This is a genomic window from Streptomyces sp. NPDC056224, from assembly GCF_042267665.1.
Classification (GTDB): domain Bacteria; phylum Actinomycetota; class Actinomycetes; order Streptomycetales; family Streptomycetaceae; genus Streptomyces.
Map to the genome: position 1 here is coordinate 1 of NZ_JBHJTK010000001.1, position 223,512 is coordinate 223,512.

The following is a 223,512-nucleotide window of genomic DNA, read 5'->3' on the forward strand; positions in this document are numbered from 1 at the left end:
GCGGGCCCCGCGCCCCCCGGACAGGGGGCCGGCTATTCGGCGCGCCTGGACAAACCCCGCCCCCCGGGTGGGCGGGGGCGGGGGGGGGGGCGGGGCCCCCCCCCCCCCCGCCGGGACGAACGTCAGATGCGCTCGAGACCGCCCGAGACGGCCTCCAGGTCCTCATCGCCGACCTCGGCGTCGAACTCGTCCGACGTGGTCTCCGCATTGGCATTCTGGATGTCGCTCACGATTCCTCCAAGCAGGGCAGATGAATTCCGATGGAAACCGTTGGGGGATGTGCCGCCCGGTCCTGTCGGAACATTTCGTCTCTCGGTCGAGACGATTCGAAGCTAAGGCTCCCGACGTAATGGCCACAAGAATTTTCCGCCGCTTGCTCAGGAGCGTGCAGGGATAGGGCTGGAGCGTTTCACCGATTCGTGTCGCGGTCGTCGACCGACCGACCGACCGGCCAGCCGGCCGGCCGCGCCGCTGTCCCGGACGTCCCGGCGGGCTTCAAGAGGCTGGCGCAGGGGACGCGGTGGCCCCCGCCGGGGTGCCGCAGAGGCAGGGCTCGACGGGGTGGCGCCGCTCGTCGATCTTCCTTGCCCGGCAACCTTTCGGGCTCCGGCGGCAACTGAGGGGTGAACAGTGCGCCTCACCCCAAGGAGCCACCGCCCATGTCCGCTTCCCCTCACCGCCGCCCCACCAGACGTCGAAGGCTCGTCCTGGTCGGAGCGGCCACCCTGGTCGCCGCCGGTCTCGGCGCCGTGCCGCTGGTCGTGAAGGCCGATGCCGTGGCACCCGCCGACCTCGCCCACGGCGTGCTGCCCGCGCGCGACGGCTGGGCCGCCAACGGCTCGGGCACCACCGGCGGCCGGGCTGCGGCCGCAGCACGCGTCTTCACCGTCTCCACCCGCGCCGAGCTGGCGAGGGCGCTGGCCGCGGGCCCGGCCGACGCCCCGCGGATCGTCCGGGTCAAGGGCCTGATCGACGCCAACACCGACGACAGCGGGAAGCCGCAGAGCTGCGGCGACTACGCCGCGGGCACCGGCTACTCGCTCGACTCCTACCTCAAGGCCTACGATCCCGCGGTCTGGGGGCGTGCCAAGGTGCCGTCCGGCGCCCAGGAGAACGCCCGCAGGACGGCCCAGGCCAGGCAAGCCGCCCGCATGGTGTTCACGGTGCCGGCGCAGACCACCGTCATCGGCGTGCCCGGCACCGGAGCGGGCATCACCGGCGGGAGCCTGATGGTGAAGAACGTCGACAACGTGATCATCCGCAACCTGTCGCTCACCGATGTCAGGGACTGCTTCCCGCAGTGGGATCCGACCGACGGCTCCACCGGCAACTGGAACTCCGCCTACGACGCCGTCAGCCTGCGGGGCGCCACCCATGTCTGGGTCGACCACAACAGCTTCTCCGACGCCCCGCACCCGGACTCCGCCAACCCGGTCCGCTTCGGCCGCGCGTACCAGGTCCACGACGGCGCCCTCGACATCACCAACGCCTCCGACCTGGTCACCGTCGGCTACAACACGTTCAGCAACCACGACAAGACGATGCTGATCGGCAGCAGCGACAAAGACACCAAACTGCGGGTGACGCTCCACCACAACGTCTTCCAGGGCATCGTCCAGCGCGCCCCCCTCGCCCGCGTGGGCCAGATCCACCTGTACGACAACTACTACGACACCACGGCCTCGGAGGGCTACGCGCACAGCTACAGCGTCAACTCCCGCGCCGGCGCCCAGGTCGTCGCGCAGAACAACTACTGGAAGCTCTCCTCCGACCGGAAGACCTCCCAACTGCTCAGCGGCGACGGCACCGGAGCCATCGCGGGCAGCGGCAACCTCGTGGGCGGCGCCCCCGTCGACCTGGTAGCCGCCCACAACTCCGCCAACCCCGGGAAGAAGATCAAGACCACCGTCGGCTGGCGGCCCACCCTCACCGCCGGACTGGAACCCGCCGCCGGACTGCCGGCGAAGCTGGCGGGGAAGGCGGGCGCCGGCGTCCTCACCGAAACCGGTGGCAAGGCCGCTCCCGCCCCGTCCGGTCCGGCCGGCGGCCGTACGCTGACTGTCGCCGCCGACGGCTCCGCAGCCCACCGCTCCGTGCAGGCCGCCGTCGACGCCGCCACCGCGGGCGACACCGTCCTCGTAGCGCGCGGCACCTACCGGGAGACGGTGAACGTCCCCGCTTCCAAGCACGGGCTGACCCTCAAGGGCGCCACCGGCAATGCCGAGGACGTCGTCATCACCTACGACAACGCCTCCGGCACGCCGAAGGCGGGCGGCGGTACGTACGGAACCGCGGGCAGTGCCACCGCGACCTTCTCGGCGAACGACATCACCGTCACAGGTGTGACGGTCGAGAACACGTGGGAGAGGTCGGCGCACCCGGACGTCAGGGACACGCAGGCCGTGGCGGTCAACGCGTCCGGCGACCGCCAGAAGTACCTCGACTCGCGTTTCATCGGGCACCAGGACACCGTCCTCAACTGGGCACCCTCGGCCACCGGCCAGTACCGGCAGTACTTCCGTCACTGTTTCATCGCGGGGGACGTCGACTTCGTCTTCGGCAACGCCACCGCCGTCTACGACCACGTCAACATCACCCTGCTCGACCGCGGCGCCGCGGCCGGCGGACTGGGCGGATACCTCGCCGCGCCGAACACCGACGCGGCCAAGCCGTACGGGATCCTCATCACCGACAGCACGATCAGCAGCCCCGCCCGGCCCGGGACCTACTACCTCGGCCGGCCCTGGCACCCGGGCGCGAGCGCGGTCGGTCAGCTGGTCATCCGCAACACGAGCCTGCCCGCAGCCGTGAAGACCGAGGGGCCCTGGACCGACATGGGGGGCTTCTCATGGAAGTCCGCCCGGTTCGCCGAGTACGCCAACACGGGCCCCGGCGCCGGCGCCGGGGCGAACCGGCCCCAGCTCGGCCCGGACCAGGCCGCGGCCCATACCGCCCGCGCCTACCTGGCCGGCACCGACGGCTGGGATCCGACGGACTGATGGGCGTCACCGTGCGGACCAGGCCCGGGCGAACCGAGGTGCCCGAACGAGTGCTCGAACGGACTGCTACGCTCCGGCACCTGCCTGAGAACGCCGCCGTCGCACCGAGAGGCCGTACCGAGGCCATGACCGAAGATGAGGCGGCCGCGGATTTCCACGCTTTCTTCGAACGCCACCACGCCGAACTCTCCCGCCTGGCATACCTGCTGACCGGAGAGGCGGACGCCGCCGATGACCTCGCCGCGGACGCGATGGTCGCGCTCTGGCACCGCTGGGACAGGGCCCGCCGTGCCGATTCCGCGGCTGCCTACGCCCGCGGAATCGTCGCCAACCTCGCCCGCAGCCGGATCCGGAGCACGGTACGCGAGCGGCGGCGCGTCCTGCTGTTCTGGTCGCACCGCCCGGAGCTGACCGACGGCCCGGACATGGCCGCCGTCATGGACGTACGGGCCGCGCTGGACACGCTGCCGTTCCGCAAACGTGCCTGCGTGGTACTGCGGTACGCCTTCGACCTCTCGGAGAAGGACACTGCGGCGGCGCTCGGGATATCGGTGGGTACGGTGAAGAGCCAGACCTCGAAGGGGGCGGCGGAACTGCAGCGGCTGCTCGGTACCCGGGCCGCCGGCGAGCTGGTGGGAAGGGGAAGCCGGTGACCGACGAACTGCGCGGCCTGTTGCGCGAGAGCGCCGGAGCCCACTTGCCCGACCGGGCCCGCATGCTGGCCCGGGTCGAGCGCGGCACGGCCCGTCCCGGCACCGCCCGCCGACCGCGGGACCGCGAGCGCACCCGCGCCCTGTCCTGGCCGAAGATCGTCCTTGCGACCCTGGCCACCACCGGAACCCTGACGCTGAGCGCCCTCATGGTGGTCGCCGCCGTGCACGACCCGGAACCGCCCCGGAACCCGACGGCTGCCGCCCCGTCCGCCGCCGCCCCGTCCGCCGACGCCCCGTCCGCCGCCGCCCCGTCCGCCGACGGCCCGTCCGCCGCCGCCCCGTCCGCCGACGGCCCGTCCGCCGACGGCCGCGCGGTGTCACCGACGGCTGCGGGCAGCCGGACCGAGGACGGTCCGCTGTGGGCCGACGGCTCCGTCGACCCCCACAGCAACGCCTACTGGGCACAGAGCAACGTCACCCTCAAGGCGCGGAAGCCGCTCACCGCGCTCGTCGTCGAGCTGCGCATCGCCCTCACCGAGGGGGTGAAGGCCACCGGTAGCTGGCGGACCCGCCCCGCCGCGGACTTCGACCTCTCCGCCCGCCAGGAAGGTGGCTTCCTCGTCTACCGGTGGACCCTCAAGCCCGGCAGGGCCGTCCCGCCCGGCGAGCACGTCTTCGCCGGCCAGTACGACCACGCCGACGGCGGACGCGATGCGAAGGACGACACGTACCGCATCGACGCCACTGCCGGTGCCGCGGAGAGCGGAGCCGCGGTGTGGGGTGGGTTCGCGTAGGGCGCGTCCACCCGCCGCCGTCCGGGCAGGTGGAGTTGCAGGCGGGCGCCGGGGGAGCGGCCAGTGCCGCAGGCCGGCTGACCTCCCCGGAAGAAGCCGGTTCCTTGGGGGAGAGGCCGGGGCGAAGCAGGCGTTCCTCAGACTACGGAGAGCAGGTCCACCACGAAGACGAGCGTGGAACCCGCCGGGATCAACGGCGAGGGTGACTGGTTGCCGTAGCCGAGGCGCGGGGGAATGATGATCTCGCGCCGACCGCCGACCTTCATCCCCCTGAGGCCCCGGTCCCAGCCCTTGATGACCCTGCCACCACCCACGGCGAACTTGAACGGCTGGCCCCGGTCCCAGGAGGCGTCGAACTCCGTTCCGGACTCGAAGGTGACCCCGACGTAGTGCACCCGGACCACCCTGCCCGGCTTCGCCTCGGGCCCGTCCCCGACGACGAGGTCCCGGATCGTCAGCTCCTGGGGAGCATCACCCTCCGGAAGTTCGATCTCGGGCTTCGTCAGTTCACTCATCGCAGCCTCATTACTCTCCGCCGGAATCCCTCGTACGGACCAGCCGGGCGCATGGTCGCTCCACGCAGTAGACGATCGCGCTACCGAGAACGCCGATCGACTGAAGAACATCAAACCCCACGGAGCACGGCGCGGCGTGACTGGGCGTGCTACGTCCTCGGACGGCCATGGCGAGGGCGAGGTCTGGGCCGAGCCCGCTTCGATGTCGGTCTCACCTAGCCCGTTGACGACAGCGTGGCGGGTCTCCAACACGTGGCGCGAGACCCCCCCACACCGAGACCATGCCGGGAACGCCGGTGGTCGTGTCGGTGTAGCGGCGCTTGTATGCCGTGTCTCCGGTGACGCCCTTGGGGGAGTACTGGCCCATCTGGAGGGCCGGGATGGCGCGGCTGATCTGGTTGAGCCGATGGAGGTGCTTGACCAGGGGCTGCTGGAGGGTGGTCGCCACTGCGCCGGAGGCGTGGCCGATTGTGTGGTCACGGCCCTCGTGCCTGGAGTTGTGCTGTCGGGGGCGAGCCGGGCGTATCACGGGCAGGGTGCTCAAGCGGCGGTGGTCTGCTGTTCCTGGAACTCGCGGAAGGCGGCGAAGGCGCGCGGTCCGTAGACCGTGCCCGGCCCGCCGTTCATCAAGATGGCGACCCCTATCGCCTCGGCTGCCTCCTGCTCGGTGGCGCCGTGCCGGACGGCGGCCTGGGCGTGATGGGCGATGCAGCCGTCGCACTCCTTGCCCACCGCGATGGCCAGCGCGATGAGTTCCTTGGTCTTGGCGTCCAGCGCACCGGGTTCCAGTGCGCTGTCGTGGAGCCGTCTGTAACCCTCGTACACCTGCGGGATCGCCCGCCGCAGCTCACGGCCGGGTGCCCGCAGTTCGTCCCGTACCTGCGTGCCGTACGACATGATGTGTCTCCCTTCTCGCGGCCGCCGGCCACCTGAGCGATGCACGGGGAACATGGCGCCGGGCGGTAGAGAGCGACAGTGGTGATGCGCGCCGGGCTCACCATCGGCATGTTTGCCGTGATGGTTCCCGCACGGGGCCGACGGTCGGTCCGTGCCTCCATCGTTGCGCCGCATCCCGCCGGGAGCCAGTTCGTCGCGGCCCCCCGGAAGAGCGGGGCCGTCGGCGAACTCTGTTCCTGCACTCGGCAGACCTGGGGATTCGCCACCGGCCGGGTCGGGGGGACAGCCACGTCGGCGCGTACCGTGCGGCGGCCTCGGGGCGGGCGGTGGTCAGCTCTGCACGGCGTCCCGACGGCTCACGCACTGGCCTCCGCGAGGGTGGCGAGTGCGGCGTCGAGGCGTCGCGCCGCCTCGTCCGCGACCGGGGCCATGGCGTCGACGCCGGTGAGCGTGACCATGGTGGAGGGGTCGATCGCCTGCACGATCACCTGGTCGCCGTCGGTGCGGACCACCACATTGCAGGGCAGCAGCAGCCCGACCGAGCGGTCGGCGTCCAGGGCCTGACGGGCGAGTGGGGGGTTGCACGCTCCGAGGATCAGGTACGGCTCCATGTCGTGGTCGAGCTTCGCCTTGAGCGTGGCCCGGACGTCGATCTCGGTCAGGATGCCGAAGCCCTGGTCGGCGAGGGCGCGGCGGACGGCCTCCGCCGTCTCGTGGAAGGTTCCGGCGACCTTGATGGTGCGGTCGTAGGGCATGGTCTTCACCTCTCTGTTCCGATGGCGACCGCGCCGGCGCGTGGCCGACCTGGGTCGTCGTGCTGCTGGAGGTCGGCCCAGGGCGGGGCCGCGAACAGCAGCATGATGTCCTGACGCGCCCGTCCGAAGGCGGACGACAGGCGCTGAGGGACCGTTCGAAGTCCTTCGGCCGTGATCTCGTGGTGAGGTTCCGGGCGTCAGTTCCGCTCGGCCGTGCGGGTGGCGGCCTGTCGGTGTACGTCGTCCGTGTCGACGGACCGGATCCTGGTGATCAGTTCCTCCAGGGCTTGCGGCGGCAGTGCGCCGGGCTGTGCGTAGAGCACGGCCCGGTCGCGTACGGCCATCAGGGTGGGGATGGAGGAGATCCGGAAGGCGCCGGCGAGCTCCGGCTGCGCCTCGGTGTCGACCTTGCCGAAGACGATGTCCTGGTGCCGCTCGGCTGCCTTCTCGTAGACGGGACCGAACATGCGGCAGGGCCCGCACCACCCGGCCCAGAAGTCGATCAGCACGATCTCCGAGCCCGTGACGGTCTCCTCGAAGTTTTCCTTGGTCAGCTCGACGGTCGGCATGGGTTCCACTCTCCTCTCGCATACCCGTGGGGGTATGGCGGATTCAACTGGTGTTCGGGCTGTTTTGTTTCCGTGCGCCGGGGGATCGCTCCGCGATCCAATACCCCTGGGGGTATTTGACAAGTGCGGCGGCGGCTTCTACGGTCGATCGTGTAATACCCAGGGGGGTATCTGGAGGTGGATCCCGTCATGGCTCGTGAAGTGGACCTGGAAACCTTTGCCGCCGCCTGGGGCGCCGGCGCCGACGTCGTCGACGTGCGGGAGCCGGAGGAGTACCGGGCGGGGCATGTGCCCGGCGCGCGCCTCGCTCCGCTGTCCGCCCTGGCCGCCGCTCTACCTCACGTGCCCAGGGGTCGCAGGGTGTACGTGATCTGCGCGAGCGGCAACCGCAGTCAGTGGGCCGCGGACCGGCTCGCCGTCGCCGGCCTGGATGCCCTTTCCGTCGCCGGCGGGACCCGGGGCTGGGTCGGCAGTGGTCGGCCGGTGGTGACGGGGTCCGCTCCGGGGTCGGTCTGACCTTCCTCGCTCTCGCGCCCGCCCCTTCGGGGAGCGGGCCACCTTTTGGCCTCTCGCATACCCCCCAGGGTATCTGAGCCGTCTCTTACGGAGGTTTCCGTGTTCTTCGCCCAGTACTACCTCGACTGCCTCTCGCAGGCGTCCTACATGATCGCCGACGAGACCACGGGTCGGGCCGTGGTGGTCGACCCCCGCCGGGACGTCTCGGAGTACCTGGCGGACGCCGAGGCCCACGGCTTCACCGTGGTCGGCGTCATCAACACCCACTTCCACGCGGACTTCGTCGCCGGCCACCTCGAGATGGCGGCCGAGACCGGGGCGTGGATCGGCTACGGCCGTCGCGCCGAGACCGAGTACCCCATCCGCAAGCTCGCCGACGGGGAAATCATCAGCCTCGGCGGCGTCACCCTGGAGATCATGGAGACGCCGGGGCACACGCCGGAGTCGATCAGCGTGCTGGTCCACGAGCGCGGCGAGGACGCCGTCCCGTACGGCGTGCTCACCGGCGACGCCCTGTTCATCGGGGATGTGGGCCGCCCCGACCTGCTCGCCTCCATCGGCGTGACCGCCGAGGAACTCGGCGCCATGCTGTACGACAGCGTGCAGAACAAGCTGATGGGCCTGCCGGACGAGGTCCGGGTCTTCCCCGCGCACGGCGCCGGGTCCGCCTGCGGCAAGAACCTGTCCACGGAGAAGCAGTCGACCATCGGCGAGCAGCGGGCCACCAACTACGCGTGCGTGCCCATGTCGCAGGCCGACTTCGTGGGAATCGTGGCCGCCGGCCAGTCCGCGGCTCCCGGCTACTTCGCCTACGACGCCGAGCTCAACCGCAAGGAGCGGGAGCTGTTCGACCCGGCCGCCGCCCCGCGGCCGCTGAGCGTCGAGGACTTCGTCGGCCTCCGTGCCTCCGGTGCCGTCGTCGTCGACGCCCGCGACCCGCAGGAGTTCGCCGCCGGACACCTGCGCGGCTCTGTGAACGTCCCGGCCGACGGCCGCTTCGCCGAGCAGGCCGGAACCGTCCTGCCCACCGACGCCGACCTGCTGGTTCTCGCCCCGCAGAACCGCGAGGAGGAGATCGTCACCCGCCTCGCGAGGATCGGCTTCGACCGCGTGGCCGGCTACCTGCGCTCCCCGGACGACGCTCTGACCGCGATGGCCGAGCAGGTCGCCCCGGCCAGCCGCCTCACCGCCGCCCAGGTCCGCGCAGCCCTGGAGAGCGACAACCCGCCGGTCGTCATCGACGTCCGCAACTGCGGCGAGCGCGGCGAGCACGGCTTCATCGACGGCGCCCTGCACATCGCACTCGGCGAGCTGCCCCGTCGCCTCGACGAGATCCCGCGCGAGACGCCCCTCGTCCTGCACTGCGCGGGCGGCCACCGCTCCTCCATCGCCGCGAGCCTGCTGCGCCACCACGGCTTCACCGACGTCTCCGACATCCTCGGCGGCTACGCAGCCTGGGCCCTGTCGAACACCCCCGCGGCTCTCTGACCGGTCGCCGCCCCGACATACCGGCCCTTCCCGGCCGCGACGAACCGCCTGCGCCCCTGCGGGAAGGCCCTCTGCCCTGACGGGCTCTTCTTGCGCGGGCATCGGCCCGCCCCTGACCTCACACACACCCCGCCCCGTATTTCTGTGCGGGGTCACCTCACCACTACGGAGTTTTCATGACGACCGACGCCTCCCGTGTCGCCGGCCTCGCCCCCGCCGCCCTCCAGCAGCTGATCAAGGACGGACGCGGACCGCGCCTGCTGGATGTGCGCACCCCGGGCGAGTTCCGGACCGTCCACATCCCCGGCGCCTACAACGTCCCGCTGAGCACCCTGCGCGAGCACCGCGCCGAACTCCTCGCCCACCTCGACGAGGACGTCGTCCTCGTCTGCCGTTCCGGTGCCCGCGCCGCCCAGGCCGAACAGGCGCTCACCGAGGCCGGCCTGCCCAACCTGCGCGTCCTCGACGGCGGCATGACGGCCTGGGAGGCCGTCGGCGCCCCCGTCAACCGGGGCGAGGCGCGCTGGGACCTGGAGCGCCAGGTCCGCCTGATCGCCGGTTCGATCGTGCTCGTCACCGGCGTCGTGGGCGTGTTCGTGCCCGGAGCGCACCTGATCGGCACCGTCATCGGCGCCGGGCTGACCTTCGCCGCGCTCAGCAACACCTGTGCCATGGGGATGCTGCTGTCCAAGCTGCCCTACAATCGCGGCCCGCGCACCGACATCCGTACGGTCATCGCCTCCCTGCGGGACCGCTCGTGATCACGCTCGTCCTGGCGGCGTCCGTACTGATCGGCGTCAGCCTGGGCATCCTGGGCGGCGGCGGGTCCATCCTGACCGTGCCGATCCTGGTCTACCTGGCCGGGATGGACACCAAGGAGGCCATCGCCACCTCCCTGTTCGTCGTCGGCGCCACCAGCCTGGTGGGGCTCGTCCCGCACGCTCGCGCGGGGCGGGTGCGCTGGCGCACCGGTCTGATCTTCGGCGCGGTCAGCATGGCCGGCGCCTACGGCGGCGGACGCCTCGCCGAGTACATCCCCGGCACCGCCCTGCTCATCGCGTTCGCCCTGATGATGCTCGCCACCGCCGCCGCCATGCTCCGCAAGCCCCGCAAGCCGAAGGCGGCCAAGCCCGTCCACCGCGAGCTCCCCGTCAAACACGTGATCGCCGAGGGCCTCGTCGTCGGCGCGGTCACCGGCCTGGTCGGCTCCGGCGGCGGATTCCTCGTCGTCCCCGCCCTCGCCCTGCTCGGCGGACTGCCCATGAGCGTCGCCGTCGGCACCTCGCTCCTGGTCATCGCCATGAAGTCGTTCTCCGGACTCGCAGGCCACCTCAACGGGGTCCAGATCGACTGGAACCTGGCCCTGGCCGTCACCGCCGCGGCCGTCGTCGGCAGCCTGATCGGCAGCCGCTTCGCCGGGCGCATCCCCCAGGACACCCTCCGCAAGGCGTTCGGCTGGTTCGTCGTCGTCATGGGCGTCTTCGTCCTCGGCCGGCAACTGCCCCACACCCTCTGGGCCGGCCCCCCGACCTGGACCGGCGCCGGACTGACCGCGGCCGCGGCCGTGGCCTGGGCCACCGTACGGGCACGCCGCCCGCGGCCAGCCGCGGACGCACCCCAGGTAGGCTCCCGGGAGCCTGCCGCACACTCCTGAGCGTCATACCCCAAGGGGTATCCTTGAGCCGACAGCCGATGAGGAGGAGTCCGGTGAAGGTAGAAGAAGAAGCGGCGACCGCGGTCCTCAACCGGCTGCGTCGTGCCCAGGGACAGCTCGCGGGCGTCATCGCCATGATCGAAGCCGGCCGCGACTGCAAGGACGTCGTCACCCAGCTCGCCGCCGTCTCCCGCGCCCTCGACCGGGCCGGATTCAAGATCGTCGCCAGTGGAATGCGTCAGTGCCTCGCCGAGAGCGAGGAAGGCGCACCCCCGATGAGCGAACAGGAACTGGAGAAACTCTTCCTCACGCTCGCCTGACACGCGAAGGGACGGCGGCCCGCAGGCGGACATCCGCCGAGGGGCGCCCGTCGTTTCACGGTGCGAGGGAGAAGTAGTTCTCCTCTTCCTGGGTGAAGTGCAGGCGTAGGACGGTGTTCAGGCCGTAGAGGCAGGAGCGCAGGTCGTCGAGTTGTTCTGGGGCCAGAGCGCCGCTTGTGCGGGCGAGTTGCAGGTGGGTGGCGATGCGGCGGGAGAGGCGTTCGATCTCGGTGTGTGCGCGGCTCATGGTGGCGGTGGCCTCGGGTCCGCCGAGGGTGGGGGCCAGGGCCGGGTAGAGCTGGTGCTCTTCGGCGTATTCGTGGGGCAGGAGCCTTTCGGTCAGCAGCCGGTGTGTTTCCTCCACGGCCTTCAGGGCGTTCGGGCCGGGGGTGTCGGAGAGGCGGTCGGCGGCGTCGCGTACGGAGTCGAGGACGTCCCTCAGATCGTCATGTTCGGCCGCGAAGCGGTGGATGAGGGCTTCGGTGGCGGGGGTGAGGGCCGGACGCGCGGCCTGGTCGACGCGCAGGGCGCGCAGGGCGTTGAGGATCACGGCGACGTCGATGGCTTCCTGGAGCAGCGCGCCGGCGGCGGGCGGGAGCAGACCTGCGGCAGCCGCGGCCATGGCTGCCAGCGACATGACCATGCCGCCGAGGGCGCTCTGCACGGCGATGCGGCGGGAGCGTTGGGCGATGGTGACGGCGTCGGCGAGGCGGTCGACGCGGTCGGTGGTCAGGACGATGTCGGCGGCTTCCGAGGAGGCCGTGGAACCGCGGGCGCCCATGGCGACGCCGACATCGGCGGCGGCGAGGGCGGGGGCGTCGTTGACGCCGTCGCCGACCATGACGGTGACCGCGCGCTCACGCTCGTCGCGTACGGCGGTGACCTTGTCGGCCGGGCTGAGTTCGGCGAGCACGCCGTCGAGGCCGAGGACGGCGGCGACCTCGTGGGCGGGTGCGGCCCGGTCGCCGGTGAGCATGAGGAGCCGCTGGATGCCGGCCGCACGCAGATGGCGCAGGGTGCGCGGGGCGTCGTGGCGCAGCGGGTCGCGCAGCAGGATCGCACCGGCGAGCTGTCCGTTGACGGAGAGCCAGGCCACGGCCGCGCCGTCGAGGAGCGCCCGGTTGTCGACCGCCCTGGCCCATGGGGGCCGTACGTCGTCGGGACCCAGGCGGCCGATGGAGACGCGGTGGCCGTTCACGCTGCCGGTGGCGCCCCGTCCGGGCACCTCGGTGACGTCCGTCGGGAGGGAGAGCGAAAGGTCGCGTTGCCGGGCAGTGTCGACGATGGCCTGGGCCAGGACGTGAGGCGAGTACTGGTCGACCGACGCCGCCAGACGCAGGACTTCGGAGGGGGTGATGTCGGGAGACGCGGTGACGTCGAGGACACGGGGGCGGCCGCGGGTGAGGGTGCCGGTCTTGTCGAGCAGGAGGGTACGGGCGCGGCCGAGGTTCTCCAGCGCTCCACCGTCGCGGATGACCACGCCGAGACGGGAGGCGCGGGAGAGACCCGAGACGATGGCGACCGGGGCGGCCAGCAGCAGGGGGCAGGGCGTCGCGACGACGAGGACGGCGACCGCGCGTACCGCGGAGCCGCTCGTCAGCCAGGCCAGCCCCGCCACCGCGAGGGACAGGGGCAGGAACCAGGCCGCGTACCGGTCGGCCAGCCGCACGACCGGCGCTGACTCCGCGCCGGCCTGGCGGGCCAGGCGCACGATTCCCGCGTACGTGCTGTCCTGCTCGGTGGCGGTGGCCCGCAGTTCGAAGGCGCCGCCCGCGTTGACCACGCCGCTGCGGACCGTCTCGCCCCGGGGCCGCTCGACCTGGAGGGACTCACCGGTGAGTACCGACTCGTCCAGGACGGCGGCGGCGCTCTCCACACGGCCGTCGACGGGCACGACTTCACCGGGGCCGACGACGAGCAGGTCGCCGACCGCGACCTCGGCGAGCGGCACCGTGACCACCCCGGCCTCCGTGCGGCGGCGTGCCGAGCGTGGCGCGTGCTCCAGCAGGGCACGCAGGTCGTGCGAGGCCCGCCGCTGGGCCGCGGCTTCGAGCGTGCGGCCGGTGGCCAGCATGAGGGCGATCAGGGCACCGGCCAGGTACTCGCCCACGGCCAGGGTCCCGCCGAGTGCGAGTACGGCGATCAGGTCCACGCCCGCGTGTCCGCGGCGCACCGCGGCGAGCACCCACACCACGGCGGGCACGATGGCGACGACGGTTCCCAGAGCCCAGAACAGGTCCGAGAGGCGGTGTGCGCCGACCAGCCAGGCGATGCCGCCGCCGGTGAGCGCCGCCGCGGTGACGGTCAGCAGGACCGGTTCGAGCCGCACGGAGGTGATTGCGGCGGTGATGCGGCGCAGACCTGCTGCGGTGGGGTTCATGGCGCACCTCGATCATTGCGGTGCGGCGACCGCGGGGCTCGGTCCCTCCATCCCATCGCGGCAGTGACCTCGGCGGCAGGGGCCGTCCGGCCCTTCTGCCGGGCCGGATGGTCGGGGCCGACGCATGCCTGTCACGTCCGCCCCGCGTCGAGGTGGAGCGCCAGGACGGGACAGGCCGCGGCGGCCCGGCGGGCGTGGGTGCGCAGGTGGTCGGGGACAGACCGGTCCTTGACGATGGGGTAGCCCCATTCGTCGAGGTCGATCAGTTCGGGCAGCAGTTCGCCGCACAGGCCCCGTCCGGTGCAGGCGATGCGGTCGATGTGCAGGGTCCGGGTGGGGATCATCGCCAGGTCTCCGGGGGAGTGGGGGCCGGTACGGGCAGCCGCGGAGCTCCGAAGGCTGCGGGGCAGGCGCCGTGGGCGACGTGGCGGTCGACGTCGGCGGCGAAGGCGAGCAGTGCGGAGGCGGTGAGGCGGGCGGCGCCGTCGGGGTGGCGGCAGGCGCCGCGGTCCGGCAGCAGACCGACCCGCCGGTGCAGCCGGTGCAGCACGTCAGGGTCGGCCCGTCCGGCGGCCAGCTGGGCGAGGTCCTCGGCCACGGCGGTCAGCCCGAACCGGCAGGGGCCGCACTGGCCGGCGCCGTGGGCGGCCAGGTAGGCGAGCACGCGTGCCGTCTCGGACAGCCCGCAGGCCGAGTGGGGAAGGGCGATGAGGATGCCCGCTCCGGGTGCGGCGCCCAGCGGGGCCAGGTCGCGCCGGGTGAAGGGGGTGTGCAGGTGTTCCGCCGGGAGCCAGGTGCCGGCGAAGCCTCCCAGCAGGACCGCCCGCACGGGTTCCGTGGGTCCTCCGGCGCGGTCGAGGACCGTGGCGAGGGGGGTGCCGAACGAGATCTCCTGGACGCCTGGGGCGGCGACGGCGCCGGTCACGGTGACGAGCAGGGTGCCGGGCTCGTGCGGGGTTCCCGTCTGCCGGAACCAGTGAGGTCCGTGGCGGGCGATGAGGGCGAGGTGGGCGAGGGTCTCGGCGTTGTTCACGAGGGTGGGGCGACGGGCGACGCCGCGTTCGTGGGTGCGGGGCGGGCTGCCCTGCGGGCGGGCCGGTCCGCCGTTGAGCCAGCGCACCAGTGAGGTCGACTCGCTGGAGACGTAGGCGTGCGGAAGGGCGTGCAGTCGCAGCCGTACCGGGTCGAGCCGGGCGCGCCGCCGTTCGTCCAGGGCCGTGCTCAACTGCCGGTACTGGGCGGTGCGGGTGCGGGGCAGGCAGACGTGGACGGTGTCGGCACCGACGGCCCTTGCGGCCAGGACGGCGCCGTCGAGGACGAGGTGGGGCGCGACGGCGAGCAGGAACTGGTCCTTGCGGCTGGCGGGTTCGCTCTCCATCGCGTTGACGACGACAACGGCCCGGCCACCGCGATCCGCCACGGCCCGCAGCTTGCGCGCGGTGGGGAACCCGGCGCCGCCGCGCCCGGTGAGTCCGGCCGCCTCGACCGCTTCCACGAGGGGCGAGGAAGCGCTGGTGCCGACGGGGGCGGCCCCGTGGTGCCTGAGGTGATCGGCGAGGGTGGCCGGCCGCCCCGTGGCGTACCAGGGGGCCAGCAGCCGGGCTTCGGCGGTGCCGTCCGGCTCGGTCGGGTCGGTGGCGGGTGCGCAGGGCTCCACGGCCTGGGAGTTCATCGTCCGCCCCCGAGCAGGATCGTCGTCGTGGCTGCGCGCTGCGCCCAGCCCGGCTGCAGCGGCCCCGTGGCGAGGAACGCGGCCAGCACCACGGGTGCGGCCGTCGTGGCCAGGGCGGCCGCCAGGCGCCCGGCGACCCGCCCCGGACCGGCCTTCACCAGGCGCCACACCACGGCACCGGCCACCGACGCGAGGCAGGCGGCGTAGAGCCACAGCTGGAGGGGGAGCCGCGTGTCGGTGCCGGTCCCGGCGCCGTGGAAGAGGGCGGTCGGCCAAGCCGCGTAGGCCAGCCAGTGCACGGCCTTCCAGCGGCGCACGCCGAGGCGGTGCCGCAGCGCGCTGGTGACGAGGACCGCGAGCAGCAGGTCGAACGCGGCCGTGCCGAGTCCGAGCCAGAGCGGCCGGTAGGACGCGCCGAACGGCACGACGGAGACGGCCCAGCTCAGGTGGACGAACGGATCGAGGACCGCTGTCGCCACGTGCAGGGCGAGGAACACCAGGGTGAGCAGGGACAGGTTGCGGTGCAGCAGCCCGATCTCGAAGCGGCCGATCCGACGGGGCGAGGTCCGTCCGCCGGAGGCGATGCCGAGCACCACGGTGGCGGTGAGGAGGATCAGGGCGAGGGTGCCTCCCGCGCGGCTGGCGTACCACAGGGGGCTGCCGGTGAAGGCCACAGTCGTCATCGTGGGCCTCCGGTGCCGGTCGCCGGGGCGCCCGGGGGTGTGGGTGCGTGCGAGTCGGCCGGCCAGCCGCCGAGACGTACGACCGTGCCGTCGAGGCCCGTAAGCCGGGCGGGCAGGGCGGTGCCCCGCACCCAGTGCAGGGCCCGTTCGCCGAGCACGATCGCAGCCGTACTGACGGCATTGGCGTCCACGCAGGCGGCGGCCGCGACGCTGACCGTGCGCCACACGGGTGCGGCGGGCTCTCCGGTGGCCGGGTCGACGATGTGGTGCAGGACCCGTCCGCCGCGGCGCCAGGTGCGCACCCGGATACCGGAAGTCGCCAGCGCCCCGCCGGTCACCGCCACGGCGGCACCGCCCTGTGGGTCAGGGTGGGCGTGGTCGTCGGCGAGGGCGATCCGCCAGCCGCCTTCGGGCGCCGGCCCAGCGGTCGACAGGTCGCCCCCGAGACTGACGAGAACGCCGCAGCCGGTCATGGCGGCGGCCTGCCGGGCGGCCCGGTCGGCGGCCAAGGCCTTGGCCGTGGCGCCCAGGTCGAGGCGGGTGTCCGCAGGCAGCCGCAGCCGGCGGGCGCGCGGGTCGAAGGCGATGTGCCGCCAGCCGGGCGCCGGCCGGGCCACGGGCACAGGGCGGGCGTCCTCGGGGCGCACGGAGGCGAAAGTGCGGTCGTAACCGAGCGCGATCACCGCTCTGCCCACGGTCGGGTCCACCGCGCCGTCGGTGAGCCGGGCGGCTCGCAGGGCCGCCTCCAGGGCCTCGGCGAAGTAGTCGCTGACCGTCGTCGTGACCCCTGCGTTCAGGTTCACGCGGCTGAGTTCGGAATCCGGGCGGAAGCGGCTGCACGTGCGGTCGACGGCGGCCAGTTCGGCGCGTAGCACCGCTTCCGCGGCAGGCAGGGCGCCCGGGTCGGTGACGAGCAGGGCGGCGGTGGTGCCCAGAGCCGGGAAGATGATCCGGGCGGGAACGGGCGCCGAGGGGCAGGTGGTCATGACGCCCCCGTCGTGGTCTGTGGCTGCTGCCGGGTGGCGGTGGGCGGCTGGGCCGGTGGCTGCGGAGCCGATGGTGCTACGGCGGGCGGCTGGGCCGGTGGCTGCGGAGCCGGTTCTGTGACCGGAGCCGCGCCCTCCTCGTCATCATCCGCGTCGTCCTCGTGGCTGTTCGGCTCCTCGCGACCCTCGTCGTCCTTCCCCACGGTGGCGGCAGTCGGCGGTGTGGGGTTCTGCACCGGCGCGTTTGTCGGCGCGGGGGCTGCCGAATCGTCCGGCAGCAGGTGCGTGTAGAAGCCGCCCAGGGCCACCGCGCCCGCAGCGGACGTGACCGCGATCCACCGGGTGGTGCGGCGGCTGCGGCGCAGACCGTGATCGCGCGCCTTCGAGGAAGCGGCGGGTGCCGGTTCCGTCTGGAATTCGTCGGAGGAGGGGTCCATGGCGGCGCTCCTGGAGAATCGGCGGCCCGGATCGGCTGCGTGCATCTCCAGGCTGTGCTCACGGCCCCTGGGAACTCGCTCACGTCTCCTTCAGAACCGGTAAAGATCTCTGCACCGGAAAGCTCTACGCCTCGTTCCACCCGTGCCCGTCCTCAGGCCAGAGAGGAAGATCCAGTACGACGGTCAGTCCGCCGCCCGGGGTGTCCTCAAGGCGTGCCGTACCGCCGTTGACGGTGACCAGCCGGTGCACGATGGCCAGCCCCAGGCCCGTGCCCCTGGCCTCGGGGTTGCCGAACCGCCGGGAGGCCACCGCCTTCGCCTCGTCGTTCATCCCGGGACCGTCGTCCCGCACGAACACCCGGGCCATACCCCGCACCGTGCCGTGGCCGAGGGTGATGCTCCCGCCGGCGTCCGAGGCCTCCACGGCGTTCGCGATCAGGTTGTCGAGGATCTGCTCCAGATGACCCGCGCCCAGCGCGATGGACAGGGCCGGCCCCTCAGACGCGGCGGCCAGCCGGACGCCGTGCTCCTCAGCGACGGGCGACCAGGCGGCCACCCGCTCGGCGATCACCTCGTCGACCCGCACCGCGGTCGGGCGCGGTGTCGCCTGCTCGGCGCGCGCGACCGCCAGGAGCCCGTCGACCAGTCGGGACAGCCGTGCGATCTCCTCCTGCGCGGCGCCCAGCTCCGCGGCAGTGTCTCCCTCGGCTTCGGCGGCCAGGACGTCGACGCGCAGCCGCAGCGCTGTCAGCGGGGTGCGCAGCTGGTGGGACACGTCGGCGATCACGGCCCGGTGGCCGTGGACCAGGGCCTCCGTGCGGGCCGCCATCGTGTTGAAGGTGGCGGCCAGCCGACGCACCTCCGGCGGGCCGGCCCCGACCTCGGCCCGCGCGTCGAGGGCGCCCTCGCCCAGCCTCCGGGCGCTGGCGTCCAGCGTCGACAACGGGCGGCTGACCCAGCGGGCGAGCCGTACGGACAGCAGCGCGGACGCGGCAAGACCCGCGACACCGACCGTCGCGGACCAGCCCCAGATCGCCATAGTCCGGGCATCCAGTGGGCCGGCGGAGCGAGCCAGCACGACGGCCCCGGTAGGGCGGCGCACCTCTCCGGCCGGTTCCGCGGCCAGCAACGACCCCTCGAGCTCCGGCGGCTCCGGCTCATGCCCGGCCAGCACCGCCTCCACCAGCTCCTCCGCCTCCTCGCCCTGGGCCGCCGTACACGGGGTACTGGCCACCAGGCGCCCGGCGGCGTCGTACACCGCTGCGCAGTCCCCCGCCCGGGCCGCAGCGTCCAACTCCTGGCGCATGACGGTCGGCGGCTTCTTGTCGGACAGGTGCTCCTCGGCGGCCGCTGCGATCACACGCGTGGCCGCCCGCTGGCTGTCGCGATAGGCCACGTGCTCACGCGCTGTCAGCGACACCGCCAGCGGTACGACCGCCAGCACCAGCAGCACGGAGGTCAGGACCAACAGTGTCCACGTGATCCGACGAGTCACGACCGCTCCTGCGGCACGTCGACCGCCCCGAGCCGGAACCCCTGCCCGTAGACCGTCTCGACCAGCCCCGGCACGCCGAGCTTGCGGCGCACCGCCGCAACATGTACGTCCAGTACCTTCGTCGGCCCGTACCAGTGGGCGTCCCACGCCCGCTCCAGGATCTGCTGCCGACTCACCACCCGGCCCGGATCGGCGGCCAGGCACTCCAGAATCGCGAACTCCTTGGGCGTCAGCGTCACCTCGCGCCCGTCGACCGCGACCTGGTGGGTCCGGAGGTCGACCGTCAGCGGCCCGTGCCGCAGGATCTCCGGCTCCGCCGGACGCCGACGGCGCCTCACGGCCCGGATCCGCGCCAACAGCTCGGCAAGACCGAACGGCTTGACCAGATAGTCATCGGCACCCTCGTCCAGGGCCACCACCCGGTCCGCCTCCTCACCCCGCGCGGTCACGGCGATGATCGCGACGTCCGAACGCGCCCGCAGCCTCCGGCACACCTCCACACCGTCGATGTCCGGCAGGCCCAGATCCAGCAGGACGACGTCGGGTGTGGGCGCCGACAAGGCCGCCCGCCCGGTCGGCACACTCTCGGCTTCGTATCCGGCCTGCCCCAGACCGCGCACCAAGGACTCCGCGATGCCCCGGTCGTCCTCCACGACCAGCACCCGCGTATCCTCGGGATCGCCCCTGGTCTGCGCGTTCATGTTTGCTGCCCGCCTTCCGGCTGAGGGATCGGCCACGCCGACTCTCCCAGGCTGCGTCCATGCCCCTGTCGACGGTAGGGGCCGTTCGGGTCCCTGTGCGACAGGCGGACCCACACCGACTCGGTAGGCCCACAGCCCTCGGATGTCGCGCGAGCGGCACGGCGACTGTGCGGCCCCGTGCCGGTCGAGCAGCTCCGTGACGAGGGAAGGAAGTTCGCCCTCCGTGGTGCGCTGACGACGGCCCGGTAGGCGGCGCGAGGTTCTCGTGCGGGAAGCCGAGGATCACGGCGAGGGTGCCGGCGGTGCGGCGGGCGTTCTGTGGCCTCCGTGCCAGCGGCCGGTTGGGTCGCTCAGAAGAACCCGAGCCTCCTCGGCGAGTAGCTGACCAGCAGGTTCTTGGTGTGCCTCTCGCACCGCCACGGCGTGTGGGCGCTTGTGCCGGGCGATCTACTCGACACCGACGGGTGGTGTTCGGCACCGGGATTTCAGGGCGCCCCCGCGGAACTGGCCGGGTACGACGCGATCGTCGGCCTGCTCGGCGACTCCCTGCCCACCGAGCTCGCCTGGTCGGCGGACGAGCCGTGGGTGGAAGTCCGGCGGCGACTGTGCCCAGGCCCCGGCCGTGCCGGGGAGCTGGCTGCACCGGCCGCCCGCCCATCCCCCGGCCACCATGAGGGGCAGCGGGGCTCACGTGGGCGGTACGCGTGGAGTGCCCCCAGCCGTGTCCCGCGACCAGGCTGGGGGTTCGTCCCGGAGGTGCCGGCGGGTGTCAGCCGCCGGTCTTCGCCTTCGTGGCGGTGGCACCCGCGGCGACCGTCGGGGGCTTGAGCTGGATCCAGCCCGCCTTGCTCGGTGCGCCTTCCTCGTTGAGGAGGAAGAGCATGTAGTGGCCGGGCGGGGCCGCGGCGGCGGTCGGTGGGGCCTGGAGCTCCAGGAAGTTGCCGCTGCGGCTCTTGATGCGTAGTTCGAGGTGACGCTGGCTGGTGTTGATCGAGTGGGTGGCGGTGGTCGGGGCCAGTAGGACGGCGCGGGTGACGTCGCTGGGCGTGCTGGTGCTGACCGTGATCTTCTCGTTGTAGGCGACGCTGGGGTTGAAGATCAGGCCGAGCGCGGGGCGGTTGCCCTGGTGGAGATAGGCGGGCTCGTAGATCTCGATGCTGCCGTTGTTGTTGTCGGTGATGTCGGGGTCGTTGGCGAGCTGCTGGAGCTCGTCGCCCGTGACCATGACTCGGCCGTCGGGGAGGACCACGGCGTTGGAGTGGTAGCCGCGCGGAAGCCGCTGGACGGGGCCGAGCTTCCAGTCGCCGTTCTCGTCGCGCAGTTCGACCTGGCGGTACTTGAGGTCGGCGTTGGGGTTGTACGGCCCGTTGCCGTAGTCGCGGATGTCGAAGGCACCGTTGACGGTGAGCAGGTTGCCGTTCGGCAGGAGCAGGGTGTCGTCCTGGGTACGGCCGAAGGCGCGGGGCTTCTCGGTGTTCCACTTGCCGCCGGCCAGACGGTAGGTGTTCGGGTCGTTGCGGTCGCCGCCGAGGACCAGGACCGAGTCGGGGCCTCTGAAGCCGGCCGGCAGGGGCACGGCGGAGCCGTAGTTGCGCCTCCACTCCCCGCCGTCCGGGCCCGGCTTGGCCTTGTTGATGTCCGGGCGGTTCGGCAGGTCGGTCCTGGTGTCGGCGGCGGTGTCGAAGAGCCATTGCTGGTCCACGGAGCGGCCGAGTCCGTAGATCTTCCCGTCGCGCAGCGAGAACAGCTGCGGATAGTCCCACTTGAAGGGGGCTTCGGTCTTGAGCTGGTCCACTCCCCAGCCGATCGGCTTGACCGACTTCTCGAAGGGCACCTGGTGGGTCGCGGCGGGGAAGCGCTCGACGACGGGGGTGGGGGTGCCCCAGCCGAGCTCCGACTGACCGGACATGATCACCTGGCGTCCGTCGGCGCCGGTGACCACGCTCGGGTACCACCGGCCGACGGACATGTCCTTGTTCAGGTACCACTCCTCCGCCCACGGGTCGAAGACCAGGGACAGCTTGGCGCCGCTGCCTCCGTTGCCGCCAAGGTTGCCGCCGAAGACGCCGAGCATGCCGTTGGGCAGGTAGGAGTGGCCGGCGCAGAAGAACGGGGCCGGGCGGGGTTCGTTCTTGCCGTCGGGCATGTTGATGACCGGCGGCTTCTTCTCGGTGAACGCGCTGGCGCCGGTCCCCTTGGCGGGGTCCCAGATCCAGGCGCGGCCCGCGTTCTCCTTGCCGATGGTTTGGGTGGGGGCGGGCTCATTCTGCGGGTTGGTCTCGATCCGCTCGAAGGAGAACAGCAGGACCTTGCCGGTGGGCAGCAGCGCGATGTGGGCCGCGAAGTCCGGGGACTGGAAGTACTCCTGGAACCGGCCGAACTCCGCCGCGTCGAAGGACGCGTTGGCCTTCTCCTGGGAGGCGGTCAGCGCCTTGAGCCGCTCCGTACGGGTGGTCTGCGGGTACTCGCCGACGCCGGCCATGGCCATCCGGGTGCGGGCGTGCTCCTCGGCGTGTTCCTTGCCGAGCGTCGCAGCCTCCTCCGGGTCGACGGTGACCGGTGCGCTCGCCGCCCGGGAGGCGGGGCCGTACGGGACGGCATCGCCCTCGTCTCCGTGACCGGTGTGGGCGAGTACGGGGCCTGCCGACGCCAGGGCCATGGACACGGCCATCGCGGTGGCGGCGCAGACTGAGATCGCCGTGGCGAGCCTCCGGCGGGCGGGTAGGCGCGGATTGCTGCGGGACATGGGACTCCTTGCTGGCGAGAGGAAGGCACAGCGGCCCCGACTGGAGGGACACGGCTGACATGGGCTGCGCCGGGACTGCCACATGTTCACGCACAGTGACGAGATTCAGCGTTGAGGCGCGCCGGTCGCCTGTCACCCCGAGACGTGCAGGCGGGTGACTCCGACCAACCCAAAGGTTTCTGCACGCCCTCTACCAGCGCATTCGAGGCGTGAATGGGGGCGGTCGGCGTAATCGGCCAGTCGGTCGGCGGGCGGGCGTGGGAGTGCCGCGTACGTTGTTGATTACTCTGCGCAGCATCGGCGTGGAGGTGTCGATCTTCTGGAGAGAGCATGGTGGACGATCTCAAGCTGCGTGAGAGCGACGACATTCAGGGCGATGTGATCGCCGGCTTCAAGAAGGACCGGATGACCCTGCTGTTCCTCAAGTTCGAGGACGCGGCGCGGGCGCGCACCTGGGTCAAGGCGCTGGAACCGCAGATCTCCACGACGCGGCAGGTGGCCGTCTTCAACGCCGCCTTCAGCAAGGCCAGGAAGGCCTCGGCCGGCGACGACCCGAAGGCACTGAAGGCCACCTGGATCAACGTCAGTTTCACCTACGAGGGCCTGCGGCAGCTGACCGGCAAGGATCCGCTGCCCTCTGTCAAGCCCGGCAGCGGCCTGGAGGCATTCAAGCAGGGCTCGGACAAGCGGGCACTCGGGGACACCGGCGACAGCTCGCCGGAGATGTGGCTCTTCGGCAACGGCAAGGGTCAGGTCGTCCACGCCGTGCTCACCGTCGCCTCGGACACCGTCCAGGACCTCCTGGCGACGGTCAGACAGCAGCGCGAGGCGTGCGCCGCGGCCAAGATCGTGATCGTGTTCCAGCAGGACGCCGCCACCCTGACCGGCAGCCGGAGGGGGAAGGAGCACTTCGGCTTCAAGGACGGCGTCAGCGAGCCCGGTGTCATCGGCTTCGACGAGCCGGACCCCGTCAAGCCCGCGTACGTCAAGGGACATCACGGCACCCGGCTGATCCCGCCCGGCGAGTTCGTCGTCGGGCACGACCGGGTCGGCGGCGTGCCGCACGAGACGCCCGACTGGGCTGACAACGGCAGCTTCCAGGTGGTGCGCCGGCTCGGCCAGGACGTCCCCGGCTTCTGGTTCCAGGTCGCCGGTCAGCTGAAGGCGCTCAAGCAGGCCAAGGTGGTGCCGCCCGAGGCCACCACGGAGTGGCTGGCCGCCCGCCTCGTCGGCCGGTGGCGGTCCGGCACCCCCGTCGCCACGTGCCCGAATGCCGACCGACCCTCCAGCGCGCTGGCCGGGGAGGACAACGACTTCGGCTACCGCAACGACCCCGAGGGCTTCATCACCCCGCTCTTCTCGCACCTGCGCAAGACCAACCCCCGGGACGGCCTGCAGGAGAAGCCCGGTGATCCGCCGTTCGACGAGAATCCGGTGATGGACCGCCGCCGGATCATCCGCCGCGGCGCCCCGTACGGCGCGCCCTTCGACCCCGCCTCGGAGGGCCCCGGAGGGCCCGACGAGAAGCGCGGCCTGCTCTTCGTCTGCTACCAGTCGGACCTTGTGCAGCAGTTCGAGTTCATCCAGAAGGCATGGATCGACAGCCCGGACTTCCCACCCAACCGGACCAACAAACCCGGCCCTGACGGAATGGTCGGCGCCGCCGGCAAGCTCAGCTACGAGACCCCAGGCAAGACCACGCAGCTGAGCCTGAGCCAGTTCGTCTTCACCGAGGGGTCCGTCTACGCGTTCGCTCCCTCGCTGACCCTGCTACGGCTGCTCGGTGACGGCCGGCTCACCGACAAGCCGCCCACCGTAGTCCGGCCGACCGACGCCTTCCTGCCCATCCCCGACATGCAACGGGACAAGGGCAAGAGCTGGTATTGGGCGTATGGGGCGGGCAGTGACGGCGCCGTCTGCCGAGCCGTCTCCATCGCCGACGGGGACGAGCACACGGACGTCATCGAGCGCCCCGACCGGCCGCTGACCATGTGGCCGTGCTACATCGGAGTGACGAAGGTCGACGCGGTCCTGCCCGTCCCGGACGAACAGCGGATCAATGGCCGCAGCCGGTTCTGGCTGTTCCACACCGTCGAGGGCCGGCAGGTCTACCGGCGGATCTGGATCGCCGACGGCGCCGAGTCCGGGCTCCTTCCCGAGCAGGCGGCCGGGACCGACCTGCCGGACCGTTCGCTCTCCGCTTGGGCCTCGTTCAGCGGCATCGAAAGGGTGGACGCCTTCCTGCCGGTGCCCGACATGCAGCGGGTGAACGGCAAGAGCCACTACTGGGTCTTCCACACCCTTATGGGTCGTCAGGTCTACCGGCTCATCTCGGTCGCCGACGGCAGGATGCACCAGGACGCCCTCGAGCGCGGCGACCGAGGGCTCGACCTGTGGCGATCACTGACCGGGATCACACGGGTCGACGAATTCCTCGCGGTCCCGGACATGCAGCGGATCAACGGAATGAGTCTGTTCTGGGTGTTCCACCAGGACCAGTACCGGATCATCGTGATCCGCGACGGCCACGGACACGAGGACCAGATCACGGTCGAGGACCGACCCCTGACCATGTGGAAGTCCCTGACGGGCTGACGGATGCCCTGCCCTCGGCCCTCGGGAGCGGCCGCTCGACCATGGGCCACCGCATCCCCGCCACGGCCGCCCCGGGGGCCCGGCCGTGGCGGGACCGGAGAGGCGGGCGTGGCGATCGCGCCGGCCCGTGCATGGCCCGGATCTTCTCTATGAAGTGAGATATCGGAGGCAAGTGAACTCTGCGATCACCCGACTTCGGTAGCCGTCTCGAGACCAGGGCCGCGGTGCCTGGCCGACCGTTTGCGCAGGTCAGGCACCATGCTCAGCTTCTTAGAAGTAGCCGAGCTTTTTGGGGGAATAGCTTACTAATAAGTTCTTCGTCTGCTGGTAGTGCTCCAGCATCATCTTGTGGGTCTCGCGGCCGATGCCGGACTGCTTGTAGCCGCCGAAGGCCGCGTGCGCCGGGTACGCGTGGTAACAGTTCGTCCAGACGCGGCCCGCCTGGATCGCGCGGCCCGCGCGGTAGGCGGTGTTGATGTCACGGGTCCACACGCCGGCGCCCAGGCCGTAGGCCGTGTCGTTCGCGATCCGCACCGCGTCGTCGAAGTCCTGGAACGAGGTCACCGACACCACCGGCCCGAAGATCTCCTCCTGGAAGATCCGCATGCGGTTGTCGCCCTCGAAGATGGTCGGCTGGACGTAGAAGCCGCCCGCCAGGTCGCCGTCGAGTTCCTGGCGCAGTCCGCCGGTGAGGATCTTCGCGCCCTCCCTCTGGCCGATCTCCACGTACGACAGGACCTTCTTCAGCTGCTCCTCCGAGGCCTGCGCGCCGATCATCGTGTCCGTGTCCAGCGGATGGCCCGGAACGATCAGTTCCGTTCGCGCTACCGCCGCGTCGAGGAAGTCCCCGTACCGGCCCCGCTCGATCAGGGCGCGCGACGGGCTGGTGCACACCTCGCCCTGGTTGAGGGCGAACATGGTGAACCCCTCCAGGGCCTTGTCGCGCAGGTCGTCGTCGGTCGACCAGATGTCGTCGAAGAACAGGTTCGGGCTCTTGCCGCCGAGTTCCAGGGTGACCGGCTTCAGGTGCTCGGCCGCGTACTGCATGATCAGCCGCCCGGTGGCGGTCTCTCCGGTGAAGGCGATCTTCGCCACGCGCGGGCTGGAGGCCAGCGGCTTCCCGGCTTCCTCACCGAAGCCGTTGACGATGTTCACCACGCCCGGCGGCAGCAGGTCCACCACCAGGCTCAGCCAGTAGTGCACCGACGCCGGGGTCTGTTCGGCCGGCTTGAGCACCACCGTGTTGCCCGCCGCGAGCGCGGGGGCGAGCTTCCACACCGCCATCAGGATCGGGAAGTTCCACGGGATGATCTGGCCGACCACGCCCAGCGGTTCGTGGAAGTGGTACGCCACGGTGTCGTCGTCGAGCTGGCTCAGGGCTCCCTCCTGCGCGCGCAGGGCCCCTGCGAAATAGCGGAACTGGTCGACGGCCAGCGGCATGTCGGCCGCCAGGGTCTCCCGTACCGGCTTGCCGTTCTCCCACGTCTCCGCGACGGCGAGCGCCTCCAGGTTCTGCTCCATCCGGTCCGCGATGCGCAGCAGGATCGTGGACCGCTCCGTCGCGGAGGTCCGCCCCCAGGCAGGTGCGGCCGCGTGTGCCGCGTCCAGCGCGCTCCACGTCCTCCGCCGTACCGCGCGCGACCTCGGTGAAGGTCTGCCCGTTGACGGGGGAGGGGTTCGCGAAGTACTGACCGCGGGCGGGCTCGGCGTACTCGCCGGCGATGAAGTGGCCGTAGCGGGACGCGTACGACATGAGCGCCCCCTCGGTACCGGGCGCAGCGTAACGGGCCATGGTGTCCTCTCCTGCCGGGCGCGGGCCGCCGTCGGACAGCGCTCGCCAGGAGGCTAGGAGCGGGCAGGTTGCGGGTACGTTGCACGCCCGCGGCCGCCCGGCCGAGCGGGCTCGCGCACCGCGGCCCCGCGCGCGCCGAACTCCCGGTCCAGGGCGTGTACGCGGGCCAGCGCGGCCGGCCGGCCCTCGGGCGGCAGCGCAGCCGCCAGTGCCCGCCACGCCTCCCGGTCGTCCGCGCCCCACGGACTGCACACCCAGTCGGTCAGCAGGCCGCTGTCCGCCCGGGCTATCACGGCGGCCCGCGCCTGGTCCTCGATCCGACGGCGCAGCCGGACGATTCCCGGCGCGGTGGAGGCGGGCAGGAGGGGGCCAGGGTAGTGGTGGAGGGCGGCGGACACCGCTCCGGCGGCCAGGTGCCGGGTCAGCGCGGTGAAGTCGGCGTCGAGCGGACCGGCCGTGCGGTAGGGCCGCGAGAGCGGGGCTGCGGGCCCCAACAGTGTGCGCAGCCGGGAGATTTCGGCGCGCAACGTCACCGGTGACACCGACTCGTCCTCATACAGCGCGATCGCGAGCTCCTCGCCCGACAGACCTTCCGGGTGCTGCGCGAGGAGCGCCATGATCTCGCTGTGCCGCCGCCCCAGCCGCACCCGGCGCCCCCCTGCCACCAGCAGCGCCTCGTCCTGACCGAGCGCGGCCAGGGTGTCCCGGGCGGCCGGCCCGCCGCGGTCGGCCAGCGCGAGCTGGGCCTCCGCCGCCCGCGCCACCGCCTGCACGAAGGCGAGGGAATGGGGGTGGGCGAGGCCGTCGCCGCCGGTGATGTCCACCGCGCCCAGCACCCTGCCCGTCCGCGGATCGCGGACCGGGGCCGCCGCGCAGGTCCACGGATGGACCCGGCGGCTGAAATGCTCCGCCCCGAAGACCTGCACGGGCTCACCGACCGCGACCGCCGTACCGGGAGCGTTGGTGCCCATCGCGGTCTCCGCCCAGCACGCGCCGGGAACGAAGCCGAGCCGCTCCGCCCGCCGCAGCGTGTCCGGCTCGCCCTCCACCCACAGCAGACTGCCCTGCGCGTCGCACACCGCCAGCAGATGCGCCCCGTGCGCGGCGAAGGCCCCGACGAGGTCCCGGAACAGCGGCATCACCCGGGCCAGCGGGTGCTGCTCGCGGTACGGCCGCAGCTCCGCCGCCGCCAGCTCCACCCGGGGCGCGCACTCCGGGCTGACCCGGGCCCGGGCGCACCGCCGCCAGGACTTCGCGATGATCGTGCGGACCGGCGCCTCGACCCGCCCCTCCAGGGTGAACGCGGCATGGGCCCGGCGCAGTTCCCGCGTCCGCTGCGCGGGATCGGTTCCGCCCGGCAGCGCCACCGAAGGATCGTGCACGTCACCCTCCCGTGTGCCGCGGTACCCGGAGCGCCCCCATCGTCGTCCCGGCGCCGGCCCCGGACAAGCGGTACGTCAGCCAGTGCGCAGGCCGGTCCGCGCCGAGCCCCCCGGCCGGAGATCTCGGAGGCCACGTGTCCGGTGCCCCTGGTTACGGGGTGGAGGGCGGCCGAGGCGCCACCGCGTCGCGCACGCGTCAGGGGGCTCGGGAACGCGAGGTCGCGGTGGTGCGTTGAGGGGGTAGTGGTCGACGGCAGGAGGAGGTGTCCGCGGATGTCCACGAGCGGAAAGGTCGCGGTTGCCGGTGTAGTGGCAGCCATCGTGTTGTTCTGGGCGGTCGGGTTCTGGGCGGGGCTGCTGGTGCTGATCGGCGTGCCGGCTGCCGCCTACCTCCTGCTGGACTCCTCTCAGCGGCGTCGACTGCGGGGTATGTCCAGGAAGCAGATAGGCCGCTGACGGCGGCAGGGCCGGCCGGGTTCCGCCTTCGGCGCGGAGTCCGGCCGGCCCGCGGCAAGGGAGGGTGGGGCAGCCCGGTCCGCCGGCCTGGCGGCCGTCCCGGATTCCGGGCGGCGGGGAGCCGGAGCGGTGTCCGGCTCCGGCCCCGGCCGACCGGCTCCGGACAGGGGACGATGCCGGCGGTCCGTGCCGGCGCGGCGCGCGCTCAGTAGTAGTCGCGCATCAGCGCGGTCGCCCACTCGGGCTGCCGGGAGTCGCCCCGCGGACCGAATTCCGCCATGTACGGCTTCAGGTCGAGCACCGGCGTGCCGTCCACCGCGTCGAGGCCCTCAACGTGCACGTCCAGGCCGTCCACCTTCACCACCCGGCACCGCGAGACACCCAGCCGGTTCGGCCGGTTCTTGCCGCGCTGGGCGAAGATGCCGACCAGCGGCCAGTCCGGGTTGCCGCGCGGGCGCCGCGCACCCGTCTCGGCCTTCTCCACCGGCACCCGGTCGAAGTGGTAGACGACCTCGACGTGCGAGAAGTCCTCCAGCCCGTACAGCGCCTCCGGGCCGAACCGGCGGCCGTCCAGGCGGATCACCGGCGTCTCACGCCCCCAGTCGTCGTCGGCCACCTCCGCACGGCCGCCCACCACCACGCCCACCGGCTCGCACTCCACCGTCACGGCTCTCCTCGGATTTCCGCTCGCGGTCAGGCCGGGCGCACCGCGACGCGGTCCAGCGCCGCCAGCAGTTCCGGCAGGTCATGCTCCCCCTCCCGGGGGACCGTCAGCACTTCGCCCGGCTCCTCGTCGAGCAGGACGAAGGCGGCGTCACCGGTACGGGCCACCAGCGACCAGCCGGGCCCGTCCACCCGCAGGGTCCGGGCCCCCTCACCCGCGAAGGAGGACCGCACCCGCCCGGGCGGCGGCGGCGTCAGCGTGTACTCCCGGGCCTCCTCCAGCGCCCGCGACAGCCCGGGATGCGCGGCGGCCGCCGCGCCGCCGTCCGTCGCCACGCGCTCACGCCAGTCGGCCCACTGCCGCGCGATCTGGTCCGCGGCCATCCGCCGCTGCACCGGCCCCCACGCCTCGGCCGACGGCGGCGCCAGGGGCACCCGTCCCGTGCCGTCCGCGCCCTGCTCCGGATCGTGCGGCTCCGGGATCCCCGACGCCGCCACCGACAACTCCAGCGGCCACCCGGCGAGCGAGATCACGATCGACCGCTCGTCGGGCGACAGGTCGTACTCCATCCCGCAGTCCCAGGAGGCGATGGCCGTGGCCACGAGCGAGACGTCGTCCACGACGACCGTCCAGCGCGCGCCCTCCTCGTCCTGGCCGAGCACCAGCCCGTACCCGTCCCCGCCCGGAGCCACGCCCAGCTGGGAGCAGGCCTCGGGGAAGTCGTCGCCCAGGATGCTCGGGAACTGCGCGGGGGTCAGCAGCACGGCGGTCAGCACGTACAGCGAGCCGCCACCCTCGTCGTCGGACACCTGGCCTCCTGGTAGCTCTCTCGTCGGCGCACCTTAACCAGCGGGTAACCCGCACGTCGAGAGCCTGCGGCCGACGATTTCCAAGGCCGCTGCCTGCACGTAGAGTTGGGGACCCGCCACAGAAAGGGACACCGGTGCAGCGATACGACCGGCTGAGGGAGATCCTCCGTCTCGACCCCGACAAGGATTTCCTCGCCATCTACCGGCTCACCGCCACCTACGAGTTCCCCTGGGACTTCACCCGCGCCCTGGAGCTCGCCCTCTTCCGGACCTACGCCGTCCCCTCCATCGGCGGCCTGCTGGCCGAGACCGCCGAGTTCACGGACCGTACCCAGAAGCGCTACGACGACACCGCGCTGCTCCTCGACGCGGTCGTCGAGCACGGTTTCGACAGCGATACCGGGCGCACCGCGATCCGCCGCGTCAACCAGATGCACCGCAGCTACGACATCACCAACGAGGACATGCGCTACGTCCTGTGCACCTTCGTGGTGATTCCGTCGCGCTGGCTGGACGCCTACGGGTGGCGTCCGCTGACCCACCACGAACGCCGCGCCTCCGCGAACTACTACGCCACCCTCGGCCGTCACCTGGGCATCAAGGAGATTCCGGGCTCCTTCGAGGAGTTCGAAACCACCCTGAACGCCTATGAAGAGGCCCATTTCGGCTGGGACGAGGGCGGCCGGAAGGTCGCCGACGCCACCCTCGACCTGATGGCCTCCTGGTACCCGGCGCCGCTCGCCCGTTCCGTCCGCGGCGCGAGCCTCGCCCTCCTCGACGAACCGCTGCTGAGGGCCTTCCGCTACGAGCGCCCGCGCCCACCGGTCCAGCGGCTGGTCCAGGGCGCCCTGCGGCTGCGCGGGCGCGCGGTACGGCTGCTGCCCCCGCGAAGGGACCCGCACTACGCCCGCCAGAACCCGGAGATCAAGAACTACCGGGGAGGCTACGACGTGGGCGAGCTCGGCACCTTCCCCGTGCCCGGCGCAGGCGGCTGCCCCGTTCCCCACCCCCGGCGGCCGGCCGGAGCCGAGGCCCAGCCTCCGGCGTGATCCCGTGGCCTCCGCCGACCCCGGGCGCGTGGCCGACGTAGAGGCGGGTCATGTTCCGACCCGTCACGGGTGGCGTACGGCCAACGCCAGGAAGCGGGCGTCCTCGTCGGCGTACGAGGTCATCTCCCAGCCCGAACGGGACAGCAGCGGACCGAGGTTGGGCTCGGCCCGCAGGTCCTGCGGGGTCAGCTCGCGGCCGTGGCGGGCGGCGAGGGCGGCTCGCCCGATCGGGTGAAAAAGCGCGAGCCGGCCGCCGGGGCGGACCACCCGGGCCAGTTCGCGCAGGTTGGCCTCGGGGTCGGGCAGGTGGGCGATGAGGCCGGCCGCGAACACCGCGTCCAGTGCCCCGTCGCGCAGCGGCAGCCGGGCCACGTCGGCGAGCAGCAGCGCACCGTCCGCGGCCCGCCCGGCCCGCTGTGCGGCGGCCAGCATCCCCGGCGTGAGGTCCGCGCCGAGCACGATGCCGGCGGGCCCGACCGCGGCGCGCAGCGGGGCCAGGGCCCGCCCGGTGCCGCAGCCCGCGTCGAGCACGCGGTCGCCGGGCCGCAGGCCGAACTCGGCCACGGCGGTCGCGAAAGCGGGCGCGTCGCCGGGGAACTTGCGGTCCCAGTCGGCGGCGCGCGCTCCGAAGAACTCCTGCACGTGTGTGTGGTCCTCGCTCATGCGCCCATGATCCCTCACATTCGCGCCCCGGACGGAGCCGCGGACCGTGCGCAAGGTGGCGCGTGGCGCGATCGGAGAAGAACGTATCTCTGTCATATTCCAGCAGTTCCAGCGTCTTTCGAAATGCTCCCCTTGTTCGCGCCCTCACCCGGACTAGCGTCCGGTGGCCATGGGACACCTGGGACATCTGGACCACGCCGCCTACGGCTGGCTGACACCCGCGCTGTCGTACCTGATGGCATCGACCGGCGCCGCCCTCGGGCTGCGCTGCACCGTCCGCGCGCTCGCCGCGACCGGACCCTCCCGGCGCAACTGGCTCCTCACCGCCGCCTCCGCGATCGGCACCGGCATCTGGACGATGCACTTCGTCGCGATGCTCGGCTTCGAGGTCACCGGCACCGAGATCCACTACAACGTGCCGCTCACCATCCTCAGCCTGATCGTCGCCATGCTGGTCGTCGGCGCCGGCGTCTTCGCGGTCGGCTACGGCAAGCGACGCGGACGGGCGCTCGTCCTGGGCGGCCTCACCACCGGCCTCGGCGTCGCCAGCATGCACTACCTGGGCATGGCGGCCATGCGCCTGCACGGAGCCGTCTCCTACGACCCGCTCACCGTCGGACTCTCCGTCGCCATCGCCGTGGTCGCGGCCACTGCCGCCCTGTGGGCCGCGCTCAACATCGAGTCACCGGTGGCCGTGGCCGTCGCCTCCCTGGTCATGGGCGCCGCCGTCAGCAGCATGCACTACACCGGGATGATGGCCGTCGCGGTCAGCGTGAGCCCCTCGGACTCCGTCCTGCCCGGCGCCACGGCCATGCAGTTCGTCTTCCCGCTCGCGGTCGGGCTGGGTTCCTACCTGTTCATCACCGCCGCGTTCATCGCGCTCTCCCCGACGGCCGACGAGCGGGCCGCGTCCGCATCCGCCCGGCGCCCGGGGGAGCACGCCGTGGCGGCCCATTGAACACACCGGACCCGCCCGACGCGCGTACGCACCACGCAGCCGCAGCCGCAGCCGCAGCCGCAGCCGCAGCCGCAGCCGCAGCCGCAGCCGCAGCCGCAGCCGCAGCCGCAGCCGCAGCCGCAGCCGCACGCGCACCGCACGACCGCACGACCGCACGACCGCACTTTCAGGTACCGCCCCGGAACGAGGAGCCCATGCGCACACCCCGCAGAAGACCGGAAGCAGCGGCGCCGCGGCTGCCCGCGCCTGCGGACGGCCGCGCCACGCCCACAGGCCGCCGGGCCCACGCCGGGCCGCCGGCCGACGAGCCCGCGGAGCAGGTGGCCCACCAGCCCGCCCCGGCCGCCCCCACCGCACCCCACCTCCGCGCCCCGCGGCTGCGCCTGCGCCCCGCCACCGTCCGCGCGAAGATCGTCTCTCTGCTGATGGTCCCGGTCGTCTCGCTGCTCGCCCTCTGGGCCTTCGCCACCGTCAGCACCGCCCAGGACATAGCCCGGCTCAGCCGCGTCCAGCGGGCCGACACGGAGATACGCACCCCCGTCGCCGCCGCCGTCACCGAACTCCAGGCCGAACGCCGCGCCGCCGTCCGCCTCCTCGCCGACCCCGCCGCGGACCCGGCCGCCCTGGACCAGCAGGCGCGCCGCACCGACACCGCCGTCGGGCGGCTGCGCCTGGGTGACCGCAACACCGTCGCCGAATCCGGTGGCTACGGCTCGGACATCGTGGTCCGCCTGGGCGTGTTCGTCGCCGACGCCGAGGCACTCGGCTCGGCCCGCAAGGACGTCACCGGCCGACGCGCCACCCCGGAGGCGGCCTACGAGATCTACACGCGCGTGGTCGACTCGGCCCTCGCCGTGAGCGGCGCACTGACCGGCGGGGAAGACGCCGAGCTGGGCCCGGACTCCCGCGTCCTGCTCGAATTCGCCCGGGCCGGGGAACTCCTCTCCCGGGAGGACGCGTTGCTCGCCGTACCGGGTCAGCGCACCGCTGAAACGCTTCGGCATCTGACCGGAGCCATCGAGACCCGCCGCGCCCTCACCGCCGCAGCGGCCGACGACCTCCCCACCGCCCAGCGGGACTCCTGGCAGTCCGTCACCAAGAGCGCCGCCTACGCCGACCTCACCGCCGCCGAGGACCGCGCGCTGGCCGCCGGCACGGCCAAGGAGGCCCGCGGCATGCCCGCCGGGTGGGAGGCGGCCTTCACCTCCATCAGCGTCTCCATGCGGGAGATCGAGGGAGCCGCGCACGCCGCGGCCGCCGACCGGGCCGACCCGGTCGCCGAAGGAGCGCTCGGCCCGGCCGGCGCCGCCGTGCTGCTGGGCCTGGCCGCGGTCGCCGCCTCGCTGGTCATCTCCGTGCGCATCGGCCGCGTCCTGGTCGTGGAGCTGGTCTCGCTGCGCAACACCGCCCTGGAGATCGCCCGCCGCAAGCTCCCGTACGCGATGGAGCGCCTCCGCGCGGGCCAGGAGATCGACATCGCCGCCGAGACCCCGTCCGGGCCCCCGGCCGACGACGAGATCACGCAGGTCGGCGAGGCGCTCGCCACCGTCCACCGGGCCGCGCTCAGCGCCGCCGTCGAGCGGGCGGAACTGGCCAGCGGGGTCTCCGGGGTGTTCGTCAACCTCGCCCGCCGCAGCCAGGTCCTCGTACACAAGCAGCTGACCCTCCTCGACTCGATGGAACGCCGCGCGGACGACCCGAACGAGCTGGGCGACCTCTTCCGCCTCGACCACCTGACGACCCGGATGCGCCGGCACGCCGAGAGCCTGATCATCCTCTCGGGGGCGGCCCCTGGCCGGGCCTGGCGGATGCCGGTCCCCCTCACCAACGTCGTACGGGCGGCCGTCTCCGAGATCGAGGACTACCCGCGGGTGGAGGTGCGCCAGCTCGTGGAGGCCGCCGTGGTCGGGGGAGCCGTCGCCGACCTCACCCACCTGCTGGCCGAACTCATCGAGAACGCCGCACAGTTCTCCCCGCCCCACACCAAGGTCCGGGTCAGCGGCGAGCCGGTCGGCGCCGGGTACGTACTGGAGGTCGAGGACCGGGGGCTCGGCATGGGTCGCGAGACCCTCGACGACGCCAACCGGCGCATCGAGCAGTCCGAGGCGCTCGACCTCTTCGACAGCGACCGGCTCGGGCTGTTCGTCGTCAGCCGCCTCTCGGCCCGCCACGGCGTGAAGGTGCACCTGCGCACGTCGCCGTACGGAGGCACCACCGCCGTGGTGCTGCTGCCGAACTCCATGCTCCAGAGCGCGATCACGGCCGGAGCCGCCGAGCCCGGCCCGGGCCGGGCCCCGGCAGGGGAGACGGGCGCGGCCGCGGAGCGGGCGGTGGCGCAGGGAGCGGCTGCGGGAGCCGCGAGGACGGAGCAGCCTCCCGCCATGCGCGCCGCACGGGAGGACCCGCGCGGCCTGCCGGGCCGGGACCCGGACCGCATCCCCGCAGCCGAGGAACCGCGTCCCGCCCCGGTGGCGGCGCTGCGGCCGCGCGCTCCCGGCGGCGCGGTGACCCGTACGCAGGCGGCGGCACCGCCCACGGCCCCTGCCGCCTCGGTGACGGAACTGCCGCGCCGGGTGCGCCAGGCCAGCCTCGTCCCGCAGCTGCGCGAGGCCCCCGCCCCGAAGGACCCGGCCGGCGCGCGGCTCGCCGAGGAGGCTCCGGGCCGCAGTCCGGAGCAGGCCCGGGACCGGATGGCGGCCTACCGGGCCGGCTGGGTGCGCGGCGCCCAGGACAACTCCCCTCACGCAGGCAGCGAAGGAGAACGGTGATGATCGAACATCAGAGGACCGGCCGGGGCGGCGTCCGCAGGTCCGGTGAACTGGACTGGCTGCTGGCCGACCTGGTGGTCCGGGTCCGGGAGGTCCGGCACGCCGTGGTCCTCTCCAACGACGGGCTGCCGGTCGGTGCTTCGAGCGCCCTGTGCCGGGAGGACGCGGAACACCTGGCCGCCGTCGCATCCGGCTTCCACAGCCTGGCGAAGGGTGCGGGCCGTCACTTCCACGTCGGGGGCGTGCGCCAGACGATGGTCGAGATGGACGACGGCTTCCTCTTCGTCGCGGCCGCCGGGGACGGCTCCTGTCTGGCCGTACTCAGTGGTGCCGGCGCCGACATGGGGCTGATCGCCTACGAGATGGCACGGCTGGTGAAGCGCGTCGGCGAACACCTTTACACCCCGCCCCGGTTCGCGGCGCGGCCGCCGGCCGCCGGCTGAGGGCGGCGGTCCGGCACATGGACGGCCAGTGGTACGACGCCGACGCGGGCCCGCTCGTGCGTCCGTACGCCGTGACCGGCGGGCGGACGAAACCAGGACCCCACGGGGTCCGCTTCGACCTCATCGCGCTGGTCGTCGTGGATCCGCAGGGCACCGACGAGGCGGCCGAGTCGCTCCTCGGCCCCGAACACCGGGCGCTGCTCGGACTCTGCCGGTCCGAGACCCAGTCGGTGGCGGAGCTCGCCGCCGACGCGGACCTGCCCGTGGGGGTGGTGCGGGTGCTCCTCGGCGACCTGCTGGAGGGCGGGCACGTCAAGGTCAGCAGGCCGGTACCGCCCGCACAGCTGCCGGACGAGCGGATTCTGAGGGAAGTCATCGAGGGATTGCGAGCACTGTGATGGGACAGCACGACAACGGATCCGCCCCGGCCGCGGATCCCGGCGAGGACGGCGAACTGGCCGCGCTCGCGTTGAAGATCCTGGTGGCGGGCGGCTTCGGGGTGGGCAAGACCACTCTGGTGGGCGCGGTCAGCGAGATCAGGCCGCTGCGGACGGAGGAGACGCTGAGCGAGGCGGGCGAACTGGTCGACGACACCGGTGGGGTGGACCAGAAGACGACCACGACCGTGGCGATGGACTTCGGCCGGATCACCATCCGGTCCGGGCTCTCCCTGTACCTGTTCGGCACGCCGGGGCAGGACCGGTTCTGGTTCCTGTGGGACGAACTGTCCCAGGGGGCGCTGGGGGCGGTGGTGCTCGCCGACACGCGTCGGCTGGAGGACTGCTTCCCGGCGGTGGACTACTTCGAGCACCGGCGCATCCCGTTCGTGGTCGCCGTCAACTGCTTCACGGACGCGCGGCGGTACGGGGCGCACGACGTGTCGCGGGCGCTGGACCTGGACCAGGGGACGCCGGTGGTGCTGTGTGACGCGCGGGACAAGGACTCGGGGAAAGAAGTGCTGATCAGGCTGGTCGAGTACGCCGGGCGGGTGCACACCGCCCGGCTGCTGGACTCGGTGGAGCCGCAGGCCGATTCGGTGTGACCCGGACCGGCCCGCGGGAGGCGGGGTGAGGCTGTGGGCGGGCAGCCCCCCTCAGTCCGCCACCCCGCCTGCGGTGATCACCTTGTCGATGGGGACCCTGACCAGGAGTTCGGTCGGGACGGCGTTGCGGCGGCCGAAGGCTTCCGCGCGCTCCTCGCCCATGTAACGGGCGGCGATCGTGGTCGCCCAGGCGAGCATCTCGTCCTCGTGCCCGGCGTGTTCAGTGATCTGGGCACGGCCCTGGAGCACGACGTAGGAGAACGGCGGACGGTCGTCGTCCACGCACAGCGCGACCCGGCCGTCACGGGCCAGGTTCCGTCCCTTCACCGTGTCCTTGCCGGTGTTGAACACGAAGGAGTCGCCGTCGAGCACGAACCAGATGGGAGCGATGTGGGGACTGCCGTCCTCACGGACGGTGGAGAGCTTCCCGGTGCGAGTGGAGTGGGAGACGAACGCCCGCCATTCCTCTTGAGTCATCTTCTTCGCCATGGGGACATCCTCCTTGCCGGAAAGGGGCTGGTGGGGAAGGCTTGCGGCACGACTACGCGGGGCGGGGCGCGGCCATGTCGGCCGCGTCGACGGGGAGGGGTTCGCTATGGCACTGGACAAGCAGCTCGACTGGCTGCTGGACGACCTGACGCGCAGGGTCCAGCAGGTACGGCACGCGGTGGTGCTGTCCAACGACGGCCTGGTGACGGGCGCGAGCGCGGGGCTGGCACGGGAGGACGCGGAGCACCTGGCGGCCGTCGCCGCCGGGCTGCAGAGCCTGGCCAAGGGGTCCGGGCGGCACTTCAGGGCCGGCGAGGTCCGGCAGACGATGGTCGAGTACGACGAGGGGGTCCTCTTCGTCATGGCGGCGGGCGCGGGCAGTTGCCTGTGTGTGCTGAGCGCCGCCGAGGCGGACATCGGGCAGGTCGCGTACGAGATGACGCTGCTGGTCAACCGGGTGGGTGAGCACCTGGGCGTCGCGGAGCGGCGCATCACGGGCGGCTGAGTTATCCACAGGGGCCGCAAGGTGTCGTCGCCCTGAGTTACGGTTTTCACGCAGAGTAGTCAACGCTCGTGGGGGAGACCGTGATGAGGCAGATGGGGACGACCGTGCTGCGGGACACCGGGACCGCGGTGTTGCGGGCGGAGGTGGCTGCGGAGGGCCGTGAAGGCGGGCGCCGGGGCGGCCACCGCGTCGGGGGTCGGGCCGGCCACCACGTCGGGGGTCGGGACGTGCGTCAGGACGTGCGTCAGGGCGGGCGCCAGGGCGAGGGTCAGCAGGCCCGTGCGGATGCGCCCGCCGAGCCGCTCGTGGGTGGCGTGCGGGCCGCCGGGGAACTGGGGCTGAGCCGGGGCGAGTTCGCCAGGGCCGTTCAGCTGGGGATCGTGCGGGCGGCAGGGCCGCCCGCGGCCGGCGGGGCCGCGCGGTACGCGCTGGCCGAGCTGGACCGGGTCAGGTCCGCCGAGGGCCGGCCGGGCGGGGAGGAGCGGCCGGGCGGGGACTGGCAGGACGCGCTGCGCGAACGGGTGGCCACCGTGGGCGGAGCGGAAGCGGCGGCGGGGGTGCTGGGGGTCGGCCCGAGCCGGTTCACGCGGCTCGCGCGCTGCGGGCACCTCGCCCCGGTCGGCTACCGGATCAACCGCTACCGGGCAGTGGTGTGGCTCTACCTGGCCGCGGAGCTGAGGGAGTTCGCGGCGCGGGAGCCGGCGATGCTGCGCGGGACCGCACCCGAGGCGGACCGCGAGCTCATGGCGGCCAAGGCGGATCTGCGTCCGCGCAGGTGGCGCGGGCGGCATGTCGGGCTGCTGCTGAGACGGACAGCCGACCCCTGGGAGCGCGCCGCCGTGCTGGCGTCCGTACTCCCGGAGGAAGAGCTGCGGCAGGCCGTGCCCGATCCGGCGGAGCGGATCGTCCTGACCGCCCTCGCCCCGCCCCCGCCGTACGGGCATCCGCAGGTCCCGGTGGCCGCGGCCGTGGCCCTGCGATTGCTGAAGGCCGAGCCGTCGGAGGAGATCCACTGGTACCGCACGAGCCTGGACCTCGCGCTGACCGGGGCCCGCGGTCAGTCGAAGTCGACGGGGGAGAGGGGGCCGACGTAGACCCAGGCCCCGCCCTCGCGGGAGAAGGCGCTGTGCTCGTGGAGGGAACCCGTGTGCCCGCCCTCGCGGTAGTGCGCCCGGAACTCCACCGAACCCTCCGTCTCGAACATCCCGCCGCGCTCGGTGGCGAGGATCTCCAGCCGCTCCCAGCGCTGCCCGGGATCCAGGTCGAGCCGGGGCGGCCGGGTGGAGGGGTGCCAGGAGCGCAGCAAGTAAGCGGTGTCGCCGACCGCGAAGGCGCTGAACCGGGAGCGCATCAGCTTCTCGGCGGTGGGCGCCTGCTGAGCGCCGGAGTGGAAGCGGCCGCAGCACTCCGGGTAGGGGGCGGGCAGCCCGCAGGGGCAGGGGTGGGCCGGGGTGGGCATGGGCGTGCTCGGTTCCTCGTGGATGGCGGGGACTTCGGGGGTCGCTCGGACTACGGCGTTGCTCGGACTGCGGCGTTGCTCGGACCACGGGGCCGCTCGGACTACGGGGCCGTCGGGGCCGATCCGGCGGGCCGGGGCGGCCCGGCGGGGTACGGACGGAAGAGGCCTTCCTGGACCACGGAGACCAGCAGCCTGCCCTCCAGGTCGTAGATGCGGCCCCGGGCCAGGCCCCGGCCGCCGTGCGCGATGGGGGACTCCTGGTCGTACAGGAACCACTCGTCCGCCCGGAACGGGCGGTGGAACCACATGGCGTGGTCCAGGCTCGCCATGTCGAACCCGCGCATCCCCCACAGGGGTTCCACCGGGATGCGCACGGCATCGAGGAGGGTCATGTCACTGGCGTAGGTGAGGGCGCAGGTGTGCACGAGCGGGTCGTCGCCCAGTGGGCCGACCGCCCGCATCCACACCGCGCTGCGGGGATCGGCGTCCTTGAGCTCCTCGGGAGTCCAGCGGAGCCGGTTCACGTACCGGATGTCGAAGGCCTGGCGGCGGGCCATCCGCTCCAGCGCCTCGGGCAGGGCGCCCAGGTGTTCGCGGATCTCGTCCGCGACCTTCGGGAGCGTGTCCGGATGAGGAACGTGGTGAGGAGGCAGCTGGTGCTCGATGCCGCCCTCCTCCGGATGGTGGAAGGAGGCGGTGAGGTTGAAGATCGTCTTGCCCTGCTGGACCGCGGTGACCCGGCGCGTGGTGAAGGACCGCCCGTCGCGCACCCGCTCCACCTGGTACACGATCGGCACCCCGGGGAGGCCGGGGCGCAGGAAGTACGCGTGCAGCGAGTGGACCGGGCGGTCGCTCTCCGTGGTGCGTCCCGCGGCCACCAGTGCCTGGCCGGCGACCTGGCCGCCGAAGACGCGCTGGAGGGACTCCTGCGGGCTGGCGCCGCGGAAGATGTTGACCTCGATCTGCTCCAGATCGAGCAGATCGACCAGTCTCTCGGCGGGGTTCGTCATCAGAGGATCTCCACTGTCGGTGGTGGGGACGGCGGGACGCGGGTGGCGGTCAGAGGGCGCCGAGCTCGCCGACCGAGGTGACCCGGATGACGGCCCGGCCCTCCTCGTCGGAGGCCGCGAGGTCGACCTCGGCGCTGATGCCCCAGCCATGGTCCCCGTTGGGGTCGGCGAAGGTCTGGCGGACGCGCCACAGGCCGTGCGCCGGGTCCTCCTCGATCTGCAGCAGCTTCGGACCGCGTGCGTCGGGGCCGGTGCCCAGGTCGTCGTACTCGTCCCAGTACCCGTCCATCGCCTCGCCCCAGGCATCGGCGTCCCAGCCGGACTCGGCGTCCAGTTCACCCAGCACGTTGACGTGGTCGAGGGCGGCCAGCTCCACCCGCCGGAACATCGCGTTGCGGACCAGGACGCGGAAGGCGCGCCCGTTCGCGGTGACCGGCTTGACCTGGTCGGCCTTCTCCTGGGCCTGCTCCGCGGTCTCCACCTCCGGGTTCGCCAGCTGCTCCCACTCGTCGAGCAGGCTGGAGTCCACCTGGCGGACCAGCTCGCCGAGCCAGGCGATCAGGTCCTGGAGGTCCTCGGACTTGAGGTCGTCGGGGATGGTGTGGTCCAGCGCCTTGAACGCGCTGGCCAGGTAGCGCAGCACGATGCCCTCGGTCCGGGCCAGTTCGTAGAAGGAGGTGAACTCGGTGAAGGTCATCGCGCGTTCGTACATGTCGCGGATGATCGACTTCGGGGAGACGGGGTGGTCGCGCACCCACGGGTGGCTCTTGGCGTACACGTCGTAGGCGTGGAAGAGCAGTTCTTCGAGCGGCTTGGGATAGGTGACGTCCTGGAGCCTCTCCATCCGCTCCTCGTACTCGATCCCGTCGGCCTTCATCTGGCCGACCGCGATGCCGCGCTCCTTGTTCTGCTGGGCGGCCAGGATCTGGCGCGGGTCGTCCAGCGTGGACTCCACGACGGACACCATGTCCAGCGCGTAGGAAGGGGACTCCGGGTCCAGCAGGTCGAAGGAGGCGAGTGCGAAGGTGGAGAGCGGCTGGTTGAGCGCGAAGTCCTGCTGGAGGTCGACGGTGAGCCGGATGGTGCGGCCCTCCGCGTCCGGGGTGTCGAGCTTCTCGACCACCCCGCCGTCCAGCAGCGAGCGGTAGATCGCGATGGCGCGGCGGATGTGCCGCAGTTGGGCCTTGCGCGGCTCGTGGTTGTCCTCCAGGAGGTGGCGCATCGCCTGGAAGGCGTCGCCCGGCCGGGCGATGACCGACAGCAGCATGATGTTGGTGACCTTGAAGCGCGAGGTCAGCGCCTCCGGGTCGGCGGCGATGAGCTTCTCGAAGGTGATGTCCGACCACGCCACGAAGCCCTCGGGAGCCTTCTTGCGGACCACCTTGCGGCGCTTCTTCGGGTCGTCGCCCGCCTTGGCGAGGGCCTTCTCGTTCTCGATGACGTGTTCGGGCGCCTGGGTGACCACGTAGCCCGCGGTGTCGAAGCCCGCCCGCCCGGCGCGGCCGGCGATCTGGTGGAACTCGCGAGCGCGCAGGGTGCGGACCCGGTTGCCGTCGTACTTGGTCAGCGCGGTGAACAGCACCGTGCGGATCGGGACGTTGACGCCGACGCCGAGGGTGTCGGTACCGCAGATGACCTTCAGCAGACCGGCCTGGGCCAGCTTCTCGACCAGGCGCCGGTACTTGGGCAGCATGCCGGCGTGGTGCACGCCGATGCCGTGCCGGACGTAGCGGGACAGGTTCTGGCCGAACTTGGTGGTGAAGCGGAAGTTGCCGATCAGGTCGGCGATCTTGTCCTTCTCCTCGCGGGTGCACATGTTGATGCTCATGAGCGACTGCGCCCGCTCGACCGCCTGGGCCTGGGTGAAGTGCACGATGTAGACGGGAGCCTGCCGGGTCTCCAGCAGTTCGGTGATCGTGTCGGTGATCGGCGTGGTGACGTACTCGTACGAGAGCGGGACGGGCCGGGTCGCGGAGCGGACCACCGAGGTGGGCCGGCCGGTGCGCCGGGTCAGGTCCTCCTCGAACCGCTTCATGTCGCCGAGGGTCGCGGACATCAGGATGAACTGCGCCTGCGGCAGTTCCAACAGCGGGATCTGCCAGGCCCAGCCGCGGTCCGGCTCGGCGTAGAAGTGGAACTCGTCCATCACGACCTGGCCGATGTCGGCGTGCTTGCCGTCGCGCAGGGCGATGGAGGCCAGCACCTCGGCGGTGCAGCAGATCACCGGGGCGTCCGCGTTCACCGAAGCGTCGCCGGTCAGCATGCCGACGTTCTCGGTGCCGAAGAGCTTGCACAGGTCGAAGAACTTCTCCGACACCAGCGCCTTGATCGGGGCGGTGTAGAAGGTGACCTTGTCCTGGGCCAGGGCGGTGAAGTGCGCGCCGGCGGCGACCAGGCTCTTGCCGGAGCCGGTCGGGGTGGAAAGGATCACGTTCGCCCCGGAGACGACCTCGATCAGCGCCTCCTCCTGAGCCGGGTACAGGGTGATGCCCTGGTCCTCCGCCCACGAGGAGAAAGCCTCGAAGAGGGCGTCGGGGTCGGCGTTCGGCGGGAGCTGATCAATGAGGGTCACACCCCCCATCTTGCCTGGCTTCTTCCCGGATCAGGGAACCGGCCGTCGGAGCGAAGATCACCGACGGTACGCTGTGCCGTCGATGCGGCCCGGACGAAACAGTCGACCGGGCCCGACCAGCACACCACCGGGGCGGGGAACGACCATGATGGGTCCGGCGCATTCACTCTCCGGGGCAGCGGCCTGGCTGGGGGTGGGCGCGGCGACCGCGGCCGCCGGGCACCCCATGCCGTGGCCGGTCCTCGCCGTCGGCGCGCTGATCTGCGCCGGAGCCGCCCTCGCCCCCGACCTCGACCACAAGTCGGCGACGATCTCGCGCGCGTTCGGCCCGCTCTCCCGAGGCCTGTGCGAGGTGGTCGACAAGATCTCCTACGCGGTCTACAAGGCCACCCGCTCGCCGAAGGACGCCCGCCGCACCGGGGGCCACCGCACCCTGACGCACACCTGGCTCTGGGCCGTCCTGATCGGCGGCGGAGCTTCCGTGCTCGCCGTGACGGCCGACCGCTGGGGCGTGCTGGCCCTGCTCTTCGTCCACCTGGTGCTCGCGGTCGAAGGCCTGCTGTGGCGGGCCGCCCGGATGTCCAGCGACATCCTCGTCTGGCTGCTCGGCGCCACCAGTGCGTGGATCCTGGCCGGTGTGCTCGACCAGCCCGGAAACGGCGCGGGCTGGCTGTTCACCGAGCCCGGGCAGGAGTACCTCTGGCTCGGCCTGCCGATCCTGCTCGGAGCACTGGTCCACGACATCGGCGACGCCCTGACCGTCTCCGGCTGCCCGGTCCTGTGGCCGCTCCCGATCGCCGGCAAGCGCTGGTACCCCATCGGCCCGCCGAAGATGATGCGCTTCCGGGCCGGCAGCTGGGTGGAGCTCAAGGTCCTCATGCCGGTGTTCCTGCTGCTCGGCGGGTTCGGCGGCGCCTCGGCCCTCGGGTTCATCTAGGACCGGGACCGGAGGCCGTCCGGTCGGTACCCCCACCGGCAGAGAACATGTGGGCCGACGAGCCGTCAGAGCCGTCGGTTCGCGGCGGGACCGGGGGATCATGCGCAGGTGGCCGCAAGCCGTCCGTCCGGGTGCTGACGTGGCTCCCGGGATCGGGTCCCTGCCCGAACCCGTGGCTGCACCGCACCCAGGTGAACGACATCGGGTGGTCGTTCGGCCCGGCTGTCGGTGTCTCCCACGACCTGGCGGCCTCCTACCTGCTCGGCACCACGGTGTCCGCCGTACCCTTCCCGCTGGGGCCGCTGGGGCCGCTGGGGCCGCCGGGGCCGCCGGGGCCGCCGGGGCCGCCGGGGCCACCGGGAGCGCGCCAGCGACTTCCCGTACGCGCGGCCGCCGCCGGAGGACAGCCCGCAGGAGCGGGCCCGTACTGGCCCGGCAGCTGCCCGGTGCGCGCCCCCCACGGGCTCGCCCCGGACGCCCGCAGCACCGCTTGCACCGTCACCGACGACGACCGGCCCGGCGGCGCCGTGCAGGAGGCCGGCCACGGGCGACACCCACCCGGTCGTCCGGACCTGCGCCGCCAGGCAGGCCCTCGTTCCGGAGCCGGCAGGCTGACCGACGGCAGCGGGGCGGCCGGACCACCCGTCGGTCCGGCCGCCCCCGCGGCCGCCCCCGCGTCCCGGCAGCGGGGTCACCCGTGCCAGGACCGCCACAGCGCCGCGTACGCGCCGTCGGCGGCGACCAGTTCGTCGTGCGATCCGAGTTCGCTGATCCTGCCGCCCTCGACCACCGCGATCACATCCGCGTCGTGCGCCGTGTGCAGCCGGTGGGCGATCGCGATGACCGTACGGCCGTCGAGCACCCGGGCCAGTGAACGCTCCAGGTGCCGTGCCGCACGCGGGTCCAGCAGCGAGGTCGCCTCGTCCAGCACCAGTGTGTGCGGGTCCGCCAGCACCAGCCGGGCCAGCGCGACCTGCTGCGCCTGAGCCGGGGTCAGTGTCGTGCCGCCGGAGCCGACCCCGGTGTCCAGGCCGGCCTCCAGGCCCCGCGCCCAGCTCTCCGCGTCCACCGCGCCCAGCGCCGCCCACAGCTCCGCGTCCCCGGCGCCCGTCCTGGCCAGGCGCAGGTTGTCCCGCAGCGAGCCCACGAACACGTGGTGCTCCTGGTTGACGAGTGCCACGTGCTCACGCACCCGCTCCGCCCGCATCCGCGACAGCCGCGCACCGCCGAGGGTGATCTCGCCCGTCCGCGGCGCGTAGATGCCCGCGAGCAGCCGGCCCAGCGTGGACTTGCCCGCCCCCGACGGACCGACGAGCGCCATCCGGGTGCCCGGTGGCACGGACATCGACACCTCGTGCAGTACGTCCACGCCCTCCCGGTAGCCGAAGCGCACCTCGTCGGCCCGGACGTCCCGGCCCTCCGGCCCGACCTTCGGGTCCCCGGCGTCCGGCTCGATCTCCCGCACGCCCACCAGCCGGGCCAACGAGACCTGCGCGATCTGCAGTTCGTCGTACCAGCGAAGGATCAGGCCGATCGGATCGACCATCATCTGGGCGAGCAGCGCGCCTGTGGTCAGCTGTCCCACCGACATCCAGCCCCGCAGCACGCAGTACCCGCCGATCATCAGCACGGAGCCGAGGATCGTCACGTACGTGACGTTGACGACGGGGAAGAGGACCGTCCGCAGGAACAGCGTGTACCGCTCCCACGCCGTCCACTGCTTGATCCGGCGCTCCGACAGCGCGATCCGGTCCTTCCCCAGACGGTGCGCCTCGACCGTGCGGCCCGCGTCCACCGTCTCGGTGAGCGCGGCCGCGACCGCCGCGTAGCCGGCCGCCTCCGAGCGGTACGCCGACGGAGCGCGCCGGAAGTACCAGCGGCAGCCGATCACCAGCACCGGCAGCGCCACCAGTGCGGCCAGCGCGAGCTGCGGCGCAGTCACCGCGAGCGCTCCGTAGAGCAGCCCCGCCCAGACCACGCCGATGGCCAGCTGCGGCACGGCTTCGCGCATGGCGTTGGCGAGCCGGTCGATGTCGGTGGTGATCCGCGAGAGCAGGTCGCCGGTGCCCGCGCGCTCCAGCACACCGGGCGGCAGCCCCACGGACCGCACCAGGAAGTCCTCGCGCAGATCGGCCAGCATCTCCTCGCCGAGCATCGCCCCGCGCAGCCGGACCAGCCGGACGAAGAACGCCTGGACGGCGAGCGCCACCGCGAACAGCACTGCCACGCGCTCCAGATGGAGCTCCCGCGCTCCCGCCGCGAGGTCGTCCACGAGCCGCCCCAGCAGGTACGGGCCGACCATGGAGGCGATCACCGCGACGGCGTTGACGCCCACCAGCACCACGAAGGCCCGCCGGTGTCGCCGGAACAGGCCTCGCACATAGCCCCGTACGGTCGCCGACGTGCCCACGGGCAGGGTCGCGGCCGACTCGGGAGCCGCCGGATCGTACTCCGGCGGTGCCACGCCGATCATGCGGATTCCTCGATCTCTGTGAGTGCTTCTTCCAGCTCTGTCAGTCCGGGCCGCCCGGCCCGCTGCTCCTCTTCCGTCTCGCGCGTGACGACCGCCCGGTAGAGCGGTTCGCCGTGCAGCAGCTCGCGGTGCGTACCGACTGCCGCCACCGCGCCCTCGTGGATGAGGACCACCCGGTCGGCGCGGTCCAGCAGCAGCGGGGAGGACGCCAGGACCACGGTGGTGCGCCCGGCGCGCAGCGCCGCGACCCCGTCCGCGATCCGTGCCTCGGTGTGCGAGTCGACCGCCGAGGTCGGCTCGTCCAGCACCAGCACCTCCGGATCGGTCACCAGCGAGCGCGCCAGCGCCAGCCGCTGGCGCTGCCCGCCGGACAGGGACCGGCCGCGCTCGGTGATCCGCGCGTCCATCGGATCATCGATCCCGTCCGGCGCCGACTGCAGCAGTGCGTCCAGGACGTCCGCGCACTGGGCCGCCGCCAGGGCCGCGCCGGACTCGACCGCGCCCGAGGACGGTACGTCGAACAGCTCGCGCAGCGTCCCGGACAGCAGGACCGGCTCCTTGTCCTGTACGAGGACCAGGGTGCGCGCGGTGTCCAGCGCGAGCTCGTCCAGCGCGACCCCGCCGAGGAGCACCGAGGGTCCGCCGGCGGCCCCGGCGTCCTCCTCCATCGGGTGGCCGCCGAGACGCTCGGCGAGCCGGCCCGCCAGGTCCGGGTCGCCGCACACGACGGCGGTGAACCGTCCTGCGGGGGCCAGCAGTCCGGTCTGCGGGTCGTACAGGTCCCCTCCCGGGGACGGTGCCTTCGCCGCAGCGGCGGCCGGCTGCCGCTCGGCGGCGTCCGTACGGGTCAGTGACAGCACCCGGGCAGCCCGCTTGGCCGAGGGCCGCGAGAACGAATAGGCCATCGCGATCTCCTCGAAGTGCCGCAGCGGGTAGAGCATCGTTGCCACCGCGCTGAACACCGCGACGAGTTCGCCGACCGCGATGCGTCCGTCCGCCACGAGCCCGGAGCCGTACCAGACCACCGTGATCAGCAGGACGCCCGGCAGGAGCACCTGGATCGCCGAGATCAGCGCCCACATCCGGGCACTGCGCACGGCCGCCCTGCGCACCTCCTGCGAGGCTTCGCGGTAGCGGCCGAGGAACAGCTCCTCGCCGCCGATGCCGCGCAGGACCCGCAGGCCCGCGACGGTGTCGGAGGCCAGCTCGGTGGCCTTGCCCGCCTTCTCCCGCTGGACGTCGGCGCGTCGGGTGGCGCGGGGCAGCAACGGCAGCGCCGCCAGGGCGACCAGCGGCACTCCGATCGCCACGACCAGGCCCAGCTCGGGTACGTAGAACAGCAGACCGACGCAGACGAGGACGACGGTGAACGCGGCGGCGAGGAAGCGGGAGACCGCCTCGACGAACCAGCCGATCTTCTCCACATCGCCCGTGGAGACCGCGACCACCTCGCCCGCGGCGACCCGGCGGGTCAGGGCGGAGCCCAGCTCGGCGGTCTTGCGCGCCAGCAGCTGCTGCACGCGGGCCGCGGCCGTGATCCAGTTGGTGACGGCGGTCCGGTGCAGCATGGAGTCGCCGAGCGAGATGGCGGCGCCCAGCAGCACGAGCAGCCCGCCGACGAGGAGCAGCCGTGTGGCGTCGCGGTCGATGACCGCGTCGATGCCCGTGCCCACCGCGTACGGCAGTCCGGCGATGCCGCCGAAGTGCACCAGTCCCCAGCACAGGCTCTTGACCTGTCCGCCGAGCTGACCCCGGCCCAGCCACATCAGGAACCGGGGCCCGGAACGTGCGTCGGGTACCCCGGGGTCCGGATACGGAAGATCGCTGATCTGCATGACGCCCCATGACTGGTCGAGTGGTCCAAACCGTGCAAGGTTCGCCTTCCGGGCCGGAGCCGGGCAATCGATTTTCCGTCGCCACAGCCTCGTCACGGGGAGGTTTACGGCGCCCCGGACTACATAGCGCCAGGTCGGGAACGTACGTCAGGGGCGGGTGGCCTGCTCCAGTTCGAGCAGAACCGAGTAATAGCCACGCCCGGTCGCCCGCTCCATGCCGACCTCGCACATCCGGTTCGCCGAGAGGTGGGCGTCGAAGTGCCGCGCCGTCACCTCGGCGGCCTCCCGCGCCGTCGCCGAGGCCGTCAGCTCGGGGTGCAGCATGCCCCGGTCGCCCGCGAAGGCGCAGCACCCCGCGTCGTCCGGGACCACCACCTCGTCGGCGCACGCCTCGGCTACGGCCCGCAGCTGCCCCTCGCCGCCCAAGTGCCGCATCGAGCAGGTGGGATGGAGGACCGCCGAGCCGGCCGTGCGACGGACCTCCAGGTGCGGCAGCAGTTCCTCGGCGGCCCAGACCACCGAGTCGACGATGCGCAACTCCGCGTGCAGGGCCTGGTTCTCCTCGGTCAGGTAGGGGACCACCTCGTGGGCGATGCCCAGGGTGCAGGAGGAGGCGTCGACGACCAGCGGCAGCCGCCCGCCGGCGGTCCAGCCCCACGCCGCCTCGACGATGCGGTTGGCCATCAGCCGGTTCCCGGCGTCGTAGCCCTTGGAGTGCCAGATCGTCGCGCAGCACGTGCCGGTCACGTCACGGGGGATCCACACGGGTTTCCCGGCCCGCTCCGACACGGCCACCACGGCCTGGGGCAGGGAGGGCCCGGGCCGGCCGTCGGGACCGCCGCCGAAGATCCGGTTGACGCAGGAGGGGTAGTACACCGCCGAGGCGCCCACCCGCCGGGTGGCGGGCGGTCTCCGCGCCGCGGCTGGGGGGATCTGCGGCAGCCACCGCGGCACCAGGTCCGGTCGTACGGCCTTGCGCGCGGCCTCCGTGACCGCCGTCAGCAGGCCGTCCCCGAGCCGGTCCCCGAGCAGGTCCCTCAGCTGGTCGGCGGTGGCCACCGCCAGCCGGGTGGCGGCCTCGACGGCGCGGAACCGGCGCGCGGCGAGCACGGCGGCCCGCTCCTCACGGGAGCCGTGCCGGCGGTGGCGGAATTCCCTCATCAGCGCGCCGGTGTCGATGCCGACCGGGCAGGCCGCCTTGCAGGCGGAGTCGCCCGCGCAGGTGTCGACGGCGTCGTAGCCGTAGGCGTCGAGCAGCCCCTCCAGCACCGTCGAGCCGGGCTGCTGCCGCGTCATCTCGCGGCGCAGCACGATCCGCTGGCGCGGACTGGTCGTCAGGTCCCCGCTGGGGCAGGACGGTTCGCAGAACCCGCACTCGATGCACGGGTCGGCCGCCCCCTCCACCCGCGGGATGGTCTTCAGGCCGCGCAGGTGGGCCCGCGGGTCGCGGTCGAGCACGATCCGCGGCGCGAGCACCCCCTCGGGGTCGATGACGCGCTTGGTGCGCCACATCAGTTCGGTGGCCCCGGCGCCCCACTCCATTTCCAGGAAGGGCGCCATGTTGCGCCCGGTGGAGTGCTCCGCCTTCAGGGAGCCGTCGAACCGTTCCACGACGAGCCGGCAGAAGGCGTCCATGAAGGCCGCGTACCGCTCGACGTCCGCCGGGTCGGCGGCGTCGAAGGCGAGCAGGAAGTGCAGGTTGCCGTGGGCCGCGTGACCGGCGACGGCCGCGTCGAAGCCGTGCTCCGCCTGGAGCCCGAGCAGCGCCTCGCAGGCCTCGGCCAGCCGGGACGGCGGTACCGCGAAGTCCTCGGTGATCAGTGTGGTGCCGCGGGCGCGGGCTGCGCCGACAGCGGTGACGAAGGCCCTGCGGGCCGTCCAGTAGCCGCGGATGGTCGTGGTGTCCCGGGTGAACGCGTTGGTGACCGAGGCCACCGGGGCGACGAGGCCGAGCCCGGTGACCAGCCGCGTCGCGCGGCGTTCGTACGCGTCCAGGCCGGCCCCGTCCGGTGCGCGGAACTCCACCAGCAGGGCGGCTGTGTCCTTGGGCAGGTCCGCCCAGTCGGTGGGGACGCCCGCGACGCCGACCGAGGCGCGCAGGGTGTTGCCGTCCATCAGCTCGACGGCGATGGCGCCGGCCTGGTTGAAGAACGGCACGGCGGCGGCCGCGGCGGGCAGCGAGGGGAAGAACAGCAGGGCGGAGCAGAGTTCGCGGTCCAGCGGGAGGGTGTCGAAGACGACCTCGGCGATGAAGCCGAGGGTGCCCTCCGACCCGACGATCAGACCGCGCAGGATCTCGACGGGGGTACGGCCGTCCAGATAGGCGTCGAGCCGGTAGCCGGTGGTGTTCTTGATCTGGTGCTTGGCGCGGATCCGGGCGACCAGTGCGGGGTCGGCCTCGATCTCGGCCTTGATCTCCATCAGCCCGCGGCACAGGGCCGGTTCCGCGCGCGCCAGCTCCTCGTCGGCCAGCGGGTCCGCCGTGTCCACCACGGTTCCGCTGGGGAGGACGAGGGTGAGGGAGGAGAGCGTGCGGTACGAGTTCCTCGTGGTGCCCGCCGTCATGCCCGAGGCGTTGTTGGCGACGACCCCGCCGAGGGTGCAGGCGATGGCACTGGCCGGGTCGGGGCCGAGCACGCGGCCGTGCCGGGCGAGGGCGGCATTGGCCCGGAAGACGGTGGTGCCGGGCCGGATCCGGGCCAGTCGGCCCTCGTCCAGCACCTCGACGCCGGCCCAGTGGCGGCGTACGTCGACGAGGACGTCCTCGCCCTGGGCCTGGCCGCCCAGCGAGGTTCCCGCGGCGCGGAAGACGACCTCGCGCCGGCGGCCGTGGGCGTACGAGAGGACCGCGGAGATGTCGTCGATGTCCTCGGCGATCACCACGACCTGGGGGACGAAGCGGTAGGGGGAGGCGTCCGAGGCGTAGCGGACCAGGTCGGAGACCTTCCACAGCACCTTTTCGGCGCCGAGCAGCTCGGACAGCTCGGTGCGCAGCGGATCCGGAGTGCCGGCGGCGCGGTGCCCGCGCACCCGGTCGGGAGCGGGGCCGCCGATGCTGCGCGGGCGCAGTGCCCCGGGCTTCGGTTCCAGCAGCGGCATGGGGACCCCTCGCCTCATCGCGGCCCGCGCGTGGCCCCGTCAGCAGCGGCGCTCCGCCGGGGCGTCCGACAGGGCGTTCAGCAGCCCGCCGAGGACCTCGCGCTGTCCGGCGGTCAATGGGGCAAGGATCTCCTCTGCCGCGTCGGTCCGCGCGTTGCGCAGACGGCGCAGCGTGGCGCGGCCGGTGTCGGTGAGCTCGATCCGAATGACGCGTCGGTTCTCGGGGTCGGGCGCGCGGCGCACGCACTCGGCCGCCTCCAAGCCGTCCACGAGGGTGGTCACGGCGCGCGGGACGACCTCCAGGCGGGCGGCGAGATCCGCCATTCGGGGTGCCTGACCGCCCTCGTAGTGCGAGACGAGGCGCAGCAGCCGACCCTGGGCGGGAGTGATCCCGAGCGGTTCCATGTGGCGCTTCTGGATCCGGTGGAGCCTGCGCGTCAGGCGCAGCAGCTGTTCGGCGAGGAGGCGATCGGTGTCGGAGGCGGAGCTCATGCCGGGAACAATATCAGGACCCCATTCATTGTGAGCATAGGTAACAATGACCTATGCTCCCATGGTCCTGACTTCCGACCCCCCGAGAGGGTGCCCATGCGCGACGAACCGAAGTGGACCCCGTCGAAAGTCCCGCTCGACCCCGACCGCCCCGCCCCGGCGGAGCAGCCGCGCGAGCTGCGGCGCATCGTGGGCCTCTTCCGGCCCTACCGCGGCCGCCTCGCCGTCGTCGGCCTGCTGGTCGCCGCCTCCTCGCTGGTCGGCGTCGCCTCGCCGTTCCTGCTGAAGGCGATCCTGGACGTCGCGATCCCCGAGGGCCGGACCGGGCTGCTCAGCCTGCTCGCGCTCGGCATGATCCTTACGGCCGTCGTCACCAGCGTCTTCGGCGTGCTCCAGACCCTGATCTCCACCACGGTCGGCCAGCGCGTCATGCACGACCTGCGCACCGCCGTCTACGCGCAGCTCCAGCGGATGCCGCTGGCCTTCTTCACCCGGACCCGCACGGGTGAGGTGCAGTCCCGCATAGCCAACGACATCGGCGGCATGCAGGCCACCGTCACCTCCACCGCGACCTCGCTCGTCTCCAACCTGACGGCCGTCATCGCCTCGGTCGTCGCCATGCTCGCGCTCGACTGGCGGCTCACGCTGGTCTCGCTGCTCCTGCTCCCCGTCTTCGTGTGGATCAGCCGGAGGGTCGGCCGCGAGCGCAAGAAGATCACCACGCAACGGCAGAAGCAGATGGCCGCCATGGCCGCGACCGTCACCGAGTCGCTGTCGGTGAGCGGCATCCTGCTCGGCCGCACCATGGGCCGCTCCGAGTCCCTCACCTCCGCGTTCGCGGAGGAGTCCGAGAAGCTCGTCGGTCTGGAGGTGCGCTCCAGCATGGCCGGACGCTGGCGGATGTCCACCATCGGCATCGTCATGGCGGCCATGCCCGCGCTCATCTACTGGGCCGCGGGCCTGGCCCTCCAGACCGGCGCCCCCGCGCTCTCCGTCGGCACCCTCGTCGCCTTCGTCACCCTCCAGCAGGGCCTGTTCCGGCCCGCCGTGAGCCTGCTGTCGACCGGTGTGCAGATCCAGACCTCGCTCGCCCTCTTCGCCCGCATCTTCGAGTACCTCGACCTGCCGGTGGACATCACCGAGCGCGAGGACGCCGTGCGCCTGGAGCGGGCCAAGGGCGAGGTCCGGCTGGAGGACGTGCACTTCGCGTACGACACCAAGAGCGGCCCGACCCTCACCGGAATCGACATCACCGTCCCGGCCGGCGGCTCCCTCGCCGTGGTCGGCCCGACCGGCTCCGGCAAGAGCACGCTCAGCTACCTGGTCCCCCGGCTCTACGACGTGACCGGCGGGCGGGTCGCCATCGACGGGGTGGACGTGCGCGACCTCGACTTCGACTCGCTGGCCCGCTCCATAGGCGTGGTCTCCCAGGAGACCTACCTCTTCCACGCCTCGGTCGCGGACAACCTCCGCTTCGCCAAGCCCGACGCGACGGACGAGGAGATAGCCGAAGCGGCCCGCGCGGCCCAGATCCACGACCACATCGAGTCCCTGCCCGACGGGTACCAGACCCTGGTCGGCGAGCGCGGCTACCGGTTCTCCGGAGGTGAGAAGCAGCGCCTCGCCATCGCCCGCACCATCCTGCGGGACCCGCCGGTGCTGATCCTGGACGAGGCCACCAGCGCCCTCGACACGCGCACCGAGCACGCCGTCCAGCGGGCCATCGACGACCTCTCCCAGGGCCGTACCACCATCACCATCGCGCACCGCCTCTCCACCGTCCGCGACGCCGACCAGATCGTGGTCCTGGACGCGGGCCGGATAGCCGAGCGCGGCACCCACGAAGAGCTGCTGAAGGCCGACGGCCGGTATGCGGCCCTGGTCCGCCGCGACCGGGACGCGGCGCAGCCGCCGGCATCGGTACAGGACGCCGAGCTGGCTCCGGTGAATGTGTGACCATATGACCGGCGCACCGGCTGGATGTCGGGAAAGCGGCGATATGCAGGTTAGCGTTCCCGTATGCGCCATGAGTACCGGCCGCCACAGCGCCGTTCCCGGCTCACCCGCCGGGGCCGGCTGGCGCTGCTCTTCCTCGGCACGCTGATCGCGATCGCGGCGGCCGTCCTGGTCCCGCTGCTCCGGGGCGGTGAAGAGCCGGAGAAGCCGCGCCAGTTGCTGATCCCCGAGGGCTGGCGCGCACCTCAGGTGTACGCGGCGATCGACCGCGCGCTGGGGCTCCCGGCCGGTTCGGCCAAGGCGTCCGTGCCCACCGCAGGCCTCGCCCTGCCCGCCGAGGCGAAGGGGAACCCCGAGGGCTACCTCTTCCCGGCCACCTACCCGGTGAATTCGAAGACCACCCCGGGCGCGCTCCTCGCGTACATGGTGCGGACGGCGAACCAGAAGCTCGCCACCCCGGCCGTCGCTGAGGGCGGCAAGGCCCACGGGATGACCCCGTACCAGACGGCCACCCTGGCCAGCATCATCGAAGCGGAGGCCGACAGCCGCGCCGACATGGGCAAGGTCGCCCGGGTGGTGCACAACCGGCTGGCGAAGTCGATGCCGCTCCAGATGGACTCCACCATCAACTACGCACTGAACCGGAGCACGGTCGACACCAAGCTGAGCGACACCCGGATCGACAGCCCCTTCAACACCTACGAACGCCAGGGGCTGCCGCCCACGCCGATCGACAGCCCGGGACTGGACGCCATGGCGGCCGCGGTCGCGCCGACGCCCGGTGACTGGCTGTTCTTCGTCACCGTCAAGCCGGGGGACACGCGCTTCTCTGCGACGTACGAGGAGCACAAGAAGCAGGTGGCCGATTTCAACCGGATCCGCGCCCGTGCCGACTCCCGCGCAGGTCAGGGGGCTGCCACCGGGAAATGAGGGGGCGGTGGCCCCGGGAGTGGCCCTACGATCGCGGCTTGCCGGACGTGTGGCCGGGGGGGGCAGCCGTGAAGTGGCCATGGAGAGCGAAGCCGAGAGCCGGAGCGAACGCAGAAGCGGGGGCAGGAGCAGGAGCAGAGGCGGGAGCGCAGGCGCCGCAGGGCGTGCCCGCCGATGAGGCACAGGACGCCCCACCGCCGGTGGACGCCGCCGCCGAGCGGGCAGCGCACAAGCTCGTGGTCGAACGGTGGGGCCGCAGCGCGGCGGGGTGGCGCGGGCTGAGGGCCCCGCGGCGCCGTCAGGCCGCGGGCGCGCCCACCCGTTCACGGGTCAGCAGTCGGCGGATCTCGCGGACCGCGGCGCCGCCCGCGCGGTTGGCACCGACGGTCGACGCCGACGGGCCGTATCCGACCAGGTGGATCCGCTCGTCCCGCACGGCCCTGGTTCCCTCGACGCGGATGCCGCCGCCCGGCTCGCGCAGGCGCATCGGCGCCAGGTGGTCGACGGCCGCACGGAAGCCGGTCGCCCACAGGATGACGTCCGCTTCCACGCGGCCTCCGTCCGCCCAGGCCGCACCGGTGGCGGTGATGCGGTCGAACACGGGCCGGCGGTCCAGCACCCCCGAGTCCAGCCCGGCCCGTACGGCTTCGTTCAGCGGGAGCCCGGTCACGCTCACCACGCTCTGCGGCGGCAGTCCCCGGCGGACCCGTTCGTCCACCAGGGCCACCGCGGCCCGGCCCTCGGCCTCGCCGAAGCCCGCGTCGCGGAAGAGCGGGGCCCGCCTCGTCACCCAGGTGGTCTCCGCGGCCACCTCGGAGATCTCCAGCAGGTGCTGCACCGCCGAGGTGCCGCCGCCCACGACGATCACCCGGGCCCCGGCGAACTCCTGGGGCCCCGGGTAGTCCGCGGTGTGCAGCTGGCGGCCGCGGAAGGTCTCCTGGCCGGGGTAGCGCGGCCAGAACGGCCGGTCCCAGGTCCCGGTGGCGTTGATCAGGGCCCGGACCGACCAGTCGCCGGCCGAGGTCTCCACGTGCAGCCGTCCGGAGTCCCCCTCGCGTACCGCCGACACGTCCACGGGGCGCCGTACGCGCAGGCCGAAGCGGTCCTCGTAGGCGGCGAAGTACTCCCCGATCACCTCGGACGACGGGCGCAGCGGGTCGGCGCCCGTCAGCTCCATGCCGGGCAGGGCGTGCATCCCGTGGACCCTGCCGTAGGTGAGAGAGGGCCAGCGGAACTGCCAGGCCCCGCCCGGTGCCGGGGCGTGGTCCAGGACCACGTGGCCGAGCCCCGCCCGCGTCAGGTGGTACGCGCTGGACAGGCCGGCCTGCCCGGCGCCGATGACTGCCACGTCCACGTTCCGCGTCACATTGTTCACGGTTCTACCAACTCGCGACGGCTGCGGGATCTTCCCGCGGCCGCCTGCCGGCCCAGGAGGCCGTCAGCCGCGGCCCCCACCGTGCCGGCCCGTGCGGCGCAGTGTCGCCAGGACCGGCCCGACCGGCTGCAGGGTGAGCCCCGGGAAGACCCCGGCCCGCCCGTTCCCGCTGTCCAGGTGGAACCGCTGCCCCAGCACCGCCAGTACGAGCGCCGCCTCCACCAGGGCGAACCGCGCGCCCAGACAGGCCCGCGGGCCGCCGCCGAACGGGAACCAGGCGTGTTCCGGCACCGGATGCGGGGCGTCCGCGTCCCACCGCTCGGGGCGGAACTCCTCCGGATCGGGGAACCAGCGCTCGTCCCGGTGCATCGACCAGGGGCTGGTCCACACCGCGGTCCCCGCCGGAACCGGCCGCCCCCCGATGCTCGCGCCCTCCGCGGCCACCGCGGAGATCAGCCAGATCGGCGGATAGATCCGCAGCGCCTCCTTGACCACCTGCCGGGTCCAGGGCAGCCGGTCGTAGTCGTCGTACGCCGGCAGCCGCCCGCCGAGCACCCGGTCCAGCTCCTCGGTCAGCCGGGCCCGCGCCCCGGGCGCCCCCGACAGCAGCTGCCAGGCCCAGGTCAGGGTGGTCGAGGTGGTCTCGTGGCCGCCGATGTAGAGGGTGATCGCCTCGTCCCGGAGCTCCTTGCGGGAAAGCGGGGCGCCGTGCTCGTCGCGGGCGGCGAGCAGCCGGCTCAGCAGGTCGTCCCGCTCGGCCCCGGCCGCCGTGGCCGCCTCGTGCTCGCCTATGACGTGCGCGATCTCCCGGTCGAGGACCGTCACCGCCTCCCGCATCCGGCGCCGCCCGGGCGTCCGTACCCACGGCGGCAGGAACAGCGTGAGCCCCCGGAACTCGGCTCCCAGCTCCCGCTGGGCCGCGGCCATGGCCGCGCTGATGGGCGCCTCCCGGCCGGCGGCGTCGCTCCCGAACAGTGTGCGCACCGCGATCCGTTGGGTGAGTCCGGCCATCTCCCGGTGTACGTCGATCCGTTCGCCCTCGCGCCAGCCGCCGGCCAGTGCGTCCGCGCACTCCACCATGGTGGCGGCGTACGAGCGCACCTGGCGCGGTCGCACGGCGGGCTGGACCAGGGCCCGCTTGCGCCGCCAGTCGTCGCCGGTGGCGACGACGACCCCGTCGCCGAGCAACTGGTGGAAGGCCCAGCCCAGTTCGTTCGGCTTGAAGGTGCCCTCCACGGTGCCGAGCAGCTCGCCGGCGTGCTCGGGCCGCGAGACCAGCACGTTGCGCTGCGGGCCGAGCGACCACGGCACCCAGTCGCCGTACTCGTCGCGCAGGGACTCGAAGAAGGCCAGCGGGTCACGGGCGAAGGCGGGCAGATTTCCGAGCAGGGGCCATCGGCGCGGCCCGTGTCCGGCGCCCCGGGGGAGCGTGGTGGCGGTCACGCAGGCATGGTGGCAGCCGCCGGGACGGGGCGCCAGAGTGCCGCGGCATCGTTCGCTGTTCGCTGTTCGCTGTTCGCTGTTCGCCGTTCCCGTGCGGTGCCGCGGCCGGGTCAGGCGGCCGCCCGCGCGGTGAGCCAGTCGTACGCCGCATCCGCGGTGAACTCCCGCTGTCCGCCCGCGAAGAGCAGCCCGGCGGCCGCGAAGGCCGGATCGTGCGCGGTGTCCGTCACGTACGGGACCGCCACGCAGTCCATGCCCGCGGCGCGCGCGGCCAGCGCGCCCGGGGCCGCGTCCTCGACGACCACGCAGTCGGCGGGTTCGGCCCCCAGCCGGCGGGCCGCTTCCAGGAACACGTCCGGGGCGGGCTTGCCGCGCGCGACCTCCTCGGCCGAGACGACCGTCGTCAGCAGGGCGTCCAGACCGGTGCCGGCGAGTACCGCGTCGATCGCCTCGCGCGAGGAGCCGGAGGCCACCGCCATCGCCGCGCCGTCGGCGTGCAGCCGCTCCACGAACGCGCGCATCTCGGGGAAGGCCTCGGTCCCGGCGCGGGCCAGCTCCAGGTAGGCGGAGTTCTGCTCGGCGAGCAGCTGGCCGACCGGCGCCCGGATGCCGTACCGCTCCTTCAGGAGCTCCAGCGTCTCCAGGGTCCCGATGCCGATGAACCGGGAGTGCTCCTCCCATGTGAAATCGGGAACCCCGTGCCGCAGAAGGGTGCGACGCCCCGACTCGTAGTAGTTCGGCTCGCTGTCCACGAGAGTGCCGTCGAGATCGAATATGACGGAAACCATCCGATGCGCCCGTCCTGCCGGTCGTGTCCCTTGCAGGCCATCCTGTCAGTTTTTGCGGGCCGCCCGACCCACGGCCTCGACCAGGGGGAGCAGCCGGTGCGGGACCCGCTCGCGCAGCGCCACCTCCGTGCGCGTGCGGACCACGCCCGGGAGCTGGATCAGCCGCTGGATCACGTCCTCCAGATGCGCGTTGTCCCTGGCCGCCACCCGCGTCAGCAGGTCGCCGCCACCGGTGATCGAGAACGCCTCGATGATCTCGGGCACGGCGGCCAGCGCGTCACCCACGTCGTCCAGATGCCCCTGGGTCACCTCGATGTGAACGAAGGCCAGCACCGGATGCCCCAGGGCGGCGGGGGAGAGGACCGGCCCCGTCCCGGTGATCACCCCGGTGCGTTCCAGCCGGTCCAGGCGGGCCTGGAGGGTGCCGCGTGCGACCCCCAGGATCCGGGCGTACTCGCGGACGCTGGTGCGCGGCTGCTCGATCAGCAGGCGCAGGATCCTGGTGTCGAGCTCGTCCACCGCCATGCCGCGACTGTACCAATGGCCCGGTTCGCCCGGATCTTGCCGTGGCGGGTGAACCGCCGGGCGGGCCGCATGGCACTCCCCGATGCGAGGGGCGACTGTGTTCTGGTCGGCATCCGAACCGGACACACGAGCGGAGCGAGCCATGTCAGGTCTGAACTGCCTGGTCACCGGGGCCACCGGCTACATCGGAGGCCGGCTGGTGCCCGAGCTCCTCGACGCCGGACACCGCGTCCGGTGCCTGGCCCGGTCCCCGGAGAAACTCCGCGATCACCCCTGGGCCGGCCGGGTCGGGATCGTCCGCGGCGACGCGACCGACCCGCGGTCCGTGGCCGAGGCCCTGGACGGCATCGACGTGGCCTACTACCTGGTGCACGCCCTCGGCGGCGGCTCCGGGTTCGAGGAGCGCGACCGCGCCGCCGCCCGCATCTTCGCCGAGCAGGCGCACAGCGCCGACGTCAGCCGCATCGTGTACCTCGGCGGGCTCACCCCCGCGGGCATCCCCGTCCACGAGCTCTCCCCGCACCTTCGGTCCCGCGCGGAGGTCGGCGAGATCCTCCTCGCCGGCCCCGTACCGGCCACCGTCCTGCGCGCCGCCGTCATCATCGGCTCCGGGTCGGCCTCCTTCGAGATGCTGCGCTACCTCACCGAACGGCTGCCCGTCATGGTGACCCCCAGCTGGGTCGGCACCCGCTGCCAGCCCATCGCCGTCCGCGACGTCCTGCGCTACCTCGTCGGCAGCGCCGCCATGCCGCCCGACGTGAACCGTGCCTTCGACATCGGCGGCCCGGACGTGCTCACCTACGAGGAGATGATGCGCCGCTACGCCGCCGTCGCCGAGCTGCCCCACCGGCTCATCCTGCGCGTCCCGATGCTCACCCCCGGCCTGTCCAGCCAGTGGATCGGCCTGGTCACCCCCGTGCCGCGGGCGCTGGCCCGGCCGCTCGCCGAATCGCTGCGCCACGAGGTGGTCTGTGCCGAGCACGACATCGCGCGCCACGTGCCCGACCCGCCCGGCACGCCGATCGGGTTCGACGAGGCCCTGTCGCTCGCCCTGCGGCGGGTCAAGGAGGCCGAGGTGACCACCCGCTGGTCCTCGGCCTCCGTGCCCGGTGCGCCCAGCGACCCGCTGCCCACGGACCCCGACTGGGCGGGCGGCAGCCTCTACACCGACCGGCGGCAGGCGGCCGTCGAGGCCCCGCCCGGCGCGCTGTGGCGGGTGGTCGAGGGCATCGGCGGGGAGAACGGCTGGTACTCCTTCCCGCTGGCCTGGTCCGTACGGGGCTGGCTCGACCGGCTCGTCGGCGGGGTCGGCATCCGCCGCGGCCGCCGCGACGCGACCCGGCTGCGCGTGGGCGACTCCCTCGACTTCTGGCGGGTGGAGGAGATCGAGCCGGGCCGGCTCCTGCGCCTGCGCGCCGAGATGCGGCTGCCGGGCCTGGCCTGGCTGGAGATGTCCGTGGAGCCCGGCCCCGAGCCCGGTCGCGCGCGGTACCGGCAGCGGGCGCTGTTCCACCCGCACGGACTGCTCGGCCACCTGTACTGGTGGAGCGTGTCCCCCTTCCACGCCGTGGTCTTCGGCGGGATGGCCCGCAACATCGCCCGCGCCGCCGAACGTCAGGGCACGGCCGACGGCCCCGCGTCTCCCGCATCCGCCGCGGCCCCCGGGACCGAAGTACCGCACGACAGCCGTCCTCCCCAGCCCCACGAGGAGCGAGAGCCATGAACGTAGCGGTGGTCCTGTACACCTCCGACCTACGCCTGCACGACCATCCGCCGCTGCGCGCAGCCCTGTCCTCCTGTGACCGGGTGGTCCCGCTCTTCGTCCGCGACCGCGCCCTCGCGGCCGCCGGATTCGCCCCGCCCAACCGGCAGGCCTTCCTGGCGGACTGCCTCGCCGACCTGGACGCCGGACTGCGCGAGCGCGGCGGCCGCCTCGTGATCCGCTCCGGGGACGCCGTCCGGGAGGTCTGCGCCCTCGTGCGCGAGACCGACGCCGACGAGGTCCACATGGCCGCCGGGGTCAGCGGCTTCGCCCACGCCCGCGAGGAGCGGCTGCGCACCGCCCTCGAAGCCGACGGCCGCCGCCTCTACGTGCACGACATGGTGGTGACGGCCGTCGCCCCGGGAGCCGTCCTGCCCGCGGGTTCCGACCACTTCGCCGTCTTCACGCCGTACTTCCGCCGCTGGGCCGAACTGCCGCCGCGGGCCGTCGCCGCGGCACCCCGCGTCATCCGGCTCCCCGAAGGCATCGGCTCCGAGCCGCTGCCCGCACGCGGCGCCCTGACCGGCGTCTCCCCGGCCCTCGCCCGGGGCGGCGAGACCGAGGCCCGCCGGCTTCTGGCGAACTGGCTGCGCTCGGGCATCACCCGCTACGAGGACACCCACGACGACCTGGCCGGCGACGCCACCTCCCGGCTCTCCCCGCACCTGCACTTCGGCACCCTCTCGGCCGCCGAGGCGGTCCAGCGGGCCCGCGCCGCAGGCGGCCCGGGCGCCGAGGCCTTCGTCCGCCAGCTGTGCTGGCGCGACTTCCACCACCAGGTCCTCGCCGCCCGCCCCGAGGTGGCCGCCGAGGACTACCGCGCCCGGCAGGACCGGTGGCGCACCGGGGCCGCCGCCGAGGAGGAGACCGAGGCCTGGAAGGAGGGCCGCACCGGCTACCCGGTGGTGGACGCCGCGATGCGCCAGCTGCGCCACGAGGGCTGGATGCCGGGCCGCGGCCGCCTGCTCGCCGCGAGCTTCTTGACCAAGACCCTGTACGTCGACTGGCGGACCGGGGCGCGCCACTTCCTGGACCTCCTGGTCGACGGGGACCTCGCCAACAACCAGCTCAACTGGCAGTGGGTCGCGGGCACCGGCACCGACACCCGCCCCAACCGGGTGCTCAACCCCGTGAGGCAGGCCCTCCGGTACGACCCGCGGGGCCGATACGTCCACCGCTGGGTGCCGGAGCTCGCCGGGCTCCCCGCCCCGCAGGTGCACGAGCCGTGGCGGCTGGAGGGCCTGGAACGGGCGCGGTACGACTATCCGGACCCGGTGGTGGAACTCGCCGACGGACTCGACCGTTTCCGGCGCGGGCGTGCGACCGGCTGAGCGACCCCGCGCCGGCCACCCGTCGTATCGTGGGCGGGTGCCGTCCGTGCCGCAGCCGCAACCACCGCAGGACCTTCCCGACGCCGCTCTGAGCACCGGAGCCGTCGCCCGGCGCCTCGGGGTGTCGCCGACCACGCTGCGCTCCTGGGAGCGCCGGTACGCGATCGGCCCGGCCCACCGCGAGGACGGGCGCCACCGCCGCTGGACCCCGCAGGACATCGCCCGCCTGGAGCTGATGTGCCGGCTCACCGCGCAGGGCGTGCCCCCGGCCGAGGCGGCCCGGGCCGTGCGGGACGAGGCCACCGCCACCCGCGCCGACGCCCGCGCGGCGAGGCCCGGCCCGGGCGGTCCGGCCTCCCTTCCCCTGGGGGAGGTCCGTCCGCAGTGCAGAGGGCTCGCACGGGCCGCCGTACGACTGGACGCGCCGGCCGTGGAGGACCTGCTGGACGCCGCCCTCGCGGAGGACGGCCTGGTCACCGCGTGGGAGGAGATCATCGCGCCGACCCTGCACGCGGTGGGCCGCAAATGGGCCACGGCGGGGGAGCCCTACGTGGAGGTCGAGCACCTGCTCTCCTGGCACGTCTCCTCGGCCCTGCGCCGGCTCCGGCCCGCCCGCGTGCCCCCGTACCCGGCCGTCCCGCCCGTGCTCCTCGCGTGCGCACCCGGGGAGCAGCACAGCCTGCCGATCGAGGCGCTGGCCGCGGCCCTCGGCGAACGGGGTCTGCCGGTGAGGATGTTCGGAGCCGACCTGCCCGCCGACGCGCTGCGCGCCGCCGTGCGCCGGACCGGGCCGCGGGCCGTCGTGCTGTGGTCCCAGTCCCGGAGCACCGCGGACTTCGCGCTGGCCCGTTCGGCCGCCGGCATCGAGTGGGGCCTGCGGGGCGCCCGGGGCCACTCGACGGTGCTGCTCGCGGGACCCGGCTGGGGCGCGGGCACCTCGGCCCCGCGCATCGAGCGGCTGTTCGGACTGCGGTCGGGCCTGGAGGTCATCGCGGCGTCGGCGGCGGGCCCGCCTCCGCCAGTGACCGGCGCAGGCCGTGCAGGGCCCGCCGCATATGGCTCTTGACGGTGCCCAGCGGTAGCCCGGTGCGGTCCGCGATCTGCGACTGGGTCAGGTCCCCGTAGAAGGCGAGGCGCATCACCCGCTGCTGGGCCGAGGGCAGCCGGGCCAGTTCCCCCAGGACCAGCACCCGGTCCACCACCCGCTCGGGCTCCAGCTCCGGCCGGGCCGCCGTACCGGGGTACGGCGCGAGGTCGTGGCAGGCGCGCGCGGCGGCGGCCGCTTCGGCGCGCCGGGTACGCGCCCGCAGCGCGTCGGCCACCTTGTGCCGGGTGATCCCGGTGAGCCAGGCCCCCAGCCCACCGGGTCCAGGGCGGTAGCCGTGGCGACCGCGCCAGGCGGCGAGGAAGACCTGCTGGGTCACGTCCTCGGCCTCCCGCTCGTCTCCCAGCGCACGCCGGGCCAGTGCGTGGACCAGCGGCCGCCAGCGGCGGTAGACCGTCTCCACACAGTCGTCGGCGCCGGCCACGAAACCGGCCGCGACGCGCTCGTCGAGCCTTTCGGGCCCCTTGTCGTCCATGACCCGAGATTCGTCGCCGCGCCGGGGTCGGCAAAGTCGCATCGTTTCCGCATCGTTTTTCCGCCGAACGATCAGGCGCTGTGCTCCAGCGGCGGCGCGCGGTGGCTCAGGGCCACCGCGAGGACCACCGCCGCCGCGGGCAGCAGCAGTGCGCCCACCGTCCACCCGGACCGACCAGCAGGGCCCCGGTCAGCCCGCCCGCGAACATCGCCAGCACCGCCCCGGCCCGGCGCGCCCAGGCTCCCGTCCCGTAACCGAAGGCGCTGTCCCGCCCCAGGGCCGAGCTGCCGATCAGCGCGGTGAAGGACCGGGTGATCAGGGTCGTCGGCACGCCGGGCACGTTCACGCGCATGGCCGTCACCGTCCGGATGCCCATCGCCGTCGCCAGGATCCCGGTCACCGCCAGATGCTCGGCGCTCGGGTGCCCGTACTGCGGCGCCACACCCCATCCGGCGGCGGCACCGGCCAGGATCAGCGAGGCCTCCACGTACAGGCCGAGCTCGGCCCAGCGCCGGCCCCGGGCCTCCGCCGCCGATTCCATCCGCGCGCCCCACACGGCCCCGAGGCCGAACGCCGCCAGCGAGGCCGCGGCCGACAGCGCGGGCAGGTTCCCCTGTCGCGCGAGCCCGAACGCCAGGAAGAGCACGTTCCCGGTCTGCATCGCGGTGAACACCGGCCCCAGGGCGAGCAGGCTCACCGCCTCGATCAGCCCCGTGACCGCGGTCAGGACGATCATCAGCCAGGTCAGGGACGGACGCACCGGGTGCGCACCTGCGTTCATGAGGCCCGACAGTGACACGCCCTCCGCGGTCCTCCGGCGCCGACATGCCGGAGGGCTCTAGGGTCCGGAGGATGAGCGACCTGCTGCTGGTGAGACACGGCGAGACGGCGTGGAGCGCCGACGGGCGGCACACGGGGCGGACCGACGTGCCGCTGACCGCGAAGGGGGTCGAGGAGGCCGTCTCGCTCGCTGCCTTCTTCCAGGACCGCCACCCGGCGCTGGTGCTGGCGAGCCCGTTGCGCCGGGCCGTCGCCACGGCCGAACTCACGGGGCTCACCGGCGCGTTCACCGACACCGACCTGTACGAGTGGGACTACGGCGGCTACGAGGGCGTCACCACCGAGCAGATCCGGCGGAGCACGCCCGACTGGTCCTTGTGGACCCACGGCGTCCCGCCCGGCGACGCGGCGCACCCCGGCGAGAGCGCCGCGGAGGTCGGCGCCCGCGCCGACCGCGCCCTGGCCCGCGTGGCCCCGGTGCTCCGCGCCGACGGCGGCGACGCGGTGGTGGTCGCCCACGGCCACTTCCTGCGCGTGCTCACCGCCCGCTATCTGGGCCTGGACCCCGCCTACGGCAGGCTGTTCCTGCTGCACACCGGCACGGTCGGCGTCCTGTCCACGGAACACGGGCTTCCGGTGATCGCGGGCTGGAACATCCGCCCATAGGGCCGTCCCGCCTCGCGCGGCGGCCGGGTGCGGGCGAGGATGCGTACATGGCCGACGACGGTGCGGGCGGTGCGGACAGCACGGGCGACGCGGGCGGTACGGACGGTGGCGGCGGACCGCGGAACGGGCCTGCGGGCGGCGCGGGGCCGACGGCCGGTGCGCGGCCCACGGCCGACGCGGGGCTCAAGGCCAACGCGATCGGTTTCCTCGACGCGCTCGTCATCGGCCTGAACTCCACGTCGCCCGCCTACTCCCTCGCCGCCGTCCTCGGGCCGATCGTGGCGTTGGTCGGGATCTACGCGCCGGGCGTGATGCTGGCCTCGTTCGTACCGATGCTGCTGATCGCCGCCGCCTTCTACTATCTCAACAAGGCCGACCAGGACTGCGGGACGACCTTCTCGTGGGTCACCCGGGCCATGGGGCCCTGGGCGGGCTGGCTCGGCGGCTGGGCGATCGCCATGACGGGCGTGCTGGTCATCGGCTCGCTGGCGGACGTCGCCGTCAACTTCGGCCTGCTCGCCTTCGGACTCGACGACTGGGCCGCGAACGCGGTGATCCGGCAGGGCCTCACCGTCGCGGTGATCCTGGGCATGACCGCGATCTGCGTCATCGGAACCGAGCTGTCGGCCCACTTCCAGGACATCCTCATCCTCGCCCAGGTCTTCTTCCTCCTGACCTTCGCGGTGGTCGCCATCTACCGCGTCTACGCCGGTAGCAGCACCCTGGAGGCGATCGAGCCGTCCCTCGGCTGGCTCAACCCCTTCGGAGCCGGTGGCGCCGCCCTCACCGGCGGACTGCTGCTCGGCGTGTTCATGTACTGGGGCTGGGAGTCCGCGGTCAACCTCACCGAGGAGGTGGAGGACTCCGCCACGGCCCCCGGCAAGGCGGGCATCTGGTCGACCGTGATCCTCCTGGTGACCTACCTGTCCGTGGGCTTCGCGGTCGTCGGCTACGCCGGCACCGCCTTCCTCGCCGAGAACGCGGCCGAGGAGGAGGCCATCTTCGCCGTGCTCGCCCACGAGGTCATGGGCGGCTGGGACTGGGTGGTGCTCCTCGCCGTCTGCACCTCCGCGCTCGCCTCCACCCAAACCACGATCATCCCCGCCTCCCGCACCGCCCTGTCCATGGCCCGCCGGCACGCGCTGCCGCCGCCGCTCGCGCACATCCACCAGCGGTTCCGCACCCCGGACGTGAGCACGTGGTGGGTGGCCGGCATCGCCATCGTCTGGTACCTCGCCGTCAACCAGATCAGCGAGAACGCCCTCCTGGACTCGCTCACCGCGCTGTCCCTGCTCATCGCCTTCTACTACGCGCTGACCGGTCTGGCCTGCGCCGTCTACTACCGCCGCCACCTGCTGGAGAGCCCGCACAACTTCCTGCTCATCGGGCTCGGCCCGGTGACCGGCGCCGGCCTTCTGGTCTGGCTGCTGGTGGAGTCGGTCGGCGACATGTCCGACCCGGAGAACTCGGCCAGCGGCGCCTCCTGGTTCGGGCTCGGCCCGCCGCTGGTCATCGGGATCGCGATCGCCGTCGTCGGCGTGCTCCTCATGTGCTTCTGGCGGGTCCGGGACGGCAGGTTCTGGCGGGAGCGGCGAGGAGTGGTCGACCCGGCCCTCGTCGAGGCCGGGAAGCGCTGAGGAGTCCCGATGTCAGTGGTCCTCGGATACGACGAGTCGCCCGGCGCGGAACGGGCCCTGCAGGTGGCGCTGGAGGTGGCCACCGCCTTCGGCGAGCCGCTCGTCCTCGTCTACGGAGCGGCAGCCCCGGGCAGCGCCGGCGAAGAGTACCGCGCCCACCGCGAGGCCGTACGCCAGGCCGGCCGCAGCGCCCTCGCGCACGCGGTCGAGGCGGCCGACCGGGCGGGCGTTCCGTCGACGGTGGAGGTGGTCGACGAGAAGCCCGCGCAGGCGCTGCTCGACGCGGCCCTTCGCCACCACGCCCGCGTCATCATCGTGGGCACCTGGGGCGACAGCCCGATCCGCGGCGCCCTGCTGGGCTCCACCCCGCACAAGCTCCTGCACCTGTCTCCGGTACCGGTGTTGTGCGTGCCGACGGAGGGCGGAGCCACCGCATAGGGCGGATGCTATCGACCAACTGTGCCGGTATTGTGGCTATTTCATGTGTGACTATGCTCAAGACCTAAGTGATTGAGGCGTTTTATTGATCACTCTTGGGCAGAGTGGGGCGGCCGAGAAACACCCCCACGTGACCGCATGACCGGAGAACCGATGGACAGCAACCTCGTCATCCAGCCCCCCACTGGTGGCCAGGCGTTCGACGAGAGACAAGTACCCCTCTACTACAGCCGCAAGACGGCGGACATACTCCACAAGTACGGCCCGGGACCGCGTGTCCACTTCCACATGGGGCTCTTCGCCCCGGGGGCGACGCCCAACACCACGGTGTCCCAGCGCGTCCTCAAGCGCCGCATCGTCGAGTCCCAGGAGGCGATAGTCGAGCACGCCGCCCGGAGCTGGGGCGCGTACGCCTCGCCGCCCGCGCGCGTGCTCGACATCGGCTGCGGGGTCGGCGGCGGCTCGCTCTACTGGGCGCAGGAGCACGGCGCGTCCGTCACCGGCCTCACCGTCGCCGCGGAACACGTCCCGGTCATCCAGGAGTTCGCGCGTCAGGCCGGGGTCGGTGACCGGGTCACGCCGCTGCTCGCCGATGTCCACGACTTCACCACCGACCGCAGGTTCGACGCGGCCTACGCCAACGAGAGCTCCGGCTACATGGACCGCGAGCGGCTCTTCCAGGTCGTCGCCAAGGCGCTGAAGCCGGGCGGCTGGTTCGGGATCCAGGAGCACTTCATCTGCCGTCCCGAGTGGACCGAGTTCATCGACGGCTACTACAAGACGCGCCTGGGCACGCTCAGCGAGTACATCACCGCCGCCGCGGCCGCGGGGTTCGAGCTGGAACAGGACGAGGACGTCACCGACCGCGTCGCGGAGTTCTGGGTGCAGTCGATGGCGTGGAACACCGCCGAACTGGACCGGATCGAGCAGTCGGGCACGGCCGTCGCGCCCGCCGCCTGGTGCCGGGAACGGCTCCAGGAGTCGACGATCACGCACGGCAAGCTGTTCCGGATCTGGCGCGACCACGCGCTGGAGACCCGCCTGCTGCTCTTCCGGCTCGGCGGGGGGAACTGATCGTGCCGACCGTCTACGCGGAGGGCACGCACCCCTCCCGGATCGGCTGGGAACTACCGCCGTTCTACTGCCCGTTCGAGCAGGGCCTCATCCACCCGGCGGTGGACGAGATCGAGAAGCGGGCCATCGACTGGATCGACGGGTTCGGGCTCTACCCGGACGCCACCGAGCGCGCGTGGGGGCTGGCCACCCGCAGCGCCGACTTCACCTGCCGGATCATCCCCCACGGCGACGTCGAGCCGATGCTGCTGTTCGCCCAGTGGAACTACTGGGCCTTCGCCACCGACGACTGGCAGGACTCCAACACCGGCGCCGCGGGCACCGCGGCCGTCGCGGACCACGGCGCCCGGCTGATCCGTACCGTCGAGGCCCCCGGCTCCGGCCTGCTGCCGCCGGGGCCGCACACCGCCGCGCTGGAGGACCTCGCGGCCCGGACCCGGGACATGCTCACCCCCGTCCAGCTGCGCCGCTTCACCGAGGGCATCCGGGACTGGGTGTTCGGCGCCACCTGGCAGACCGCCAACGCCGAGCGCGAGATCATGCCGAGCCTGAACGACTTCGTGGCGAAGCGGATCTCCAGCAACGGCACCCGGTTCACGCTCACATGGTGCGACGTGGCGAACGGGATCGACGTACCGGGCGACGAGCTGTACTCGGCCCCCGTCCAGGCGCTGACCGACGCCGCCGGGTTCATCGTCAGCTGCGACAACGACCTGTTCTCGTACAACAAGGACGACCACATGGTCCCCTGGGAGCAGAACCTGATCAACGTCCTGGCCCGGCTGCACGGGTGCACCCCGGCCGAGGCGCTCCCCGCCGCCTACGCCCTGCGCGACCGGACGGTGACCCTGTTCGTCCGGCTGCGCGAGCAGCTCGGCCGACGGGCGGGCGGGCAACTGGGCCGCTACTTGGGCTCCCTGGAGCACTGGATCGCGGGCGACCTCGACTACCACAGCAGGGCGCCGCGTTACGCGAGCCCGCGCAATCGCAACGCCCTGCCCGTGGAGGGCGCCCGCTTCGACATCGTCCGGAGCGACACGCCCAGCGATGCGAGCGTCGAGCCGCCGCCGGTCCCGGCTCTCGCCTGGTGGTGGCGGCAGCTCGAAGCCTGACCTCCCGTCAGCGGCGGCCCAGCAGCCGGGCCCACCACGAGCCCCGCGCCGCCGGCGGTTCCCCGGGCAGGGGGGCGGCCGGCGGCGCGGCGGGCGGCGCGGGCGCGCGCGTGGCCGCCGTGACCGAGGTCCCGCGCGGTGTGAACCGCACCGGAAGCGCGATCAGATGGCGGGACATGAGGGACGAGGTCCAGCGCAGTTCGTGCTCGGGGACGGCCAGTTCCAGGTCGGGCAGCCGCGTCAGCAGGGTGTCGATACCGGTGTCCGCGATCGCCCGGCCGATGTCCTGGCCGGGGCACTTGTGGGGGCCGCTGCTGAAGGCGAGGTGGGAGCGGTTGCCGTGGACGGGCACCGTCAGATCGGGACGTATCTCCGGATCGACGTTCCCGGGCGCGAGGCCCAGCAACAGCATGTCCCCGGCGTTGATGTGCACCCCGCCGAGCTCGGTGTCGCCGGTGGCCCAGCGGCCCAGGATCGTGGTGAACGGGGGTTCGTCCCACAGGACCTGTTCGAGCGCGTCGGGCAGGGTCATGTGACCGCCGGAGAGGTTCGCGCGGAAGCGCTGGTCGGTGAGGACCATGCGCAGCGTGTTCGCCACGAGGTTGGCGGTCGACTCGAACGCCGCGATCATCACCAGCCGCAGGTGCTCCACGATCTCGTAGTCGCTCAGCGCCGTCGGGTGCTCCAGCATCCAGGTGGTGAAGTCCCGGCCGGGCACCACCCGCTTGCGCGCGACGAGTTCCCGCAGCGTGGCCGTGACGTACTCGTTGCTGGCGACGGCCGTCTCGGTGCCCCGGATCATGTCCCGGGCGGCCTCGACGAGCCGCGGTCCGTACGAATCCGGTGCCCCGACCAGCTGGGTCATCACGAGCATCGGCAGCGGTTCGGCGAAGTCGGTGACGAGGTCGCCCCGCCCGGACTCGGCGAAGCCGTCGATCAGCTGGTCGGCGAAGCGCTTGACGTACCGCCGTACGCCGCGCCGGTCGAAGCGCTCGAGCGACTCGGTGAGCGCCCCGCGCAGCCGCTCGTGCTCGGCGCCGTCGACGAAGTGACACACCGGCTGCCACGCGGTCATGGGGGTCAGCGGATGGTCCTGGGGGACGTTGCCCGCCTGCATGTCCCGCCAGAGCCGGGGGTCCCGGGAGAACCGGGACGGCGTACGCGCCACGTCCAGGTTCTCCCGGTGGCCGAGCACCAGCCAGGCCGGCAGGTCGCCCTGTACGAGGACGGGGGCCACCGCGCCGTGCTCGGCACGCAGCTTCTCGTACAGCCCCATCGGATCGGCTTCGGCCTCGGGGCCGTAGAGCCGGTGCGCGGGGCAGCCCGGCGGCGGGGTGGACGCTGCGGGGGACGGGAAGGTGCTCACGAGGCCTCCGGGGTCACGGCGAGGGAGTGCAGATAGCGCATCAGCGTCATCAGGACGTCACGGCTGGATTCGCGCCGCCGGGCGTCGCAGAGCACCAGCGGGACCGACGCGGGCAGGTCGAGGGCGCTGCGCAGGTCCTCGACGGGGTGCTCGGGCGCGTCGGGGAAGGAGTTGACGGCGACCACGAAGGGCACCCCGCGCTCCTCCAGCCGGCCGATCACGTCGAAGCTGACCTCCAGGCGGCGGGTGTCGACCAGGACCACCGCGCCCAGCGCGCCCTCGAACAGGCCGTTCCAGAGGAACCAGAAACGCTGCTGGCCGGGGGTGCCGAAGAGGTACAGCACCAGTTCCTCGTTGATGCTGATCCGGCCGAAGTCCATGGCCACGGTGGTGGAGCTCTTGCGCTCCACGCCCGCCGTGTCGTCGACGCCGACCCCGGCCTGGGTCATCGTCTCCTCGGTGGTCAGCGGCCGGATCTCGCTCACCGAGCCGACCAGGGTCGTCTTGCCGACCCCGAAGCCGCCCACGATCACCACCTTGACCGCGGCGGCGGCCGTGGCCGGCAGTACGTCCTCGCGCCGCGGCCCGGCGGGCCGCTCAGAGCTTTCGAAGTCCATCGATGACTGCCTCAATCAATGCCAGGTCGGGGAGTTGGGCGCGGGCGACGGGTGCGCGGGAGAGCACCTGGCCCGCGGTGATCAGATCGTCGACCAGTACGGTGACCACGCTCACCGGCAGGCCGAGGTACGCGGAGATCTCGGCCACCGAGAGGGGTGCCTGACACAGCCGCATGATGGCCGCGTGTTCCGGCTGCATGCCGGGCTTGGGCCCCGACCTGGCGACGATGAGCGTGACCAGGTCGAGGCGGCGGGTGGGCACTAACGGTCCGCTGCGACCGCCCGTGATGACGTACAGCCGCTCGGGACTGCCGTCTTCCCAGCCGTTGCCCGGGTCACTCACGCGGGCTGCCTGTCGCTGCGCGGCGGGCTGCTGAGGTGCTCTCCGATCCGCGCCACGAGGTCGCGCATGCGCTGGCCCATCAGCCCGGCGTCCACGCCCTCGTTGGCCAGCACCGCGAGGTAGGCACCGGCGCCGGCCGCCATCAGGTAGAAGAACCCGCCGTCCATCTCGATCACGACCAGTCTCATCCGGCCGTTGCTGTTCGGGAGTTCGGAGGCGACCGCGCCGGCGAGGCTCTGGAGTCCGGCGCAGGCGGCGGCGAGCCGGTCGGCCGTGTCGGTCTCCGCGCCGTACTGGGCCATCCGCAGGCCGTCGGCGGAGAGCACGATGACGTGCCGGGTCTGCGGAACGCTCTCGGCCAGGTCCTTGAGCATCCAGTCCATGTTGGTCTGCTGCTGACTCATGGCTGTTCCCCCTTGCTCGCCGAGGCCGGCGAGACGTCTGTGTTCTGGCTTGCGCCGGCCTGGCTGTCCCCGGACAGGCCGCTCTGGAAGGCGGCCAGCCACATGCCGGGCTGCGCTTCGGTCTGGTCCGTGGCGGCCGGAGCGGTCCGCGGGGCGGGCGCGGGCTCGGCCGGCGCCGTCGCGCGGTTCTTGCGGCGCCGCTGCGGCAGTCCGTTCGGTGCCCGCTCGGTCACGATGGGCACCTCGTCCATGGTCACCGGGTGCCGCGGTCCCGTGGCCGGGCGCGGCGGCTGTGCCTGCTGTGTCTGCTGTGTCTGTTGCGTCGGCTGCGACGGTGCGGTGGCCACCGGCTCCAGGGCGGCACGGGGTCCCGAAGCGCTGCCGATGCCGTGGGCGACGCCGGTCGCGGTCGAGACGGTCGTGATCAGTCCCTGCGGGATGACCAGGACGGCGCGTACGCCGCCGTAGGCCGAGGAGCGCAGCGACACCCGGAAGTCGTACGCCTGCGAGAGCCGGCCGACCACGGCGAGGCCCAGTCGGGGCGTCTCGCCCAGGTCCGTGAGGTCGATGCCCTCCTGCGCCTGGCGCAGCATGCGCTCGGCCCGCTTGCGGGCCTCTTCGCTCATGCTCAGGCCGCCGTCCTCGATCTCGATGGCGATGCCCGAGTTCACGTCGACGGCGGTCAGGTGGACCTTGGTCTGCGGCGGGGAGTAGCGGGTCGCGTTGTCGAGCAGCTCGGCCAGTGCGTGGATGAGCGGCTCGACCGCGGGCCCGACGACGGCGACCTGGGAGACGGAGTGGAGCTCCACGCGCTGGTAGTCGATGATCCGCGACATGGCGCCGCGCAGCACGCTGTACAGCGGCACGGCCTTGCTCCACTGGCGGCCGGGCCGTGCACCGCCGAGTACGGCGATGGAGTCGGCGAGCCGGCCGATGAGCGCGGTGCCGTGGTCAAGCCGCAGCAGATCGCCGAAGACGGCCGGTGTCTGGCCGTGCCGGTCCTCCATCTCCCGCAGTTCCTGTGCCTGCTGGTGCACGATCGCCTGGACACGACGGGCGATGTTCACGAAGGCCCGCTGCGCGGAGTCGCGCAGGTCCTCCTCGGCGACCACGGCATCGAGCACCGAGCGCAGCACCGCGTGGTGGGCCGCCCGGAACTCGGGTGTCAGTCCGGGCTGGTAAATACCGGGGTCCTCCAGGGACGTGAGCACGTCCTCGGGGAACTCACCCTTGCGCAGGCGCGCCACGACATCGGGCAGCAGCGTCTCGGCCAGCCGTACGGTCTCGGCCTGCTGCCGCCACAGGGCCTCGTCCTGCGCGGCCACTCTGGCCTTGAGCGCCGCCACGGCCTTGCCTCGCCGGGCGGCCTCACCACAGGAGAGCGCGACGGCGACGAAGGCCGCGGCGCCGACCCAGGCCACCGGGGTGCGGGCAGGTGCGGACACCAAGGCCACGGCGACTGCCGACAGTGCCGCGGTCAGCAGGGCGGGCAGCGCCCATACGGCGGGTGAGGTGGGCCCTGGACTGCCGGGCGACGATCCCTCTCGAACCATCAGAACCCTCAAACGATCGAAAGCGAAAGATCATTGGACAACAGCCCGGGATCTTATCTGCTCGGTGAGTCGGCCTTGACAACAGGTCATGATGCGGGCGGGGCAGCGTTGTTGGGGCGCGGAGGCCTGTCCTGAAACGGACTGTGCCTCCGACCGGCCGCCCCGGCGGTACGGGACGGCCGTCCGCGCTGTCAGGACCCGGTGGGAACCTGCCGGGCGCCCCTGCGGGAGGTGGGGAGAACGCTCGCGACGGCCCGGCCGATTCGGCTGGTTTCCGACCACGGCCGATGTGCCCCGACCGGGCCGGGTGCGCGGCGCCGCCCGGAAGTGCCCCCGGACCCGCACGGCCGGCAAACGGAACGCCGCCGTGGACGCGGCGCCGGGCCGGGCCGTTGGCACCCCGCCGGCCGAAGAGCGCGCGCCCGCGCTGTGCCAATGGCCCAGTGACCGGGGCCCCGGTTGAGCCACCGGGCCCGCAGATGCTTATCTGTGTCGTATCCATGTACTTTCGGCGCCGCGCAGCGCCGGACGGCAACGACGCCGCTCCGGACCGTGGCGCCTTCGCCGTGCCCGTACGCCGCCCACCACCCCCGGGCGGCCGCCGGCCGGCGCGCACCATCGCAAGGGGGGCGGCACACCGCCGTGAAGAGGATGTTCGTGGCTCCGGATCCGGGGCGTTCGAGACTCAGGAACTCGGCTCGCGCAGTGATCGGCGTCGGCGCCGCCGTGGCCCTCGCCGAGCTGTGCGGTCTCTCCCTGACCGCCTCCATCACCGGGGGACTGGCGGCCCTGCTCGCCCTCTTCACGGTGCTCGACGCCGACGTCCCCGCCCAGCGCGCCACCACCGCCCTGCTGCCCGTCGCCGGGTTCCCCGTCCTCGCGCTGGCCACCACCCTCCACGGGGTGCCCCTGGCCCGTGACGCCGCCTTCCTCGCCGTCGTGTTCGCCGGGGTCTATGCCCGGCGCTTCGGCCCGCGCGGACACGCCCTCGGGATCTTCGGCTTCATGATGTTCTTCGTCACCCAGTTCCTGCACGCCCGGCCCGGGCAGCTGCCCGAGCTGTACGCGGCCGTCGGGCTGGCGCTCCTCGCCGCCGGAGCCGTGCGCTTCGCGCTGTGGCCCATCGAGCGGCGCACCCCGCCCGCCGCGGCGCCGCCCGGGCTGCCGGGCACCGGGCTCGCACGACCCACCACCCGCCAGGCCTTCCAAGCCACCGCCGCCTGCACCTTCGCCCTCGGCATCGGCCAGGCGCTCTCCGAGGACCGCTGGTACTGGGCCGTCGGCACCGCCTGGTGGATCTTCGTCAACACCGCCTCACGGGGCGAGACCCTCGTCCGCGGCTTCCGCCGGGTCGTCGGCACCGTCACCGGCATCGCCGCCGGGCTGCTCGTCGCCGTACCGCTGCACGGCGCGCCCGTGCCGACCGCCGCCCTCGTCGCCGTATGCGTCTTCGGGATCTTCTACACCGCGGCCCCCTCGTACTCCTGGATGATGTTCTTCGTCACCGTCATGGCCGGGCTGCTCTACGGGCTCCTCGGCGTCCTGCACCCCGGGCTGCTGCTCCTGCGCTTCCAGGAGACCGCGATCGGCGCGCTCGGCGCCGCCCTCGCCGTCGTGATCATCCTCCCGGTGACCACCCACGCCGCGAACGACGCCTGGATCCAGCGCGCCCTGCACTGCGTGCGCGCCTCCACCGCGGCCTCCCTGGACCGCCTCGCCGGAAATCCCGAGGCCGACCCGGCCCCCCACGCCGCCGAGCTGGAACTGCTGCTGGGCCGCGTACGGATGGCCCTGGCGCCCCTCGTCCACCCGCTGAGCCCGTTGCGCGCCCGCAAGGCCCGCGCCCGGCAGGTCCTGGCGCTGCTCGACGACTGCGCCCGGGAGGTGCGCGGCCTGGTCGCCGTGGCCGCCGACCCGCAGGCCTCGCACGACGCCCGGCTGGCCGCCGCCTGCTGGCGCGTCGAGGCGGCCGCCCTGGCCCTGACCGCGCCGCAGGGCGCCCCCGAGCCCGCGCCGACGACGCCGGCCCTGCCCGCACCGGCGGAGCCGGCCCTCGCCCACCTGCACGGCCTCGAACACGCCCTCGTCGCGCTCGCCACCCCGCTGCGCACCGACCCGCGGGCGCCGCTGGTCATCAGCGCCTGATCAGCCCCTCCGGGCCCAGGCCCGCCGGCAGCCGGCCCTCGGTGTGCACCACGCCGAGGGCCTGGGTGGCCCGGGTGAGCGCCACGTACAGGTCGCTCGGCCGGAGGTCGGCCGGCTCGACCACGATCACCGTGTCGAACTCCAGCCCCTTGGCCTGGCGCGGGTCGAGGAGCACCACCGCCCGGGTCAGGTCCGGCTCGGCCCCGGCCCGTACCCCCGGCAGCCCGGCGGCGAGCGGGGCGTGCAGCGCCCGCGGCGCGATCACCGCGAGCCGCCCCTCCTGCGGCAGCTCCCGCCGGACCGCCTCCCCGACCGCCTCCGCCAGGTTCCCTGCCGCCAGCGCCCACGGCCGGACGCCAGTGGTCCGCACCGAGCTCGGCGGCTCGAAGCCGGGATCGCGGGCGCGCAGTACGGCCGCCGCCACCTCCATGATCTCGGCGGGCGTCCGGTAGTTGACCCCCAGCCGGACCAGCTCCCAGCGCTCGCCCACGTAGGGGCCGAGGATGCGCTCCCAGGAGCCGCAGCCCGCCTCGTCGGCGGTCTGCGCCGGATCGCCGACCAGCGTCATGGAACGGGTGGGGCAGCGCCGCATCAGCAGCCGCCACGCCATCTCCGACAGCTCCTGCGCCTCGTCCACGATGACGTGCCCGAAGGCCCAGGTGCGGTCCGCCGCGGCCCGCTCGGCCGCGCTGCGGTGGTCGGCCTCCTCGTGGCGCTCGGCCATCCGCTCGGCGTCGATGATGTCGTGCGCCGCGAGGAACTCGCTCTCCTCGTCCTCGAACTCGTAGGACTCGGATCCCTGCGACAGGTCCAGCACGCCCTGCGCGTACGAGATGCGCCGCTGCCGCTCGCGCTCCTCGGCGGCGCGCCGGGCGGTGTCGTCCTCCCCGAGCAGTTCGGCCGCCTCGTCCAGCAGCGGCACGTCGGCCGGGGTCCACCGCGGCCGCGCGGACGGCTCGCGCCGGATCAGCTCCGTCTCGTGCGCGGGCAGGTGCGTGGGCTCCGCCAGGAAGTCGCCGACGAGCTGCTCGGGCGTGAGCGAGGGCCACAGCGAGTCGATCGCGGCCTGCACCGCGGGGCTCATCGCGATCTCCTTGCCCAGCTGGGCCACGTCGTCCGCACCCAGCAGGTTCGGTCCGCCGTACGGATCGGCCCCGAGCCGGTCGGCGAGCTGCGCCGTGAGCGCGTCGATGACCGGGAAGGCGAAGGCGGGACGCGCCTGGTTGTGCGGCAGTCCGGTGGCCCGGGCCCGGTCCCGCGCCTCGTACGCCATCGTGCGGTCCAGCAGCAGGGTCCCGTAGTCGTCGTGGTCGATCTCCAGCGCGGGCTCGGGGACGGTGTCGTACTCCTCGCCGGTGTCCGCCGGCACCGTCTGCGGCAGGCACTGCCGGTCGGCGACGACCCGGGCCAGCACCTCCGCCATCGCGGCCCGGCCCTTCACCGCGGCCGCCCCGGGGCGGTCGGTGCCCGTCGCGTGGACCCCGGGGAAGAGCTCGCCCGGGGTCGCGAGCAGGACGCCCGTCTCGCCGAGCGCGGGCAGCACCCCGCCGATGTAGCCCAGGAAGGCCGGGCCGGGTCCGACGATCAGCACCCCGCGCTTGGCCAACAGCTCCCGGTGCGCGTACAGCAGGTACGCGGCGCGGTGGAGCGCCACCGCCGTCTTGCCGGTGCCGGGGCCGCCCTCGACGACCAGCACCCCGCGGTGCGTGGACCGGATGACCCGGTCCTGTTCGGCCTGGATGGTGCGCACGATGTCGTGCATCCGGCCGGTCCGGGCCGCATCGAGGGCGGCGAGCAGCACGGCGTCCGCGTCGGCGCCCTCGTACCCGGTGCGCTCCGCGTCGGTCAGGTCGAGGATCTCGTCGTGCAGGCCGGTCACGGCCCGCCCCCGGCTGCTGATGTGGCGGCGGCGCCGCAGCCCCATGGGGGTGTGGCCGGTGGCGAGGTAGAACGGGCGGGCCACGTCCGCCCGCCAGTCCAGGACCAGTGGCGTGCGCTCGGCGTCGTCCGCGCGGATTCCGATGCGGCCGATGTGGTGGTCGCGGCCGTCGGAGAACTCCAGCCGGCCGAAACACAGGCCGTTCTCGCCGGCATTCAGCGCGGATAGCAGACCGGACTGCTCCGCGACCAGGACATCGCGCTCCAGGCGCGCCTGATACCCGGTCCCCACATCGCGCAATGCCCCCTCGACGGCACGTTCGGCCTGGTCACGCAGGTGATCGAGGCGCGCGTAGAGACCGTCGACGAATTGCTGTTCTTTCCGGAATTCCTCGGTTGACAATTGCACTCCTGGCGCGATACGGTGTCCTCGTGAGCTTCTTCATGCCTTCGCTTTCGGTGAAGTCATGAAACATTAAATATACGCTCTTCCGTCCCTCGGCAGTCAATTCCGCCGGGGGATTTTTTGCGTACCGTGGATCCCATGACCACCGCACACGGCTCCGCCGACGGCATCGTCTACCGCCCCGCCCGCCCCGAGGACGCGGGAGCCATCGAGGCCCTGGACGGCTCCTTCACCACCGACACCGTCTTCGAGGTGGACGCCGCCGGATCCGGCTTCGGATTCATGCTCCGCGAGATCCCCGCCGATCCGCCGCTGTACAAGGAGTTCCCGCCCGAGGAACACGACGAGCAGGGGCTCGGCGGCGGCCGGGACACCGCCGGGGACGCCCGGACCTTCGTGGCCCTCGACGGCGGCCGGGTGTGCGGCTTCGCCGCCGTCGGCTACGCCGCCTGGAACCGGCGGCTGACGATCGAGGACATCGAGGTCTCGCCCGGCCATCGCAGCCGCGGCATCGGCCGCGCCCTGATGGAGTGCGCGGACGCGTTCGCCCGTGAACGCGGCGCCGATCACCTCTGGCTGGAGGTCAGCTCGGTCAACGCCCCGGCCGTGCACGCCTATCGGCGCATGGGATTCACCCTCTGCGGCCTCGACACCACCCTGTACGGCGGCACGCCCGCCGCCGGCGAGCGGGCGCTGTTCATGAGCCGGCCCTGCCGCTGACCCGTCGCGCGGTGGGTCAACCCCGGGATTCCGGCGGATAGTACGCCGTTCGGCGGCGCGCCCGCAGTCCGTTCCCTGGAGACCACTCGGAGGAGTGTTCCGAACGTGCCTGGCGCACGACGCTGACCTGTGACCCGTACAACGGGGCATGGTGAATTGCACATTCATCCGGCATGTACAGGGTGGATCTGGTCGGACAGGGGGTAACCGCCCGGAATGGAAATACTTCAACAGCGCTCCACCACCGCTCAGGTGTGGGAAGCGGCCGAGGAGTTCATCCGGCTCTTCCACCGGGAGAACCAGGGCGCCGGTGATCCGCGTGCCCGGCTCGCCGCCGTGCGGGCCGAGCTCGCGGAGACCGGCACCTACCGGCACTCGCCCGAGGAGCTGGTCCACGGGGCCCGCGTGGCCTGGCGCAACAGCAACCGCTGCATAGGCAGGCTCTACTGGAACTCCCTGCGGGTCCGTGACCGCCGGGAGCTCACCGAAGGCGCCGAGATCGCCGACGCATGCTTCGGGCACCTGCGCGAGGCGACCAACGGCGGCCGGATCCGGCCCACGATCACGGTCTTCGCCCCGGCCGCCCCGGACCGCCCCGGACCGCTGATCTGGAGCGAGCAGCTGGTCCGGTACGCCGGATACGGGGACCACCACTCCGTCACCGTCGGCGACGCGCGCAACGCCCCGCTCACCGAGGCCCTGCTCCGGCTCGGCTGGACCGGCGGCGCCGGCACCCCCTTCGACCTCCTGCCGCTGGTGGTCCAGGGCGTCGACGACAAGCCCCGCTGGTTCGACACCCCGGCGGACGCCGTCCTGGAGGTCCCGATCGGCCACCCCGAGGACGAGGGCTGGGCGGACTGGGGGCTGCGCTGGCACGCCGTGCCCGCCATCTCCAACATGTGCCTGGAGATCGGCGGCATCCACTACCCGGCCGCCCCGTTCAACGGCTGGTACATGGGCACCGAGATAGGCGCCCGCAACCTCGCCGACACCGACCGGTACAACCTCCTGCCCGCCGTCGCGCGCCGCCTCGGCCTGGACACCTCCAGCGACCGCTCGCTGTGGAAGGATCGCGCGCTCGTCGAGCTCAACCGGGCGGTCCTGCACTCCTTCGACCGCGCGGGGGTCACCATCGCCGACCACCACTCCGAGTCCCGGCGCTTCCTGTCCCACATGGCACGGGAGGAGCGCAAGGGCCGCGAGGTGGGCGCGGACTGGTCCTGGATCGTGCCGCCGATCTCCGGCGCCGCGACCCCGGTCTTCCACCGCACCTACGAGGACCGCCGCAGCAATACCGCGTACGTCCACCACTCCGGCGCACAGGACCGGGCCCAGGGGCGGGACTTGGTCTAGACCCTTCCGTTACCGTCGCCCCGGACGGATCCGAAAGCGGAGAGGGGCCTCCCGTGGGCGGCGCGGACAGCACGGACCAAGACGGCGGACACCGGGCCTACATCGGCTCGTTCACCTCCGGGGGCGGCCGCGGTGTCACCACCGCGGCCGTCGATCCGGCCACGGGAGCCCTGACCCCGATCGCGGCCACGGGCGCCGCCGTGGCGGACCCCTCGTACCTCACGCTCGCCCGGGACACCGGCGTGCTCTACGCGGTGAGCGAGACCGGACGGGGGACGGTGACCGCCTTCACGCCCACCGCCGCGGGCCTGGCGCCCCTCGGCCCGCCCGTCGACGTCGGCGGCTCCGGTCCCACCCACCTCAGCCTGGCCGGGCGCCGGCTGCTCACCGCCAACTACACCTCCGGCAGCGTCAGCAGCCTCCCGCTCGCCGCCGACGGCCGCCCGGAGGGGCCCGCCGCCGTGCTCGCACACCACGGCTGCGGCATCGACGCCGACCGCCAGGAGCGGCCGCACGCCCACCAGGTGCTGCCCGACCCGAGCGGCCGCTGGGTGCTCAGCGTCGACCTCGGCACCGATTCCGTCCGGGTCTGCGCGCTCGATCCGGAAACCGGGGAACCGCGGCTGCACGCCGAGACCGCGCTGCGGGCCGGGACCGGACCCCGCCACCTCGCCTTCCACCCGGACGGCACGGTGGCGTACGTACTGCACGAGCTGGAGCCGCAGCTGACCGTCTGCCGGTGGAACGCGGTCTCCGGGCGACTGGAACCGGTCGGAGAGGTTCCGGTGGCCTCCGCGGGCCCGTCGGGGGCCGTGCGGGCCTATCCCTCGGCGGTCGTCGCCTCGGCCGACGGCCGCTTCGTCTGGGCCGCCATCCGCGGCACCGACACCATCGCCACCCTCTCCCTCGCCGGAGGCGCCGAGAAGCCGCAGCTCACCGGTGTCGTGGGCTGCGGCGGCAGCTGGCCGCGCGACCTCGCCGCCGACCCCTCGGGGCGCCGCCTGTACGCGGCCAACGAGCACTCGGGAGACGTCACCTGGTTCGACCTCGACCCCCTGACCGGGCAGCCGCGCGAGGCCGGCTCGGTGGCGGTGCCGGCGGCCACCTGCGTGGTCTTCGGCCGGTCCGTCTGAGGTCCGCGGACGCCGAGAGCCCCCGCCGACGGCGGGGGCCCTTCAGGTCGTGGCGGGCGGTTCAGTGCGTGGCGGCGCCCTGGGTGATCCCGAGAGCCGCGGCGTACTGCGCGACGGCGAGCTTGCCGAGCGCGGGGTACGCGCCGAGCACCTCGGCGGCGCTGCAGTCGGCGTCCTTGCAGGCGCTGTCCAGCAGGCCGTCGGCGGCCTCCGGGCCGATCAGGTACGGGGCGAGCGCGACCTGCGTGGAGCCCTCGCGGCGCAGCTGCTCGGCGACCGCGGCCACCGAGCCCTCCTCGTCGAGCGCGGCCGCCATGACCGGCACGGCGAGCCGGGCGGCGAGCAACATCCCGGTGATCCCGGCGGCCTGTACGGCCTCCTCGCCACCCGTGGTGGCCAGGACGATGCCGTCTGCGGCGGTGGTCACGGTGAAGAGCCGGGCGCGGTCGGCGCGGGCCAGGCCGGCCTCGGACAGCCGCACGTGCAGGCCCTCGGCGAGGAGCGGGTGCGGGCCGAGTACGTCGGCCAGCTCGGCGGCGGCCGAGGAGTCCATCAGCGCCTGGCGGACCCGGCGGAGCAGATCACCGTCGGGGCCGGCCAGCAGCGGGACCACCACGGCGTCCGGGCCGGTCGGCGCGGGCACCTCGTGGCCGGCGGCGCGGGCGAACTCCGCGCGCGCGACCCGCTCGGTCGCGACGGCGGTCAGCACGCCGGACAGGGACGGGAACTCGGAGGCGTCGTCACCGTCGAGGAAGCCGATCCGGGCGTCGAGGCCCGGCAGCTCGGACCGACCGATGCTGATGATCTCTTCCGCCAGCCCCCGCGAGGCGGCCGAGGGGGCACCGGGCACGGCGAGCACCAGCGCGGGCGCGCCCTCGGGCGCCGCCGCGGGCTCGGGCCGGCGGTGCCGTCCGGTCTGGCGGGGTCGCGGCATTCGTACGGGCAGGCCATTTGCGGGCCCAGTGGGGGAGCTCATGGCGCCGCATGCTACTGGCTTATCGGAACCGGGTGTTCGGGCAGGGCCATCTCTTGGGGTATCTGTCCGTATTTATCCGGTGAATGGCAGATACCGTCAACTGACGGACGGCAAGCGCCAGTCCACGGGCTGTGAACCTTGGCCCACCAGCAGCTCGTTCGTCCTGCTGAACGGCCTGGATCCGAAGAATCCGTAATCGGCCGACTTGGGGGAGGGGTGGGAGGACTCCACCACCGGCAGCTCGCCGAGCAACGGCCGCAGGTTGCGGGCCGCCCGGCCCCACAGGATGGACACCAGTGGCTTGCCGCGCGCGGCGAGGGCCCGGATGGCCTGGTCCGTCACGGCCTCCCAGCCCTTGCCCTGGTGGGCGTTGGACCTGCGGGGCGCGGTGGTGAGCGAGCGGTTGAGCAGGAGCACGCCCTGCCGGGTCCACGGGGTGAGGTCACCGTTCGCGGGCCGGCCGGTGCCGAGGTCCCGGTGCAGTTCCAGGAAGATGTTGTCGAGGCTCGGCGGCACCGGCCGCACCTCGGGCGAGACCGAGAAGGACAGGCCCACCGCGTGCCCCGGGGTGGGGTACGGGTCCTGGCCCACGATCAGCACCTTGACCTCGTCGAAGGGCTGCTGGAAAGCGCGCAGGACGTTCGCCCCGGACGGGACGTAGGTCCTGCCCGCCGCGATCTCGGCGCGCAGGAAGTCGCCCATCGCGGCGATCTGACCCGCCACCGGCTCCAGAGCCCGGGCCCAGCCCGGCTCGACGATCTCGTTCAACGGTCTTGCTGCCACGGTGGATCACTCTACTGGCCGATCGTCGCCGCCCGCACACACAGCACGTCGGGCAGGTGCCCGGCCAGCAGCCGCCAGCTCTCGCCGTCGTCGTGGCTGGCGTAGAGCTCGCCGTTGCGGTTGCCGAAGTAGACGCCCGCCGGGTCCGCGTCGTCCGTGCACAAGGCGTCGCGGAGCACCGTGCCGTAGTGGTCCCCGGCGGGCAGGCCGTGCGACAGCGGCTCCCAGCTGGCGCCCGCGTCCCGCGTGCGGAAGACCCGGCACCGGTGCTCGGCCGGGACCCGGTCGGAGTCGGCGTTGAGCGGGAAGACGTAGGCGGTGTCCGGCCGGTGCGGGTGGGCGGCCACCGCGAAGCCGAAGTCGGAGGGCAGTCCGCCGCCGATGTCGGTCCACCGGGCCCCGGCGTCGTCGCTGCGGTAGACGCCCCAGTGGTTCTGCAGGTACAGCCGGTCGGTGTTCCCGGAGTCCTGGGCGATCTTGTGCACGCACTGGCCGAACTCGGGGTGCGGATCGGGCAGGAAGACGGCCGACACCCCGTCGTTGGACGGCTCCCAGCTGGACCCGCCGTCCTTCGTCCGGAACACCCCGGCGGTGGAGACGGCCACCGTCACGGCGTCCGCGTCGCGCGGATCGGTGATCACCGTGTGCAGCCCCTCGCCGCCGCCGCCCGGCTGCCAGCTGCCCCGGCTGGGGTGCTCCCACAGCGGGCGGACCAGCTCGAAGGTCGCGCCCCGGTCGGTCGAGCGGAACAGCGCGGCCGGTTCCGTCCCCGCGTAGACCACGTCCGGGGCCTCGGGCCCGGCCGGCTGGAGCTGCCAGACGCGCTCCAGCGAGGCGCCGGTGTCCTTGGGGAACTTCACCGCGGCCTCGGCGGGCTCGTTCCAGGTCGCCCCGAGGTCGTCGGAGCTGAAGACGGACGGCCCCCAGTGCGAGCTGTCCCCGGCGACCAGCAGCCGGGGTACCGGGCCCCGCCGGTCGACGGCGGCCGCGTAGACCGCCTGGGCGTTGAAATGGGGCCCGTCGAACTCCCAGCGCCCCTCGCCCCGGCGGCGGCCGATGAAGAGCCCCTTGCAGGTACCCACGAGCAGCAGTACGTCGGCCATGGCCGGCACCTCCGGACTTCGTCGTCCATGTCTTCGGGGTGGTCGTGTTCTCCGAGCTGTCCGTCTCTTCCCGGTCAGTCTGCACCCGCCCACTGACAGCGCCCCGGCGGCGGCGCGGGGTTCCGGGCGGCCGATTAATACCGATCATTTACCCGCCGGAAACGATCGCTGCTTGCGTGGAGATGTTCCGAATAGATTGACTTCAGGCCACTGCTGCCGCACGCGAGAGGATGTACGTGGCCACGGAGCATTTGTCCCCGCTCGACCTCGCCTTCTGGCGGATCGAATCCGCCGCCCACCCCATGCACCTCGGCGCGCTGGCCGTCTTCAGGGCCGCCGGGCCCGGGGCCGCCGAGCACGCCGCGGAGCTGCTCACCGCCCGCTGCGCCGGCGTACCCGGCCTGCGCCGCCGGATCCGGGACGTCCTGCTGCCGGTCGGCGCGGCCGCGTGGTCGCCGGACCCGGGGTTCGACCCGGCGCGCCACGTCTTCCTCGTGCCCACGCGGGTCCCGCCGCACGAGGCCGCGGGACCGCTGATGGCCCGGCCGCTGGACCGGAGCCTGCCGCCCTGGGAGGCGCACGTACTGGCCGGGCCGGACCCGGACTCCTTCGCGGTGCTGTTCAAGTTCCACCACGCCCTCGCCGACGGGCTCGGCGCGCTCGCCCTGGCCGCGGCGCTGTTCGACGAAGGCGCGTCCCTGCGTCCGCCGTCGGGCCCGGCCCCGCGCCCCGCTCCGCGTCGGACCGGCGGTCCCGGCCCCGGCCCGCAGGCCGCCCCGGTCCTGCGCCGGCTCTCCGGAATCCTCGCGGCCCGCGTCCAGGACGTCGGCCAGGCCCTGGAGATCGGCGCCGCCGTGGCCCGCGCCGGGCTGCCGCTCGGGGTCCCCCCGGTCCTCACCGCTGGCCCCGGCGCGGGGTCCCGTACGGTCGCGGGCCTCGCCCTCGACCTCGACGAGGTCAGCCTGGTCCGCAAGGCCGCCGGCGGCACCGTCAACGACGTGCTCATCTGCCTGGTCGCCGGCGCGCTGCGGCGCTGGATGGAGGGCCGCGGCGAGCCGGCGCCCAGCGGACCGGGCCCCCGCGCCCTGATCCCCGTGTCCCGCCGGGGCAGACCCGGAACCGGCGGCGGCAACCGGCTCTCCGGCTACCTGCTGCGGCTTCCGCTCGCCGAGCGGGACCCGCTGCTGCGCCTGGACCGCGTCCGGGCCGCCATGGACCGCAACAAGGACGCCGGACCCGCCCGCGGCGCCGGGGCCGTCGCCCTGCTCGCCGACCACGTCCACCCGCTCGGCCACCGCCTCGGCGGACCGCTCGTCGCCCAGGCCGCCCGGCTGCTCTTCGACATCCTGGTCACCAGCGTCCCGCTGCCCGGTCTGACCTTCTCGCTCGGCGGGAGCCGGGTCGGCGAGGTCTACCCGCTCGCCCCGCTGGCCCGCGGGCAGTCCCTGGCCGTCGCGGTCTCCACGTACAAGGGAACGGTCCACTACGGCCTCGTGGCGGACGCGGCAGCCGTCCCGGACCTGCCCGCGCTGGCGGAGGCGCTGCGTGCGGAGCTCGACGCGCTAGTACGAGAGGTCTCGTAGTACGAAGAGATTCGTAGTACGGTGATTCTCGTACTTAGCCGCCGGTCCCGGCGGCCCGGTGACGTCCTGGAGAGCCCTGATGAGTGCTGCCCCCGCTGGTTTCGCTGCCCTGTTCGCTCCCTACACGCTTCGCTCGGTCACCATCCCGAACCGCGTGTGGATGGCCGCGATGTGCCAGTACAGCGCCGAGCCCACCGGCCCGGCCGCGGGCGTGGCGCACGACTGGCACTTCGCGCACTACGCCGCCCGCGCCGTCGGCGGCACGGGCCTGATCATCCAGGAGGCCACCGCCGTCTCCCCGGAAGGCCGGATCTCCCCCTATGACCTCGGCATCTGGAACGACACCCAGGTCGAGGCGCTGCGAAGGATCACCTCCTTCCTCAAGGCCCAGGGCGCCGTTCCCGGCATCCAGATCGCGCACGCCGGACGCAAGGCCTCCACCGACCGGACCTGGAAGGGCGGCGGCCCGGTCGGGCCCGAGGCGCACGGCTGGCTGCCGGTCGCCCCGAGCGCCGTGCCGTTCGACGCGGACCGCCCGGCGCCCCACGAGCTGACGGCCGATGAGATCACCGGGATCGTCGGCCAGTTCGCGGCCGCCGCCGAGCGCGCCCTGGCCGCGGGCTACGAGATCGTCGAGATCCACGGCGCCCACGGCTACCTCATCGGCGAGTTCCTCTCCCCGTTCAGCAACAAGCGCACCGACGCGTACGGCGGCTCGTTCGAGAACCGCACCCGCCTCGCCCTCGAAGTCGTGGACGCCGTACGGGCGGTGTGGCCGCAGGAGCTCCCGCTGTTCTTCCGGATCTCCGCCACCGACTGGCTGGAGGAGGACGGCTGGACCGCCGACGAGACGGTCCGCCTGGCCGGGCTGCTCCAGGAGCACGGCGTGGACCTCCTCGACGTCTCCACCGGGGGCCTGGCCCCCAGGGTGGAGATACCGGTCGGCCCGGGCTACCAGGTGCCGTTCGCCGCGCGGGTCAAGGCGGAGACCGGCCTCCCCGCGGCCGCCGTCGGTCTGATCACCGAACCGGAGCAGGCCGAGAAGATCCTGGCCAACGGCGAGGCCGACGCCGTCCTGCTGGGCCGCGAACTGCTGCGCGACCCGTACTGGGCCCGCCGCGCTGCCGTCGAACTCGGCGCGGAGCTCCGTACGCCCGACCAGTACCACCGGTCCTGGTGAAGCCGGTGCGGCTCCGGCGCCCCGTGCCGGAGCCGCACGAGCCGCACCCGCCCTGTTCCTACGACGACTCTCGTACCATGGGGGCCGGGGCAGCCGAGCGAGCGGAGCAAGGACATGACGGAACGTGACACGGCCCGCGCCCTCGCCCACCCCGAGGCGGCGGCGATCCGGCTGGAGGGCGTCCTGCACGCGCTCTCCGACCCGCTGCGGCTCTCCATCGTCCGGGACCTGGCCGGCTCCGCCACGGAACTGGCCTGCTCGCACTTCGACCTGCCCGTCACCAAGTCGACGACCACCCACCACTTCCGCGTCCTGCGGGAGAGCGGCCTCGTGCGCCAGACCTACCGCGGCACCACCAAGCTCAACGCCCTGCGCCGCACCGAGTTGGAGGACCTCTTCCCCGGCCTCCTCGACAGCGTCCTCGCCGCGGCGGCCGCCGAGGACGCGCGGCCGGTCCGGATCCTCACCTGAGTCCGGCGGCGTCCAGCAGCCCCTGCCAGTCGGGGATCTTGACCGAACGGCGGCCCAGTGAGCGGCCGAGCTCGGACTCGGCCGCTTCGATGGCCTGCCAGCCCGGCCATTCCACCGGCCGCAGGCCCGCCGCCCGCATCGCGTCCAGGGGGTCCCCGGCGGGCAGTTCGCGCCGGGCCAGCCTCCCCGCGTCCTGGAGCAGCGAGGACGCCGTCTCCTTGGCGCAGGGCCGGTTCGTGCCGATCACTCCCGTCGGACCGCGCTTGATCCAGCCCGCCACGTACTCGCCGACCGAGGCCCGGCCCGCGCGCACGACCCGGCCCGCCGCGTGCGGGACCGTGCCCTTGTCCGGGTCGAAGGGCAGACCTGCCAGCGGGACGCCCTTGTACCCCACCGAACGCAGGACCAGCTGCGCCCCGACGTCCTCGTACACACCGGTCCCGGTCACACCGCCACGGCCGTCCGGGGCGGTCCGCTCGAAACGCACGCCGGTCACCCGGCCCCCGGGCCCGCCGAGCACCTCCACCGGCCGCAGGTAGAACCGCAGGGCGATGCGGCGCGGCGCGTGGCCCGGGCCGGCCTCTGCCCAGCCGCGCAGCACCTCCAGGTTCCGCCGCGCCACCGCGGGCAGCGCCGCGGCCGCCGCAGGATCCCCGTACACCGGGTCGAGGGCCGCCTCGGCGGGGTCCACCACGGCGTCCACGTCCGGCAGCGTCCCCAGCTCCCGCAGCTCCTTGGTGGTGAACTTGCCCTGCGAAGGGCCGCGCCGGGCCACCATCGCCACCCGCCGCACCCCGCTGTCCGCGAGCGCGCCGAGCGCCGGCTGCGGCATGTCGGTCGGCGCCAGCTCCGCCGCGCCGCGGGCCAGGATCCGCGTCACGTCCACCGCGACGTTGCCCGCGCCGACCACGACCGCCGAGTCCACCCCGGTCAGGTCGAACACCTCGGCGGCGGCGTCCGGGTGCCCGCTGTACCACGACACGAAGGCCGTCGCGGAATGCACGCCGGCCAGCTCCTCGCCGGGGATCCCCAGCAGCCGGTCCCGGGCCGCGCCCACGCAGTACACCACCGCGTGGTAGAGCTCCAACAGCCGCTGCGTGGGCAGCAGCTCGCCGCCGACCTCGACGTTCCCGAGGAAGCGGATCCGCTCGTCCTCCAGCACGGTGCGCAGGCTGCCCTGCAGCGACTTGATCTTCTCGTGGTCCGGCGCCACCCCGTACCGCACGAGCCCGTACGGAGCGGGCAGCCGGTCGAGCACGTCGACCCGCACTCCGGGCACCTCGCGCTGCTGGACCAGCGTCTGGGCCGCGTAGACCCCGCTGGGGCCCGATCCGACGACGGCGACACGAAGCACGGCGGAGCTCCTCCCGCAGGTGGTCCCAGCATGACACCGGCTACCCCGGCAGTCAGCCCATCGCGCGCATCCGGTGGACCTCTGCGCTCTGCGTGGCCACCACCTCCGTGGCCATCTCCTCGACCGCGACGTTGTTGCCGCCGGTCAGCGCCTCGCCGGCCATTTTCAGGGCGCCCTCGTGGTGGGCGGTCATCAGTTTCAGGAAGAGCCGGTCGAAGTCGGCTCCCGCGGCGCCGGACAGCTCCTTCAGCTGCTGTTCGGTCGCCATGCCCGGCATCGCGCCGTGGTCGTGCCCGGGTCCGCCGGCGCTCGCCGACGGCGCCGGATGGAGGGTCAGCCACTTCTCCATCGCCGCGATCTCGGGCTGCTGCGCGGCGGTGATCCGTTCCGCCAGCCGCTTGACGCCCTCCGCCGAGGCCCGGTCCGGCGCCAGCGCGCTCATCGTCAGGGCCTGCCGGTGATGTTCGATCATGTTCTGGACGTACGCGTGGTCGGCGGCGTTCGGGCTGTCGTCGGGCTTTTCCTTCGCGGCCTGTTCGGGGGTGAGCGTGCGGGCCTTCTCGCCCGGCTTGCCCGGAGCGACGACCACGGGGCGTCCGTCCTCGGAACCCTCCGCCCGGTCGTCCCCCTGGCAGCCGGCGAGTGCCAGCACGAGACCGGCGGCCGCGGCCGCTGCGGCGAGCGGGCCGAGCCGCGCGCGTAAGGCCTTGCGGCCCCGGGGGTCTTTTGCCATGTCCATGGAAAGGAAGATACTGCCGGGGTCCTGGTTCCGTTCCCCTGTCGACCGGAACCGATCGGACTCCCTTGGGAGGGCACGTTGAGCTCGTTCCACACCACGAGAGCGCGCAGCGCAAGGGTGGGAGCGGCCGTCGCGGCGGCCGGGCTCCTCACCGCGCTCGTGACCGCCGGACCGGCGGCCGCCACCCCCGACCCGGGTGACTTATCGCCCGGTAACGGCAACCAGCACAGCGCGAGCCCCGTCGACGGCAGGGAGCTCGCCCCCGGCGAGATCCCCGGCCAGGACGAGATCGTGCACAGCGCCAACATCAAGCCCCTGGCCAACATCCCCAGTGCCGACCCCGCCGTCATCAACTCCGACCTGGCCTTCCAGGGCAGGTACGCCTACGCGGGCAACTACAACGGCTTCACGATCTACGACATCGCCAACCCGAAGGCGCCGAAGACCGTCACCCAGGTGCTGTGCCCCGGCGGACAGAACGACGTCTCCGTCTACGGGGACCTGCTCTTCCTCTCCACCGACTCCTCGCGCAGCGACGACTCCTGCAACAGCGTCTCGCAGCCCGCGACGGAGAAGTCCTCGTGGGAGGGCATCAAGATCTTCGACATCAAGGACAAGAAGAACCCCAAGTACATCAAGTCCGTCGAGACCAACTGCGGATCCCACACCCACACCCTGGTGCCGGGCGGCCGTGACATCTACCTCTACGTCGCCTCGTACTCACCGAACGAGGCCTTCCCCGACTGCAAGCCCCCGCACGACGGCATCTCGGTGGTGAAGGTCCCGAAGAAGGCGCCGACGCAGGCCGCGGTCGTCGCCTTCCCGATCCTGTTCCCCGACGGCGGCAACCCGGGCGCTCCCACCAACCCCGGAGTCTCCAAGACCACCGGCTGCCACGACATCACCGTGCTGCCGTCCAAGAACCTGGCGGCCGGCGCCTGCATGGGCGACGGCATCCTCTTCGACATCAGCAAGCCCGAGCAGCCGCGGGTCATCGACCGGGTGCAGGACAACGTGAACTTCGCGTTCTGGCACTCCGCCACCTTCAACGAGCGGGCGGACAAAGTGGTGTTCACCGACGAACTCGGCGGCGGTGGCGGCCCCACCTGCAACGAGGCCACCGGTCCCCACCGGGGCGCCGACGGGATCTACGACATCACCGGCAGCGGGGACCAGCGCAAGCTCGCCTTCCGCAGCTACTTCAAGATCCCGCGGCACCAGGCCGACACCGAGAACTGCGTGGCCCACAACGGCTCGCTGATCCCGGTCGGCGGTGGCCGCGACATCATGGTGCAGGCCTGGTACCAGGGTGGTGTCTCGGTGTGGGAGTTCACCGACTCCGCGCAGCCCAAGGAGATCGGGTACTTCGAACGCGGCCCGCTGACCACGGACAAGCTCGGACTCGGCGGGTCCTGGTCGGCGTACTACTACAACGGGCACATCTACTCGAACGACATCGCCAAGGGCCTCGACGTGCTGCGGCTGGACGACTGGCGCACCGCGAGCGCGAGGCGGGTGTGGCTGGACCGGCTCAACGTGCAGAGTCAGCCCGAGTACCACTGACGCCCTCGACACCCGGGGGCTGAGGGTGTGAAGGAGACGTTCCGCCGGGCGGCCCGCCGTCCGGCGGGACACCGAGCTCCCAGTCCAGCCCGTAGCGCTGGAACAGCTCGGCCCGCAGCCGGGCCGCCGGCATCGGCGCGCCCGGCAGCAGGACCGCCACCACGGCGCCCATCAGCAACGCCCGCAGCAGGGGATAGTCCACGTCCACGTCCGTCGAGCCGTACCGGGCGACGGTGTCCCGCAGCAGTTCGGCGAGCCGCTGCTGCTCCGCGCACTGGACGAAGCCCTCGGCCTGGAGGATGCCCGCCATGTGCGTGCGCATCAGCCGCGGCTCGTCCCGGGCCAGACCGAGGATCGCGTCGATGGCCCGGGCCAGCCGCTCGCGCCCCGCGTCCTCGCCGGTGGGCAGGGGCTCGCGCTCCAGCGCCACCGCCAGGGTGAGGTGCATCCGCCGGTGTACGGCCGACTGCAGCAACTGCCTCTTGCCCGGGAAGTAGTACGAGACCAGGCCGCGCGCGGCACCCGCCCGGTCGGCGATGTCGCCGAGCGTCGTGGCCTCGTAGCCCCGTTCGGCGACGAGCTCGACCGTGGCGTGGAGCAGCCGCTCGCGGGAACGTCTGCGCAATTCTTCATTGACCGATGCGCTGCGCGGGGACATGCTTACTCCTGCGTTGACTGGCTCAGAGCCAATATACTCAGCGCGCGGAGTCGCCTGCTCTGGGTGAAACGGGGGATCGCCCAGGGCAGGCACACCGGCCGGGCATGCCGCCCCTCACGGTCCGGCGCGGCCGGACCCCGGCCGGCGTACGGAGACGGATGTCGCGAGGGCGACCACGGCCACGCCCAGCAGCCAGCCCGCCACCACGTCCGTCATCCAGTGGACCCCCAGGTAGAGACGGGTGAAACCGACCCCGATCACGGAGACGACGGCCACCGCCCAGGCGGTACCCGCCCACCGGGCGGGAGCCGCCCGCGGGAGCAACCAGAGCAGCAGCCCCGCCACCACTGCCGCCGTCATCGCGTGGCCGGACGGGTAGGCCGAGAAGTGGGCCGAATCCACCGGGTCCGGCCACACCGGGCGCCCCCGTCCCACCAGCCCCTTCACCCCCTGCTGCACCACCGTGGCCACCAGCGTCGCCAGCGCCACCCGCACCGCCCGCTCCCGGTCGCCGCGCCACCACAGCGTCACGCAGGCGACGGCGGCCAGGGCCCGCATGGTCCAGGGGTCCCACACCCAGTCGGAGAGGATCCGCATCGTGTGGGTGACCCCGGGATGGGCGACGGCATGACCGTGCAGGTCCCGGGCGACCTGGTCGTCGTACGACAGGAGCGGCCGCCACCCCGCCACCACCAGCGCCGTCAGCACGGCCGCGAGCAGCGCGCAGCCGATGCCCGCCCGGCGCAAGTGATCGTTCCGCATACGGGGATCCTGCCACCGGCGGGCGAGCCGGTGCCGGACGGGCGCGCTACGCGAGGGCGCTCAGACCCGGAACGAAGGCCACCAGCAGCGGTACGGCCGGGACCAGTGTCCCCAGCGCCGTCAGTCGCAGCCTGTTCATCGCGGACAGCCGGGGAGCGGCCGACAGCAGCCGGGCCACCCGCTCCTGGACGTGCGCCTGCGGGGCGGCGGAGGGCCCGAACGCCCCGCGGTCCTCGTTCAGTTCGACCAGGGCGAGCGCGATGGTGAGGCGTCCGTACCGCCGCGAGGCCACGTCGTCGGCGGCCAGCTCGACGAGGCGGTGCATCTCCGCCTCGAAAGCCGCGAAGACGGGTACCTGCGGGAAACCCCCGGCCAGGGCCCGTGAGCAGTGCAGCAGCCAGTCGTGCCGGGCCGCCGCGTGCCCCTGTTCGTGCGCGAGCACGGCATCGAGCTGGCTCCCCTTCAGCCGGCCCAGCGCCGCCGTCGTGACGACCAGCTGCGGGGCCGCCCCGGGCAGCCACCAGGCGTCCGGCCGCTGCCCCTCCAGGACGACGAGCCGCGCCCCCGCCGGGTCCTCCCCGGGCAACAGCGGGGCCCGCCTGAGCAGTTCGGTGCCCTGGGTGCGCCGCCGGGCCCGCGCCCGCAGCACCTCCCGGGCCAGCATCGTCCCGGTCCACAGCGCCCCGCCCGCCAGCGCGAGCGCCGTACCGGCGGCCCAGGGACCTCCGGACGCGCCCAGGGCGTACGCGTCGACCACCCCGTGCGGGGCGGCGGCGAAGAGCCGCTCCCGGACCACCTGCCAAGCGGCCGCCGCGCTCAGCAGCATCGACAGTCCGAGGCACAGCAGCACCGCCCCCACCACGCACTGCCACACCCACAGGGCGACGACCGGTTCACGCTCGGGCCATCGGGCCCGGCCCAGCAGGCGGGGCGCGAGCACCGCGGTCAGAGCGCCGAGCAGCAGGAGTGCGGCGGGGACCATCATGGCCACCAGCCTATGAGCGGGGGGCTACCTGCGGGTACGGCCTCGGGGGATTGGTGACGCAGGACACGTGGGACGCCGTCGTCACATCGTGAGCAGCATCGCCAGCATCGCCGTCCCCATGGCCAGTCGGCAGGCGCGGGTCAGCTCGGCCGCCCTCCCGGGGCCGGGTACCGGGCCGCCCGCGGAGGCGACCGGGTGCGCGCCCCCGCCCGCCGCCACCAGCCGGGCCCCGCCGAGCAGGACGTACCCCGCGAAGTAGAGGAGCAGTACCCCGGTGACCAGGGGCAGCCCAGCGCCGTGCCCGGACCCCGCGGCCGCGGTCAGCGTCATGTAGGCCATGGCCAGCGAACCGACCAGGTGGTGCGCGTGGTGCACGCCTCCCCGCAGCATCCACAGGGCGTGCAGGGCGGCGGCGCAGAAGACCACCCCGAGCACGAGGGCCTGCCACCCGTCACGGACGCCGACGGGCACCGCCATCAGCGCCATGCCGAACCCCATCACGGCCTCCCCGGCGGCCCCGGCGCCCGATCTGCGCACCTGCCCGAGGCAGTACGCGCCGCTCACCGCGCACAGCAGGACGAGCAGCCAGGAGGAGACGGAGGCGGATGCGGACATGGTGGAACCGTGCACGGCGGAACCTCCCGGTTCGTCGGCGTCACGGGAAGAGATGCCCGTCCCGGGCGGCCCGCACGCAGCCCCGGCCGGGTTGTCCTCGTGCGGCCCCGGGATACGCTCTCGGGAGCCGTACCGGGCATGTCATATACCACCGCGCAGAACGGAGCCCCCGATGTCGACCGCCAACCCCGCAGCCCTGAGCTTCCGCACCGCCGAGGAGGCGGACGTGACGGAACTGGTGGCGCTCGTCGAGTCGGCGTACCGCGGTGACGCCAGCCGCGGCGGCTGGACCACGGAGGCCGACCACCTGGAAGGGCGGCGCACCGACGCGGACGGAGTCCGCCAGATCATCGAGACCCCGGACAGCACCCTGGTGGTCGTCGAGCGCGCCGGTGAGCTCGTCGCCTGCTGCCAGCTCGAACACCGTGGCGACCACGCCTACTTCGGAATGTTCGCGGTCCGTCCCGGGCTCCAGGGCGCGGGCCTCGGCAAGGAGATCCTGGCCGAGGCCGAGCGCCGCGCCCGCGAGACGTGGGGCGCCAGGGAGATGCGCATGACGGTGGTGAACGTACGGGAGGAGCTCATCGCCTACTACGTGCGCCGCGGCTACCGGCGCACCGGCGAGCTGAGCCCCTTCCCCTACGGCGACGAGCGCTTCGGCGTCCCGCTCCGCGACGACCTGGCCTTCGAACTGCTGGTCAAGTCGCTGTAGCCGGACCGGCTATGCGGTGAAGCGGCCCGTGCTGCGGATCTCCGGGAAGTCGGTGACCGCGCCGTCCAGGCCGAGCGCCCGCGCGAGCCGCAGCTGGTCCAGGGTGTTCACGGCCCGGCCGGTCACCCGCAGCCCGGCCGCGTGCGCCGTCTCCACGCCCTCCAGGGTGAGCCGCCGGATGTCCGCGGCGATCGCCGCCGTGCCCGCGGTCCGCGCCCGTGCCACCAGGTCCCCGGCGCCGTCGCCGAGGGAGTCCGCGAACAGCGCGGTCCGCACGCCCGGCACCCGCCGCGCCGTCTCGGCCAGCAGCGCGTCGTCGGGGGAGGCCACTTCCACGCGGGCCGTGAGGTCGCGGCGCAGGAGCAGTTCCGCGAGCGCTCCGGCGGCGGCCCGGTCCCGTACCGACGCCTGGAGCGGGATCCGGACCGCGTCCAGGACGTCCTCGAAGACCGGCACGCGCTCGCCCTCGCCCGCGTCCAGCCCGCGCAGTTCGTCCAGCGTCAGGTCGGAGACGGCGCCCGAGCCGTCGGTGGTGCGGTCCACCTCGGGGTCGTGCAGGGCGACGAGGGCGCCGTCCTTGCTCAGTCGGAGATCCAGGGCGATGGCGTCCATGCCGGAACGTTCCGCTCGGAGGTACGACCGCAGGGTGTTCTCCGGTTCGACACCCATGACCCCGCGGTGACCGATGGTGAGGAAAGTCAAGGTTCTCTCGCTTCCGTCGACGGCGGCTCCCCGCGCGGTCGCGGTGTCCCGACCGGCCGCGCGCGGTGAGGACGCATGCTAGTGCGCCGACCGCGCGAAGGGACCGCCCGTGCAAGGCCCCGCAGGGGCCCAACGGCCGCTTCCCGCCGGGGTTGTGCGCCCGCCCGCGCCGGGTGGCGGTCCCGTCGCGTCACCCGGGCGTGGGCGTGTCCCGGCCGCCTTGACCAGCCCGGCCCAGGCCTCGGTGACCGCGGCCGGAGCGGGGTCCTCCCGGTCGCGCGCGAGGCCGGCGAGATCGTGCGGGAGGGCCTGCGCGAGTTCCCGTTCCGCCAGGTGCCGCCCGTCGCTCCAGCGCAGGCCGCCCGCGTGCTCCGTCACCTTCCCTACGGCCGCCAGTTCGGCCGGGTGCGCGCCATCTGCTCCCCGACCGTCGCGCGCAGCCGCTCCGGCTCGGCGAGGCGTCCGGGCCAGACCCGCGGCGCCGGCCCGATGACGAACCCGTCCGGGGGAGGGACGCGGCGCTGCGTCCGCTGCCCGTACCGGTGCCACGCCCGCCCGGCCGACGGGGCCGGCTTCCAGGCGTCGGGGCATCGGCCGGACCGGACCGGCGAGCTTGATCACGCCGCCCGGGGCGGCGAGCCGTACCGGATCAACGCCGACGACCGGTTCTGGGAACAGCGCCTCGGCCCGGGCGCCGGCGGCGGGCATCCGACGGCCCCGCCGCTGCCCGTGGACCTCGCCGGCCCGCCGTCCGCCCGCATGACCGCCGCCGGGCGGGATCCGCCGCGGGACGACGGGCGGGCGCACCACCGCAGGCCGGCGGAGAGCGGAGTCCCTTTCGTCCTCGACGTCCGTCCCGGGATGTTTCACGGCTTCCCGGCGCCGCCGACGGTGCTGCCGGAGGCCCGACAGGCCATGGAGGGACTGGGCGGAGGCATGCGTTCCACCCTGGCGAACGGGAAGACTTTCGGTGAATCGGGGGGTCGCGCAGGATAATTTCCCGAGTTACCACTTGAGCGGAAGAGCCTGACACGTTTACGCTGCCTGGACGTGAGGTTCTCCTGTGGAGGAAGTGACATGACGGAAACTCTTGTGCCGGGTGACGGCGGTGCCGTGATAACCGCCGGGGCGCGGGTGGTCGACCACCCCGCGTGGCCCGAGCTCAAGGCCGCCGTGGAGGAGATCCGCCCCTGGCAGTCGGCGGACGGGTCCATCAGCTTCGAGGCCGAGGGCGCACCCGCCCAGCACACCGCCGAGGCTGCCGTCGGGCGCGTGATCCGCGCCGTCGAGACGCTGTCCCCGCTGCTCCCGCACGCCACCGCCTACCACCAGGCGCTCGTGGACGACCTGCGCAAGTGGGCCGCGGGCGGCTTCCAGGTGCCGGACTTCCTCGACTCCCTCCTGGCCTTCCAGCCGGCCGCGGAGCGCGCCGACGGTCTCGAGCACCTCGTCGTCTTCCCGATGTACACCCAGAACGGCAACCCGGACCGCAATCTGGAGGCGGTGGTGCTCAAGATGGTGTGGCCCGAGTGGCTCTCCGAACTCGAGCGCACCCGCTACGACAACCCGCTCTTCCTCGGCATCACCTTCGAGGACTTCACCGCGGGCTACGACACCCACTCCGCCGTGCTGTTCCCGGAGACCATCGCGGTGCGCCAGGCCCCCGAGCGCTTCACCTGGGGCGGAATCTTCTGCGACCGCGAGGCCGCCCGCTTCCGCAAGGTCACCGAGGCCGCCGTCGACATCCTGGGCGTCGAGCTGCCCGCCGACATCGCCGCCATGGTCACCGACCAGGAGCGCTGCGAGAAGGCGTTCGTCCTGTGGGACATGGTCCACGACCGCACCCACAGCCACGGTGACCTGCCGTTCGACCCCTTCATGATCAAGCAGCGCCAGCCGTTCTGGATGTACGGCCTGGAGGAGCTGCGCTGCGACCTCACCGCCTTCAAGGAGGCTGTGAAGCTGGAGTCCGAGGGCAACGAGCACGGCCGTGACGTGCAGTACGCCGTCCTCTTCGACCGGATGTTCCGCTTCCCGGTCTCGGGCGACCGCAACCGCAACTACGACGGCCTCGGCGGCCAGCTGCTCTTCGCGTACCTCCACAAGCACGACGTCGTGCGCTGGACGGACAACACGCTGAAGATCGACTGGATGCGTGCCCCGCAGGTCACCAACCAGCTGTGCGGCGAGATCGAGGACCTCTACCGGGCCGGCATCGACCGCCCGAAGCTCGTCCACTGGTTCAAGGCGTACGAGCTGGTCTCGACGTACCTCGCCCCGCACCCGGGCTCCAAGTGGGCCAAGGGTCCCGACGCCCTGGACATGACGCAGCCGCCGCGCAAGCTCGTCGACGACGTGCTTCCGGACGAGTTTCCGCTCAGCATGTTCTTTGAGGCCCTCGCCAAGAAGCTCAAGGGCGTGATCGCTTCGACCAAGGGCATCACGGCCCGCAACGCGGAGCACGCCGATCGGGCCGCCGCGTGAGCACTCGCCCTCAGGAGGCTGCACAGATGAACGGCTCCGGGAACGGCAACGGAAAGCTGCACGGAGCGGTGGTGGCGGTGGCCGGGGCCGGCGGGCCCGCCGGCCGCGCCACTCTGCTCCGCCTCGCCGAAGCGGGTGCGGTGGTCGTGGCGGCCGACGCCGATCCGGCGCGCCTCGCCGAGGCCGTGGACGCGGCGCGCTACGCCCACGGCGGTGCCACCGTCACCGGTGACACCGTGGACCTGCTCGACCTCGGCGCGACCAAGGCGTGGGCCGACCGGACCGAGAAGGAGTTCGGCCGGATCGACGGTCTCGTCCACCTCGTCGGCGGCTGGCGCGGCAGCAAGACCTTCACCGACGCCGACCTCGCGGACTGGGACTTCCTGGAGAAGCTCCTCATCCGCACGGTCCAGCACACTTCGCTCGCCTTCCACGACGGACTGCTGCGCAGCGACCGCGGACGCTTCGTCCTGGTCAGCCAGTCCGGCGCGCACAAGCCGGTCGCCAACAACGCCGCGTACAACGCGGGCAAGGCGGCCGCCGAGGCCTGGACCCTGGCCATGGCGGATTCCTTCCGCAAGGCGGGGGGTGACGAGGGCCCCGGAGCGGCAGCTGCGATCCTGGTCATCAAGGCACTGGTGCACGACGCGATGCGCGCCGAGCGTCCCAATGCGAAGTTCGCGGGCTTCACCGACGTCAAGGAGCTGGCCGAGGCCATCGCCGGCGTCTGGGAGCGGCCCGCCACCGATGTGAACGGACAGCGTCTGTGGCTCACTCCGCAACCGTGAGAACCGATGCCGGGAAGACCGATGCCCGGCGGCACCACGATCCGGCGGTGCGCGGCTTCGCGAGCGACAACTACGCGGGGGTCCACCCCGAGGTCCTCGCGGCCGTCGCGCTGGCCAACGGCGGCCACCAGGTCTCGTACGGCGAGGACGAGTACACCGAGCACCTGCAGAAGGTCATCCGCAGCCACTTCGGGCCGTACGCGGAAGCCTTCCCGGTCTTCAACGGCACGGGCGCCAATGTCGTCGCCCTGCAGGCCATGACCGACCGGTGGGGCGCCGTGATCTGCGCCAAGACCGCCCACATCAACGTGGACGAGGGCGGCGCGCCCGAGCGGATGGCGGGCATCAAGCTGCTCGCCGTGCCCACCCCCGACGGCAAGCTCACCCCCGAGCTGATCGACCAGGAGGCCTGGGGATTCGAGGACGAGCACCGGGCCATGCCCCAGGTCGTCTCGATCACCCAGAACACCGAACTCGGCACGGTCTACACCCCGGACGAGATCAAGGCCATCTGCGATCACGCCCACGGCCTCGGCATGAAGGTGCACCTCGACGGCGCCCGGATAGCCAACGCCGCCGCGGCGCTCGACGTGCCGATGCGCGCTTTCACGAACGCGGTCGGCGTGGACGTGCTGTCGTACGGCGGCACCAAGAACGGCATGATGTTCGGCGAGGCCGTGGTGGTGCTCAATCCGGACGCGGTCCGGCAGATGAAGCACATCCGCAAGATGTCGATGCAGCTCGCGTCGAAGATGCGGTTCGTGTCGGTGCAGCTGGAAGCGCTGCTCGCCAAGGACCTGTGGCTGCGCAACGCCCGGCAGGCCAACGCGATGGCGCAGCGGCTGGCCGCGGGCGTGCGCGAGACGGACGGTGTGGAGATCCTCTACCCGGTGCAGGCGAACGCGGTCTTCGCGCGGCTGCCGCACGAGGTCTCGCGGCGGCTGCAGAAGCGTTACCGCTTCTATTTCTGGGACGAGGCGGCCGGCGATGTGCGCTGGATGTGCGGCTTCGACACCCAGGAAGAGGACGTGGACGGCTTCCTTCAGGCGCTCAAGGAAGAGCTCGCCCGCTGATTCGATAGATATGCAAGATGTCGCATAGGTATGCTCCTGGGTCATGGAACTGATCCAGGAGCAGACCGGCCTTGCCGCCTACCTGGCGGCCGACGACGTCATCGACCACCACCACCCGCTCGTGCGCGACACCGCCGACGCCCTCCGGGCCGCGACGGGCGGCGACGCGCGCGCGTACGCCGAGGCCGCCTTCGAGTGCGTCCGCGACACGATCCCGCACTCGGCGGACTCGGGCGACACGCGCGTCACCTGGCGCGCCTCCGACGTCCTGGCCACCCGCAACGGCATCTGCCACGCCAAGTCCCACGCCCTGGCCGCCCTCCTGCGCGCCCAGGGCATCGCGACGGCCCTGTGCTACCAGCGCCTCGCGGACGACGACGGAACCCGTCCCGTGATCCACGGTCTGATCGCGCTGCGCCTGCCCGGCGCCTCGCGCTGGCACCGGCAGGATCCGCGCGGCAACAAGCCCGGCGTGGACGCGCGGTTCAGCCTCGACGGCGAACGACTGGCCTTCCCCGTACGCCCGGAAATCGGCGAGGTCGACTACCCCGGGCTGTACGCCGCCCCGCACCCGGCCGTGCTCAAGGCCCTCCAGGAGTCCGTCGACCGGCCGGAGTTGTGGCGGAGGCTTCCGGCGGCTCTGTGACCGGCGGCGGCGCCGGTGAGGGGCGGGGGCGCCGCGCGGCCGTCAGCGCGTGCAGCAGTGCCGCCGCGAGCTGCAGTCCCGCGATCCCGGTCAGCAGCGTCCACGCGGGCGCGTCGGCGGCGACCCCCACCAGGGCCGCCCCGGCCGACGCCGCCGTCAGCTTGAGTCCCGCGCCCAGGGTGAACACCTGCGTCCGCACCTCGTCCGGGGCGTGCTCCGAGCGGATCCGCAAGGTGGCCGTGAGCAGCGGTCCGTCGCACACCCCGGCCACCGCGAACAGCGCCGCCGCGGCGGCCACGGACGACGTGAACGAGGCGGCCGCCAGCGCCGCCCCGGTCCCGGCCAGCGCCCACCGCACCAGCAGGCCCGGCTCCACGGAGGTCATCCGGCCGAGCGTCAGCGAGCCCGCCAGCGCGCCGACCGCGAAGGCCGTCATCAGCGCGCCCCCGGCACCCGGGCTGCCGAGCCCGTCGGCCAGCAGGACCGAGGTGGTGGTGAGGGCGCCCACGCCGACGAAGGCCAGGGTCGTCGCCGAGGTGACCGCCCGCAGCTCCCGGACCCGCCACAGGGCGGCGAGTCCCGCGCCCACCCCGGCCCGCGGTCCGCCCTTCGACGGGTCCGCGCCCGGGTCCTCGTACGGGAGCGTGGCCGCGAGCCCCGCCGCCAACGCGCCGGAGGCCGCCAGGAGCGCCATCGCCGGAGCGGCCGAGCCCAGCGCCGCGGCCAGGCTGACCGCCGCGGGCGCCGTGACCGAGGCGGCGTTGTAGGTGGACGCGTCCCAGCCGTACGCCCGGTCGCGCCCGGCGCCCGCCGGGACCAGCCCCGTGACCAGGCTGGACAGTCCGCCCGTCACCATCGGCCCGCAGCTGCCCCCGAGCGCCGCCACCGCCAGTACCAGCGGCACGGGCGCCCGGCCCAGCAGCACGGCCAGCGCCGCTATGGCGGCCGTGAACCCCGCCAGGGTGCCCACGTAGAACAGCCTCGGCCGCCGGACCCGGGCCGCCGCGGCGCCCGCCAGCGGAGCCGCCAGCACGTGCGGTGCCAGCCAGGCCGTCAGGACGAACGCCCCGTACGCCGCGCTCCCGGTGCGCTCCAGGGCGAGCAGCACCACGGCCATGCCCATGCCCTCCGACGCCAACCGCGCGGCCAGCGCCGCCGCCAGGTACCTCCCGAACCCGCTCAACCCCAGACCCCCAGTGTGTAACGTGATAGGCGAACAAGACGTTACGTCATTCAGGTGTACGGGGAAAGGATCCGGGTGTGGCGGACGATCGAGGGGGCTTCTCGGCGGCCCGGCGGCTGATCGACCTCGCCGAGGCGGTCCGCGCCGACCCCGAGCTGTCGCGCGCCGCCCTCGCGGAGCTGCTCGCCGGGCACGGGGAGCGCCCGGCGGACCTCACCGGGCAGGCGTTCTCCGAGGCGGACGCCGCCGAACTGCGCACGGCCGCCCGGCGGATGGCGGGGGTGCTCGGCGAGAGCGACGAGGACCGCGCCGCCGGCGCCCTCAACGCGCTGCTGGCCGAGTGCGCCACCCGGCCCCGGCTAACCCGGCACGACGGCCACCCGTGGCACCTGCACGTGGACCGCGGCGAGGAGGCGGGCTGGGGCGACTGGTTCCTCGCCTCCGGCGCCCTCGCGCTCGCCCAACTCCTCACCGAGTACGGGCGGATCGCCTGGGGCGCCTGCGCCGCCCCGGGGTGCGGCCGGTTCTTCCTCGCCACCGGGCCGGGCAGCGTCCGCCGGTACTGCTCCGGCAGGTGTGCCGGCCGGGTCCGCGTCGCCGCCCATCGCCGCCGCAGGCGGGAGAGCTGACAGGAAAGTTTCTTGCCAGATGTCGTTGTCAGCTTGGCATGGGCATGAGTACCTTCAGGGGCGCCGGAATCCCTCCCACCGGAAGGCCCCCCCATGCGTTTCGGATTACCCGCCGCGCTCACCGCCCTGGCACTCGGCCTGTCGGCGGCCTTGGTCCCCGTCCCCACCCTGGCTGCGGCCCCCGCCGCCCCCGCCGCCCCCGCCGCACCCGCCGCACCCGCGGCCCCCGCGCAGTTCGCCCACCCGGGAGTCCTCAACAGCCGCGCCCAGCTGGACTTCGTACGGGCGAAGGTGCAGGCGGGAGCCCAGCCGTGGAAGTCGGCCTTCGACTCCATGCTCGCGAGCAAGTACGGCTCGCTGTCCCGCACGCCCAAGCCGCGCGCCGTCGTCGAGTGCGGCTCGTACTCGAACCCCGACATCGGGTGTTCCGACGAGCGCGAGGACGCCATCGCCGCCTACACCCAGGCACTCGCCTGGTACATCACCAGGGACACCCGGTACGCGAAGAAGTCGATCGAGCTGATGGACGCCTGGTCCGCGCAGATCAAGGACCACACCAACAGCAACGCCCCGCTGCAGAGCGGCTGGGCGGGATCGACCTGGCCGCGCGCCGCCGAGATCGTCAAGCACACGTACGGCGGCGGCTGGGCGAACCAGGGCCGCTTCGCGACGATGCTGCGCGAGGTCTACCTGCCCGAGGTGATCAACGGAAGGCCGAACACCAACGGCAACTGGGAACTGATCATGATGGACGCCGCCGTGGGCATCGCCGTCCACCTCGACGACCGCGCGAGCTACGACAAGGCGATGGGGATCTACCTCGGCCGCGTCCCCGCCTACTTCTACCTGGCGTCCGACGGGGCGCAGCCCGTGTACCCGCCGCGCTCGACCATCGACACCAGGAGCGAGCTGGTGGAGTACTGGCACGGCCAGAGCACCTTCGTCGACGGCCTCGCCCAGGAGACCTGCCGGGACTTCGGCCACACGGGCATGGGGATCGCGGCGGCCATGCACGTCGCCGAGACCTCAAGGATCCAGGGGCGAGACCTGTACCCGCAGTTCAAGGACCGCTTCCGGCACGCGCTCGGCTTCCACGCGAAGTACGAACTCGGCGCGGCGGTGCCGTCCTGGCTGTGCGGCGGAAGCCTGGCCAAGGGCATCGGCCCGGCGACCGAGGTCGGCTACAACGCCCTGCACACCCGGCTCGGCGTGACGATGGAGAACACCCGCAGGCTCACCGAGGGGCGGCGTCCGGCGGGCACCGAGAACCACTTCGAGGCGTGGGAGACCCTGACCCACGCCGACAACCCCAGCTGAGCGGGCGCGTGGGGGGCGCGGGCGACGGCGGCTCGCGCCGGCCCGGCTATCAGGGTGCTCCGGGCCGTCAAGCCACGAGATTCAGGGGCGTGACGCCATGCGCGCGGCCAGGCGTACTGGAGATGTCCATTTTTCGCCCCTCGCCAGAGGAGAACCGCCATGACCCACCCCTTTCGAACCCGACACCTCGTTCTGTTCGCGGCCACGACCGCCGTAGCCGCCGGAGCGGTGCTGGTGCCCACGACCGCCTTCGCCGCCACCCCGGCGGCACCCCACACGGTCGTGACGGTCACCGCCGACGGGGACGACGGCAACAAGTCCAGCCTCCTCCTGGTCGTCCCGCCCGGCAGCGAAGGCACCATCAAGATCGCCCCCGGGGAGGACCAGCCCGCCAAGAACCGTCCCGGCAAGTGGGGCAGCGACAAGTCGGGCAAGAAGCACCCGGGCAAGGGCGGTTCATCCGACGACAGGATCATCGTCACCCCCGGGAAGCCGACGGAATGGCAGTGCATCACCGCGCCGTGCGGTCCCCCCGAGGACGACCCGGCCCGGGGCGGCATCGCCGGGCGCGACCCCGCGGACGCGCCGCAGCTGCCCGACGGCAGGACCTTCCCGGGCTGAGGCGCCCGGCGCCAGGATCCCGGATGACTGCGGCCCCGGCCCCCGAAGGGGCGGGGCCGCACTCTGCTCCGGGGATCAGCCCGCTTCCTTCACCTGCGCCGGCGTCGGCGCGGTCCCGCCCAGGTGGGCCGGCAGCCACCACGAGTCCTCGGCGCCCTTGGGCTTCTCCGGGTAGGCCCGCTGCGCCGCGTCCAGCAGTTCCTGCACGCGCTCGCGCAGGCGCCGGGTGATGGCACCGGCGTACTGGTCGGCCGGCGCCTCGAGCGGCTCGCCGACGCGCATGGTCACGGGGATGTGGCTGCGCTTGAGGTTCTTCGGGCGGCCCTTGGTCCACAGCCGCTGGGTGCCCCACAGCGCCACCGGGATCAGCGGGACGCCGGCCTCCTGCGCCATGCGCGCCGCACCCGACTTGAAGCTCTTGAGGGTGAAGGACTGGGAGATCGTCGCTTCCGGGAACACCCCGATGATCTCGCCGGAGCGCAGCGAGTCGAGCGCGTGCTGGTACGCCGACTCACCCTGCGCGCGGTCCACCGGGATGTGCTTCATCGCGCGCATCAGCGGGCCGGACACCTTGTGCCGGAACACCGACTCCTTCGCCATGAACCGCACCAGGCGCTTCTGCGGCCGCGCGGTCAGGCCGGCGAAGATGAAGTCGAGGTAGCCGATGTGGTTCGACACCAGGACCGCCCCGCCCTTGCGCGGGATGTTCTCGGTGCCCTTCACGTCGATCCGGATGTCCAGCGCACGGAAGAGCGTGTGCGCGGCGCCGATCACCGGGGGGTAGACGAACTCAGCCATGGTGCGGAGACCCCGCTTTCTGCCTGGGGAGGTGCTCCCGGCCGGAAGTTACGGCAGCGTAGGTACGCGCCATTGGGGATCGTGCCCCATGTGCGCGCTGCTGGCCAGCCCAGACGCCCGTGCCCGGGGAGATTCTCGTCACGCCGGGAATCATGCAGGTCCGGCGGGCGCTTCGATCTCCGTACGAGCGTACGGCGATGATGTACGCACACGAAGGCGACGGCCGGGGTGACGGCCGGGTGGCGGGCGAGGCGACGACGGGAGCGCGGGTGCGCGGGCAGCTTGACGCGGCGGGACGGCTGGGCGCGGCGGAACTGGGCGCGGAGCCGGGGGAGCGGGCCAGCCTGGTGCAGTTCTCCAGCGCGTTCTGCCAGCCCTGCCGGGCCACCCGGCGGATCCTCGCCGAGGTCGCGGCGATGGTCGAGGGGGTCGCGCACATCGAGATCGACGCCGAGGACCGGCTCGAACTGGTCCGGGCCCTGGGGATCGAGAAGACCCCGACCGTGCTCGTCCTGGACGGGGCGGGCCGGATCGTCCGCAGGGCGGCCGGGATGCCGCGCAAGGCGGACGTGATCGCCGCTCTCGGGGCCGCCGTATGACAAGCGCGCAGGTGGACGGGCCGGTCCGGGCATCGGTACGAGCACCGGCACACGCGCCGTGCCGCGAGCCCGCACGCAGCGTGACGCGCCTGACATCTGCCCGATCCGGCTTGACTGTGTACACGCGCGATCGCCAGGCTGGCCGCATGCCGTATGAACTCATGCTTTACGGACGGGTCCACATCGACCTCGTCCGCCACGCGAGCGCGCGCTGTCGGGATCACTGAACGTCCCCGGTCCCCGATCCCCGACAGCGCCCGCGTGCTCCGCGGCAGAAGGAAGTACCCCGATGACCGCTCCCGCGGCCCCGACGGTTCCGTCCCCCCGATCCGGCGCCGGGCTCCCCGGCTCGCCCGACCTCCTGCGCTCCGTGTTCCGGCAGCACGCCGCCGGAGTCGCCGTGATCACCGCCGAGACCGGCGGCCGGCCGGCGGGCTTCACTGCCACCTCGCTCAACTCCGTGTCCGCGGATCCTCCGCTGCTCTCCTTCACCATCGCCACCGGGGCCTCCAGCTGGCCCGCGGTGCGCGACAGCGAGCACCTCGGCGTCCACATACTCGGCGAGCACCAGCGGGAGCTGGCCGGTCTCTTCGCCCGGAGCGGAGCCGACCGTTTCGGCCCGGCCACCGGCTGGCACGCCGGGCCCCACGGGGTTCCCGTGCTGGACGGCGTACTGGCGTGGCTGGTGTGCAGGGTGGTGGCCCGGGTGCCCGCCGGCGAGCACCGTGTGATCATCGCGGAGGCGGTCGTGGGGGATCCGGCCGGCGAAGGCCGGCCCCTGCTCTACCACCAGGGACGCTTCAACGCCTTGCGCGACTGAATCGTCCCTGCTTGGGCGGGTCGGGCGGCGTTGGGCAGATCACAGTTGACCAGCCTTGCGACTTGGCGGGACCCACGGTGTACTGACGAGTAACATTCCCTTCGGAGCGCGGGCCGCCCCGACCGGGATCCGCCCGACAAGGCGCCTATGCTGCCTGCACAAGGCGGTATCAGAAAAAGACGATGCGGTAGGAGAGCCGGCGTGAGCCTGAGGATCGTTGTCTGTGTGAAGTACGTGCCCGACGCCACCGGCGACCGGCACTTCGCCGATGACCTGACCGTCGACCGCGACGACGTCGACGGCCTGCTGTCGGAGCTCGACGAGTACGCCGTCGAGCAGGCGCTGCAGATCGCCGACGAGGCCGACGATGCCGAGATCACCGTTCTGACGGTGGGCCCCGAGGACGCCAAGGACGCGCTGCGCAAGGCGCTGTCGATGGGCGCCGACAAGGCCATCCACGTCGAGGACGACGACCTGCACGGCACCGACGTCATGGGCACCTCGCTGGTGCTCGCCAAGGCGATCGAGAAGGCCGGCTACGACCTGGTCATCACGGGCATGGCGTCGACCGACGGCACCATGGGCGTGCTCCCGGCGATCCTGGCCGAGCGCCTGGGCGTCCCGCAGGTCACCCTGCTCTCCGAGGTCAAGGTCGAGGACGGCACCGTGACCGGCCGCCGCGACGGCGACACCGCGAGCGAGCAGCTGGAGGCCTCCCTCCCGGCGCTCGTCTCGGTGACGGACCAGTCGGGCGAGGCGCGCTACCCGTCCTTCAAGGGCATCATGGCCGCCAAGAAGAAGCCGGTGGAGTCCTGGGACCTGGAGGAGCTGGAGATCGAGGCCGACGAGGTCGGTCTGGAAGGCTCCTGGACCACGGTCGACTCCGCGGCCCAGCGTCCGGCCCGCACCGCCGGCACGATCGTCAAGGACGAGGGCGAGGGCGGCAAGCAGCTGGCCGAGTTCCTGGCCGGCCAGAAGTTCATCTAAGAACTTCGGCCACCCCTCACACGCCCCCAGACACTTCGCAATAGCAGGAGAGCAGTCCCATGGCTGAAGTTCTCGTCTACGTCGACCACGTGGACGGCGCCGTCCGCAAGCCCACCCTTGAGCTGCTGACGCTGGCCCGCCGCATCGGCGAGCCCGTCGCCGTCGCCCTGGGCGCCGGTGCGGCCGACACCGCCGCCGTGCTCGCCGAGCACGGCGCCGTCAAGGTCCTCACCGCCGACGCCCCCGAGTTCACCGAGTACCTCGTCGTACCGAAGGTGGACGCGCTCCAGGCCGCCTACGAGGCCGTCTCCCCGGCCGCCGTGCTCGTCCCGTCCTCCGCCGAGGGCAAGGAGATCGCCGCCCGCCTGGCGGTCCGCATCGGCTCCGGCATCATCACCGACGCCGTCGACCTGGAGGCGGGTGACGAGGGCCCGGTCGCGACGCAGTCCGCCTTCGCCGCGTCGTTCACCACCAAGTCCCGTGTCTCCAAGGGCACCCCGGTCATCACCGTGAAGCCGAACTCGGCTCCGGTCGAGGCCGCCCCGGCCGCCGGCGCCGTCGAGGCGCTCGCCGTCACCTTCGGCGCCCTGGCCACCGGCACCAAGGTCGTCTCCCGCACCCCGCGCGAGTCGACCGGCCGCCCCGAGCTGACCGAGGCCGCGATCGTGGTCTCCGGTGGCCGCGGCGTCAACGGCGCCGAGAACTTCCACATCATCGAGGAGCTCGCGGACTCCCTCGGTGCCGCCGTCGGCGCCTCGCGCGCCGCCGTCGACGCCGGCTGGTACCCGCACTCCAACCAGGTCGGCCAGACCGGCAAGTCGGTCTCCCCGCAGCTGTACATCGCCTCCGGCATCTCGGGCGCGATCCAGCACCGGGCCGGCATGCAGACCTCGAAGACCATCGTGGCCATCAACAAGGACGCCGAGGCCCCGATCTTCGACCTGGTCGACTACGGCGTGGTCGGCGACCTCTTCGCGGTCGTCCCGCAGCTGACCGAGGCGATCAAGGTCCGCAAGGGCTGACCGACCTGCGGTTACGTGGCCTCCGGGGCCGTGTGGTGATTCTCACCGCACGGCCCCGAGTCGTTTGTCCGGGACGGGAGAGGGACCATTGACGGAGCGGAACCACGTGACTAAATTCTGCTATGCGGATCTAAGCTTCCGTGAAGCGGAAAAGAGGAGAGTGCACGATGGGTCAGCAGGAGAAGGTGGCGACGAGCCTCGCAGGCGCGGTCAGCGAGGACATCAGCGCCTCTCTCGCGCCGGTGGACGCGGAACTCGCGCGCCACTACCCGGGCGACCCCGGCACCCGTCAGCCCATCCACACGGTCTACGTACCCGGTGACGTCTTCGCGGCGGACACCATCCGCTCCTGGGGCGACCGGGCCCTCGCCGCCCTCGACGAGCACGCCCCGGACGCCGCCACCTTCGCCAAGGTGCTCGGCATCTCCGACGAACTGGCCGCACCGGTCTACGACCGCGTCCGCGCCAAGCTGCTGAGCGAGCCCGTCGAGGACCTCCGCGTCGACTTCGAGGACGGTTTCGGGGTCCGCTCCGACGAGGAGGAGGACCAGGCCGCGGCCCGCGCTGCCCGCCTCGTCTCGGAGGCCTTCTCCAACGGCACGAACGCCCCGTACATGGGCATCCGCATGAAGTGCATGGAGGCCAACGTCCGCGACCGCGGCATCCGCACCACCGACGTCTTCCTCTCGGGCCTGCTGGCGAACGGCGGGCTCCCCGAGGGCCTCGTGCTGACCCTTCCGAAGGTGACGTACGCCGAGCAGGTCAGCGCCTTCGTCAAGCTGCTGGAGGCCTTCGAGGCGGCCCGCGGCCTGCGCCCGGGGCGGATCGGCTTCGAGATCCAGATCGAGACCAGCCAGTCCATCCTGGCCTCCGACGGCACCGCCACCGTGGCCCGGATGATCGAGGCCGCCCGGGGCCGCGCCACCGGTCTGCACTACGGCACCTTCGACTACAGCGCCTGCGTCGGCGTCTCCGCCGCGTACCAGTCGAGCGACCACCCGGCCGCCGACCACGCGAAGGCGATCATGCAGGTAGCGGCCGCCGGCACCGGCGTACGCGTATCCGACGGCTCCACGAACGTGCTCCCGATCGGCACCACCGAGCACGTCCACGAGGCCTGGAAGCTCCACTACGGCCTGACCCGCCGCGCCCTGGCCCGCGCCTACTACCAGGGCTGGGACATGCACCCGGCACACCTCCCGACCCGCTACGCGGCCGTCTTCACCTTCTACCGCGAGGGCCTCGACGCCGCCGCCGCGCGCCTGAAGGCGTACGTCGCCAAGATCGAGGGCGACGTGATGGACGAGCCCGCCACCGCGAAGGCGCTGGCCGGCTACCTGGTGCGCGGCCTCGACTGCGGCGCCGTCGGCGCCGACGAGGTCACCGCCCTGACCGGCCTGACCCGCGCGGAGCTGGACGCCTTCGCGATCCCGCGCCGCTCGGCGACCCTGACGGCTACCTCCTGACCGAGACCCTGCCGGTACGCCACCGCAGCCCCGACCGGACGACTCCGGTCGGGGCTGCGGTGTGTCCATCATGGTTTAGAACGCTTCGAGGGGAAAGCGGTGAGTTGATGCCGTCGCGAGCCATGGCGAAGCATGGCGAATTGGCCGAGAAGTCACGCGGAGGTTCCATCTGCTGGAAGATGGTGGAGGGAGCGGAGTGGTCGTGCGAGTCCGGGATCCGCTGCCATCTGCTCGTCGTGCCTTCTCCGTCGCGTGTTCCAGGAGATCCGTTCATGAAGGAAGATCCGGGCGTCGTCCCGCAGATGACAAATGTCGTCCCGCAGATGACATCCGCCGGCAGGCCCGCGGCCGAGTGGGACCGGCTGAGCGCCTGGTGGCATCTGATGACGACCCCGGTCAGGAAGGACGAGAAATGGCTCGGACGGCCTGCGGGGATGCCGAGCATCCACGACACCTCACGGCAGCTCACGGACATCGCGCAGAAGTACGATCGTGTCGTTCGCGGCCTCGACGAGCCGGGTGCGGTTGAAGGCATCGGGGAGACGGACCTGCTGGCCGCCCTGCTGGTCATCCGGGAACTCCGCGAGAAGCTCCAGTCCGATGAGGTCCGCCTCCTCGGAGCCGCCCGGAGCAAGAACGTCACCTGGGCCCGGATCGCGCAGGCCCTGGGACTGAAGTCCCGGCAGGCCGCCGAGCGGCGCCACCTCCAACTGCGTTCCGACCTGGACGAGGCCAAGGGCGCCCCTCTCAAACAGGCGGAGCGCGTAACATACGCCCGCTCCCTGCGTGACAAGCCGGAAGAGGGCGGCCGGCTGGACAGGCGGACCACACGCGTTGCCCAACTCGCGGGGAGGCTCGCGGCGTTGCCGGACCTGGCGCAGCGGGCGGCTGACCCGTGGCCGGACCGGTTAGCGGAAGCCCTGGCAGGGCTGGCCACGCTCGCGTCGGGCGGCGGGACGCAGGGAACTTCGGGCTTCCCGGAGCGGTATGCCGCCACATGGCGGACCAAGTACACCCAGCAGCTGTCCGAACTGCTCGGCCAGGCCCGGGACGCGAACCGTGTCGACCTGAGCGGCCATCCCCGCCTGCTGGCGGACATCGAAGAGTTCTGCGCTGCGGCGGGCATCGCCGACCCGTCATGAACGCCGCCGACCTCATTGCCGAGCTCGCCACGGAGCGGACCGACGACCTGGCTGTCGAACTGCTGATCTGGCTCCGGGAACGAGGCGCCGCGATCGGCTCGGAGGTGCCCCTCGACGACTTCGTCGCCGACGACCACCCGCGCGCCACGCAGGCGGACGAGGCGGCCCGCCGGCTCAGGAGCATCGGCCACATCACCTTGGAGTACACCTTCGGTGCGGCGCTCCTGGGCGCGACGGCGGCAGGGCTGGTCGAGGCGGACCGGGTCGTCCAGGCCCGACGGCGTGTACGCCCGCAGTTCGAGTTCCTCCTCGACGAACTGGTCCGCCAGGCCGCGGAGACGGCCGACGCCACTGTCTGTCTGAGGCTCTTCCTGACCCGGACGCGCTTCCTCGGTCTTCCGCTGCGCCCCCAGATCGTGCGGCGCGCCGCCCGCTACCTGCAGGGACACGGACTGGCCCTGCTCCTGCGGCCCGATGGGGAGTCCGAGGCCCTGAGGCTTACGTCGCGCGGCGAGGACTGCGCGGTGTCCACCCTGACCGTGAGGCAGTACATGAACCATCACCACCAGCAGCAGCCCGCAGCCGCCCCCACCTTCACCCAGAACGTGTACGGCGGCGCCGCTGCCCAGGGCATGTCCGTCACGCAGAACGTCGGCCACCCCGCGACGGAGACCGCCCTTCTCATCGACCGGCTCCAAGCTCTGGCGAGTGAACACGGCCTTTCCGGGACCGCGTTCGACGGGGATGTCGCCGTGCTCCAGGACACGGACCAGGAACAGGGCCGCCGGGTGGGGGCCTGGCACCGGATCAGAGCGGGCTTGCTCCAGGCGGCACCCGCACTGGCCGGCCAGGCGGCCCTCGCGGCCATCGACCAGGGGCTCGGCCGACTGGGACTCAGCGGTCAGTAGGCCGGGCTCAGTTCGCCCGAGCCGCGGGGGATCAGGCGGGTCGGGAGTTCGATGCGGGTCGGGGGCAGGCTCGTTCCGGCGAGGCGCTGGAAGAGCCGGTCCGTGGCCACCCGGCCCAGCTTCGCCGGGTCCTGGGCGACCACGGTGACGCCGGGGCGGAGCAGGTCGGCCAGTTCGAAGTCGTCGAAGCCGACCAGGGCCACCGGGCGCTCCCGCTCGGCGAGGACCCGTACCACGGTGACCGTCACGCGGTTGTTGCCGGCGAAGACGGCCGACACCGCCTCCGGGCCCGCGAGCAGCGCCCGGGCCGCCGCGGAGACCCGTTCGGGGGCCGTGGAGCCGAGGGAGATCCATGATTCGGCCACCGGTAGGCCCGCGTCCGCCATCGCCGCGCGGTAGCCGCGCAGGCGCTCCGCCACCGTGTGGATGCGCGGATGGTCGCCGATGAATCCGATGCGGCGGTGGCCGCCCGCGATCAGGTGGGCCACCCCGTCCCGGGCTCCCCCGAAGCTGTCCGACAGCACCACGTCCGCGTCGATCCGGCCGGCCGGGCGGTCCACGAACACGGTGGCCACACCCGCCCGGATCTCGGGTTCCAGGTAGCGGTGGTCGTCGCCGGCCGGGATCACGACCAGCCCGTCGACCCGGCGCGCGCACAGCGCGAGCGCCAACTCCCGCTCCCGGTCCGGGTCCTCGGCGCTGGAGCCGTTGATGAGCAGCGCCCCGTGCGCACGGGCCACCTCCTCCACCGCGCGGCTCAGCGGGCCGTAGAAGGGGTCGGCGAGGTCCTCAAGGACCAGGCCCACGGTGGCGGTTCGGCCCTTGCGCAGGACGCGGGCGCTGTCGTTGCGGCGGAAACCGAGCGCGTCGATGGCCTCCTGGACCCGCTGCTCGGTGTCGGGGGTGACGCCGGCCTCACCGTTGACCACCCGGGACACCGTTTTCAGGCCCACGCCCGCCCGGGCCGCCACGTCCTTCATGGTCGGCCGGTTTCCGTAACGGGGGTCGGACGGGCGGCGGCTGATGGGCACGGTGGGGAAACCTCCGGAGGTATCGGGCGGCGCTGTGACCACGAGGATAAGCACTCGGCCGATAGTGAGGTTTCCGTGGCAGGGTGAGACGGGCAAGCCACTGGGGGCTCCGGCGGAGCCATGGGGAGAGGGGTAGACGTGATTGTCTGGATCAACGGCACATTCAGCGCCGGAAAGACCAGCACGGCCCGCGAACTGACAGGAATCCTGCCGGACAGCACCCTGTTCGACCCGGAGTTCATCGGTGACGCGCTGCGCGTGCTGCTGCCGCGCAAGCGCCTGGCGGAGGTCTGCGACTACCAGGACCTGCCGAGCTGGCGGCGCCTGGTGGTGGACACGGCGGCGGCGATGCTGGCGGAACTGGGCGGCGTCCTGGTCGTACCGATGACGCTGCTCAGACAGGAGTACCGGGACGAGATCTTCGGCGGTCTGGCGGCTCGCCGGATACCGGTGCGCCATGTGCTGCTGGCCCCTGCGGAAACGATCCTTCGGCAGCGGATCGCGACGCGCGAGGAGCCGGGCGAGCCGCAGGACGTGGACCTCCGGGTCCGCCAGTGGGCCTACGACCACATCCCCGTCTACCAGCAGGCACTCGGCTGGCTCACCGCCGACGCGCACGTCATCGACAACGGCGCCCTCAGCGTCCGCGAGACCGCGGAGCGGATCGCCGAAGCGGTGCGCACCGAGGAGGCCCGGGTCTGCGACATCGTGCAGACCCCGGAGCCCACGCGGGAGACGGTGGCATCCGGGGTGCTGCTCTTCGACGAGCGGGACCGGGTGCTGCTGGTGGATCCGACGTACAAGGCGGGCTGGGAGTTCCCGGGCGGCGTCGTCGAGGCCGGTGAGGCACCCGCGTGCGCGGGCGTACGGGAGGTCGCCGAGGAACTGGGCCTCGTACTGGACCGGGCGCCCGGGCTGCTCGTCGTCGACTGGGAGGCCCCGCAGCCGCCCGGCTACGGGGGGCTGCGCCTGCTCTTCGACGGCGGCCGCCTCACCGACGGCGCGCAGGACCGGCTCCGGCTGCCCGGCCCGGAGCTGCGGGCCTGGCGCTTCGTCACGGAGGCCGAGGCCGCCGGACTGCTCCCGCGGCACCGGTACGAGCGCCTGCGCTGGGCCCTGCGCGCCCGGGAGCGGGGTCGCCCCCTGTACCTGGAGGCGGGCGTCCCCGTGGGCTGACCGGTTCCGCCGGTGCGGCCCGCCGGCCTGGTGCCTCAGGAAGCCGCGGCCGCCTCGGAGAGGGCCGCCGCGGTGTCCTCCGTCAGCGGATCCCCGTGTCCGAAGCAGGCCGTCGAAGGGGCGAGCGCGGCCAGCCGCCGGAACGAGTCGACCGCCCGCGCCCGGTCCACGTTGAACACGCCCAGCATGAGCGGGCCGACCGCGGCTATGCAGTCCCCCGTGAACAGCACGCCGTGGCCCGGGAGATGGACGCCGATGCTGCCGTCCGTGTGACCCGGGGCATGGACCGCGTACGCCCCGTCCCCGAAGCCCAGTGCGTCGCCGTCCTCCAGCTCCCGGTCGACCGGGGTGGGCGGGGCCTCGGGGACGGTCAGGCCGTGCGCGTACAGCGGCAGCTCCCAGTCCAGCAGCACCGGTTCGGGCACGGGCGACTCGCCCCGGATCACGGGCGCGTCCAGACGGTGCGCGAGCACCCGCGCGCCCCAGCGGGCGGCGAGCTCACCGGCCGCGCCGACGTGGTCGCGGTGGCAGTGGGTCAGCACGATCCGCTCCAGCCGCTCGGGCCGCAGCCCGAGGGACCGAACCGCCCCTTCGATCGCGGGGGCGGATCCGGCGTGACCGGCGTCGATCAGGGTGAGCGCCTCGCCGTCCTGCCAGAGGTACGCCTGGCCGATGGGGAAGCGGAGCATGTGGAGCCGGTTGGGCAGCACTTCGACGAGATCCATGCCGCGAACGTACGGGCACGGCCCCGCCCCGGGCACGTGAGTTCGCCGGGAGCGCAGTACGCCCAGGGCGCACTGCGCCCTGGGCGTACGGCCGACCCCCGCGGCGGGTCAGCCGCGCTTGGACTCCGCGTAGTTGACGAGGAAGAGGGCCTCGGCCACCGACAGGCGCTCCAGCTCCTGCGGCGACACGCTCTCGTTGACCGCGTGGATCTGCGCCTCCGGCTCGCTCAGCCCGATCAGCAGCATCTCCGCGTCCGGGTACAGCTGGGTCAGCGTGTTGCACAGCGGGATCGAGCCGCCCATGCCGGCGATCTGCATCTCCTCGCCCGGGTACGCCTCCTGCAGCGCCGAGGCCATCGACGCGTACGCCGGGCTGCTCGTGTCCGCCTGGAACGGCTGGCCCTGGCCCACGACCTCCAGCTCCAGCCGCGCCTTCCACGGGGTGTGCGCCACCATGTGCGCCTCCAGCAGCTTGACCGCCTCGGTGGTGTCCATGCCCGGCGGCACCCGCAGGCTGATCAGCGCGCCGGCGCTCGCGTGCACCGACGGCGTCGCACCGACCACCGGCGGGCAGTCGATGCCGAGCACCGTCACGGCCGGACGGGCCCACAGCCGGTCCGCGATCGTGCCCTCGCCGATCAGCCCGACCCCGTCCAGCACCCGCGCGTCGGCGCGGAAGTCCGCCTCCGGGTACTGCAGGCCCTCCCACACCGCGTCCGAGGCCAGCCCGTCCACGGTCGTCGAACCGTCCGCCGCGCGCAGCGAGTCCAGCACCCGGATCAGCGCGGCCAGCGCGTCGGGGGCGACGCCGCCGAACATCCCGGAGTGCAGGTTGCCGCCCAGCGTGTCGATCTTCACCTTGAGCAGGCACATGCCGCGCAGCGTCGCCGTCACCGTCGGCAGCCCGAGGCGGAAGTTGCCCGCGTCGCCGATGACGATGGTGTCGGCGCCCAGCAGCTCCGGGTGCGCCTCGGCGTACTGCTGGAGACCGCCGGTGCCCTGCTCCTCCGAACCCTCGACGATCACCTTCACGCTCACCGGCACACCGCCGTTCGCCTTCAGGGCGCGCAGCGCCAGCAGGTGCATGATGAACCCGCCCTTGCAGTCGGCGGAGCCGCGTCCGTACCAGCGGCCGTCGCGCTCGGTCAGCTCGAAGGCGGGGGAGATCCAGGCCGCGTCGTCCAGCGGCGGCTGCACGTCGTAGTGCGCGTAGAGCAGTACGGTCGGCGCGCCCTCGGGGCCCGGCAGGAAGCCGTACACGGACTGGGTGCCGTCGGGGGTGTCGAGCAGCGCCACGTCCTGGAAGCCCTCGACGCGCAGCGCGTCCGCGACCCAGTTCGCTGCGGCCTCGCTCTCGCTCTTGGGGAACTGCGCCCAGTCCGCCACCGACTGGAAGGCCACCAGCTCGGTCAGCTCCTGCTTGGCGCGGGGCATCAGCGAGGCGATGGTCTCGGCGATCGGATTCTGGGACATGGGCACGCTCCTTTTGGGTGCGACGTTGTGCTCTGTGGTACGCCACCCGCATCCGCGGGTGTGCGTATGCCGGGTACGGCGAAAGACAGTCCCGATCCTCGCACAGCGGGGCGAGGGGGTGTCGCGCCGTAGGATTTCCCCGGCATCGGAGCAAACCGGGTGATCAGGAGCAGCAGCACATCGTGAGCAGCGACGACGACGTACGCGACGCAAGCGCAGGACACGACGCGCAGGGGGCGGACGACGAGGTGGCCGGGGGGACCGGCGAAGTGGGCGAAGTCTGGGACGTGGTCGTGGTCGGGGCCGGCCCGGCCGGGGCCTCGGCGGCGTACGCGGCGGCGACGGAGGGCCGGCGCGTCCTGCTGCTGGAGAAGGCCGAGCTGCCCCGGTACAAGACCTGCGGCGGCGGCATCATCGGCCCCTCGCGCGACGCCCTGCCGCCGGGCTTCGTGCTGCCCCTCAAGGACCGCATCCACGCGGTGACCTTCTCGCTGGGCGGGAAGCTGACCCGGACGCGGCGCTCGAAGCAGATGCTGTTCGGGCTCATCAACCGGCCGGAGTTCGACGCCGGGCTGGTCGCCGTGGCCGAGAAGGCCGGCGCGACCGTCCGTACGGGCACGGCCGTGGCCCGCGTCGAGCAGCACGGAGCGGCCGTGCCCGACCGGCGCACCGTGGCCGTGGTCCTCGCCGACGGGGAGACCGTGCTGGCGCGCGCGGTCGTCGGCGCGGACGGCAGCGCGAGCCGGATCGGCGCGCACGTCGGGGTCGAGATGGAGCAGATCGACCTCGGGCTGGAGGCGGAGATCCCCGTGCCCCGGACGGTCGCGGAGGACTGGAAGGGGCGGGTGCTGATCGACTGGGGCCCGCTGCCCGGCAGTTACGGCTGGGTCTTCCCCAAGGGCGACACCCTCACCGTCGGCGTCATCTCGGCCAAGGGCGAGGGCGCCGCGACGAAGCGGTACCTCGACGACTTCATCGCCCGCCTCGGACTCGCCGGCTTCGAACCGGCCGTCTCCTCCGGGCACCTGACCCGCTGCCGCACGCCCGATTCGCCGCTCTCGCGCGGGCGGGTGCTGGTGGCGGGCGACGCCGCCGGACTGCTGGAGCCGTGGACCCGGGAGGGCATCTCCTTCGCGCTGCGCTCGGGGCGGCTGGCGGGGGAGTGGGCGGTGAAGATCTCCGAGGCCCAGGACGCGGTGGACGCGCGCCGCCAGGCGCTGAACTACGCCTTCGCCGTGAAGGCGGGGCTGGGTGTGGAGATGGGGGTGGGCAGGCGGATGCTGTCCGTCTTCGAGGCCCGCCCGGGGATGCTGCACGCGGCGATCACCGGGTTCCGCCCGGCCTGGCGGGCCTTCGCCCGCATCACGCGGGGCTCGACGACCCTGGCGGACATGGTGCGTACGTACCCGCTGGCGCGCAGGGTGCTGCACGCGCTGGACGCCCGGCAGGCGGCGCGGGGCACCGGCGGCGGTGGCGCCGTCGGCAGCGGCAGCGGCAGCGGCGGACACGGGCCGGCGTAGGCGTCGACGCGGTGCGCGGGTCGGGGGTGAAGGCGCGGACGGTGGCCCGGACCGGAGCAACGGCTCGAACCTGAACGGGGTGGACCGGCCGGAGCGGGTGGTCGCGGCCTTCGCGCGCGGCGACAAGCACGCCGGGGTGGCGGTGATCGCTCTCGCACTCAACCACCCCGGCCCGGCCGAGGTGTTGCCCGTGGTGGCCGGAGCGCTGGAGTCGCCGGACCCGGAGGTGCGCCGGCAGGGCGTCATCGCACTGGCGCACGTCGCGAGGCTCCACCGGACGGTGGACCGGCGCTGTCTGGAGGGCTTGCGCCACTGCCCGCGCGGCAACGAGGCGGATGACGACCTGTGGTCGTTCGTGCCCCACCGGCGGCTGCCGCTCTGGTTGTGGCGGCACCACGTGGGCGAGCGGGTGGCCCGACTGCTGCCGGCCCGCTGTCGCTAACGCGCCCGCGCCTGCGGCCGTGCCCGCGCCTGCGGCCGTGCCCGCGCCTGCGGCCGTGCCCGCGCCTGCGGCCGCGGCCGCGGCCGTCGGCACAGCTGACCGGCCGCGGCCTCGCCGGGAGGGGGGCCCTGACCCGGGGGGCTGTCCTGTCGGCGACCTGACCTGGGGCGGCGGGTCAGTTCGCCACCGTGATCCGGAAGACCGGGTGGTCGCCGGCGGCCGCCTGGAGCTCCGCGTCGGAGGACTTCGCGGTGACCCCCTGGAAGAAGCGGTTGACCTCCCAGCCCCACTTCTCCAGGTAGGCGCGCAGGACGGTGGCCTTCTGGACGGGGTCGGTGATCTCGGTGGCGGTGAAGGCCCGGACCTTGCGGCCGACGCGCAGCTCGCCGCCGCCCGCGACCCTCATGTTGCGGACCCACTGGGAGTGGCCGCGGGCCGAGACCAGGTACTGCGCGCCCTCGAAGGCGTGCGGGTTGACCGGGATCCGCTGCATCTCGCCGGACTTGCGGCCCCGGACCGACAGCTCGGCGGTGCCGGCCAGGCTGATGCCGAGCCGGGCCAGCTTGCCGAAGAGCGCGTTGAACCGTACGCCGAACGGGCTGGCCTGGACGTAGTACGGCTTGGACGCGTTCATGGTGACCTCCGGGGGAGTTTTCCTCATTGAGAGAGCACTGCTCTCGCCTGAGAACAGTGTGCACGGATCGGCGCACCGAAACAAGAGCACCGCTCTCGCAATGGAGCGACGATCCGATTCTTGGGCAGTGCTCCACGTGCGTGGCACACTGGCACGCATGAACACCGTGCGAGGGGCCAGGGAGCGGGCCCGCAACGAGGTCACCGCCGCCATCAAGGACGAGGCGCGCCGCCAGCTCGCGGCCGAGGGCGCCGCCAAACTCTCCCTGCGCGCCGTAGCCCGCGAGCTGGGCATGGTTTCCTCCGCCCTCTACCGCTACTTCCCCAGCCGCGACGAGCTGCTCACCGCGCTCATCGTCGACGCGTACGACAGCGTCGGCGCGGCGGCCGAAGGGGCGGACGCCCGCGCCCTCGCCGCCGGCCGTCCGCCCCGCGCCCGCTGGATCGCGGTCTGCGAGGCCGTCCGCACCTGGGCACTGGAGCACCCGCACGAGTACGCCCTCATCTACGGCTCCCCGGTTCCCGGCTACAGCGCCCCCCTCGACACCGTCGGGCCCGCGTCCCGCGTGGGGAACGCCTTCATCGCCATCCTCCGTGCCGCCCACGAGGGCCGCGGCCTCGCGCTGCCGCCGCTGCCGGCCGCCCTGCGCCCCGAGGCCGACCGGATGACCGCCGACTTCGCCGAAGGTCTGCCCCCGGAGGTCACGGCCGCCCTGGTCGCTGCCTGGGCGCAGCTGGTCGGCCTCGTGTCCTTCGAACTGTTCGGCCAGTTCAACCGGGTGGTGGAGGACCGGGCCGTCTTCTTCGCGCACGCTGCCGGGCAGCTGGCCCACGGGGTCGGACTGCCCGCCGTGTGACGGCAGCCCCAGGCGGCTCCTGGCGGAGGAACATGCGATGAGGTGACAGTTCGCTCTTCTGTTCCTCGTACGAATGCAGGCGGTCCAGCCTTGAACCGAGGGGCGTCCGTCTAGTGTTCCTCGGGTCGCCCCCCCCTGCCGCCGCCGGAGGAACCGTCATGCCCCGCGCCGTGAAGGCCCTGTACGCCGTCCTGGTGACCGTCCTACTCGCCGCGCCGGCGCCGGCGGTCACGGCGCCGGCGCGCACAGCGCAACCGACGCCGCCGGGCCGGTGGGCGGCCGCGCCCCCATCGGGACGGGCCCCCACCGTGACCCCGGCCCCGGCCCCGGCCCCGGCCCCGGCCCCGACCGCGGCCCCGACCGGGCCCCGGGCCGCGACCGCGACCCCGGCCCCGGCCCCGATCCCCGCACCTCCGGCGCCCCGGATACCCGGCGTGCGGGGCCTGGACATCGGTGTCCCCGCGTACGTCTGGGCCGACGACGCCATGCTGAACGACCTCACCGCGTCCGGCCCGGCCGCCTCCGTCGTCGTCCTCAACCCCGGCAACGGCGATTCCCCCTTCGAAGCCCCCTGGCGGGCCCGCGCCGACGCCCTGCGCCGCGGTACGACCGCCACCGGCGGGAAGACCAAGGTGCTCGGCTACGTCCACACCGACCACGGCAACCGCGCAGCCGCCGCAGTCAAGGCGTCGGTCGACAACTACCTCAGGACCTCCGACGGCCGCCTCCACGTCGACGGCGTCTTCTTCGACGTCGTCAGCCGCGACTGCGGCCCCGGCAACGCCACCCGCGACCACTACGCGGAGCTGCGCCGTCACGTGGAGGACACGATGCGCGCCGTCGACCCGGCCGCCTCCCCCCTCGTCGTCAACAACCCCGGCACGGCGATAGCCGACTGCTACCTGGAGCCGGGCCGCCGCACCGCGGACGTCTTCGTCACGTACGAGGACACGTACGCCGCGTACACCGGCGGCGGCTGGCTCGGCGGCAACGTCTTCGACCCGCTCACCGGTTACCGCACGGGTACCGAACTCGACCCGAGCGGCACTGCGTTCTGGCACCTGGTGCACGACGTCCCGGACGCCGGGGCGATGCGTGCGACCCTGCGCACGGCCTTCGACCGGGGCGCGGGCTACGCGTACGCCACCAGCGCGGCCATGCCCAATCCCTGGAACACGGGCCCGGCATGGGAGCACGGCGCCCAGACCGCCTACGCCGCCACCCTCGGCTGACGCAAGGGACAAGGCGCAAGACGCGAGTTGTTCAGGCAGGTGCGGCGAAGCAGTGCACGGTGACGGTCCGGGTCGCGCTCCACCGCTGGTCGACGGTGTCCAGCAGGCGCCAGCCCTCGCGTTCGTACAGCGCGACCGCGGCGGTGTCGTGGGCGAGGACGTCGAGCACCGGATGCAGACCACGCTCCCGCGCGTCCCGGACGGCACGCGCCAGCAGCAGTGCGCCGAGCCCGAGGCCGCGCGCGGCGGGCGAGACGAACAGGCGGCCGACCACGGCGGTGTGCTCGACGGGCACCCGCGCACGGTCGCTCCACAGGACCGGTGCCAGGTCCCCCGCGCCGCTGCGCGCCAGGCCGACGTGGCCGGCGATCCGCCCGTTCGCCTCCGCCACCCAGGCCGCCAGCGGGGAAGGCGGCGTCAGCCACTCGGCGGGACGCCCGGGCCAGTTCACCGGATAGCCGTCGCGGTCGTGGACCGCCCGGAGGAGGTCGACGCACGCGTCGAGGTCGGCCGCCGTGCGCCGCCGGATCACCGGTAGTCGTCCGGGTGGCCCTGCATCCAGGCGTTGATCTCGTCCCGGGTGCCGATGAGCGACTTCTGGTGCTTCGTCAGGTTCTCGAAGGAGCGGTCCCCGCCGAGTTCCCCGTCGAGCTTCGCGATCAGGGCGATCGGCTCGGGGAAGTGGCCCGCCCCCTTCGGGTCGGCCTTCATTGCGCGGTCCAAGCGGTGGAGTTCGTCGTGGACCCGGCCCAGGAAGTACGCGCAGTTGCCCGGGGTGCACGCATCGTTCAGCGTGGCCTGGAGACCGGCGAACGCGTCCCGCACCTTCTCGGCCGGGAGGTCGCCGGGGGCCGACGCGGCCGCCGAGCCCGGGGCCGCCGGGGCCGCGGACGCCGTCGCGGAGGGCGCCGCGGCAGCAGGGCCGCCGCGCGGAGTCGCGGGCTCCGCGCCACAGGAGACGGTGAACGCCGCCAGGGCGGCGGTGACCACCACGGCAGAGCGCGCTGAGGACGTGAACATCGATGGACCCCCGTGATCGACTAAGGCAGTCGACCCTACTGCCCGGTCGCGGGGTGCCCGCCGCCGCCCTCCTCAGATCCCGGCGGCCTCGGTCCACAGCCGGGCCAGCGCCAGGTCGCCGGTGACCCCCGGACCCGCCAGCGGCAGCCGGTTCCACAGCGCCGCGTACAGCCAGGCCGCCTCCCCGGTCACCTCGCAGTCGACCGCGTCGTCCGTGGCACCCGGCACCGTCCGCGGCGGTTCCGGCGACAGGTGCACGGTCCACACCGCGCCGGTGTCCGCGGCCCTGACCCGCAGCACCCGGGGCTCCGGGGTCCGCACCCTGCTGCGCGGCCGGGCGTGGAATCCGGTCAGCAGCTCGTCCACCCCGTCCTCCGCGAACTCGGGCGCCACCGGCGAGAACGCGACACCGAGCGCCGCCTCGGCGTCCATCCGGTGCACGGCCGTCTCATGGGCCTGGCGCCGTGCCCAGAACGCCAGCGGCGACGGCGGGGCGGTCGGCAGGAACGTCCAGCACTGCACATCGGCCGGGGCCTCGCCCAGGGCGCGGACCAGAGCCGCGTGCCCTTCGCGGAACCAGGCGATCAGCTCCGCGCCGGCCAGCTCCGGGGCGGCCGGGAACGGCGCCCCCTCCAGCAGTCCCCCCACGACGTACCCGGCCGCCCAGCGGTGCACCGAGCCGGTGTGCCGCAGCAGATCGGCTACGTGCCACCCCGGACAGGTGGGCACGAGGGCGGTCATGCCCGCCTGCTCCGCCAGGTCGCCGAGCAGCTCGCCGTCCCGCTCAAGAATCTTCACGAAGTCGTTGATCTCCATGCGGGGAGTCTGCCAGCAGGCCCGCGACAATGGAGGGCATGGAAGGGGAACTCTTCCCGCGCGAGCGGACCGTGATCGCCCCCGGCGCGGTGCACGTGCCCGACTGGCTCGCCCCCGCGCGGCAGCGGGAGTTGCTGGCCGCCTGCCGCGAGTGGGCCCGCCCGCCCGCGGGCCTGCGCACCGTGCACACCCCCGGCGGCGGCACGATGACAGCCCGGCAGGTGTGCCTCGGACTGCACTGGTACCCGTACGGTTACGCCCGCACCGCGGTCGACGGCGACGGCGCCCCCGTCAAGCCGATGCCCGCGTGGCTCGCCGAGCTGGGGCGGGAAGCGGTGGCCGCCGCCTACGGGGAGCTGCCGGAGCCCGAGGTCGCGCACGACATCGCCCTGATCAACTTCTACGACGGCGACTCCCGCATGGGCATGCACCGCGACGCCGAGGAGCGGTCCGGGGCGCCGGTGGTCTCATTCAGTCTCGGCGACGCCTGCGTCTTCCGCTTCGGGAACACCGTCTCGCGCGGCCGTCCGTACCGGGACGTCGAGCTGCGCAGCGGGGATCTGTTCGTCTTCGGAGACGCGAGCCGACTGGCCTATCACGGGGTGCCGAAGGTCCTGTCGGGCACCGCCCCGGCGGGGCTCGGGCTGACCGGCCGGCTGAACATCACGCTCCGGGTCGGCGGCCTCGGCTAGCGGGGCGGCGTCCGGACGCCCCCGATCATGCGAGGATCGATGCCATGAACGGCAACGGGGCCCCGCCGCGGGTGGGGGATGTGACCGCGGTGTCCACGGTTTCTGCGGCTTCGTCGGCTTCCACGAGGACCAAACTGGAGCGGGGCCGCAGCGCGCTCGGCCCGGCGCTGGAGCTCGTCCACACCGGCCGTGCGCCGACCCGTGCCGTCCTGACGGCCGAGCTCGGGGTCACCCGCGCGACCGCCGGAGCGGTCGCCGCCGAGCTGGAGGCGCTCGGGCTGATCCGCGTCGACTCCCGCCCGGGTGGCGCGGGCGGTGCCCAGGGCCGCCCCTCGCACCGTCTCTCGGTCGACGAGAACGGCCCCGTGGCGCTGGCCGCGCAGGTGCATGCGGACGGCTTCCGGGCCGCGCTGGTCGGTCTCGGCGGCCGCATCGTGGCCACCGTCCCCGGCAAACTCACCGTCTCCGCCGACCCGGCGCAGGTGCTCGGCGCGGTCGTGGAGGCCGGGGCCGCGCTGCTCGCGGAGAGCGGCCGCCGCTGCATCGGCGCGGGGCTCGCCGTCCCCTCCGCGGTCGCGGAGCCGGAAGGCACGGCGCTGAACCCGTTGCACCTGGCCTGGCCGCCCGGTTCGCCGGTACGGGCCGTCTTCGCTGAATGCGTGAAGGCGGCCGGGATCGACGGCCCGGCCCTGACCGGCAACGACGTCAACCTCGCGGCCCTGGCCGAGCACCGGCACGGCGCCGGACGCGGCGCGCAGCACCTGCTGTGCGTGGCCACCGGCCACCGCGGGGTCGGCGGGGCGCTGGTGCTGGACGGCCGCCTGCACAGCGGGAGTTCGGGCCTGGCCTTGGAGGTCGGCCACCTCACGGTGAATCCCGAGGGGCGGCCGTGCCACTGCGGCGGCCGCGGCTGCCTGGACGTGGAGGCCGACCCGCTGGCCTTCCTCACGGCGGCGGGGCGCACGCCCGGCCCGGAGGTGTCGCTGCTCCAGCAGGCCCGCGACCTGCTGGGCGCGGAGTACGCGGAACCGGCCGTACGGGCCGCCGCGGAGGAGCTGATCGACCGGCTCGGGCTCGGCCTCGCGGGCCTGGTGAACATCCTGAACCCGGACCGGATCATCCTGGGCGGGCTGCACCGGGAGCTGCTGTCCGCCGACCCGGAGCGGCTGCGCGCGGTGGTCGCGGACCGCAGCCTGTGGGGGCGCAGCGGGGGCGTCCCGATCCTGCCGTGCACCCTGGACCACAACAGCCTGGTCGGCGCGGCGGAGCTGGCGTGGCAGCCGGTGCTCGACGACCCGCTGGGAGCGCTGGGCGCCGCGGCGTAGCGCGGTGGCCGGCGCGGCCGGGGGCGGGATGCGCGTCCGGCGACCGGGTGGCCGGGTTCGCCGTCCGCCCGGGTTCGCAGTCCGCCCGGGTTCGCCGTCCGGACGGGGGCCGACCGGGGCTGCCGGACCGGGACCGCCACGCCCCGCTCCGCCCGGCACCGCTCCGGCTCCCCGGCCGGGTGCTGGGCGCCCGGGGGCCGCGGCCGCCGTACGCTACCCGGGCCTGACACCGACCGACGCCGCCACCGACACACCCGTCGAGACGGACACCGGGTCCACGGCGACGATGGTGGCCCGGGCGGGTTCCCGTACGGGCTTGGTCCCGATCCGTACCGGCCGCGTCGGAGCCGGCGGCGCGGGGGCCGCGGTGAGCGAGAACCACACGACCTTGCCCGCACCGTCCGCCTGATGCCGGGCGCCCCAGGCCTCGCTGACCGCCTCCACGAGCGCGAGCCCGCGCCCGCAGGTCTCCAGCGACCCCGCCACTGCCTTCCGGAGCTCCGGAAGCCGTGGATCGCTGTCGATCACCGAGACCGTGAGCCGCCCGAGGCGGAACTCGATCTCGACCGTGCAGGTCTTGTCCGGCTGCGCGTGGCGATGGACGTTGCTCAGCAGTTCCGTCACACCGAGCGCGGCCCGGTCTATGAGCGGATCGAGCTGCCAGTGGCGCAATTGCGCAGAAACAATTCTGCGGATCTGCCCTATGCGCGACGGCAGTGCCTGCAGTTCGACGACGCAGTGTCTGCGGGAATGACTGATCACGGCTGCGACTCCCCGACATGAGTGTTACGGGTGCTGCACCCTCGGTAATGCTCCACCAGGGTCACCCACGGTGCTCCACAGTGCAACCGAAAGCGACCGAAAGCGATTCGCATGGAACCCCAAAGCGACTGTTTGTGCAGGTGGGGGAGGTACATTGCGAAAGCAGGGGGCGAATACACGCACAAAGGAGCACGGCGCATGAGCACCACCGGTACCAGCGGCACGACTGCCACGACCATCGACGTCGACCGCAGCGACGCGGAGTACCGCGCCTGGCTGAAGGAGGCCGTCCGCAAGGTCCAGGCGGACGCCAACCGCTCCGCGGACACCCACCTGCTGCGCTTCCCGCTCCCCGAGGCCTGGGGCATCGACCTCTACCTCAAGGACGAGTCCACGCACCCGACGGGCTCCCTCAAGCACCGCCTCGCGCGCTCGCTGTTCCTGTACGCCCTGTGCAACGGCTGGATCCGCCCCGGCCGCCCCGTCATCGAGGCCTCGTCCGGTTCCACGGCCGTCTCCGAGGCGTATTTCGCCAAGCTGATCGGCGTCCCGTTCATCGCCGTCATGCCGCGCACGACCAGCCCGGAGAAGTGCCGCCTCATCGAATTCCACGGCGGCGAATGCCACTTCGTGGACGACCCGATGAAGATGTACGAGGAGTCGGCGCAGCTGGCCGCCGGCACCGGGGGCCACTACATGGACCAGTTCACGTACGCGGAGCGGGCCACGGACTGGCGCGGCAACAACAACATCGCCGAATCGATGTACCAGCAGCTGCGGCTGGAACGTTTCCCCGAGCCCGCCTGGATCGTGGCCACCGCCGGCACCGGCGGCACCTCCGCGACCATCGCGCGCTACGTGCACTACATGCAGCACGACACCCGCATCTGTGTCCCGGACCCGGAGAACTCCTGTTTCTTCGACGGCTGGACCAACAACGATCCGCACGCCAGCAGCGATTGCGGCTCGCGCATCGAGGGCATCGGCCGACCGCGCATGGAACCGAGCTTCGTACCGGGCGCCATCGACCGGATGATGAAGGTCCCGGACGCGGCGAGCGTCGCAGCCTGCCGCGCGCTGGAGACGGCGATAGGGCGCAAGGCGGGCGGCTCGACCGGCACCGGCCTGTGGAGCGCGCTGAAGATCGTCTCGGAGATGGTGGCCGAGGGCCGTACGGGCAGTGTCGTCACCCTCCTGTGCGACCCGGGCGACCGCTACCTCGACAAGTACTACTCCGACGCCTGGCTGGCGTCGCAGGGGCTCGACATCGCGCCGTACGCGGAGACGCTCGAGACGCTGCTGACGACGGGAATCTGGCGCGAGCCCGCTGCCTGACGGCGTTCGCGGGCCGCGTGAACTCCCCCTGTTCGGGCGGCGGTCGGCTGTCGGCCGGACACGCTGTGCGGACGCCCGCACGCGGCGGCACCCGCGGCACCCGCGGAAGCCGCGGCGGGGAGCGAGGACGGGGTGCGCCCCCGGTGGCCGGTCCGCGGTGCGGCCGGGAGGGCCGAGCCGGGAGGGCCGGGGCCGGAGGAGGTCGCGGCCGGCCGCGTACGGGCGCGGCTGGCGGCCGACCGCGGGGCCTGGTCGCCGAGCCCCCGGCGCTCTGACGGCCCGGGTGCGCGGGCTCTGGTCCGCGCCTGTGGCGCGACCGTGACGGTCCGGTACGAGAACACCCTCGTCGGGCCCGGATCCGCTCGCTACGCTGTGGCGGACTTCGATCACGGCGGAGCTTCGGGGGAAGCCATGGCGGGCATCGCGTACAACAGGCCGGAGCGGGACGCGCGTACGCGCGCCCAGGCGGCTACGGGGACCGGAACCGGAACCGGAACCGGAACCGGGAGCGGGGCGCAGGCGTCGCCGTTGGAGTGTCCGAGCTGTCGGCGCTCCGACGAGGTGCGCGCCGTCCCCGCCGTCTGCCTCGGCGGGCACCGTCGCCTCGAACAGGGCGGCACCCGCGCTGACGACCGGAGCGTCCACACCCGGGAGTGCGTCCCCAGGCTGGCGGCAGCGCTGGCCGCGAGCCCGCCCGCGCCGGTGACCGCCGGGCGGACCGCTCTGGGGGTGCTGCTGATCCTGGTGTCGATCGGCACGTTCATCGGCGGGGCGGCGGGCGGGAAGTGGTTCGCCGACCCGCCGAAGAGCGAGCCCCAGGGGTCGCTCCAATTCCGGGGCGGCGCCCATGCGGAAGTCACGGCCGCGCCCGGGGCCGGGCTCCTGTTCCTCGGATGGATCTCGGCGTTCGCGCTACTGGGGGCGGTCCTGCTCATCGTCTCGGCCGTACGGATCCGACGTGCCTTCCGGACGCGGATCGCCGCCGGCCGGGACGCCGCCGAGGAGGTCTGGTCCCGCGGCTGGTGCTGTGCGCGCTGCGCGGTGGTCCACTTCGCCGGGGGTCCGGCGGTGTCCCTGCAGGAGTTCCGGGCGACGGTGTGGGGCGCGGGAGGCTACGGAGACCTCGCCCGAGAACACCGGGTGACGGGAGCGGGCGGCGACTACTGATCCGCCGCGCGCCGTCCGGTGAGGCGGGCGTCGAGCGTACGCACCGCCGTACGGAAGGAGTGGCCCAGGCCCGGGCGGGCGGCGGAGAGGGCCAGCCGGAAGGGGGCCGGCCCGTCCGCGGCAAAGGTCCAGCGGACGTGCGTGCCCGAGCCGGCGGGGGTCAGCCGCCACTCCTCCAGGAGCGCGCGGAGACCGGGGGCGTTGGTCTCGTCGGCCCGGTACGCGTACCGCTGCCCGGGGTCCGCGGCCATGATCGTCTCCTGGAAGCGCACCCCGCCCACCAGCTTGATCTCGCGACCCGCGCCGCCGCGCGTGGGGCGGGCCAGGGTGACGGCCCTGAACCACCGCGGCCAGCCCCCGACCTCCTCCGCCAGCGCCCGGTACACGGCCTCGGGCGCCGCCGTCGCCCGCGCGGCGAAGACCAGCCGTACCGGCGCGTCCTCGGTGAAGTCCAGCCCCACCGGGCGGAGTCGGCGCAGAGCCATGGCGTTGCCTCCTGGGAGGGGATGCGGAACGCGCGTGCGGAACCGGCGCGCTGAAACATGAGTGACCATAACTGACCAACAGTCAGAAGTCCGCCCCGGGACGGAAACCCGCGGCGCGGGGGCTGGGCAGGCGGTCCGCCGCGCGGGATGCTGGAACCCCGCCGATCACGCTCCGCGAGCGGAGGCCGCATTGCCGGATGCCCGCAGCCCCGAACCGCCCCTCGGCCCCGAGCCGTCCGTCGCCCCCGTACCGCCCCTCGCTTCCGTACCGCCCCTCGCCCTCGAACTCCTGGTCCACGGCGTCGCCGGCGCCGCCCCCGCCGAACTGCTCGGCGACCCGCGCACCGTGCGCGTCACCGGCGACTCCACCGCGGCCGTCTTCCGCCGCACCGAGGACGCCGACGCCGAAGCCCACCCCGAGCGCTACGCAGGGCGGCCGGTCCCCGAGGCCTACTGCTGGTCCCGGCTCACCTCCGGCAACGGCGCCCGCGCCCTGTGGCTCCTGCTCCTGCCCTTCATGGTGGCCAACCTCGCCCACTGGGCCCGCCCGGCCACGCCCGCCGCAGACCCCGCCCCGCGCGCGGTCCGCACGTACGGGGTGCTCGTACGGATCCTCGCGCTCAGCCTGACCGTGCTGCTGATCGCGGCCGCCTGCGAGGTCGCGCTCGACCTGTTCGCCTGGCAGTGCGCGGGCTCCGGCACCTGCTCCGGCTCCCGCTCGTGGCTGCGCTTCCTCGCGCCCGGAGGCGGCTGGTGGGCCCGTCCCGGGCGCCGCCTCGCCCTCGCGGCCCTGGTCCCCGCCGCGCTGACCGGGCTGCTCTGGTTCCTGTCGAACCGTACGTGGAGCGCCTACGAATCCCAGCCGCCGCCCGCCGGCGCCGCCGACCCGGACACCGCGTCGGACACCGCGCCCGCGCTCGGCCGCCCCGGATTCTGGTACGGGCGGCGGCTCGTGGCCCGGCTGCGCGCCGCGCACACCGCCGCCGGGCTGCTCACCGTGGCCGCGGCCGTCGCCGCCCCCACCGCCCGCCACGACCGCCGTGCCGGTTCCGGCGTCCTCGAAGTCCTGGGCTGGGCCGCCCAGTCGCTGCTCGTCGCCGGGGGACTCGTCGTGGTCTGGGTCGTCTGCCGGCGCGGCCGCACCGAGGCCCGGCCCGACCACCGGCTCGACCGCGCCGCCGTCACCCTGCTGCCCGGAGCCGCCCTCGCCCTCCTCGCCGCCGTCCTCGCGTACGCGTGCTGGCCGCCGCGCCCCGGCTGGACCTCCGCCGGGCGGCTCCCGGGGGACTTCGCCTTCGGGGTCCTCATGCTGGGCCAGGGCGTCTGCGTGCTCGCCCTCAGCGGTGTCGCCGCGTACCTCCATCGCAGGGCCCCCGTCCCGGCCGCCGCCCTGCACGGCCTCGGCGGGCCCGCCGTCGCCATGCTCGGCTGCGCGCTCGGCGGTGTGATGTCCGGCGGGGTCGCCCAGCGCGTCGCCGACTGGCTGGACGGGGGAGCCACTCCGGGCATGGCCGGGGCGCCGCTGCCCGGGCCGCCCGTACTGCTGTCCTGGCAGGCCGCCGTGCTGCCGCCGCTGCTCCTCGTACTGGCCCTGCTCGCCGCCTGGTTCGCGGGGCGCGGAGCCGGGGCCCGGCGCCGGCTCGCCGCGACGGTCGCCGCCGAGTACCCGGGGGAGGCACCCGACCGGGCCCGCAGCCGCCGGATCGCCGGGGCCCGGGCCGCCGCCGCGCTGACCGACTCCGCGCCGTGGTTCGTGGCGGCCGTATCCGGGATCACCCTGCTGCTCGGCGCGGGCGCGCTCGCCGGAGCCTGGTTCAGCGGCCGGGTCCCGGGCGAGGCGGCCCGCGGGACCGGGCCGCTCCTGGAGAGCGCCGCCCGCGCCGCCCAGGACACCGGGTCCTGGCTCGTCGGCTTCGGCTTCGTCCTCTTCGTCACCTGGGGCCGCCGCGCCTACCGGGACCCCGCGGCCCGGCGCACGATAGGCATCCTGTGGGACGTCGGAACCTTCTGGCCGCGCGCCGCCCACCCCTTCGCGCCACCCTGCTACGCCGAGCGCGCCGTCCCCGACCTGACCTGGCGAATGGCCGCCTGGACCGGCCGCACCGGGGGCCGTCTGGTGATCTCCGGCCACTCCCAGGGCAGCGTGCTCGCGGCCGCCGCCGTCTGGCAGCTGCCGCCGCCCGTCCGCCGCCGGGTCGCCCTGCTCACCTACGGATCCCCGCTCGGCCGCCTCTACGGCCGCTGGTTCCCCGCCTACTTCGGCACCGGCCCGCTGACGGCGCTGCACCAGGAGGTCGACTGCTGGCGCAACCTGTGGCGGGCCACCGACCCCATCGGCGGCCCCGTGCTCGCAGGCACCCGGGAGGGCGTGGACCGGGGCCCGCTGGCCGACCCGCTCGCCTACGGCCGCAGCGCCCGACACCCGCTGCCCGCGCCGATCCTCGGTCACTCCGACTACCAGGAGGATCCGGCCTTCGCCGCCGAACGCGAGGCCCTGCTCGCGCGCCTGGACACGGCGGCCCGGGTCTTGGGGCCGCGCCCCGGGGGTCCCCGCGGACGGAGTCCGGGGGAGGCGGGGGAGGCCGCCGGGGGAGTCCCGGGTCAGCTCAGCAAGGCGCGGGCTGCCCCGGCAGATCCGCCGGGAACAGCAGGGTGAGCTCGTCCTTGCTCGGCTCCGACAGCTGGGCCACCCGCCCCGCGTGCCGCTCCACCATCGACTCGAAGGTCTGGCGCGCGGTGCGGCCGTTGCCGAAGGCCGGCCCCTTGGGCAGCTCCGTGAAGTACGCCAGCAGCGCCTCGGAGGTGCCCTCCCCGAGCCGGTACTCGTGCTCCTCCGCCTGCTGTTCCACGATCCGCAGCAGCTCCCCGGGACCGTAGTCGCCGAAGGTGATGGTCCGGGAGAACCGTGAGGCCACCCCCGGGTTCACGGTCAGGAAGCGTTCCATCTCCGCCGTGTACCCGGCGACGATCACCACCACCGCCTCGCGGTGGTCCTCCATCAGCTTGACCAGGGTGTCGATCGCCTCGCGGCCGAAGTCCCGGCCCGAGTCCTCGGGTGCCAGCGCGTACGCCTCGTCGATGAACAGCACCCCGCCGCGCGCCCGGTCGAAGGCCTCCTGCGTACGGATCGCGGTGGAGCCGATGTGCTCACCGACCAGGTCCACGCGGGACACCTCCACCAGGTGCCCGCGCTCCAGCACCCCGAGGGAGGCAAGGATCTCCCCGTACAGCCGCGCGACCGTGGTCTTGCCCGTTCCGGGGGAGCCGGTGAAGACCAGGTGCCGGCGCGCCGACGCGGCCTTGAGGCCCGCCTGCTGCCGGCGCCGGCCCACCTCGATCATGTCGGTGAGGGCGCGCACCTCGCGCTTGACGCTGTCGAGGCCGACCAGCGCGTCGAGCTGGCCCAGCACCTCCCCCGAACCGCGGGTCCGGGCAGCGGTGGCCGCGGCCGTCGGCGCCGCCCCGCCGTCCGTCCGGTCGGCGGCCCGCGCCGCCGGTACCTCCGCCGGCTGGAGTACGGGGCTCCGCCCGGTGGCGACCGTGCGGATCCCCGTGTGCGCCCCGGCGAGTCCGCCGCCCGAGGCGGCCTGGGCCGCCGGGCGGGCGGCGGACTCGTCGCCGGTGCAGCCCTCGGCGACCGGCCCGTCCTCCGCGAACTCGTACCCCCCGCGCGCGCAGCGCTCGGTGTGACAGCGCGCCAGGGTGGTGCGGCAGCCGTCGAGGACGTGGAAGCCGAAGCCGGAACTGCCCGTCACCCGGCAGGCCGTGAAGGTGCCGCGGCCACCCGCCGACACGTAGAACCCGGCCTCGGCGGGGGAGGTGACCGTGCACCGCTCCAGGGTGGGGTCGGCACCCTTCGTGACGATCACGCCGGTCTGCACGGCGTCGATGGTGCAGTTGGCGAGGGTGCCCCCGCTGCCGTGGTCGCGGAACCAGGCCCCGGTGGCCGCTTCGCGGATCCGGCAGTCGTCGAGCTGTGCGGTGGCCCCGTCGCTCACCGACACCGCGGTGTTGCGCACCTGGGACAGATCGCTGTCGACCACGTCCACGCGCGAACCCCGGTCCAGTACGAACAGCGCGTCCGGCACGTCGTGGACCCGGCAGGAGTCGAGCGACACGGTGGCCCCGTCACTGATCCACACGGCCGGATAGTCGCCCGTGCTGTCGTGGATCTCGCAGGACTCGGCGTCGACCCTGGTCCCCGGGTCCCACACCGACAGGCCGTTGCGGCCGAAGCGGCGCACCGTGGTGCGGCTGAGCGTGAGCACCGAACGGGACCGCAGGTCGACCGCGTTCTCCGGGATGTCGTGGATGTCGCAGCCGGCCAGGGCCAGGACCGCGTCGGTGTCGAGGGTGACCCCGTCGGCCGTGGTGCGGTGCACCGCGCAGTCCGTGAGCCGGGCCGAGGCGCGGGCCGCGATCTGCACGCCGGAGCCCTTGATCTCGTACACCTCGCAGCCCAGCGCCTCCAGGCCCGAACCCTCGCCCGTGACACCGATGCCCGCGCCCGTGGCGTGGTGGACCCGGCAGCGCTCCAGCCGGGGGCTGCCGCCGCCGCGCACCGAGATCCCGGTCTGCCCGGCGGCCACGACCTCGCACTCCTCGAACACCCCGCCGCCGCCGTCCAGTACGGCGATCCCGACCCCGCTCGGATTCTCCACCGTGCACCGTCGCACCAGGGGCCTGGCCCCGCTGCCGCGCACCTCGATGCCGGCCGCCGACCGCGTGCTCACCCGCAGATCGGTGAGCTCGGGGGCGCCGTCCTCCACCAGCAGTGCGGGAGCGGCCCGGTCCTGGCCCTCCAGGTGCAGGTCCTGGACCACGGCCGAGGCCCGCACGGTCAGCGCGACCCCGTCCAGCGGGGCGATCCGCACCGACCCGAGGCCGCCCTCGGGCCCGCGCAGCGTGACGGCATGGTGCAGCACCAGGTTCTCCCGGTAGGTGCCGGGAGGGATGGACAGCACGTCCCCGTCGCCCGCGGCGGCCAGAGCCGCCGCCAGCGTCGGATACTCACCGGAGCGGCGCCGCCATCGCGAAGCCCCGCCGTGCGTCACCTGGACCGTGCCCTGAGCCATGGTGCTGTCGTGCCCCCACCCTCGTACTCGCCGCGCCGCCGATGCGGACGGTCTGGTCTGGCCGGTCCACCGTAGCGCGCGCGGGGCCGGTGAGCGGCCAGGTCAACTGCCCGCGCCCGCCCGGCCCCAGTCCGGCCAGGCCGCCGCCCATGCGCGGTCCAGCCGCATGTACCGCTGATGCATGAGCCTGCGTACGACCAGCCGGCGGACCGTCTCGACCAGTACGGCCACCGCGAGGGCGGCCGCCAGGCCCGCCACCCCCGCGTGGACCGCGGCCGAGGACGGGTCGAGCGGCTGCCCCACCAGCCCGCCGTGCGCATCGGTCCATATCCGGAACCGCTCACCGGGGCGCGGCGGTTCCTCCGCGGCCGGCACCGTGCCCTCGTGACTGCTGCCGTCGGGAGCGGTCCACGAGGCCACGACCTGCGTACGCTGCGGAGCCGTCTGATGAGCGGAGGGAACGGCGGCCTCGCCCGGCTCCGAAGCGGAGGCCGACGCCGAATCCGAGGCCGAATCCGACGCCGATGCCGATTCCGGGGCGGCCCGGACCACGACCGCCGGAACGAGGTGCCGCTCCTGCCGCTGCTCGCGCACGGCCCGCTGCAGCGTCCCGTCGACCTGCACACCTGCGACCCAGCCGATGGTCGGAGCCACCAGCAGGACGCACACCAGCGCGGTGAACGCGACCCACGCCTCGAAGAGATCGGTCGGCCGGCGCAGCGGATTGCGCCGCCAACGCCACACACCCAATGCCGTTCGCACGGTCCGGCACCCCCTTTGCCTCCGCCTGTCTGCGCGTCCAAGCCTCCCGCGTGCCCCGGGACGCGCATTCCGGGACGCGCGAGACCTGTGCCACCCGATCCGGCTCCATTGCCCGACGCTGGTCATGCGCCGGTGCCTGTGCCGGTCCTCGCCGGGCGTCCACCTGTCCTGACTGCTCCAACGGCGCGGTCGTACCGGTTGGTTCCAGCCCGGGGACGGAGCCCCTCGAAGGTGTCATTCCGGCGGCCGTTCGCAGCTCCGCGACAGGTCATTCGCGACTGGTCAATCGCGACATGTCATTCCCAAAAGGTCTTTCAGGGTCATTCCAGGACGCGGACCTCGTCGCCGACGCGCACCGTACCCAGCCGCACCGGCACCAGCTGCCGCCCGAAAGCCAGGGACTTCCCGATCCGCCGGTGCACGGCAAGGGTCTTCAGAGGCTCCTTACCCCGTTCCGCGGTCTCCTGGTCGGTGGTCGTCACGACGCACCGCCCGCACTCCCGCACCCCGCGGAAGACGGCGTCGCCGATCGCGATGCGCCGCCAGCCGTCCTCGGCCCAGGCCTCCGCCCCGGAGACCACCACATTGGGGCGGAACCGGTTCATCGGCAGGGGGCCCTCCTGCGGATGTCCCCCTTGCGCGATCAGCGCGTTGAGCGCGTCCAGCGAGGCCAGGGTCGTGATCAGCAGCGGGTACGCGTCGGCCAGGCTCACCGTCTCGCCCGGCAGCGCGTAGTCCGGGTCCACGGGCCGCCGTACGGCCGGATCGTCCAGGTGCACCAGCCGCGCCGGCTCTCCGAGGTACGCGCTGAACCAATCGGCCGCGGCGCTCGCCGCGACCACGGTATCGATCTTCTTCCCGAACAGGAGGACCGGCTCCGGCGAACCCGGTGCGGGCACCTCCACGACCAGTTCCGCCGTCCCGGGGGCCGACACCGCGATCCGGCCGCCGTCCAGCGGCCGCGCGGCCGCCAGGGCAAGTCGCGGTTGCTGGCGTTGGGTTATGACGGTTCCCCCGGAGTCGACCAGCGCCCACCGCCGGTCCCCGGACAGCCCCCAGGGCTCCACGGCCACCTCGTCGGGAGCGATCCCCGCTACCGATTTGACGGGATGGACGTGAAGCGCCTGGACGTACAAGTTCGACATGGGGGCATCCTGCCAGTCGCCCCCTCCACCGCCCCAGCGGTCAACGCTCCTCCGTCAGTAGCCGCGCCCCTGGTACGGACGGCCGTACGGGTCCTCGTACGAGGCGGCCGGCACCGGCGCGGGAGCCTGCATCGGCCGCGGCGCGGCCGGACGCATGGCCTCGTACCCGGTGGTCGTCGCGACCGGACGGGGCTGCTGCTGCTGGGGCTGCGGCATGTATCCCGAGCGGGCGGCCATCGGCTGCTGCTGCGGGATGTAGGGGGCGGGCGCGTGCTGCAGCGGCATCGGCTGCGGTGCGCCCTGCTGCTGGTACGGGTACCCGTACGCGGGCGCCTGCTGCTGGGGCGCCGCCGGGGGCAGGGCCGGCAGCGAGGACGCGAGGGCCGGCAGGTACCCACCGCTCGAATACCCGGCGCTCGGGGAGTCGTAGGCGGCCGGGACGCGGATCGGAGCGATCTGCGGAGTGCCGCGTTCGGCGACGAGGGAGTCGTAGATGGGGGTGTCCGGGAAGGAGGGCGCGGAGTAGTAACCGCCGCCATAAGTGGAGCGGGGGGAGGTCATGGGACCTAAGTTAAGCCCACGAATTCACGGGGTCCATAGCGAGGTGACCCGAACACCGCCCTGACCTGCATATTCGCAGGTCAGGGCCACAGCTTTCACTTGACGTTCACGTGCACGATTCGCCACTTCCACCCCAGCTTGTTCCTACTCGTACTCACCGGTTGTGTAGTGCACCGACTTGGTGCTGACGCAGCGTCACAAGCCGGTGACCTCGGATGACGCTGTTTCGGGCAGCAGTTCGCCGTTTCACGCGTCGCTGGGCCGGGCATAGGTACGGCCCTTCCACGCCGCGCCGCGCCCCCGGTAGTGCTGGACGGCCGAGTCGACGGTCATCAGGAGGTACAGCAGCGCGGTGAACGGAAGCAGCGGCGCGAGGACGGCGGACTGCCCGTAGTAGCGCAGCATCGGCAGGTAGGTGCCGGCCATCAGCAGCCAGGCCAGGCCCCCGGCCCACGCGACCGCCGGGTGTCCGGTCGCGAGCCCGGCAAGGAGGGCGGCCGGGGGCGCGAGGTACACGAGCGCCAGGCCCGCGACCGTCCCGGCGAGCAGGAGGGGCTGGTGGCGCAGTTGCGCGTAGGCGCTGCGCGAGACCATCCGCCACAGGTCGCCGAGCGCGGGGTACGGGCGCACGCTGTCGACCCGCTCCGCCAGCCCGAGCCAGATCCGGCCCCCGGAGCGCTGGACGGCGCGGGCGAGCGAGACGTCGTCGATGACGGCCTGGCGGATGACGTCCGGCACGCCCGCGCGCACGGCGGCCCCGGTGCGCAGCAGGACGCAGCCGCCGGCGGCCGCCGCGGTGCGGGCGGCGGGGCGGTTGATCCGGCGGAACGGGTAGAGCTGGGCGAAGAAGTACACGAAGGCAGGTACGACGAGCCGCTCCCAGAGGCCGACGACGCGCAGCCGCGCCATCTGGGAGACGAGGTCGAGGCCGGCGGAGGTGGCGGCGGCGACCAGCTCGCGGAGGCTGTCGGGCTCGTGCGCGATGTCGGCGTCGGTGAGGAGGAGGTAGTCGGGCTCGGCGGCGTGCGCGGTGCGGGCCAGCGCGATGCCGTGGCGCAGGGCCCAGAGCTTGCCGGTCCAGCCGGGGGCGGGGTCGCCGGGGGAGGTGACGGTCAGCGGGAGCCCCGGATGCTCGCGGGCGAGCCGCAGGGCGAGGGCGCCGGTCCCGTCCGTACTGCCGTCGTCGACCAGGATGACCTCGGCCTCGCCGGGATAGTCCTGCGCGATGAGGGAGGGCAGGCTGCGGGGCAGCACCCCGGCCTCGTCCCGGGCCGGGACGACGATGGCGACGGAGGGCCAGCGGGCGGGGGCGGTACGCGGGGGGAGCCGGACGTCGGTCCGCCAGAACATGCCCTGGGCGAGGGTGAGCCAGAGCCAGGCGGCGAGGGAGGCGTAGGCCGCGCAGGCGGCGGTGAGGAGGCCCATGGCCGCAGTGTGCCGGGCCGCGCGGGGTGTGTCGCGCACCCCGACGCCCCGGGTGCGGCGGGCTTCGCCGGCCGGGCCGGGGTCGGGGTGCCGCTCGGTTCCGCGGGCGCGGTGCGGTGCGATGTGGGGCGGCGTGGCGGCGGGGTCGGCGGGCCGGGGCTGTGGGACGTGAGGCCGTTCGGCGCCGGCTCACTGCCTCCCGGTGGCGTGGCGGCGGGCGGTCGCATGCGGCGGACGGGGCGGACCGGTTCGGGCGCGGGGATCAGGGGGTGGGTCCGTTGGGGCGGAGTGGGTCGCGGTCGGGTGGGGGCGGGCAGGGCGGGCCGAAGCGGCGTCGGCCGCCCGGGGCCGTTGCCGTTCCGACCGCGACCGCGACCGCCGCCTCCGCCCCGCCCGCCGCGCCCGCCCACCCGCCGCACGGATGCGGGCATGGCGGCCCCGGCGCCGTACGGGAAGGTGTCGGGGACCGGGCGGGAGGGGGCTAGGCGGGGGCGTCGACTAAGGTGAGCGGGTGAAGATCGCGCTCATGGACTCCGGAATCGGCCTCCTCGCAGCGGCCGCGGCGGTGCGGCGGCTGCGGCCGGACGCGGATCTGGTCCTGTCCAACGACCCCGACGGGATGCCCTGGGGGCCGCGGACGCCCGCCGACCTCACCGGGCGGGCCCTCGACGTCGCCCGGGCCGCCGCCATGCACCGCCCCGACGCGCTGATCGTCGCCTGCAACACCGCCTCCGTGCACAGCCTGCCCGCCCTGCGGGCCGAGCTGGAGCCGGGCATCCCGGTCATCGGGACGGTACCGGCGATCAAGCCCGCCGCGGCAGCGGGCGGGCGCGTGGCGATCTGGGCCACCCCCGCCACCACCGGCAGCCCCTACCAGCGCGGTCTGATCCGCGAGTTCGCCTCCGGGGTCCACGTCACCGAGGTGCCCTGCCCCGGGCTCGCCGACGCCGTCGAGGCCGCCGACGACGCCGCCGTCGAGGCCGCCGTCGCCGCGGCCGCCGCCCTGACGCCGGCCGACGTCACCGACGTGGTGCTCGGCTGCACGCACTACGAGCTGGTCGAGTCCGCGATCCGCTCTGCCCTGGCCGCCCGGACACAGGGCGCGGAGCTGGTCTTCCACGGTTCCGCCGAGCCCGTCGCCGTCCAGGCGCTGCGCCGGATCGGTGCCCGGCCCGAGCCCGCCCTGCCCGCCACCGGGAGCCTGACCGTCCTGCGCAGCGGGCGCGTCGGAACCCTGCCCGCCGCCGCCTTCGGGTACGCGGAAGGGCGGCTGCTCGCCGGCCACCGCGCGCCCGTCGGCTGACCCTCAGCTGACCCTCAGCTGACCCTCAGCCGGGTCCGGCCGACGCCAGCCGCCGGGCCGGCCCGCGCAGGTCGTCCGCGTCCAGCACCCGGTCCCCGAACCCGGGCAGCGGCACGTGCAGCGCCGCCGCCCAGTGCTCCGGGACCGAGCGCTCCCCGTACCGGGCCCCAGCGAGGGTTCCGGTCACCGCCGCCACGGTGTCGGTGTCCCCGCCCAGGTCCACGGCAGCCCGTACCCGGCCGAGGCCTACGCCCCTGCGAGGCGGCGCGTCAGTTCCTCCCCGGAGACCTCCTCCAGGTGGGTCAGGAAGATCCACAGGTGTCCGGACGGATCCCGCAGGACGGCGGTCCGGTCGCCGTGGAACTGGTTCGCCGGCTCCTGCACCAGCTCCGCCCCGGCGGCCACGGCGGTCCGGGCCAGCGCGTCCACGTCCGGGACGAACACGTGCAGCGCGACCGAGGTCCCGCCCAGGACCGGAGGCGCGGTGAAGGGGCCCTCGGAGGTGTCGCCCAGCATCAGGACCGCCTCGCCGATCCGTATCTCGGCGTGCAGCACCCCGCCCTCGGGCCGGTCGATCCGGAACTCCTCGACGGCGCCGAAGGCCCGGACGTAGAACGCGATCGCGCTGGGCGCGTCGGCCACCATGATGTGGGGCACCACCGCGGTGCGGTAGCGCTCGGGTACATCGCTCTCGACTGCCTGGTGAAGGGTCATGTCCAGGACCGTAGAACCTCAAGTCTGGTTCAGGTCAAGCGTGGGCGAAGGCTGAGGGTGAGGCTGAGGGTGAGGCGTGGTGCGGCGTGTGGGCGAGAGGCAGTGGCGCGCCTGCGGAACGTGAGTACGCTGCTACACATGACGGGTCACCCTCCGGGTCCGCTCTGGACGGGCCGGGCCTCCAACCGCGTGCAGTGGTTGATCGCCGCCGCCGGCGCGGCCTGTATGGCGCTCGGCATCGAGCTCGCCGTCGACAACGCGTGGACCTCCGGCTTCGTTCCGCTGCTCATGTCCGTGATCGGCTGTCTCGCCGCGGGGCTGCTCATCCTCTACGGCACCCTCGCCTTCGTCCACGTGGCCGTCACCGTCGACTCCGAGGCCGTCGAAGTCCGCTGCGGCCACGTAGGACTGCCACGCCGCAAGATCCGCCTCGCGGAGGTGACGTCCGCCGAGTTCATCCCCCGGATCACCCCGCAGCAGTGGGGTGGCTGGGGCTACCGCTGGCGGCCCGAGAAGGGCACCGCGGTCATCGTCCGGCGCGGCGAGGGGCTGGAGCTGAGGCTCGGCGACGGGAAACGGTTCACGGTCACCGTCGACGACGCCGAGAACGCCGTCCGGGTCATCCGTGCCCACCTCCGGGCCCTCGCCGGGTGACTGCTTACCGGCTCCCGGCGTCGGGGGACGTACACTCCGCCAGATGAGCAGCAGTGTCACCCGCGCGGCCGGGAACGAGCCCGCGCACCCCGCAGCCGGAGCCACGACCGAAGCCGCGGTGCGCCCCGCCCCCGGCGCGAAACGGAAGGGCGCCGCACTGCTGCGCGCCGCGCTCGCCGCCCTCGCCGGAGCGTTGCTCTACCTCAGCTTCCCGCCCCGCCCCCTATGGTGGCTGGCCCCCCTCGCGCTGGCCCTGCTCGCCGGCTGCCTCCACGGCCGCCGCGCCCGGACCGGCTTCGGCCTCGGGCTGCTCGCCGGGCTCGGCTTCCTGCTGCCGTTGCTCGTCTGGACCGGTGCGGAAGTCGGCGCGGTGCCGTGGCTGGCGCTGGCCGCCCTCGAAGCCCTCTTCATCGGACTCACCGGCCTCGGCGTCGCCCTCGTCAGCCGCCTCCCGGCCTGGCCGCTGTTCGCCGCCGCCGTCTGGGTCGCGGGCGAGGGCCTGCGCGCCCGGGCCCCCTTCGGCGGATTCCCCTGGGGAAAGCTCGCCTTCGGCCAGGCCGACGGCGTCTTCACCCCGATCGCCGCCCTCGGCGGCACCCCGCTGCTCTCCTTCGCCGTGGCCCTCTGCGGATTCGGCCTCTGGGAAGCCCTGCGCGTCGCCCGCGACCACCCGCGGCGCGCCACCGCGGCACTGGCCGCGCTCACCGTCGCCGTCCCCATCGGCGCCGGCCTCGCGGCCCGGCCCCTGGTCTCCGACGCGGCCGAGGACGGCACCGCCGTGGCCGCCGTCATCCAGGGCAACGTGCCCCGCCTGGGCTTCGACTTCAACGCCCAGCGCCGCCAGGTCCTGGACAACCACGTCAACCGCACCATCCAGCTCGCCGACGACGTCAAGGCCGGCCGTGCCCCGAAGCCCGACTTCGTCGTCTGGCCGGAGAACTCCTCCGACCTGGACCCGTACGCCGAACCGGACGCGTACGAGGTCATCGACCGGGCGGTCAAGGCCATCGGCGTGCCCGTCGCCATCGGCGCCGTCGTGTCCCCGGAGACAGGCCCGCTGCGCAACACGATGATCCTCTGGGACCCGGTGGCCGGCCCCACCGACACCTACGACAAACGGAAGATCCAGCCCTTCGGCGAGCGCATCCCGATGCGCTCCTTCGTACGGCTCTTCAGCTCGGACGTGGACCGGGTGCGCCGCGACTTCGGCCCCGGCAAGGACCCGGGCGTCTTCGACATGGCCGGCAGCGGCGTCGGCATGGTCACCTGCTTCGAGGCCGCCTTCGACGACGCCGTCCGGTCCACCGTGCGGGACGGCGCCCAGGTGATCGCCGTACCCAGCAACAACGCCACGTTCGGCCGGACCCAGATGACCTACCAGCAGCTCGCCATGGACCGGGTCCGCGCGGTCGAGCACAGCCGCACCGTCCTCGTGCCCGTCACCAGCGGAGTGAGCGCGGTCATCCGACCCGACGGGAAGGTCGTGCAGCAGACGGAGATGTTCACCGCCGACGCACTGGTCGCCGAGATCCCGCTGCGCTCCACCCGCACCCCAGCCACCGTCGTGGGACCGCTGCCCGAGTACGCGCTCCTCCTCCTCGCCGCGGGCGGGCTCGGCCGGGTCCTGGCCCGCCGGATCCGCGCCCGCCGGGCTGCCTGACGACGGAGCCACCGCCCCGGCCTCGTACCCCGGCCTCGTAGGGTCGGGGCATGACCACTCCCGATTTCATCCGCGAGATCCGCGCCACCGCCGGTCACCGGCTGCTCCTGCTGCCCGGGGTCACGGCCATCGTCGTCGACGACCGGGGACGGGTGCTGCTCGGCCGGCGCTCCGACACCGGTCGGTGGTCCGTGGTCGGCGGAATCGCCGAGCCGGGCGAGCAGCCCGCCGAGACCGCCGTGCGCGAGGTGTACGAGGAGACGGCCGTGCGGTGCGTCCCCGAGCGGGTGGTCCTCGTCCAGATGCTGGAGCCGATCACTTACCCCAACGGTGACGTCTGCCAGTTCCAGGACATCACCTTCCGCTGCCGGGCGACCGGCGGCGAGGCCCGGGCCAACGACAGCGAGTCGCTGGAGGTGGCCTGGTTCGAGGTGGACGCGCTCCCCCCGCTGGAGTCGTTCGCCCTGGACCGCATCCACCGCGCCCTGCGCGACGAGCCGACCTGGTTCGCGACGCCCGCCGCCGACCTGGACGGGCAGTCCGCCGACGTCTGAACCCGCCCCGGCCCTTCGGACCTGCCCCGGCCCGACCCGCCCCGGCCCTTCCCGCCCCGTCCCGGATCCGGGACGAGCGTGGCCGCGGCGGGCGCAGGGGCCTCAGCCCGCGTCCGCCGCCTCGCGGTACAGCTCCACCGCCTGGTCGCCCATCACCGCGCTGTACGAGACCTCCGGGACGGCGCCGCCGCCCTCGTAGCCGCCGAGCACCCCGGCCAGCGCGCCGTCCACCAACCAGGGGCTGCCGCTGGTGCCGCCGCTGAGGTCCGGGCACTCGATGCGGCGCTGGGTGTCCGAGAACAGGGTGGTGGTGTTGGCGCAGCGCAGCGGGGTCTCGTCGGTGCGCGGGTACCCGATGACCGTCGCCGTGGCGCCGGCGGGCTGCTCGGCGGCGACCGGGAAGCCGCCCACGAGGTCCTCGACCGCACCGGACTGCCCCTCGTCCACCGGGGCCACCGTCGCGAAGGCGATGTCGGCGTCCGGGTCCGCGCCGTCCGTCCAGCCCGGGGCGACGTGGACAGCGGTGACCTTCCACACGCCGTACGGAGCCTCGCCGTCCCGGTAGCCCGGTGCGAAGAGCGTGGTGTCAGGATCGCCGACGCAGTGGGCGGCGGTGGCGATCACATCGCGGTCGTCGCTGTGCACCACCGCGGCGGTGCAGAAGTGCCCGCCGTCGAGTCCGCCGGAGAACAGCGCGCCCACCCGGTCCGCCGAGGCGTCGGACAGGGCCGGCGCGGTGACCCCGAGCGGCGGACCGACCGGGGCGTCGGGGACGTCCACGCTGATCAGCGCGGCCATGGCGGCCATCGCCAGCAGCATCCTGGACGCCCGCCGTGCACGCGTGCGGCGGGCCGTTCGGGGGAGCATCCGGTGGATCATGTTCCGACCCTGCCTGCCGAACCTGTGTCCGGAGGGAGGTATTCCGTATGAATCCGCTGTGAATCCGGTGAACCCGATGTGAAACTCGGGTCACGGCCGGACATGTCCCACCCGGGCCGGTCACCGAGGTGTTTGCGCCGAACCGTCCCTACGGGCGCCGCTCGTACACCGTCACCCGGCGGCCCCGGACCTGCCGGTCCTCGACCACCGTGAACCGCTCCCCCAGCACGGAGGCCTTCGCCTTGTCCCGCTCCGCCGACGGCGCCTTCGCGACCTCCGCCGCGTCCGTCACCAGCAGCACCCGCCGCTGTGCGAGCAGCGCCGCCCGGATCCGCGCAGGGTCGGCCTCCTCGCCCTTGAGCGTCGCCGAGGCCACCGGCGTCCTTGCCAGCGCCACGTCCGCCAGGCCCGTGAAGGCACCGGGGGAGACCAGCGCGGTGTCGCGCCGCGCCGCGGGTACGAACAGCACCGCGTCCCCGGCCCGCTTCAGCCGCGCCACCTCGCCGGCCACCGCCAGGACGTCGTCGACCCGGCTCGCCGGGGCCCGCTTGCCCAGTTCCACCGGCAGCAGGGCCAGCACCGCGACCCCCACCACCCCCGGCACGAGCAGGCCCGCGGCCTTCGGGAAACGCGGCGCGGCTGCCCGTACGGCAGCGCCCAGGGCGGCGCCGATCAGCAGCGCCAGGCCCAGCATGCCGAACAGCACGTACCGGTCCAGGAACAGCGGCTGGACCAGCGAAAGCCCCATCAGCCCGAGCAGCGGCACCGCCAGCAGCGGCAGCCCGACCGCCGCCGCCGACAGCCGGCCCGCGCGGGGCCGGTCCGCCCACGCGCAGAGGCCGCCGATCGCGAGCAGGATCCCCGGCCCGATCAGCATGTGCCAGGTCAGCGGCGGTATCCACGACACCTGGTCGGACTGCCCCCGGCTGAACAGGATCAGCGGCAGCGCCCCCGCCACCGCGCCCGCGCCGTACGCCGCCCAGCGCAGCCACACCCCGCGGCCGGCCCGCACCCACCACAGGGTCGCCGCGTGGGCGGGCAGGAGCAGCAGCGACAGCCAGTTCAGCAGGGCGCACAGCAGCAGGGTGATCCCGTACGCCGTCCAGCGCGGCCAGGCCCGCCGCCCGGGCGGGAGCTCCAGCAGCGAGACCAGCAGCAGGGTCGACAGCCCGGCCCCGGCGGCGACCAGTGCGTACGGCCTGCCCTCCTGGAGGTAGAACTGCACGGCCGGCAACAGCCCGAGGGCGAGTCCGCCGCCGAGCCCCGCCCAGGGCCCGGCGAGCCGCCGCCCGATCAGGCCCAGGCACCCCGCGGCGACGGCGACCGCCAGCACCGACGGCAGCCGCAGGGTCGTCGTACCCGCCCCGAACACCTCGAACAGGCCGTGCATCAGCAGGTAGTACAGCCCGTGCACGGCGTCGACGTTCCCGAGCATGGCCCAGATCTCACCCGTCGACCGGCCGGCCACCTGCCAGGTCGCCGCCTCGTCCCGCCACACGCTGTGCTGCCGGGAGAGCCCCCACAGACCGAACGCCAGGGTCCAGAGGAACGGGACGGACCATATGAGATGCCCGCGTCGGACCGCGGATTTGTGGCAAGACATGAAGGTGCTGGGTCCTCGGTCTGGCGTTCGGGCGGAAGCCACCAGTCTATGGACGACACGGACGGTTTCCGGACCGGCTGTTGTGCACCGCGGAGCGTGATCGCCCGGCCCCGCCGCCCCTAGCCTCGCCAACAGGAGCACGAACGAGGGGCGGTACCCGGTGAACTGGCTCATCCACGACTACCGCGAGAGCGATCTCGCGGCGGTCGTCCATCTGATCGACACCACGGCCGAACTCGGCCAGGAGTCCGTCTTCTCGCTCGCCGAGTGCATCAGCGCCCTCACCGGCCGGCAGCCCTGCGTGGTCGCCGTCCACCAGGGTGTCCCCATCGGCGCGGCCCTCGGCTGCGTCACCAGTGAGCGCGCCTGGGTGATGCGCATCGCGATCGCCGCGGGCTGGCGCGGCCGGGGGCTGGCCAGCGCCCTGCTCGTCGAGCTGGAGCGACGGTTCGTCGCGGCGCGCGTCGGCCGGATCGCGTACGTCCTGCCCGAGGAGGACCTGCTCGGCGAGGGCCTCCTCAACGCCGGCTACACGCGGCAGCCCGCCGTCGCGTACTTCGAGAAGACCGAGCCGCTGCACGGACCGGCGGCCGGCCTCCTCGACGACCTCGGCGGCCGGTTCCTGCCCAGCGACCTGTGGGCCGGGGTCGCGGGCATGGAGAAGGAGAAGGACCTCATCGAGCGGCGCGTGGTGCTGCCGCTCGCCGAACCCGAGCGGGCCGCCGCGCACGGCGTGCGGCCGCCGCGCGCCATCACCCTCTTCGGCCCGCCCGGCACCGGCAAGACCACCTTCGCCCGGGCCATCGCCTCCCGGCTCGGCTGGCCCTTCGTCGAACTGCTGCCCTCCCGGCTCGCCGACGAGGGCAACCTCGCCGCCGCGCTGCGCGACGCGTTCGCCCGGATCGCCGAGCTGGAGCGGGTCCTGGTCTTCATCGACGAGGTCGAGGAGATCGCGCCCGTGCGGACCGAGCCCGCGCAGCCGGGCGGCATCCACGGGGTGACCAACGAACTGCTCAAGCTGATCCCGGGCTTCCGGGAGGGCGACGAGCGGCTGTTGGTGTGCGCCACCAACTCCATCCGCTCCCTCGACCCGGCCTTCCTGCGGCCCGGGCGCTTCGACTACCTGATCCCGATCGGCACCCCGGACGCCGGGGCCCGCGCCGCGATCTGGTCCCGCTACACGGCTGGGCGCGCGGACGTCGACGTACCCGCCCTGGTGGCGGCGACCGAGCTGTTCACACCGGCCGACATCGAGCACGCGGCGCGGATCGCGGCGCAGGTGTCCTTCGAACGGGACCTGGAGGCGGTGGGCGCGCGGGGCGCGGTGGCCGCGCAGCTCGGCGCGGGCACGGAGGAGTACCTGGCGGCCGCCCGCCAGTGCAGGCCGACGGTGACCCCGGCGATGACGGGCGAGTTCGCGGCGGACATCAGCGCGCACGCGCGGTTCTAGCCCCTCCCCCCGCCTCCTCGGTCCCCGTCCCCCGGTTGCGGCGGGGGACGGCACGGCGCGGTGGCGCCGTCGCGGGAACCGCCGGCGGCCGCTCCCCGAAGCGGCCGCGAGCCTTCCGTGCGGCCCGGGTCTCCCGTGCGGCCCGGGCCTCCCGCGCGGACACGGCATCCGCGCGGACACGGCATCCGTGCGGGACGGCCGCACCTGCCCCGGCCGGAAGGGCTACGGGCGGCACACGTACGTGAAGTCCACCGCGGCCGTGCGCTGCCCGGGCGAGAGCAGTTCGACCTCGGCCCTCGCGGGGTAGGTCCCGGCGCCCCGGAAGGTCCACAGCAGGTGCAGCCGGGCCTCCCGCTGCCCGCGCGGTACCCGCTCGGTCAGCCGCTCGGAGTGCGTGCCGTCGCTGCGGAGCCAGCGGTAGGTGAGGGTTCCCGGGCGCCCGTTGGTCCGGACGACGGCCACCACGTCGGCCGCCGTGTCGCAGGCCGGGCCCCCGGGATCGGTGGTCACGGCCACGTCCCGGACGACGAGGGCGGGCCCGTACCGCTGCCACCCGAGGTACGCGAGGACCGCGAGCAGGACGACCGCGGCCAGCGTGTACCGCCGCAGCCCCGCGCCGCGCCGACGCCCGGCGCCCCGTACGGCGGTGGCGGAGACGGGAACGGGGAACGGGGCGGGCATGGCCGCCGTGACCCCGGGCCCGAACCGGAGCACCGAACCCTCGACCCGGTCGGGGGCCACCTCCGGAGCCACCGGGGGCCCGGAGAACCAGTGGCTGCCGAGGACGGTGGCGCTGTAGTCGTCGTCGCCCCCCGGGACGTGGGGACCGCTCATCGGGGCACCTCCTGGCACCGCTGCAGGTACTGGGAGTCGGACGCGGACTTGTTGCCGGCGGCGGGCTTGGTGGTGACCCTGACCCCGCCGTAGCAGCCGCGGTCGCGGGTGAAGGCGTGGGTCTGGACCACGGTGGCCACCGATCCGGACTGGACGACGACCGTGTCCGTGCCGTCGGGCACGGAGTAGTCGCCCGGCCCGCTCCCCAGGAACCACTCCAGTACGACGGTGACGGGCCCGGTGCCCTGGGCTGCGAGCGTCACGGTCGCCTCGCCCCGGTAGAGACCGGTCTTGAGCGAGACGTCGACCTTCGTGACCTTCAGGGTCGGGGTGGGCGTGGGGGTGGGGGTCGGGACCGTCGACCAGCTCACCGTCGGCTTCGGCGTCGGGCTCGGGGCCGAGGACGCGGTGGGCGTCGGAGTCGCCGACGGCGAGGGCGAGGGCGAGGCGCTCGGGGACGCCGAGGGGCTCGCGCTCGCGGAGGGGGAGGGGGAGGCGGAGGCCTTCGGGCCCGGGGCCGGTGATCCCGGTCCGGGAGGGGCCGCGCTCGTCGTGGCGAACGCGCTCAGCGCCGAGGCCCCGCCCGGGGCCGCGCCGATCGCGTCCGTGGTGAGCACCAGGGCCGCTCCCAGGACGAGCGCCACCCCGGCCGCCAGCCAGCCGCTCCGGCCGGGGGCCCAGCCGGAGCCGCTGTGCAGCGTGGTCGTGGCCACCGCCGTGGTGCCCTCCGCCGCGGCGCCCGCCGAGGGGAACAGCAGCGGCAGCAGCGCGGCCAGCGCCGCCAGCTTGCGCTGGCCGCGTTCCTCCCACTGCGGCCCGTACGCGGCGAGGGCCACGCCCTCCAGTTCCGTCACGAAGGCCTCGGCGTTCTCCGGCCGCTGCTCCGGCTCCTTGGCCAGACCCCGCCGGATCAGCGGGCGCACGGGCTCCGGGGCCTCGGTCTCGGGCACCGGCGCCTCGATGTGCTGGACCGCGAGCTCCGCGAAGTTCTCCCCGTCGTACGGTTTGCGCCCGGTGAGGCACTCGAAGAAGGTCGCCGTCGCCGCGTACACGTCGGCCGCGGGCGAGGCCGGCCGGCCCTGCCACTGCTCGGGCGCCATGTAGGCGGGGGTTCCGGCCACGCCCGGCGTCGTCCCGCGGCCCGCGGCGATCCCGAAGTCCACCAGCTTCGACGAGCCGTCCGCCGCGACCAGTACGTTCTCCGGCTTGTAGTCGCGGTGGACCACGCCCTCCCGGTGCGCGGCCGCCAGCCCGAGGAGGGACCCCTTCAAGACCACCAGCGCGGCCTCGGCGTCCGCCCGGCCGGCCTGCTTCAGCAGGGCCCGCAGGGAGATGCCGTCCACCAGTTCCATGACGATGGCCGCGCCGCCGGGCGACTCCACGTACTCGTACAGGCCCACCACGTAAGGCGACCGCAGCCCGCCGAGCAGGCGGGCCTCGGCCCGGAACTCGCCGACGAAGGCCGGATCCTGGCGCAGCCGGTCGCTGAGGTACTTCACCGCGACCGCCGTGCCCGTGCCGTCGTGCACGGCGAGTACGACCCGCCCGCTGCCGCCCGAGCCGAGCTCCCGCACCTCCGTGTAACCGGGGACCGTCCATGACGTCCGCGTGTCCTTCATCGCTTCCCGCCCCCTTGCCGCCGTGTCCTCGGGCCGTCCGGTCGCCGACCGGCCAAACCCAGGGACACAGTTTCCGCCACGGCCGGTTCCCAACCGCGCGGGGGTGTCTCAGGCGGCGGCCGGCACCGCGCCGATCATGGCGTGCAGCCGGTCGGCCGCCGCCCGCCCGAAGTCCGGGTCGTTTATGTGGGTGTCGTAGTCGTAGAGCCGGGCGGCGCTGCCCCGCAAGCCGTCACGCAGCGCCGAGAACAGGGCCCGGTCCGCGTCGGGGTCATGGTAGGGGCCGCCCGGTGCGCCGAGCGTGGAGAGCCCGCGCAAGGGGACGCAGACCGCGGTGGGTCCGGTGGCCGCCCGGAGTTTGGCGGCGACGCGCCGGCCCAGCTCCGCGCATTCGGCCTCGGTCGTACGGATCACCGTGATGGACGGGTTGTGGACGCGGACCCGTCGGTAGCGGGCCCGTTCGGGCAGCGTCTCCAGCGGGCCGAACTTGACCATGTCCAGCGCGCCCAGGCTCACCACCTGCGGAACCCCGGCCAGCCCGGCCGCACTGAGCCGGTCGGGGCCGGCCGTGAGGATGCCCCCGCACAGGTCATCGGCGAGCTCGCTGAGGGTGAGGTCGAGGACGCCCTCGAAGACCCCCTGGCCGGCCAGCTTCTCCAGGGTGCGGCCTCCGCTGCCGCTGACGTGGAAGACCAGTACCTCGTAGCCCAGTTCGGTCAGCCGTTCGCGGGCCGCGTCCACGCCGGTCGTGGTCACGCCCGCCATGCTCGCGGCGACCAGCGGGCGGCCGCCCGCGCCCAGCCGGGCCGGGCGGCGGGTGTCCGAGGACGTGCGGGCGAAGGCCTTGGCCATGGCGGCGACCGCCTCCACCGCGTTGCCCAGGACGGGCGCGGAAACGCTGTTGATCCCCGCGATGTCCACGACGCTGTACATCATCGTGATGTCCGCGGAGCCCACGTACGGCGCGACGTCGCCCGACGCCATGGACGAGACCATCAGTTTCGGTACGCCCAGCGGCAGGGCGCGCATCGCCCGGGTGGCGATGGAGGTGCCGCCGCTGCCGCCGATCGCGAGTACCGCGTGCAGCCGGCCCTCGGCGTGCAGACGCATCAGGGTCGCCTCCGCGCCCCGGGCCATCGTGGTGACGGCCGCGCCCCGGTCGGCGGCCGCGCGCAGGTCCGACAGTTCCGCCCCGGCGGCCCGGGCCACCGCTTCGCGCGGTACGTCGGCGGGCACCCGGGGCCGGCCCATCACTCCCGTGTCGACCAGTACCACTTCGACGCCGGCGCGCAGCAGCCTCTCGCGCAGCCAGCCGTACTCCACACCCTTGGTGTCCAGGGTTCCCACCAGCACGACGCTCGTCATATGTGCAATGTCCATGCAGGGGGGTTCGTTGGCAAGTAATGGTCGAGTCAACCCTTGAGCAGTGCCAACAAGCGCTCCAGAAAAGGAACTTGAGAGGGCATCAGCTTGATTTCCGCCATCGCGGGAGCGAACCAGGCCACCCGGTCCAGCTCGGGGAACTCCTGCACGGTCCCGGAGTGCGGCGGCCATTGCATGGAGAAGGTCCCCGGCACCATCAGAGCGGGGTCGAGGTCCGCCTCCACCGCCCAGATGGTCACCAGCTTCCCGCCGGCCAGCCGCACGTCGCCCAGCGGCAGGTACTCGCCCTCCGGGGGCGGCAGCCCGATCTCCTCGGTGAACTCCCGGCGGGCCGCGTCCCGCGGCGTCTCGTCCGGCTCGTACTCGCCCTTGGGGATGGCCCATCCCCCGGCGTCCCGGCCGGCCCACAACGGGCCGCCCATGTGGCCGAGCAGGACCTCGACCCCCGGGTCCGACCCCTCACCCGTTCGCCGGAACAGGAGCAGTCCGGCACTGCGCTTGTGCGTCATGCGTCCATCCATGCCCCGCGCGGCGCGGACTCAGTGATCCCGGCCCGGCCCGGCCGGTTCCCGCGGATTCCGGCCGTTCAGTGTTCGTGCGGGCCCTGCCGGTGGACCGGACCGTGCGCGTCCGCGCAGTGGGCGTCCCGCGGCCCCTCGCCCCCCGCGCGGCCGACCGTGAGGAGGGTGTCCTGTACGTGGTCCACCTGGAGGGTGGTGTGCGTGATCCCGTACTCCCCGGCCAGCAGCCGCTCCAGGTCCCGGCGCACCGCGTGACAGTCGCCCGCCGGCTCGACGAGCACGTGCGCGGAGAGCGCCGCCTGCCCGGAGGTGATGGTCCAGATGTGCAGGTCGTGCACCTCGGTGACCGGCGGGTGCCCTACGAGCCGGTCGCCGACCGCGTCCGGGTCCACATGGGCCGGAGCGGCCTCCAGGAAGATCCGGCCGGACTCGCGGACCAGGCCGTAGCCCGCCCTGACCATCAGGACCACCACCACGAGGGTGGCGATCGCGTCGGCCTGCCGGAAGCCGGTGGTGAGCACGATCAGACCGGCGGCCGCGGTCCCGATGAAGGCGAACAGGTCGTTCAGGATGTGCTGGTAGGCGCCCTCGACGGCCAGCGAGGACCGGTTCGCCTTCGAGATGCACCACGCCGCGGCCACGTTGACGACGATGCCCGCGAGCGCGGTCACCAGGACCAGGCCGCCCTGCACCGCCGGCGGATCCATCAGCCGGCGCACCGCCTCGTAGGCCAGCCAGACCGCCAGCAGGAGCAGGGTCAGCCCGTTGGCCTGGGCGGAGAGTATCTCCGCCCGCTTGAGGCCGTACGTGAAACCGCCGCGTGCCGGACGGGCGGCGAGCCGCATCGCGATCAGCGCGAGGACGATCGAGACGGCGTCGGTCAGCATGTGGGCCGCGTCGGAGATCAGGGCCAGTGAATCGGCCATGATGCCGACGATCACCTCGACGGCCATGAACGCGCCGATCAGACCGAGCGCGATCGCCAGCCAGCGCCGGTCGGCGTCGGCGGCCACGCCGTGGCTGTGCCCGCCGTGCCCGCCGTGGCCGGTGTCGTCGTGCGCGTGATCGTGCCCGGTCATGGCGTCCCCCGTTTGTTCGGTTCCGACGCGTGAAGTGAAGCGCACCTCGCCGGGATCGGCAAAGGCTGCAACGGGGACCGTTGTCATTACCCTTAAGCCGCCTCTGACCTGCGGTTATGTGCGGCCGGTGCCAGTGCCGCCGGATCGTGGGAAAATCTGCACATGGTCCAGCGCCCCGGTGTGCCGACCGCGCCCGAGCTCGTTCTGGAGACCGACCTCGGCTCCACGGAGATGAGCCCGGGCCGGATCTACCACGTCGGCCGGGACCCCCTTTGCGAGATCTGCCTCGACGACGCCCGCGTCTCCTGGCACCACGCGCTCCTGCGCCCCGACGGCGACCACTGGACCGTCGAGGACGAGGGCAGCACCAACGGCACCTGGGCCGACGGCCACCGCGTCCACGAGTGGATCGTCGGGCCCGGCAGCGAACTGCGCTTCGGCAGCGCCGCCGACGGCCCGCGCGCCGTCCTCGTCGACCGGGCGCCGCCCCGCCCCGGTTCCCGGCCCTCCGGGGTCTCGAACCCCTCCCTGACCGGCACCTTCCGGCAGCCGACCAGCATCCGCCCGGTGCCCGCCCGTACCACCGTCCGCATCGGCCGCGCCCCCGGCAACGACCTCGTCATCGACGACCTCATCGTGTCCCGCCGCCACGCCGAACTGAGGGCGCTCGCCGACGGCACCTACGAGATCGCCGACCTCGACAGCCACAACGGCACCTTCCTCAACGGCGCCCGCGTGGAGCGGGCCGCCCCCCTCGTCGAGGGCGACATCGTCGGCATCGGCCACTCGGACTTCTGCCTCGTCGGGGACCAGCTCCAGGAGTACGTCGACACGGGCGAGGTCTCCCTCGACGTCCAGGACCTCACCGTCGTCGTCGACCGCGGCCGCAAGACCCTCCTCGACGCCGTCTCCTTCCCCGTCGGCGCCAAATGCCTGCTCGCCGTGGTCGGCCCCAGCGGAGCGGGCAAGTCCACCCTGCTGGGCGCGCTCACCGGCTTGCGCCCCGCCGACCGGGGCACCGTCCTCTACGACGGCCGCGACCTCTACCGCGACTACCCCGAACTGCGCAGCCGCATCGGACTCGTCCCGCAGGACGACATCCTGCACACCCAGCTCACCGTCCGGCGCGCCCTCACCTACGCCGCCGAACTGCGCTTCCCGCAGGACACCGCCAAGGCCGAGCGCCTGGCCCGGGTCGACGAGGTGATCGGCGAACTCGGCCTGCAGCAGCGGGCCGGCCAGCTCATCCACAGCCTCTCCGGCGGCCAGCGCAAACGCGTGTCCGTCGCCCTGGAACTGCTCACCAAGCCTTCGCTGCTCTTCCTGGACGAGCCCACCTCCGGACTCGACCCCGGCATGGACCGCTCGGTGATGCACATGCTGCGCGGCCTCGCCGACGACGGCCGCACCGTCATCGTGGTGACGCACAGCGTGCTCAGCCTCGACGTCTGCGACCGGCTGCTCGTCCTGGCACCTGGCGGGCGCATCGCGTACTACGGGCCGCCCGGGGAGACCCTCGGCTTCTTCGGCTTCGCGCAGTGGCCCGAGGCCTTCGAAGCCTTCGAGGACCAGCAGGGCCGTGACTGGGCCGGGGAGTACGCGACCTCGCCCCTGCACCGCAGGTACGTCGAGGGTGCCCTCCGGCAGCCGCGGACGGACGGCGCCGAACGGGAGCCGGGGCAGCAGCCGGCCGGCTTCGTCGCCGCGCCGCCCAAGTCCCAGAGCTGGGGGTCCCAGCTGTCCACCCTCGTCCGGCGGTACGCGGCCGCGCTCAGCGCCGACCGGACCTTCCTCGCCATCATGATCGCGCTGCCCTTCGTCATGGGAGCCATGGCCCGGGCCCTGGCGGGCGACGAGCTCACCCGCGAGACCGCGATGAACGCCCTGCTCATCCTGTGCGTCGGCGGCGTACTGACCGGGGCCGCCAACGCCGTCCGCGAACTCGTCAAGGAGCGGGTCATCTACCGGCGCGAACGCGCCGTCGGGCTCTCGCGTTCCGCCTACCTGATGTCCAAGGTGGTGGTGCTGGGGGCCATCACCGTGGCCCAGGCCGTGGTGCTGACGCTCGTCGGCCTCTTCGGCGTGAAACTGGGCGCGCCCGGCGGGCAAGGGGTCTTCCTGCCACCCCTCGTCGAGATCACCATCGCCGTGGCGCTGCTGTCCTTCACCGCGATGGTGCTCGGGCTGCTGGTCTCCGCGCTGGTCACGAAGGAGGAGGTCACCATGCCGCTGCTCGTCCTCCTCGCCATCGTGCAGGTGGTCTTCTGCGGCGCACTGCTCCGGCTCGACGGGGTGCCGGTGATCGAGCAGCTGGCCTGGCTCGTGCCCTCGCGCTGGGCGCTCGGCGCGATGGCGGGCACCATCGACCTGGGCGCGATCCTGCCCGGCCCGCTCACCGAAGACCCGCTGTTCGCCCACAGCCCCGGCGTGTGGCTCCTCAACCTCGGCATGCTGGTGGCACTGTCGGTGTTCTTCGGGGTGCTGGTCGCCCGGCTGCTGCGCCGCCACGAGCCCGCCATCATGCGGAAGTAGGACCGCCCATGACGAACCCGGACGACGCCCTGGACTTCCGGCCCACCCACGTCGTGCCGCAGGAGGGCCTGGCCGCCTGGGAAGGCCCCGACGTCTCCCGGCCGACGGAGCCCCTCGACCCCTTCCTGCCCGTGCAGCTGCTCTCCCGCCGCGGGGACTGGGGCGAGATCCTCTGCTCCAACGGATGGTCCGCCTGGGTGGACGGACGGCTGCTGATCGCCGTCCCGCAACCGCCGCCGACGGCCGCGGGACGGCAGCCGGGGCGGGCCGAGGATCCGGGCCCGAAGCTCGCGCGCAGCGCCGACGCCCTGGAGCGCTACCGGCGGGCCGTCGCCGACCTCGCCTCCGGCCGTGCGGACGGCGAGGCCTTCCGGCGCTCGGTGAAGGGACTGCGGGCCGGGGTCGTCCTCGACGGGGAGTCCGTGTGGCTCTACGACGACTCGGCGGGACGGTGGATGTACGGCGACGGGACGCGCCTGGCGACCTACGCGGTCGCCGCGGAACCGGCGGCCCCGCCCGGACCGGAGCCCCCGTCGGCGCCCTCGGATCGGCGCGACGCGGCCGACGCACCGTCCGGTCCGCCGACCGCCGACGTGATCGCGGGCCGGCCCGGCGCGCAGCCCGGGCGGCCGGCGGAGTACGACCCGACCCGCGTCGTGGACACGCCCGGAGGCGGGGACGGGTGATGGAGCCGGAGCCGGTCGGCGGCCGCCCCTCCGACCTGCGAGGCAGGCGCATCGCCGGGTACGAGGTGGAGAGCGAGATCGGCCGCGGCGGGATGGCCGTCGTCTACCGGGCGCGGGACCTGCGCCTGGACCGGACGGTGGCGCTGAAGCTGCTGGCTCCCGAACTGGCCCGGAACGACACCTTCAGGCAACGGTTCGCGCATGAGTCGCGGGTGGCCGCGGCCATCGAGCACCCGCACATCGTGCCCGTGTTCGAGGCGGGGGAGACGGAAGGGCTGCTGTACATCGCCATGCGGTACGTCGCGGGGCAGGACCTGCGGGCGATGCTGGACCGCACGGGCCCGCTGCCGCTGGACACGGCCGCCCGGATCGCGGGGCAGATCGCCTCGGCGCTGGACGCGGCACACGATCACGACCTGGTGCACCGGGACGTGAAGCCGGGCAACATCCTGATCGCGGAGGGGACGGACAGCGACCACCCCGAATACGCGTACCTCACGGACTTCGGGCTGACGAAGAAATCGCTGTCGCTGACCGGGTTCACGACGGTGGGACAGTTCGTGGGGACCCTGGACTACGTGGCGCCGGAGCAGATCTCCGGGAAGCCGGTGGACGGCCGGTGCGACGTGTACAGCCTCGGGTGCGTCGTCTACGAGACCCTGGCCGGGGGGCCGCCGTTCGAGCGGGACGACGACATGGCCCTGCTCTGGGCCCACCAGTTCGATGCGCCGCCGCCGCTCACCTCGCGGCGGTCCGGGCTGCCCGCCGCGGTGGACGAGGTACTGGCGAAGGCGCTGGCCAAGTCGCCGGAGGACCGGTGGAGCAGCTGCCTGGAGTTCACCGACGCCCTCAGGCGGGCCGGGACCGGTGCCCGCCCGCCGACACCGGGGGTGCGCCCGCCGGGGCCCGCGGAGCCGCCGCCACCGCCTCCGCGGTGGGCCCTGCCGGTGTTCGGGAGGCCCTGAGGGCCTCCCGCGGTCCCCGGCGGGCGCACGACGCCGGCCACGGCACGCCGTGCGTGGCCGGCGCGCCCGAATACGCCCGGTCGGGGGCGCCCGTCCGCCTTGCGGCGCACCGCATCTGACGCCGTGCGCCGACCCGCCGATACGCAGACCTCCGGGGGTACGGGTCGCACTTCAGACGTGCGGGGGCGCTGCGGTTTCGACGCGGCCGCGCCGGTGGAGGGGGCGGGCCAGGAGGGCGCCCACGAAGCCCGCCACCGCGCCCCACAGGAGGGCGAGGCCGACCGTGCGCCACAGGACGGGATCGAGTGCGACCTCCCCGCCGAGGCTGTCCACGTCGCCGATGCCCAGCAGGGTGAGGCCGAACTGGGCGTGGACCCGGGCCAGCAGGCAGACCGCCAGGGTGGCGAGGGCCAGGGCCGTGCCGAGGTGCAGCGCGTGCTGCCAGGGGCGGACGTGGGCGGGGGAGCGTACGGCGGCCAGGACACCCGTGGCGAGCAGCAGGACGGCGGCCACCGGCACCAGCCACCACCACCGGGAGTCCCGTTCCGTGAGCGAGGCCAGGTCGAGCGTGGACAGGTCGGGGCCGCGCAACACCTGGTCCAGCGGGTGCGGCATCGGCAGTCCGAAGGGGCCGTCGACCTTGCCCTCCCAGGCACCGCCGAAGCCCACGGTGAGGGCGAGCCAGGCGAGGTTCGGCAGGCCCAGCAGCACGACGGCCATGGTCCGGGCCGCATGGCCCTGGGTCGCGGCCACGATCACGCCGACCCCGACGCCGAGGGCGACGTACACGAGCAGCAGCGCGACCGTGGCGGAGGCCGCCGGGCGCACCGCCGTGTGGAAGCGGACCAGCCCGGGCGGCAGGGGTGCGCGGCGGGAGACGAGCAGGGTGACCAGCAAGAGGCCCAGGATCCAGAGCAGTCCGAAGAGCAGGGTGGCGGGAAGATCCGCCTGGAAGCCCACCGTCGGGGTCGAGTCCAGGAGTTCGCCGATCTCCCCGAGGGGGGAGTCGTCGGTGGAAATGCCGAAGGTCTGGCGGGCGAGGAGCGCGGCTCCCACGAGCGCCAGCATCCAGAGCAGCACCAACGGACCCGCCCGGGCCAGCAGTTCGCGTGGCCTGGCCACTGCCCGGTGGTGCAGCGGCCGCAGGAAGCAGTACGCGGCGGTGAGGGCTCCGGCCAGGCTCACCGACAGCGGGAGTACGGACAGGCTGGCGTCGGCGCCGACCAGGAAACCGGCGCCGCCGGCCATTTCGACCGAGCCGCCGGCCGCCAGCACGACGACGGCGGCGACCACCCGCGGGAACGCGCCGTCCGGCAGGTCACCGGCGCCGGCACAGGCCAGTCCGGCCGCGGCTACGGCGGTCATCACGAGGAACCCCGCCAGTACGGCGATCACGGCGTCACGCCAGGAACGGATCACAGGGCCACCGTAGGCAGCCCCGGAACGCGCCACCACCTGAACGGCGCACCCGATAGTGCGCTGGAGTGAAGGATGTCCGGAGACTGCTGGAGATGAACCCGTATGCACTGGTTCATTCGCGGAGCATCCAGGAGGGCATCGGTGACCACGCAGCCTTCGGGCACACCACCGTCGGAACGCCCCACCGGCCCGCCTTCCGGGCCTCTCTCGGGTGACCGCCAGGGCGCCCCGCCGCCCCCGCCTCCCGGGGGCACGGGCGGAGGAGGGCCGCGGTCGGGGTCCGGGGCCGGGTCAGGATCCGGTTCTGGCTCCGGGTCCGGGCCGGGGTCCGGGCCGCACGGCCAGCCCGCCGGGAAGCCCTGGTGGCGGTCCGGGCCCCGGCTGGCGGCCGCGCTGGTGGCCGTGGCCGCGGCGGTGGCGCTGGCCGTGGTGCTGACCCGGCCCAGCGGCACCCCCGGCAAGGGCGGGGAGCTCTTCCTGCAGCCGGCCGCGTCCGCCGGACAGGACCCCTTCACCGAGTCCACGGTGACGACCCAGGGCGTCAAGGAGCCCCGGCCGACACCCACCGGCTCCGAGCCCGCGACGGGCACCATCACCACCCGCTCCGTCAGCGGCGCCCAGCCGGGCCTGTACGGCGGGACCCAGGACCTGGCCAGCTGCGACGTCGAGAAGCAGATCAGGGCGCTGGCGGCGGAGCCCGCGAGGAACAGCGCCTTCGCCTCGGCCCTGGGCATCCAGCCCGCGGACGTCCCGCGCTATCTGCGCTCTCTCACCCCCGTCCAGCTGCGGCTGGACACCCGGGTCACCAACCACGGCTACAAGGACGGCAGGGCGACCCCCTACCAGGCCGTGCTCGAGGCGGGGACCGCCGTTCTGGTGGACGACAGAGGGGTGCCCCGCGTGCGGTGTGCCTGCGGGAACCCGCTGGGGCCGCCGGTGCCCCTCAAGCCCTACTCGCAGCGGTACGGGCAGCCGTGGGCCGCGTACCGTCCGCAGAACGTCGTCGTGATCGCGCCTTCCGAGACGATCGTCAACAAGATCGTGATCTACGACCACGAGGACCACCGCTGGTACGAGCGCGACCGCGGCCCGAAACCGGGCCGCGACAGGCCCGTCCCGCCACCGGTGCTCCCGACCCCGCCGATGACCACGTCTGCGCCCGCCACCTCGCCCGGCGCGTCCGGGACCCCGACCGAGCACACGGGTAGGCCGACCGAGCCCACGGGCACGCGGACGGGGACCACGCCGACCGAGCACACGGACAGGCCCACCGCGACCGCGGGCACACCCGCCGAGGACACGGCCACGCCCGCCGAGGACACGACCACGCCCACGTCCACGCCCACCGAAGAGACGCAGACGCCCGCGCTGCTGCCGCCCCCGCCGCCCCCGCCGGACCTCACCGACCGGACCACCACGCCTGCCACGACCCGGTCCACGACCTCCGGCCCGCCCACCGCACCGACCCCTACCGGCACGGAGCCGACCGCACCGTCCCCGTAGACACGCACCTCACCAGGGCTGACCGCGGCGGCGGTTGCCGACCGGGCAGCCCACCGCCGATCCCCGGGGCCCGACCGTCCGCACCCCGCAGCCGAGTCCGGAGCGGGAACGGTGGCCGGGTTGCGGGGCCTCCCGATATGAGGAGAAAAACGAGGGAGGGTGAGACCCTGGCTGCATGGCCCAGAGGGGACAGAACCCCGAGGTCGACTGGCCCGCGACGCCGGATACGAGCCTTGCGCTCAACCGAATGGGCACGTTCGACTGGGACCTCGACAGCGGGCGGATGTACCTGGATCCGACCGCCCTCGAGGTGCTCGACCTGCGCCCGGACGAGTTCGACGGGTCCAGCGCCGGTCTGCGCCCCCGCGTCCCGCCGTCCGACGCGGCCCGGCTCGACGCCCGGGTCGCGCAGGCGCTCAAGGACGGCCGCAGCCACTACGGGGCCTATGTCCGCAGTCGCCGCCGCAACGGGACCCGGACCTGGATCCACATCCAGGGGCACATCATGCGGGAGCCGCAGGGACGCCCGTACCGCGTGATCGGGATCCTCCGTGACGCCGCGCACGACCCCGGCGAGCCCGGCTCCGGCGGCGACGAGGCGGAGGGGCGGCGCCGGATGACCGGTGTCGTCGAGCGGACCACGGCCATCCTCGCCCACGCCCGCACCGTCAACGACGTCACCGACATCCTCAAGGACCCCCAGGCCCTCGGACACCTCGGCGCGGTCAGCGTCATGCTCGGCGTCGTGGACGGCGGGCGCATCCACCTGGTCGCGGAGGGGCAGCTGGGCTCGTACGTGCCCGAGATCGAATACACGCGGATCGACGCGGGGTTCCCCATGAGCGAGGCCGTCCGCAGCATGCAGCCGGTCTTCCTCGCCTCACGGGAGGAGTTCCAGACGCGCTACCCCCTGTTGTGGCCGTACATCGAGCCGCTGGCCGTCCGCAGCGGGGTCTACCTGCCGCTGATCGCCCAGGGGCGGGCCATCGGCGCGCTCGGGCTGCTCTACGCGCGCGACGGCCGCTTCACCGCCGAGGAGCGCAACCTCCTGATGGCGCTCGGGAGCGGCATCGCCCAGAGCCTCCAGCGCGCGATGCTCTTCGAGCAGGAGCACGACCTCGCGGAAGGGCTCCAGCGGGCCATGCTGCCCCGCCGGATCCCCCCGGTGCCGGGTGCGCTGATCGCCGTACGGTACCGGTCCGCCCGGATGGGGCGGGACATCGGCGGCGACTGGTACGACGTGATCCCGCTCGGTGAGGGCCGGGTCGGGGTGATGATCGGCGACGTGGAGGGGCACGACACGGACGCGGCCGCCGTCATGGGCCAGCTGCGCATCGTGCTGCGCGCGTACATCGCGGAGGGGCACACCCCCGGCACCGCGATGGCGCGGGCCTCGGCGTTCCTGCGCGAGCTGGAGACGGAGCGGTTCGCCACGTGCACGTACGCCGAGGTGGACCTCGCCAGCGGAATGCTCAGGATGGTGCGCGCCGGCCACCTCGACCCGGTCGTGCGGCGCGGGGACGGCAGCTGCCACCGGGTCCAGGTGGCCGGCGGCCTGCCGCTCGGGCTGCCGGCCCGCGAGCAGTCCGGGACCGGCTCGGGCTACCCGGTCACCAGCCTCGAACTGCACCCGGGCGACACGCTGCTGCTGTGTACGGACGGCCTGATCGAACGGCCGGGCGCCGACCCCGACAGCGGAATGCGGGAGCTCATGGCCGCGGTCCGCGGCGGGCCGGTCGACGTGGAGGAGCTCGCCGACGTGCTGTGCGACCTGGTCGGCGACGCGGGCGGCGGGGACGACATGGCCCTGCTCGTCCTGCGCCGCCGCGGCACGCCCGCCGGGCGCGGCGGCGGTCCGCTGCGCCAGCGGCTGGAACCGGGCGACACGGAGGGCCCGGCGATGGCCCGCCACCTGATCCGGGCGGCGGTGGCCGCCTGGGGGGCGTGGGAGCGGGCCGACGAGATCGAACTGGCGGCGGACGAGCTGATGACCAACGCCCTGGTGCACACGGAGGGCGGCGGCCACGTCGGCATGCGGCTGACGGCGGACGGCCGGATCCGGATCGAGGTCGAGGACTCCAGCAGTGCCCTGCCGCGTCCGCGCGAGGCGGGGGACTGGGCGGTCTCCGGGCGCGGGCTGCTGCTGGTGGACCGGCTCGCGGACGCCTGGGGCGTGGAGCCCCGGGGCGGCGGCAAATGCGTGTGGTGCGAGTTCGCCGTCGCCGCCCCGGAGCACGGGACCGCCGGGTGAGCCGCGGCGTCGGACGCGTGTCGGACGCGCGTCAGACCGCGGCGTACGGACCCTGCGCGGCCTTGGTGTTCTGCAGGGCCGTGAGCTTGCGGACGAAGAGGACGGCGAGCACGGCGGCGGCGACGATGAGGAGGTCGGAGGCGACGCCGACGACGGAGGCGTCGCGCAGGGCCTCGGGCGTCTCGGCCCGCTTGTACATCTGGGCGAAGACGCGGTCGGTGCACGCCGCGGTCACCCAGACCAGCCACCATGCCGTGACAGGAGCGGTGGAGACGTGGCGGTGGGAGCCGTCGGGCCCGAGCTGGGTGCTGGCCGCCCAGGTCTGCCGCGCGACGCGGAAGGGGAGGAACAGATTGCCGACGGGGATGAACCAGGCGCCGATGGCCCACCCGCGCCCCAGGGTGAAGGCGTCGGGGCGGAAGATCTCGCCGTTGATCCGCACGCGGTGGAACCAGATGATGAAGACGGTCGCCGTGCCGAGCATCGTCAGGAGCTGGAAGCCCCCGGCGAGGCCGGTGAGGGCGTCCGACAGGTCGAGCGTGTCCTGCGGGACCTGGCCGGGGTCCGCGATGACGTCCTTCATCAGCGACCAGGCGAACAGGTTGGCGCCGGCCGAGAACAGGTTGACCGCGGCCGCGAGGGACAGCACCACGGTCAAGGCGGTCGCGAGGCCCTGCGGAGAGCGCAGGACGTCAACGGGCGGCGGACCGGGGTAGACGGGCTGGCCGGGATACGGCTGCCCCGGGTAGGGCTGGGCGGAGTACGGCTGCCCCGGGTAGGGCTGGGCCGGGTGCGGGGCGGCAGCGCCGTACGGCGGCTGGCCGGGCGGCGGCGGTGGCGGTGAGCCGGGCGCGCTGAAGGACATGACGGAGTACCCCCCACGGGAACGTGTGAACATGCGGATGGCCCGCTGACCGGCGCGGACACGGCTGAACATATGCCAGCTCAGCGACCGGAGTCCAAAGCGGTACGCCGGGGCACCCGGAAGCGGCCCGCGCCCGCCCGCCGGTGAGGCCCTGTCGTGGGGGGGGGGGCCCGCCCCGGCCCCCCACGGCCGACGCCGGGCCGGCCCCCGCGCCCCGCCCCCGCCGCCGGGGGGGCCCCTTCGGCCCCTGGGCCGCCCGGCCCGGCGCCACTTCGACGACGGACGTCAGGCCCCGGCCTCCGCCTCGGCCAGGAGGATCCGCGCCAGGTCGGCCGGGCGGGAGAACATCGGCCAGTGGCCGGTGTCCATCGTGACCAGCCGCCAGTCCCCACCCGTCAGCAGCCGGGCCACCGCGGGGCTCGGCTCGGGACCGTCGAGCAGGCACTTGACGTAGGTGGCCGGGAGCTCGCCGAGCGGGCGGGCCAGCACGGCGGGCTCGGTCAGCGTGGCCCCGGGGTGCGGGGTCGAACCGGAGACGATCCGCGCCACCTGCTCCGCGCCGAGGTCCTGGCCCGCGTAGTCGGACGCGGGCTGCGGCTCCCAGAAGCCCCCGCTCCGCGCGATCGAGCCCTCCACCATCGCCCGCCCGTCCGGCCAGCCGTCGAGGAAGGACTCCCCGTCGGCCGCGACGGCGGAGTCGACGAAGACCACCCGGGCCAGCCGGTCACCGATCCGCTGGGCGGCCTGGCCGACCGGTATGCCCGCGTAGCTGTGCCCGACCAGGACGACATCGCGCAGACCGAGGCGCTCGACCTCGTCCACGATGTCCCGGACGTGGGTCTGCTGCCCGGCCGGCACGCCCTGTCTCTCGGCCAGGCCGGACAGCGTCACGGCATGGGCGCCGTGCCCGGCCGAGCGCAGCTCCGGCGCCACGTCGTCCCAGGCCCACGATCCGAGCCAAACGCCTGCCACCAGTACGAAGTTCGTCATGGAGGCACCGTATCCGAGGGGTCTGACACGGAAGCGGGCCGAGGGCGGCCCCACGGGCCGGGGCGGGTGACCCGGCCGGGACGTGGGCTATGGTCCCTGCCGTGAAGCTCATACCCCCACTCACCCAGCGGACGTCCGCCCCACCGGCCGCCGCGCACGGAGCCCGACTGGGCTGGCTGGACGCGCTCCGCGGCATCGCCGCTCTGATCGTGGCACTGCACCACTTCGACGTGCTCAGGATGCTGCCCTTCGGGGGCATCGTCTGGCGGAACTTCGACATGGGCCTGTTCGGCGTCATGCTCTTCTTCATCGTCAGCGGCTACATCATCCCGGCCTCGCTGGAGCGCCGGGGCGACGTCCGGGGCTTCTGGATCGGCAGGATCTTCCGGATCTACCCGGCCCTGATCGCCGCCTTCGTCCTCTCGATCATGATGCTGCCGGACGGGGACGGCTCGGTCGCGCTGCTGCGCACCGGCGACGACCTGGCCTCGCTGATCGCGAACGGCCTGATGCTCCAGGACCTGCTCGGTGTCATCAACGGCATGAACGTCACCTGGACGCTCTGCTACGAGATGGTCTTCTACTTCTTCGTCACCGCCCTGTTCACCCGCGGCCTGCACCGGCACAGCGGGCCGATCGCGGTGGCCCTCGCCGGCCTCGCCCTGGCGGTCGGGACGGCCGTCGGCACCCAACTCGTGAGCGCGGAGCTCGGCTCGACCCGGCAGCTCCTGCTGATCGTGACGCCGGTCGTGCTCGTGGGCCTCGCCGGCGTGCTCAGCGGCAACCGCATGCTGACCGGGACGGGCGCCCTGCTGCTCGCCGGGGCCGGCCTGGTGCTGGTCACGCTCAACAGCCGGGCCCCCGCCTTCGAAACCTGGATGATCTTCGCGACGATGTTCGCCGGCACCGTGGTGTACCGGGCGCAGCACGGTCAGCTCGCCCGCGTCCCGGCCCTGCTCTCGTGCGGTTTCGTCGTCGTCGCGGGCGTGCTGGTCGGCTGGCTGTACAACCGGGGCGAGGCCCTGGAGCGGACCTGGTCGTCGGGCTGGAAGGCCTGGTCGATCGCCTACCTCGCCGCCTGGGTGCTCTTCGGCATCGGTTTCCTCCTCCGGGGACGGCGCTTCCCGAAGGCGCTGACCTGGCTCGGCGCGATCAGCTTCTCCGTCTATCTGCTGCACATCCCACTGCTGCGCACCGTCGAACCGCTGGTGGGCGTTCCGCCGCAGCCGTCGTCGGCGCTCGGCCGGATCGCCTGGACGGCGATCTTCCTCGGTGTCGTGCTGGCCGTCAGCCACCTCATGTACCGCCTGGTCGAGATGCCGATGCAGCGCCTCGGCCGGCGCGTGCAGCGGGCGGCGGACCGCCGCTGGCCGCGCACCGCCCCGGCGGCCCCGCCGCAGCTCGCGGAGCCTGCGGGGTCCGGCCGCGAGCCGGTACCTGCCACGGGCTGACCGGGGCGACGTCCCGGCGGGGTCCCGGCGACGTCCTTCAGAGGCGGACCAGCGTGACCTCGGTGGCCTTCACGCTGGTCCACACCTTGACGCCGTCGACGATGCCCAGTTCGGCGGCCGCGTCGGGGGTGATCTCCGCGACCAGGTCAGGTGCCTCGGCCGAGGCGACCAGCACGCGCAGCCGGCTGCCGACCGCGGTGATCTCCCGTACGGTTCCCGGCCAGACGTTGCGGGGACTGCCGCCGGGGCGGTCCCGGTGCACGGACACCGCCTCCGGGGCGATGATCGCGAGTGCCTGCGCGCCCTCGGGCAGTGCCTCGGCGACGATCAGCCGGCCCCCCGCCGTGAGCGCGAGCCCGTCGGCCGACGCCGTGCCCGGCCAGGCGTTGCGCCCCAGCATCCGCGCCACCCACGGGGAGCGCGGATGCCGGCTCACCTCGGCGGGGGGCGCGTCCTGGAGGGTCTGTCCGTCGGCCAGTACGAGGACCCGGTCGGCCAGCGAGACCGCCTCGACGGGATCGTGCGTGACGATGAGGCAGACCCCGCCGAAGCCGGCCAGGTGCGTGCGCAGGGTGTGCCGGACACGGGCCCGCGTCGTCTGGTCGAGGGCGGCGAGCGGTTCGTCCAGGAGCAGCAGCCGGGGACGGGCGGCCAGGGCGCGGGCGAGGGCCACGCGCTGGGCCTGTCCGCCGGAGAGCTGGGCGGGCCTGCGCTGGGCGAGGTGCCCGACGCCGAGCCGGTCCAGCCAGGCCTGCGCCTCCCGGCGGGCTTCGGCCCGCGGCACCCGGCGCGCCCGCAGCCCGTACGCCGTGTTGGCCAGGGCGCTCAGGTGCGGGAACAGCGCGCCGTCCTGCGGCACCCAGGCGACCTGCCGCTTGTGCGGCGGCAGCGCCGTGACGTCGGTGTCGCCCAGTCTGAGGTCGGCGTGGGCCAGCGGGGTCAGGCCGAGGAGGGCGCGCAGCAGGGTGGTCTTCCCGGCGCCGTTCTCGCCGACGACGGCGATGGTGGTGCCGGGTCCGGCGTCGAGGGTGAGCCGGTTGAAGCCGGTGACGGTGGCGTGCAGGGGCCACCGGCCGGCCCGGTCCGGCGCGGTCGTCGCCGGTTCACCGGCCGGCGCGGGTACGGGGCGACCGTCGGTCGCAGGCTGCGCCTCGACCGGCTTGGGCGCGGTGGGGGCGGGGGCGGGCGTGCCCGTCCAGCGCCCGCGCAGGGCGATCAGCACGGCCATGGCGATCGCGAGGAGCAGGAGCGAGACGGAGGTGGCGGCCTCGGGCTGGTCCTGGAGCAGCAGGTACACCTGGAGCGGAAGGGTCTGGGTGGTGCCGGGCAGGTTTCCGGCGAAGGTGATGGTCGCGCCGAACTCGCCGAGCGCGCGGGCCCACGTGAGCGCCGCTCCGGCGATCAGGCCGGGGGCCACCATGGGCAGGGTCACGGTGAAGAACACGCGCAGCGGCGGGGCACCGAGGGAGCCGGCGGTCTCCTCGTAGCTCTCCTTGAGCCCGCCGAGGGCGCCTTCCAGGCTGATGACGAGGAACGGCATGGCCACGAAGGTGGCCGCGACGACGGCGCCCGACGTGTGGAACGGCAGCGTCACCCCGAAGGTGTCCTCCAGCCACGGCCCGAGCAGACCGCGTCGGCCGAAGCCGAGCAGCAGGGCCACACCGCCAACGGTCGGCGGCAGCACCATCGGGAGCAGGACGAGGGAGCGCACGAAGGCCTTCCCCCTGAACTCCACGCGGGCCAGCAGCCAGGCGAGCGGCACGCCGAGCAGGAGCGAGAGGCCGAGCGCCCAGAAGGACACCACGAGGGAGAGGTTCAGGGCCTGGACCACGCCGGGGCTCGTGAGGTGGGTACCCAGATCGCTCCACCGGGTGCGGGTGAGGATGCCGATCAGCGGCAGCAGCAGGAACGCGACGGCGAGCAGCGCGGGGAGTGCCAGGGCCAACGGGGGCCGGGTGCGGGTACGGAGTCTGCTCATCGGGAGTTCCTGGCTCGGCGGGCGGCTGCGGTGGGAAGCGTACGTGGGCCGTCCGGTCACCCGGCCGTACGGACACCGGGAGGTCGGGCACCGGGACGTCGGGCGCCGGTTGGCCGGGCGCCGGTAGGCCGGGCGCGGCCTCCGCGCGCGGAGAGGATCTGGCCGTCCCCCCGGCCGGGCAGCCCCTCCCCGAACGCGGCGGGCGGGCCGGGTTCTTTGCCGGCCCCTGCCCCGCTGCGCTACGCCTGCTGGAAGCCGGCGTCCTGGAGGATCTTCTGGGCTTCCGGCGTGCTCAGCCAGGCCACGAACGCGGCCGCGGCCTCGGGGTTCTTGGACTGCTTCAGGGCGGCGGCCGGGTAGGAGGCCACCGCGTTCTGCTCGTCCGGGATCTCCACGGCGACGACCTTGTCGCCGGACTTGGCGGAGTCGGTCCTGTAGACGAGGCCCGCGTCGGCCTCGCCCAGCTCGACCTTGCTCAGCACGGCGCGGACGTTGGGTTCCTGGGAGACGGGCTTCACCGTGACGCCCTGCTCGTCCAGGATCTCCTTGCTGTAGCGGCCGACCGGCACCTCGGGCGCGGCCAGCACGACCTTGATCTTGGTGTCGGCGAGGTCCTTGAGGCCGGCGATCTTGAACGGGTTGCCCTTCCCGGTCGCGATGACCAGGCGGTTCTTGGCGATCACCTTGGCTTCGCCGGTCTGCGTCTCCGCCTTGACCCCGTCCATGGTCCTGGTGTCGGCCGTCACCAGGGCGTCGGCCGGGGCACCCTGCTTGACCTGCGCCGCGAGCTCCTGCGAACCGGCGAAGGAGAACGTGACCTTCGTACCGGGGCGGGCCTTCTCGTACGCGGCGCCCGCGGCCTTGAAGGCGTCCGTGAGGGACGAGGCGGCGAGGACGGTGAGGTTCGCGGCCCGGGGCGCGGCGGAGCCCGATGCGGGGGCTCCGGCCGCGGCGTCGGCCTTCGTGCCGCCGCTCTGCTCGCCGCAGGCGGCCAGCGGGACGAGCAGGGCGGCGGTCAGCGCGGCGGCAGCGGTACGGCGCCGGTTCGGGTGGAGGGTCGGGGGCATGGGCTGGTGCTCCTCGGTCGGGTCGGCGCCCGGCGCGGTGCCGGGGCGGCCCCGGTGCGGAGGGCGCGGTGAACCGCATGTTCGGGACTGCATGTGCGACAAGGTAGGGCCATCACTCACGCATGTGCAATCCGTTTGGGGTCATCTCCATAGCAGATGCGGTTCATGTTGTGGCATCCGCCGAAGGTCGCTCCGGGGTCACGGCACTAGAGTCTGGACATGGCTGATGAGGCATCGGGAACATCGGGAACGGGAGCGGAAGCGGGATCCGTGCGCGTGGACGCGTGGATCTGGTCCGTACGCCTGACGAAGACCCGCTCGACCGCGGCGACCGCCTGCCGGGCGGGACACGTCAGGGTCAACGGGGAGCGCGCCAAGCCGGCGCAGCCGGTACGCGCGGGTGACGAGGTGCGCCTCTTCCACGCGGGGCGCGAGCGGATCGTCGTGGTCCGCCGGCCCGTGTCCAAGAGGGTGGGCGCTCCGGTCGCCGCCGAGTGCCTGATCGACAAGAGCCCGCCGCCGCCGACCCCGGTCGAGGCCGCGGTGGTGGGCATCCGCGACCGTGGTGCCGGCCGCCCCACGAAGCGCGAGCGCCGGGAGATCGAGACCCTGCGCGGCCGTCAGTAGCCCCCGGCGGCGCCGGGAGTCCGGGGCGCAGGGCCCCGGACCCGAGGGTCAGGCCTTGCGGTACGCGTATGCGTCGGCGGCGGCGGATTCGACCGCCGGCAGGGGGACTCCCGCGGAGGCGGCGACCACCGCCGCCACCGCTCCCTCCAGGAACGGGGCGTCCACCAGCCGGGACCCCGGTGGCAGTTCGTCATCCGCCAGCAGGGCCTTGACCGTCAGTACGGAGCTGCCGAGGTCCGCCAGGAGGGCGACTCCGGCGCCCCGGTCCACCTCCCGCGCGGCCGTGAGGATCCGCTCCGCGCTCGTGCCGAGGCCGCCGTCGGCCGTTCCGCCCGCCGCCGCCACCGGGGCCACGGGGGCATCCGGGCCGCCCACCGCGAGGCCCCGGGCCAGCTCGGCCACCGCCTCGGCGACCAGCGCGCTGTGCGAAACCAGCACGATGCCGACCAGGCCGGACTCCGCGCCCGTCACCGCGGGCCGTCCGCGGCGTCCGCCACGTCCGCCAGCGCACACAGCAGCAGCGCCGAGGAGGTCGCGCCCGGATCCTGGTGCCCGATGCTCCGCTCGCCCAGGTAGCTGGCCCGGCCTTTGCGGGCCAGCAGCGGCACCGTCGCCAGCGCCCCGTGGTCCGCCGCGTCCCCGGCCGCCCGGTACGAGGTGCTCAGCGCGGCGACCCCCGGCACCAGGGCGTCCAGCATCGTCTTGTCGCCGGGCGCCGCCCCGCCGAGTTGGGCCACTGCGCCCACCCCCGTGTACAAGGCCTTGCGCAGCTCGTCGTCGGAGACCTCGGCGGCCTCCCCGAGCTCCTTGCCGGTGCGCCGCAACAGCGTCCCGTACAGCGGTCCCGAGGCGCCGCCGACGGTCGAGATCAAGGTCCGCCCGGCGAGCTGCAGGACCGCCCCCGGCGTAGCCGGAGCCTCCGCGTCCAGGGCGGCCCTCACTGCGGTGAAGCCCCGCAGCATGTTGCTCCCGTGGTCGGCGTCCCCGATGGGGGAGTCGAGCTCGGTCAGCCGGTCCGCCTCCTGCTCGACCGCCGCGGCGGCGGCCGCCATCCAGCGCCGGAAGAAGTCTGCGTCACGCACCGGATCTCCTCGCCTCGTGAACGTCTGGCCGGTCATCGCCACCTTAGTCAGCGGCCCCAGCGCAGCGCCGCGGTCTGCACGGGTGCGTCCCACAGCCGCAGCAGTTCCTCGTCGACGCGGCACAGCGTCACCGAGCACCCCGCCATGTCCAGCGAGGTCACGTAGTTCCCCACCAGCGTCCGCGCCACCGGCACGCGGCGCGCGTCCAGCACCCGCGCCACCTCGGCGTGGAACCCGTACAGCTCCAGCAGCGGCGTCGCCCCCATCCCGTTGACCAGGGCCAGTACCGGGCCGTCCGCCGGACTCACCTCCGCCAGCTCTTCCAGGACGGCGCCCACCGCGAGCTCCGCGATCTCCCGCGCCGGCATCATCGCGCGCCGCTCCCGGCCCGGTTCGCCGTGGATCCCCACCCCCAGCTCCAGCTCCCCGTCCGGCAGATCGAAGGTCGGGCTGCCCTTGGCGGGCGTGGTGCAGGCGCTCAGCGCCACGCCGAAGCTCCGCGAGGAGTCGTTGACCCGCCGGGCGACCGCCGCGACCCGCTCCAGCGGAGCCCCCTCCTCGGCCGCCGCGCCGGCGATCTTCTCGACGAAGAGCGTGGCCCCGGTGCCGCGCCGCCCGGCCGTGTACAGGCTGTCGGTGACCGCCACGTCGTCGTTGACCAGTACCCGTTCGACGCGCAGCCCGTCCTCCTCGGCGAGCTCGGCGGCCATCTCGAAGTTCAGCACGTCCCCGGTGTAGTTCTTGACGACGAACAGCACGCCCTGCCCGGATTCCACGGCACCGGCCGCCCGCAGCATCTGGTCGGGCACGGGCGAGGTGAACACTTCCCCGGGGCAGGCGGCCGAGAGCATTCCGTACCCCACGAAGCCCGCGTGCAGCGGCTCGTGCCCGGAGCCGCCCCCGGAGACCACCCCGACCCGCCCGCCCGCGCGCGCGTCCCGGCGTACGACGACGCGCCGCTCCACGTCGACGTCTAGCTCGGGATGGGCGGCCGCCATCCCCCGCAGGGCGTCGGCGACCACGGTCTCCGGGCTGTTGATCAGCATCTTCACGGGCATCTCCTCGGCGGGATCGATGGATGGCCGGCGGCCGGGTGAGGACTTCCTGCCCCCATTTCCGGAAGTCGACGACTCCGTGTCTGAATTGATAGCGAATCATGCATCTCGGTAGTTTTGTGCGCACTTCGGATGGCTTGCCCGGCCCAAGGGTGAGGGTCCGCGCAGGAGGTGCGTGCCGGTGCCTGGTTCGAAGCGGGATGCGCGGCCGAGGAGCAGGGCAGGGCGCGCGGTGGCGCGGGGGTCGGAGGCCCTCGACGCGCGGCTGCCGCTCTCCGAAGTCCTCCGGACGGGAATGCGCAAGGTGTTCCCCGACCACTGGTCGTTCCTGCTGGGCGAGCTGGCCCTGTACAGCTTCGTCGTGCTCCTGCTGACCGGCGTGTTCCTGACCCTCTTCTTTGACCCCTCGATGCACGAGACCCCGTACAAGGGTTCGTACCGCCCGCTGCAGGGCGTCCTGATGTCCCAGGCCTATCTGTCCACCCTCCGGATCAGTTTCGACGTACGGGGCGGCCTGCTGATCCGGCAGATCCACCACTGGGCGGCCCTGGTCTTCGTCGCCGCCATCGGCGCGCACATGCTGCGGGTGTTCCTCACCGGCGCCTTCCGCCGGCCGCGCGAGGTGAACTGGCTGCTGGGGGTGACGCTGTTCATGCTGGCGCTGCTCGAGGGCTTCGCGGGGTACTCGCTCCCCGACGACCTGCTGTCGGGCACCGGACTGCGGATCGCCCAGGGGATCACCCTGTCGGTCCCGCTCGTCGGCACTTACCTGAGCTTCTTCGCCTTCGGCGGGCAGTATCCCGGCGAGGACATCGTGCCCCGGCTCTACCCCGTCCACATCCTGCTGGTCCCCGGCCTGCTGCTGGGGCTGATCACGCTGCACATCCTCCTCGTCGTCGTCCTGAAGCACACCCACTGGCCGGGACCCGGCAGGAGCGGACGCAACGTCGTCGGCCAGCCCTTCCTCCCCCAGTACATGGCCAAGTCCGCCGGCCTGTTCTTCACCGTCTTCGGCCTGCTCGCGGCGCTGGGGGCGATCGCGCAGATCAACCCCATCTGGACGTACGGCCCCTACCGCGCCGACGTGGTCTCCACCGGCGCCCAGCCCGACTGGTACGTCGGGTTCCTCGAAGGCGCCCTGCGGCTGATGCCGGGGGTGGAGACCCGCCTGTGGGGGCACACGATCATGTGGAACCCCCTGGTGACGGCCGTCCTCCTGCCGGGCCTGCTCTTCGCGCTGCTGTACGCCTACCCGTTCTTCGAACGCTGGATCACCGGCGCGACGGGGGAACGGCACCTGTGCGACCGCCCGCGCGACCGGCCCGTCCGCACCGGCCTGGGCGTGGCCGCCCTCTCCTGCTACGCCGTGCTGCTCCTCGCCGGTGCCCAGGACATCCTCGCCTTCGTCTTCGACGTGCCCGTGCACGCGTTGACCTGGACGCTGCGCGTCGCCTTCTTCGCCGTGCCCGCGGCCGCCTTCTGGCTCACCAGACGGCTCTGCCTGGCGCTCCAGTCGCGCGAGCGCAGGCTGCTGACCGAGGGGGAGGCGTCCGGCCTGGTGCGCCAGGGCGTGGAGGGCGGCTTCGAGCCGCAGCACCGGGCCCTCACGGCGACCGAGCGGTACGCCGTCCTCGCCAGGGAGCGGCCGGAGCCGCTGCCGCCCGGCGCCGGAGCGGCCGCCGGCGGCACCCTGCGACGCAGGCTGGCCGGCGCCCGGTCGGCGATCAGCGCCTGGTACTACCAGGACCGGGTCCCTTACCCCACCACCCCCGAACAGCGCCGGAGGATCGCCGCGACCACCGCCGGACCGGACGCGCCGGAGTCCGCCGAGGACGGCTGAGCCGTCCGGCCCGGCCGGGCCTACTCCTCGTGGCCGAGGCTCTGGAAGGCGAACCCCAGGATCCCGGGCAGCAGCACGCCGAATCCGATGAGGCACAGCCACAGGCCCTGGACCACGCCGAGGGCGATCAGCGCGCTCCCCGCCGCCGCCAGTACGGGAAAGTGGCTGCGGGCGGGGAAGAAGACGCGCCGGCCCCCGGCCTCCCGCACCTCGGCCTCCCCGTGGTCCTCCGGACGCCGTCCCCCGCGCCGGTACTGGCGCCAGAGGAAGGCGGAGACGAGGCCCGACATGACGAACGAGACGCAGAGGGCCGCCGTGCCCGCCGGTTCGCGCGAGAACCAGCCGTACACGAGGGTGGTCGCCGCGAAGAACAGAGCCGTGCCGGTGAAGAGCCAGGCCTCACCTTTCACCGCGCACCTCTTTCACCACGTACCTCGACGGGCACTCTGTCACTGGGCACCTCCGGATGGTGGAGGTCGAAGGCCGGGGATTCCGAGCGGATCCGGGGCAGGGCGTGGAAGTTGTGCCGCGGCGGCGGGCAGCTCGTCGCCCACTCCAGCGAACGGCCCCACCCCCACGGGTCGTCGACGGTGACCCGAACGCCGTGGCGCTGCGTCCTCCAGACGTTGTAGAGGAAGGGCAGCGTCGACAGGCCGAGGAGGAAGGAGCCGATGGTGGAGACCGTGTTGAGGAGGGTGAAGCCGTCGGCGGCGAGGTAGTCGGCGTACCGGCGCGGCATACCGGCCTCGCCCAGCCAGTGCTGGACCAGGAAGGTGGTCTGGAAGCCGACGAAAAGGGTCCAGAAGTGGATCCGGCCGAGCCGCTCGTCCAGCATCCGCCCCGTCAGCTTCGGCCACCAGAAGTAGAAGCCCGCGAACGTGGCGAACACGATCGTGCCGAAGAGCACGTAGTGGAGATGGGCGACGACGAAGTAGCTGTCCGTCAGATGGAAGTCCAGCGGCGGCGACGCGACCAGCACGCCGGTCAGACCGCCCAGCAGGAAGGTGACGAGGAATCCGACGGACCAGAGCATCGGTGTCTCGAAGGAGAGCGAGCCCTGCCACATCGTCCCGATCCAGTTGAAGAACTTCACGCCCGTCGGGACGGCGATCAGGAAGGACATCAGCGAGAAGAAGGGCAGGAGCACGGCCCCCGTCGCGAACATGTGGTGCGCCCACACGGTCGCCGACAGGCCCGTGATCGCGATCGTGGCACCGATCAGCGCCGCGTACCCGAACATCGGCTTCCGGCTGAAGACGGGCAGGATCTCGCTCACCACCCCGAAGAACGGCAGCGCCACGATGTAGACCTCGGGATGCCCGAAGAACCAGAACAGGTGCTGCCACAGCAGGGCGCCGCCGTTGGCGGCGTCGAAGACGTGAGCGCCGAACTTCCTGTCCGCCTCGAGGACCAGCAGCGCCGCCGTGAGGACCGGAAAGGCCAGCAGCGCCAGGATGGAGGTGAAGAGCACGTTCCAGGTGAAGATCGGCATGCGGAACAACGTCATGCCCGGGGCCCGCAGGCAGACGATGGTGGTGATGAAGTTCACCGACCCCAGGATCGTGCTGAGTCCCGACACGGCCAGCCCCATGGCCCACAGGTCAGGGCCGGTGCCCGGGGAGTACGCGGCGCTGTTGAGCGGCGCGTAGGCGAACCATCCGAACGCCGCCGCCCCGTCGGCGGTCAGCAGGCCGGACACCACCATCAGGCCCCCGAACAGGTACACCCAGTAGGTGAACGCGTTCAGCCGGGGGAAGGCGACATCGGGCGCACCGATCTGCAGGGGCATGACCGCGTTGGCGAAGCCGGTGAAGGTCGGCGTCGCGAACAGCAGCATCATGATCGTGGCGTGGATGGTGAACGCCTCGTTGTACTGCTGGTGCGACACGATCTGGAGTCCGGGGCGCGCGAGTTCGGCCCGCATCACCAGGGCCAGCACGCCGGCGAAGAGGAAGAAGGCGAAGGCCGTCACCAGGTAGAGGTTGCCGATTACCTTGTGGTCGGTGGTCGAGAGCCACCCCAGTACGGCGGAGCCCTGGCCGGCCCGCCGTTCGGTCCTGGGCGCGGTCCGGTCGTCGGGCGGCGCCTCTCCCGGTGACCGGTCCACCGACGTCATCCGTCCTCCCGAAGCCTCGCCGCCGCGTCTGCACCCCTTGCCCTACAGCCTGGGGAGCCGGGGAGGCGGGCGGCGCGCCGAGATCCGGCGCCGGGTACCCCGGCTGCCGCGCGGTTCCGCGCCGAGGTCCGGGGTAGTGGCCGGAAGGGGGTGGCGGCACCCGGACCCGAGGAGGCGCCGTGACGGAGCCGGATCCCTTCCCCGACGCGCACGCCGGCCCGATGTACGTGGTCACGGCCGCGGCCGGTGGCGAGCGGGCGGGCTGTCTGGTGGGGTTCGCCTCGCAGTGCTCGATCGACCCGCCGCGGTTCGTCGTCTGGCTGTCCACCGCGAACCACACCTACGGCGTCGCACGCCGGGCGTCCCACCTCACCGTGCACCTGCTCCGTCGCGACCAGCGGGAGCTGGCGCGGCTCTTCGGCGGCGAATGCGGCGACCGGGTGGACAAGTTCGCGCGGGTCGGCTGGCGGCCGGGCCGGGAGGGCAGCCCGGTCCTGACGGACGTGCGCACCTGGTTCACCGGCCGCGTCGAGGCGCGCACCGCGGGCGGCGGGGGCGGCGATCACGTCGGCTTCTTCCTGTCGCCCGCCGAGCGGTGCCCGCCGGGCGGGGGGAGCGTGCCCGAGCCGCTCCGGTACGAGGACGTGGACGACCTGGAAGCCGGCCACCCGGCTTGAACCGCCCGGGTGTCCCCGCGGGGCGGAGGCCGGGGGCGAGGTTTGGATCCTTCCCCAGCGAGCACGCGCAAGACGACCGGAAGCCCAGCAGAGGAGGGATGTGGCATGGCCGGGGACCAGGACCAGGACGTCGTCGCCGTGATCCTCAAGGACCACCGCACCATGGAGGAACTGTTCCGCCGCATGCGGAGCGTGGAGGCGGACCGGGCCGGCGCGCTCGCGAAGTTCTCCGCGCTGCTCATCGCGCACGGCGAGGCGGAGGAGGCCGAGGTGTACGGCGCGCTGAAGCGTTTCAGGAACGTGGACGACGAGGAGGTGGAACACGGGGTCGAGGAGCACGCCGAGGGCAACGAGGCGCTGCTGGCGCTGCTCGAAGTGGACGAGGTGGGCTCCGACGAATGGGACGCGCGGCTGGAGGACCTGGTGAAGGCGGTCTCCCACCACGTCGACGAGGAGGAGCGGACGATCCTCAACGGCGCCCGGGAGAGCGTTCCCGACGAGCGCCGGGCCGAACTGGGCGCCGCGTTCCTGCGGGAGCGGGAGCGTCAGCTGGCGGCGGACTGCGGGAGCGTCGAGAACGTGCGCGGCATCGTACGGGGATGACGGGACCCTGACGACACGCCGCCGCGGTCGACGCACGTATTCGTGCACCTGTTCGATGGTTGGGGTTAGGGTGGTGCCATGCACGCTGCCCAGGGCCTACAGGGTTCCCTCTTCGATCAGGGGGACGAGATCCGCATCGGGCCGCTCGCGGGCCTGCGGCGCACTCGGCTCGGAGTCGGGGCCTGGGTCGACCGCCTCCCCGGCTGGATGACCGGCTCCGACGTGCTGTTCGAACAGCTGGCCGCCGATGTGCCCTGGCGCGCCGAGCGTCGGCAGATGTACGAGCGCGAGGTGGAGGTGCCCCGCCTGCTCGCCTTCTACGGTGAGGGCGAGGATCTTCCGCACCCCGCCCTCACCGAGGCGCGCGAGGCGCTGTCCCGGCATTACGCCGGGGAGCTCGGGGAGCCCTTCGTCACCGCGGGGCTGTGCCTCTACCGCGACGGCCGCGACAGCGTGGCCTGGCACGGCGACCGGACCGGCCGCTCGTCCACCGAGGACACCATGGTCGCGATCGTCTCCGTCGGCGACCCGCGCGACCTCGCCTTCCGCCCCCGCGACGGCGGGGCCACCCTGCTTCGGCTGGCCCTCGGCCACGGCGACCTCGTCGTCATGGGCGGCTCGTGCCAGCGGACCATGGAGCACGCGGTGCCCAAGTCCACGCGGGCCGTCGGGCCGCGCATCAGCGTCCAGTTCCGCCCCCGCGGAGTCCTGTGACCCGGTTCGCGGGCGCCGCCCCGGCGGGTCAGGGCTTCGCGGGCCGGGTGGACGCGGCTCCCGTTCCCGTCACGGTCCCCGCCGCGGTCGCCGCCGCGTGCAGCGAGCGCAGGGCCAGCAGCAGGAGCCCGACGTCGTCGAGGTAGACCGGGTCCGGAAGCAGGTCCACCGGGGAGACGGTGTAGATCACGGCGGCCCAGAACAGGGCCTTGTCGCGCAGTGGGATCCCGGCGTCGACGAGCAGTCGGCGCGCCCGGAAGACCCGTACGAGCAGCACCGCCGCGGCGACCGCGAGCCCGGCCGCGACGACCGCGACGAGCGTGAGCCAGATCTTTCCGTCCATTTCGCCCCTATACCCGCCCCGCGGGTCTCCGTATCCTCGCCGTCCTTGCCGGGCCCGCCCGCTGCCCCCTCGGGCGCCGCGCTCCCTCAGACGCCGCGCTCGCGCAGCCGTCGGCCGACCTCGCCCAGCCCGTCGGCGAGCGCGTCGAGCTGTTCGGGGGTCAGGACGTCGACGAGGATCTCCCGGACGGTGGCCACGTGCCCGGGTGCCGCCCCGTCCAGCCGGGCGCTACCGGCCTCGGTGAGGACGGCGAAGACCCCGCGCACGTCGGAGGGGCAGCTGCGGCGGCGGACCAGCCCGGCCTTCTCCATCTGGGTGATCTGGTAGGTCAGCCCGCTCTTGGAATTGATCAGGCCATTGGCGAGTTCGGTCATCCGCAGCTCCCGTCCGGGGGCCGCGGCGAGTCGTACGAGGATCTCGTACTGGGGGTGCGAGAGCCCGGAGTCGTCCTTCAGCTGCTGGTCGAGGCGGCGGTTCACCAGGGCCGAGGCGGCCAGGAACCCGCTCCAGGCCCGCATCTCGCGGTCGTCCAGCCATCTCGTCTCAGCCATGGCCCCAGCCTACACGGGTTGTTCCAATTTGAATCAGTGGTTAGGGTCGAGGCTTGCGGTTCGAATTTGAACAACAACTCCGTCCCCGGGCCGCACGACCGGAAGGATCCCCCACGATGACCAGCCCCTCCGTCGCCACGGCGAAGCCGCAGGCCACCGCACCGGCCACCACCCCTTCGCTCTCGACCCCGGCCCACGACGCCGGCCTGCTGCTCCTGCGCCTCGTCCTCGGGCTGACCATGGCCGCCCACGGTTCCCAGAAGCTCTTCGGCTGGTTCGGGGGCGGCGGCATCAGCGGCACCGGCCAGTTCTTCACCGCCAGCGGCTACCCCGCGGGCGACGCCATGGCCGTCCTGGCCGGGCTGACCGAGACCCTGGGAGGCCTCGGCCTCGCCGTCGGACTGCTGACCCCGCTCGCCGGCGCGGCCGTCGTCGGCACGCTCATCAACGCGATCGCCGTCCACGGCGCCGGATCGTTCTTCGCCCCCGAGGGCGTCGAGTACGAACTGCTGCTGACCGCGGGCGCCGCGGCCCTGGCCCTCACCGGCCCCGGCCGGTACGCCGTCGACCGCTTCCTGCCCGTGCTGCGCAGCCACCGACTGACCCACGGCGCGCTCGCCGTCGCCCTCGGCGTGGTCCTCGGCGGCGCGCTGCTCCTCGTACGGAACTGAGGCGGCCCGGGCGGAGCGCACCAGGGTGTCCGGGGCCTGCGCTGATTGGCCCAAGGCATACGGGGGAAGAGCGCTCAGATGACACAACCCATCGAAGACTACGCACTCATCGGCGACCTGATGACCAGTGGACTGGTCGGCCGTGACGGGTCCGTCGACTGGCTGTGCCTGCCGCGCTTCGACTCCGGGGCCTGCTTCGCCAAGCTCCTCGGCGACGAGGAGAACGGCCACTGGCGCATCGCGCCAGCCTCCGCCGAGACCGGCGAGCGGTGCACCCAACGCGCCTACGTGGACGGCTCGATGGTGCTGGAGTCGTACTGGGAGACCGGGGACGGCACGGTCAAGGTCACCGACTTCATGCCGCAGCGCGACGTCTCACCCGACGTGATGCGGATCGTCGAAGGCGTGTCCGGCGAGGTGACCGTCCGCAGCACCCTGCGCCTGCGCTTCGACTACGGCCACGTCGTCCCCTGGGTCCGCCGCAGCGACGGCGAGCGCGTCGCCGTCGCCGGGCCCGACTCCGCCTGGTTCCGCAGCGAGCCGCCCGTGCGCACCTGGGGAGAGGCCAACAGCACACGCTCCGAGTTCACCGTCGCCGCAGGGGAACGCGTCGCCTTCGTCCTCACCTGGCACGCCTCGCACGACCCGCGCCCCGAACCCGTCGACCCGTACGAGGCGCTGGAGCAGAGCCTCGCCGACTGGCGGGAATGGAGCTCCCAGTGCTGCTACGAGGGCCCCTACCGGGAGGCGGTCACCCGCTCACTGATCACCCTCAAGGCCCTCACCTACGCCCCGACCGGCGGCATCGTCGCCGCGGCCACCACCTCCCTCCCCGAGGAGATCGGCGGCGTCCGCAACTGGGACTACCGCTACTGCTGGCTCCGGGACTCCACCCTCATCCTCGGCTCGCTCCTCGCCACCGGGTTCCAGGACGAGGCCCGCGCCTGGCGGGCCTGGCTGCTGCGCGCCGTCGCCGGCGACCCGGCGGACCTCCAGATCATGTACGGCATCGCCGGCGAGCGCCGGATCCCCGAGACCGAGCTGCCGTGGCTGCGCGGCTACGCCTCCTCCGCCCCCGTACGCGCGGGCAACGCCGCGGTCGACCAGCTCCAGCTCGACGTGTACGGCGAGGTCATCGACTCCCTGTACCTCGCGCGGTCCTCCGGGCTGGCCTCCGAGCGCCACGCGTGGCAGATCCAGCTCGCGCTGCTCGACTTCCTGGAGCGGAACTGGCACAGGCCCGACGAGGGGCTGTGGGAGGTGCGCGGCCCGCGCCGGCACTTCGTGCACTCCAAGGTGATGGCCTGGGTCGCCGCCGACCGGGCCGTGCGCACCCTGGAGGGCGATCCCTCGATGCCCGGTGACCTGGAGCGCTGGCGGACCATGAGGGACGAGGTGCACCGCGACGTGTGCGAGAAGGGCTACGACCCCGAGCGGGGCACCTTCACCCAGTACTACGGCTCCGGCGAGCTCGATGCGGCGACCCTGCTCATTCCCCGGGTCGGCTTCCTGCCGCCCGACGACCCGCGCGTCATCGGCACCGTCGACGCGGTCCGCGCGGAGCTCGGCCGCAGCGGCCTGGTCCGCCGCTACACCACCGAAGGCCCCGCCGTCGACGGCCTGCCCGGCGACGAGGGAACCTTCCTCGCCTGTTCGTTCTGGCTGGCCGACGCGCTGTACCTGACGGGGCGGGAGAAGGAGGCCCGGGACCTCTTCGAGCGGCTGCTGGCCGTACGCAACGACGTGGGGCTGCTCGCCGAGGAGTACGACCCCGTCTCCGGGCGGCAACTCGGCAACTTCCCCCAGGCCTTCAGTCACGTCGGCCTGATCAACACCGCCCTCACCCTGGCCGAGGGCGAGGCCGTCCGCGTCGGCTGACCGGCCGGGCCGGTGCGCGCCGGTTCCCTCCACGGTGCGATCGCCCTGCTCGTCACCGGCAGTGCCCGCGAGGCCGGGACCGGGGTCCCGCACGCGGCGTACGCGTCGGGCCCGGAGACGGTCCGCCGCGTCTTCGGCGGCAGCCGGGACCGGTTCGGGGACGTGAACCCGGCCGTCGCCGCCCGCGAACCGCGCTCGCGGACAGGCCGCGTGCACTCCTTCGAGGAAGTGCACGCGGCCTGCCGCGGCTGCGTCGCGGACCCGCCCTTCGGCAAAGCCGCCATCCGAGCGGGGAGTTGGGACCGCCGCCGGGGCGGCGGTCCCGTTGCGCCGGAGCCTACGCGGCGGCGTGCTCGCCGTCCTCCGGGATGCTGACCAGCCAGCGCGTCTCGCGCCGCGGCCGCAGGTACAGCGCCCAGTACACGGTGGCCGCGGCGGTGATCCCGCCCGTCCACAGCAGGTACTGGGTCTCCTGCTGGGTCAGGATGTACGCCAGTACGGCGATCAGCGCGATCGGGACGGCCGGCCACAGCGGCATCCGCCAGGGGGACGCCTCGCGGTGCGCCCCGCGCCGGCTGAACAGCGCGGCCACCGCCACCAGCAGGTACATGCCGGTCACCGAGACGCCGGTGACCCCGTACAGGGTGTCGAGGTTGACGAAGCACATCGCCGCGCCCGGGACACCGACGACCAGGGTGGCCACCCACGGCGAGCCGAAGCGGCCGAGCCTGGACAGGGCGTCGTTGACCGGCCGGGGCCAGGCCTTGTCGCGGGCGGAGGCGAACAGCACCCGCGAGTTCTGGATGACCATGACGATGCCCGCGTTGACGATGGCGAGGGCGACGCACAGGCTCACGAAGGTGCCGACCGCCGAGTTCGACCAGGCCGTCACCATCCCGCCGAGGTCGCCCGCCGCCAGCGCGTCCAGGTCCGGGGCGCCCATGGTGATGGCGATGACCGGCACCAGGATCACGGCGGTGGAGATGGCGAGCGTGGCGAGCACGGTCCGGGCGACGTTGCGCCGCGGGTTCTCCAGCTCCTCCGAGAGGTAGACGGCGGTCGAGAACCCCTGGGTGACGAACAGGGCGATGGCGAGCCCGGAGACGACCATCATCGCCGTGACGGTGGACGTGCCGCCGCCCTCGGCGGCGACCGTGCCGTGCACCAGGGCGCCGACGCCCCGCTCGCCGTGCGCGAAGCCCAGTACGGCGACCATGGCGGCGGCGACGACTTCGAGGACGAGGAAGATGCCGGTGATCCAGGCGTTGGCCCGCAGGTCGAGGAGACCGGCGAGGGTGGCCAGCAGCATCACGCCGCCGCCCGCGACCGGCGCCGGGATGTCGATCACCGGGGCGAGGTAGTCGGCCGTGCCCATGGCGATCACGGGCGGCACGATCATGACGACCAGCAGGGACAGGACGAACACCAGCCAGCCCGCGAGCCGGCCGGCCAGTGTGGAGACCATCGCGTACTCGCCGCCCGCGCTGGGGATGAGGGTGCCCAGCTCCGAGTAGCAGAACGCGACGCCGATGCAGAGCAGCGAGCCGATCGCGATGGTGAGGGCGGTCCAGGTGCCGAGGCTGGAGAACAGGTCGGGCACGACGACGAAGAGGGTCGAGGCGGGCGTCACGCACGAGAGCGTGAGCAGAGTCCCGCCGACGACGCCTATGGAACGCTTGAGCTTCTGCGGGACGGGCCCGGTGGCGGGGGAGAGGGCCTGTGGTGCGCTGATCGTGTCAGTCATCGGTGCGGGGTTCCGATCGGCAGGTGCGGGGAATGAGCGCGGGAGCGGTATCGCCTCCGAGGCGGTGGTGGGCAAATGGTTCGCGTGGCTCCCGGGCCGACATTGGAATCCCTGCGAGATCCGCAGGTCAATAGCTGTCCACCTGCGGATTCCGTCGTCCGGGACCCCGCCGGACCCGGTCTGCGGCGTAAAGAGGGTGTTAACGCTGCACGACTGGCAGGTGCGGGAACCGCAGCTGCCCCGCCGAAGAATTTCCCTCCGCTTTGCCGGACGCCGGGATCCTCTCCAGGACCCCGCCCGCGAAGACGTCGTAGAGCGGCAGCGTCTCCAGGTGGACGTAGCCGATGTGGCAGTCGCAGACGGTGAGCGGGCAGCCACGCGGGCCCAGGGCCGCCCGGTACGAGCCGTCGTAGAGGTTGCCCAGCTCCGCCTTCACGAAGTGGCAGCGGCGGACCGTGCCGTCGCCGTCCACCGAGACCACCGACTCGCCCGTGCGGCAGGGCAGCCCCGCCGAGCGGTGCGGGTGGCGGCTGTACGCGAACAGCGGGTCCAGCGCCGTCCAGTCCGAGGCCTGGGCGTCGGTGTACGTACGGCCCTCCGCCGCGTTCACCCACAGGTACACCTCCGCCGGGAGCTCCGCCCGCAGCCGCCTGGCCTCCGCGAGGTGCTCCGGCAGCCCGACGACGCCCACGCTGAAGCGGATCCCCCCGGCCGCCAGCTCCCGGCACCGGCCGAGGAAGCGGTCGTACGGCGTCTGCCCCGGGTGGTAGGTGCACCACAGCGCGAGCGTGTCCGGATCGGCCGCGGCGGTCCACTCGACGCGGCAGCTCAGGTTGGTCTGGATCGCCACCCGGCGCACGTGCGGCAGGTGCGACAGCTCCACCAGCGCGCGCCGGTACCAGGAGCGGACCAGGCCCTCGCCCCACGGGGTGAACAGGACCGACAGGCGGTCGCCCGTGTTGCCGGCCGCCCACGCGGCGAACCGTTCCAGCGCCGCGCGGTCCTCGGTCAGCTGCGCCCGGCTGTCCCTCCGCTTCGCGAACGGGCAGTACGGGCAGTCGTAGTCGCAGGACGCCAGCGGGCCCCGGTAGAGCAGTGTCAGGTCCATCGCCGTATTGGCCGACGGGCCCGTCACTTGCGCTCGTACGCGGCCATCGCGGCCCGTACCTCCGCCGAGAACAGCGCGGGACCCACGGCGTCCGAATGCGCCAGGCCCTCGGGGGTCAGGCGCAGCAGGCCGGGTGCCTCCGAGAGCCAGCCGCGCTCCGCGAAGGCCGCCAGCTCCACCGGGAAGTCGTCCTGCGGACCGCTGCCGAACCGCTCCCGGTACTCCGCCACGGCCATGCCCCGGGCCTGCAGCAGCGACTGGAGCAGATGCCGCCGCCGTGCTTCGCCGGAGTCGATCCACCGGCCGTACTCCGCCCGGGCGAAGTCGGCCTCGGACCGCCCCACGTAGTCGTCGACGATGCCACGTATCTCCCGCATGTCCACCGCGTAGTCGAAGGAGTAGTGCAGCTCGGCGGTGTACGAGCGGGCCCCGCAGCCCAGCCCCACCATGCCGTCCGTCTGGCAGGCGTGGTCGTCGGCCCCCGCCGCCGGGGCCCCGGGACGGCGGAACATCCGCATCGACACCTGCTCGTACCCGGCGGCCAGCAGGTGGTCCCGGCCGGCCCGGTAGAGCCGCAGCCGCTGCTCGTCCCAGTCCGCGGTGGGCTCGTCCGGCCGGCGCCCCAGGCCCGTCAGGGGCCGTACGTACAGCGGGTACAGGTACAGCTCCTCCGGTTCCCAGGCCAGCGCCGCGTCGAGCGAGTACCGCCAGCTGTCCTCGGTCTGGCCGTCGATCCCGTAGATCAGGTCGATGTTCAGGGCCGGGATCGCCGCGTCCCGGATCCGTGACAGGGCCGCCTCCACCTCGGCGCGCTTCTGCGGCCGGACCGCCGTGCGCGCCTCCTCGGCCACGAAGCTCTGCACGCCCAGGCTCAGCCGCGTCGTGCCCCGGTCGGCGAGGACGGCGAGGCGGTCCGCGGTGGCGGTGGAGGGCGAGGCCTCCACCGACAGCGGGACCGCCCGCAGATCGGCGCCCGCGCTCTTCTCCGCGATGTCGCACAGCCGTTCCAGCTCGGGCGCGGTCAGGAAGGTCGGGGTGCCGCCGCCGAAGGCGGCCGCCGCGTACCGCACCGGCTCCCCGTCACCGAACGCGTCCCGGACGGCGTTCGCCTGCCGCTCCAGTGCGTCGAGGTACGCCGTGGTCAGCCCCTCGGGCGCGCCGATCCGCGTGAACAGGTTGCAGAATCCGCAGCGCACCTCGCAGAACGGGACGTGCAGGTAGAGGGAGAGCGCGTGCCGGGGCTGCTCGGCCCACAGCTCGCGCAGCGCGGGCCGTCCGGCCAGCGCGCGGTACGCCGTCTTGTGCGGGTAGGCGTACACGTAACTCTCGTACGGCGTGGGCGGAACGCTCATCGCACGGCCTCCTTCGGCTCCAGGAAGAACTGCGCGTACGGGACCGTCCAGACCGCCTCGTGGGCCAGCCGGTGCCCGGTGTACCCGTCCTCGCCGTAGGTCGTGCCGTGGTCGGAGCAGACGATCGCGAAGCAGCGGCGCCGCGCGCTCATCGCGTCGAACAGCCGGCCGATGTGCCGGTCCACGTACTCCAGCGCGGCCGCGTGCGTCTCCCACGAATCCCCGGCCGCCGCGGTCGCGCCCGCCAGGTGGAACCAGTTGGGCTGGTGCAGCGCCGACACGTTCACGAAGAGGAACAGCCGCTCGTCCCGCGGCAGTCCGGCCACCACCCGCTCCGCACGGGCCACCTGCGCCTCGAAGGACGTCGGCGACGGCACGCCGAACTCCGGCTCCCAGTGGCTCTCCTGGAACATCCCCGGCAGTACGGAGCCCAGCGCGGCCTGCTTGTTGAAGAAGCCGACCCCGCCCACGCACACCGTCCGGTACCCGGCCCCGGCCAGTGCGGACACCAGGTCCGGGGTGTCGAACACCCAGGTGCGCCCGGCCGTGGTCTCACTGCCCGCGAACCGGGCGGCGAACAGCCGCGGATGCGGCCCGGGACCGGCCGGCGTCGGGAGGAAGCCGGCGAACATCGCCTGGTGCGAGGCGTAGGTGAAGCTGCCGGGCGCGTGCCGCCGCTCCCACGCGCCGCCGGGGAGGTGGGCCGCGAGGTGCGGGATCCGGCCCTCGGCCGCCAGCCTGGCGGCGACGTCGAAGCGCAGGGTGTCGAGGGTGACGAGCAGCAGGTCGTCGCGGCCGACGACCTCGTTCATGTCAGGGGCGGGCGGGGAGGGGTGCATGGTGTTCCTGTCGTGCGGATGCGTGTACGGCGGCCAGTTGGGCCGCGTAGGTGTCGAGGCCCGCGGCGGGCGAGCCGGGCAGCCCGGTGAGGCGGGGCAGCAGATCCCCGAAGGCGTTGACCTCGCCGACGGCGAACCGCCGCCAGCCCGTGGCCGGGAGCAGGTCGACGCCCACGCACAGGGTGCCGGGGAAGGCGGCCGCCGCGCGCTCGCAGAGGGCGAGGGCGTCCTCGGACCAGCTGCCGCCCGCCGCCGTCACGGCGGCGATGGCGGCGTCGAGGTCGCCGCGGGCGCCGCCGAGGTGCAGATTGGTCATGGGCCCGGACGCGGTGCGGACCACCGCGTGCGTGGCCCGGCCGCCGATGACCACGACCCGCAGATCGGCCGGGCGGCCGTTCTGCGAGGCCTTCGGCAGCCAGCGCTCGATGTGCAGGCCGTCGGGGGCCAGCGCGTCGACGATCGCGCCGACCGCGCACTCGTCCTCGTACCGGCGCACCCGCAGCGAGTTGTGCAGCCCGCCGGAGACGGACCGCTCCACCGAGGTGGTCGCCCGGATGCGGCCGCCCGCCCCGGATTCGAGGGCGAGGACGCCGGAGGCCGAGGAGCCGTGGGCGAGCTTGACGAACACCCGGCGCAGCCCGGGCCGCGCGAGCACCTCCCGTACGTCCGCCCAGCCGCGCACCGGGGGCGCGGCGGGGCCGGAGGTCGGTGAGGGCGGCACCGCGACCCCCGCCGTCTCCAGGGCGTGGTGGGTCAGCCGTTTGTCGAACAGTACGGCGAGGTCCCCCGGGGCGGTGAGCAGCCGTCCGCCGGCCGCCGCGACCTCGGCGGCCAGCGCCTCCACGGCCCCGGTGAACCGTCGGTACCAAAGGCCGGTCCCCTCCACCCGGGTGGGGTCGGCCGTCCCCCGCAGCAGCCGGTCGACCTCCGGGTCCTCGCCCGGCGAGTCGATCCGCACGGTCTCGCCCGGCCCGAACCGGGCCCGGCCGCCCAGCACCTCCCGCCAGGGCACCACCCGGGCGGCCGGCAGTCCGGCGGCGCGGACGGCGTCCTGGAAGAGGGCCACGCGGCGGCCCCCCGGAACGCCGACCACCGCGAGGGACGGACGCGTCACTCCGACACCGCGACGTACCGGTAGATCTCCCCGTCGTACTCGTCCTGCTCGCCCGCGCCGAGGGCGAGCTCCACGCCGTGCGGCTCCAGGGCCGCGCGCAGCCGCTCCTGGAGCCCGGCGCCGATGAAGTGGTGGTTCAGGTCGAGCCGGTTCAGGCGGGTGAGCGGCCCGCCCGCGGGCAGGGCGGCCGCGAGCAGGGCGGCCGCGCCCTCGTCGGTGAGGATGCCCATGGACAGGTCCAGGGTCTCCAGCCGGGCCACCACCGGCGCCCCCGCCACCGCGACGGCGACCGCGTCCTGGATCTCGCTGTTGCGCAGGGCGAGATGGCGCAGGGCCGGCAGCCGCGCGCCCGACAGGATCGGCTCCAGGTCCTGCGGCTCGGTGTCCGCCCCGTACTCGGACGTGCCGAGCCACAGGTCGAGGGCCTCCAGGGCGGGCAGGTCGCTCGCGGCTATGCCCCGCACCACCTCCCGGGGCAGCCCGCCCGTCTCCACCACCAGCCGCCGCAGCTGCGCGTGCTTGACCGGAGCGAGGGCCAGCCCGTCACCGCCGCGCACCCCGAACTCGCGCAGGCCCGTGAACGTCTCCAGCAGCGGAGTGACGTCCGCCTGCTGGATCCACGAGATTTCGCACTCCTCGCCTTCGATGTCACCGATGAACAGGGCGCGCAGGAGCGGGAAGTCCGCGGCGGCCGCCACCAGGGTGCTCACGATGTCGGCGCTGGACGTCTCGTACGACTCCTCCCAGACGCCCACGATCAGGGAGCGGACCTGCCGGGTGTCGACGGCGGCCGTGAAGCGGGCGAAGGCCTCGCTCCAGGTCTCCTCGGTCTCGTGCTCGTCGCCCCGGACCCGCCAGGCCACGGTGTCGGCGCCGGGCAGCTCGACCTCGCCCTCGACATCCGTGCCCGGGAAGTCGAAGGCGGGCAGCCCGCCCAGCTCCTTGAGGTGTGAGACCTGGCTCATGCGCTGCTCCTGGTGGTGAACGGTCCGCTCGGACGGGCGGACGGTGCGACAGCAGTTCTACCAAGTCGCACCGACAGTGCCGCAAGCGGAGTGTGCAAGGCGCGCACCGGTGGCGCGCACCGGTGGCGCGTACGGGCGCGGTCCGCGGGTATCCGCGGTCCATGACTGTCGCGAAGACGAGCGTTCTCGTACTGGACTGCGCCGAGCCGGAGTCGCTGGCCCTCTTCTACGCCGACCTGCTCGGTGCGCAGGTCCGGGCCGGGGAGGAGCCCGACACGGTCGAGGTCGTGGGCGGAGCCGGAGTACACCTGGCCGTGCGCCGGGACCACGGTTACGCACCACCGAGCTGGCCGCGCCCCGAGGACTCCCAGCAGGCACACCTGCGCATCGTGGTCGCCCCCGCGGATCTGGACGAGGCCGAGCGGGAGGCCGTCTCGCTCGGGGCCCGCCCGCTTTCGCCCGACGCCGGCGAAGGCCCGCGCGACGCCCGCCTCTTCAGCGACCCGGCGGGCCACTCCTTCACCCTGGCGGCCGGCCGGCGCCCGCAGTAGTCCCGCGCCGCGTGGTTCGAACGCCCGCATGCGCCCCGTACGGTCGGGTGTCCGTCCGCCGTGCGATGCACCGATCCGACGCCGTGCGCCGACCCGCCGGGGACCACGGGACAGCCCTCAAGCGGCCCCGCCCGTGCGGGCAGCCAGCAGCAGGGCGATGTCGTCCGGCCGGTCGTCGCTGCCGCCCGCCTCGCCGATCAGCCGGTCGGCCGTCTCGGTCAGGGGGCCGGGCCCGGTCGCGGCGAGGGCCGCCCGCAGCCGTTCCACCCCGACGTCGATGTCGATGCCCGGCTTCTCCACCAGCCCGTCCGTGTACAGGGCGAGCACCGAGCCGACCGCCAGCCGCAGTCCGGTCACCGGATACGTGGCCTCCGGGTCGATGCCGAGCACCAGTCCGCCCGCCAGGTCCAGTACGTCGGTGCGCCCGTCGGGGTGGCGCAGCAGCGGCTGGGGGTGCCCGGCACGGACGGCCTGGGCGGAGCCCGTCGCCGGGTCGAGCACCACGTAGCAGCAGCTGGCGAACTGGCCCGGGTCCAGGTCGCTGAGCATCCGGTTCGTGCCGGCCACCACCTGGTCCGGGGTGCTGCTGGTCAGGGCGAAGGCCCGTACCGCGCTGCGGAGTTGGCCCATGGTCGCGGCGGCCGCCACGCCGTGGCCCTGGACGTCCCCGATGACCAGGGCGAGGCGCCCGCCGCCGGTCTCGATCACGTCGTACCAGTCACCGCCGACGTCCATGCCCTGGGTGCCGGGGAGGTAGCGGCCCACCGTGTCCACGTGCTCGCGCACCGGCAGCCGGTGCGGCAGCAGGGCCGACTGGAGCCCCCTGGCGAGCGCCGCCTCGCTGTCGTAGCGCCGCGCCCGCGCCAGGGCCTGCGCGATCAGCCCGGCCAGGGCGGTCAGCACCGTACGCTCCTCCGGGCTGAAGTCCCGGGGCTCGTCGAAGCCGAGGATGCACGAGCCGACCGGGCGGCCGGAGGCGATCAGCGGGAGGAAGGCGCGGGCGCCGACATGCGCGTCCAGCGGGATGCCCGGATAGGCGGCGGCCAGGTGTTCCATCGACTCGAAGAACAGCGGCCGGCCCGAGGTCAGCGTCTCCACGCCCGGCAGCCGCACGTCGAGCCCGACCCCGTCGAAGCGGTTGAGGAAGCCCTTGGGGAAACCGGTCTCCCACGCCAGGTGCAGGTGCCGCTCGTCGAGCAGGTAGATCGCCAGCTGGCGGCCGCCGAAGGCGGGCAGCAGCTCGTCGGTGACCACCGCCGACACCTGGCGGGCCGTGACCGCTTCGGTCAGCGCGATGGCGAGGGCCACCGGCCGGTACAGCGCGGCGGCCCGGTCGGCGGGGGAAGCGTGCCCCGCGGCCGGCTCGACCACCGACGCGGGTGCGTAGGCGGGCTTCTCGTCGGCGCCGATCGTCACGGTGACCCCGTCGACGCCGGGGTACAGGTTCACCGACAGCCATCCTCCGGGCGGGTGGCGGCCGCGCCGGGCCGGGAAGTGCACCGGCTCGCTGGACATGAAGACGGCCCGCAAGTGGTCCTCGTACGCGGGGTGCCCGAGCCAGGGCAGCGCCTCCCACAGCAACCGTCCGCGCAGCTGCTGCATGCCGAGGCCGAGCAGATCCTCGGCGGCGGCGTTGACGAACCCGATCACGCCCTGCCGGTCCACGGACAGCACGGCATGGGAGAGCCGGTCCACGGCCTCCCGCGCGCCCGGCTCGCCGCCGGCCGGGGCGGGCGGCGGTACGAGCAGCGGGTCACCCTCCCAGATCACGGGCTCCCCGGCCGCCGTCAGCTCCGCGAGGTTCCGGGCCAGCCCGTCCGCGGCCTCGCGCAGCCGCTCGCGGTCCACCGCCCCGACGGCGACCCCGGGAGTCGGCGCGCGCAGCACCATCAGCACGCCGAACCGCTCGGTCCCGGCCGTCACCGGCTCGAACAGCGAGCCGAAGGGGAAGGGCAGCCCCGCCATCAGCTGGGGAAAGCGGCGCATGGCCGTTTCCACGTCGGGCAGGTGCACGGACTGTCCGGAGCGGTAGGCCTCGGCCACCGGGTAGGGCCGGTTCACGTGCATCCGCCACCAGGGCCGGAACAGCCGCCCCGGGAGCCCCGTGAGCACGGCCAGCCGCAGCAGCCCCTCACGGCCGGAGCGCAGGTACACCCCGCCCGCGTACCCGCCTACGGCCGCCACCGCGCCGACGGAGGCCCGGGCGAGCACCTGGGCCGTGGCATCGAGGGCGGGGGCGCCGCTGTCCGGTCTCGCCGTCACACCGTCAGGATGCGCCCTCGGCGGTGCTGCCCGCACCCCGGCGCCGGGCCCGCACGGTGTCCCGGTACCCGGCCACCACGGCGGCCGACGCCACGAGCAGCACCACGGCCACCGTGCGCAGCGCGCCCCCCATCGCGTCGGTGAAGGCGGCGACCTGAGCCGGATCCGTCGGGTTCCCGTGGAACCGGGAGGCCAGCACCGTGCCCACCACCGCCACCCCGAGGGCGGCGCCGATCTCCCGGGCCGCGGTGTTCAGCCCGGAGCCCAGTCCGGCCTGGTGCGGTGGCAGCTCGGCGACCACCGTCAGGGTCAGGGAGGGCGCGCACAGCCCGGTGCCGACGGACAGCACCAGCAGGTAGAGCGCGTACAGGGCGTACGGAGTGCCCGCGTCGGCGGTGGAGACGAGCAGCAGCCCCGCACCGATCAGGCCGAGCCCGGCGCCGACCGGCAGCCGGGGCCCGGTGTGCTCCTGGAGCCGCGCTCCGAACCGGGGAACCAGGGCCATGCCGACGGTCAGCGGGACGATCGCCAGGCCGGTCTCGGCGGGGGAGAAGCCCTTCGCGTACTGGAGGTACTGGGCGTTGACGAAGAACAGGGCGAAGAGCCCGAAGAAGGCGGCGCCGATGCCGAGCGCTCCGGCACGCAGCTTGCGCGAGGCGAAGATCCGCGGGTCGAGCAGCGGGCGGGCGGCGCGCAGGGCATGGCCGGTGAAGGCCGCGAGGAGGCCCGCGCCGGCGCCGAAGGCGGTCAGTACGCGCACCGAGGCCCAGCCGTGGGCGGGACCCTCGATGATTCCGTAGACCACCGCGAGCAGCGCCGCCGCGAGCAGCGCCGCCCCGGCGGGGTCGACGGCCGCGTCGGGCCGCGAGGGCGTACGGGGGACCGTGAGGGCGACCGCGAGCGCGAGCAGCGCGCCGAGCGGGACGACGGCCCAGAACAGGGCCCGCCAGGTCAGGAACTCCCCGGCCAGGCCGCCGCCGACGTTGCCCGCCAGACCCCCGAGGCCCGCGGCCAGCGTCCAGGTGGCCAGCGCCCGGCCACGGAGTTCGGGCGGGCTCAGGTGGACCAGGACGGACATGGTGGCGGGCATGATCAGGGCCGCCCCGGCCCCGCACAGGCCACGGCCGGCGATCAGCACGGCCGGGTCCTGCGCGAGGGCGCTGACGGCCCCGCCCGCGGCGAACAGCCCGAGCCCGGCCAGCAGGGCGCCCTTGCGCCCGTACCGGTCGCCGAGGGCACCGGCCGGGATCAGCAGCGCCGCGAAGACGATGACGTACGCGTCGACCGCCCACAGCAGCTCGCCGGGGCCGGGACGCAGGGTGGACGCGGCGAGCTGCGGGATGAGCAGGTTGACGGCGGCGACCATGCCCTGGGCGACCAGTACGCAGGCGCACAGGACGAGCAGGGCGGGCCGGGTGAGGGTGGTCGCGGCGGGCGCGGGCGGCGCGGCGGGATCCCGCGTGCGGGCATGGCGGAGCACGGCTCCTCCTCGGAGTCGGTGGCGAAAAGGGGATGTGGATGGGCGAGGCCTCCGCTTCACCGTAGGGTGGCAGTGACCTGCTTTCCAGTGCATGTTCTGCAAGGGATGAATGCGTGTGACGCAATCCGGGACCGCGTCCGGTCTGGACCTGAACCTCCTCGCCGCCCTGGACGTCCTCCTGGAGGAGTCGAGCGTGTCCCGCGCGGCGGCCCGGCTGCACCTCTCCGAGCCCGCGATGAGCCGCACCCTCGGCCGGATCCGCAGGGCCCTGGGCGACCCCGTCCTGGTCCGGGCCGGACGGACCATGGTGCCCACCCCGCACGCCCTCGCCGTCCAGGGCGAGGTCAGGGCCGTCGTGGAACGGGCCCGCGCCCTCTTCCTCACCGGCGGGCAGGTGGACCTGTCCACCCTCGCCCGCACCTTCACCGTGCTCGCGAACGACGCCTTCACCGCCGTCTACGGAGCCGCCCTCCTCACCCGGGTGACCCGCGAGGCGCCGGGGGTGCGGCTGCGCTTCCTGGGGGAGAGCCACGTGGACGTCCCGGCGCTGCGCGAGGGCGTCGCCGACCTCGAACTCGGAGTCGTCGACACCCGTTCCCCCGAAGTGCGCGTCGAGCACCTCGCCGACGAGCGGATGCTGGCCGTGGTCCGGCGCGGCCACCCGCTGCTCCGCGGCCGTGTCACCGCGCGCCGGTTCGCCGCCGCCGAGCACCTGATCGCCTCCCGGCGCGGCCGCCTGCAGGGCCCGGTGGACACGGCCCTGGCCGAACGGGGCCTGTCCCGGCGGGTGGCGGGCAGCGTCGGCACCTTCCCCGCCTCCCTGTTCGTCCTGCGCGAGAGCGACCTCGTCGGACTCCTCACCACCCAGGTCGTACCCCTCGCCGCCGCGCTGGACCTGGAGACCTTCGAGATCCCGCTCGACCTGCCGACGCTGCCCTTCGGCATGGCCTGGCACCCGCGCCACGACGCGGACCCGGCGCACGCCTGGCTGCGCACCTGCATGCGCGAACTGGTGCCGAAGGGCGCACCGGCCGGGGTGGCGGATCCCGTGCGCGAGGCCCGGCGGCGGCGATAGGCCGACCGCATCCCTCGTCCGGGGGACGGCCGGGTGTGCGCCCCGTTGCCCGGAGGCGTCGCGGGGCACGATACGCACGCGTCCCCTCCCTCCCACCCACCCCACCGGCAGGCCACCGGAAGGCAGAGCATGCGGTTCCAGTACGACACCATCGGCGAGCGCTACGCGGAGTCCAGGACCACCGCCGCCTTCTCGGCGGCCGACACCTACACCCTGCACGGAGCCATCGACGCGCTCGGCGGGGTACGCGGCCTCGACGCCCTCGACCTGGCCTGCGGATACGGCTTCAACACCCGGCTGCTGGCCCGCGGCGGCGCCCGACGGACCGTCGGCGTGGACATCTCGGAGGAGATGATCGCGCTGGCCCGCGCGCACGAGGCGGTGAAGGACCGGCCGGCCGGCGAGAACATCGAGTACCTCGTCGCCGACGCCTCGGGCCTGCCCGACCTCGGCCCCTTCGACCTCGCCACCGCCCTCTACCCCTTCCACCACACGCCCGACCGCGGGGAACTGCACGCGGTGTTCCGGTCGGTCCGCGCCAGCCTGCGGGCCGGCGGACGGCTGCTCGCGATCGTGCCCAACGCAGGGGCGTTCCCGCGCGTCGACTGGTCGCCGTACGGGGTCCGCATCCTCGACCGGGTGCCGAGCGGCGACGCGCCGCTGCTGAAGGCGCACTTGCTGACCGACCCGCCGGTGCCCTTCGAGTTCCGCGAGTGGTCCCACGCCGACCTCGCCGAAGCCGCCGTCGAGGCGGGCTTCAGTACCGTCGGCTGGCAGCCGAACCGGACCCCGCCCGCCGATCACGTGCGCGACGAGGCGTACTGGACGGCGTACCGCGCCTGGCCGATCAGCTCTCTGATGACCTGTGTGGCGTAGGTGCCGGTGTCACAGCTCCGCCGCCGACCGGACCAGCTCGACGATCCGGTCGCGTGCCGCCCGCCCCTCCGGCAGCGGCAGCAGCGGGTAGCCGTGCGGCAGCCCCACCTCCTCGTGGACCTCCACCTCCACCCCGGCCGCCCGCGCCCGGCGCAGCAGTTCCCCGCTGTCCGTGGTCAGCAGGTCCCGGGTCCCGGTGAACACCGTCAGCGGCGCCATCCCCTCGAAGGACCCGTACAGCGGGCTCACCCGGGGATCGTCCGCGGCCAGGGTCCCGGCGTACAGGCGCCCGGCCTCCCGCAGCCCCGGGAGCCCCAGCACCGGATCGGCCGCCTCGGCGCCCGCCTGGTCCGGATGGCTCAAGGTCAGGTCCAGCCACGGCGAGATCAGCACGATCCGGGAAGGACGCGCCCCGGTGCGCTCGCGCAGCCACTGGGCGGCGGCCAGTGCCAGCCCGGCCCCGGCGCAGTCGCCGATGAGCACCGTCCCGCCCGCGCCGCCGCTCGCGATGAGACCGCTGAGCAGGTCGGCGGCGACCGGGACCGTCCGGTCGGCCGTCCCGCGCGGTGCCAGGATGTACGCCGGTACGACGACGCGCGCCCCCGCCTGTGTGACCAGGGTCCGCACCACCGCCCAGTGCGGACGGACCAGCTCGCCCACGTAGGCGCCACCGTGCACGTACAGCACCTGGGCCGTCGGCTCGGTCCCGCGCGGTGCGACGTCGTACACCGGCCACGCCCCGACGAAGGTCCGCGAGATCTCCGCGACCCGGCCCAGCCGGCGCGGCGGCAGATGGGAAGCGGGCCGACGGGCGGACCGAGCCACCCGGGTCCGCACCGCCTCGGCGCTCGCGAACCGTCTTCGCCGTCCTGCCGCGATCAGCGCCACCGACAGCGCCCTGCTGCGCAGACTCGGCACGCCCCCCACCTCCCCTTTTTCCCCGGCCGTCGCCGGCCCCCGCCCCGTCACGTGAGGAGCATAGGCGTGAAGCTGGGCTGTCGGCCCGCTTAAGAAAGTCTCGATGGACTGATCACCGTGCCGCTCGGCAGATTGGTTCCGTTCACCGACGCCGTCCGCGCCCCCGCGCTCGTGGCGCCCCCTTCCGCATGCCTGGAGCCACCCATGAAGGCACTCGTCAAGCACAAGGCCGAGCCCGGGCTGTGGCTCATGGACGTCCCCGAGCCCGAGTACGGCCCCGGCGACGTGCTGATCAAGGTGCTGCGCACCGGCATCTGCGGAACCGACCTGCACATCCGTGCCTGGGACGGCTGGGCGCAGGGCGCGGTCAAGACCCCGCTGGTCCTCGGCCACGAGTTCGTCGGCGAGGTCGCCGCCCTCGGCGCGGACGTCCGCGACATCGAGATCGGCGCGCTGGTCAGCGGCGAGGGCCACCTGGTGTGCGGCAGGTGCCGCAACTGCCTGGCCGGGCGCCGCCACCTGTGCCGCAGCACGATCGGGCTCGGGGTCGGCCGCGACGGCGCCTTCGCCGAGTACGTGGTCCTGCCCGCCCAGAACGTGTGGGTGCACCGGACCGCGGTGGACCTGGACGTCGCGGCGATCTTCGACCCGTTCGGCAACGCCGTGCACACCGCGCTGTCCTTCCCGCTGGTCGGCGAGGACGTACTGATCACCGGCGCCGGCCCGATCGGGATCATGGCGGCGGCCGTGGCCCGGCACGCGGGCGCCCGCAACGTGGTCATCACCGACGTCAGCCCCGAGCGGCTGGAGATCGCCCGCAAGGCCGGCGCCACGCTCGCGGTGAACGTCGCAGAGTCCTCCATCGCCGACGCGCAGGCGCAGCTCGGTCTGCGCGAGGGCTTCGACATCGGCCTGGAGATGTCCGGCCGCGCCGAGGCGATGCGCGACATGATCGACAACATGACGCACGGCGGCCGGATCGCGATGCTGGGCCTGCCCGCGCAGGAGTTCCCGGTGGACTGGGCCAAGGTCGTCACCTCGATGATCACGATCAAGGGCATCTACGGCCGCGAGATGTTCGAGACCTGGTACGCGATGACGGTGCTGCTGGAGGGCGGGCTCGACCTCAGCCCGGTCATCACCGGCCGCTACTCGCACCGCGACTTCGAGGCGGCGTTCGACGAGGCCTCGACCGCCCGCAGCGGCAAGATCATCCTGGACTGGACGGCGTAACCGCCGCCCGCCGCTCCCTGGACCATCTCCCTCCGGCCGGGCCCCGCACGCCCTCTCCCCGGACTCCGTCCGGGGGGACCCCGCCGTCCGCGGGGTCCGGCCCCTCCCGTCTGCCTCCGCTCCACCGGACGGCACACCGCACAAGGAGAACCGCACCATGTTCGAGTCCGTCCGCGAGGACCTGCGCGCCACCCTCGACGAGATCCGCGCCGCCGGCCTGCACAAGCCCGAGCGCGTCATCGGCACCCCGCAGAACGCCGCCGTCGCCGTCACCGCGGGCGGCGCCCCCGGCGAGGTGCTCAACTTCTGCGCCAACAACTACCTGGGGCTGGCCGACCACCCCGAGGTCGTCGCCGCGGCGAAGGACGCGCTGGACCGCTGGGGCTACGGCATGGCCTCCGTCCGCTTCATCTGCGGCACCCAGGAGGTGCACAAGGAGCTGGAGGCGCGCCTGTCGGCCTTCCTCGGCCAGGAGGACACGATCCTCTACTCCTCGTGCTTCGACGCCAACGGCGGTGTCTTCGAGACCCTCCTCGGCGCCGAGGACGCGGTCATCTCCGACGCCCTCAACCACGCCTCGATCATCGACGGCATCCGCCTCTCCAAGGCCCGCCGCTTCCGCTACGCCAACCGCGACATGGCGGAGCTGGAGACCCGGCTCAAGGAGGCCGCCGAGGGCGGCGCCCGCCGCAAGCTGATCGTCACCGACGGCGTCTTCTCGATGGACGGCTACGTCGCCCCCCTCGCGGAGATCTGCGACCTGGCCGAGCGCTACGACGCCATGGTCATGGTCGACGACTCGCACGCCGTCGGCTTCGTCGGCCCCGGTGGCCGCGGCACTCCCGAACTGCACGGGGTCATGGACCGCGTCGACATCATCACCGGCACCCTGGGCAAGGCCCTCGGCGGCGCCTCCGGCGGCTACGTCGCGGCGCGCGCCGAGATCGTCGAGCTGCTGCGCCAGCGCTCGCGCCCGTACCTCTTCTCCAACTCCCTCGCCCCGGTCATCGCGGCGGCCTCCCTCAAGGTCCTGGACCTGCTGGAGTCGGCGGGCGACCTGCGCGAGCACCTCGCCGCCAACACCAAGCTCTTCCGCACGAGGATGACCGAGGCCGGTTTTGAGATCCTGCCCGGCGACCACGCCATCGCCCCGGTGATGATCGGCGACGCGGCGGAGGCGGCCCGGATGGCGGAGCTGCTGCTGGAGCGCGGCGTGTACGTGATCGGCTTCTCCTACCCGGTGGTGCCGATGGGCGCGGCGCGCATCCGCGTGCAGCTCTCGGCGGCCCACTCGACGGCCGACGTGGAGCGCGCGGTGGCGGCGTTCGTCGACGCCCGTGAGGCTCTCGCGACCACTGGGGCCTGAGGGGCCCGGGGCGCCTTTGCGTCCTGAGACAATGGCGGGGTGATCGACCCCCGCCGGCTGCGCATCCTGCGGGCCGTGGCGGACCACCGTACGGTGACCGCCGCGGCCGCAGCCCTGTACCTCACCCCCTCGGCCGTCTCCCAGCAGCTCGCGGCGCTGGAACAGGAGACGGGCCACGCGCTGCTCACCCGCAGCGGCCGGGGCGTACGGCTCACGGCGGCCGGTGAGATCCTGCTCGGCCACGCCCACGAGGTGCTGGCCCAGCTGGAGCGCGCGGAGGCCGAGCTCGCGGCGTACGCGGGCGGCTCGGCCGGCGAGGTCACGGTGGCGGCCTTCGCCACCGGCATCGCCGAGGTACTGGCCCCGGCCATCGCCCGGCTCGCGCGGGACCACCCCGGGATCCGGCTGCGGGTGCGGGACGCGGAGGGCGACCAGAGCCTGCCGCAGCTCCTCGACGGCGAGGCGGACGTCGCGCTGGCGGTCGAATACCGGGGCGGGCCGGGTGCGGACGACGCCCGGCTGTCGGTCCTGCCGCTGTACGCGGAGCCCTTCGACGCGGTACTGCCCTCGGGGCACCCGCTCGCCGACCTCCCCGCGGTGTCGCTGGCGGACCTGTCCGACTCGGACTGGGTGGGCCAGTACCCCGGCAACCCGTGCCACGACGTGACGCTGCTGGCGTGCGAACTGGCCGGGTTCCAGCCCCGGTTCGTCCATTCCTCCGACGACTTCCGGGCGGTGACGGCCCTGGTGGGCGCGGGGGCCGGGGTGGCCCTCGTACCGCGCTCGGCGCTGCACGGCATGGACCTCAAGGAGGTCCAGGTCCGGCCGGTCGCCGGCCCGGCCGCCACCCGCCGGGTCTTCGCCGCCACCCGCCGCGGCGGCGAGACCCACCCCCTGATCGCCCCCGTCCTGGCCGCCCTGGTCCGGGAATCGGAGCGGCTGTCGGCGCACTGAACGCCGGAGCCGGGGCCTGGACGCCGGGGCCTGGACGCCGGGGCCCGGCTGACCGGGTCCGGGCCGGAGTCCTGAAGCGGGCCGGTCAGCCGACCGGGAACACGGTCCCGGGCGCGGCGTGGTCGACGGGCCCGCCGTAGTGGGCAGAGGCGCGGGCCACCGCCTCGTCCGGGCCGAGGCCGCGATCCACGTGGGTGACGACCAGCCGTCCGGCGCGCGCGGCCGCCGCCGTCCGCCCGGCCTCCTCCGGCGTGTGGTGGAGGTGTTCGGCTTCGTCCGGCGCCGGCCGCCGCGCGCTCCCGGCCTCGCAGAGCAGTACGTCGCACCCCTCGGCGAGGGCCGTCAGCGCGGGGCAGGGCGCCGTGTCCCCGGAGTAGACCAACGAGTGGCCGCCGGCCTCGACGCGTACGGCGAAGGCGGGCATGCCGTGGGACACGGCCCGGCTGGTGAGGGTGAGCGCCCCCACCCGCACCCGGTGCCCGTCGGACAGCTCGTGCACGGCGAAGGCGGACTCGACCGGACTGCGCTCCGCGCCGTTGGTGAGGAACCCGGCGAGCCGGTCGGCGGTGCCCGGCGGGCCGAACAGCGGCAGCGGCGCCGCGCGTTCGACGTCGGCGAAGAGCAGGCCGTAGTACGCGGTGAGGAGGTCCGCGCTGTGGTCGGCGTGCAGATGTGAGATCCAGACCGCGTCCAGCTCGCCCAGCCCGACGTACCGCTGGAGCGGCCCCAGCGTCCCGCTGCCGGCGTCCATCCAGAGCCGCGCGCCCCCGCCGGACACCAGATAGCCCGAACAGGGGTTGTCCGCGAGCGGATACGGCGTCGCGCCGCCGAGGACCGTCAAGCGCAGGGGATCGCCGCTCGTCGCGCCGTTCATACCCGTACGACCTCCACGCCCGCCGCCGCGAACTCCTGCGCGACCGCCGCCGTCAGGCCGGTGTCCGTCACCAGGACGTCCACCTCCGAGGTCGCGCAGATGCGGGCGAAGGCGCGCACGCCCAGCTTGCTGGAGTCGGCCGCGATCACCACCCGGCGGGCCCGCTCGCACAGCAGGCGGTTCACCGAGGCCTCGTCCTCGTGCCGGGTCGCCGCGCCGTCGGCCGGATCGAAGCCGTCCACGCCGAGCACCGCCGTGTCCACCGCGAGCTGCCCGAGCACCTGCTCGGCGAGCGGGCCCGTCAGCTCGTACGACTGCGGGCGGGCCACCCCGCCGGTCAGCACGATCTTGAACTGCGGCCGGATCACCAACTCGCCCGCGATGTTGAGGGCGTTGGTCACCACCGTCAGCGCCGGGGAGCCGGAAGCCAGGTCCGGGCGCGCGGCCAGGGCCCGCGCCACCTCGGTGGTCGTGGTGCCGCCCGTCAGTCCGATGACCTCGCCCGGGGCGATCAGGGCGGCCACGGCCTCGCTGATGCGGCGCTTCTCGGCGGCCCGGCGCGAGGTGCGGTAGCGCAGGGGGAGTTCGTAACTGACCCCGTGCAGCACCGCCCCGCCGCGCGTACGGACCAGCAGCTGCTGCTCGGCGAGCTGGTCCAGGTCGCGGCGGACGGTCGCGGCGGACACGCCGAGGATCTCGGCGGCCGGCTCCACCTCCAGCTCGCCCCGCTCCACCAGCAGATCCAGCAGCGTCTGCCAGCGCTCCTTGCGGGTCATCGGCCGCCCCCTTCGTTCTCCATTGGCCTACCCGCCGACATTAACTCAGGTGATCCGCCCGTGGATGCTTGAAGTTGCGCGAAACTGCCAGCTACCTTGCAAGAACACGCATTCAGACCCGTCTGTCGCACGAGGGAGCCTGCATGAGTCACGTCGCGCACGAGTTGGGCACGCAGCCCGCATGCTGGGAGCGGGCCGCCGAACTGGCCCCCGCCCGGCGGGGGGTGCTGCCGCAGCCGGGGGAGCGTACCGCGATCGTCGGGTGCGGGACCTCGTACTACATGGCCCAGGCGGCCGCCGTCCTGCGCGAGGAGGCGGGCCAGGGGGAGACCGACGCCTTCCCCGCCTCGGAGTTCCCGCGCCACCGCCGCTACGACCGGGTCGTCGCCCTCACCCGGTCCGGGACCACCACCGAGGTGCTGGACCTGCTGGCCGGGCTGCGGGACGCGGGCGTGCCCACGACCGCCGTCGTCGGAGATCCGGCCACCCCGGTGATGACCCTCGCCGACGAGCTCGTCGTCCTCGACTTCGCCGACGAACGGTCCGTCGTCCAGACCCGCTTCGCCACCACCGCCCTGACCCTGCTGCGCGCCCACACCGGGCTGCACGCCGCGAGCGCGGTCGCCGACGCGCGCACGGCACTCGCCGAGCCGCTGCCCGCCGGGCTGGAGAGCCGGGACCAGTTCACCTTCCTCGGCCGCGGCTGGAGCATCGGCCTCGCGAACGAGGCCGCGCTGAAGATGCGCGAGGCCTCCCTGTCCTGGGCCGAGTCCTATCCGGCGATGGAGTACCGGCACGGGCCCATCAGCGTCTCCGGCCCCGGCACCCTCACCTGGTCCCTCGACGAGGCCCCCGACGGGCTCGCCGACCAGGTGCGCGGCACCGGCGCCCAGTGGGTGGCCGGGCGGCTCGACCCGCTCGCCGAGCTGGTCCGGGTGCACCGCCTGGCCCTCGCCGTCGCCGCCCACCGGCAGCTGGATCCGGACGCGCCCCGCCACCTCACCCGCTCGGTGATCCTCGCCTCCGGAGAGGAGGCGGTCCGATGAGCCTCGTCCCCGCGGGCACGCTCGTCCGGGAGGCGGCCGGCGCGGGCCGGGCCGTCGCCGCCTTCAACATCATCACCCTGGAGCACGCCGAAGCGGTCGTCGCCGGGGCCGAGGCGGCCGGAACGCCGGTCATCCTCCAGCTGAGCGAGAACGCCGTGAGGTTCCGCGGCGGACAACTGCTGCCGATCGCCCGTGCGGCCGCCGCCTGCGCCGAGGCCGCGGGGGTCCCGGTCGGCCTGCACCTCGACCACGTCAAGAGCTCCGAGCTGCTGCGCCAGGCCGTCGACGCGGGATTCGGCTCGGTGATGTACGACGCCGCGCACCTCCCGTACGCCGAGAACCTGGAGGCGACCCGTTCCGCCGCGGACTGGGCGCACGCCAACGGGCTGTGGATCGAAGCCGAGCTGGGCGAGGTCGGCGGCAAGAACGGCGCGGCCCCGCTGGATCCGCACGCGCCCGGCGCCCGTACCGACCCGGACGAGGCGCACCGGTTCGTCGTCGACTCCGGGGTCGACGCGCTGGCCGTCGCCATCGGCAGCAGCCACGCCATGACCAGCCGGACCGCCGCCCTGGACCACGCGCTGCTGGCCCGGCTGGCCAAGACGGTGGACGTGCCGCTCGTCCTGCACGGCTCCTCCGGGCTGCCGGACACCGAACTCGCGGCGGCCGTCGCGGGCGGCATCCGCAAGGTCAACATCGGCACCGCGCTCAATGTGGCGATGACCGGCGCCATCCGCACCCACCTCACCGCGGCGGACCCCAGGCCCTATCTGGCCGCCGCCCGCACGGCGATGGCGGCGACGGCCGAGGCTATGATCAGCGCCCTGAACTGACGGGCACCCGGGGGGGACCATGGAAGCGCGGCGAGGCCACACCGACCGGCGCCGGCTCCTCGGGCTGTTCGGCGGCTCCGCGCTGCTGCTGACCGGGGCTGCGGCCGGCGGGTACGCCCTGTGGCCCGAAGGCCCGCCGCCGGATCCGGAGCGCGTCCGCACCGACACCGAGCCGCTGCGCGCCAGGTTCGCCTCCCTCGGCGAGATGTCCGACGCGCACTGGCTCGGCTACGCCATCAACAAGGGCGCCTACGACGACCGCTCGATCCCGGGACCGGATTCCCGGATCCGCGTCGTCGGCCTGGCCCGTCTGCCGCAGGGCAAGGCGGCGGAGGCGGTACGCCGCCCCCGGCAGGTCCCCTTCTCCGTCGGCGGCCTGCCGCAAATCCCCGCCCCGCTGCGGAAGTTCGTCCCGGCGGGCGCCGTCTGGCAGAGCAGCCCGGACCACGACGCGGAGATCAACGCCGCCCCGTCGTCGGCCGACCACGTGGAGGGCCGGTACTTCCTCGACGCGGCGCGCGATCAGGTCTGGTTCGACGCCGTCTTCCTGTACGCCTGACGGGGGCGTGGCCCTTCCGGATTCCTGAAACAGGTTCTACTCTGCCCTGCGCCACCACAGCGACGGGCTGGACCGCGAGAATCCCGGAGGGGCCGTGCACCTCGAATACACGCCTGAGCAGCAGCAGTTGCGCGCCGAGCTGCGTGCCTACTTCGCCCGGCTGATCCCAGAGGACGGCTACGCCCGCTACGAGGACCCGGCCGCGCAGAAGCGGTTCTACCGGGAGACCATCCGGCGGCTCGGCGCCGACGGCTGGCTCGGGGTCGGCTGGCCGAAGGAGTACGGCGGACGCGGGATGTCCCCGATGGACCAGTTCATCTTCTTCGACGAGGCCGCGCAGGCCGTCGTCCCCCTGCCGTTGATGGCGCTCAACACCGTCGGGCCGACCCTCATGCAGTTCGGCACCGACGAGCAGAAGGCGTACTTCCTCCCCAGGATCCTCGCCGGCGAGATCGACTTCGCCATCGGCTACAGCGAGCCCGACGCGGGTACCGACCTCGCCGCGCTCAAGTGCAGGGCCGTGCGCGAGGGTGACGAGGAGACCGGCACCTACGTCGTCAACGGACAGAAGATCTGGACCACCAACGGCGACACCGCCGACTGGGTCTGGCTGGCCGTCCGCACCGAACCGGACGCCCCCGCGCACAAGGGCATCACCATGCTCCTCGTGCCGACGTCCGACCCCGGCTACTCCTGCACCCTCATCAACACGCTGGCCTCGCACGACACCACCGCCAGCTACTACGAGAACATCCGCGTCCCCGCCACCCGCCGCGTCGGCCAGGAGAACAAGGGCTGGCGCCTGATCACCAATCAGCTCAACCACGAGCGCGTCACCCTCGCCGCCCACGGCACCATGGCCATCCGGGCCCTGCACGACGTCCAGCGCTGGGCCGCCGCGACGAAGCTCGCGGACGGCCGCCGGGTGATCGACCTCTCCTGGGTCCGCGGCCGCCTCGCCCGCACCCACGCCCGCCTCGACGCGATGAAGCTGCTCAACTGGCAGATGGTGAACGCCGTCCAGTCCGGCACCCTCACCCCCCAGGACGCCTCCGCGGTCAAGGTCTACGGCTCCGAGGCGCGCCGGGACGCGTACGCCTGGCTCATGGAAGTCGTCGGAGCGGCCAGCTCCCTCAAGGACGGCTCCGCCGGAGCGGTCCTGCACGGCGAGCTCGAACGCGGCTACCGCAGCGCCGTCATCTTCACTTTCGGCGGCGGCAACAACGAGATCCAGCGCGAGATCATCTCGTGGATCGGCCTCGGCATGCCCCGCGTCCGCCGCTGACGGAAGGAGCCGGCGTCGCAGTGGGCGGGCGGGCCGGCCGCGACGGCTTCGACCGACTCGGCGATCAGGCCGGCGATCAGGCCGGCGAGTACCGGCGGCCGGACCGCCGGCCGCCGGTGCCGCGGCCCGTCCCGGCCGGCCGCGAACCCACCGTGCAGCGGCCGCACGCGCTCGGCCGGTCCGGTCGGGCCGTGGCCGGAGGTGAGGAAGGGGCGTGACGAAGGGACGTGACCCCTCGCAGGTGGGGGTCTCCGTCCCGGGTCGGCCCACCACACCGAGTTCCAGCCGGTCCGGCGCGGCCGTCGTCCGGACCTCGAACGGGCCGCGGGGCGGACCCGTATCCCCCATGCCCAGGGCCCCGCCACGGCAGGAACCGCCCGGCCCCGGCCGCCGTGGTGCCGGGGTCACCGGCCGGATCACCTCGGTCGTCCGCATCGGCGGCCCGCACGGCGTCGTCGGCATCGGCATCGGCCTCGTCCTCGGCATCGACACCGTCGCCCCGCGGACGGCCGAGCGCACCGGCGCCGGCCGGGGCAGGGCCGTTCGGCCGATCCGCCCACCGAGGGCGAGGCGTTGCACGCTGCGCCGGAAACCGCCGGAAACCGCCGGAAACGGCCGACAGCCGCCGGCCGCTGGCCGCCGCGTCGGCCGCCTCGTACGCTGGAGCCGCCGGGCGTCCGCGACAGGGAGGTACGGGGATGGGAAACACCACGGCCGTCCCCGACCCGGGACTGTACGGGCCGGCGTCCGTCACCTGGCAGTGCCACGGCGATCCGGTGATGTGGATCGCCGGCGTCCGCGCCCTCTACCTCCAAGCCCTGCACCCGCGAGCCGTCCGCGGGGTCATGGAGAACTCCACCGCTCTCGGTGGCGCGAGCGGCCGCAAGGACGCCTGGGGGCGGCTGCTGCGCACCGCCGACTTCGTCGGGACGGTCACCTACGGCACTTCCGAGGCCGCCGAGCGGGCCGGCGCCCGCGTACGCAGGATCCACCGGTCGCTGTCCGCCACCGACCCGGACACCGGCGACCGTTTCCCCGTCGACGACCCCGCACTGCTGCTGTGGATCCACTGCGCGCAGATCGACAGCTTCCTGCACGTCCTGCGCCGCTCGGGCGTCCCCCTCACCCCCGCCCAGGCCGACCGCTACGTCGACGAGAACCGTGTGAACGCCCGCCTCGTGGGACTCGACCCGGCCGCGGTCCCCGCCGACACCGCGCAGCTGGCCGCGTACTTCGAGGAGATCCGCCCCGAGCTCGCCGCCGGCCCCGACGCCCACGCGGTGGACGACTTCCTGCGCGCGCCACCCGTCCACCCGCTCCTCGTCGCTGGCCGAAACCTGCTGTGGCGCCCGCTCGCCGGCCTCGCCTACGGCTCCCTCCCCGCGTGGGCGCACCGCCTGTACGGGCGGCCCGCACCCGCCCCACCCGCGGTCACCCGGCGCCTGCGCCTCACCGGGCGCGTGCTGCGCAGCATTCCCGCAGGTCTGCGCTGGCAGCTGCCCCCAGGTCACATCTTGAAAGCGATGCGCCGCATGGGCCCCGGGAGTCGCCCCTCGCCGTACACACTGCGTACATCAGCGGCCATACTGGACGGGCCAGGGAGGGCGTGGCACGACAACGGGGGCGACTTCAAGACATGGCGGAGTCCAGACTGATCCAGGGCCGGTACCGGTCCCTCGATCTGATCGGCCGCGGCGGCATGGGCGAGGTATGGCGCGCCCGGGACGAGTCGCTGGGCCGGCACGTCGCCGTGAAATGCCTCAAACCGCTCGGACCGGAGCAGGACAACCACTTCACCCAGGTGCTGCGCGAGCGGTTCCGCCGCGAGGCGCGCGTCGCAGCGTCGCTCCAGCACCGGGGCGTCACCGTCGTCCACGACTTCGGCGACGACAGCGCCGCGGGCGGCCCCCTCTACCTCGTCATGGAGCTCCTCGAAGGCCGCAACCTCAGCCAGCTCCTGGAGGACAACGAGACCCGCCCGCTCCCGGTGGACGTGGTCGTCGACATCGCCGAGCAGATGGCCGCCGCCCTCGGCTACACCCACGACCAGGGCGTCGTCCACCGCGACCTGAAGCCGGCCAACATCATGCGGCTCACCGACGGCACGGTGAAGATCTGCGACTTCGGCATCGCCCGCCTCGCCCACGACATCGGCTTCACCGCCAAGCTCACCGGCGGCGGCATGGCCATGGGCACCCCGCACTACATGTCGCCCGAGCAGATCGCCGGCGGCGAGCTCGACCACCGCAGCGACCTGTACTCCCTCGGCTGCGTCCTGTACGAAATCGCCACCGGCGCTCCGCCCTTCGACCTCGGCGACTCCTGGTCCGTGCTCGTCGGCCATCGCGACAACGCACCCGTCCCGCCCCGCGAGCACCGGCCCGAACTGCCGGAGTACTTCGAGCAGGCCGTCCTGGACCTCCTCGCCAAGCGCCCCGAGGACCGGCCCGGCGACGCCCGCCACCTGCACCGGCGGCTCGTCGAGGCACGCCTCGGCCCGGGCGGGCTGCCCGGCGCCCAGGCCCCGCTCCCGGCATGGGCCCGCGGGATGACCGCCGGACGCAAGGCGGGGACCGAGGCGCGTCCCGCGAGCGGCGCGTGGGCCGTGCTCACCGGTTCCTGGACGGCGCGCCCCAGCGGCGAGCAGCCGGTCGGCGGCCTGCGGCGGATCGTCCGTCCCGTGCCCGCCGAGGACCCGCGGCTCACCGCCCCGTACGGGACCCCGCGGGTACCCGGCCCGCGCCAGAGCGGCCCCGACGCCCTCGCCGCCGGGCACACGCGCGCCTTCGCCCTCAGCCGGGCCGGCCGGCCCGAGGAGGCGCTCGCCGCGTACGAAGCCGTGGCCGACGGGCGGGCGCGGGTCCTCGGCCCGGATCATGCCGACACCCTCGCGGCGCGCCAGGAGACCGCGTACGAACTGGGCCGGCTCGGACGCCACGAGGAGGCGTACGGCGTCTACCGCGCGGTGCTCACCGCCCGCGAGCGCACCATGGGCCCGCGCCACCCCGACACCCTGCGCTGCCGCCACAACCTGGCCTGCGCCCTGGGAGCGCTCGGCCGGTTCGCGCAGGCCCACGCCACCGCCGCCGAGGCCGCCGCCGACCGGGCGGCCGTGCTGGGCGCAGAGCACCCGGACACCCTGCTGACGCGCTACGAGGCGGCGTACGCCCTCGGCCGCCTGGACCGCTGGCAGGAGGCCCTGGCCGGCTTCCGCGAGGTCGCCGCCGTACGGGAGCGGGTGCTCGGCCGCGACCACCCCGACACCCTCGCCGCGCGCTACGAGGTGGGCATCGCGCTCGGCCGCACCGGGAACGCCGCCCAGGCCCTCGACCTGTTCCGGGCCCTGGTCCGCGACCGGACCCGCGCGTACGGGGCCGCCGACCCGGAGACGCTCCGGGCCCGGCACGTCCTCGGTGTCAACCTGGGCCGCCTGGACCGCTGGGAGGAGGCGGTGGCCGAGGCGCGGCAGGTGGGCGCCGCCCGGGCCGGGGCGCTCGGCGCCGAACACCCGGACACCCTGGTCAGCCGCCGCGAACTGGCCGTCGGTCTCGGCCGGCTGGGCCGCTGGGACGAGGCGCTGCCCATCTACCGCGACCTCTCCGGCATCCGCGAGCGCTCCCTGGGCGACGAGCATCCCGACACCGCCCTGGCCCACGCCGACGAGGCGTACTGTCTGGAGCGGCTCGGCCAGGTGTGCTACCAAGAGCCATGACAGCCATGCGGGGCTCCAGCGGATTCGGACACGACGTCTACGACGATGTGATCGTGGGCGGCGGGCACAACGGCCTGGTGGCCGCCGCGTACCTGGCCCGGGCGGGCCGGTCCGTGCTGGTCCTGGAACGGCTCGGGCACACCGGCGGTGCCGCCATCTCCAGCCGCCCCTTCGTCGGCGTCGACGCCCGCCTCTCGCGCTACTCGTACCTCGTCTCCCTGCTCCCCGCGAAGATCGTGCGCGATCTGGGGCTGCGCTTCGCGGTCCGCAAGCGCACGGTCTCCTCGTACACGCCCGCCCTGCGCGACGGGCGTCCCGGCGGGCTGCTCGTCGGCGGCGGCGAGGCGCGCACCAGGGAGTCCTTCGCGCGGCTGACCGGCTCGGACAGGGAGTACGAGAGCTGGCGCGCCTTCTACGGCACCACGGGCCGGCTCGCGGAGAAGGTCTTCCCGACGCTGACCGAGCCGCTGCCCACCCGCGAGGCGCTGCGCTCCCGGATCGACGACGAAGCGGCCTGGCGGATGCTGTTCGAGGAGCCCCTGGGACAGGCGGTGGAGCGGCACTTCGCGGACGACCTGGTACGGGGCGTGGTCCTCACCGACGGGCTGATCGGTACCTTCGCGGACGCGCACGACCTCTCGCTCGCACAGAACCGCTGCTTCCTCTACCACGTCATCGGAGGCGGGACCGGCGACTGGGACGTGCCCGTCGGGGGCATGGGCGCGCTCACGGACGCCCTGGCCGGGGCCGCGCGGGCGGCCGGGGCGGAGATCGCCACCGGGCACGAGGTGCTGCGGATCGACACGGACGGCATCGCGCCGGCCGAGGTGGTGTTCCGTACGGCGGTCGGCGAAGGGCGGGTCGTCGGGCGGACGGTGCTGGTCAACGCCTCACCACAGGCACTGGCGGAACTCCTCGGCGAGGCACCGGCCCGGCCGGCCGAGCCGGCTCCCGAAGGCGCCCAGCTCAAGGTCAACATGCTGCTCCGGCGGCTGCCCCGGCTGCGGGACACCGCCGTCGACCCCCGCGAGGCCTTCGGCGGCACCTTCCACATCGCCGAGGGCTACGAGCAGCTCGCCAGGGCCTATGCGGAAGCCGCGGCCGGGGAGCTGCCCTCCGTACCGCCCTCGGAGATCTACTGCCACTCGCTGACCGACCCGACGATCCTCGGGCCGGAGCTGGTGGAGCAGGGTTACCAGACGCTCACCCTCTTCGGCCTGCACACTCCGGCCCGGCTGTTCGGGCACGACAACCGGCAGGCGCGCGAGGTACTGCTGACGGCCACCCTCGCGCAGCTCGACGCGCACCTGGCCGAACCGCTCACCGACTGCCTCGCCTTCGACGCGGACGGCCGCCCGTGCATCGAGGCGAAGACCCCGCTGGATCTGGAACGCGACCTGCGCCTGCCCGGCGGCCACATCTTCCACCGGGACCTGTCCTGGCCGTACGGCGAGGCCGGGCGGTGGGGCGTGGAGACCGCCCACCGCAACGTACTGCTGTGCGGTGCGGGGGCGGTGCGCGGCGGTGGCGTCAGCGGGGTCCCGGGCCACAACGCGGCGATGGCGGCGCTGGGGCTCTGACCTCCCGCCGGAGCCGCAGTCGGCAACCGGAGCCGTCGGCCGCCGCGCAACAGGAGGGCTCTCTCCCGCCGGCCACCCACGACCCCGCCGGACTGGGCTGGCAACTCGGGAAGGAGGGGAACGACGCGACGTACCTCGACATCGGGCAGTTCATCTCGGCGCTGATCTACTTCCTCATCTTCATGCTGGTCGTGTACTTCGTGATCGTCGTGCCGTACAAGCACACCCAGGCCCGCCGCGGTGTCACCGCCTTCGGCGACCCGGGACCGGTGAAGACCTGCCCGGCGTGTTTGGCCGATGACATCCCCGAGGCGGCGACCAAGTGCCGGTACTGCACCAGCCAGCTGCCGCCCGTGGGCGTACCCGCCTGACAGGGCCCGGGGGGTCGAGGAGACTGTCTCCTGTACTGCGGTACTGCGGTCAACTCCAGGACGGGCACCCGCCCGACGTGCAAGAAGGACCTAGTGGTGGCAAAGCTCCCAGAGATCACAGCCCTGTTGGGCGAACCCCGGTTCAACTGGTCGGATCCGGCCCCGTGGACCGAACTGGAGCGGGAACTCGGTGTCGAATTCCCTGCGGACTTCCGTGAGATCGTGGACGCCTACGGTTCGATCGAGATCAACAGGCAGTTGTACCTGAAGCACCCCGCCGGCCATCTCCTGCACAGTCTGGGAGAAGACATCAGGGGGGATCTCGAACTCTGGCGTGACGAGGACATGGTGGAGTTCCTGCCGAGTCCGGTGGGGGCGAACCCCGGGGAACTGATACCGGTGGCGTCGGCCACGACGGGCGAGGCGGTGTTCCTCCGCGTTCCCGACGGCCCCTCGTCACCCTGGCGCGTCGTGGTCCAGGAGTTCGACAGTCCGGCCTGGACCCTGTACGAGATGACGTTCAGCGAGTGGTTGACGGCCTACCTCAAGGGGAGGGACGTGACGCTGTGTTCTCGCAACTTCGCGCCCGACGGCCCGTTCTACGCATTCCTGCCGTGAAATGACCGCGGTGCCACGGACCGGACCGGCCGGCACCAGCGGCTCGATCCGGTCCCGCGTCACATCAGTGGTCACCACCGGCTTTCGAGGGGCGCGCTCTAGCCGGCCGGCTCGATGACCACGATCGGGATCTCGCGGTCCGTCTTTTCCTGGTACTCGTCGTACGCGGGCCAGTGTCCGACCATCAGCGGCCAGTAGGCGGTGCGCTCCTCGGGGGTCGCGGTGCGGGCCGTGCCCTGGACGGTCCGCGGGCCGACCTGGACACGGACCTCGGGGTGCTCGGTCAGGTTCCGGTACCAGAGGGGGTGCGCCGGGTCGCCGCCCTTCGAGGCGACGACGAGGTAGCGGCCGTCGGCCTCACCGTAGATGAGGGGCGTCCGCACGGGATTGCCGGAGACCCTGCCCACCGTGGTGAGCAGCAGGGTCTGGGTCCCCCTCCAGAACTGGCCCTCGGCCCCGTTCGAGGCCACGTACTGCTTGACGTGGTCGAGCTGCCAGCTTCCGGGCCTCGGGTCGGTCGGGTGGTCCCAGTCGATCTCGGTGGTCATAGAGCTCTGCCTGCCTTCGTGTTGAACGGTCAACAACGCCAACAACGAATTCCAACGCCGACGGGCACGGCGTTATGCCGCGTGGACGGCGAGCGCGAAGCGTCGTAGGCGATGATCGACGCCGCGCCCGCGACTCCCTAGGATCCAGCCATGATCGCTGAATTGCAGTGCGTGGTCCTGGACTGCCCCGATCCGCAGCGGCTGGCCGAGTTCTACCGGTCGGTGCTGGGCGGGGCCGTCGACCAGCCGGACCGGCGGTGGTCGGTGGACGCGGACTGGGCGACGCTCCACACGCCGGCCGGCCCGGTCCTCGCCTTCCAGCGAGCGCCGGACCACCGGCCGCCGAGCTGGCCGGACCCGGCCCGGCCGCAGCAGTTCCACCTGGACTTCGGCGTCCCGGACCTCGACCGCGCGCAGGAGCAGGTGCTCGCGCATGGCGCGACGCTGCTCGACCGGGGTCCCGCCGGCCGCGGCTGGCGCGTCTACGCGGACCCGGCGGGCCACCCCTTCTGCCTGGTCCGCCACCAGGCCGGACCCACGTGACCTGCCCCCGCCGGTAGGGCGGCCCGACGGCGGGCCGGGTCCGAGCGCCGCCGTGGCGCGGCCGGATCCCGCCCGTGTCACCCGAGGTCACAGCGGCCCACCTGCGGTGCCCCGCTGTCCATGGGGCAGGATGGCAGCCCGATTCGTGTGCGTACACACGCCCGAACGGGGCTCCGCACAGCACGATCTGACAGGTGACAAAGTGACGACACAACACATACGCCGGTGGGCACCGCCCTTCGCTCCGGAGGCGGGCCTGTGAGCCGGGATCTCGTCCTGCACGACTGGCTGGTGGCCGCCATCGCGATGGCCGCGGGTCTCGCCGCCGGGCTGCTGCTGCGCGCTGTCCTGCGGTGGCTGGGCAAGCACGCGAGCAGGACGGCCTGGACCGGGGACGACGTCATCGTCGACGCGCTGCGCACCCTGGTTCCCTGGGCGGCCGTCATCGGGGGCGCCGCCGCGGCGGCCTCGGCGCTGCCGCTCACCACGCGGGTCACGGGGCTCGTGAACCAGTCGCTGACCGCCCTGCTCATCCTGATCGCCACGGTCACGGCGGCCAGGGTCGTCGCGGGGCTCGTGCAGTCCCTGGCGCAGGCCCGTACGGGCGTGGCCGGATCGGCCAGCATCTTCGTCAACATCACGCGCGTGGTCGTGCTGACCATGGGCGTACTCGTCGCACTCGAAACCGTGGGCGTGTCCATCGCGCCGCTGCTCACGGCCCTCGGGGTGGGTGGTCTCGCGGTCGCCCTGGCACTGCAGGACACCCTGGCCAACCTCTTCGCGGGAGTGCACATCCTCGCTTCGAAGACGGTGCAGCCCGGTGACTACATCCGGCTCAGCAGCGGCGAGGAGGGTTACGTCGTCGACATCAACTGGCGCAACACCGTGGTGCGCAACCTGTCGAACAACCTGGTGATCATTCCCAACGGCCGTCTCGCGCGGACGAACATGACCAACTTCACCCAGCCGGAACAGAAGTTGTCGCTCCTCGTCCAGGCGGGTGTCGGCTACGACAGCGACCTGGAGCACGTCGAGCGGGTCACCCTCGACGTCGTCGACAGCGTGATGGCCGACGTCTCCGGCGGGGTCGCCGACCACGAGGGCGCGGTCCGCTTCCACACGTTCGCCGATTCCAGGATCAACTTCACCGTGATCCTGGGCGTGGGCGAGTTCAGCGACCAGTACCGGATCAAGCACGAGTTCATCAAACGCCTGCACGAGCGGTTCCGGGCGGAGGGCATCGCGATCCCCGCCCCCACGCGGACGGTCTCGGTCCAGCCCTGGGGCTCCTCGTTGCTCCCGCAGCAGCGGGACGCCTCGGCCTCGGTGCCCGCCGAGCGCTGAGGGGCCCGGGATGGCCGGATCCGGTCGCTCGGAGGGATCCTGGAATCAGCCCGCCCGGAGCGGAGGGACGCGGCCGGGCCGGGTCGGGAGGAGGCACAGGATGACACACGCCGAAGAGTGGAAAGTGGGCGTCTACCTGATCGAGGAGGCCGGCACGACCAAAGCCCGTGCGGTTCTCGAGAACGGCAAGACGATGATGGTCGGCCGCGGCACGGCGCGGTGCAACCCCGAGGACGTGGACATCCCCGCGATCGGCGACGAGCTGGCGGCGAGCCGGGCGATGCGCGACCTGGCGGGCCAGCTGATGCGGGCCGCCGACCGTGACCTCGCGTCGGTGGGCGCCGTGGCCAGGTCCCCGCGTACGGGCTACGGCTGGCCGGAGGACGTGGGCCCCGCCAAGTAGACCGGTCGCCGTGATCCCGGCCGCTGCTCCCCGGCCGCGGCTCCCCGGCCGATGTACTCCACGTTCGCGGCACTCCACGTCCGGATCGCGCGCGGGCCCCGGAACAGCCGTTCCGGGGCCCGCCGTGCTCGGACGGTGACGCTCCGCACGCGTCCTGTGCTCCGGCTACGGGCAGGCGGACGCGGGGTTCAGGCTCGCGATCCGGCTGAGCGGAACGTCGACGCTCTGCCCCTGGGTCTGCAGGCGGACACTGCCTTCACCGCCGGAGGCCAGGGTCCCGCAGACCGTGCCCGCCAACGTCTCGACCTGCACGAACTGTTCCTGGGCCGCGGGGGGAGTGGGCCACCAGGAGGAGGCGGCAGCCGTCGCCACCAGCACGACGGCGAGGAACGTCAGCATGAGCCCCCAGCGCAGCCGCCGGGCGGCGCGGTCCACCCCGGTCTTCCCCTCCGGCGCCGCGCCGGCGTCCGCCGCCGACCCGGGAACGGGCCAGGCGACGCGGGCGACCAGATACGTCGCCCAGCAGGCCACGGCCAGCGCCACCAGGACCAGTACCCCCGCCACTTCCTCGATGCCCTTGGGTGCCGGCGAGCTGCCCCCGCTCTTGAGGACACCGCAGATGCCGATGAACCCGAAGACGGCCAGCTGAACGGTGTGCCAGCCGCGGGCGGAGGCCTGCACCTGCGCGCCCGTGTTCGCCGACTGCGGATCCGGGGCCGGCCGGTCGTCCTGGCTCATGCGTGCTTCTCCCCGGATCTCGCCTGCGGGCGGGCCAGCGGGCCTGGCGCGCGTACGACCAGGCCAGCAGCTTCCGTCCGGAGCGGTCAACCGGACACTCCGCGCACGGTCGGCCGTCACCGGTACGCGCGGTACCGGACGGGGGCTAGTCGGCCGAGCGGGTCCAGCCGATGGCCACGACGCGGGCGGCGTCGGCGGGGCGGTCCTCCGCGAAGAGGAGGCGGGCCGGTTCCGCCACGCGTACGACGTCCACGTACACCCCGCGCCCGACGTAGCGGCCGGTCGCGGTGTGGCGGAAGCGAAGCCGCACCTCGCGGCCCGACCAGGCGGCGGTGAGGGGGGCCTCCAGGCGGTGCCAGATGCGCCCCGACCAGCCGCCCACGGAGCCCCGGGGCCACGACTCGGCGGCGCCGCCGGTGGACCGCACCGTGGTGAACGGCAGCGGCTCCCAGTGCTCGCCGTCCGCCGAGGCCTCCAGGTGGAAGGCGCCCTCGCCGGGCACGGTGTCCCACCACACCGCGCAGCGGAGCCGGGCTGCGGACGTCGCCGGAGTGAGCGGCGGCAGGTTCAGGGTGCCCGAGGCTCCCGGGGTGGTCCCGGAGAACCAGGCCGGGCCGCCGTGCTTCGTGCGGACCGGGACGGCGCGGGCGAAGCGGTTGCCGACGGCGACCCGGGGTGCGCTGCCGGCCCGCCAGGTGCGCACGGGGTGGACGGAGTTGCCGAGCAGGATCAGGAAGGAGTCGGTGGAGGGATCGAGGACCAGGGAGGTGCCGGTGAAGCCGGTGTGGCCGGCGGAGTGCGGGGTGGCCATGGCGCCCATGTACCAGTGCTGGTAGAGCTCGAAGCCGAGACCGTGGTCGTCGCCGGGGAAAGCGGTGTTGTAGTCGGTGAAGAGCAGCTCGACGGAGGCGGGGCGCAGGATGCGCCGGCCCGCGTAGACGCCGCCGTCGAGGAGGGCGCGGGAGAGGACGGCCAGGTCCCAGGCGGTACCGAAGACCCCGGCGTGGCCCGCGACTCCGCCGAGCGCGTACGCGTTCTCGTCGTGGACCTCGCCCCACACCAGCCCGCGGTCCAGCCCGGACCAGGGCGGGCGCTGCACCTCGGTGGCGGCGATGACCCGGCGCCATGCCCGCGGCGGGTTGTACCGGGTGCGGTGCATCCCGAGCGGAGCGGTGATCTCGTCGTGGAGCAGGACGTCCAGAGTGCGACCGGTGATCTCTTCCAGGAGCAGCTGGAGGGTGATCAGGTTCAGGTCGGAGTACCGGTAGACGGTCCCGGGAGTCTCCTGCGGGCGCACCGACCACAGCAGCCTCAGCCGGCCCTCGCGTGTGGACTCCTGGTAGAAGGGCGCCCAGGAGCGCAGCCCCGAGGTGTGCGTGAGCAGCTGACGGACCGTGATCAGCTCCTTGCCGCCACCGGTGAAGGCGGGCAGGTACCGGTGCACCGGCGCCTCCAGCTCCAGCCGGCCCCGCTCCATCTGCTGCACGGCCAGGATGGAGGTGAACAGCTTCGTCAGCGAGGCCAGGTCGAAGACGGTGTCCTCGGCCATCGCGATCCGCTCGGCCGCCGGGAACTCCCGGACCCGGTCCGTCCGCCCGTCGTAGTCCGCGTACCGCACGGCGTCGCCCATGGCGCGGTGCAGCGCGATGGTGCGGCCCCGGCCGGCGAGGACCACCGCCCCCGCGTAGTAGGGGTGTTCGGGGGAGGGGCCGAGGAACCGCCGCGCCTCCTCCGCCACCGCCTCCAGGTGTTTGTCCAGCAGCCCGGCCTGGCGCGCGGATCCGTACCGCAGCCGCAGCCCCTGGAGCGCGCGCCGCTCGGCCGCGCCGCCCGCCGCCCCGGCGGACCCGCCGGGGAGCGCGGCGTGCAGGACGAGCACCCCGCCGAGGGCGAGCAGCCGTGCCCCGAGCCGCCGTCGGCTCAAGCCGTGCCCGTGTCCGCCGGCGGCCACCCCTTCTCCACCCGTCGCTCCGTCGGCCCCCGTACCACCCATGTCCGGCCCTCCTGTCCGAGTCAGCCCGCATCGCGTTTCCCGGGGCTCCGCCCCGGACCGCGCCTCCCGCGCCTGCGGGGCCGCGATCGTCCTGGCGGCGCCGCCGGCCGCGCCGCAGGCGACCTGCCCGCGCCGCACGCTAGTGGGTATCTGCCCGCCCGTCGGGCACCGTCCGCACCGACCGGCCCGCAAAGAATCTGACACTGCATCAGAAAACCTCTTCCCTCGGATGCCGGGCTGCGGCATCCTGCCGCCCATGGAGACGGAGCTGAGCAGGAAACTGGGAGTCGAACACGCCATCTTCGGCTTCACGCCCTTCCCGGCGGTCGCCGCCGCCATCACCCGGGCGGGCGGATTCGGCGTACTCGGTGCGGTCCGCTACACCGCGCCCGACGACCTGGTGCGCGACCTCGACTGGATGCAGGCGCACACCGACGGCAAGCCGTACGGCCTCGACGTCGTCATGCCCGCCAAGAAGGCCGTCGACGGCATCAGCGAAGCCGACATCGAGGCGATGATCCCGGCCGGTCACCGCGCCTTCGTCCGCGACACCCTCGCCAAGCACCACGTGCCCGAGCTGGCCGAGGGCGAGGCCTCCGGCTGGCGGATCACCGGCTGGATGGAGCAGGTCGCCCGGAGCCAGCTCGACGTCGCCTTCGACTACCCCATCAAACTCCTCGCGAACGCCCTCGGTTCCCCACCCGCCGACGTCATCTCGCGCGCCCATGACCACGGCGTCCTGGTCGCAGCCCTCGCCGGCAGCGCCAAACACGCCCGCCGCCACGCCGAGGCCGGCATCGACGTCGTCGTCGCCCAGGGCTACGAGGCCGGCGGCCACACCGGCGACATCGCCACCATGGTCCTCGTCCCCGAGATCACCGAGGCCGTCGCCCCGCTCCCCGTCCTCGCCGCCGGGGGCATCGGCAGCGGCGAGCAGATCGCCGCCGGACTCGCCCTCGGCGCCCAGGGCGCCTGGCTCGGCTCCATCTGGCTCACCACCACCGAGGCCGACCTCCACTCCCGCGCCCTCACCCGGAAACTGCTCGCCGCCGGCTCCGGCGACACCGTCCGCTCCCGCGCCCTCACCGGCAAGCCGGCCCGCCAGCTGCGCACCGAGTGGACCGACGCCTGGGACGACCCGGACGGCCCCGGCGCGCTCCCCATGCCCCTGCAGGGCCTGCTCGTCGCCGAGGCCGTCTCCCGGATCCAGAAGTACGAGGTCCAGCCACTGCTCGGCACCCCGGTCGGCCAGATCGTCGGCCGGATGAACACCGAACGCAGCGTCCAGGCCGTCTTCGACGACCTCACCCGCGGCTTCGAGCGCGCCATCGACCGCATCAACCGCATCGCCGGACGGACCTGAGAGAGGAACGCGACCGCCATGACCGACCGACCCAACGGCTTCTGGGCGCAGGCCGCCGCAGACCCCCGGCGCACCGTCCTCGTCACCCCCGACGGCGAGGAGTGGACCGCCGGACGCCTGCACGCCGACGTCAACCGCCTCGTCCACGGCCTGCGCGCCGCCGGTCTGGAGAAGGGCGACGTCTTCGCCGTCGTCCTCCCCAACGGCGTCGAGTTCATCACCGCCTACCTCGCCGCCTCCCAGGCCGGCTTCTACCTCGTCCCCGTCAACCACCACCTCGTCGGCCCCGAGATCGCCTGGATCGTCTCCGACTCGGGCGCCAAGGTCCTCATCGCCCACGAGCGCTTCGCCGGCGCCGCCACCGCGGCGGCCGACGAGGCGGCCCTGCCCGTGAGCCACCGGTACGCCGTCGGAGCGGTCCCGGGCTTCCGGCCGTACGGGGACCTCCTCGAAGGACGGCCCGGGACGCCCCCCGAGGAGCGCACCCTCGGCTGGGTCATGAACTACACCTCCGGCACCACCGGCCGCCCCCGCGGGATCCGCCGGCCACTGCCCGGCAAGCTCCCGGAGGAGACGTACCTCGGCGGGTTCCTCGGCATCTTCGGCATCCGGCCCTTCGACGGCAACGTCCACCTGGTCTGCTCGCCGCTCTACCACACGGCCGTCCTCCAGTTCGCGGGCGCCGCCCTGCACATCGGCCACCCGCTGGTCCTGATGGACAAGTGGACCCCGCAGGAGATGCTGCGGCTGATCGACCACCACGCCTGCACGCACACCCACATGGTCCCGACCCAGTTCCACCGGCTGCTCGCGCTCCCGCAGGAGACGAAGGACGCGTACGACGTCTCCTCGATGCGCCACGCCATCCACGGCGCCGCGCCCTGCCCGGACCACGTCAAGCGGGCGATGATCGAGTGGTGGGGCCGGTGCGTGGAGGAGTACTACGCCGCGAGCGAGGGCGGCGGGGCCTTCGCCACCGCCGAGGACTGGCTGAAGAAGCCGGGAACCGTCGGCAAGGCCTGGCCGATCAGCGAACTCGCCGTCTTCGACGACGACGGCAACCGGCTTCCCGCCGGGGAACTGGGCACCGTCTACCTGAAGATGAACACCGGCGGCTTCAGCTACCACAAGGACGAGGGCAAGACGAGGAAGAACCGCATCGGCGACTTCTTCACCGTCGGAGACCTCGGTCTGCTGGACGAGGAGGGCTACCTCTTCCTCCGCGACCGCAAGATCGACATGATCATCTCGGGTGGGGTCAACATCTACCCCGCCGAGATCGAGTCGGCCCTGCTCACCCACCCCGCGGTCGCCGACGCAGCCGCCTTCGGCATCCCGCACGCCGACTGGGGCGAGGAGGTCAAGGCGGTCATCGAACCGGCGGAGGGCTTCGAGGCGGGCGAGCTGCTGGCCGCGGAGATCCTGCGCCACTGCGAGCGGCAGCTCGCCGGCTACAAGCGCCCCAGGACGGTCGACTTCATCGAGGCGATGCCGCGCGACCCGAACGGCAAGCTGTACAAGCGCCGCCTGCGCGACCCGTACTGGGAGGGCCGCGAGCGCGCGATGTGAGACGGCGCGGCGCCCCCGGCCGCCGCCGTCACCAGTGGGTGAGGTCGTACACCCCGGCGCAGTACGGATCCGCGGCGTCCGGAGCGGTCCGGTCGGGCTCGCCGTGTACGCGGCAGCACCCCGCGCACGAGCCGCCCCGCGTCCGCACGCCCGGCCCCCGGCGCCGTGGAGACGTAGCGCGGCAGGCCCCGGAGCACGCTGCGGTGCAGACGGGTCAGGCCGTCCCCGGTCCACTCCGACGCCGCGTCCGCTGAGGTCGTGCCCCATCGTGAGACGCGCCGCCGTGTTCCCGGCGGACCTCGCGCCCGCCACGCCCGGAGACCGCGTGAGAAACACCATGTGAGGCACCCGGAGGCGCGCCTTGCGCCGCACCGGCGGGACAATTCTGGCAACTTGGCCGATATGAGTACGGCAACCCGCAGATCACTCCTGACCGACTGGACCCTCATCGTCCCCGGGGTGGCGCTCGTCGCGCTCTTCTTCAGCTGGGGGCGCGAGCTGCCCCCACTGGCGGTGGCGCTCGTCGCGCTCTGCCTCGCGGGTGCGGTGCTGGCGGCCGTCCACCATGCCGAGGTCGTCGCCCACCGGGTCGGCGAACCGTTCGGCTCACTGGTCCTCGCCGTCGCGGTCACCATCATCGAGGTCGCCCTGATCGTCACCCTGATGGCGGACGGCGGCGACAAGGCCGCCTCGCTCGCCCGCGACACGGTCTTCGCCGCCGTCATGATCACCTGCAACGGCATCGTCGGCTTGTCCCTGCTCGTCGGCGCCCTGCGCAACCGCATCGCCGTCTTCAACGCCGAGGGCTCCGGCGCGGCCCTCGCCACCGTCACCACCCTCGCCGTCCTCAGCCTGGTGCTGCCGACCTTCACCACGAGCAAGCCCGGACCGGAGTTCTCCGCCGGGCAGCTGACCTTCGCCGCCGTCGCCTCGCTCGCCCTGTACGGCCTGTTCATCGCCGTCCAGACGGTCCGCCACCGCAACTACTTCCTGCCCGTGGCCACCGAGCGGCCCGCCGACGGGCAGGACGAGCCCGCGGAGCCGCCCACCGCCCGCGCCGCCATGATCAGCCTCGGCCTGCTGCTGGTCGCGCTCATCGCGGTGGTCGGAGACGCCAAGGCCGTCTCCCCGACCATCGAGCGGGCCGTCGTCGCCGCCGGCCTGCCCAACGCCGTCGTCGGTGTGATCATCGCCCTGCTCGTCCTGCTGCCCGAGACCCTGGCGGCCGTCCGCGCCGCCCGCCGCGACCGCGTCCAGACCAGCCTCAACCTGGCCTACGGCTCCGCCATCGCGAGCATCGGCCTGACCATCCCGGCCATCGCCCTGGCCTCGATCTGGCTCTCCGGCCCGCTCCTGCTGGGCCTCGGCCCCATCCACATGGTGCTGCTCGCGCTGACCGTCGTGGTCAGCGTCCTCACCCTCGCGCCGGGCCGCGCGACGCTGCTGCAGGGCGGGGTGCACCTCGTCGTGCTGGCGGCGTACCTCTTCCTGGCCGTCAGTCCGTGAGGACCGCGGACGGCGGCCGGGAAGAGGCCGCGGGTCACCGCCGCTCGCGGACCGGGACCACCTTCAGCCGCGGCGAGGTGAGGATGTCCCGCTCGCAGAACCTCGACGTCACCCAGCGCTCCTGCGAGAACAGCCGGGTCTGGTCGGCGTAGTACGGCGATTGTGGGTTGGAGGACTGGCCGTACGTCAGCAGCGTGCGCGCCACCGGGCAGTGGCCGCCGTCCCAGCCGACCGCCTGGATGTGGCTGGACCCGTGGACGACCTCCGGGTAGCCGCCGGCGGCCGCGGCCCACGGCGCCTCGATCTTGTTCCAGACGCCGAGCGCCTCCGTACCGCCGCCCACCGGCAGCCTCTGCCCGCCGCGCACCACGAACTGGTGCTCGCCCAGCGGGGCGTCCAGTGCGATCCCGGCCGCCCTCAGCTCCAGGACCGTGTCCGCGAGCGCCCGGCCGATGCCGGGGGCCTCCCGGTTGAGCGTGCGGGGCGTGCGGACCGGATCGGCCGCGGAGAACGGCACCAGCCACAGGTCCTTGGCCGGGGTCGTCGCCGTCAGCTTGCGCCAGAAGCGGTCGAAGAACAGCGCGCCGCGGCTGGCGGTGTCGGCCGTACGGTCCCAGCCCGCCAGCACCCCGCAGGCCGCCGAGACGTCCACCGCGGAGCCGTTGCCCGCCGTCGCCGTACCACCCGGCAGGGCGGCGCAGGCCCGCGCCGCGTCCGCCGCCGCCAGGTCACCGGCCGGCACCCGGTTGGCGAACTGCTGCTTCTGCAGGTCGGCCACGGTCAGCCGGCCCTTCGCCGCCATCGCCGCCACGTCCTCGATCGCGCCACGGGTGCGCAGCGAGCGCGGGGCCGCCACATTGCCCCAGATCCGCTCGTAACCGGTGAGCGGCCGCTCCGCGTTGGCCAGCCAGGCGCTGTCGTTGGAGTTCTCGGCGTACGGGGCGCCCTGCAGCGTCGGCGCCTTGCCCGGTCCGAACACCCCGGGCTGCACCGCGTCCGGATCCGAGCCGGGCGCGCAGTCGCCGCGCGCACCGTCCAGCACCGCCAGCCCCGAGGCGGGGTAGGTGGCACGGCCCAGCGGTGTGGAGCAGCGCGCCGCGAGCTCGTCGGTGATCCGGGGGAGCACCTGGGACTGGGTGAAGAGGGTGCCGCCCGCCGAGTCGGCGGCCACGGTGTTGACCCACGGCAGGCCCTGGGTGCGCTTCAGGGCGTCCTGGATCCCGGCCACCGAACGGGCCTTGCCCATGGCGAGCGCGGTGTCGGAGCCGCGGAGGTTCGCCGCGTTGGGATCGTTCAGCGCGTACGCGGTGGCGGCCGTCCAGGGCAGCGGCAGGCTCGGGCCGAGGTTCGAAACCACCGGCCCGTAGCGGGTCCACCACTGGGTGCGGGTCACCGGATCGCCGCCCGCCACCGGGACGGTGACGGTCCGCGGGGTCATCCGCTCCGGCTTCCCGTCGACCAGGTAGGAGGTCGGGTCGGCCGGGTCGAGGGTGAGCTGGTGCAGGTTGACGGGGGTGCCCGTGGCCACCGTATGGCTCCAGGCCACCTTCTCGTTGAAGCCGATGTTGACCACGGCGGTGCCGAGCAGGGAGCCGCCCGAGACGTTCAGCTCGCCCGGGATGGTCTGCTGCGACTGCCAGAAGCGGCGCCCGCCCTGCCACGGGTAGTGCGGGTTCCCGAGCAGCAGGCCCCCGCCGCCCGCCGTGGTGGATCCGGCGAAGGCCACGGCGTTGGAGCCCATGTCGTAGCGGGTGGTGTCGAAGAACTCCCTGGCGGCCTCGGCCGCGGCCGCCGGGTCGGGATCCTGCGGCGCCGCGGTACGGGCGCCGGCCGTGCCCGGCGGCAGGGCGGCCGTGATGCCTTCGATGCCGCGGCCCTGGCCGCCGAGGACCGAGACCGCGAAGCCGCGGGCCGCCACGTCGGTCGCGGTCACCGGGCGGACCCAGCCCGCGCCCTTGCAGGCGGGGTCGGTGATCCTGTTCTGGGCGAGCCAGGCGTTGTAGCCGGCGGCCCAGCCGCGCATCAGCTCCTTGAGGTCCGTGCCCGGGCCGGCCGGGGCGGGCGTCTGCAGCAGCCTCTCGACGGTGCCGGACTCCCGTACGCCCTTGAAGTACAGGTCGCTGGAGAGGTTGCGGGTGGCGGAGGAGAGCGATCCGTCGGGCACGGCGTCGGGGCCGAACCAGCGCGAGCGCTCACCGGCGAGGGTCACGAACCCGTCGGCGAGGACGCAGACCTGGTCGGCGGCCTGGGCCCAGCCGGTGCCGAAGCCGAGGTGCGCGTAGTCGCGGGCGAGGATGTGCGGGATGCCGTTCTCCGTGTACCGGATGACGGCGGACAGACCGCCGCCGGACGGTATCCGGTCGGCGGTCGCCGCCGAGGCCTGCGGAATCGCGGCCGTCGTGGCGAGCAGCGCGGCGCCGGTGAGGGCGACGCGGCGGAGTATCGGGCGGGTGCGGAGCAACGTACCTCCCAAGTGGCCTGCGGATGGGCGGATTTGCCCTGGGGCAGGTGGTGCGTGCGTGCCCCCACACTCATGCAGGCAGTCCGATGATCTGTCAACATCCCGTTTGGTATCGCGGTCATTGACCTCGGGCGGGCAGGGGACGAGGATCACGCCATGACGGCAGTGCGGCACAACACGGTCGACGGACTGGTACACGACAGCGCGCGGCGGATCCCCGGCCGGGTGGCCGTCCGCTACGGCGGGCGGAGCTGGACGTACGCGGAGCTCGACGCGGCCGTCACCACCGGGGCGGCCGTCCTGCGGGAGCGGTACGGGCTGGCCCGGGGTGACCGCGTCGCCACCTTCGCCCACAACTCCGACGCCTATCTCCTGGCCTTCCTCGCCTGCGCCCGGGCCGGGCTCACCCACGTACCGGTCAACCAGAACCTCACCGGGGAGGACCTCGCCCACATCCTGGACGACTGTTCGAGCGCCCTGGTCCTCGCCGATCCGGATCTGGCCGGACGGATCCCCGGCGGGTATCCCGTACGGCCGCTGCGCGACGCGCCCGGCTCCTTCCTGGCGGAACTCACGCAGGCGACGCAGACGACGCAGCCGACGCAGATGACGCGGGGGACGCGGACGACGCGGGGGACGGAGGCCGGGGAGGCGAGGGCGTCGGCCGGGCCGCCCGTCTTCGAGCCCTGCCGGGACGCGCACGCCGTGGCGCAGCTGCTCTACACCTCCGGGACGACCGCCCTGCCCAAGGGCGCGATGATGACGCACCGGGCCCTCGTCCACGAGTACGAGAGCGCGATCGAGGCGCTCGACCTCTCCGAGGGCGACCGGCCGGTGCACTCGCTGCCGCTCTACCACTCGGCGCAGATGCACGTCTTCCTGTTGCCGTACCTGGCGGTGGGTGCGGAGAACACCATCCTGGACGCGCCGGTCGCGGAGCAGGTCTTCGACCTGGTGGAGGCGGGGAGGGCGGACAGTCTGTTCGCGCCGCCGACGGTGTGGATCGCCCTCGCCAACCATCCGCAGTTCGCGGTGCGCGAGCTGGGCGCACTGCGCAAGGCGTACTACGGGGCTTCGGTCATGCCGGTGCCCGTACTGGAGCGGCTGCGGGAACGGCTGCCGGGCCTCGGTTTCTACAACTGCTTCGGCCAGAGCGAGATCGGGCCGCTGGCCACGGTGCTGGGGCCGGCGGAACACGAGGGACGGATGGACTCGTGCGGGCGGCCGGTGCGGCACGTGGAGGCGAAGGTCGTCGACAAGGACGGCAAGGACGTCCCGGACGGCACGGCGGGCGAGGTGGTCTACCGGTCGCCGCAGCTGTGCCTGGGGTACTGGAACGACCCCGGGGCGACGGAGAGGGCCTTCCGGGACGGCTGGTTCCGCTCGGGGGACCTCGCGGTGCGGGACGCGCAGGGGTACTTCACGATCGTCGACCGGGTGAAGGACGTCATCAACTCCGGCGGTGTGCTGGTGGCCTCACGGCAGGTCGAGGACGTGCTCTACACCCACCCGGGGGTGGCCGAGGCAGCGGTGGTCGGGCTGCCCGACGAGCGGTGGATCGAGGCGGTCACGGCGGTGGTGGTGCCGCGCGGGGAGGTGACGGAGCCGGAGCTGATGGCGTACGCGAGGGAGCGGCTGGCCCACTTCAAGGCTCCCAAGCGGGTGTTGTTCGTGGACGCCCTCCCGCGCAACGCCAGCGGCAAGATCCTCAAGCGCGAACTCCGCGACCGCTTCGCCGCGCCGCCTGCCTGAGGCGCGGCGTGCGCGGTGACGGCCCCGGAACCCGGACGCGCCGGTTCCCGGGCCCGCCACCCGCACGGGGCCGCCGCCCGTAAGAAGGCCACGGCTTGCACGTGGCCGCCGCCCGCACGGGGTCACGGCCCGTACGAGGTCACGGCCTGCACGTGGCCGCCGCCCCTACGAGGTGACGGCCCGTACGAGGCCGCCGCCCGCACGGGGCCACAGCCTGTACGAGGGCGCCGCCTCTACGAGGTCACGGCCCGTACGGGGCCGCCGCCCGCACGGGGCCACGGCCTGCGCG

200 protein-coding genes and 4 pseudogenes are annotated in these 223,512 nt (G+C 73.5%); 103 read left to right on the plus strand and 101 right to left on the minus strand.

The window, feature by feature from the left end:
* Positions 1 to 659: 659 nt before the first annotated feature.
* The 3 genes from ACFCZ1_RS00005 (at position 660) to ACFCZ1_RS00015 (ending at position 4,446) form a co-directional block, all read left to right on the plus strand.
* The gene (locus ACFCZ1_RS00005; RefSeq protein WP_376676002.1) at positions 660 to 2,999 is read left to right on the plus strand and encodes a pectinesterase family protein; all 2,340 of its coding nucleotides are present in this window, start codon (positions 660 to 662) and stop codon (positions 2,997 to 2,999) included.
* Positions 3,000 to 3,124: 125 nt separating this feature from the next.
* Positions 3,125 to 3,652: a SigE family RNA polymerase sigma factor gene (locus tag ACFCZ1_RS00010; protein ID WP_376676003.1), complete on the plus strand. Its 528-nt coding sequence runs from the start codon at positions 3,125 to 3,127 to the stop codon at positions 3,650 to 3,652.
* A complete protein-coding gene (locus tag ACFCZ1_RS00015) occupies positions 3,649 to 4,446 on the plus strand; it encodes a hypothetical protein (RefSeq protein ID WP_376676004.1) in 798 nt (265 codons plus the stop codon). The genes ACFCZ1_RS00010 and ACFCZ1_RS00015 overlap by 4 nt, the downstream gene beginning before the upstream one ends.
* Positions 4,447 to 4,583: 137 nt before the next feature.
* Here ACFCZ1_RS00015 and ACFCZ1_RS00020 read toward each other — a convergent pair whose 3' ends face one another.
* From ACFCZ1_RS00020 to trxA, 5 genes and pseudogenes are all read right to left on the minus strand, one after another.
* On the minus strand, positions 4,584 to 4,961 hold the full coding sequence (locus ACFCZ1_RS00020; RefSeq protein ID WP_376676005.1) for an FKBP-type peptidyl-prolyl cis-trans isomerase: 378 nt from the start codon (positions 4,959 to 4,961) through the stop codon (positions 4,584 to 4,586).
* Positions 4,962 to 5,223: 262 nt separating this feature from the next.
* A pseudogene (locus ACFCZ1_RS00025) lies at positions 5,224 to 5,430 on the minus strand (hypothetical protein); the annotation flags it as partial.
* A gap of 71 nt (positions 5,431 to 5,501) precedes the next feature.
* Complete coding sequence (locus ACFCZ1_RS00030) at positions 5,502 to 5,858, minus strand: carboxymuconolactone decarboxylase family protein (protein ID WP_376676006.1); 357 nt, start codon at positions 5,856 to 5,858, stop codon at positions 5,502 to 5,504.
* Positions 5,859 to 6,214: 356 nt separating this feature from the next.
* The gene (locus ACFCZ1_RS00035) at positions 6,215 to 6,613 is read right to left on the minus strand and encodes a DUF302 domain-containing protein (RefSeq protein WP_376676007.1); all 399 of its coding nucleotides are present in this window, start codon (positions 6,611 to 6,613) and stop codon (positions 6,215 to 6,217) included.
* 197 nt (positions 6,614 to 6,810) lie between these two features.
* Positions 6,811 to 7,182 (minus strand): thioredoxin, encoded by a 372-nt coding sequence (gene trxA, locus ACFCZ1_RS00040; RefSeq protein ID WP_376676008.1) that lies wholly within the window; start codon positions 7,180 to 7,182, stop codon positions 6,811 to 6,813.
* 189 nt (positions 7,183 to 7,371) lie between these two features.
* On the opposite strand from trxA, the gene ACFCZ1_RS00045 reads away from it, so the two are divergent.
* From ACFCZ1_RS00045 to ACFCZ1_RS00065, 5 genes are all read left to right on the plus strand, one after another.
* A complete protein-coding gene (locus tag ACFCZ1_RS00045) occupies positions 7,372 to 7,698 on the plus strand; it encodes a rhodanese-like domain-containing protein (RefSeq protein ID WP_376676009.1) in 327 nt (108 codons plus the stop codon).
* A gap of 99 nt (positions 7,699 to 7,797) precedes the next feature.
* Entirely contained in the window at positions 7,798 to 9,186 is a 1,389-nt protein-coding gene (locus ACFCZ1_RS00050) for a rhodanese-like domain-containing protein (RefSeq protein WP_376676010.1), read from the plus strand.
* Between the two features lie 176 nt (positions 9,187 to 9,362).
* Complete coding sequence (locus ACFCZ1_RS00055; protein WP_376676011.1) at positions 9,363 to 9,947, plus strand: rhodanese-like domain-containing protein; 585 nt, start codon at positions 9,363 to 9,365, stop codon at positions 9,945 to 9,947.
* Positions 9,944 to 10,840: a sulfite exporter TauE/SafE family protein gene (locus ACFCZ1_RS00060; protein ID WP_376676012.1), complete on the plus strand. Its 897-nt coding sequence runs from the start codon at positions 9,944 to 9,946 to the stop codon at positions 10,838 to 10,840. The genes ACFCZ1_RS00055 and ACFCZ1_RS00060 overlap by 4 nt, the downstream gene beginning before the upstream one ends.
* Positions 10,841 to 10,878: 38 nt before the next feature.
* On the plus strand, positions 10,879 to 11,160 hold the full coding sequence (locus ACFCZ1_RS00065) for a metal-sensitive transcriptional regulator (RefSeq protein WP_376676743.1): 282 nt from the start codon (positions 10,879 to 10,881) through the stop codon (positions 11,158 to 11,160).
* 55 nt (positions 11,161 to 11,215) lie between these two features.
* Here the strand turns inward: ACFCZ1_RS00065 and ACFCZ1_RS00070 are convergent, their stop codons facing one another.
* From ACFCZ1_RS00070 to ACFCZ1_RS00110, 9 genes are all read right to left on the minus strand, one after another.
* Positions 11,216 to 13,540, minus strand: a complete 2,325-nt coding sequence (locus tag ACFCZ1_RS00070; protein WP_376676013.1) for a heavy metal translocating P-type ATPase — start codon at positions 13,538 to 13,540, stop codon at positions 11,216 to 11,218.
* 131 nt (positions 13,541 to 13,671) lie between these two features.
* On the minus strand, positions 13,672 to 13,884 hold the full coding sequence (locus ACFCZ1_RS00075; protein WP_376676014.1) for a ferredoxin: 213 nt from the start codon (positions 13,882 to 13,884) through the stop codon (positions 13,672 to 13,674).
* Entirely contained in the window at positions 13,881 to 15,212 is a 1,332-nt protein-coding gene (locus ACFCZ1_RS00080) for an NADH-ubiquinone oxidoreductase-F iron-sulfur binding region domain-containing protein (protein ID WP_376676015.1), read from the minus strand. The genes ACFCZ1_RS00075 and ACFCZ1_RS00080 overlap by 4 nt, the downstream gene beginning before the upstream one ends.
* Entirely contained in the window at positions 15,209 to 15,895 is a 687-nt protein-coding gene (locus ACFCZ1_RS00085; protein WP_376676016.1) for a ferric reductase-like transmembrane domain-containing protein, read from the minus strand. The genes ACFCZ1_RS00080 and ACFCZ1_RS00085 overlap by 4 nt, the downstream gene beginning before the upstream one ends.
* Positions 15,892 to 16,881, minus strand: coding sequence for an FAD:protein FMN transferase (locus ACFCZ1_RS00090; protein WP_376676017.1), 990 nt, complete (start codon positions 16,879 to 16,881; stop codon positions 15,892 to 15,894). Before ACFCZ1_RS00090 ends, ACFCZ1_RS00085 begins: the two co-directional genes overlap by 4 nt.
* A complete protein-coding gene (locus ACFCZ1_RS00095; protein WP_376676018.1) occupies positions 16,878 to 17,318 on the minus strand; it encodes a hypothetical protein in 441 nt (146 codons plus the stop codon). Before ACFCZ1_RS00095 ends, ACFCZ1_RS00090 begins: the two co-directional genes overlap by 4 nt.
* Positions 17,319 to 17,442: 124 nt before the next feature.
* Positions 17,443 to 18,813, minus strand: a complete 1,371-nt coding sequence (locus ACFCZ1_RS00100) for a sensor histidine kinase (RefSeq protein ID WP_376676019.1) — start codon at positions 18,811 to 18,813, stop codon at positions 17,443 to 17,445.
* Positions 18,810 to 19,514 (minus strand): response regulator transcription factor, encoded by a 705-nt coding sequence (locus ACFCZ1_RS00105; protein WP_376676020.1) that lies wholly within the window; start codon positions 19,512 to 19,514, stop codon positions 18,810 to 18,812. The genes ACFCZ1_RS00100 and ACFCZ1_RS00105 overlap by 4 nt, the downstream gene beginning before the upstream one ends.
* Before the next feature lie 769 nt (positions 19,515 to 20,283).
* On the minus strand, positions 20,284 to 22,260 hold the full coding sequence (locus ACFCZ1_RS00110; RefSeq protein WP_376676021.1) for a galactose oxidase-like domain-containing protein: 1,977 nt from the start codon (positions 22,258 to 22,260) through the stop codon (positions 20,284 to 20,286).
* Between the two features lie 330 nt (positions 22,261 to 22,590).
* Between ACFCZ1_RS00110 and ACFCZ1_RS00115 the strand changes: the two genes are divergently transcribed.
* Positions 22,591 to 24,855 carry a Dyp-type peroxidase gene (locus ACFCZ1_RS00115; protein WP_376676022.1) on the plus strand — a complete coding sequence of 755 codons (2,265 nt, stop codon included), beginning with the start codon at positions 22,591 to 22,593 and terminating at the stop codon, positions 24,853 to 24,855.
* Between the two features lie 270 nt (positions 24,856 to 25,125).
* Here ACFCZ1_RS00115 and ACFCZ1_RS00120 read toward each other — a convergent pair.
* Positions 25,126 to 26,647: pseudogene (locus tag ACFCZ1_RS00120) on the minus strand (aldehyde dehydrogenase family protein).
* A gap of 53 nt (positions 26,648 to 26,700) precedes the next feature.
* Positions 26,701 to 28,029, minus strand: a complete 1,329-nt coding sequence (locus ACFCZ1_RS00125; protein WP_376676023.1) for a GAF domain-containing protein — start codon at positions 28,027 to 28,029, stop codon at positions 26,701 to 26,703.
* 273 nt (positions 28,030 to 28,302) lie between these two features.
* Between ACFCZ1_RS00125 and ACFCZ1_RS00130 the strand changes: the two genes are divergently transcribed.
* Positions 28,303 to 28,485 (plus strand): hypothetical protein, encoded by a 183-nt coding sequence (locus tag ACFCZ1_RS00130; RefSeq protein WP_189967292.1) that lies wholly within the window; start codon positions 28,303 to 28,305, stop codon positions 28,483 to 28,485.
* 205 nt (positions 28,486 to 28,690) lie between these two features.
* Here ACFCZ1_RS00130 and ACFCZ1_RS00135 read toward each other — a convergent pair whose 3' ends face one another.
* Positions 28,691 to 29,146, minus strand: a complete 456-nt coding sequence (locus ACFCZ1_RS00135; RefSeq protein ID WP_376676744.1) for an SAM-dependent methyltransferase — start codon at positions 29,144 to 29,146, stop codon at positions 28,691 to 28,693.
* 32 nt (positions 29,147 to 29,178) lie between these two features.
* Complete coding sequence (locus ACFCZ1_RS00140) at positions 29,179 to 29,958, minus strand: hypothetical protein (protein WP_376676024.1); 780 nt, start codon at positions 29,956 to 29,958, stop codon at positions 29,179 to 29,181.
* A gap of 134 nt (positions 29,959 to 30,092) precedes the next feature.
* On the opposite strand from ACFCZ1_RS00140, the gene ACFCZ1_RS00145 reads away from it, so the two are divergent.
* A complete protein-coding gene (locus tag ACFCZ1_RS00145) occupies positions 30,093 to 31,007 on the plus strand; it encodes an oxygenase MpaB family protein (protein ID WP_376676025.1) in 915 nt (304 codons plus the stop codon).
* Positions 31,008 to 31,070: 63 nt separating this feature from the next.
* Here ACFCZ1_RS00145 and ACFCZ1_RS00150 read toward each other — a convergent pair whose 3' ends face one another.
* The gene (locus tag ACFCZ1_RS00150) at positions 31,071 to 31,670 is read right to left on the minus strand and encodes a class I SAM-dependent methyltransferase (protein ID WP_376676026.1); all 600 of its coding nucleotides are present in this window, start codon (positions 31,668 to 31,670) and stop codon (positions 31,071 to 31,073) included.
* A 178-nt stretch (positions 31,671 to 31,848) separates the two neighbouring features.
* Between ACFCZ1_RS00150 and ACFCZ1_RS00155 the strand changes: the two genes are divergently transcribed.
* The 5 genes from ACFCZ1_RS00155 to ACFCZ1_RS00175 all read left to right on the plus strand — a co-directional run bounded on the left by ACFCZ1_RS00155 (position 31,849) and on the right by ACFCZ1_RS00175 (position 36,881).
* Positions 31,849 to 32,628 (plus strand): MHYT domain-containing protein, encoded by a 780-nt coding sequence (locus ACFCZ1_RS00155; protein ID WP_376676745.1) that lies wholly within the window; start codon positions 31,849 to 31,851, stop codon positions 32,626 to 32,628.
* A gap of 194 nt (positions 32,629 to 32,822) precedes the next feature.
* Entirely contained in the window at positions 32,823 to 35,396 is a 2,574-nt protein-coding gene (locus ACFCZ1_RS00160) for a nitrate- and nitrite sensing domain-containing protein (RefSeq protein ID WP_376676027.1), read from the plus strand.
* Entirely contained in the window at positions 35,396 to 35,839 is a 444-nt protein-coding gene (locus ACFCZ1_RS00165; RefSeq protein ID WP_376676028.1) for a roadblock/LC7 domain-containing protein, read from the plus strand. Before ACFCZ1_RS00160 ends, ACFCZ1_RS00165 begins: the two co-directional genes overlap by 1 nt.
* Positions 35,840 to 35,856: 17 nt before the next feature.
* Positions 35,857 to 36,237 (plus strand): DUF742 domain-containing protein, encoded by a 381-nt coding sequence (locus ACFCZ1_RS00170; protein ID WP_376676029.1) that lies wholly within the window; start codon positions 35,857 to 35,859, stop codon positions 36,235 to 36,237.
* Positions 36,237 to 36,881, plus strand: a complete 645-nt coding sequence (locus tag ACFCZ1_RS00175; RefSeq protein WP_376676030.1) for an ATP/GTP-binding protein — start codon at positions 36,237 to 36,239, stop codon at positions 36,879 to 36,881. The genes ACFCZ1_RS00170 and ACFCZ1_RS00175 overlap by 1 nt, the downstream gene beginning before the upstream one ends.
* A gap of 51 nt (positions 36,882 to 36,932) precedes the next feature.
* On the opposite strand, the gene ACFCZ1_RS00180 is transcribed toward ACFCZ1_RS00175, so the two are convergent.
* Positions 36,933 to 37,370: a PPOX class F420-dependent oxidoreductase gene (locus tag ACFCZ1_RS00180; protein WP_376676031.1), complete on the minus strand. Its 438-nt coding sequence runs from the start codon at positions 37,368 to 37,370 to the stop codon at positions 36,933 to 36,935.
* Between the two features lie 106 nt (positions 37,371 to 37,476).
* Here ACFCZ1_RS00180 and ACFCZ1_RS00185 point away from each other — a divergent pair, with 106 nt between their 5' ends.
* Positions 37,477 to 37,875: a roadblock/LC7 domain-containing protein gene (locus tag ACFCZ1_RS00185; protein WP_365916468.1), complete on the plus strand. Its 399-nt coding sequence runs from the start codon at positions 37,477 to 37,479 to the stop codon at positions 37,873 to 37,875.
* 227 nt (positions 37,876 to 38,102) lie between these two features.
* Positions 38,103 to 38,969: a DUF6397 family protein gene (locus tag ACFCZ1_RS00190; RefSeq protein ID WP_376676032.1), complete on the plus strand. Its 867-nt coding sequence runs from the start codon at positions 38,103 to 38,105 to the stop codon at positions 38,967 to 38,969.
* Here ACFCZ1_RS00190 and ACFCZ1_RS00195 read toward each other — a convergent pair.
* The 3 genes from ACFCZ1_RS00195 to ACFCZ1_RS00205 all read right to left on the minus strand — a co-directional run bounded on the left by ACFCZ1_RS00195 (position 38,933) and on the right by ACFCZ1_RS00205 (position 42,916).
* Positions 38,933 to 39,334, minus strand: coding sequence for a YchJ family protein (locus ACFCZ1_RS00195; protein WP_376676033.1), 402 nt, complete (start codon positions 39,332 to 39,334; stop codon positions 38,933 to 38,935). The two genes, ACFCZ1_RS00190 and ACFCZ1_RS00195, sit on opposite strands and share 37 nt — an antisense overlap.
* 101 nt (positions 39,335 to 39,435) lie before the next feature.
* Positions 39,436 to 40,344: an acyl-CoA thioesterase gene (locus tag ACFCZ1_RS00200; RefSeq protein ID WP_376676034.1), complete on the minus strand. Its 909-nt coding sequence runs from the start codon at positions 40,342 to 40,344 to the stop codon at positions 39,436 to 39,438.
* Between the two features lie 49 nt (positions 40,345 to 40,393).
* Positions 40,394 to 42,916 carry a DEAD/DEAH box helicase gene (locus ACFCZ1_RS00205; RefSeq protein WP_376676035.1) on the minus strand — a complete coding sequence of 841 codons (2,523 nt, stop codon included), beginning with the start codon at positions 42,914 to 42,916 and terminating at the stop codon, positions 40,394 to 40,396.
* A gap of 145 nt (positions 42,917 to 43,061) precedes the next feature.
* On the opposite strand from ACFCZ1_RS00205, the gene ACFCZ1_RS00210 reads away from it, so the two are divergent.
* Positions 43,062 to 43,853 carry a metal-dependent hydrolase gene (locus ACFCZ1_RS00210; RefSeq protein WP_376676036.1) on the plus strand — a complete coding sequence of 264 codons (792 nt, stop codon included), beginning with the start codon at positions 43,062 to 43,064 and terminating at the stop codon, positions 43,851 to 43,853.
* A 691-nt stretch (positions 43,854 to 44,544) separates the two neighbouring features.
* Here the strand turns inward: ACFCZ1_RS00210 and ACFCZ1_RS00215 are convergent.
* The 4 genes from ACFCZ1_RS00215 to ACFCZ1_RS00230 all read right to left on the minus strand — a co-directional run bounded on the left by ACFCZ1_RS00215 (position 44,545) and on the right by ACFCZ1_RS00230 (position 51,752).
* Entirely contained in the window at positions 44,545 to 46,326 is a 1,782-nt protein-coding gene (locus tag ACFCZ1_RS00215) for an ABC transporter ATP-binding protein (protein WP_376676037.1), read from the minus strand.
* A complete protein-coding gene (locus ACFCZ1_RS00220) occupies positions 46,323 to 48,161 on the minus strand; it encodes an ABC transporter transmembrane domain-containing protein (protein WP_376676038.1) in 1,839 nt (612 codons plus the stop codon). Before ACFCZ1_RS00220 ends, ACFCZ1_RS00215 begins: the two co-directional genes overlap by 4 nt.
* A 147-nt stretch (positions 48,162 to 48,308) precedes the next feature.
* Positions 48,309 to 51,260, minus strand: coding sequence for an FAD-binding and (Fe-S)-binding domain-containing protein (locus ACFCZ1_RS00225; RefSeq protein WP_376676039.1), 2,952 nt, complete (start codon positions 51,258 to 51,260; stop codon positions 48,309 to 48,311).
* Between the two features lie 39 nt (positions 51,261 to 51,299).
* On the minus strand, positions 51,300 to 51,752 hold the full coding sequence (locus ACFCZ1_RS00230; RefSeq protein WP_376676040.1) for a MarR family winged helix-turn-helix transcriptional regulator: 453 nt from the start codon (positions 51,750 to 51,752) through the stop codon (positions 51,300 to 51,302).
* A 96-nt stretch (positions 51,753 to 51,848) separates the two neighbouring features.
* On the opposite strand from ACFCZ1_RS00230, the gene ACFCZ1_RS00235 reads away from it, so the two are divergent.
* Complete coding sequence (locus ACFCZ1_RS00235) at positions 51,849 to 53,708, plus strand: ABC transporter ATP-binding protein (protein WP_376676041.1); 1,860 nt, start codon at positions 51,849 to 51,851, stop codon at positions 53,706 to 53,708.
* A 63-nt stretch (positions 53,709 to 53,771) separates the two neighbouring features.
* The gene (mltG, locus tag ACFCZ1_RS00240) at positions 53,772 to 54,638 is read left to right on the plus strand and encodes an endolytic transglycosylase MltG (RefSeq protein ID WP_376676042.1); all 867 of its coding nucleotides are present in this window, start codon (positions 53,772 to 53,774) and stop codon (positions 54,636 to 54,638) included.
* Between the two features lie 298 nt (positions 54,639 to 54,936).
* Here the strand turns inward: mltG and ACFCZ1_RS00245 are convergent, their stop codons facing one another.
* The 4 genes from ACFCZ1_RS00245 to ACFCZ1_RS00260 form a co-directional block, all read right to left on the minus strand.
* Complete coding sequence (locus ACFCZ1_RS00245; protein ID WP_376676043.1) at positions 54,937 to 56,013, minus strand: FAD-dependent oxidoreductase; 1,077 nt, start codon at positions 56,011 to 56,013, stop codon at positions 54,937 to 54,939.
* Positions 56,014 to 56,076: 63 nt separating this feature from the next.
* Positions 56,077 to 57,456 (minus strand): cytochrome P450, encoded by a 1,380-nt coding sequence (locus tag ACFCZ1_RS00250; RefSeq protein WP_376676044.1) that lies wholly within the window; start codon positions 57,454 to 57,456, stop codon positions 56,077 to 56,079.
* Between the two features lie 110 nt (positions 57,457 to 57,566).
* Positions 57,567 to 58,244: an HAD family hydrolase gene (locus tag ACFCZ1_RS00255; RefSeq protein WP_376676045.1), complete on the minus strand. Its 678-nt coding sequence runs from the start codon at positions 58,242 to 58,244 to the stop codon at positions 57,567 to 57,569.
* Positions 58,245 to 58,289: 45 nt separating this feature from the next.
* A complete protein-coding gene (locus ACFCZ1_RS00260) occupies positions 58,290 to 58,769 on the minus strand; it encodes an Lrp/AsnC family transcriptional regulator (RefSeq protein ID WP_376676046.1) in 480 nt (159 codons plus the stop codon).
* A 142-nt stretch (positions 58,770 to 58,911) separates the two neighbouring features.
* Here ACFCZ1_RS00260 and ACFCZ1_RS00265 point away from each other — a divergent pair, with 142 nt between their 5' ends.
* Genes ACFCZ1_RS00265 through ACFCZ1_RS00275 form a run of 3 tightly spaced genes read left to right on the plus strand, consistent with a single transcriptional unit; the run spans position 58,912 to position 62,928 of the window.
* Positions 58,912 to 60,492 carry an SDR family oxidoreductase gene (locus tag ACFCZ1_RS00265; RefSeq protein ID WP_376676047.1) on the plus strand — a complete coding sequence of 527 codons (1,581 nt, stop codon included), beginning with the start codon at positions 58,912 to 58,914 and terminating at the stop codon, positions 60,490 to 60,492.
* Complete coding sequence (locus ACFCZ1_RS00270) at positions 60,489 to 61,862, plus strand: cryptochrome/photolyase family protein (protein ID WP_376676048.1); 1,374 nt, start codon at positions 60,489 to 60,491, stop codon at positions 61,860 to 61,862. The genes ACFCZ1_RS00265 and ACFCZ1_RS00270 overlap by 4 nt, the downstream gene beginning before the upstream one ends.
* A 37-nt stretch (positions 61,863 to 61,899) precedes the next feature.
* Positions 61,900 to 62,928 carry a MerR family transcriptional regulator gene (locus ACFCZ1_RS00275; RefSeq protein WP_376676049.1) on the plus strand — a complete coding sequence of 343 codons (1,029 nt, stop codon included), beginning with the start codon at positions 61,900 to 61,902 and terminating at the stop codon, positions 62,926 to 62,928.
* Here the strand turns inward: ACFCZ1_RS00275 and ACFCZ1_RS00280 are convergent.
* Together ACFCZ1_RS00280 and ACFCZ1_RS00285 are read right to left on the minus strand one after the other, a co-directional pair.
* The gene (locus ACFCZ1_RS00280; protein WP_376676050.1) at positions 62,849 to 63,442 is read right to left on the minus strand and encodes an RNA polymerase sigma factor; all 594 of its coding nucleotides are present in this window, start codon (positions 63,440 to 63,442) and stop codon (positions 62,849 to 62,851) included. The genes ACFCZ1_RS00275 and ACFCZ1_RS00280 overlap by 80 nt on opposite strands.
* Positions 63,443 to 63,548: 106 nt before the next feature.
* Complete coding sequence (locus ACFCZ1_RS00285; RefSeq protein WP_376676051.1) at positions 63,549 to 64,223, minus strand: YoaK family protein; 675 nt, start codon at positions 64,221 to 64,223, stop codon at positions 63,549 to 63,551.
* Positions 64,224 to 64,294: 71 nt separating this feature from the next.
* Between ACFCZ1_RS00285 and ACFCZ1_RS00290 the strand changes: the two genes are divergently transcribed.
* From ACFCZ1_RS00290 to ACFCZ1_RS00310, 5 genes are all read left to right on the plus strand, one after another.
* Complete coding sequence (locus ACFCZ1_RS00290; protein ID WP_376676052.1) at positions 64,295 to 64,888, plus strand: histidine phosphatase family protein; 594 nt, start codon at positions 64,295 to 64,297, stop codon at positions 64,886 to 64,888.
* 47 nt (positions 64,889 to 64,935) lie between these two features.
* Positions 64,936 to 66,525 (plus strand): APC family permease, encoded by a 1,590-nt coding sequence (locus ACFCZ1_RS00295; RefSeq protein WP_376676053.1) that lies wholly within the window; start codon positions 64,936 to 64,938, stop codon positions 66,523 to 66,525.
* A gap of 9 nt (positions 66,526 to 66,534) precedes the next feature.
* Entirely contained in the window at positions 66,535 to 66,963 is a 429-nt protein-coding gene (locus ACFCZ1_RS00300; RefSeq protein ID WP_376676054.1) for a universal stress protein, read from the plus strand.
* Between the two features lie 153 nt (positions 66,964 to 67,116).
* Entirely contained in the window at positions 67,117 to 68,037 is a 921-nt protein-coding gene (locus tag ACFCZ1_RS00305; RefSeq protein WP_376676055.1) for a methyltransferase domain-containing protein, read from the plus strand.
* A 2-nt stretch (positions 68,038 to 68,039) separates the two neighbouring features.
* Positions 68,040 to 69,149 carry a hypothetical protein gene (locus ACFCZ1_RS00310; protein ID WP_376676056.1) on the plus strand — a complete coding sequence of 370 codons (1,110 nt, stop codon included), beginning with the start codon at positions 68,040 to 68,042 and terminating at the stop codon, positions 69,147 to 69,149.
* Between the two features lie 7 nt (positions 69,150 to 69,156).
* On the opposite strand, the gene ACFCZ1_RS00315 is transcribed toward ACFCZ1_RS00310, so the two are convergent.
* The 5 genes from ACFCZ1_RS00315 to ACFCZ1_RS00335 are packed head-to-tail and all read right to left on the minus strand — an operon-like array spanning position 69,157 to position 73,432.
* The gene (locus ACFCZ1_RS00315; RefSeq protein ID WP_376676057.1) at positions 69,157 to 70,515 is read right to left on the minus strand and encodes a cytochrome P450; all 1,359 of its coding nucleotides are present in this window, start codon (positions 70,513 to 70,515) and stop codon (positions 69,157 to 69,159) included.
* Entirely contained in the window at positions 70,512 to 71,132 is a 621-nt protein-coding gene (locus ACFCZ1_RS00320; protein ID WP_328924377.1) for an ATP/GTP-binding protein, read from the minus strand. The genes ACFCZ1_RS00315 and ACFCZ1_RS00320 overlap by 4 nt, the downstream gene beginning before the upstream one ends.
* A complete protein-coding gene (locus tag ACFCZ1_RS00325) occupies positions 71,113 to 71,475 on the minus strand; it encodes a DUF742 domain-containing protein (protein WP_376676058.1) in 363 nt (120 codons plus the stop codon). Before ACFCZ1_RS00325 ends, ACFCZ1_RS00320 begins: the two co-directional genes overlap by 20 nt.
* A complete protein-coding gene (locus ACFCZ1_RS00330; protein ID WP_376676059.1) occupies positions 71,472 to 71,879 on the minus strand; it encodes a roadblock/LC7 domain-containing protein in 408 nt (135 codons plus the stop codon). The genes ACFCZ1_RS00325 and ACFCZ1_RS00330 overlap by 4 nt, the downstream gene beginning before the upstream one ends.
* The gene (locus tag ACFCZ1_RS00335; RefSeq protein WP_376676060.1) at positions 71,876 to 73,432 is read right to left on the minus strand and encodes a sensor histidine kinase; all 1,557 of its coding nucleotides are present in this window, start codon (positions 73,430 to 73,432) and stop codon (positions 71,876 to 71,878) included. Before ACFCZ1_RS00335 ends, ACFCZ1_RS00330 begins: the two co-directional genes overlap by 4 nt.
* A 651-nt stretch (positions 73,433 to 74,083) precedes the next feature.
* Between ACFCZ1_RS00335 and ACFCZ1_RS00340 the strand changes: the two genes are divergently transcribed.
* Entirely contained in the window at positions 74,084 to 75,577 is a 1,494-nt protein-coding gene (locus ACFCZ1_RS00340) for an FUSC family protein (RefSeq protein ID WP_376676746.1), read from the plus strand.
* Here the strand turns inward: ACFCZ1_RS00340 and ACFCZ1_RS00345 are convergent.
* On the minus strand, positions 75,567 to 77,858 hold the full coding sequence (locus ACFCZ1_RS00345) for a HelD family protein (protein ID WP_376676061.1): 2,292 nt from the start codon (positions 77,856 to 77,858) through the stop codon (positions 75,567 to 75,569). The genes ACFCZ1_RS00340 and ACFCZ1_RS00345 overlap by 11 nt on opposite strands.
* A gap of 141 nt (positions 77,859 to 77,999) precedes the next feature.
* Here ACFCZ1_RS00345 and ACFCZ1_RS00350 point away from each other — a divergent pair, with 141 nt between their 5' ends.
* From ACFCZ1_RS00350 to ACFCZ1_RS00360, 3 genes are all read left to right on the plus strand, one after another.
* Positions 78,000 to 78,581, plus strand: a complete 582-nt coding sequence (locus ACFCZ1_RS00350) for a GNAT family N-acetyltransferase (RefSeq protein WP_376676062.1) — start codon at positions 78,000 to 78,002, stop codon at positions 78,579 to 78,581.
* Positions 78,582 to 78,797: 216 nt separating this feature from the next.
* Positions 78,798 to 79,934 carry a nitric oxide synthase oxygenase gene (locus ACFCZ1_RS00355; protein WP_376676063.1) on the plus strand — a complete coding sequence of 379 codons (1,137 nt, stop codon included), beginning with the start codon at positions 78,798 to 78,800 and terminating at the stop codon, positions 79,932 to 79,934.
* Between the two features lie 53 nt (positions 79,935 to 79,987).
* Positions 79,988 to 81,067 carry a lactonase family protein gene (locus tag ACFCZ1_RS00360; protein ID WP_376676064.1) on the plus strand — a complete coding sequence of 360 codons (1,080 nt, stop codon included), beginning with the start codon at positions 79,988 to 79,990 and terminating at the stop codon, positions 81,065 to 81,067.
* 61 nt (positions 81,068 to 81,128) lie between these two features.
* On the opposite strand, the gene ACFCZ1_RS00365 is transcribed toward ACFCZ1_RS00360, so the two are convergent.
* From ACFCZ1_RS00365 to ACFCZ1_RS00375, 3 genes are all read right to left on the minus strand, one after another.
* Positions 81,129 to 82,043 (minus strand): sirohydrochlorin chelatase, encoded by a 915-nt coding sequence (locus ACFCZ1_RS00365; RefSeq protein WP_376676065.1) that lies wholly within the window; start codon positions 82,041 to 82,043, stop codon positions 81,129 to 81,131.
* A 96-nt stretch (positions 82,044 to 82,139) separates the two neighbouring features.
* Positions 82,140 to 82,826 carry a uracil-DNA glycosylase gene (locus tag ACFCZ1_RS00370; RefSeq protein ID WP_376676066.1) on the minus strand — a complete coding sequence of 229 codons (687 nt, stop codon included), beginning with the start codon at positions 82,824 to 82,826 and terminating at the stop codon, positions 82,140 to 82,142.
* Between the two features lie 11 nt (positions 82,827 to 82,837).
* A complete protein-coding gene (locus ACFCZ1_RS00375) occupies positions 82,838 to 83,929 on the minus strand; it encodes a WD40/YVTN/BNR-like repeat-containing protein (protein WP_376676067.1) in 1,092 nt (363 codons plus the stop codon).
* A 236-nt stretch (positions 83,930 to 84,165) separates the two neighbouring features.
* Here ACFCZ1_RS00375 and ACFCZ1_RS00380 point away from each other — a divergent pair, with 236 nt between their 5' ends.
* The 3 genes from ACFCZ1_RS00380 (at position 84,166) to ACFCZ1_RS00390 (ending at position 87,163) form a co-directional block, all read left to right on the plus strand.
* A complete protein-coding gene (locus ACFCZ1_RS00380) occupies positions 84,166 to 85,512 on the plus strand; it encodes a wax ester/triacylglycerol synthase family O-acyltransferase (protein ID WP_376676068.1) in 1,347 nt (448 codons plus the stop codon).
* Between the two features lie 79 nt (positions 85,513 to 85,591).
* Complete coding sequence (locus ACFCZ1_RS00385) at positions 85,592 to 86,692, plus strand: NADH:flavin oxidoreductase/NADH oxidase (protein WP_376676069.1); 1,101 nt, start codon at positions 85,592 to 85,594, stop codon at positions 86,690 to 86,692.
* 114 nt (positions 86,693 to 86,806) lie between these two features.
* Positions 86,807 to 87,163 carry an ArsR/SmtB family transcription factor gene (locus ACFCZ1_RS00390; RefSeq protein ID WP_376676070.1) on the plus strand — a complete coding sequence of 119 codons (357 nt, stop codon included), beginning with the start codon at positions 86,807 to 86,809 and terminating at the stop codon, positions 87,161 to 87,163.
* Here the strand turns inward: ACFCZ1_RS00390 and ACFCZ1_RS00395 are convergent.
* The gene (locus tag ACFCZ1_RS00395) at positions 87,156 to 88,517 is read right to left on the minus strand and encodes an FAD-dependent oxidoreductase (RefSeq protein WP_376676071.1); all 1,362 of its coding nucleotides are present in this window, start codon (positions 88,515 to 88,517) and stop codon (positions 87,156 to 87,158) included. The genes ACFCZ1_RS00390 and ACFCZ1_RS00395 overlap by 8 nt on opposite strands.
* Positions 88,518 to 88,569: 52 nt before the next feature.
* The gene (locus ACFCZ1_RS00400; protein WP_376676072.1) at positions 88,570 to 89,256 is read right to left on the minus strand and encodes a DUF305 domain-containing protein; all 687 of its coding nucleotides are present in this window, start codon (positions 89,254 to 89,256) and stop codon (positions 88,570 to 88,572) included.
* A gap of 78 nt (positions 89,257 to 89,334) precedes the next feature.
* Here ACFCZ1_RS00400 and ACFCZ1_RS00405 point away from each other — a divergent pair, with 78 nt between their 5' ends.
* Positions 89,335 to 90,819 carry an LVIVD repeat-containing protein gene (locus ACFCZ1_RS00405; protein ID WP_376676073.1) on the plus strand — a complete coding sequence of 495 codons (1,485 nt, stop codon included), beginning with the start codon at positions 89,335 to 89,337 and terminating at the stop codon, positions 90,817 to 90,819.
* Here ACFCZ1_RS00405 and ACFCZ1_RS00410 read toward each other — a convergent pair.
* The 4 genes from ACFCZ1_RS00410 to ACFCZ1_RS00425 all read right to left on the minus strand — a co-directional run bounded on the left by ACFCZ1_RS00410 (position 90,788) and on the right by ACFCZ1_RS00425 (position 93,839).
* Complete coding sequence (locus ACFCZ1_RS00410; RefSeq protein WP_376676074.1) at positions 90,788 to 91,477, minus strand: TetR/AcrR family transcriptional regulator; 690 nt, start codon at positions 91,475 to 91,477, stop codon at positions 90,788 to 90,790. The genes ACFCZ1_RS00405 and ACFCZ1_RS00410 overlap by 32 nt on opposite strands.
* A gap of 114 nt (positions 91,478 to 91,591) precedes the next feature.
* Positions 91,592 to 92,239, minus strand: a complete 648-nt coding sequence (locus ACFCZ1_RS00415) for a phosphatase PAP2 family protein (protein ID WP_376676075.1) — start codon at positions 92,237 to 92,239, stop codon at positions 91,592 to 91,594.
* A 46-nt stretch (positions 92,240 to 92,285) separates the two neighbouring features.
* On the minus strand, positions 92,286 to 93,224 hold the full coding sequence (locus ACFCZ1_RS00420; RefSeq protein WP_376676076.1) for a M56 family metallopeptidase: 939 nt from the start codon (positions 93,222 to 93,224) through the stop codon (positions 92,286 to 92,288).
* An 81-nt stretch (positions 93,225 to 93,305) separates the two neighbouring features.
* Entirely contained in the window at positions 93,306 to 93,839 is a 534-nt protein-coding gene (locus tag ACFCZ1_RS00425) for a DUF5134 domain-containing protein (protein ID WP_376676077.1), read from the minus strand.
* A 172-nt stretch (positions 93,840 to 94,011) separates the two neighbouring features.
* On the opposite strand from ACFCZ1_RS00425, the gene ACFCZ1_RS00430 reads away from it, so the two are divergent.
* Positions 94,012 to 94,551 (plus strand): GNAT family N-acetyltransferase, encoded by a 540-nt coding sequence (locus tag ACFCZ1_RS00430; RefSeq protein ID WP_376676078.1) that lies wholly within the window; start codon positions 94,012 to 94,014, stop codon positions 94,549 to 94,551.
* 9 nt (positions 94,552 to 94,560) lie between these two features.
* Here ACFCZ1_RS00430 and ACFCZ1_RS00435 read toward each other — a convergent pair whose 3' ends face one another.
* Entirely contained in the window at positions 94,561 to 95,253 is a 693-nt protein-coding gene (locus ACFCZ1_RS00435; RefSeq protein ID WP_376676079.1) for a glycerophosphodiester phosphodiesterase, read from the minus strand.
* A gap of 366 nt (positions 95,254 to 95,619) precedes the next feature.
* On the opposite strand from ACFCZ1_RS00435, the gene ACFCZ1_RS00440 reads away from it, so the two are divergent.
* The 5 genes from ACFCZ1_RS00440 to ACFCZ1_RS00460 all read left to right on the plus strand — a co-directional run bounded on the left by ACFCZ1_RS00440 (position 95,620) and on the right by ACFCZ1_RS00460 (position 100,244).
* Positions 95,620 to 96,249 (plus strand): alpha/beta hydrolase fold domain-containing protein, encoded by a 630-nt coding sequence (locus ACFCZ1_RS00440; RefSeq protein ID WP_376676080.1) that lies wholly within the window; start codon positions 95,620 to 95,622, stop codon positions 96,247 to 96,249.
* An 81-nt stretch (positions 96,250 to 96,330) separates the two neighbouring features.
* Positions 96,331 to 97,737, plus strand: coding sequence for a DUF6421 family protein (locus ACFCZ1_RS00445; protein ID WP_376676081.1), 1,407 nt, complete (start codon positions 96,331 to 96,333; stop codon positions 97,735 to 97,737).
* Between the two features lie 26 nt (positions 97,738 to 97,763).
* Positions 97,764 to 98,525, plus strand: a complete 762-nt coding sequence (locus ACFCZ1_RS00450; RefSeq protein ID WP_376676082.1) for an SDR family NAD(P)-dependent oxidoreductase — start codon at positions 97,764 to 97,766, stop codon at positions 98,523 to 98,525.
* Complete coding sequence (locus ACFCZ1_RS00455; RefSeq protein WP_376676083.1) at positions 98,504 to 99,598, plus strand: threonine aldolase family protein; 1,095 nt, start codon at positions 98,504 to 98,506, stop codon at positions 99,596 to 99,598. The genes ACFCZ1_RS00450 and ACFCZ1_RS00455 overlap by 22 nt, the downstream gene beginning before the upstream one ends.
* A gap of 43 nt (positions 99,599 to 99,641) precedes the next feature.
* Positions 99,642 to 100,244, plus strand: a complete 603-nt coding sequence (locus ACFCZ1_RS00460; protein ID WP_376676084.1) for a transglutaminase family protein — start codon at positions 99,642 to 99,644, stop codon at positions 100,242 to 100,244.
* Here the strand turns inward: ACFCZ1_RS00460 and ACFCZ1_RS00465 are convergent.
* Complete coding sequence (locus ACFCZ1_RS00465; protein ID WP_376676085.1) at positions 100,180 to 101,427, minus strand: MFS transporter; 1,248 nt, start codon at positions 101,425 to 101,427, stop codon at positions 100,180 to 100,182. The two genes, ACFCZ1_RS00460 and ACFCZ1_RS00465, sit on opposite strands and share 65 nt — an antisense overlap.
* 77 nt (positions 101,428 to 101,504) lie before the next feature.
* Here ACFCZ1_RS00465 and ACFCZ1_RS00470 point away from each other — a divergent pair, with 77 nt between their 5' ends.
* The 3 genes from ACFCZ1_RS00470 (at position 101,505) to ACFCZ1_RS00480 (ending at position 103,994) form a co-directional block, all read left to right on the plus strand.
* Complete coding sequence (locus ACFCZ1_RS00470) at positions 101,505 to 102,056, plus strand: CGNR zinc finger domain-containing protein (protein WP_376676086.1); 552 nt, start codon at positions 101,505 to 101,507, stop codon at positions 102,054 to 102,056.
* Positions 102,057 to 102,149: 93 nt separating this feature from the next.
* Entirely contained in the window at positions 102,150 to 103,373 is a 1,224-nt protein-coding gene (locus ACFCZ1_RS00475; protein WP_376676087.1) for an alginate lyase family protein, read from the plus strand.
* A 159-nt stretch (positions 103,374 to 103,532) separates the two neighbouring features.
* Positions 103,533 to 103,994, plus strand: a complete 462-nt coding sequence (locus ACFCZ1_RS00480) for a hypothetical protein (protein WP_376676088.1) — start codon at positions 103,533 to 103,535, stop codon at positions 103,992 to 103,994.
* Between the two features lie 75 nt (positions 103,995 to 104,069).
* On the opposite strand, the gene ACFCZ1_RS00485 is transcribed toward ACFCZ1_RS00480, so the two are convergent.
* Positions 104,070 to 104,792: a lysophospholipid acyltransferase family protein gene (locus tag ACFCZ1_RS00485; protein WP_376676089.1), complete on the minus strand. Its 723-nt coding sequence runs from the start codon at positions 104,790 to 104,792 to the stop codon at positions 104,070 to 104,072.
* 200 nt (positions 104,793 to 104,992) lie between these two features.
* Here ACFCZ1_RS00485 and ACFCZ1_RS00490 point away from each other — a divergent pair, with 200 nt between their 5' ends.
* The 7 genes from ACFCZ1_RS00490 to ACFCZ1_RS00520 all read left to right on the plus strand — a co-directional run bounded on the left by ACFCZ1_RS00490 (position 104,993) and on the right by ACFCZ1_RS00520 (position 111,736).
* On the plus strand, positions 104,993 to 105,391 hold the full coding sequence (locus ACFCZ1_RS00490; RefSeq protein ID WP_376676747.1) for a thioredoxin family protein: 399 nt from the start codon (positions 104,993 to 104,995) through the stop codon (positions 105,389 to 105,391).
* Between the two features lie 289 nt (positions 105,392 to 105,680).
* Positions 105,681 to 106,211 (plus strand): flavin reductase family protein, encoded by a 531-nt coding sequence (locus ACFCZ1_RS00495; RefSeq protein WP_376676090.1) that lies wholly within the window; start codon positions 105,681 to 105,683, stop codon positions 106,209 to 106,211.
* Between the two features lie 201 nt (positions 106,212 to 106,412).
* Entirely contained in the window at positions 106,413 to 107,198 is a 786-nt protein-coding gene (locus tag ACFCZ1_RS00500) for an electron transfer flavoprotein subunit beta/FixA family protein (protein ID WP_328924336.1), read from the plus strand.
* Positions 107,199 to 107,257: 59 nt separating this feature from the next.
* Positions 107,258 to 108,220 carry an electron transfer flavoprotein subunit alpha/FixB family protein gene (locus tag ACFCZ1_RS00505; RefSeq protein ID WP_376676091.1) on the plus strand — a complete coding sequence of 321 codons (963 nt, stop codon included), beginning with the start codon at positions 107,258 to 107,260 and terminating at the stop codon, positions 108,218 to 108,220.
* Between the two features lie 167 nt (positions 108,221 to 108,387).
* Positions 108,388 to 109,686, plus strand: coding sequence for a DUF6986 family protein (locus ACFCZ1_RS00510; protein ID WP_376676092.1), 1,299 nt, complete (start codon positions 108,388 to 108,390; stop codon positions 109,684 to 109,686).
* Between the two features lie 272 nt (positions 109,687 to 109,958).
* Positions 109,959 to 110,828: a hypothetical protein gene (locus ACFCZ1_RS00515; RefSeq protein ID WP_376676093.1), complete on the plus strand. Its 870-nt coding sequence runs from the start codon at positions 109,959 to 109,961 to the stop codon at positions 110,826 to 110,828.
* Entirely contained in the window at positions 110,825 to 111,736 is a 912-nt protein-coding gene (locus ACFCZ1_RS00520) for a hypothetical protein (protein ID WP_376676094.1), read from the plus strand. The genes ACFCZ1_RS00515 and ACFCZ1_RS00520 overlap by 4 nt, the downstream gene beginning before the upstream one ends.
* Here the strand turns inward: ACFCZ1_RS00520 and ACFCZ1_RS00525 are convergent.
* The gene (locus ACFCZ1_RS00525) at positions 111,730 to 112,716 is read right to left on the minus strand and encodes a LacI family DNA-binding transcriptional regulator (RefSeq protein WP_376676748.1); all 987 of its coding nucleotides are present in this window, start codon (positions 112,714 to 112,716) and stop codon (positions 111,730 to 111,732) included. The two genes, ACFCZ1_RS00520 and ACFCZ1_RS00525, sit on opposite strands and share 7 nt — an antisense overlap.
* A 189-nt stretch (positions 112,717 to 112,905) precedes the next feature.
* On the opposite strand from ACFCZ1_RS00525, the gene ACFCZ1_RS00530 reads away from it, so the two are divergent.
* Positions 112,906 to 113,943, plus strand: coding sequence for an NUDIX domain-containing protein (locus ACFCZ1_RS00530; protein ID WP_376676095.1), 1,038 nt, complete (start codon positions 112,906 to 112,908; stop codon positions 113,941 to 113,943).
* 35 nt (positions 113,944 to 113,978) lie between these two features.
* On the opposite strand, the gene ACFCZ1_RS00535 is transcribed toward ACFCZ1_RS00530, so the two are convergent.
* Both ACFCZ1_RS00535 and ACFCZ1_RS00540 read right to left on the minus strand, forming a co-directional pair.
* Positions 113,979 to 114,668, minus strand: a complete 690-nt coding sequence (locus ACFCZ1_RS00535; protein WP_376676096.1) for an MBL fold metallo-hydrolase — start codon at positions 114,666 to 114,668, stop codon at positions 113,979 to 113,981.
* A 108-nt stretch (positions 114,669 to 114,776) separates the two neighbouring features.
* Positions 114,777 to 116,141: a dipeptidase gene (locus tag ACFCZ1_RS00540; RefSeq protein WP_376676097.1), complete on the minus strand. Its 1,365-nt coding sequence runs from the start codon at positions 116,139 to 116,141 to the stop codon at positions 114,777 to 114,779.
* A gap of 182 nt (positions 116,142 to 116,323) precedes the next feature.
* On the opposite strand from ACFCZ1_RS00540, the gene ACFCZ1_RS00545 reads away from it, so the two are divergent.
* Both ACFCZ1_RS00545 and ACFCZ1_RS00550 read left to right on the plus strand, forming a co-directional pair.
* Positions 116,324 to 117,661 carry a geranylgeranyl reductase family protein gene (locus ACFCZ1_RS00545; RefSeq protein WP_376676098.1) on the plus strand — a complete coding sequence of 446 codons (1,338 nt, stop codon included), beginning with the start codon at positions 116,324 to 116,326 and terminating at the stop codon, positions 117,659 to 117,661.
* A gap of 79 nt (positions 117,662 to 117,740) precedes the next feature.
* Positions 117,741 to 118,103 carry a hypothetical protein gene (locus ACFCZ1_RS00550; RefSeq protein ID WP_376676099.1) on the plus strand — a complete coding sequence of 121 codons (363 nt, stop codon included), beginning with the start codon at positions 117,741 to 117,743 and terminating at the stop codon, positions 118,101 to 118,103.
* 175 nt (positions 118,104 to 118,278) lie between these two features.
* Here ACFCZ1_RS00550 and ACFCZ1_RS00555 read toward each other — a convergent pair whose 3' ends face one another.
* Positions 118,279 to 118,737, minus strand: coding sequence for a nitroreductase/quinone reductase family protein (locus ACFCZ1_RS00555; protein WP_376676100.1), 459 nt, complete (start codon positions 118,735 to 118,737; stop codon positions 118,279 to 118,281).
* A gap of 157 nt (positions 118,738 to 118,894) precedes the next feature.
* Between ACFCZ1_RS00555 and ACFCZ1_RS00560 the strand changes: the two genes are divergently transcribed.
* Positions 118,895 to 119,593, plus strand: a complete 699-nt coding sequence (locus tag ACFCZ1_RS00560) for a TetR/AcrR family transcriptional regulator (protein WP_376676101.1) — start codon at positions 118,895 to 118,897, stop codon at positions 119,591 to 119,593.
* A gap of 158 nt (positions 119,594 to 119,751) precedes the next feature.
* Positions 119,752 to 120,825 carry a spherulation-specific family 4 protein gene (locus ACFCZ1_RS00565; RefSeq protein ID WP_376676102.1) on the plus strand — a complete coding sequence of 358 codons (1,074 nt, stop codon included), beginning with the start codon at positions 119,752 to 119,754 and terminating at the stop codon, positions 120,823 to 120,825.
* A 31-nt stretch (positions 120,826 to 120,856) separates the two neighbouring features.
* On the opposite strand, the gene ACFCZ1_RS00570 is transcribed toward ACFCZ1_RS00565, so the two are convergent.
* From ACFCZ1_RS00570 to ACFCZ1_RS00580, 3 genes are all read right to left on the minus strand, one after another.
* Entirely contained in the window at positions 120,857 to 121,354 is a 498-nt protein-coding gene (locus tag ACFCZ1_RS00570; protein WP_376676749.1) for a GNAT family N-acetyltransferase, read from the minus strand.
* Positions 121,354 to 121,845 carry a hypothetical protein gene (locus ACFCZ1_RS00575; protein WP_376676103.1) on the minus strand — a complete coding sequence of 164 codons (492 nt, stop codon included), beginning with the start codon at positions 121,843 to 121,845 and terminating at the stop codon, positions 121,354 to 121,356. The genes ACFCZ1_RS00570 and ACFCZ1_RS00575 overlap by 1 nt, the downstream gene beginning before the upstream one ends.
* Before the next feature lie 72 nt (positions 121,846 to 121,917).
* Positions 121,918 to 122,661 carry a maleylpyruvate isomerase family mycothiol-dependent enzyme gene (locus ACFCZ1_RS00580; RefSeq protein WP_376676104.1) on the minus strand — a complete coding sequence of 248 codons (744 nt, stop codon included), beginning with the start codon at positions 122,659 to 122,661 and terminating at the stop codon, positions 121,918 to 121,920.
* Between the two features lie 38 nt (positions 122,662 to 122,699).
* Between ACFCZ1_RS00580 and ACFCZ1_RS00585 the strand changes: the two genes are divergently transcribed.
* Entirely contained in the window at positions 122,700 to 123,353 is a 654-nt protein-coding gene (locus tag ACFCZ1_RS00585; RefSeq protein WP_376676105.1) for an alpha-ketoglutarate-dependent dioxygenase AlkB, read from the plus strand.
* Positions 123,354 to 123,397: 44 nt separating this feature from the next.
* A complete protein-coding gene (locus tag ACFCZ1_RS00590) occupies positions 123,398 to 124,678 on the plus strand; it encodes an ROK family protein (RefSeq protein ID WP_376676106.1) in 1,281 nt (426 codons plus the stop codon).
* A gap of 213 nt (positions 124,679 to 124,891) precedes the next feature.
* Here ACFCZ1_RS00590 and ACFCZ1_RS00595 read toward each other — a convergent pair whose 3' ends face one another.
* Positions 124,892 to 125,440: an ATP-binding protein gene (locus ACFCZ1_RS00595; protein ID WP_376676107.1), complete on the minus strand. Its 549-nt coding sequence runs from the start codon at positions 125,438 to 125,440 to the stop codon at positions 124,892 to 124,894.
* 198 nt (positions 125,441 to 125,638) lie between these two features.
* Here ACFCZ1_RS00595 and ACFCZ1_RS00600 point away from each other — a divergent pair, with 198 nt between their 5' ends.
* The gene (locus tag ACFCZ1_RS00600; protein WP_376676108.1) at positions 125,639 to 126,775 is read left to right on the plus strand and encodes a PLP-dependent cysteine synthase family protein; all 1,137 of its coding nucleotides are present in this window, start codon (positions 125,639 to 125,641) and stop codon (positions 126,773 to 126,775) included.
* A 528-nt stretch (positions 126,776 to 127,303) separates the two neighbouring features.
* On the plus strand, positions 127,304 to 127,942 hold the full coding sequence (locus ACFCZ1_RS00605) for a hypothetical protein (RefSeq protein ID WP_376676109.1): 639 nt from the start codon (positions 127,304 to 127,306) through the stop codon (positions 127,940 to 127,942).
* Here the strand turns inward: ACFCZ1_RS00605 and ACFCZ1_RS00610 are convergent.
* Entirely contained in the window at positions 127,936 to 128,427 is a 492-nt protein-coding gene (locus tag ACFCZ1_RS00610) for an SRPBCC family protein (RefSeq protein WP_376676110.1), read from the minus strand. The two genes, ACFCZ1_RS00605 and ACFCZ1_RS00610, sit on opposite strands and share 7 nt — an antisense overlap.
* A gap of 190 nt (positions 128,428 to 128,617) precedes the next feature.
* Here ACFCZ1_RS00610 and ACFCZ1_RS00615 point away from each other — a divergent pair, with 190 nt between their 5' ends.
* On the plus strand, positions 128,618 to 131,083 hold the full coding sequence (locus tag ACFCZ1_RS00615) for a hypothetical protein (protein ID WP_376676111.1): 2,466 nt from the start codon (positions 128,618 to 128,620) through the stop codon (positions 131,081 to 131,083).
* Here ACFCZ1_RS00615 and ACFCZ1_RS00620 read toward each other — a convergent pair.
* From ACFCZ1_RS00620 to ACFCZ1_RS00640, 5 genes are all read right to left on the minus strand, one after another.
* Positions 131,034 to 133,502, minus strand: coding sequence for a right-handed parallel beta-helix repeat-containing protein (locus ACFCZ1_RS00620; RefSeq protein WP_376676112.1), 2,469 nt, complete (start codon positions 133,500 to 133,502; stop codon positions 131,034 to 131,036). The two genes, ACFCZ1_RS00615 and ACFCZ1_RS00620, sit on opposite strands and share 50 nt — an antisense overlap.
* 102 nt (positions 133,503 to 133,604) lie before the next feature.
* Positions 133,605 to 134,264, minus strand: coding sequence for a hypothetical protein (locus tag ACFCZ1_RS00625; RefSeq protein WP_376676113.1), 660 nt, complete (start codon positions 134,262 to 134,264; stop codon positions 133,605 to 133,607).
* Between the two features lie 320 nt (positions 134,265 to 134,584).
* Positions 134,585 to 135,409 (minus strand): MOSC domain-containing protein, encoded by an 825-nt coding sequence (locus tag ACFCZ1_RS00630; protein ID WP_376676114.1) that lies wholly within the window; start codon positions 135,407 to 135,409, stop codon positions 134,585 to 134,587.
* 54 nt (positions 135,410 to 135,463) lie between these two features.
* Complete coding sequence (locus ACFCZ1_RS00635) at positions 135,464 to 135,970, minus strand: DUF6643 family protein (RefSeq protein ID WP_376676115.1); 507 nt, start codon at positions 135,968 to 135,970, stop codon at positions 135,464 to 135,466.
* A gap of 246 nt (positions 135,971 to 136,216) precedes the next feature.
* Complete coding sequence (locus ACFCZ1_RS00640) at positions 136,217 to 137,395, minus strand: glycosyltransferase (RefSeq protein ID WP_376676116.1); 1,179 nt, start codon at positions 137,393 to 137,395, stop codon at positions 136,217 to 136,219.
* Between the two features lie 511 nt (positions 137,396 to 137,906).
* Here ACFCZ1_RS00640 and ACFCZ1_RS00645 point away from each other — a divergent pair.
* Positions 137,907 to 138,698, plus strand: a complete 792-nt coding sequence (locus tag ACFCZ1_RS00645; RefSeq protein WP_376676117.1) for a glutamate racemase — start codon at positions 137,907 to 137,909, stop codon at positions 138,696 to 138,698.
* 25 nt (positions 138,699 to 138,723) lie between these two features.
* On the opposite strand, the pseudogene ACFCZ1_RS00650 reads toward ACFCZ1_RS00645, so the two are convergent.
* A pseudogene (locus tag ACFCZ1_RS00650) lies at positions 138,724 to 138,933 on the minus strand (ADP-ribosylglycohydrolase family protein); the annotation flags it as partial.
* A gap of 11 nt (positions 138,934 to 138,944) precedes the next feature.
* On the minus strand, positions 138,945 to 139,412 hold the full coding sequence (locus tag ACFCZ1_RS00655; RefSeq protein ID WP_376676118.1) for a VOC family protein: 468 nt from the start codon (positions 139,410 to 139,412) through the stop codon (positions 138,945 to 138,947).
* Positions 139,413 to 139,550: 138 nt separating this feature from the next.
* On the opposite strand from ACFCZ1_RS00655, the gene ACFCZ1_RS00660 reads away from it, so the two are divergent.
* The 3 genes from ACFCZ1_RS00660 to ACFCZ1_RS00670 are packed head-to-tail and all read left to right on the plus strand — an operon-like array spanning position 139,551 to position 142,280.
* Positions 139,551 to 140,066 carry a hypothetical protein gene (locus tag ACFCZ1_RS00660; RefSeq protein ID WP_376676119.1) on the plus strand — a complete coding sequence of 172 codons (516 nt, stop codon included), beginning with the start codon at positions 139,551 to 139,553 and terminating at the stop codon, positions 140,064 to 140,066.
* 43 nt (positions 140,067 to 140,109) lie between these two features.
* Positions 140,110 to 141,726: an apolipoprotein N-acyltransferase gene (gene lnt / locus ACFCZ1_RS00665; RefSeq protein WP_376676120.1), complete on the plus strand. Its 1,617-nt coding sequence runs from the start codon at positions 140,110 to 140,112 to the stop codon at positions 141,724 to 141,726.
* Between the two features lie 50 nt (positions 141,727 to 141,776).
* Positions 141,777 to 142,280, plus strand: coding sequence for an NUDIX domain-containing protein (locus ACFCZ1_RS00670; protein WP_376676121.1), 504 nt, complete (start codon positions 141,777 to 141,779; stop codon positions 142,278 to 142,280).
* 102 nt (positions 142,281 to 142,382) lie between these two features.
* On the opposite strand, the gene ACFCZ1_RS00675 is transcribed toward ACFCZ1_RS00670, so the two are convergent.
* Positions 142,383 to 143,147: a trypsin-like serine peptidase gene (locus ACFCZ1_RS00675; RefSeq protein WP_376676122.1), complete on the minus strand. Its 765-nt coding sequence runs from the start codon at positions 143,145 to 143,147 to the stop codon at positions 142,383 to 142,385.
* Between the two features lie 160 nt (positions 143,148 to 143,307).
* Positions 143,308 to 144,762 carry a hypothetical protein gene (locus tag ACFCZ1_RS00680; protein ID WP_376676123.1) on the minus strand — a complete coding sequence of 485 codons (1,455 nt, stop codon included), beginning with the start codon at positions 144,760 to 144,762 and terminating at the stop codon, positions 143,308 to 143,310.
* A 160-nt stretch (positions 144,763 to 144,922) separates the two neighbouring features.
* On the opposite strand from ACFCZ1_RS00680, the gene ACFCZ1_RS00685 reads away from it, so the two are divergent.
* Entirely contained in the window at positions 144,923 to 146,212 is a 1,290-nt protein-coding gene (locus ACFCZ1_RS00685) for an ATP-binding protein (protein WP_376676124.1), read from the plus strand.
* A 222-nt stretch (positions 146,213 to 146,434) separates the two neighbouring features.
* Here ACFCZ1_RS00685 and ACFCZ1_RS00690 read toward each other — a convergent pair whose 3' ends face one another.
* The 5 genes from ACFCZ1_RS00690 to ACFCZ1_RS00710 all read right to left on the minus strand — a co-directional run bounded on the left by ACFCZ1_RS00690 (position 146,435) and on the right by ACFCZ1_RS00710 (position 151,648).
* The gene (locus ACFCZ1_RS00690) at positions 146,435 to 147,046 is read right to left on the minus strand and encodes a hypothetical protein (protein WP_376676125.1); all 612 of its coding nucleotides are present in this window, start codon (positions 147,044 to 147,046) and stop codon (positions 146,435 to 146,437) included.
* The gene (locus tag ACFCZ1_RS00695; protein WP_376676126.1) at positions 147,043 to 148,665 is read right to left on the minus strand and encodes a serine/threonine-protein kinase; all 1,623 of its coding nucleotides are present in this window, start codon (positions 148,663 to 148,665) and stop codon (positions 147,043 to 147,045) included. Before ACFCZ1_RS00695 ends, ACFCZ1_RS00690 begins: the two co-directional genes overlap by 4 nt.
* Positions 148,666 to 148,773: 108 nt before the next feature.
* The gene (locus tag ACFCZ1_RS00700; protein ID WP_376676127.1) at positions 148,774 to 150,030 is read right to left on the minus strand and encodes a Tm-1-like ATP-binding domain-containing protein; all 1,257 of its coding nucleotides are present in this window, start codon (positions 150,028 to 150,030) and stop codon (positions 148,774 to 148,776) included.
* Between the two features lie 47 nt (positions 150,031 to 150,077).
* Complete coding sequence (locus ACFCZ1_RS00705) at positions 150,078 to 150,557, minus strand: NUDIX domain-containing protein (RefSeq protein WP_376676128.1); 480 nt, start codon at positions 150,555 to 150,557, stop codon at positions 150,078 to 150,080.
* Positions 150,558 to 150,634: 77 nt separating this feature from the next.
* Positions 150,635 to 151,648: a cation diffusion facilitator family transporter gene (locus ACFCZ1_RS00710; protein ID WP_376676129.1), complete on the minus strand. Its 1,014-nt coding sequence runs from the start codon at positions 151,646 to 151,648 to the stop codon at positions 150,635 to 150,637.
* A 162-nt stretch (positions 151,649 to 151,810) separates the two neighbouring features.
* Between ACFCZ1_RS00710 and ACFCZ1_RS00715 the strand changes: the two genes are divergently transcribed.
* Genes ACFCZ1_RS00715 through ACFCZ1_RS00725 form a run of 3 tightly spaced genes read left to right on the plus strand, consistent with a single transcriptional unit; the run spans position 151,811 to position 155,831 of the window.
* Positions 151,811 to 154,180 carry an FHA domain-containing protein gene (locus tag ACFCZ1_RS00715; protein WP_376676130.1) on the plus strand — a complete coding sequence of 790 codons (2,370 nt, stop codon included), beginning with the start codon at positions 151,811 to 151,813 and terminating at the stop codon, positions 154,178 to 154,180.
* Between the two features lie 8 nt (positions 154,181 to 154,188).
* Entirely contained in the window at positions 154,189 to 154,866 is a 678-nt protein-coding gene (locus tag ACFCZ1_RS00720) for a hypothetical protein (RefSeq protein WP_376676131.1), read from the plus strand.
* On the plus strand, positions 154,866 to 155,831 hold the full coding sequence (locus ACFCZ1_RS00725) for a serine/threonine-protein kinase (protein WP_376676132.1): 966 nt from the start codon (positions 154,866 to 154,868) through the stop codon (positions 155,829 to 155,831). Before ACFCZ1_RS00720 ends, ACFCZ1_RS00725 begins: the two co-directional genes overlap by 1 nt.
* Positions 155,832 to 156,002: 171 nt before the next feature.
* On the opposite strand, the gene ACFCZ1_RS00730 is transcribed toward ACFCZ1_RS00725, so the two are convergent.
* A complete protein-coding gene (locus ACFCZ1_RS00730; protein ID WP_376676133.1) occupies positions 156,003 to 157,250 on the minus strand; it encodes a streptophobe family protein in 1,248 nt (415 codons plus the stop codon).
* A 141-nt stretch (positions 157,251 to 157,391) separates the two neighbouring features.
* Here ACFCZ1_RS00730 and ACFCZ1_RS00735 point away from each other — a divergent pair, with 141 nt between their 5' ends.
* Positions 157,392 to 158,753, plus strand: a complete 1,362-nt coding sequence (locus ACFCZ1_RS00735) for a DUF6777 domain-containing protein (protein WP_376676134.1) — start codon at positions 157,392 to 157,394, stop codon at positions 158,751 to 158,753.
* 175 nt (positions 158,754 to 158,928) lie between these two features.
* On the plus strand, positions 158,929 to 161,004 hold the full coding sequence (locus ACFCZ1_RS00740) for a SpoIIE family protein phosphatase (protein WP_376676135.1): 2,076 nt from the start codon (positions 158,929 to 158,931) through the stop codon (positions 161,002 to 161,004).
* A 31-nt stretch (positions 161,005 to 161,035) separates the two neighbouring features.
* Here ACFCZ1_RS00740 and ACFCZ1_RS00745 read toward each other — a convergent pair whose 3' ends face one another.
* Positions 161,036 to 161,869: a DUF4328 domain-containing protein gene (locus tag ACFCZ1_RS00745; RefSeq protein WP_376676136.1), complete on the minus strand. Its 834-nt coding sequence runs from the start codon at positions 161,867 to 161,869 to the stop codon at positions 161,036 to 161,038.
* Positions 161,870 to 162,154: 285 nt separating this feature from the next.
* Positions 162,155 to 162,859 (minus strand): alpha/beta fold hydrolase, encoded by a 705-nt coding sequence (locus ACFCZ1_RS00750; protein ID WP_376676137.1) that lies wholly within the window; start codon positions 162,857 to 162,859, stop codon positions 162,155 to 162,157.
* 101 nt (positions 162,860 to 162,960) lie between these two features.
* On the opposite strand from ACFCZ1_RS00750, the gene ACFCZ1_RS00755 reads away from it, so the two are divergent.
* Entirely contained in the window at positions 162,961 to 164,310 is a 1,350-nt protein-coding gene (locus tag ACFCZ1_RS00755; RefSeq protein WP_376676138.1) for an acyltransferase family protein, read from the plus strand.
* 37 nt (positions 164,311 to 164,347) lie between these two features.
* On the opposite strand, the gene ACFCZ1_RS00760 is transcribed toward ACFCZ1_RS00755, so the two are convergent.
* Both ACFCZ1_RS00760 and modA read right to left on the minus strand, forming a co-directional pair.
* Complete coding sequence (locus tag ACFCZ1_RS00760) at positions 164,348 to 166,288, minus strand: ABC transporter permease (RefSeq protein WP_376676139.1); 1,941 nt, start codon at positions 166,286 to 166,288, stop codon at positions 164,348 to 164,350.
* 239 nt (positions 166,289 to 166,527) lie between these two features.
* Positions 166,528 to 167,355 (minus strand): molybdate ABC transporter substrate-binding protein, encoded by an 828-nt coding sequence (modA, locus tag ACFCZ1_RS00765; protein ID WP_376676140.1) that lies wholly within the window; start codon positions 167,353 to 167,355, stop codon positions 166,528 to 166,530.
* A gap of 219 nt (positions 167,356 to 167,574) precedes the next feature.
* On the opposite strand from modA, the gene ACFCZ1_RS00770 reads away from it, so the two are divergent.
* Positions 167,575 to 167,982 carry an RNA-binding S4 domain-containing protein gene (locus ACFCZ1_RS00770; RefSeq protein ID WP_376676141.1) on the plus strand — a complete coding sequence of 136 codons (408 nt, stop codon included), beginning with the start codon at positions 167,575 to 167,577 and terminating at the stop codon, positions 167,980 to 167,982.
* Between the two features lie 48 nt (positions 167,983 to 168,030).
* Here ACFCZ1_RS00770 and ACFCZ1_RS00775 read toward each other — a convergent pair whose 3' ends face one another.
* From ACFCZ1_RS00775 to dhaK, 3 genes are read right to left on the minus strand one after another with little or no spacing between them, the layout of a single operon-like run.
* Positions 168,031 to 168,453 (minus strand): PTS-dependent dihydroxyacetone kinase phosphotransferase subunit DhaM, encoded by a 423-nt coding sequence (locus tag ACFCZ1_RS00775; protein ID WP_376676142.1) that lies wholly within the window; start codon positions 168,451 to 168,453, stop codon positions 168,031 to 168,033.
* Positions 168,450 to 169,064 carry a dihydroxyacetone kinase subunit DhaL gene (dhaL, locus tag ACFCZ1_RS00780; RefSeq protein WP_376676143.1) on the minus strand — a complete coding sequence of 205 codons (615 nt, stop codon included), beginning with the start codon at positions 169,062 to 169,064 and terminating at the stop codon, positions 168,450 to 168,452. Before dhaL ends, ACFCZ1_RS00775 begins: the two co-directional genes overlap by 4 nt.
* Positions 169,065 to 169,111: 47 nt before the next feature.
* Positions 169,112 to 170,116 carry a dihydroxyacetone kinase subunit DhaK gene (dhaK, locus tag ACFCZ1_RS00785; protein WP_376676144.1) on the minus strand — a complete coding sequence of 335 codons (1,005 nt, stop codon included), beginning with the start codon at positions 170,114 to 170,116 and terminating at the stop codon, positions 169,112 to 169,114.
* Between the two features lie 298 nt (positions 170,117 to 170,414).
* On the opposite strand from dhaK, the gene ACFCZ1_RS00790 reads away from it, so the two are divergent.
* The gene (locus ACFCZ1_RS00790) at positions 170,415 to 171,959 is read left to right on the plus strand and encodes a cytochrome bc complex cytochrome b subunit (protein ID WP_376676750.1); all 1,545 of its coding nucleotides are present in this window, start codon (positions 170,415 to 170,417) and stop codon (positions 171,957 to 171,959) included.
* A 20-nt stretch (positions 171,960 to 171,979) separates the two neighbouring features.
* On the opposite strand, the gene ACFCZ1_RS00795 is transcribed toward ACFCZ1_RS00790, so the two are convergent.
* Both ACFCZ1_RS00795 and ctaD read right to left on the minus strand, forming a co-directional pair.
* Positions 171,980 to 172,369 (minus strand): cytochrome c oxidase subunit 4, encoded by a 390-nt coding sequence (locus ACFCZ1_RS00795; protein WP_376676145.1) that lies wholly within the window; start codon positions 172,367 to 172,369, stop codon positions 171,980 to 171,982.
* On the minus strand, positions 172,366 to 174,075 hold the full coding sequence (ctaD, locus tag ACFCZ1_RS00800; RefSeq protein WP_376676146.1) for a cytochrome c oxidase subunit I: 1,710 nt from the start codon (positions 174,073 to 174,075) through the stop codon (positions 172,366 to 172,368). Before ctaD ends, ACFCZ1_RS00795 begins: the two co-directional genes overlap by 4 nt.
* A gap of 179 nt (positions 174,076 to 174,254) precedes the next feature.
* On the opposite strand from ctaD, the gene ACFCZ1_RS00805 reads away from it, so the two are divergent.
* From ACFCZ1_RS00805 to ACFCZ1_RS00815, 3 genes are all read left to right on the plus strand, one after another.
* Positions 174,255 to 174,752, plus strand: a complete 498-nt coding sequence (locus ACFCZ1_RS00805; RefSeq protein WP_376676147.1) for a flavin reductase family protein — start codon at positions 174,255 to 174,257, stop codon at positions 174,750 to 174,752.
* A gap of 105 nt (positions 174,753 to 174,857) precedes the next feature.
* A complete protein-coding gene (locus ACFCZ1_RS00810; RefSeq protein WP_376676148.1) occupies positions 174,858 to 175,355 on the plus strand; it encodes a hemerythrin domain-containing protein in 498 nt (165 codons plus the stop codon).
* 78 nt (positions 175,356 to 175,433) lie between these two features.
* The gene (locus tag ACFCZ1_RS00815) at positions 175,434 to 176,069 is read left to right on the plus strand and encodes an alpha-ketoglutarate-dependent dioxygenase AlkB (protein ID WP_376676149.1); all 636 of its coding nucleotides are present in this window, start codon (positions 175,434 to 175,436) and stop codon (positions 176,067 to 176,069) included.
* A 28-nt stretch (positions 176,070 to 176,097) separates the two neighbouring features.
* Here the strand turns inward: ACFCZ1_RS00815 and ACFCZ1_RS00820 are convergent, their stop codons facing one another.
* Positions 176,098 to 176,412 carry a DUF1232 domain-containing protein gene (locus ACFCZ1_RS00820; protein ID WP_376676150.1) on the minus strand — a complete coding sequence of 105 codons (315 nt, stop codon included), beginning with the start codon at positions 176,410 to 176,412 and terminating at the stop codon, positions 176,098 to 176,100.
* An 86-nt stretch (positions 176,413 to 176,498) separates the two neighbouring features.
* On the minus strand, positions 176,499 to 176,963 hold the full coding sequence (locus ACFCZ1_RS00825) for a MarR family winged helix-turn-helix transcriptional regulator (RefSeq protein WP_376676151.1): 465 nt from the start codon (positions 176,961 to 176,963) through the stop codon (positions 176,499 to 176,501).
* 116 nt (positions 176,964 to 177,079) lie between these two features.
* Between ACFCZ1_RS00825 and ACFCZ1_RS00830 the strand changes: the two genes are divergently transcribed.
* Positions 177,080 to 177,634, plus strand: a complete 555-nt coding sequence (locus ACFCZ1_RS00830) for a DoxX family protein (protein ID WP_376676152.1) — start codon at positions 177,080 to 177,082, stop codon at positions 177,632 to 177,634.
* Between the two features lie 78 nt (positions 177,635 to 177,712).
* Complete coding sequence (locus tag ACFCZ1_RS00835) at positions 177,713 to 179,512, plus strand: glycoside hydrolase family 15 protein (protein ID WP_376676153.1); 1,800 nt, start codon at positions 177,713 to 177,715, stop codon at positions 179,510 to 179,512.
* A gap of 337 nt (positions 179,513 to 179,849) precedes the next feature.
* Here ACFCZ1_RS00835 and ACFCZ1_RS00840 read toward each other — a convergent pair whose 3' ends face one another.
* The 6 genes from ACFCZ1_RS00840 to ACFCZ1_RS00865 all read right to left on the minus strand — a co-directional run bounded on the left by ACFCZ1_RS00840 (position 179,850) and on the right by ACFCZ1_RS00865 (position 186,634).
* On the minus strand, positions 179,850 to 181,256 hold the full coding sequence (locus ACFCZ1_RS00840; protein WP_376676154.1) for an APC family permease: 1,407 nt from the start codon (positions 181,254 to 181,256) through the stop codon (positions 179,850 to 179,852).
* A 199-nt stretch (positions 181,257 to 181,455) separates the two neighbouring features.
* Positions 181,456 to 182,364: an STM4011 family radical SAM protein gene (locus ACFCZ1_RS00845; RefSeq protein WP_376676155.1), complete on the minus strand. Its 909-nt coding sequence runs from the start codon at positions 182,362 to 182,364 to the stop codon at positions 181,456 to 181,458.
* Between the two features lie 23 nt (positions 182,365 to 182,387).
* Entirely contained in the window at positions 182,388 to 183,716 is a 1,329-nt protein-coding gene (locus ACFCZ1_RS00850; protein WP_376676156.1) for an STM4012 family radical SAM protein, read from the minus strand.
* Positions 183,713 to 184,528: an STM4013/SEN3800 family hydrolase gene (locus ACFCZ1_RS00855; protein WP_376676751.1), complete on the minus strand. Its 816-nt coding sequence runs from the start codon at positions 184,526 to 184,528 to the stop codon at positions 183,713 to 183,715. Before ACFCZ1_RS00855 ends, ACFCZ1_RS00850 begins: the two co-directional genes overlap by 4 nt.
* A 1-nt stretch (position 184,529) precedes the next feature.
* Entirely contained in the window at positions 184,530 to 185,669 is a 1,140-nt protein-coding gene (locus ACFCZ1_RS00860) for an STM4014 family protein (RefSeq protein ID WP_376676157.1), read from the minus strand.
* Complete coding sequence (locus ACFCZ1_RS00865) at positions 185,666 to 186,634, minus strand: STM4015 family protein (protein ID WP_376676158.1); 969 nt, start codon at positions 186,632 to 186,634, stop codon at positions 185,666 to 185,668. Before ACFCZ1_RS00865 ends, ACFCZ1_RS00860 begins: the two co-directional genes overlap by 4 nt.
* 161 nt (positions 186,635 to 186,795) lie before the next feature.
* Between ACFCZ1_RS00865 and ACFCZ1_RS00870 the strand changes: the two genes are divergently transcribed.
* Positions 186,796 to 187,185 carry a VOC family protein gene (locus ACFCZ1_RS00870; RefSeq protein WP_376676159.1) on the plus strand — a complete coding sequence of 130 codons (390 nt, stop codon included), beginning with the start codon at positions 186,796 to 186,798 and terminating at the stop codon, positions 187,183 to 187,185.
* 117 nt (positions 187,186 to 187,302) lie between these two features.
* On the opposite strand, the gene ACFCZ1_RS00875 is transcribed toward ACFCZ1_RS00870, so the two are convergent.
* Positions 187,303 to 189,447, minus strand: coding sequence for a SpoIIE family protein phosphatase (locus ACFCZ1_RS00875; protein WP_376676160.1), 2,145 nt, complete (start codon positions 189,445 to 189,447; stop codon positions 187,303 to 187,305).
* A gap of 4 nt (positions 189,448 to 189,451) precedes the next feature.
* Positions 189,452 to 190,927, minus strand: coding sequence for an MFS transporter (locus ACFCZ1_RS00880; protein ID WP_376676161.1), 1,476 nt, complete (start codon positions 190,925 to 190,927; stop codon positions 189,452 to 189,454).
* 109 nt (positions 190,928 to 191,036) lie between these two features.
* On the opposite strand from ACFCZ1_RS00880, the gene ACFCZ1_RS00885 reads away from it, so the two are divergent.
* Both ACFCZ1_RS00885 and ACFCZ1_RS00890 read left to right on the plus strand, forming a co-directional pair.
* Positions 191,037 to 192,002: a LysR family transcriptional regulator gene (locus tag ACFCZ1_RS00885; protein ID WP_376676162.1), complete on the plus strand. Its 966-nt coding sequence runs from the start codon at positions 191,037 to 191,039 to the stop codon at positions 192,000 to 192,002.
* A gap of 129 nt (positions 192,003 to 192,131) precedes the next feature.
* On the plus strand, positions 192,132 to 192,878 hold the full coding sequence (locus ACFCZ1_RS00890; RefSeq protein ID WP_376676163.1) for a class I SAM-dependent methyltransferase: 747 nt from the start codon (positions 192,132 to 192,134) through the stop codon (positions 192,876 to 192,878).
* 9 nt (positions 192,879 to 192,887) lie between these two features.
* Here the strand turns inward: ACFCZ1_RS00890 and ACFCZ1_RS00895 are convergent, their stop codons facing one another.
* Entirely contained in the window at positions 192,888 to 193,796 is a 909-nt protein-coding gene (locus ACFCZ1_RS00895) for an alpha/beta hydrolase fold domain-containing protein (protein WP_376676164.1), read from the minus strand.
* 204 nt (positions 193,797 to 194,000) lie between these two features.
* On the opposite strand from ACFCZ1_RS00895, the gene tdh reads away from it, so the two are divergent.
* The 3 genes from tdh to ACFCZ1_RS00910 all read left to right on the plus strand — a co-directional run bounded on the left by tdh (position 194,001) and on the right by ACFCZ1_RS00910 (position 197,349).
* The gene (gene tdh / locus ACFCZ1_RS00900; protein WP_376676165.1) at positions 194,001 to 195,029 is read left to right on the plus strand and encodes an L-threonine 3-dehydrogenase; all 1,029 of its coding nucleotides are present in this window, start codon (positions 194,001 to 194,003) and stop codon (positions 195,027 to 195,029) included.
* 157 nt (positions 195,030 to 195,186) lie between these two features.
* Entirely contained in the window at positions 195,187 to 196,395 is a 1,209-nt protein-coding gene (locus tag ACFCZ1_RS00905; RefSeq protein ID WP_376676166.1) for a glycine C-acetyltransferase, read from the plus strand.
* A 39-nt stretch (positions 196,396 to 196,434) separates the two neighbouring features.
* Entirely contained in the window at positions 196,435 to 197,349 is a 915-nt protein-coding gene (locus ACFCZ1_RS00910; protein ID WP_376676167.1) for a LysR substrate-binding domain-containing protein, read from the plus strand.
* An 85-nt stretch (positions 197,350 to 197,434) separates the two neighbouring features.
* Here ACFCZ1_RS00910 and ACFCZ1_RS00915 read toward each other — a convergent pair whose 3' ends face one another.
* Positions 197,435 to 198,223, minus strand: a complete 789-nt coding sequence (locus ACFCZ1_RS00915) for an MBL fold metallo-hydrolase (protein ID WP_376676168.1) — start codon at positions 198,221 to 198,223, stop codon at positions 197,435 to 197,437.
* A complete protein-coding gene (locus tag ACFCZ1_RS00920) occupies positions 198,220 to 198,999 on the minus strand; it encodes a DeoR/GlpR family DNA-binding transcription regulator (protein ID WP_376676169.1) in 780 nt (259 codons plus the stop codon). Before ACFCZ1_RS00920 ends, ACFCZ1_RS00915 begins: the two co-directional genes overlap by 4 nt.
* Positions 199,000 to 199,142: 143 nt before the next feature.
* On the opposite strand from ACFCZ1_RS00920, the gene ACFCZ1_RS00925 reads away from it, so the two are divergent.
* The 9 genes and pseudogenes from ACFCZ1_RS00925 to ACFCZ1_RS00965 all read left to right on the plus strand — a co-directional run bounded on the left by ACFCZ1_RS00925 (position 199,143) and on the right by ACFCZ1_RS00965 (position 209,003).
* Positions 199,143 to 200,045, plus strand: coding sequence for an SIS domain-containing protein (locus tag ACFCZ1_RS00925; RefSeq protein ID WP_376676170.1), 903 nt, complete (start codon positions 199,143 to 199,145; stop codon positions 200,043 to 200,045).
* Entirely contained in the window at positions 200,042 to 200,878 is an 837-nt protein-coding gene (locus ACFCZ1_RS00930) for a ketose-bisphosphate aldolase (RefSeq protein WP_376676171.1), read from the plus strand. The genes ACFCZ1_RS00925 and ACFCZ1_RS00930 overlap by 4 nt, the downstream gene beginning before the upstream one ends.
* A gap of 19 nt (positions 200,879 to 200,897) precedes the next feature.
* Positions 200,898 to 201,437, plus strand: a complete 540-nt coding sequence (locus ACFCZ1_RS00935; protein WP_376676172.1) for a hypothetical protein — start codon at positions 200,898 to 200,900, stop codon at positions 201,435 to 201,437.
* Positions 201,438 to 201,531: 94 nt separating this feature from the next.
* Positions 201,532 to 202,722: an acyl-CoA dehydrogenase family protein gene (locus tag ACFCZ1_RS00940; protein ID WP_376676173.1), complete on the plus strand. Its 1,191-nt coding sequence runs from the start codon at positions 201,532 to 201,534 to the stop codon at positions 202,720 to 202,722.
* A gap of 698 nt (positions 202,723 to 203,420) precedes the next feature.
* Entirely contained in the window at positions 203,421 to 204,377 is a 957-nt protein-coding gene (locus ACFCZ1_RS00945; RefSeq protein ID WP_376676174.1) for an oxygenase MpaB family protein, read from the plus strand.
* The gene (locus tag ACFCZ1_RS00950) at positions 204,359 to 206,434 is read left to right on the plus strand and encodes a tetratricopeptide repeat protein (RefSeq protein WP_376676175.1); all 2,076 of its coding nucleotides are present in this window, start codon (positions 204,359 to 204,361) and stop codon (positions 206,432 to 206,434) included. Before ACFCZ1_RS00945 ends, ACFCZ1_RS00950 begins: the two co-directional genes overlap by 19 nt.
* Positions 206,431 to 208,014 carry a phytoene desaturase family protein gene (locus tag ACFCZ1_RS00955; RefSeq protein ID WP_376676176.1) on the plus strand — a complete coding sequence of 528 codons (1,584 nt, stop codon included), beginning with the start codon at positions 206,431 to 206,433 and terminating at the stop codon, positions 208,012 to 208,014. The genes ACFCZ1_RS00950 and ACFCZ1_RS00955 overlap by 4 nt, the downstream gene beginning before the upstream one ends.
* Positions 208,015 to 208,103: 89 nt before the next feature.
* Positions 208,104 to 208,385: pseudogene (locus tag ACFCZ1_RS00960) on the plus strand (mechanosensitive ion channel protein MscL); the annotation flags it as partial.
* A gap of 96 nt (positions 208,386 to 208,481) precedes the next feature.
* Complete coding sequence (locus ACFCZ1_RS00965) at positions 208,482 to 209,003, plus strand: SMI1/KNR4 family protein (RefSeq protein ID WP_376676177.1); 522 nt, start codon at positions 208,482 to 208,484, stop codon at positions 209,001 to 209,003.
* Positions 209,004 to 209,101: 98 nt separating this feature from the next.
* On the opposite strand, the gene ACFCZ1_RS00970 is transcribed toward ACFCZ1_RS00965, so the two are convergent.
* A complete protein-coding gene (locus ACFCZ1_RS00970; RefSeq protein WP_376676178.1) occupies positions 209,102 to 209,551 on the minus strand; it encodes a nitroreductase family deazaflavin-dependent oxidoreductase in 450 nt (149 codons plus the stop codon).
* Between the two features lie 150 nt (positions 209,552 to 209,701).
* Between ACFCZ1_RS00970 and ACFCZ1_RS00975 the strand changes: the two genes are divergently transcribed.
* From ACFCZ1_RS00975 to ACFCZ1_RS00985, 3 genes are all read left to right on the plus strand, one after another.
* The gene (locus ACFCZ1_RS00975; RefSeq protein WP_376676179.1) at positions 209,702 to 210,094 is read left to right on the plus strand and encodes a VOC family protein; all 393 of its coding nucleotides are present in this window, start codon (positions 209,702 to 209,704) and stop codon (positions 210,092 to 210,094) included.
* Positions 210,095 to 210,352: 258 nt separating this feature from the next.
* Positions 210,353 to 211,438, plus strand: coding sequence for a mechanosensitive ion channel family protein (locus ACFCZ1_RS00980; RefSeq protein WP_376676180.1), 1,086 nt, complete (start codon positions 210,353 to 210,355; stop codon positions 211,436 to 211,438).
* Between the two features lie 100 nt (positions 211,439 to 211,538).
* The gene (locus ACFCZ1_RS00985; RefSeq protein WP_376676181.1) at positions 211,539 to 211,841 is read left to right on the plus strand and encodes a DUF1876 domain-containing protein; all 303 of its coding nucleotides are present in this window, start codon (positions 211,539 to 211,541) and stop codon (positions 211,839 to 211,841) included.
* Between the two features lie 165 nt (positions 211,842 to 212,006).
* Here ACFCZ1_RS00985 and ACFCZ1_RS00990 read toward each other — a convergent pair whose 3' ends face one another.
* Both ACFCZ1_RS00990 and ACFCZ1_RS00995 read right to left on the minus strand, forming a co-directional pair.
* Positions 212,007 to 212,579, minus strand: coding sequence for a hypothetical protein (locus ACFCZ1_RS00990; protein ID WP_376676182.1), 573 nt, complete (start codon positions 212,577 to 212,579; stop codon positions 212,007 to 212,009).
* Positions 212,580 to 212,724: 145 nt separating this feature from the next.
* Positions 212,725 to 214,572: a serine hydrolase gene (locus ACFCZ1_RS00995; RefSeq protein WP_376676183.1), complete on the minus strand. Its 1,848-nt coding sequence runs from the start codon at positions 214,570 to 214,572 to the stop codon at positions 212,725 to 212,727.
* Between the two features lie 256 nt (positions 214,573 to 214,828).
* On the opposite strand from ACFCZ1_RS00995, the gene ACFCZ1_RS01000 reads away from it, so the two are divergent.
* The 3 genes from ACFCZ1_RS01000 (at position 214,829) to ACFCZ1_RS01010 (ending at position 219,010) form a co-directional block, all read left to right on the plus strand.
* Positions 214,829 to 215,935 (plus strand): NAD(P)H-dependent flavin oxidoreductase, encoded by a 1,107-nt coding sequence (locus tag ACFCZ1_RS01000; RefSeq protein WP_376676184.1) that lies wholly within the window; start codon positions 214,829 to 214,831, stop codon positions 215,933 to 215,935.
* Between the two features lie 18 nt (positions 215,936 to 215,953).
* Positions 215,954 to 217,504 (plus strand): acyl-CoA synthetase, encoded by a 1,551-nt coding sequence (locus ACFCZ1_RS01005; RefSeq protein ID WP_376676185.1) that lies wholly within the window; start codon positions 215,954 to 215,956, stop codon positions 217,502 to 217,504.
* Positions 217,505 to 217,906: 402 nt separating this feature from the next.
* Complete coding sequence (locus tag ACFCZ1_RS01010) at positions 217,907 to 219,010, plus strand: calcium:proton antiporter (RefSeq protein WP_376676186.1); 1,104 nt, start codon at positions 217,907 to 217,909, stop codon at positions 219,008 to 219,010.
* A 34-nt stretch (positions 219,011 to 219,044) separates the two neighbouring features.
* Here the strand turns inward: ACFCZ1_RS01010 and ACFCZ1_RS01015 are convergent, their stop codons facing one another.
* Positions 219,045 to 221,471 carry a penicillin acylase family protein gene (locus tag ACFCZ1_RS01015; protein ID WP_376676187.1) on the minus strand — a complete coding sequence of 809 codons (2,427 nt, stop codon included), beginning with the start codon at positions 221,469 to 221,471 and terminating at the stop codon, positions 219,045 to 219,047.
* A gap of 156 nt (positions 221,472 to 221,627) precedes the next feature.
* Here ACFCZ1_RS01015 and ACFCZ1_RS01020 point away from each other — a divergent pair, with 156 nt between their 5' ends.
* Positions 221,628 to 223,223, plus strand: a complete 1,596-nt coding sequence (locus tag ACFCZ1_RS01020; RefSeq protein ID WP_376676188.1) for a fatty acyl-CoA synthetase — start codon at positions 221,628 to 221,630, stop codon at positions 223,221 to 223,223.
* Positions 223,224 to 223,512: the final 289 nt, after the last annotated feature.

Excerpts from the sequence above, each read along its gene's own strand:
- ACFCZ1_RS00005 (WP_376676002.1), top strand. The coding sequence starts at position 660 with ATGTCCGCTTCCCCTCACCGCCGCCCCACCAGACGTCGAAGGCTCGTC.
- ACFCZ1_RS00010 (WP_376676003.1), top strand. The coding sequence starts at position 3,125 with ATGACCGAAGATGAGGCGGCCGCGGATTTCCACGCTTTCTTCGAACGC.
- ACFCZ1_RS00020 (WP_376676005.1), bottom strand. The coding sequence starts at position 4,961 with ATGAGTGAACTGACGAAGCCCGAGATCGAACTTCCGGAGGGTGATGCT.
- ACFCZ1_RS00030 (WP_376676006.1), bottom strand. The coding sequence starts at position 5,858 with ATGTCGTACGGCACGCAGGTACGGGACGAACTGCGGGCACCCGGCCGT.
- ACFCZ1_RS00035 (WP_376676007.1), bottom strand. The coding sequence starts at position 6,613 with ATGCCCTACGACCGCACCATCAAGGTCGCCGGAACCTTCCACGAGACG.
- trxA (WP_376676008.1), bottom strand. The coding sequence starts at position 7,182 with ATGCCGACCGTCGAGCTGACCAAGGAAAACTTCGAGGAGACCGTCACG.
- ACFCZ1_RS00045 (WP_376676009.1), top strand. The coding sequence starts at position 7,372 with ATGGCTCGTGAAGTGGACCTGGAAACCTTTGCCGCCGCCTGGGGCGCC.
- ACFCZ1_RS00055 (WP_376676011.1), top strand. The coding sequence starts at position 9,363 with ATGACGACCGACGCCTCCCGTGTCGCCGGCCTCGCCCCCGCCGCCCTC.
- ACFCZ1_RS00065 (WP_376676743.1), top strand. The coding sequence starts at position 10,879 with ATGAGGAGGAGTCCGGTGAAGGTAGAAGAAGAAGCGGCGACCGCGGTC.
- ACFCZ1_RS00070 (WP_376676013.1), bottom strand. The coding sequence starts at position 13,540 with ATGAACCCCACCGCAGCAGGTCTGCGCCGCATCACCGCCGCAATCACC.
- ACFCZ1_RS00075 (WP_376676014.1), bottom strand. The coding sequence starts at position 13,884 with ATGATCCCCACCCGGACCCTGCACATCGACCGCATCGCCTGCACCGGA.
- ACFCZ1_RS00080 (WP_376676015.1), bottom strand. The coding sequence starts at position 15,212 with ATGAACTCCCAGGCCGTGGAGCCCTGCGCACCCGCCACCGACCCGACC.
- ACFCZ1_RS00085 (WP_376676016.1), bottom strand. The coding sequence starts at position 15,895 with ATGACGACTGTGGCCTTCACCGGCAGCCCCCTGTGGTACGCCAGCCGC.
- ACFCZ1_RS00090 (WP_376676017.1), bottom strand. The coding sequence starts at position 16,881 with ATGACCACCTGCCCCTCGGCGCCCGTTCCCGCCCGGATCATCTTCCCG.
- ACFCZ1_RS00095 (WP_376676018.1), bottom strand. The coding sequence starts at position 17,318 with ATGGACCCCTCCTCCGACGAATTCCAGACGGAACCGGCACCCGCCGCT.
- ACFCZ1_RS00105 (WP_376676020.1), bottom strand. The coding sequence starts at position 19,514 with ATGAACGCGCAGACCAGGGGCGATCCCGAGGATACGCGGGTGCTGGTC.
- ACFCZ1_RS00110 (WP_376676021.1), bottom strand. The coding sequence starts at position 22,260 with ATGTCCCGCAGCAATCCGCGCCTACCCGCCCGCCGGAGGCTCGCCACG.
- ACFCZ1_RS00115 (WP_376676022.1), top strand. The coding sequence starts at position 22,591 with ATGGTGGACGATCTCAAGCTGCGTGAGAGCGACGACATTCAGGGCGAT.
- ACFCZ1_RS00130 (WP_189967292.1), top strand. The coding sequence starts at position 28,303 with ATGTCCACGAGCGGAAAGGTCGCGGTTGCCGGTGTAGTGGCAGCCATC.
- ACFCZ1_RS00150 (WP_376676026.1), bottom strand. The coding sequence starts at position 31,670 with ATGAGCGAGGACCACACACACGTGCAGGAGTTCTTCGGAGCGCGCGCC.
- ACFCZ1_RS00160 (WP_376676027.1), top strand. The coding sequence starts at position 32,823 with ATGCGCACACCCCGCAGAAGACCGGAAGCAGCGGCGCCGCGGCTGCCC.
- ACFCZ1_RS00165 (WP_376676028.1), top strand. The coding sequence starts at position 35,396 with ATGATCGAACATCAGAGGACCGGCCGGGGCGGCGTCCGCAGGTCCGGT.
- ACFCZ1_RS00170 (WP_376676029.1), top strand. The coding sequence starts at position 35,857 with ATGGACGGCCAGTGGTACGACGCCGACGCGGGCCCGCTCGTGCGTCCG.
- ACFCZ1_RS00175 (WP_376676030.1), top strand. The coding sequence starts at position 36,237 with ATGGGACAGCACGACAACGGATCCGCCCCGGCCGCGGATCCCGGCGAG.
- ACFCZ1_RS00180 (WP_376676031.1), bottom strand. The coding sequence starts at position 37,370 with ATGGCGAAGAAGATGACTCAAGAGGAATGGCGGGCGTTCGTCTCCCAC.
- ACFCZ1_RS00185 (WP_365916468.1), top strand. The coding sequence starts at position 37,477 with ATGGCACTGGACAAGCAGCTCGACTGGCTGCTGGACGACCTGACGCGC.
- ACFCZ1_RS00195 (WP_376676033.1), bottom strand. The coding sequence starts at position 39,334 with ATGCCCACCCCGGCCCACCCCTGCCCCTGCGGGCTGCCCGCCCCCTAC.
- ACFCZ1_RS00200 (WP_376676034.1), bottom strand. The coding sequence starts at position 40,344 with ATGACGAACCCCGCCGAGAGACTGGTCGATCTGCTCGATCTGGAGCAG.
- ACFCZ1_RS00210 (WP_376676036.1), top strand. The coding sequence starts at position 43,062 with ATGATGGGTCCGGCGCATTCACTCTCCGGGGCAGCGGCCTGGCTGGGG.
- ACFCZ1_RS00215 (WP_376676037.1), bottom strand. The coding sequence starts at position 46,326 with ATGATCGGCGTGGCACCGCCGGAGTACGATCCGGCGGCTCCCGAGTCG.
- ACFCZ1_RS00220 (WP_376676038.1), bottom strand. The coding sequence starts at position 48,161 with ATGCAGATCAGCGATCTTCCGTATCCGGACCCCGGGGTACCCGACGCA.
- ACFCZ1_RS00225 (WP_376676039.1), bottom strand. The coding sequence starts at position 51,260 with ATGCCGCTGCTGGAACCGAAGCCCGGGGCACTGCGCCCGCGCAGCATC.
- ACFCZ1_RS00230 (WP_376676040.1), bottom strand. The coding sequence starts at position 51,752 with ATGAGCTCCGCCTCCGACACCGATCGCCTCCTCGCCGAACAGCTGCTG.
- ACFCZ1_RS00235 (WP_376676041.1), top strand. The coding sequence starts at position 51,849 with ATGCGCGACGAACCGAAGTGGACCCCGTCGAAAGTCCCGCTCGACCCC.
- mltG (WP_376676042.1), top strand. The coding sequence starts at position 53,772 with ATGCGCCATGAGTACCGGCCGCCACAGCGCCGTTCCCGGCTCACCCGC.
- ACFCZ1_RS00255 (WP_376676045.1), bottom strand. The coding sequence starts at position 58,244 with ATGGTTTCCGTCATATTCGATCTCGACGGCACTCTCGTGGACAGCGAG.
- ACFCZ1_RS00260 (WP_376676046.1), bottom strand. The coding sequence starts at position 58,769 with ATGGCGGTGGACGAGCTCGACACCAGGATCCTGCGCCTGCTGATCGAG.
- ACFCZ1_RS00265 (WP_376676047.1), top strand. The coding sequence starts at position 58,912 with ATGTCAGGTCTGAACTGCCTGGTCACCGGGGCCACCGGCTACATCGGA.
- ACFCZ1_RS00270 (WP_376676048.1), top strand. The coding sequence starts at position 60,489 with ATGAACGTAGCGGTGGTCCTGTACACCTCCGACCTACGCCTGCACGAC.
- ACFCZ1_RS00280 (WP_376676050.1), bottom strand. The coding sequence starts at position 63,442 with ATGGACGACAAGGGGCCCGAAAGGCTCGACGAGCGCGTCGCGGCCGGT.
- ACFCZ1_RS00285 (WP_376676051.1), bottom strand. The coding sequence starts at position 64,223 with ATGAACGCAGGTGCGCACCCGGTGCGTCCGTCCCTGACCTGGCTGATG.
- ACFCZ1_RS00290 (WP_376676052.1), top strand. The coding sequence starts at position 64,295 with ATGAGCGACCTGCTGCTGGTGAGACACGGCGAGACGGCGTGGAGCGCC.
- ACFCZ1_RS00295 (WP_376676053.1), top strand. The coding sequence starts at position 64,936 with ATGGCCGACGACGGTGCGGGCGGTGCGGACAGCACGGGCGACGCGGGC.
- ACFCZ1_RS00300 (WP_376676054.1), top strand. The coding sequence starts at position 66,535 with ATGTCAGTGGTCCTCGGATACGACGAGTCGCCCGGCGCGGAACGGGCC.
- ACFCZ1_RS00305 (WP_376676055.1), top strand. The coding sequence starts at position 67,117 with ATGGACAGCAACCTCGTCATCCAGCCCCCCACTGGTGGCCAGGCGTTC.
- ACFCZ1_RS00320 (WP_328924377.1), bottom strand. The coding sequence starts at position 71,132 with ATGGACTTCGAAAGCTCTGAGCGGCCCGCCGGGCCGCGGCGCGAGGAC.
- ACFCZ1_RS00330 (WP_376676059.1), bottom strand. The coding sequence starts at position 71,879 with ATGAGTCAGCAGCAGACCAACATGGACTGGATGCTCAAGGACCTGGCC.
- ACFCZ1_RS00335 (WP_376676060.1), bottom strand. The coding sequence starts at position 73,432 with ATGGTTCGAGAGGGATCGTCGCCCGGCAGTCCAGGGCCCACCTCACCC.
- ACFCZ1_RS00340 (WP_376676746.1), top strand. The coding sequence starts at position 74,084 with ATGTTCGTGGCTCCGGATCCGGGGCGTTCGAGACTCAGGAACTCGGCT.
- ACFCZ1_RS00350 (WP_376676062.1), top strand. The coding sequence starts at position 78,000 with ATGACCACCGCACACGGCTCCGCCGACGGCATCGTCTACCGCCCCGCC.
- ACFCZ1_RS00355 (WP_376676063.1), top strand. The coding sequence starts at position 78,798 with ATGGAAATACTTCAACAGCGCTCCACCACCGCTCAGGTGTGGGAAGCG.
- ACFCZ1_RS00365 (WP_376676065.1), bottom strand. The coding sequence starts at position 82,043 with ATGAGCTCCCCCACTGGGCCCGCAAATGGCCTGCCCGTACGAATGCCG.
- ACFCZ1_RS00375 (WP_376676067.1), bottom strand. The coding sequence starts at position 83,929 with ATGGCCGACGTACTGCTGCTCGTGGGTACCTGCAAGGGGCTCTTCATC.
- ACFCZ1_RS00385 (WP_376676069.1), top strand. The coding sequence starts at position 85,592 with ATGAGTGCTGCCCCCGCTGGTTTCGCTGCCCTGTTCGCTCCCTACACG.
- ACFCZ1_RS00390 (WP_376676070.1), top strand. The coding sequence starts at position 86,807 with ATGACGGAACGTGACACGGCCCGCGCCCTCGCCCACCCCGAGGCGGCG.
- ACFCZ1_RS00400 (WP_376676072.1), bottom strand. The coding sequence starts at position 89,256 with ATGGACATGGCAAAAGACCCCCGGGGCCGCAAGGCCTTACGCGCGCGG.
- ACFCZ1_RS00410 (WP_376676074.1), bottom strand. The coding sequence starts at position 91,477 with ATGTCCCCGCGCAGCGCATCGGTCAATGAAGAATTGCGCAGACGTTCC.
- ACFCZ1_RS00415 (WP_376676075.1), bottom strand. The coding sequence starts at position 92,239 with ATGCGGAACGATCACTTGCGCCGGGCGGGCATCGGCTGCGCGCTGCTC.
- ACFCZ1_RS00420 (WP_376676076.1), bottom strand. The coding sequence starts at position 93,224 with ATGATGGTCCCCGCCGCACTCCTGCTGCTCGGCGCTCTGACCGCGGTG.
- ACFCZ1_RS00425 (WP_376676077.1), bottom strand. The coding sequence starts at position 93,839 with ATGTCCGCATCCGCCTCCGTCTCCTCCTGGCTGCTCGTCCTGCTGTGC.
- ACFCZ1_RS00430 (WP_376676078.1), top strand. The coding sequence starts at position 94,012 with ATGTCGACCGCCAACCCCGCAGCCCTGAGCTTCCGCACCGCCGAGGAG.
- ACFCZ1_RS00445 (WP_376676081.1), top strand. The coding sequence starts at position 96,331 with ATGACGGAAACTCTTGTGCCGGGTGACGGCGGTGCCGTGATAACCGCC.
- ACFCZ1_RS00450 (WP_376676082.1), top strand. The coding sequence starts at position 97,764 with ATGAACGGCTCCGGGAACGGCAACGGAAAGCTGCACGGAGCGGTGGTG.
- ACFCZ1_RS00460 (WP_376676084.1), top strand. The coding sequence starts at position 99,642 with ATGGAACTGATCCAGGAGCAGACCGGCCTTGCCGCCTACCTGGCGGCC.
- ACFCZ1_RS00475 (WP_376676087.1), top strand. The coding sequence starts at position 102,150 with ATGCGTTTCGGATTACCCGCCGCGCTCACCGCCCTGGCACTCGGCCTG.
- ACFCZ1_RS00480 (WP_376676088.1), top strand. The coding sequence starts at position 103,533 with ATGACCCACCCCTTTCGAACCCGACACCTCGTTCTGTTCGCGGCCACG.
- ACFCZ1_RS00485 (WP_376676089.1), bottom strand. The coding sequence starts at position 104,792 with ATGGCTGAGTTCGTCTACCCCCCGGTGATCGGCGCCGCGCACACGCTC.
- ACFCZ1_RS00490 (WP_376676747.1), top strand. The coding sequence starts at position 104,993 with ATGTACGCACACGAAGGCGACGGCCGGGGTGACGGCCGGGTGGCGGGC.
- ACFCZ1_RS00495 (WP_376676090.1), top strand. The coding sequence starts at position 105,681 with ATGACCGCTCCCGCGGCCCCGACGGTTCCGTCCCCCCGATCCGGCGCC.
- ACFCZ1_RS00505 (WP_376676091.1), top strand. The coding sequence starts at position 107,258 with ATGGCTGAAGTTCTCGTCTACGTCGACCACGTGGACGGCGCCGTCCGC.
- ACFCZ1_RS00510 (WP_376676092.1), top strand. The coding sequence starts at position 108,388 with ATGGGTCAGCAGGAGAAGGTGGCGACGAGCCTCGCAGGCGCGGTCAGC.
- ACFCZ1_RS00515 (WP_376676093.1), top strand. The coding sequence starts at position 109,959 with ATGAAGGAAGATCCGGGCGTCGTCCCGCAGATGACAAATGTCGTCCCG.
- ACFCZ1_RS00520 (WP_376676094.1), top strand. The coding sequence starts at position 110,825 with ATGAACGCCGCCGACCTCATTGCCGAGCTCGCCACGGAGCGGACCGAC.
- ACFCZ1_RS00525 (WP_376676748.1), bottom strand. The coding sequence starts at position 112,716 with ATGAAGGACGTGGCGGCCCGGGCGGGCGTGGGCCTGAAAACGGTGTCC.
- ACFCZ1_RS00535 (WP_376676096.1), bottom strand. The coding sequence starts at position 114,668 with ATGGATCTCGTCGAAGTGCTGCCCAACCGGCTCCACATGCTCCGCTTC.
- ACFCZ1_RS00540 (WP_376676097.1), bottom strand. The coding sequence starts at position 116,141 with ATGTCCCAGAATCCGATCGCCGAGACCATCGCCTCGCTGATGCCCCGC.
- ACFCZ1_RS00555 (WP_376676100.1), bottom strand. The coding sequence starts at position 118,737 with ATGAACGCGTCCAAGCCGTACTACGTCCAGGCCAGCCCGTTCGGCGTA.
- ACFCZ1_RS00560 (WP_376676101.1), top strand. The coding sequence starts at position 118,895 with ATGAACACCGTGCGAGGGGCCAGGGAGCGGGCCCGCAACGAGGTCACC.
- ACFCZ1_RS00565 (WP_376676102.1), top strand. The coding sequence starts at position 119,752 with ATGCCCCGCGCCGTGAAGGCCCTGTACGCCGTCCTGGTGACCGTCCTA.
- ACFCZ1_RS00575 (WP_376676103.1), bottom strand. The coding sequence starts at position 121,845 with ATGTTCACGTCCTCAGCGCGCTCTGCCGTGGTGGTCACCGCCGCCCTG.
- ACFCZ1_RS00580 (WP_376676104.1), bottom strand. The coding sequence starts at position 122,661 with ATGGAGATCAACGACTTCGTGAAGATTCTTGAGCGGGACGGCGAGCTG.
- ACFCZ1_RS00585 (WP_376676105.1), top strand. The coding sequence starts at position 122,700 with ATGGAAGGGGAACTCTTCCCGCGCGAGCGGACCGTGATCGCCCCCGGC.
- ACFCZ1_RS00590 (WP_376676106.1), top strand. The coding sequence starts at position 123,398 with ATGAACGGCAACGGGGCCCCGCCGCGGGTGGGGGATGTGACCGCGGTG.
- ACFCZ1_RS00600 (WP_376676108.1), top strand. The coding sequence starts at position 125,639 with ATGAGCACCACCGGTACCAGCGGCACGACTGCCACGACCATCGACGTC.
- ACFCZ1_RS00610 (WP_376676110.1), bottom strand. The coding sequence starts at position 128,427 with ATGGCTCTGCGCCGACTCCGCCCGGTGGGGCTGGACTTCACCGAGGAC.
- ACFCZ1_RS00620 (WP_376676112.1), bottom strand. The coding sequence starts at position 133,502 with ATGGCTCAGGGCACGGTCCAGGTGACGCACGGCGGGGCTTCGCGATGG.
- ACFCZ1_RS00630 (WP_376676114.1), bottom strand. The coding sequence starts at position 135,409 with ATGTCGAACTTGTACGTCCAGGCGCTTCACGTCCATCCCGTCAAATCG.
- ACFCZ1_RS00635 (WP_376676115.1), bottom strand. The coding sequence starts at position 135,970 with ATGACCTCCCCCCGCTCCACTTATGGCGGCGGTTACTACTCCGCGCCC.
- ACFCZ1_RS00640 (WP_376676116.1), bottom strand. The coding sequence starts at position 137,395 with ATGGGCCTCCTCACCGCCGCCTGCGCGGCCTACGCCTCCCTCGCCGCC.
- ACFCZ1_RS00655 (WP_376676118.1), bottom strand. The coding sequence starts at position 139,412 with ATGACCCTTCACCAGGCAGTCGAGAGCGATGTACCCGAGCGCTACCGC.
- ACFCZ1_RS00660 (WP_376676119.1), top strand. The coding sequence starts at position 139,551 with ATGACGGGTCACCCTCCGGGTCCGCTCTGGACGGGCCGGGCCTCCAAC.
- lnt (WP_376676120.1), top strand. The coding sequence starts at position 140,110 with ATGAGCAGCAGTGTCACCCGCGCGGCCGGGAACGAGCCCGCGCACCCC.
- ACFCZ1_RS00670 (WP_376676121.1), top strand. The coding sequence starts at position 141,777 with ATGACCACTCCCGATTTCATCCGCGAGATCCGCGCCACCGCCGGTCAC.
- ACFCZ1_RS00675 (WP_376676122.1), bottom strand. The coding sequence starts at position 143,147 with ATGCTCCCCCGAACGGCCCGCCGCACGCGTGCACGGCGGGCGTCCAGG.
- ACFCZ1_RS00680 (WP_376676123.1), bottom strand. The coding sequence starts at position 144,762 with ATGTCTTGCCACAAATCCGCGGTCCGACGCGGGCATCTCATATGGTCC.
- ACFCZ1_RS00690 (WP_376676125.1), bottom strand. The coding sequence starts at position 147,046 with ATGAGCGGTCCCCACGTCCCGGGGGGCGACGACGACTACAGCGCCACC.
- ACFCZ1_RS00695 (WP_376676126.1), bottom strand. The coding sequence starts at position 148,665 with ATGAAGGACACGCGGACGTCATGGACGGTCCCCGGTTACACGGAGGTG.
- ACFCZ1_RS00700 (WP_376676127.1), bottom strand. The coding sequence starts at position 150,030 with ATGACGAGCGTCGTGCTGGTGGGAACCCTGGACACCAAGGGTGTGGAG.
- ACFCZ1_RS00705 (WP_376676128.1), bottom strand. The coding sequence starts at position 150,557 with ATGACGCACAAGCGCAGTGCCGGACTGCTCCTGTTCCGGCGAACGGGT.
- ACFCZ1_RS00710 (WP_376676129.1), bottom strand. The coding sequence starts at position 151,648 with ATGACCGGGCACGATCACGCGCACGACGACACCGGCCACGGCGGGCAC.
- ACFCZ1_RS00715 (WP_376676130.1), top strand. The coding sequence starts at position 151,811 with ATGGTCCAGCGCCCCGGTGTGCCGACCGCGCCCGAGCTCGTTCTGGAG.
- ACFCZ1_RS00720 (WP_376676131.1), top strand. The coding sequence starts at position 154,189 with ATGACGAACCCGGACGACGCCCTGGACTTCCGGCCCACCCACGTCGTG.
- ACFCZ1_RS00725 (WP_376676132.1), top strand. The coding sequence starts at position 154,866 with ATGGAGCCGGAGCCGGTCGGCGGCCGCCCCTCCGACCTGCGAGGCAGG.
- ACFCZ1_RS00740 (WP_376676135.1), top strand. The coding sequence starts at position 158,929 with ATGGCCCAGAGGGGACAGAACCCCGAGGTCGACTGGCCCGCGACGCCG.
- ACFCZ1_RS00745 (WP_376676136.1), bottom strand. The coding sequence starts at position 161,869 with ATGTCCTTCAGCGCGCCCGGCTCACCGCCACCGCCGCCGCCCGGCCAG.
- ACFCZ1_RS00750 (WP_376676137.1), bottom strand. The coding sequence starts at position 162,859 with ATGACGAACTTCGTACTGGTGGCAGGCGTTTGGCTCGGATCGTGGGCC.
- ACFCZ1_RS00760 (WP_376676139.1), bottom strand. The coding sequence starts at position 166,288 with ATGAGCAGACTCCGTACCCGCACCCGGCCCCCGTTGGCCCTGGCACTC.
- modA (WP_376676140.1), bottom strand. The coding sequence starts at position 167,355 with ATGCCCCCGACCCTCCACCCGAACCGGCGCCGTACCGCTGCCGCCGCG.
- ACFCZ1_RS00770 (WP_376676141.1), top strand. The coding sequence starts at position 167,575 with ATGGCTGATGAGGCATCGGGAACATCGGGAACGGGAGCGGAAGCGGGA.
- ACFCZ1_RS00790 (WP_376676750.1), top strand. The coding sequence starts at position 170,415 with ATGCGCAAGGTGTTCCCCGACCACTGGTCGTTCCTGCTGGGCGAGCTG.
- ctaD (WP_376676146.1), bottom strand. The coding sequence starts at position 174,075 with ATGACGTCGGTGGACCGGTCACCGGGAGAGGCGCCGCCCGACGACCGG.
- ACFCZ1_RS00810 (WP_376676148.1), top strand. The coding sequence starts at position 174,858 with ATGGCCGGGGACCAGGACCAGGACGTCGTCGCCGTGATCCTCAAGGAC.
- ACFCZ1_RS00815 (WP_376676149.1), top strand. The coding sequence starts at position 175,434 with ATGCACGCTGCCCAGGGCCTACAGGGTTCCCTCTTCGATCAGGGGGAC.
- ACFCZ1_RS00820 (WP_376676150.1), bottom strand. The coding sequence starts at position 176,412 with ATGGACGGAAAGATCTGGCTCACGCTCGTCGCGGTCGTCGCGGCCGGG.
- ACFCZ1_RS00825 (WP_376676151.1), bottom strand. The coding sequence starts at position 176,963 with ATGGCTGAGACGAGATGGCTGGACGACCGCGAGATGCGGGCCTGGAGC.
- ACFCZ1_RS00830 (WP_376676152.1), top strand. The coding sequence starts at position 177,080 with ATGACCAGCCCCTCCGTCGCCACGGCGAAGCCGCAGGCCACCGCACCG.
- ACFCZ1_RS00835 (WP_376676153.1), top strand. The coding sequence starts at position 177,713 with ATGACACAACCCATCGAAGACTACGCACTCATCGGCGACCTGATGACC.
- ACFCZ1_RS00840 (WP_376676154.1), bottom strand. The coding sequence starts at position 181,256 with ATGACTGACACGATCAGCGCACCACAGGCCCTCTCCCCCGCCACCGGG.
- ACFCZ1_RS00845 (WP_376676155.1), bottom strand. The coding sequence starts at position 182,364 with ATGGACCTGACACTGCTCTACCGGGGCCCGCTGGCGTCCTGCGACTAC.
- ACFCZ1_RS00850 (WP_376676156.1), bottom strand. The coding sequence starts at position 183,716 with ATGAGCGTTCCGCCCACGCCGTACGAGAGTTACGTGTACGCCTACCCG.
- ACFCZ1_RS00855 (WP_376676751.1), bottom strand. The coding sequence starts at position 184,528 with ATGAACGAGGTCGTCGGCCGCGACGACCTGCTGCTCGTCACCCTCGAC.
- ACFCZ1_RS00865 (WP_376676158.1), bottom strand. The coding sequence starts at position 186,634 with ATGAGCCAGGTCTCACACCTCAAGGAGCTGGGCGGGCTGCCCGCCTTC.
- ACFCZ1_RS00870 (WP_376676159.1), top strand. The coding sequence starts at position 186,796 with ATGACTGTCGCGAAGACGAGCGTTCTCGTACTGGACTGCGCCGAGCCG.
- ACFCZ1_RS00885 (WP_376676162.1), top strand. The coding sequence starts at position 191,037 with ATGCGTGTGACGCAATCCGGGACCGCGTCCGGTCTGGACCTGAACCTC.
- ACFCZ1_RS00890 (WP_376676163.1), top strand. The coding sequence starts at position 192,132 with ATGCGGTTCCAGTACGACACCATCGGCGAGCGCTACGCGGAGTCCAGG.
- tdh (WP_376676165.1), top strand. The coding sequence starts at position 194,001 with ATGAAGGCACTCGTCAAGCACAAGGCCGAGCCCGGGCTGTGGCTCATG.
- ACFCZ1_RS00905 (WP_376676166.1), top strand. The coding sequence starts at position 195,187 with ATGTTCGAGTCCGTCCGCGAGGACCTGCGCGCCACCCTCGACGAGATC.
- ACFCZ1_RS00915 (WP_376676168.1), bottom strand. The coding sequence starts at position 198,223 with ATGAACGGCGCGACGAGCGGCGATCCCCTGCGCTTGACGGTCCTCGGC.
- ACFCZ1_RS00920 (WP_376676169.1), bottom strand. The coding sequence starts at position 198,999 with ATGACCCGCAAGGAGCGCTGGCAGACGCTGCTGGATCTGCTGGTGGAG.
- ACFCZ1_RS00925 (WP_376676170.1), top strand. The coding sequence starts at position 199,143 with ATGAGTCACGTCGCGCACGAGTTGGGCACGCAGCCCGCATGCTGGGAG.
- ACFCZ1_RS00930 (WP_376676171.1), top strand. The coding sequence starts at position 200,042 with ATGAGCCTCGTCCCCGCGGGCACGCTCGTCCGGGAGGCGGCCGGCGCG.
- ACFCZ1_RS00935 (WP_376676172.1), top strand. The coding sequence starts at position 200,898 with ATGGAAGCGCGGCGAGGCCACACCGACCGGCGCCGGCTCCTCGGGCTG.
- ACFCZ1_RS00945 (WP_376676174.1), top strand. The coding sequence starts at position 203,421 with ATGGGAAACACCACGGCCGTCCCCGACCCGGGACTGTACGGGCCGGCG.
- ACFCZ1_RS00950 (WP_376676175.1), top strand. The coding sequence starts at position 204,359 with ATGGCGGAGTCCAGACTGATCCAGGGCCGGTACCGGTCCCTCGATCTG.
- ACFCZ1_RS00955 (WP_376676176.1), top strand. The coding sequence starts at position 206,431 with ATGACAGCCATGCGGGGCTCCAGCGGATTCGGACACGACGTCTACGAC.
- ACFCZ1_RS00970 (WP_376676178.1), bottom strand. The coding sequence starts at position 209,551 with ATGACCACCGAGATCGACTGGGACCACCCGACCGACCCGAGGCCCGGA.
- ACFCZ1_RS00975 (WP_376676179.1), top strand. The coding sequence starts at position 209,702 with ATGATCGCTGAATTGCAGTGCGTGGTCCTGGACTGCCCCGATCCGCAG.
- ACFCZ1_RS00985 (WP_376676181.1), top strand. The coding sequence starts at position 211,539 with ATGACACACGCCGAAGAGTGGAAAGTGGGCGTCTACCTGATCGAGGAG.
- ACFCZ1_RS00990 (WP_376676182.1), bottom strand. The coding sequence starts at position 212,579 with ATGAGCCAGGACGACCGGCCGGCCCCGGATCCGCAGTCGGCGAACACG.
- ACFCZ1_RS00995 (WP_376676183.1), bottom strand. The coding sequence starts at position 214,572 with ATGGGTGGTACGGGGGCCGACGGAGCGACGGGTGGAGAAGGGGTGGCC.
- ACFCZ1_RS01000 (WP_376676184.1), top strand. The coding sequence starts at position 214,829 with ATGGAGACGGAGCTGAGCAGGAAACTGGGAGTCGAACACGCCATCTTC.
- ACFCZ1_RS01005 (WP_376676185.1), top strand. The coding sequence starts at position 215,954 with ATGACCGACCGACCCAACGGCTTCTGGGCGCAGGCCGCCGCAGACCCC.
- ACFCZ1_RS01010 (WP_376676186.1), top strand. The coding sequence starts at position 217,907 with ATGAGTACGGCAACCCGCAGATCACTCCTGACCGACTGGACCCTCATC.
- ACFCZ1_RS01020 (WP_376676188.1), top strand. The coding sequence starts at position 221,628 with ATGACGGCAGTGCGGCACAACACGGTCGACGGACTGGTACACGACAGC.